203 protein-coding genes (2 of these 203 cut by a window edge) are annotated in these 230,686 nt (G+C 37.1%); 123 read left to right on the top strand and 80 right to left on the bottom strand.

Going from position 1 to position 230,686, the window contains the following annotated elements; genetic code table 11:
* From MMF97_RS01795 to MMF97_RS01785, 3 genes are all read left to right on the top strand, one after another.
* On the top strand, positions 1 to 108 hold the end of the coding sequence (locus MMF97_RS01795) for an AMP-dependent synthetase/ligase (protein WP_243358100.1). 1,662 nt of this gene lie to the left of the window's left edge; only the last 108 of its 1,770 coding nucleotides appear in the window; its start codon lies off the left edge, out of view; the stop codon is at positions 106 to 108.
* Positions 86 to 1,807 carry a gamma-glutamyltransferase gene (ggt, locus tag MMF97_RS01790; protein WP_243358090.1) on the top strand — a complete coding sequence of 574 codons (1,722 nt, stop codon included), beginning with the start codon at positions 86 to 88 and terminating at the stop codon, positions 1,805 to 1,807. The genes MMF97_RS01795 and ggt overlap by 23 nt, the downstream gene beginning before the upstream one ends.
* Before the next feature lie 270 nt (positions 1,808 to 2,077).
* On the top strand, positions 2,078 to 3,397 hold the full coding sequence (locus tag MMF97_RS01785) for an OmpA family protein (RefSeq protein WP_243358082.1): 1,320 nt from the start codon (positions 2,078 to 2,080) through the stop codon (positions 3,395 to 3,397).
* A 60-nt stretch (positions 3,398 to 3,457) separates the two neighbouring features.
* Here the strand turns inward: MMF97_RS01785 and MMF97_RS01780 are convergent, their stop codons facing one another.
* Both MMF97_RS01780 and MMF97_RS01775 read right to left on the bottom strand, forming a co-directional pair.
* Positions 3,458 to 3,928: a hypothetical protein gene (locus MMF97_RS01780; RefSeq protein ID WP_243358080.1), complete on the bottom strand. Its 471-nt coding sequence runs from the start codon at positions 3,926 to 3,928 to the stop codon at positions 3,458 to 3,460.
* Positions 3,929 to 4,068: 140 nt separating this feature from the next.
* Entirely contained in the window at positions 4,069 to 5,319 is a 1,251-nt protein-coding gene (locus MMF97_RS01775) for a DUF2130 domain-containing protein (protein ID WP_243358078.1), read from the bottom strand.
* 86 nt (positions 5,320 to 5,405) lie between these two features.
* Between MMF97_RS01775 and MMF97_RS01770 the strand changes: the two genes are divergently transcribed.
* From MMF97_RS01770 to MMF97_RS01755, 4 genes are all read left to right on the top strand, one after another.
* Positions 5,406 to 6,611 (top strand): MFS transporter, encoded by a 1,206-nt coding sequence (locus tag MMF97_RS01770; protein ID WP_243358077.1) that lies wholly within the window; start codon positions 5,406 to 5,408, stop codon positions 6,609 to 6,611.
* Between the two features lie 51 nt (positions 6,612 to 6,662).
* Positions 6,663 to 7,022 (top strand): response regulator transcription factor, encoded by a 360-nt coding sequence (locus MMF97_RS01765; protein WP_243358068.1) that lies wholly within the window; start codon positions 6,663 to 6,665, stop codon positions 7,020 to 7,022.
* Between the two features lie 92 nt (positions 7,023 to 7,114).
* Positions 7,115 to 7,699 carry a pentapeptide repeat-containing protein gene (locus MMF97_RS01760; RefSeq protein ID WP_243358066.1) on the top strand — a complete coding sequence of 195 codons (585 nt, stop codon included), beginning with the start codon at positions 7,115 to 7,117 and terminating at the stop codon, positions 7,697 to 7,699.
* A gap of 28 nt (positions 7,700 to 7,727) precedes the next feature.
* Positions 7,728 to 9,314, top strand: coding sequence for a S8 family peptidase (locus MMF97_RS01755; protein ID WP_243358064.1), 1,587 nt, complete (start codon positions 7,728 to 7,730; stop codon positions 9,312 to 9,314).
* Positions 9,315 to 9,380: 66 nt separating this feature from the next.
* Here MMF97_RS01755 and MMF97_RS01750 read toward each other — a convergent pair whose 3' ends face one another.
* Both MMF97_RS01750 and MMF97_RS01745 read right to left on the bottom strand, forming a co-directional pair.
* Entirely contained in the window at positions 9,381 to 9,689 is a 309-nt protein-coding gene (locus tag MMF97_RS01750) for a response regulator (RefSeq protein WP_243358062.1), read from the bottom strand.
* 1 nt (position 9,690) lies between these two features.
* Positions 9,691 to 10,404 (bottom strand): pirin family protein, encoded by a 714-nt coding sequence (locus MMF97_RS01745; RefSeq protein WP_243358060.1) that lies wholly within the window; start codon positions 10,402 to 10,404, stop codon positions 9,691 to 9,693.
* Between the two features lie 154 nt (positions 10,405 to 10,558).
* Between MMF97_RS01745 and MMF97_RS01740 the strand changes: the two genes are divergently transcribed.
* Entirely contained in the window at positions 10,559 to 11,704 is a 1,146-nt protein-coding gene (locus tag MMF97_RS01740) for a putative sensor domain DACNV-containing protein (protein ID WP_243358053.1), read from the top strand.
* Positions 11,705 to 11,716: 12 nt separating this feature from the next.
* Here the strand turns inward: MMF97_RS01740 and MMF97_RS01735 are convergent, their stop codons facing one another.
* Entirely contained in the window at positions 11,717 to 11,887 is a 171-nt protein-coding gene (locus MMF97_RS01735) for a hypothetical protein (protein ID WP_243358051.1), read from the bottom strand.
* Between the two features lie 232 nt (positions 11,888 to 12,119).
* Positions 12,120 to 18,368, bottom strand: coding sequence for an alpha-2-macroglobulin family protein (locus tag MMF97_RS01730; protein WP_243358049.1), 6,249 nt, complete (start codon positions 18,366 to 18,368; stop codon positions 12,120 to 12,122).
* A 441-nt stretch (positions 18,369 to 18,809) separates the two neighbouring features.
* Between MMF97_RS01730 and MMF97_RS01725 the strand changes: the two genes are divergently transcribed.
* Genes MMF97_RS01725 through MMF97_RS01715 form a run of 3 tightly spaced genes read left to right on the top strand, consistent with a single transcriptional unit; the run spans position 18,810 to position 21,163 of the window.
* Entirely contained in the window at positions 18,810 to 19,160 is a 351-nt protein-coding gene (locus MMF97_RS01725; RefSeq protein WP_243358030.1) for a PadR family transcriptional regulator, read from the top strand.
* Between the two features lie 12 nt (positions 19,161 to 19,172).
* Entirely contained in the window at positions 19,173 to 20,786 is a 1,614-nt protein-coding gene (locus MMF97_RS01720; protein ID WP_243358028.1) for a PspC domain-containing protein, read from the top strand.
* A gap of 11 nt (positions 20,787 to 20,797) precedes the next feature.
* Positions 20,798 to 21,163, top strand: coding sequence for a hypothetical protein (locus tag MMF97_RS01715; RefSeq protein WP_243358026.1), 366 nt, complete (start codon positions 20,798 to 20,800; stop codon positions 21,161 to 21,163).
* Between the two features lie 330 nt (positions 21,164 to 21,493).
* On the opposite strand, the gene MMF97_RS01710 is transcribed toward MMF97_RS01715, so the two are convergent.
* Positions 21,494 to 24,214 carry an Ig-like domain-containing protein gene (locus MMF97_RS01710; RefSeq protein WP_243358024.1) on the bottom strand — a complete coding sequence of 907 codons (2,721 nt, stop codon included), beginning with the start codon at positions 24,212 to 24,214 and terminating at the stop codon, positions 21,494 to 21,496.
* 730 nt (positions 24,215 to 24,944) lie between these two features.
* Here MMF97_RS01710 and MMF97_RS01705 point away from each other — a divergent pair.
* Entirely contained in the window at positions 24,945 to 25,238 is a 294-nt protein-coding gene (locus MMF97_RS01705) for a GIY-YIG nuclease family protein (RefSeq protein WP_243358023.1), read from the top strand.
* Between the two features lie 618 nt (positions 25,239 to 25,856).
* On the opposite strand, the gene MMF97_RS01700 is transcribed toward MMF97_RS01705, so the two are convergent.
* Both MMF97_RS01700 and MMF97_RS01695 read right to left on the bottom strand, forming a co-directional pair.
* Positions 25,857 to 26,489, bottom strand: a complete 633-nt coding sequence (locus MMF97_RS01700) for an NAD(P)H-dependent oxidoreductase (protein ID WP_243358021.1) — start codon at positions 26,487 to 26,489, stop codon at positions 25,857 to 25,859.
* Positions 26,490 to 26,495: 6 nt separating this feature from the next.
* Positions 26,496 to 27,092, bottom strand: a complete 597-nt coding sequence (locus MMF97_RS01695) for a TetR/AcrR family transcriptional regulator (RefSeq protein WP_243358019.1) — start codon at positions 27,090 to 27,092, stop codon at positions 26,496 to 26,498.
* A gap of 183 nt (positions 27,093 to 27,275) precedes the next feature.
* Here MMF97_RS01695 and MMF97_RS01690 point away from each other — a divergent pair, with 183 nt between their 5' ends.
* The 5 genes from MMF97_RS01690 to MMF97_RS01670 all read left to right on the top strand — a co-directional run bounded on the left by MMF97_RS01690 (position 27,276) and on the right by MMF97_RS01670 (position 32,585).
* Positions 27,276 to 28,259, top strand: coding sequence for an outer membrane beta-barrel protein (locus MMF97_RS01690; protein WP_243358017.1), 984 nt, complete (start codon positions 27,276 to 27,278; stop codon positions 28,257 to 28,259).
* Between the two features lie 740 nt (positions 28,260 to 28,999).
* On the top strand, positions 29,000 to 29,572 hold the full coding sequence (locus MMF97_RS01685) for a hypothetical protein (RefSeq protein ID WP_243358015.1): 573 nt from the start codon (positions 29,000 to 29,002) through the stop codon (positions 29,570 to 29,572).
* A gap of 84 nt (positions 29,573 to 29,656) precedes the next feature.
* Entirely contained in the window at positions 29,657 to 29,869 is a 213-nt protein-coding gene (locus MMF97_RS01680) for a (4Fe-4S)-binding protein (RefSeq protein ID WP_243358013.1), read from the top strand.
* Between the two features lies 1 nt (position 29,870).
* Positions 29,871 to 30,272, top strand: coding sequence for an OsmC family protein (locus MMF97_RS01675; protein ID WP_243358012.1), 402 nt, complete (start codon positions 29,871 to 29,873; stop codon positions 30,270 to 30,272).
* A 123-nt stretch (positions 30,273 to 30,395) separates the two neighbouring features.
* Positions 30,396 to 32,585, top strand: coding sequence for a T9SS type A sorting domain-containing protein (locus MMF97_RS01670; RefSeq protein ID WP_243358010.1), 2,190 nt, complete (start codon positions 30,396 to 30,398; stop codon positions 32,583 to 32,585).
* 718 nt (positions 32,586 to 33,303) lie between these two features.
* Here MMF97_RS01670 and MMF97_RS01665 read toward each other — a convergent pair.
* Positions 33,304 to 33,948: a DUF6266 family protein gene (locus MMF97_RS01665; protein WP_243358008.1), complete on the bottom strand. Its 645-nt coding sequence runs from the start codon at positions 33,946 to 33,948 to the stop codon at positions 33,304 to 33,306.
* Positions 33,949 to 34,427: 479 nt separating this feature from the next.
* On the opposite strand from MMF97_RS01665, the gene MMF97_RS01660 reads away from it, so the two are divergent.
* The 10 genes from MMF97_RS01660 (at position 34,428) to MMF97_RS01615 (ending at position 47,610) form a co-directional block, all read left to right on the top strand.
* Positions 34,428 to 34,688: a helix-turn-helix domain-containing protein gene (locus tag MMF97_RS01660; protein ID WP_243358006.1), complete on the top strand. Its 261-nt coding sequence runs from the start codon at positions 34,428 to 34,430 to the stop codon at positions 34,686 to 34,688.
* 224 nt (positions 34,689 to 34,912) lie between these two features.
* The gene (locus tag MMF97_RS01655; protein WP_243357995.1) at positions 34,913 to 37,990 is read left to right on the top strand and encodes a type I restriction endonuclease; all 3,078 of its coding nucleotides are present in this window, start codon (positions 34,913 to 34,915) and stop codon (positions 37,988 to 37,990) included.
* Positions 37,991 to 39,613 (top strand): HsdM family class I SAM-dependent methyltransferase, encoded by a 1,623-nt coding sequence (locus MMF97_RS01650; protein WP_243357987.1) that lies wholly within the window; start codon positions 37,991 to 37,993, stop codon positions 39,611 to 39,613.
* Entirely contained in the window at positions 39,600 to 40,991 is a 1,392-nt protein-coding gene (locus MMF97_RS01645; RefSeq protein ID WP_243357985.1) for a restriction endonuclease subunit S, read from the top strand. The genes MMF97_RS01650 and MMF97_RS01645 overlap by 14 nt, the downstream gene beginning before the upstream one ends.
* 11 nt (positions 40,992 to 41,002) lie before the next feature.
* The gene (locus tag MMF97_RS01640; RefSeq protein WP_243357984.1) at positions 41,003 to 42,109 is read left to right on the top strand and encodes a hypothetical protein; all 1,107 of its coding nucleotides are present in this window, start codon (positions 41,003 to 41,005) and stop codon (positions 42,107 to 42,109) included.
* Positions 42,110 to 42,121: 12 nt separating this feature from the next.
* Positions 42,122 to 44,101: an AAA family ATPase gene (locus MMF97_RS01635; protein ID WP_243357981.1), complete on the top strand. Its 1,980-nt coding sequence runs from the start codon at positions 42,122 to 42,124 to the stop codon at positions 44,099 to 44,101.
* Position 44,102: 1 nt separating this feature from the next.
* Positions 44,103 to 45,533: an McrC family protein gene (locus MMF97_RS01630; RefSeq protein ID WP_243357979.1), complete on the top strand. Its 1,431-nt coding sequence runs from the start codon at positions 44,103 to 44,105 to the stop codon at positions 45,531 to 45,533.
* A 268-nt stretch (positions 45,534 to 45,801) separates the two neighbouring features.
* On the top strand, positions 45,802 to 45,993 hold the full coding sequence (locus MMF97_RS01625) for a hypothetical protein (RefSeq protein WP_243357958.1): 192 nt from the start codon (positions 45,802 to 45,804) through the stop codon (positions 45,991 to 45,993).
* A gap of 8 nt (positions 45,994 to 46,001) precedes the next feature.
* Positions 46,002 to 46,409 (top strand): hypothetical protein, encoded by a 408-nt coding sequence (locus tag MMF97_RS01620; protein WP_243357956.1) that lies wholly within the window; start codon positions 46,002 to 46,004, stop codon positions 46,407 to 46,409.
* 82 nt (positions 46,410 to 46,491) lie between these two features.
* Positions 46,492 to 47,610: a TlpA family protein disulfide reductase gene (locus tag MMF97_RS01615; RefSeq protein WP_243357954.1), complete on the top strand. Its 1,119-nt coding sequence runs from the start codon at positions 46,492 to 46,494 to the stop codon at positions 47,608 to 47,610.
* An 11-nt stretch (positions 47,611 to 47,621) separates the two neighbouring features.
* On the opposite strand, the gene MMF97_RS01610 is transcribed toward MMF97_RS01615, so the two are convergent.
* From MMF97_RS01610 to MMF97_RS01575, 8 genes are all read right to left on the bottom strand, one after another.
* A complete protein-coding gene (locus MMF97_RS01610; RefSeq protein ID WP_243357946.1) occupies positions 47,622 to 48,071 on the bottom strand; it encodes a hypothetical protein in 450 nt (149 codons plus the stop codon).
* 11 nt (positions 48,072 to 48,082) lie between these two features.
* Positions 48,083 to 48,532, bottom strand: a complete 450-nt coding sequence (locus MMF97_RS01605; protein WP_243357937.1) for a hypothetical protein — start codon at positions 48,530 to 48,532, stop codon at positions 48,083 to 48,085.
* Positions 48,533 to 48,544: 12 nt separating this feature from the next.
* Positions 48,545 to 48,994, bottom strand: coding sequence for a hypothetical protein (locus MMF97_RS01600; protein WP_243357935.1), 450 nt, complete (start codon positions 48,992 to 48,994; stop codon positions 48,545 to 48,547).
* A gap of 46 nt (positions 48,995 to 49,040) precedes the next feature.
* Entirely contained in the window at positions 49,041 to 49,655 is a 615-nt protein-coding gene (locus MMF97_RS01595; RefSeq protein WP_243357924.1) for a hypothetical protein, read from the bottom strand.
* 3 nt (positions 49,656 to 49,658) lie between these two features.
* On the bottom strand, positions 49,659 to 50,411 hold the full coding sequence (locus MMF97_RS01590; RefSeq protein ID WP_243357922.1) for a hypothetical protein: 753 nt from the start codon (positions 50,409 to 50,411) through the stop codon (positions 49,659 to 49,661).
* A complete protein-coding gene (locus MMF97_RS01585) occupies positions 50,350 to 51,576 on the bottom strand; it encodes a hypothetical protein (protein ID WP_243357920.1) in 1,227 nt (408 codons plus the stop codon). Before MMF97_RS01585 ends, MMF97_RS01590 begins: the two co-directional genes overlap by 62 nt.
* A gap of 136 nt (positions 51,577 to 51,712) precedes the next feature.
* Entirely contained in the window at positions 51,713 to 52,723 is a 1,011-nt protein-coding gene (locus MMF97_RS01580; RefSeq protein ID WP_243357918.1) for an energy transducer TonB, read from the bottom strand.
* A gap of 97 nt (positions 52,724 to 52,820) precedes the next feature.
* A complete protein-coding gene (locus MMF97_RS01575; protein WP_243357909.1) occupies positions 52,821 to 55,346 on the bottom strand; it encodes a cation-translocating P-type ATPase in 2,526 nt (841 codons plus the stop codon).
* 172 nt (positions 55,347 to 55,518) lie between these two features.
* Between MMF97_RS01575 and MMF97_RS01570 the strand changes: the two genes are divergently transcribed.
* Positions 55,519 to 55,809, top strand: a complete 291-nt coding sequence (locus MMF97_RS01570; protein ID WP_243357908.1) for a GNAT family N-acetyltransferase — start codon at positions 55,519 to 55,521, stop codon at positions 55,807 to 55,809.
* A gap of 16 nt (positions 55,810 to 55,825) precedes the next feature.
* Here the strand turns inward: MMF97_RS01570 and MMF97_RS01565 are convergent, their stop codons facing one another.
* From MMF97_RS01565 to MMF97_RS01550, 4 genes are all read right to left on the bottom strand, one after another.
* On the bottom strand, positions 55,826 to 56,398 hold the full coding sequence (locus tag MMF97_RS01565) for a VOC family protein (RefSeq protein ID WP_243357906.1): 573 nt from the start codon (positions 56,396 to 56,398) through the stop codon (positions 55,826 to 55,828).
* 27 nt (positions 56,399 to 56,425) lie between these two features.
* Positions 56,426 to 57,139, bottom strand: coding sequence for a DUF981 family protein (locus MMF97_RS01560; protein ID WP_243357904.1), 714 nt, complete (start codon positions 57,137 to 57,139; stop codon positions 56,426 to 56,428).
* Positions 57,140 to 57,896: 757 nt separating this feature from the next.
* On the bottom strand, positions 57,897 to 58,496 hold the full coding sequence (gene msrA, locus MMF97_RS01555; protein WP_243357900.1) for a peptide-methionine (S)-S-oxide reductase MsrA: 600 nt from the start codon (positions 58,494 to 58,496) through the stop codon (positions 57,897 to 57,899).
* A gap of 78 nt (positions 58,497 to 58,574) precedes the next feature.
* Entirely contained in the window at positions 58,575 to 59,234 is a 660-nt protein-coding gene (locus MMF97_RS01550; protein ID WP_243357899.1) for a phosphatase PAP2 family protein, read from the bottom strand.
* A 690-nt stretch (positions 59,235 to 59,924) separates the two neighbouring features.
* Between MMF97_RS01550 and MMF97_RS01545 the strand changes: the two genes are divergently transcribed.
* The 3 genes from MMF97_RS01545 to MMF97_RS01535 all read left to right on the top strand — a co-directional run bounded on the left by MMF97_RS01545 (position 59,925) and on the right by MMF97_RS01535 (position 62,013).
* On the top strand, positions 59,925 to 60,887 hold the full coding sequence (locus MMF97_RS01545; RefSeq protein WP_243357897.1) for an isopenicillin N synthase family dioxygenase: 963 nt from the start codon (positions 59,925 to 59,927) through the stop codon (positions 60,885 to 60,887).
* 212 nt (positions 60,888 to 61,099) lie between these two features.
* Complete coding sequence (greA, locus tag MMF97_RS01540) at positions 61,100 to 61,573, top strand: transcription elongation factor GreA (protein ID WP_243357894.1); 474 nt, start codon at positions 61,100 to 61,102, stop codon at positions 61,571 to 61,573.
* Between the two features lie 44 nt (positions 61,574 to 61,617).
* Complete coding sequence (locus tag MMF97_RS01535) at positions 61,618 to 62,013, top strand: HIT family protein (RefSeq protein WP_243357892.1); 396 nt, start codon at positions 61,618 to 61,620, stop codon at positions 62,011 to 62,013.
* A 65-nt stretch (positions 62,014 to 62,078) separates the two neighbouring features.
* On the opposite strand, the gene MMF97_RS01530 is transcribed toward MMF97_RS01535, so the two are convergent.
* Positions 62,079 to 62,405 carry a nucleotide pyrophosphohydrolase gene (locus MMF97_RS01530; protein WP_243357890.1) on the bottom strand — a complete coding sequence of 109 codons (327 nt, stop codon included), beginning with the start codon at positions 62,403 to 62,405 and terminating at the stop codon, positions 62,079 to 62,081.
* Between the two features lie 353 nt (positions 62,406 to 62,758).
* On the bottom strand, positions 62,759 to 63,175 hold the full coding sequence (locus MMF97_RS01525) for a hypothetical protein (RefSeq protein WP_243357889.1): 417 nt from the start codon (positions 63,173 to 63,175) through the stop codon (positions 62,759 to 62,761).
* A gap of 112 nt (positions 63,176 to 63,287) precedes the next feature.
* Here MMF97_RS01525 and MMF97_RS01520 point away from each other — a divergent pair, with 112 nt between their 5' ends.
* Both MMF97_RS01520 and MMF97_RS01515 read left to right on the top strand, forming a co-directional pair.
* Positions 63,288 to 63,500: a hypothetical protein gene (locus tag MMF97_RS01520; RefSeq protein ID WP_243357886.1), complete on the top strand. Its 213-nt coding sequence runs from the start codon at positions 63,288 to 63,290 to the stop codon at positions 63,498 to 63,500.
* 147 nt (positions 63,501 to 63,647) lie between these two features.
* Complete coding sequence (locus MMF97_RS01515; RefSeq protein WP_243357884.1) at positions 63,648 to 64,373, top strand: hypothetical protein; 726 nt, start codon at positions 63,648 to 63,650, stop codon at positions 64,371 to 64,373.
* A gap of 78 nt (positions 64,374 to 64,451) precedes the next feature.
* On the opposite strand, the gene dtd is transcribed toward MMF97_RS01515, so the two are convergent.
* Positions 64,452 to 64,904, bottom strand: a complete 453-nt coding sequence (gene dtd, locus MMF97_RS01510) for a D-aminoacyl-tRNA deacylase (RefSeq protein ID WP_243357883.1) — start codon at positions 64,902 to 64,904, stop codon at positions 64,452 to 64,454.
* 80 nt (positions 64,905 to 64,984) lie between these two features.
* On the opposite strand from dtd, the gene MMF97_RS01505 reads away from it, so the two are divergent.
* A complete protein-coding gene (locus MMF97_RS01505; RefSeq protein WP_243357881.1) occupies positions 64,985 to 65,929 on the top strand; it encodes a Smr/MutS family protein in 945 nt (314 codons plus the stop codon).
* 329 nt (positions 65,930 to 66,258) lie between these two features.
* On the opposite strand, the gene MMF97_RS01500 is transcribed toward MMF97_RS01505, so the two are convergent.
* The 5 genes from MMF97_RS01500 to dcd all read right to left on the bottom strand — a co-directional run bounded on the left by MMF97_RS01500 (position 66,259) and on the right by dcd (position 74,209).
* Complete coding sequence (locus MMF97_RS01500) at positions 66,259 to 67,134, bottom strand: SDR family oxidoreductase (RefSeq protein WP_243357879.1); 876 nt, start codon at positions 67,132 to 67,134, stop codon at positions 66,259 to 66,261.
* Between the two features lie 112 nt (positions 67,135 to 67,246).
* Complete coding sequence (locus MMF97_RS01495; protein WP_243357877.1) at positions 67,247 to 68,011, bottom strand: enoyl-CoA hydratase/isomerase family protein; 765 nt, start codon at positions 68,009 to 68,011, stop codon at positions 67,247 to 67,249.
* Between the two features lie 63 nt (positions 68,012 to 68,074).
* Positions 68,075 to 70,765 carry a TonB-dependent receptor plug domain-containing protein gene (locus MMF97_RS01490; protein ID WP_243357876.1) on the bottom strand — a complete coding sequence of 897 codons (2,691 nt, stop codon included), beginning with the start codon at positions 70,763 to 70,765 and terminating at the stop codon, positions 68,075 to 68,077.
* Positions 70,766 to 70,863: 98 nt separating this feature from the next.
* A complete protein-coding gene (locus tag MMF97_RS01485) occupies positions 70,864 to 73,554 on the bottom strand; it encodes a TonB-dependent receptor (protein WP_243357874.1) in 2,691 nt (896 codons plus the stop codon).
* A 118-nt stretch (positions 73,555 to 73,672) separates the two neighbouring features.
* Complete coding sequence (gene dcd / locus MMF97_RS01480) at positions 73,673 to 74,209, bottom strand: dCTP deaminase (RefSeq protein ID WP_243357872.1); 537 nt, start codon at positions 74,207 to 74,209, stop codon at positions 73,673 to 73,675.
* Positions 74,210 to 74,277: 68 nt separating this feature from the next.
* Here dcd and MMF97_RS01475 point away from each other — a divergent pair, with 68 nt between their 5' ends.
* The 5 genes from MMF97_RS01475 to MMF97_RS01460 all read left to right on the top strand — a co-directional run bounded on the left by MMF97_RS01475 (position 74,278) and on the right by MMF97_RS01460 (position 77,187).
* Positions 74,278 to 74,919: a 4'-phosphopantetheinyl transferase family protein gene (locus MMF97_RS01475; RefSeq protein WP_243357870.1), complete on the top strand. Its 642-nt coding sequence runs from the start codon at positions 74,278 to 74,280 to the stop codon at positions 74,917 to 74,919.
* A 4-nt stretch (positions 74,920 to 74,923) separates the two neighbouring features.
* On the top strand, positions 74,924 to 75,619 hold the full coding sequence (lipB, locus tag MMF97_RS01470) for a lipoyl(octanoyl) transferase LipB (protein WP_243357868.1): 696 nt from the start codon (positions 74,924 to 74,926) through the stop codon (positions 75,617 to 75,619).
* A gap of 100 nt (positions 75,620 to 75,719) precedes the next feature.
* Positions 75,720 to 76,196 carry a DUF5684 domain-containing protein gene (locus MMF97_RS01465; protein ID WP_243357866.1) on the top strand — a complete coding sequence of 159 codons (477 nt, stop codon included), beginning with the start codon at positions 75,720 to 75,722 and terminating at the stop codon, positions 76,194 to 76,196.
* Positions 76,156 to 76,542: a DUF2752 domain-containing protein gene (locus MMF97_RS14655; protein WP_394801149.1), complete on the top strand. Its 387-nt coding sequence runs from the start codon at positions 76,156 to 76,158 to the stop codon at positions 76,540 to 76,542. Before MMF97_RS01465 ends, MMF97_RS14655 begins: the two co-directional genes overlap by 41 nt.
* Positions 76,543 to 76,563: 21 nt before the next feature.
* Entirely contained in the window at positions 76,564 to 77,187 is a 624-nt protein-coding gene (locus tag MMF97_RS01460) for an SGNH/GDSL hydrolase family protein (protein WP_243357864.1), read from the top strand.
* Here MMF97_RS01460 and MMF97_RS01455 read toward each other — a convergent pair.
* The 9 genes from MMF97_RS01455 to MMF97_RS01415 all read right to left on the bottom strand — a co-directional run bounded on the left by MMF97_RS01455 (position 77,176) and on the right by MMF97_RS01415 (position 86,270).
* Complete coding sequence (locus tag MMF97_RS01455) at positions 77,176 to 77,634, bottom strand: GNAT family N-acetyltransferase (protein ID WP_243357862.1); 459 nt, start codon at positions 77,632 to 77,634, stop codon at positions 77,176 to 77,178. The genes MMF97_RS01460 and MMF97_RS01455 overlap by 12 nt on opposite strands.
* Positions 77,635 to 77,645: 11 nt before the next feature.
* Positions 77,646 to 78,527 carry a glycerophosphodiester phosphodiesterase family protein gene (locus MMF97_RS01450; protein ID WP_243357861.1) on the bottom strand — a complete coding sequence of 294 codons (882 nt, stop codon included), beginning with the start codon at positions 78,525 to 78,527 and terminating at the stop codon, positions 77,646 to 77,648.
* A 152-nt stretch (positions 78,528 to 78,679) separates the two neighbouring features.
* A complete protein-coding gene (locus MMF97_RS01445) occupies positions 78,680 to 79,981 on the bottom strand; it encodes an inorganic phosphate transporter (RefSeq protein ID WP_243357859.1) in 1,302 nt (433 codons plus the stop codon).
* A gap of 3 nt (positions 79,982 to 79,984) precedes the next feature.
* Entirely contained in the window at positions 79,985 to 80,626 is a 642-nt protein-coding gene (locus tag MMF97_RS01440) for a DUF47 domain-containing protein (RefSeq protein ID WP_243357857.1), read from the bottom strand.
* A 117-nt stretch (positions 80,627 to 80,743) separates the two neighbouring features.
* Entirely contained in the window at positions 80,744 to 81,772 is a 1,029-nt protein-coding gene (locus MMF97_RS01435) for a sensor histidine kinase (protein ID WP_243357855.1), read from the bottom strand.
* Positions 81,773 to 81,853: 81 nt separating this feature from the next.
* Entirely contained in the window at positions 81,854 to 82,501 is a 648-nt protein-coding gene (locus MMF97_RS01430) for an HD domain-containing protein (protein WP_243357854.1), read from the bottom strand.
* Between the two features lie 66 nt (positions 82,502 to 82,567).
* On the bottom strand, positions 82,568 to 82,789 hold the full coding sequence (locus tag MMF97_RS01425; protein ID WP_243357852.1) for a helix-turn-helix domain-containing protein: 222 nt from the start codon (positions 82,787 to 82,789) through the stop codon (positions 82,568 to 82,570).
* Between the two features lie 283 nt (positions 82,790 to 83,072).
* Entirely contained in the window at positions 83,073 to 85,913 is a 2,841-nt protein-coding gene (uvrA, locus tag MMF97_RS01420) for an excinuclease ABC subunit UvrA (protein ID WP_243357850.1), read from the bottom strand.
* 132 nt (positions 85,914 to 86,045) lie between these two features.
* On the bottom strand, positions 86,046 to 86,270 hold the full coding sequence (locus tag MMF97_RS01415; RefSeq protein ID WP_243357848.1) for a YdeI/OmpD-associated family protein: 225 nt from the start codon (positions 86,268 to 86,270) through the stop codon (positions 86,046 to 86,048).
* 177 nt (positions 86,271 to 86,447) lie between these two features.
* Here MMF97_RS01415 and fabV point away from each other — a divergent pair, with 177 nt between their 5' ends.
* Together fabV and MMF97_RS01405 are read left to right on the top strand one after the other, a co-directional pair.
* Positions 86,448 to 87,644, top strand: coding sequence for an enoyl-ACP reductase FabV (fabV, locus tag MMF97_RS01410; protein ID WP_243357846.1), 1,197 nt, complete (start codon positions 86,448 to 86,450; stop codon positions 87,642 to 87,644).
* A 135-nt stretch (positions 87,645 to 87,779) separates the two neighbouring features.
* Positions 87,780 to 88,664, top strand: a complete 885-nt coding sequence (locus MMF97_RS01405) for a pirin family protein (protein ID WP_243357844.1) — start codon at positions 87,780 to 87,782, stop codon at positions 88,662 to 88,664.
* 117 nt (positions 88,665 to 88,781) lie between these two features.
* On the opposite strand, the gene pdxA is transcribed toward MMF97_RS01405, so the two are convergent.
* On the bottom strand, positions 88,782 to 89,858 hold the full coding sequence (gene pdxA / locus MMF97_RS01400) for a 4-hydroxythreonine-4-phosphate dehydrogenase PdxA (RefSeq protein ID WP_243357842.1): 1,077 nt from the start codon (positions 89,856 to 89,858) through the stop codon (positions 88,782 to 88,784).
* Positions 89,859 to 90,013: 155 nt separating this feature from the next.
* Here pdxA and rsmA point away from each other — a divergent pair, with 155 nt between their 5' ends.
* The 4 genes from rsmA to MMF97_RS01380 are packed head-to-tail and all read left to right on the top strand — an operon-like array spanning position 90,014 to position 93,390.
* Entirely contained in the window at positions 90,014 to 90,802 is a 789-nt protein-coding gene (gene rsmA / locus MMF97_RS01395) for a 16S rRNA (adenine(1518)-N(6)/adenine(1519)-N(6))-dimethyltransferase RsmA (RefSeq protein WP_243357840.1), read from the top strand.
* Between the two features lie 19 nt (positions 90,803 to 90,821).
* The gene (locus MMF97_RS01390; protein WP_243357838.1) at positions 90,822 to 91,961 is read left to right on the top strand and encodes a S41 family peptidase; all 1,140 of its coding nucleotides are present in this window, start codon (positions 90,822 to 90,824) and stop codon (positions 91,959 to 91,961) included.
* Positions 91,954 to 92,883, top strand: a complete 930-nt coding sequence (locus MMF97_RS01385) for an NAD(P)-dependent oxidoreductase (RefSeq protein ID WP_243357836.1) — start codon at positions 91,954 to 91,956, stop codon at positions 92,881 to 92,883. The genes MMF97_RS01390 and MMF97_RS01385 overlap by 8 nt, the downstream gene beginning before the upstream one ends.
* A gap of 30 nt (positions 92,884 to 92,913) precedes the next feature.
* Entirely contained in the window at positions 92,914 to 93,390 is a 477-nt protein-coding gene (locus MMF97_RS01380; protein ID WP_243357833.1) for an OsmC family protein, read from the top strand.
* 205 nt (positions 93,391 to 93,595) lie between these two features.
* Here the strand turns inward: MMF97_RS01380 and MMF97_RS01375 are convergent, their stop codons facing one another.
* A complete protein-coding gene (locus MMF97_RS01375) occupies positions 93,596 to 95,413 on the bottom strand; it encodes a serine hydrolase domain-containing protein (RefSeq protein ID WP_243357831.1) in 1,818 nt (605 codons plus the stop codon).
* Positions 95,400 to 97,028, bottom strand: a complete 1,629-nt coding sequence (locus MMF97_RS01370; RefSeq protein ID WP_243357829.1) for an amidohydrolase — start codon at positions 97,026 to 97,028, stop codon at positions 95,400 to 95,402. The genes MMF97_RS01375 and MMF97_RS01370 overlap by 14 nt, the downstream gene beginning before the upstream one ends.
* A gap of 260 nt (positions 97,029 to 97,288) precedes the next feature.
* Between MMF97_RS01370 and mutL the strand changes: the two genes are divergently transcribed.
* The 7 genes from mutL to MMF97_RS01335 all read left to right on the top strand — a co-directional run bounded on the left by mutL (position 97,289) and on the right by MMF97_RS01335 (position 105,324).
* Positions 97,289 to 99,148, top strand: a complete 1,860-nt coding sequence (gene mutL / locus MMF97_RS01365) for a DNA mismatch repair endonuclease MutL (RefSeq protein ID WP_243357827.1) — start codon at positions 97,289 to 97,291, stop codon at positions 99,146 to 99,148.
* 18 nt (positions 99,149 to 99,166) lie between these two features.
* Positions 99,167 to 99,895, top strand: coding sequence for a rhomboid family intramembrane serine protease (locus MMF97_RS01360; protein ID WP_243357824.1), 729 nt, complete (start codon positions 99,167 to 99,169; stop codon positions 99,893 to 99,895).
* The gene (locus MMF97_RS01355; RefSeq protein ID WP_243357823.1) at positions 99,888 to 100,754 is read left to right on the top strand and encodes a rhomboid family intramembrane serine protease; all 867 of its coding nucleotides are present in this window, start codon (positions 99,888 to 99,890) and stop codon (positions 100,752 to 100,754) included. The genes MMF97_RS01360 and MMF97_RS01355 overlap by 8 nt, the downstream gene beginning before the upstream one ends.
* Positions 100,754 to 101,893 (top strand): endonuclease/exonuclease/phosphatase family protein, encoded by a 1,140-nt coding sequence (locus MMF97_RS01350; RefSeq protein ID WP_243357820.1) that lies wholly within the window; start codon positions 100,754 to 100,756, stop codon positions 101,891 to 101,893. The genes MMF97_RS01355 and MMF97_RS01350 overlap by 1 nt, the downstream gene beginning before the upstream one ends.
* Before the next feature lie 34 nt (positions 101,894 to 101,927).
* Positions 101,928 to 103,388 (top strand): cysteine--tRNA ligase, encoded by a 1,461-nt coding sequence (gene cysS / locus MMF97_RS01345; RefSeq protein WP_243357818.1) that lies wholly within the window; start codon positions 101,928 to 101,930, stop codon positions 103,386 to 103,388.
* Positions 103,389 to 103,398: 10 nt separating this feature from the next.
* Positions 103,399 to 104,385, top strand: a complete 987-nt coding sequence (locus tag MMF97_RS01340) for a M28 family peptidase (RefSeq protein WP_243357816.1) — start codon at positions 103,399 to 103,401, stop codon at positions 104,383 to 104,385.
* 78 nt (positions 104,386 to 104,463) lie between these two features.
* Positions 104,464 to 105,324: a nuclear transport factor 2 family protein gene (locus MMF97_RS01335; RefSeq protein ID WP_243357815.1), complete on the top strand. Its 861-nt coding sequence runs from the start codon at positions 104,464 to 104,466 to the stop codon at positions 105,322 to 105,324.
* 196 nt (positions 105,325 to 105,520) lie between these two features.
* On the opposite strand, the gene lipA is transcribed toward MMF97_RS01335, so the two are convergent.
* Positions 105,521 to 106,414, bottom strand: a complete 894-nt coding sequence (lipA, locus tag MMF97_RS01330) for a lipoyl synthase (protein WP_243357813.1) — start codon at positions 106,412 to 106,414, stop codon at positions 105,521 to 105,523.
* Between the two features lie 237 nt (positions 106,415 to 106,651).
* Here lipA and MMF97_RS01325 point away from each other — a divergent pair, with 237 nt between their 5' ends.
* Positions 106,652 to 107,056 (top strand): OsmC family protein, encoded by a 405-nt coding sequence (locus tag MMF97_RS01325; protein WP_243357810.1) that lies wholly within the window; start codon positions 106,652 to 106,654, stop codon positions 107,054 to 107,056.
* Between the two features lie 57 nt (positions 107,057 to 107,113).
* A complete protein-coding gene (locus MMF97_RS01320; protein ID WP_243357808.1) occupies positions 107,114 to 108,616 on the top strand; it encodes a malate:quinone oxidoreductase in 1,503 nt (500 codons plus the stop codon).
* 49 nt (positions 108,617 to 108,665) lie between these two features.
* Here MMF97_RS01320 and ytxJ read toward each other — a convergent pair whose 3' ends face one another.
* The 3 genes from ytxJ to MMF97_RS01305 all read right to left on the bottom strand — a co-directional run bounded on the left by ytxJ (position 108,666) and on the right by MMF97_RS01305 (position 110,427).
* Positions 108,666 to 109,004, bottom strand: a complete 339-nt coding sequence (gene ytxJ / locus MMF97_RS01315) for a bacillithiol system redox-active protein YtxJ (protein WP_243357807.1) — start codon at positions 109,002 to 109,004, stop codon at positions 108,666 to 108,668.
* 163 nt (positions 109,005 to 109,167) lie between these two features.
* Positions 109,168 to 109,659: a 6,7-dimethyl-8-ribityllumazine synthase gene (gene ribH / locus MMF97_RS01310; protein ID WP_243357805.1), complete on the bottom strand. Its 492-nt coding sequence runs from the start codon at positions 109,657 to 109,659 to the stop codon at positions 109,168 to 109,170.
* A 99-nt stretch (positions 109,660 to 109,758) separates the two neighbouring features.
* Positions 109,759 to 110,427, bottom strand: coding sequence for a tetratricopeptide repeat protein (locus MMF97_RS01305; RefSeq protein WP_243357803.1), 669 nt, complete (start codon positions 110,425 to 110,427; stop codon positions 109,759 to 109,761).
* Between the two features lie 193 nt (positions 110,428 to 110,620).
* On the opposite strand from MMF97_RS01305, the gene recF reads away from it, so the two are divergent.
* Together recF and MMF97_RS01295 are read left to right on the top strand one after the other, a co-directional pair.
* Entirely contained in the window at positions 110,621 to 111,724 is a 1,104-nt protein-coding gene (gene recF, locus MMF97_RS01300) for a DNA replication/repair protein RecF (RefSeq protein WP_243357801.1), read from the top strand.
* A complete protein-coding gene (locus MMF97_RS01295; protein WP_243357799.1) occupies positions 111,717 to 112,007 on the top strand; it encodes a DUF721 domain-containing protein in 291 nt (96 codons plus the stop codon). The genes recF and MMF97_RS01295 overlap by 8 nt, the downstream gene beginning before the upstream one ends.
* Positions 112,008 to 112,010: 3 nt before the next feature.
* Here MMF97_RS01295 and MMF97_RS01290 read toward each other — a convergent pair whose 3' ends face one another.
* The 3 genes from MMF97_RS01290 to MMF97_RS01280 form a co-directional block, all read right to left on the bottom strand.
* Complete coding sequence (locus MMF97_RS01290) at positions 112,011 to 112,190, bottom strand: hypothetical protein (RefSeq protein ID WP_243357798.1); 180 nt, start codon at positions 112,188 to 112,190, stop codon at positions 112,011 to 112,013.
* Between the two features lie 132 nt (positions 112,191 to 112,322).
* On the bottom strand, positions 112,323 to 113,102 hold the full coding sequence (locus tag MMF97_RS01285) for an FKBP-type peptidyl-prolyl cis-trans isomerase (protein ID WP_243357795.1): 780 nt from the start codon (positions 113,100 to 113,102) through the stop codon (positions 112,323 to 112,325).
* A gap of 84 nt (positions 113,103 to 113,186) precedes the next feature.
* A complete protein-coding gene (locus tag MMF97_RS01280; RefSeq protein WP_243357792.1) occupies positions 113,187 to 113,606 on the bottom strand; it encodes a nucleoside-diphosphate kinase in 420 nt (139 codons plus the stop codon).
* A gap of 105 nt (positions 113,607 to 113,711) precedes the next feature.
* Here MMF97_RS01280 and MMF97_RS01275 point away from each other — a divergent pair, with 105 nt between their 5' ends.
* The 5 genes from MMF97_RS01275 (at position 113,712) to MMF97_RS01255 (ending at position 119,241) form a co-directional block, all read left to right on the top strand.
* Positions 113,712 to 114,722 (top strand): DHH family phosphoesterase, encoded by a 1,011-nt coding sequence (locus tag MMF97_RS01275; RefSeq protein WP_243357791.1) that lies wholly within the window; start codon positions 113,712 to 113,714, stop codon positions 114,720 to 114,722.
* Between the two features lie 77 nt (positions 114,723 to 114,799).
* Positions 114,800 to 115,786: an FKBP-type peptidyl-prolyl cis-trans isomerase gene (locus MMF97_RS01270; RefSeq protein ID WP_243357788.1), complete on the top strand. Its 987-nt coding sequence runs from the start codon at positions 114,800 to 114,802 to the stop codon at positions 115,784 to 115,786.
* A 100-nt stretch (positions 115,787 to 115,886) separates the two neighbouring features.
* The gene (locus MMF97_RS01265) at positions 115,887 to 116,654 is read left to right on the top strand and encodes a TatD family hydrolase (protein ID WP_243357787.1); all 768 of its coding nucleotides are present in this window, start codon (positions 115,887 to 115,889) and stop codon (positions 116,652 to 116,654) included.
* A 46-nt stretch (positions 116,655 to 116,700) separates the two neighbouring features.
* A complete protein-coding gene (locus MMF97_RS01260; RefSeq protein ID WP_243357785.1) occupies positions 116,701 to 117,720 on the top strand; it encodes an asparaginase in 1,020 nt (339 codons plus the stop codon).
* A gap of 105 nt (positions 117,721 to 117,825) precedes the next feature.
* Complete coding sequence (locus MMF97_RS01255) at positions 117,826 to 119,241, top strand: MBL fold metallo-hydrolase (RefSeq protein WP_243357783.1); 1,416 nt, start codon at positions 117,826 to 117,828, stop codon at positions 119,239 to 119,241.
* Between the two features lie 69 nt (positions 119,242 to 119,310).
* On the opposite strand, the gene MMF97_RS01250 is transcribed toward MMF97_RS01255, so the two are convergent.
* The 3 genes from MMF97_RS01250 to hemW form a co-directional block, all read right to left on the bottom strand.
* Entirely contained in the window at positions 119,311 to 120,192 is an 882-nt protein-coding gene (locus MMF97_RS01250; protein WP_243357782.1) for a cupin-like domain-containing protein, read from the bottom strand.
* Positions 120,193 to 120,321: 129 nt separating this feature from the next.
* Positions 120,322 to 121,107, bottom strand: coding sequence for an SDR family oxidoreductase (locus tag MMF97_RS01245; RefSeq protein WP_243357780.1), 786 nt, complete (start codon positions 121,105 to 121,107; stop codon positions 120,322 to 120,324).
* A gap of 29 nt (positions 121,108 to 121,136) precedes the next feature.
* Positions 121,137 to 122,267: a radical SAM family heme chaperone HemW gene (hemW, locus tag MMF97_RS01240; RefSeq protein ID WP_243357777.1), complete on the bottom strand. Its 1,131-nt coding sequence runs from the start codon at positions 122,265 to 122,267 to the stop codon at positions 121,137 to 121,139.
* 75 nt (positions 122,268 to 122,342) lie between these two features.
* On the opposite strand from hemW, the gene MMF97_RS01235 reads away from it, so the two are divergent.
* The 7 genes from MMF97_RS01235 (at position 122,343) to porN (ending at position 130,886) form a co-directional block, all read left to right on the top strand.
* On the top strand, positions 122,343 to 124,064 hold the full coding sequence (locus MMF97_RS01235) for a BamA/TamA family outer membrane protein (RefSeq protein ID WP_243357775.1): 1,722 nt from the start codon (positions 122,343 to 122,345) through the stop codon (positions 124,062 to 124,064).
* 5 nt (positions 124,065 to 124,069) lie between these two features.
* On the top strand, positions 124,070 to 125,029 hold the full coding sequence (locus tag MMF97_RS01230; protein ID WP_243357773.1) for a DUF4271 domain-containing protein: 960 nt from the start codon (positions 124,070 to 124,072) through the stop codon (positions 125,027 to 125,029).
* A gap of 14 nt (positions 125,030 to 125,043) precedes the next feature.
* Entirely contained in the window at positions 125,044 to 125,811 is a 768-nt protein-coding gene (locus tag MMF97_RS01225; protein WP_243357772.1) for a uroporphyrinogen-III synthase, read from the top strand.
* Positions 125,812 to 126,161: 350 nt separating this feature from the next.
* Positions 126,162 to 127,511, top strand: coding sequence for a T9SS ring complex lipoprotein PorK/GldK (gene porK, locus MMF97_RS01220; RefSeq protein WP_243357770.1), 1,350 nt, complete (start codon positions 126,162 to 126,164; stop codon positions 127,509 to 127,511).
* Between the two features lie 37 nt (positions 127,512 to 127,548).
* Positions 127,549 to 128,364: a type IX secretion system motor protein PorL/GldL gene (gene porL / locus MMF97_RS01215; RefSeq protein ID WP_243357768.1), complete on the top strand. Its 816-nt coding sequence runs from the start codon at positions 127,549 to 127,551 to the stop codon at positions 128,362 to 128,364.
* A gap of 41 nt (positions 128,365 to 128,405) precedes the next feature.
* A complete protein-coding gene (gene porM, locus MMF97_RS01210; RefSeq protein ID WP_243357767.1) occupies positions 128,406 to 129,932 on the top strand; it encodes a type IX secretion system motor protein PorM/GldM in 1,527 nt (508 codons plus the stop codon).
* Positions 129,933 to 129,938: 6 nt separating this feature from the next.
* Positions 129,939 to 130,886: a type IX secretion system ring subunit PorN/GldN gene (porN, locus tag MMF97_RS01205; RefSeq protein ID WP_243357765.1), complete on the top strand. Its 948-nt coding sequence runs from the start codon at positions 129,939 to 129,941 to the stop codon at positions 130,884 to 130,886.
* A 36-nt stretch (positions 130,887 to 130,922) separates the two neighbouring features.
* Here the strand turns inward: porN and uvrC are convergent, their stop codons facing one another.
* A complete protein-coding gene (uvrC, locus tag MMF97_RS01200) occupies positions 130,923 to 132,716 on the bottom strand; it encodes an excinuclease ABC subunit UvrC (RefSeq protein WP_243357763.1) in 1,794 nt (597 codons plus the stop codon).
* Between the two features lie 168 nt (positions 132,717 to 132,884).
* Between uvrC and MMF97_RS01195 the strand changes: the two genes are divergently transcribed.
* Genes MMF97_RS01195 through MMF97_RS01185 form a run of 3 tightly spaced genes read left to right on the top strand, consistent with a single transcriptional unit; the run spans position 132,885 to position 136,567 of the window.
* Positions 132,885 to 134,387 (top strand): sensor histidine kinase, encoded by a 1,503-nt coding sequence (locus tag MMF97_RS01195; RefSeq protein ID WP_243357760.1) that lies wholly within the window; start codon positions 132,885 to 132,887, stop codon positions 134,385 to 134,387.
* A gap of 2 nt (positions 134,388 to 134,389) precedes the next feature.
* Positions 134,390 to 135,889 (top strand): TlpA family protein disulfide reductase, encoded by a 1,500-nt coding sequence (locus MMF97_RS01190; protein WP_243357758.1) that lies wholly within the window; start codon positions 134,390 to 134,392, stop codon positions 135,887 to 135,889.
* Complete coding sequence (locus MMF97_RS01185) at positions 135,890 to 136,567, top strand: LytR/AlgR family response regulator transcription factor (RefSeq protein WP_243357756.1); 678 nt, start codon at positions 135,890 to 135,892, stop codon at positions 136,565 to 136,567. It begins immediately after the preceding gene.
* 16 nt (positions 136,568 to 136,583) lie between these two features.
* Here the strand turns inward: MMF97_RS01185 and MMF97_RS01180 are convergent, their stop codons facing one another.
* Positions 136,584 to 138,839 carry a transglycosylase domain-containing protein gene (locus tag MMF97_RS01180; protein WP_243357755.1) on the bottom strand — a complete coding sequence of 752 codons (2,256 nt, stop codon included), beginning with the start codon at positions 138,837 to 138,839 and terminating at the stop codon, positions 136,584 to 136,586.
* A complete protein-coding gene (gene porW, locus MMF97_RS01175) occupies positions 138,829 to 141,627 on the bottom strand; it encodes a type IX secretion system periplasmic lipoprotein PorW/SprE (RefSeq protein ID WP_243357752.1) in 2,799 nt (932 codons plus the stop codon). The genes MMF97_RS01180 and porW overlap by 11 nt, the downstream gene beginning before the upstream one ends.
* A 101-nt stretch (positions 141,628 to 141,728) precedes the next feature.
* Here porW and MMF97_RS01170 point away from each other — a divergent pair, with 101 nt between their 5' ends.
* The 12 genes from MMF97_RS01170 to MMF97_RS01115 all read left to right on the top strand — a co-directional run bounded on the left by MMF97_RS01170 (position 141,729) and on the right by MMF97_RS01115 (position 151,380).
* Positions 141,729 to 141,956 carry an AtpZ/AtpI family protein gene (locus tag MMF97_RS01170; RefSeq protein ID WP_243357749.1) on the top strand — a complete coding sequence of 76 codons (228 nt, stop codon included), beginning with the start codon at positions 141,729 to 141,731 and terminating at the stop codon, positions 141,954 to 141,956.
* Between the two features lie 47 nt (positions 141,957 to 142,003).
* A complete protein-coding gene (locus MMF97_RS01165; protein WP_243357746.1) occupies positions 142,004 to 142,387 on the top strand; it encodes a hypothetical protein in 384 nt (127 codons plus the stop codon).
* A gap of 41 nt (positions 142,388 to 142,428) precedes the next feature.
* The gene (gene atpB / locus MMF97_RS01160; RefSeq protein WP_243357745.1) at positions 142,429 to 143,604 is read left to right on the top strand and encodes a F0F1 ATP synthase subunit A; all 1,176 of its coding nucleotides are present in this window, start codon (positions 142,429 to 142,431) and stop codon (positions 143,602 to 143,604) included.
* A 51-nt stretch (positions 143,605 to 143,655) separates the two neighbouring features.
* A complete protein-coding gene (atpE, locus tag MMF97_RS01155) occupies positions 143,656 to 143,862 on the top strand; it encodes an ATP synthase F0 subunit C (RefSeq protein ID WP_010601523.1) in 207 nt (68 codons plus the stop codon).
* Positions 143,863 to 143,969: 107 nt separating this feature from the next.
* On the top strand, positions 143,970 to 144,464 hold the full coding sequence (locus MMF97_RS01150) for a F0F1 ATP synthase subunit B (protein ID WP_243357743.1): 495 nt from the start codon (positions 143,970 to 143,972) through the stop codon (positions 144,462 to 144,464).
* An 81-nt stretch (positions 144,465 to 144,545) separates the two neighbouring features.
* Positions 144,546 to 145,091: an ATP synthase F1 subunit delta gene (gene atpH, locus MMF97_RS01145; protein WP_243357741.1), complete on the top strand. Its 546-nt coding sequence runs from the start codon at positions 144,546 to 144,548 to the stop codon at positions 145,089 to 145,091.
* A 69-nt stretch (positions 145,092 to 145,160) separates the two neighbouring features.
* A complete protein-coding gene (gene atpA / locus MMF97_RS01140; RefSeq protein WP_243357740.1) occupies positions 145,161 to 146,735 on the top strand; it encodes a F0F1 ATP synthase subunit alpha in 1,575 nt (524 codons plus the stop codon).
* Between the two features lie 76 nt (positions 146,736 to 146,811).
* Positions 146,812 to 147,693: an ATP synthase F1 subunit gamma gene (gene atpG, locus MMF97_RS01135; protein ID WP_243357738.1), complete on the top strand. Its 882-nt coding sequence runs from the start codon at positions 146,812 to 146,814 to the stop codon at positions 147,691 to 147,693.
* Positions 147,694 to 147,820: 127 nt separating this feature from the next.
* On the top strand, positions 147,821 to 148,594 hold the full coding sequence (locus tag MMF97_RS01130; protein ID WP_243357736.1) for a 5'-nucleotidase, lipoprotein e(P4) family: 774 nt from the start codon (positions 147,821 to 147,823) through the stop codon (positions 148,592 to 148,594).
* Positions 148,595 to 148,657: 63 nt separating this feature from the next.
* Positions 148,658 to 148,870 (top strand): hypothetical protein, encoded by a 213-nt coding sequence (locus MMF97_RS01125; protein WP_243357735.1) that lies wholly within the window; start codon positions 148,658 to 148,660, stop codon positions 148,868 to 148,870.
* Between the two features lie 127 nt (positions 148,871 to 148,997).
* Positions 148,998 to 149,855 (top strand): DUF4349 domain-containing protein, encoded by an 858-nt coding sequence (locus MMF97_RS01120; protein WP_243357733.1) that lies wholly within the window; start codon positions 148,998 to 149,000, stop codon positions 149,853 to 149,855.
* Between the two features lie 67 nt (positions 149,856 to 149,922).
* The gene (locus tag MMF97_RS01115) at positions 149,923 to 151,380 is read left to right on the top strand and encodes a M20/M25/M40 family metallo-hydrolase (RefSeq protein WP_243357731.1); all 1,458 of its coding nucleotides are present in this window, start codon (positions 149,923 to 149,925) and stop codon (positions 151,378 to 151,380) included.
* A 20-nt stretch (positions 151,381 to 151,400) separates the two neighbouring features.
* On the opposite strand, the gene MMF97_RS01110 is transcribed toward MMF97_RS01115, so the two are convergent.
* From MMF97_RS01110 to recJ, 3 genes are read right to left on the bottom strand one after another with little or no spacing between them, the layout of a single operon-like run.
* Complete coding sequence (locus MMF97_RS01110; RefSeq protein ID WP_243357730.1) at positions 151,401 to 152,909, bottom strand: GH3 auxin-responsive promoter family protein; 1,509 nt, start codon at positions 152,907 to 152,909, stop codon at positions 151,401 to 151,403.
* A gap of 6 nt (positions 152,910 to 152,915) precedes the next feature.
* Positions 152,916 to 153,650 (bottom strand): LPS export ABC transporter ATP-binding protein, encoded by a 735-nt coding sequence (gene lptB / locus MMF97_RS01105; protein WP_243357728.1) that lies wholly within the window; start codon positions 153,648 to 153,650, stop codon positions 152,916 to 152,918.
* Between the two features lie 13 nt (positions 153,651 to 153,663).
* The gene (gene recJ, locus MMF97_RS01100; RefSeq protein ID WP_243357725.1) at positions 153,664 to 155,397 is read right to left on the bottom strand and encodes a single-stranded-DNA-specific exonuclease RecJ; all 1,734 of its coding nucleotides are present in this window, start codon (positions 155,395 to 155,397) and stop codon (positions 153,664 to 153,666) included.
* Positions 155,398 to 155,525: 128 nt separating this feature from the next.
* Between recJ and MMF97_RS01095 the strand changes: the two genes are divergently transcribed.
* Entirely contained in the window at positions 155,526 to 156,296 is a 771-nt protein-coding gene (locus tag MMF97_RS01095; protein WP_262916081.1) for an MBL fold metallo-hydrolase, read from the top strand.
* Here the strand turns inward: MMF97_RS01095 and MMF97_RS01090 are convergent.
* The 7 genes from MMF97_RS01090 to MMF97_RS01060 form a co-directional block, all read right to left on the bottom strand.
* A complete protein-coding gene (locus MMF97_RS01090) occupies positions 156,289 to 156,693 on the bottom strand; it encodes a response regulator (protein ID WP_243357723.1) in 405 nt (134 codons plus the stop codon). The genes MMF97_RS01095 and MMF97_RS01090 overlap by 8 nt on opposite strands.
* A gap of 142 nt (positions 156,694 to 156,835) precedes the next feature.
* Complete coding sequence (locus MMF97_RS01085) at positions 156,836 to 157,423, bottom strand: YceI family protein (protein WP_243357721.1); 588 nt, start codon at positions 157,421 to 157,423, stop codon at positions 156,836 to 156,838.
* A 104-nt stretch (positions 157,424 to 157,527) separates the two neighbouring features.
* Positions 157,528 to 158,733 (bottom strand): glycosyltransferase, encoded by a 1,206-nt coding sequence (locus MMF97_RS01080; protein ID WP_243357718.1) that lies wholly within the window; start codon positions 158,731 to 158,733, stop codon positions 157,528 to 157,530.
* A 2-nt stretch (positions 158,734 to 158,735) separates the two neighbouring features.
* A complete protein-coding gene (locus tag MMF97_RS01075) occupies positions 158,736 to 159,347 on the bottom strand; it encodes a ribonuclease HII (protein WP_243357716.1) in 612 nt (203 codons plus the stop codon).
* A 45-nt stretch (positions 159,348 to 159,392) separates the two neighbouring features.
* A complete protein-coding gene (locus MMF97_RS01070) occupies positions 159,393 to 160,478 on the bottom strand; it encodes an ABC transporter permease (RefSeq protein ID WP_243357715.1) in 1,086 nt (361 codons plus the stop codon).
* Between the two features lie 2 nt (positions 160,479 to 160,480).
* A complete protein-coding gene (locus tag MMF97_RS01065; RefSeq protein ID WP_243357712.1) occupies positions 160,481 to 161,617 on the bottom strand; it encodes a glycosyltransferase family 2 protein in 1,137 nt (378 codons plus the stop codon).
* Positions 161,595 to 162,572, bottom strand: a complete 978-nt coding sequence (locus MMF97_RS01060) for a hypothetical protein (protein WP_243357708.1) — start codon at positions 162,570 to 162,572, stop codon at positions 161,595 to 161,597. Before MMF97_RS01060 ends, MMF97_RS01065 begins: the two co-directional genes overlap by 23 nt.
* Positions 162,573 to 162,614: 42 nt before the next feature.
* Here MMF97_RS01060 and ruvC point away from each other — a divergent pair, with 42 nt between their 5' ends.
* Positions 162,615 to 163,178, top strand: coding sequence for a crossover junction endodeoxyribonuclease RuvC (ruvC, locus tag MMF97_RS01055; protein ID WP_243357706.1), 564 nt, complete (start codon positions 162,615 to 162,617; stop codon positions 163,176 to 163,178).
* A gap of 5 nt (positions 163,179 to 163,183) precedes the next feature.
* Here ruvC and MMF97_RS01050 read toward each other — a convergent pair whose 3' ends face one another.
* Both MMF97_RS01050 and MMF97_RS01045 read right to left on the bottom strand, forming a co-directional pair.
* Complete coding sequence (locus MMF97_RS01050) at positions 163,184 to 164,236, bottom strand: TerC/Alx family metal homeostasis membrane protein (protein ID WP_243357704.1); 1,053 nt, start codon at positions 164,234 to 164,236, stop codon at positions 163,184 to 163,186.
* Positions 164,236 to 165,210 carry a polyprenyl synthetase family protein gene (locus MMF97_RS01045; protein WP_243357702.1) on the bottom strand — a complete coding sequence of 325 codons (975 nt, stop codon included), beginning with the start codon at positions 165,208 to 165,210 and terminating at the stop codon, positions 164,236 to 164,238. The genes MMF97_RS01050 and MMF97_RS01045 overlap by 1 nt, the downstream gene beginning before the upstream one ends.
* Before the next feature lie 66 nt (positions 165,211 to 165,276).
* On the opposite strand from MMF97_RS01045, the gene MMF97_RS01040 reads away from it, so the two are divergent.
* Positions 165,277 to 166,257: an alpha/beta hydrolase gene (locus MMF97_RS01040; protein ID WP_243357700.1), complete on the top strand. Its 981-nt coding sequence runs from the start codon at positions 165,277 to 165,279 to the stop codon at positions 166,255 to 166,257.
* 40 nt (positions 166,258 to 166,297) lie between these two features.
* Positions 166,298 to 167,641, top strand: coding sequence for a deoxyguanosinetriphosphate triphosphohydrolase (locus MMF97_RS01035; RefSeq protein WP_243361141.1), 1,344 nt, complete (start codon positions 166,298 to 166,300; stop codon positions 167,639 to 167,641).
* A gap of 38 nt (positions 167,642 to 167,679) precedes the next feature.
* Here the strand turns inward: MMF97_RS01035 and MMF97_RS01030 are convergent, their stop codons facing one another.
* The 4 genes from MMF97_RS01030 to MMF97_RS01015 all read right to left on the bottom strand — a co-directional run bounded on the left by MMF97_RS01030 (position 167,680) and on the right by MMF97_RS01015 (position 172,522).
* Positions 167,680 to 170,889: an ABC transporter permease/M1 family aminopeptidase gene (locus MMF97_RS01030; protein WP_243357698.1), complete on the bottom strand. Its 3,210-nt coding sequence runs from the start codon at positions 170,887 to 170,889 to the stop codon at positions 167,680 to 167,682.
* An 11-nt stretch (positions 170,890 to 170,900) separates the two neighbouring features.
* Positions 170,901 to 171,767, bottom strand: coding sequence for an ABC transporter ATP-binding protein (locus tag MMF97_RS01025; protein ID WP_243357696.1), 867 nt, complete (start codon positions 171,765 to 171,767; stop codon positions 170,901 to 170,903).
* A gap of 75 nt (positions 171,768 to 171,842) precedes the next feature.
* A complete protein-coding gene (locus tag MMF97_RS01020; protein WP_243357694.1) occupies positions 171,843 to 172,052 on the bottom strand; it encodes a helix-turn-helix domain-containing protein in 210 nt (69 codons plus the stop codon).
* Positions 172,053 to 172,054: 2 nt separating this feature from the next.
* The gene (locus MMF97_RS01015; RefSeq protein ID WP_243357692.1) at positions 172,055 to 172,522 is read right to left on the bottom strand and encodes a hypothetical protein; all 468 of its coding nucleotides are present in this window, start codon (positions 172,520 to 172,522) and stop codon (positions 172,055 to 172,057) included.
* 238 nt (positions 172,523 to 172,760) lie between these two features.
* Here MMF97_RS01015 and MMF97_RS01010 point away from each other — a divergent pair, with 238 nt between their 5' ends.
* Positions 172,761 to 176,591 (top strand): TIM-barrel domain-containing protein, encoded by a 3,831-nt coding sequence (locus tag MMF97_RS01010; protein ID WP_243357690.1) that lies wholly within the window; start codon positions 172,761 to 172,763, stop codon positions 176,589 to 176,591.
* A 27-nt stretch (positions 176,592 to 176,618) separates the two neighbouring features.
* Here the strand turns inward: MMF97_RS01010 and MMF97_RS01005 are convergent, their stop codons facing one another.
* Positions 176,619 to 177,482, bottom strand: a complete 864-nt coding sequence (locus MMF97_RS01005; protein ID WP_243357689.1) for a transglutaminase-like domain-containing protein — start codon at positions 177,480 to 177,482, stop codon at positions 176,619 to 176,621.
* A gap of 4 nt (positions 177,483 to 177,486) precedes the next feature.
* On the opposite strand from MMF97_RS01005, the gene MMF97_RS01000 reads away from it, so the two are divergent.
* Together MMF97_RS01000 and MMF97_RS00995 are read left to right on the top strand one after the other, a co-directional pair.
* Positions 177,487 to 178,302 carry an O-methyltransferase gene (locus MMF97_RS01000; RefSeq protein ID WP_243357687.1) on the top strand — a complete coding sequence of 272 codons (816 nt, stop codon included), beginning with the start codon at positions 177,487 to 177,489 and terminating at the stop codon, positions 178,300 to 178,302.
* Between the two features lies 1 nt (position 178,303).
* Positions 178,304 to 178,975, top strand: a complete 672-nt coding sequence (locus tag MMF97_RS00995; protein ID WP_243357685.1) for a DUF1345 domain-containing protein — start codon at positions 178,304 to 178,306, stop codon at positions 178,973 to 178,975.
* A gap of 57 nt (positions 178,976 to 179,032) precedes the next feature.
* Here the strand turns inward: MMF97_RS00995 and MMF97_RS00990 are convergent, their stop codons facing one another.
* Together MMF97_RS00990 and MMF97_RS00985 are read right to left on the bottom strand one after the other, a co-directional pair.
* Positions 179,033 to 181,207 (bottom strand): penicillin acylase family protein, encoded by a 2,175-nt coding sequence (locus MMF97_RS00990; RefSeq protein ID WP_243357683.1) that lies wholly within the window; start codon positions 181,205 to 181,207, stop codon positions 179,033 to 179,035.
* A gap of 105 nt (positions 181,208 to 181,312) precedes the next feature.
* Positions 181,313 to 182,443, bottom strand: coding sequence for a BamA/TamA family outer membrane protein (locus MMF97_RS00985; protein WP_243357681.1), 1,131 nt, complete (start codon positions 182,441 to 182,443; stop codon positions 181,313 to 181,315).
* Between the two features lie 151 nt (positions 182,444 to 182,594).
* On the opposite strand from MMF97_RS00985, the gene MMF97_RS00980 reads away from it, so the two are divergent.
* The 26 genes from MMF97_RS00980 (at position 182,595) to MMF97_RS00855 (ending at position 218,605) form a co-directional block, all read left to right on the top strand.
* Positions 182,595 to 183,575, top strand: a complete 981-nt coding sequence (locus MMF97_RS00980) for a deoxyhypusine synthase family protein (RefSeq protein ID WP_243357679.1) — start codon at positions 182,595 to 182,597, stop codon at positions 183,573 to 183,575.
* Between the two features lie 256 nt (positions 183,576 to 183,831).
* Complete coding sequence (locus tag MMF97_RS00975; RefSeq protein WP_243357677.1) at positions 183,832 to 185,124, top strand: c-type cytochrome; 1,293 nt, start codon at positions 183,832 to 183,834, stop codon at positions 185,122 to 185,124.
* Positions 185,125 to 185,170: 46 nt separating this feature from the next.
* On the top strand, positions 185,171 to 188,215 hold the full coding sequence (locus MMF97_RS00970; RefSeq protein WP_243357675.1) for a TAT-variant-translocated molybdopterin oxidoreductase: 3,045 nt from the start codon (positions 185,171 to 185,173) through the stop codon (positions 188,213 to 188,215).
* Between the two features lie 26 nt (positions 188,216 to 188,241).
* A complete protein-coding gene (gene nrfD / locus MMF97_RS00965; RefSeq protein WP_243357674.1) occupies positions 188,242 to 189,714 on the top strand; it encodes an NrfD/PsrC family molybdoenzyme membrane anchor subunit in 1,473 nt (490 codons plus the stop codon).
* 2 nt (positions 189,715 to 189,716) lie between these two features.
* Positions 189,717 to 190,253, top strand: coding sequence for a DUF3341 domain-containing protein (locus MMF97_RS00960; protein ID WP_243357672.1), 537 nt, complete (start codon positions 189,717 to 189,719; stop codon positions 190,251 to 190,253).
* Positions 190,246 to 190,851, top strand: a complete 606-nt coding sequence (locus tag MMF97_RS00955) for a c-type cytochrome (RefSeq protein WP_243357670.1) — start codon at positions 190,246 to 190,248, stop codon at positions 190,849 to 190,851. Before MMF97_RS00960 ends, MMF97_RS00955 begins: the two co-directional genes overlap by 8 nt.
* 15 nt (positions 190,852 to 190,866) lie before the next feature.
* Entirely contained in the window at positions 190,867 to 192,090 is a 1,224-nt protein-coding gene (locus MMF97_RS00950) for a quinol:cytochrome C oxidoreductase (RefSeq protein WP_243357668.1), read from the top strand.
* Positions 192,091 to 192,156: 66 nt separating this feature from the next.
* Complete coding sequence (locus MMF97_RS00945) at positions 192,157 to 193,377, top strand: cytochrome c oxidase subunit II (protein WP_243357665.1); 1,221 nt, start codon at positions 192,157 to 192,159, stop codon at positions 193,375 to 193,377.
* A gap of 21 nt (positions 193,378 to 193,398) precedes the next feature.
* Positions 193,399 to 195,270 (top strand): cytochrome c oxidase subunit I, encoded by a 1,872-nt coding sequence (locus tag MMF97_RS00940; RefSeq protein ID WP_243357663.1) that lies wholly within the window; start codon positions 193,399 to 193,401, stop codon positions 195,268 to 195,270.
* Positions 195,271 to 195,356: 86 nt separating this feature from the next.
* Positions 195,357 to 196,418: a COX15/CtaA family protein gene (locus tag MMF97_RS00935; protein ID WP_243357660.1), complete on the top strand. Its 1,062-nt coding sequence runs from the start codon at positions 195,357 to 195,359 to the stop codon at positions 196,416 to 196,418.
* Between the two features lie 10 nt (positions 196,419 to 196,428).
* A complete protein-coding gene (gene cyoE, locus MMF97_RS00930) occupies positions 196,429 to 197,331 on the top strand; it encodes a heme o synthase (protein WP_243357658.1) in 903 nt (300 codons plus the stop codon).
* 5 nt (positions 197,332 to 197,336) lie between these two features.
* The gene (locus tag MMF97_RS00925) at positions 197,337 to 197,921 is read left to right on the top strand and encodes a cytochrome c oxidase subunit 3 (protein ID WP_243357656.1); all 585 of its coding nucleotides are present in this window, start codon (positions 197,337 to 197,339) and stop codon (positions 197,919 to 197,921) included.
* Positions 197,922 to 197,953: 32 nt separating this feature from the next.
* Positions 197,954 to 198,655, top strand: a complete 702-nt coding sequence (locus tag MMF97_RS00920; protein ID WP_243357654.1) for a cytochrome c oxidase subunit 3 — start codon at positions 197,954 to 197,956, stop codon at positions 198,653 to 198,655.
* A 21-nt stretch (positions 198,656 to 198,676) separates the two neighbouring features.
* The gene (locus tag MMF97_RS00915; protein ID WP_243357652.1) at positions 198,677 to 199,033 is read left to right on the top strand and encodes a cytochrome C oxidase subunit IV family protein; all 357 of its coding nucleotides are present in this window, start codon (positions 198,677 to 198,679) and stop codon (positions 199,031 to 199,033) included.
* The gene (locus MMF97_RS00910) at positions 199,033 to 199,734 is read left to right on the top strand and encodes an SCO family protein (RefSeq protein ID WP_243357650.1); all 702 of its coding nucleotides are present in this window, start codon (positions 199,033 to 199,035) and stop codon (positions 199,732 to 199,734) included. The genes MMF97_RS00915 and MMF97_RS00910 overlap by 1 nt, the downstream gene beginning before the upstream one ends.
* 56 nt (positions 199,735 to 199,790) lie before the next feature.
* Positions 199,791 to 200,339, top strand: a complete 549-nt coding sequence (locus MMF97_RS00905) for a DUF420 domain-containing protein (RefSeq protein ID WP_243357649.1) — start codon at positions 199,791 to 199,793, stop codon at positions 200,337 to 200,339.
* 125 nt (positions 200,340 to 200,464) lie between these two features.
* Positions 200,465 to 201,064 carry an RNA polymerase sigma-70 factor gene (locus MMF97_RS00900; RefSeq protein WP_243357647.1) on the top strand — a complete coding sequence of 200 codons (600 nt, stop codon included), beginning with the start codon at positions 200,465 to 200,467 and terminating at the stop codon, positions 201,062 to 201,064.
* Positions 201,065 to 201,132: 68 nt separating this feature from the next.
* Complete coding sequence (locus MMF97_RS00895; protein WP_243357645.1) at positions 201,133 to 202,362, top strand: FecR family protein; 1,230 nt, start codon at positions 201,133 to 201,135, stop codon at positions 202,360 to 202,362.
* A gap of 333 nt (positions 202,363 to 202,695) precedes the next feature.
* Positions 202,696 to 206,334: a SusC/RagA family TonB-linked outer membrane protein gene (locus tag MMF97_RS00890; protein ID WP_243357643.1), complete on the top strand. Its 3,639-nt coding sequence runs from the start codon at positions 202,696 to 202,698 to the stop codon at positions 206,332 to 206,334.
* Between the two features lie 18 nt (positions 206,335 to 206,352).
* Positions 206,353 to 207,870 (top strand): RagB/SusD family nutrient uptake outer membrane protein, encoded by a 1,518-nt coding sequence (locus MMF97_RS00885; protein ID WP_243357641.1) that lies wholly within the window; start codon positions 206,353 to 206,355, stop codon positions 207,868 to 207,870.
* A gap of 17 nt (positions 207,871 to 207,887) precedes the next feature.
* On the top strand, positions 207,888 to 209,303 hold the full coding sequence (locus MMF97_RS00880) for a substrate import-associated zinc metallohydrolase lipoprotein (protein ID WP_243357639.1): 1,416 nt from the start codon (positions 207,888 to 207,890) through the stop codon (positions 209,301 to 209,303).
* Between the two features lies 1 nt (position 209,304).
* Positions 209,305 to 210,645, top strand: a complete 1,341-nt coding sequence (locus MMF97_RS00875; RefSeq protein ID WP_243357636.1) for a DUF4302 domain-containing protein — start codon at positions 209,305 to 209,307, stop codon at positions 210,643 to 210,645.
* Positions 210,646 to 210,797: 152 nt separating this feature from the next.
* Complete coding sequence (locus tag MMF97_RS00870) at positions 210,798 to 211,205, top strand: hypothetical protein (protein ID WP_243357634.1); 408 nt, start codon at positions 210,798 to 210,800, stop codon at positions 211,203 to 211,205.
* Positions 211,206 to 211,327: 122 nt separating this feature from the next.
* On the top strand, positions 211,328 to 214,093 hold the full coding sequence (locus MMF97_RS00865; RefSeq protein ID WP_243357632.1) for a T9SS type A sorting domain-containing protein: 2,766 nt from the start codon (positions 211,328 to 211,330) through the stop codon (positions 214,091 to 214,093).
* A gap of 158 nt (positions 214,094 to 214,251) precedes the next feature.
* Positions 214,252 to 218,214, top strand: coding sequence for a S8 family serine peptidase (locus MMF97_RS00860; RefSeq protein WP_243357630.1), 3,963 nt, complete (start codon positions 214,252 to 214,254; stop codon positions 218,212 to 218,214).
* Positions 218,215 to 218,416: 202 nt separating this feature from the next.
* Positions 218,417 to 218,605: a hypothetical protein gene (locus tag MMF97_RS00855; protein WP_243357628.1), complete on the top strand. Its 189-nt coding sequence runs from the start codon at positions 218,417 to 218,419 to the stop codon at positions 218,603 to 218,605.
* A 105-nt stretch (positions 218,606 to 218,710) separates the two neighbouring features.
* Here MMF97_RS00855 and MMF97_RS00850 read toward each other — a convergent pair whose 3' ends face one another.
* Entirely contained in the window at positions 218,711 to 218,878 is a 168-nt protein-coding gene (locus MMF97_RS00850; RefSeq protein ID WP_243357626.1) for a hypothetical protein, read from the bottom strand.
* 202 nt (positions 218,879 to 219,080) lie between these two features.
* On the opposite strand from MMF97_RS00850, the gene MMF97_RS00845 reads away from it, so the two are divergent.
* The 4 genes from MMF97_RS00845 to MMF97_RS00830 are packed head-to-tail and all read left to right on the top strand — an operon-like array spanning position 219,081 to position 221,271.
* Positions 219,081 to 219,281: a hypothetical protein gene (locus MMF97_RS00845; protein ID WP_243357624.1), complete on the top strand. Its 201-nt coding sequence runs from the start codon at positions 219,081 to 219,083 to the stop codon at positions 219,279 to 219,281.
* Between the two features lie 15 nt (positions 219,282 to 219,296).
* A complete protein-coding gene (locus tag MMF97_RS00840) occupies positions 219,297 to 219,728 on the top strand; it encodes a DUF983 domain-containing protein (RefSeq protein ID WP_243357622.1) in 432 nt (143 codons plus the stop codon).
* A 6-nt stretch (positions 219,729 to 219,734) separates the two neighbouring features.
* Positions 219,735 to 220,397: a DUF2461 domain-containing protein gene (locus tag MMF97_RS00835; RefSeq protein WP_243357620.1), complete on the top strand. Its 663-nt coding sequence runs from the start codon at positions 219,735 to 219,737 to the stop codon at positions 220,395 to 220,397.
* Positions 220,398 to 220,428: 31 nt separating this feature from the next.
* The gene (locus tag MMF97_RS00830; protein ID WP_243357618.1) at positions 220,429 to 221,271 is read left to right on the top strand and encodes an OmpA/MotB family protein; all 843 of its coding nucleotides are present in this window, start codon (positions 220,429 to 220,431) and stop codon (positions 221,269 to 221,271) included.
* 154 nt (positions 221,272 to 221,425) lie between these two features.
* Here the strand turns inward: MMF97_RS00830 and rfbC are convergent, their stop codons facing one another.
* The 3 genes from rfbC to MMF97_RS00815 are packed head-to-tail and all read right to left on the bottom strand — an operon-like array spanning position 221,426 to position 224,117.
* Positions 221,426 to 221,980, bottom strand: coding sequence for a dTDP-4-dehydrorhamnose 3,5-epimerase (rfbC, locus tag MMF97_RS00825; protein WP_243357617.1), 555 nt, complete (start codon positions 221,978 to 221,980; stop codon positions 221,426 to 221,428).
* 13 nt (positions 221,981 to 221,993) lie between these two features.
* On the bottom strand, positions 221,994 to 222,296 hold the full coding sequence (locus tag MMF97_RS00820) for a DUF4286 family protein (RefSeq protein WP_243357615.1): 303 nt from the start codon (positions 222,294 to 222,296) through the stop codon (positions 221,994 to 221,996).
* A gap of 15 nt (positions 222,297 to 222,311) precedes the next feature.
* Positions 222,312 to 224,117: a tetratricopeptide repeat protein gene (locus MMF97_RS00815; protein WP_243357613.1), complete on the bottom strand. Its 1,806-nt coding sequence runs from the start codon at positions 224,115 to 224,117 to the stop codon at positions 222,312 to 222,314.
* Positions 224,118 to 224,356: 239 nt separating this feature from the next.
* Between MMF97_RS00815 and MMF97_RS00810 the strand changes: the two genes are divergently transcribed.
* Genes MMF97_RS00810 through MMF97_RS00800 form a run of 3 tightly spaced genes read left to right on the top strand, consistent with a single transcriptional unit; the run spans position 224,357 to position 228,657 of the window.
* A complete protein-coding gene (locus MMF97_RS00810) occupies positions 224,357 to 226,243 on the top strand; it encodes a S9 family peptidase (protein WP_243357610.1) in 1,887 nt (628 codons plus the stop codon).
* A 13-nt stretch (positions 226,244 to 226,256) separates the two neighbouring features.
* The gene (locus MMF97_RS00805) at positions 226,257 to 227,927 is read left to right on the top strand and encodes a sensor histidine kinase (protein ID WP_243357608.1); all 1,671 of its coding nucleotides are present in this window, start codon (positions 226,257 to 226,259) and stop codon (positions 227,925 to 227,927) included.
* A 40-nt stretch (positions 227,928 to 227,967) separates the two neighbouring features.
* Positions 227,968 to 228,657 carry a response regulator transcription factor gene (locus MMF97_RS00800; RefSeq protein WP_243357606.1) on the top strand — a complete coding sequence of 230 codons (690 nt, stop codon included), beginning with the start codon at positions 227,968 to 227,970 and terminating at the stop codon, positions 228,655 to 228,657.
* Here the strand turns inward: MMF97_RS00800 and MMF97_RS00795 are convergent.
* Together MMF97_RS00795 and MMF97_RS00790 are read right to left on the bottom strand one after the other, a co-directional pair.
* Entirely contained in the window at positions 228,654 to 229,550 is an 897-nt protein-coding gene (locus MMF97_RS00795; protein WP_243357604.1) for a UbiA prenyltransferase family protein, read from the bottom strand. The two genes, MMF97_RS00800 and MMF97_RS00795, sit on opposite strands and share 4 nt — an antisense overlap.
* A 28-nt stretch (positions 229,551 to 229,578) precedes the next feature.
* On the bottom strand, positions 229,579 to 230,686 hold the 3' portion of the coding sequence (locus tag MMF97_RS00790; protein ID WP_243357603.1) for a metallophosphoesterase. It continues 140 nt past the right edge of the window; only the last 1,108 of its 1,248 coding nucleotides appear in the window; the start codon falls outside the window, past its right edge — the gene reads right to left on this strand; its stop codon occupies positions 229,579 to 229,581.

Raw genomic sequence — 230,686 nt, 5'->3', positions numbered from 1 at the left:
GGCGGAGAGCTTACCCCTAAATTGAGTTTAAAACGTAAAGTAATACTTGAAAAAAATAAAGATATCATAGAGAAAATTTATAAAGATGCAGAAAACTATCATCCGTAAAGCACAAACTACATTTACCAAAGGATTTTTAACATTATTTATTTTATTGAGTGGTTTTTATGGCGTAAAAGCCCAAGGAACCCCTAAGGCCCAAGAGTTTAAAAAAGGAGCTGTGGTAAGTGCTCACCCAGAAGCAACCAGAGTAGGTGTTGAGATCTTAAGAAAAGGAGGAAATGCCGTAGATGCTGCAGTTGCGGTACAATTTGCTTTAGCGGTAGCTTATCCTAATGCAGGAAATATTGGTGGGGGCGGTTTTGCGGTTTATCGCTCAAGTAAAGGAGAGATTAACAGTTTAGACTTTAGAGAAAAAGCTCCTGCAGCAGCGTTTAGAGATATGTATCTTGATGATAAGGGAAACCCGATCACAGATAAGAGTTTATATGGCCATTTGGCATCAGGTGTACCAGGGTCAGTTGCGGGTATGGTAGAGCTACATAAAAAATATGGTAAGCTAAAATGGGCTGATTTGGTAGAGCCGGCAGAAAAATTGGCTAAAGATGGTTTTCAGATTACCGAACAACAAGCCGGAGAGTTTAACAGGCACAAAGAACGTTTCCAACAACATAACCCACTGGGGACTGCCTTAGTTAAAGAAGATACCTGGAAAAAGGGAGATCTTTTAATACAGGCAGAGCTGGCCAATACTTTAAAACTGATCAGAGAAAGAGGATTTAAAGGGTTTTACGAAGGGCCTGTTGCCGATTATATTGCAGAAGAAATGCAACGTGGCGGAGGTATTATTACCAAGGCTGATCTTAAAAATTACAAAGCAGTATGGAGAAAACCAGTTACAGGTTCTTATAGAGGATATAAAGTTATTACCATGCCGCCTACATCAAGTGGTGGCATTGCTTTAATTCAACTCTTGCAATCTGTAGAGCCTTATCCTTTAAAACAATATGGTTTTTTATCAGACTCAACCATTCAGGTAGTTACAGAAGCCGAAAGACGCGTATATGCTGACAGAGCTGAACATTTGGGTGATCCTGATTTCTGGAAGGTACCTCAAAAAGAGCTGCTGGCTAAAGATTACAATGTATCTAGAATGGCTAATTTTTCTTTCAACCAAGCTACGCCAAGTTCTGCTATTAAAGCCGGCGATTTTAATGTGAAGGAGAAAGATGAAACTACACATTTTTCAATTGTAGATGCAGAAGGCAATGCTATTTCAATCACAACAACCATTAACGGTTCATATGGTTCATTGGTAGTGGTAAAAGGTGCAGGCTTTTTATTGAATAACGAAATGGATGATTTTTCGGTAAAACCGGGAAGTCCTAATTTATTTGGCTTGGTGGGTGGTGCGGCAAACGCTATTGCTCCTCATAAGCGTATGCTAAGCTCTATGACTCCTTCTATTGTAGAAAAAGACGGTAAATTATTTATGGTGGTAGGTACACCGGGAGGTTCAACTATTATTACTTCTGTTTTTCAAACCATTGTAAATGTTCTGGATTTTGGTATGGATATGCAGGAAGCAGTGAATGCTAAAAAAACGCATCACCAGTGGTTACCAGACAGAATAGATTATGAGCAGGGTGCTTTAAGCGAAGAACAAATCAAACGACTTGAAGCCAAAGGATACACCTTCTTTAAAAGAGCAGCTATTGGAAGAGTAGATGCTATTTTGGTTAAACCTGACGGTACTTTGCAAACCGGAGCAGATCCAAGAGGAGATGACGTTGCAGGAGGTTGGTAAAATTGTAATTCTTTAAAATATTATCAATGAAAAAGCAGGAAATTATTTCCTGCTTTTCTGTTTAAGGATAATAAAGATTTGCGGATTTTTTCAGAGGATCAATGATTCTAAAGCCTCGTTGTGTATAGAAAAATATACAAATTATCTGTTCTGTAACAATAAAGTTATTATTTGTAAGGTGTTGATTTTTAGTTTATTGTGTGCTTTTTGAAAATGCTTGGTACATCTATTGCCAGCTATTGGAAGTAAAACGATTTTAAATCTAACGTTATGAAATTACATTATCTAAAAACATTATCAGTTGCTCTAACTGGTATATTCATTGGAGGCATTGCCCAGGCGCAGGAAAATCCGAAGCCTCAATTTAAAACATGGTCTATAGGTGTAAATGCCGGTGCATTAACAGGTGTTTCTCCACTAGGCGGTAAAAATGATTTTTCAAACTGGAAATCAAGCTTTGGTTATGGTTTGTATATTAAAAATCAACTTACACCATCATTCTCATTGCGTTTAGACGGAGTAAGAGGAAAAGTAAAAGGAGATAACTCTGAGCCATTTAACAGTGGTGCTGTAATTACCGGTAGTCCGGCTAGTGCTTATTCAACAGATCTTAGGTATTCGGCAACCTTAAGTGGTGCCTTAAACTTAGTTAACTGGAGTATGTTCAAACAACAGAACAATGCACAACTTTATGCAAGTGCAGGTGCGGGTCTAGTTAATTTTGAAACTACCACTACTGCTACAGGATCTGGGGTTCAAACCACAAATGCAGCTGTTAACAAATTCGTAGTTCCTGTAGGTGTTGGCGCTAAATTCCGTTTATCAGAAGGTGTGAACTTTGACTTAGGCTGGACCATTAACTTTGTGGATGCCGATAACTTTGACGGTGTATATGCTAACAACAACAATGATAAGTATAACTATGCTTATGCAGGTTTAGAGTTTGCATTGGGTAAGGGTAAACAATTGGCTTTCTATAGTCCGGTTGCTGCCACTTATCAGGAAGCTTTAGATGCAAAAAACACAGCTAATTCACTTAGATCTGATCTTGATGCACAAAAAGCCGAAAATGCGAAATTACGCTCTGATATAAATGATTTATCTAAAGATAGTGATGGTGATGGGGTACCTGATAAATTTGATAAATGTCCTGGAACTCCTGCTGGTACAGTAGTAGATGGCTCTGGTTGTCCTATTAAACTTCCTGCCCCACAAGTAACTGAAAAAGTTATTGTTACAGAAGCAGATCGTAAAATAGTTAAAGATGCCATCAGCAACTTAGAGTTTGATTTAGGTAAAGCAACAATCAGATCTAAATCTTATGCAACTTTAGACAGAGTAGCTGCCTTATTGGTAGAGAAAAACTTTAGCCTAAAATTAGCAGGTCACACAGATAATACTGGTTCAAGAGAATTGAATATGCGTTTATCTAAAGAAAGAGCAGAATCTGTAAAATCTTACTTAGTTTCAAGAGGCGCAAATGCTTCACGTATCGAAGCTACAGGATATGGTCCTGATCAACCAATTGCAACAAATAAAACTGCAGCAGGTCGTCAGCAAAACAGAAGGGTAGAATTTACACTTTACTAAGCATAATATAATACCTATGAAAAAGCCCCGTGAGTTAACTCACGGGGCTTTTGTTTTTAATTATTTACAAGGTTTTTCTTCGAAAGTGAATTTACCTCTTTCAAAATTAATCGGTTTATCCTTTACAAAATAAGAGCGACCATAAGCCGTTTCTATCTGACCTACGCCCATAACTAACTTACCATCTTTTTTTAAGAATGCTAATGGATTAGCATAAGTGTTTTTGTCGTTTTCGCCTATTTTATAAGTGTAATCTACGTATAAAGTATCGCCTTTAAATTTACCTTGTACCGTACCTACATTGGCAGGTTTGTTCTCATAGTTTATGGTTAAATCGCCCAATACGTTAACTGTATTGGTAATTTTAAGTTTTAAAAAAGCACTGTCTTTTTCGTAACCCGCAGTGTAGCATTGTTTAACGGTATCCAATACGGTTTTTTTGCTGGCGGCTTTGTCTCCATTGCTGCTTTGCTGGCAGCTGAACATAAAAGGTAATGCAGCTGTTAATAAAATTAAAGTTCTTGTTTTCATTGTATTGAGATTTAGTTTTAATCAATAAACTTATTATATGCCTAAATGTTTTAAAATGATGATTCCTATTTTAATATCCTACAATGAGTTTTTGAAAGAGGTTAAGTTTTTTCATATAGCTTTTGCCAATGATTAAGTAATTAACCTAAAAGAAGATCTTCATCATCTTCACCTAAACTAAGTTGAATATTGTCACTTCCAGAGATGCCTTCAATAGAACCTCTGATATGTGCTGCGTTTAAGAGTACCTTCTCTAATTGTTTCTCCCTCGATTTCCATAGTTTCTCCATCGCATCGCGCTCGCGTTGTATAGAAAGTTTCATGCTCATAAAGCCTTCTCTTATGGCTTTCCATTGCTCGTTAAACTCATTGCTGGTTAGGTAATCATAGAGCATATGCATCTTGTCGCCTTTGTTTTCCTGAGATTTTGAAGCATTGAATAACTTAATGATGCCATCTCTTAAAATATGGGCAACGGCTTTAACTTCATCAAAAGAACAGATCCATACACCATCTTTCTCACCAAAACTGCTCATTCCTTTAGGATAGGTCTGGGTAACAATAAGTGCTACGTCAACGTTCATACTACGCATATCTTTTTTTAGTTTCTCTATCCATTCCATAGAGAAATCTTTGGTACGCTTACTTTCGTAAATAATAGAACCACATTCTTGTCCAAACTGGTTTCTGATCTTATGTACACAATCTGCACCACGTACGCCTTTACCTACTTCTTCTATCAGATCAAAAGGGAAAGCTATTCTAAGTAGTTCTTCAAGAATCAATTCCTGTATTTCGCCCTGTAACTGCATTGAACCTTGTTCGGCTTTGCGCTTCATTTCTTCGGCCAGTTTTTTTTGGTCCTCGAGTTGTTTTTCTTTTTCGGCAAGTTTGAGTTTAAATTCTAATTCTATCTGTTGTAAGCGCTGGTTTTCGATATTCCTGATATCAACCGCCATTTTTTCACGCTCTTCTACCAGTTTCTTTTGTATAGAAAGTTCCAGTTCTTCTTCACGACGTTTAATGGCGTTCTCTTTTTGCAGGTATTCTAATTCTTTCTGACGGGCAATTTTAAGCTTTTCTTCATTCTCTTTATTGGCTTCGTCCAGAACTTTGAGTTTATTTTCGAAATCGGCAGTAACCGATTTTCTTATGCTCTCTGCAACAGTGGTTTGCGCTACATTTTTTTCCTGGATCAAACGTTGCTCAAAAGCAAGCTCCAGTTCTTTTCTCTGGTTCTCAAATGCTTCTGTTTTTTTCTTGTATTCTTCTTCCTTTTGCTTGGTAAAAAGCTGCATCTTTTCTCTCAGGTCTTTTTTATACTCTTCGGCCATTACCTCCTCAATAGGGAACGTATGATTACAATTAGGACATTTGATTTCTGTTGACATAATAATTTATCGGGGAAAACTGAATATCAAAAATACAGAATAGATTTCATGATTGAATAGTTAATTTTGGCATTCATTTTCATCATATGCTTGCAAAAATCATAAATGCCTATAAAACATCTTTTTCGGGTTTGAGCAGACAAACCTGGATTTTAAGTGTGGTAATTTTAATTAACCGTTGCGGATTTATGGCCGTACCTTTTATGGGATTGTATGTCACCCAAGCATTGCACAGACCAGAATCAGATGCGGGCATTATTATTTCGCTGTTTGGCTTTGGTGCTATTGCCGGCGCTGCGGCAGGGGGTAAACTTACCGATGTTTTTGGTTTTAGACCCGTGCAAATCATCGCCTCTTTGGTAGGTGGTTCATTTTTTCTGGTATTTGCATTTATGAAGGACTTTAATACCCTTTGCATGCTGGCATTGGTAATCAGCTTTTTTTCAGAAGCTTTCAGGCCTGCAAATTATGCAGCTATTGCTTCTTATGCTGCCAAAGGAACCGAAACCCGATCGTATTCGTTAAACCGTCTGGCCACCAATATAGGTTGGGCATTTGGTGTAAGTATGGGAGGGATTTTAGCATCCATAAATTATAAATTGCTTTTCTTTGTAGATGGTACCATTAGCATATTGGTGGCCATTGCTATATATCTGGTGCTTCCTGCTATAAAAACCGGTTTAAAGCATGCCAAAGAGAAAGTGACTGCTGAAATCAGAAAACCATGGCAAGATATCCTGTTTATTAAATTTCTGATTCTTTCTACTTTATTTACCACCTGTTTCTTCCTAATGTTTAGGGTAGTACCGGTATTTTATAAAGATGTATGGCACTTAGATGAAGCGCTGATTGGCTTTGTATTGGGGCTGAATGGAATTATCATTGCAATTTTAGAAATGGTCATGATCAGTAAGATTGAGCATAAGCGATCTTCTATCTATTTTATAGTAATGGGAGTAATGGTAGTAGGTCTTTCATTTGCAGTACTGATGTTGCCCAAGTTTGCACCTTTAGTTTTGGCCATTCTTAGTATTATTCTTTTTACCTGCGGCGAAATGCTTTCACTTCCCTTCTTTAATAAGTTTGTGGTAAACAGGAGTAATGACAATAACAGAGGTTTGTATGCCGGAGGTTATACCTTAAGTTGGTCTGTTGCCCAGGTGGTAGGCCCTTCAAGCGGCTTTTATATTGCCGAAAAGTTTGGATATAACGTACTTTGGGCAGGTATTACTGTTTTATTATTAGGCTGCGCTTACGCATTTAGCCTGCTCAGAAATAATTCGGAGTTTTAGATGATTAATCTATTATGTATATTTAGACCAATAATAAAAATACATCACTACATGAAAAAGCGCATCCATATTTTAGAAGACGATCACGACATTGCTTACATTATCGAATACCTGTTAAGCGATCAGAATTATGAAGTACAGATATCATCAAGTTTTGCCCAATTAAAAGAACAGCTTAGAGACTCTATTCCCCACTTGTTTATTTTAGATGTAATGCTGCCCGACGGAAATGGAATAGATATCTGCAGAGACCTTAAAAATGACGAGTTTACCAAACATATTCCGGTAATTGTAATGTCGGCAAATATAAAAGGTAAAAAGATGAGTGAAGATGCCAGTCCTGATGCTTATATCAGTAAACCTTTTGATCTGGATGAGATACATGCCACGATCAAAGAACTTATAGATTAATAGGTTTTCGTAAAAGAAATGTAAATACAGTAGTTAAAATTGCAGTCTGACGGTTAAGAAACCACAAAATGTGTAATTTGCAACTGTTAGAAATGTCATCAGAAAAAACCACATATTACAGTGATACTAAATTTGTAAAAACCAATTTACCGGGGTTTTCAGGCAATGCTATGCAGTTTGAAAACTGCATTTTTTCTACTATAGATTTCAGCGAAATAAACCTTAACCATTGTGCATTTGTAGATTGCGAGTTCGAATATTGTAACCTGAGCATGCTTAAGTTCAATGGTTCTATATTGAACAACGTAACCTTTAAAGATAGCAAATTAACTGGTGTAGATTTCAGCCGTACTAACGAGACCTTTTTTAGCGTTAACTTCTACAACTGTTTGTTAGATTATGCGGTGTTTTTTAAAAGAAAAAACAAGAAGGGCATATTTAAAGGGTGTTCATTAATTGGTGCAGATTTTACCGAAGCCGATCTTAGCGAGGCTATTTTTGAAGGTAGTAACTTAGACGTTGCGGTTTTTATGCAGACCAACCTGAGTGGGGCAGACTTTAGACAGGCAGTTAATTTTGTAATAGATCCAGAACAGAATTTAGTAAAAAAGGCCAGGTTTGAACTTTGGGGTTTACCGGGCTTATTGGCCAAATATGGCCTGAAGATTGATAAATAGGAGAGAATAATTAAGAAAACAATTTAAAATGAATAAAAATCAAATTAAAAAACTGGTTGCGCTAGCCCTTTTGGCAACAGCACCGTTTATGTCTTTTGCGCAAAAAGAAAAAGCAAACTGGCAAAATCTTGATCTTAAAACCGATAGCGTGTTTGGTATAAGTACAGAAAAAGCTTATACCGAATTGTTGAAAGGTAAAAAATCTACCCCTGTAATTGTGGGGGTATTAGATGGAGGAGTTGATTATCTGCATGAGGATTTAAAACGTGTAATGTGGGTAAATAAAAAAGAAATTGCTAATAATGGTAAAGACGACGATAAAAACGGCTTTATTGATGATATACATGGATGGAATTTTGTAGGAGGTAAAGAAGGTTCTGTAAATTATGAAACCTTAGAGCTAACCCGTTTGGTGCGTCGTGATGGCAAACGTTTTGCCAATACTACTGCTCAGAATGTTGCAGAAAAAGATCGTGCAGCTTTTGAAGCTTATTTGAAAAACAAAGAGACACTTGAAAGAGATCTTGAAACTGCAAAAAGTGGTTTAGAGGGTGCTACAAGAGTTAAAAACCTGATTGATGATCTAGTTAAAAAAGTAGGTAAAGATAATCCTACGGTTGAAGAATTGCGTGCTTATACGCCAAGCGGACAAACAGAAACCAATATCCGCAACAACGTGATCAGAAATATGGGGAAAGGCGATTTCAAAACCTTTTATGAAGAGCGTATCAAAGGTGCATATGATTATTACTACAACCAGGTTAATTATAACCTAAATCTTAACTACGATCCACGCGGAATAGTAGGTGATAACCCAGATAACAGCAATGAAAAAAACTACGGTAACAACGATGTAAAAGGTCCTGATGCGTCACACGGAACACACGTAGCGGGTATTATAGCTGCTGATCGTACCAATAATCTAGGAATAAAAGGGGTAGCTGATAATGTGTGGATTTTGGCTGTGCGTAATGTGCCAAATGGCGATGAGCGTGATAAAGATGTGGCTAATGCTATCCGTTATGCAGTAGATAATGGCGCAAAAGTTTTGAACATGAGTTTTGGTAAAGCTTATTCATGGGATAAGAAAGTGGTTGACGATGCCGTGAAATATGCCGTAAGTAAAGATGTTTTATTGGTACATGCAGCAGGTAACGATAACAAAGATTTAGATGTAGAAAATAACTTCCCTACCAATAAATATTTAGATGGTAGTGTAGCAAGCTCATGGATTACTGTGGGTGCTTCAACACCTACAGATAACCAGAACCTGAAAGCTGGTTTCTCTAACTATGGAAAAACAACTGTTGATGTTTTTGCACCTGGTTATAATGTTTATTCTACTTACCCAGAGCAACAGTATAAAGACGAGAATGGTACAAGTATGGCTTCTCCCGTAGTAGCGGGTCTTGCGGCTTTAATTCGTTCTTATTATCCTAAATTAACTGCTGTACAGGTTAAAGAAATTATCATGAAATCTGTAGAGAAAGTAAACCATAATGTAACCGTAATCAAAGACGGAAGAGCTGAAAGCGTACCTTTTGCAGACCTTTCTGTGAGTGGCGGTATTGTAAATACTTACAATGCGTTAAAGTTAGCAGCAACTTATAAATAATCTCTTCTTCTTAAGAGGTTGATAAAAGGGTTGTTTCAAAAGTCTTGAGACAACCCTTTTTTATTATCAAGGCTGAGGCAAAGTGCCTAAAGCTTGGTGTATTTCTGCATATAACAAACCGCTTCCGCCTCCATAATGCCTGATTACAGGTATGTTTGGATAATCTGTTTTAAGAAATTGCATGAACTGTTGTTCATCTGCTTCATTTATGCCTGCGCCTATTAGTATAAGGCATAGTGCATGTTGCTCGCAAGTTTGCAGAGCCTCAGTTATATTGGTAGCGGTTTCGGCAATAAATTGCCCGTTTTTTTCAATTAAACGGGCAATTGTTTTTACTATAGGTTCATTGGTGCCAATGATCAGAATTTTTTTCATCTTAGAAATGCATAGGTACTTCCATCAGTAAAAACTTACTGTTGGTTAAAGCTTTTATTTCTACATTAGCTATATCCCAGATACCAAAACCATCTCTGGTTTCAATGGTTTTGCCATCAATTTCAAGGCTCCCTTCTAACAAAAAGATGTAAACACCATTATCTTCTTTATGGATTTTATAGTTTTTTGAAGTACCTGCTTCAAAATTGCTTAAGCTAAACCATGCATCTTGGTAAATCCATACTCCACTATCGTTACTGTCTGGCGATAATATCTGTACAAACTCATTTTTGGTCTGATCATCAATTTTTTGCTGATCGTACCTTGGGCTTACATTCCTTTTGTTGGGAAATAACCAGATCTGAAGAAATTTAACTGGCTTTTCAGGGTTCGGGTTATATTCAGAATGGTAAATCCCAGTTCCGGCACTCATTACCTGTATCTCACCGGTTTTTATGGTTGCCGTATTGCCCATGCTGTCTTTATGTTGTAAATCTCCTTCTAAAGGAATAGAGATAATTTCCATGTTATCATGCGGGTGCTCGCCAAATCCCATGCCTCCGGTAACAAAGTCATCGTTTAAAACTCTTAATGCTCCGAAATTTATTCTTTCAGGGTTATAATAACCAGCAAAGCTAAACGTATGGTAGCTTTTTAACCAGCCATGGTCTGCCGCTCCGCGACTGTTGGCTTTATGAATGATTGATTGTGACATTTTTTCCTCCTGTTTTAATATGACAAAGTTAAGCCGCTAATTGTTTATGGTTATTGATGTAGGTTAAGAAATAAGGACAAACACGGCTTTGTAATGTTTTAAAATAGTTGACTCATGTTCTTAACTTCTTAGCTTAAATCTTTAAATTAGAAACATGATTAACAGGGCAACCTATCAAGCCGCAAAAATTGTAGCGCCTTTAGTAGAAGAGCATTTTGCCACCTTACTGGAAGAGGCTAGTGCTGCCGGAGAGATTGATCTTGCTCCACAACCTCCCGCAAGAGTAATAGAAGCTATTGTAGATGCTGCTTTTTGGGTAAGCTTGCGTAAGGAAGAAGGGCATTCTGCCAAAATATCTTTGGCTTTCTTACCTCCTGAGCAATCTGGCAATGCCTTACTGTTTAAGCATAATTTACCCCTAAGTCCTAATATTTTAACCAAAATAGCACCAGGTGTAGAACGCAGTGGTGTTTATTTGGGGGTTTGGCACGATGGTTATGATCTGTATGTGTGGGGAACTACGCTAACCATGCCCAACTGCTGTTTGGTAGTGGATGTTTCAGATCCGGCGCTCTTAGTAATCAAGCACAGACGTATCCATGGTTTTGGAAAGTTTACCAATGTGGCGGTTTTAAAAGGTGAGCAGATCAAACTGATCAACCAGAAGAAAGCTGAGAAAATAGGAGAATGCCCGGGTATATTAATCTCTTTGTTAGATCTTGCGGGGCCTTCTGATCATAATGATTACCTTAATGTAATGATACAGCTTGCAGTATCTATGCGGGCACATGGCAGAGGAGGAGCTGTTTTGGTTGTTCCACAAAATACACGTGAATGGGAGCATTCGGTTATTCACCCAATAACTTATCATCTTACACCTTCTTATAAGGGTTTGGCTAATCTGGTAAGGAAAGATAGGAGCGTAGCCAGCGAGATTTATTTGCAGGCTGCTTTAAAGAAAGAAATAGAATATATAGGCGGTTTAACTGCTATAGATGGCGCTACGGTTATTACCGATGAATATGAGTTGTTAGCCTTTGGTGTAAAAACCAGCCGGGCACATAGTAATGAGCATATACAGGAAATCCTGTTCTTTGAACCAATAAATGATGTTGCAGCTGTAGTGATCCATCCGGCTAAAATTGGAGGTACAAGGCACTTGTCTGCCGCTCAATTTGTATTTGATCAAAAAGATGCACTAGCGTTGGTTGCATCACAAGATGGGCACTTTACTGTTTTTAGTTGGTCTGAAAAATTAAATATTGTACAGGCACAGCGAATTGATGCCTTATTGTTGTAAGATATAAGCTGATTAAATTGAGCTGATAACTGCTGAGCAAATCGTTAGAATAAGCATGATCAACATTACCAAACGGTCTGTTTTTACCCTTTCCTCGTAGGTGCTTTTAGTAACTTCTTTTTTCTCGCTTTTCTCAAAAGCCTGGCTAATAGAAAAACCTGTTTGACGTGCTTCTGCTAACATACGCTTAAAAACTAGGTAGATGTTTTACAGAAAGGAATAAACAAAACCCAAGCCAAAAAGAAAGCTTTAAAACCTATAAGTGTTAATAAGTTGAAAAATACCGCTTTTAAAAGTATAATATTCTTTAATGTGATGCGAAACTTGTTCTTTAACAGTGTTTTACAAATGAAAAGGCTTCTGGGTTAAATCATGTGACCCAAAAAACGGGCAGAAAACTTCTGCCCGTTGATGATTATTTAACATTTACCCTTATACCTTCTGAATAAGTTGTAAACTCGGGAGCATACATACTTTGTAGAGAGGTAATGCCATTGCTGAAATTACCCGAATGGGTTACTCTTAGCGGGTATTCAAATACATAGGTGCCTTTTGGCATATAGCTGATAAAGAAATTTGTGCTGGCATCTTTGGTACTTTCATAATAGCTTAGGCCATCTTGGTATTTATACCTTGATATTACATTTACAGGCTCAAAACCAGAAGAGCGCATATCTTTTAAATGTAAGTATTCCATAGCCCTGTCGGCATAGATTTCTATACGTACTTTAACCAGATCGCCCGGAATAAGTACCTGTCCTTTATTTAGCGGAACCAGGACATTACCATTATTAACTGTTTTTTGCAAGAAGAGCTGTTTTACAATTTTTATACCCGTGTTTGATGCTGTGATCTTATCTAAATTTTCAAAATACTGCCAATACAAGCCTCCCCAGGCTATGCCTGCATTGTTGTTTTTGATTTCAACCCTGCCCATTTCTGGTTTGGCATCTGCAGCATTGATGGTAATCTTTTCATAACCTGTTCCAGCTTCTTGTACTGCTCCGGGTTTTCGGTAATGGGCAATAGCTGTATTGCCTATTTTTATTTCGGGTTCGTTATGGTCTGCTAATAAATTATAACCTCGCATCAGCAATGCGTAACAGGCTGCGGTGGTTGCCTTGGTGGTTTTCCAATCGTTGGTCTGTTTGTTTTTCAATAACCAGATTTTCATTTCTTCTACAGCTTTTTTATCATTGGCTATTTCATCAAATGCTTCAATCAGCAGGGCTTGGGTTTCTATAGGGTTCTGGTACCACCACCAGCCATTTTTATTGGCGGCCCAGTACATTCCCATTTCGTTGCTTTGCTGTGCAGTTTGTTTGAGCAGGTTAATGATCTTTAAAGCCTCAGCTTTCTGGTTATTGCGGTACAATACCAAAGCGGCCTGTGCTTGCTGGTAGGTATCCATGGTTTTCCATTCTAAACCAATTTTGCTCAAATAATAATTAAAGGCTTTAACAAAATCTGCATTGGTATTTTTCTGTTCAAAATAGCTGCGTGCAAACAGGTAATGTAATGGTAAGCGGCTAAAACCGTTATTTTTGATTTCATCGTTATAATCCCGTATCAATTGATCATCTAAGTAGATCATGGCCTTGTTGGTTAGGGTTTTAAACGTTGGAAAAGCTTTCTGATCGATAAGGTTTGCTTTTTGCAATTGACCTATGCCCATTACAATATGCTGTGTAATATAACGGTCTTCACGCATGCCTGTAAACCATGGAAAAGCCCCATTAGACAATTGCATGCCCTGTAACTTATCAAAATTGTTTTTCAACTCGTAGCGCATACGGTTCAGGTCAAATAAAACAGCGATACGTTTTTTGCGTTCAGTTTCGTTACCTGCGTTTCTTACCCAAGGTGTTTCTTCTAGTAAGATGGTTTTCAGTTCTGCATTTTTTTCAAGGTTAGATAACAGCGCTTCGCCGTTTGGTGTGTTTTTCCATTGGTTAAATACAGATTTGATCTGTGGCGAGCTGTTTACAATACCTGTAGCAAAACTATTGGCATAAAAGCGACTAAAAGTCTGCTCGGCACACTCGTATGGATATTCCATGAGGTAAGGCAAGGCCTGTACCGCATACCATACAGGGTTTGAGGTGTATTCAAAAGTGATGGATTGCGTACGTAAGGTAGAAGAATTACCCGATTTTAACAGTTTATCCAAGGTAAAGGTCTGACTGGTATTTCCTCTTACGTTTAGCGGAAGACTTTCAGTTACCAAAATAGCATTAGACAGTACAGGTATGGTCATTTCTTCGCCATCGCTGTATTTGCCAGATTGTGCAATCAGTTTGTAGGTAATCGCCTGTAATCCGTAAGGAATATGTAAGGTCCATTTTAAAGCTAAGTCTTTCTGATCTGAAATCTTAAAAGAACGATCTAATGGAGAATTAGGCTCATTGACATGAATAACCTTGCCGCTTAATGCATCTCTTAGTTCTAAAGCAACGGTACCACTTAGCTCTTTACCTGCAAGATTATTAAGTTTTGCACTGAATACTATGGTATCGCCCTCACGTAAGAAACGAGGTGCATTGGCCATAACAGCCAATTGTTTTTGCGTAATAAGCTGCTTGCTGATAGAGGCGGTTTTAAGGTCTTTAGTATGTGCAAAACCTATCATTTTATAACGGGTTAAAGATTGCGGTATGGTAAACTCTATGTTGATCTCACCTTGTTCATTTGTTTTTAACTGAGGGTAGAAAAAAGCCGTTTCATTAAAGTTAGTACGTGGGATAACCTCATTAATCATAGACCTATCTGCGTTTGGAGCTGGGGTTTCCATTGCATTAAAGTTATAAATTGTGTTATCCTGAGCAATCTCTTTGGCTTGAACCTGAACACCGGCTACTCGTCCCTGTAAGGCTGAAGTTGAACCTCGTAACCTTATTTGAGTACTGCCTTCCCCAGCAGAGGTTACAACCACTTCATTTAATACACTTTCATCGGGTTCTAAGTTAATGTCTATGCGTTTTTGCTTACCTACAACAATGGTTTGTGTTTTATAACCTATAGATATAAAGGTAAGCTTATCGCCAACTTTAGCATCAATGGCATAGATACCATCAGCAGAAGTGTTTACTTGTATTGGTTTTTCATTAAGTCTAATAGTTACTCCAAATACGACATTTGTTCTATCTTTAATTAAACCATAAACTAGTTTGCTTTTAGCCAGTTCCTGTAATTTCAGGTTTCTTCTCTTTTCCTGGTCTAAGTTCTGTAAGTAGGTATGGTAAGCACCGTTGTATCCTCCATAATAATTAAAGCCATATAGATTAAGTTCTGGATACTGACGGCTTATAGTGTTGTAACGAAAACCATTGTTATACATTAACCATAAGCTATAGTTAATATAGGTCTGGTAATTGTTCCAGGTATATCTATAGTAGTTAAAAACAGGCTTGGTATAGATTTTATCCCAAGACATGCTTTTAAAATTGTCTAAGCTGCTGTCATAAAGTGTGGCTACCATTTCTGCCATTTCCTTTTCACCTGCTTTATTACTGATTTGTAGCTTCCAGGTTTCTTTTTCGCCGGGTTGCAACTTGTCTCTAAAGGTTAAGAACTTAATATCGAGTTGCTTTTTCAGATCGGTAATGGAAACTTGTTGCAAGCTGTTGTATCTTATGCCATTATTAATCATAATAAACTGTACCGCAAACCCATCTGTATATTCGGGTTTCGCTGCTATTTCAATAACTTTTTGCAAAGCGTTTACTGACACCCATTCGGTACGTTCAATCCTGTTTTTATAATAGACTTCATAATATAATTTGCTATCTGCACTTAGGCCTGCAACCCTGAACAGGGCTTTTTCATTTGGGGCTATAGCTGTTTTTTCGGCTATAAGCCATTCTCTTGGCACTAAGATCTCCGAAGGTTTTTGGTTAAAGATCCGGATGTATTGATTCACCGTAACAGTATCATTTAACGCATTTATTGCACGACTTACTACCTTGTAAAATCCGGGCAAAAGATTGCTCTCATTAACTTTAATATTAAACTGGCCATTATCGCTGCTTAGTTCCTGGAACCATACATTTTTACCTGTAGCCCATTTTTCTGGATTGTTCTCATAACCGTATTCATCATAAGGAAAAGTGCGAATAAATTCTTCGCGACTTAAGCTATACTTTTCGGCACTGAACAAGCTGTTATTGGTTAAGCGTCCAGGAGGAGTTAAAGCAAACCATTCGGTTTTAAGCTTAGCTTTTATAGGTTGTGTATTTAAGTTTGTAGTTGTATAAGTAATGGTATCGGTTTGTTTGCTTAAAATAAGTTGCTGACCTAAGCTGCTATTCAGTAAAAGATCTTTTTTGCCGAGGGTTACTGATTGGGTGTTTTCGCGGGTTTCGCCATTTCCATCGTTAATCACTGCTTTAATGTCAAATACATAATTTTCATTCGGATCATCTGCAGCAGCCATGAAACTGATTTCGAATTTACCACCTTCTTTTGTTTGGGTATTTCCAGATGCAACCTGTTTTGTGCGTGGACCTATATACCTGAAATTGCCGAGACTAGGAGAAGTATGCTGCATAACGGTATAAGATACTTTGGCATCAGTAACCGGGTAGCCAGCAAAAGAAATAGCTTTCCCATAAACTTTAACACTATCATTCAGTTTGTACTTTTGGGTTAAGGGATCAAAAATTACCTCAAAGGCAGGGCGTTTATACTCTTCAACCTGTACATTAATGCTGCCATAAGTTGTAGAAATGGTCATTTGTCCGTTTAGTTTACTCAAAGGAATATTGAATGAACCCTGAAATGAGCCAAAATCGTTGGTAGTGAGTGTAGTTTTTTCAATTTCTTTGGCGTTAACATCTCTAAAAACAACTTCTACTTGCTGCTTTGTTAACAGCTCGTTCTTCTCATTATTACCCTTTAATAAAATGCCTTTGTAATATACGACTTGGCCCGGACGGTAAATAGGTCTATCAGTAAATAAGATAACTTCTTCATCTTCATCTGGTTCTACATAATTATAGTATGAATTGATGAGCAGTGAATCTCCATTGTGTGTAATTAAAGTATTTATATCCTCTGACGATGGTATAATGCCAATTCCTTTATGATTGGTGCGATATATATTTTGGGCAGAAGTAACTTTAGGATCATCTTGCAGTTCTTCTATTTTTACGTTGGTAAGCGGTTCACCGTTTTTAGCATGTAAAACTTGGTATTCCATATGGTCGTTGTATTTTGAACGTACGTTTGCTACCATATTGGTTACCCAGGTAGTGTTATACCGGCCTGTTGTTGCCTCATCAAGCTTATTTTTATCTAAAGAAGTAAGCAGATAATTACCGAAAGGCAAACCTTCTATTTTGGTAATGTAGGTATGAGTTTGATAGTCGTTATACTGAGGTAAGATGATGCGTACCGATCTAAGTGGTTTTTTATTTTTGATCCATTCTTTATACCCTGCATTTATCTGCCGTCTGTATTTAGTATTTAGAAGGGGTATGCGATAAATATCAAGATATAGTGTATCTGTATTCTTGTAGGATACCTGAAGCTGTGCAGGTTGATTGGCCATTATATAGGCCCTTATTTGCAGATTCAGTTCTTTTTCTTTGATCTGCTCAATAAGTGATTTTGCATTATGTGCACCGGTACTGGAAGGAAATGCCCTGATGGCTTTTTCTGCAAGTTCAACAGCTTTGATCAGGTTTTTATTGCTATCTGCTGGTAATAATCTGTTGCGGTGTAATGTAGCCTGCTCATATAGAAAATCAGCATAAATCTCTGTGCTTTTAAAACGGTTCGCCATTTCAGCTAAGGCGTTATCGTAAACCTGTGTTTTGTTGTTATCCAGGCTATTTTGATGAATGAACTTCAACCTTTTAAGCTCTACATCTGCCATTGCAGCCTGGTTTTTATCTTTCTCGTGTAACCTGATCAGTTCCTGAAAAATTTTAAGTGCCTGTATATTAAAGTTGCTGCTATCGGCAGTATCAAAATTATAGTTTCTGAAATCGGCGGTTTTACTCATAGCAGAAAAAGAGAACCTGTTCAGATCTAAAGGTGTAATGCCATTATAGGTATTGGAAAAAATATCGAGGGCTCTATGTGCTAAAACATCATATAAAGTAGGACGCAGATTTATATTGGTACTATCATTTTTTAGCAAAGGTTTTACCTGTTCAATACCCGTTTTTTGTAAGATCTCTTTCTGAGCCAAAGAGGCAAGCAGGGTTGCCGCCACTTCATTGTTTATTTTCTGTGGAGACCAGGTTTTAATGTCGTCACCAATGTTGCCCTCTACCAGTGTTCTTTGCGATATCTGGTAACGGTTTTGGAGGTAATAGTTCCAGTACATCTGACCTAAAACCGATTGCAAGATGCTTTTTTCGGGTTGCTTTGCCTTTGCAATAGCTTCTTTCAGGTCTTTGAGAATTTCTGTAAAAGCATCTTCGGTAAGGTAGCTCTGAAATAGCATACGGTAAATTACAGCTTTAACCAGCAGATTGGTGTTCTGATTTTTCTGTGCCTGTAAATAGAGCGTATTGATCAAAGCCAGTGCTTCTTTAGGTTGTGCATTAAGTGCTAACGAATCTACTTTGGCAAATTCATCTGCTTTTTGTGCGCTTACGTTAAGCGTTAAAATAAAAAGTAAGGTTATGCTTAAAATGAGACGTACCAATGCTTTCATATTTTTTGGGTTTTAGAGAAGATGTTAATCCGGGCAGGTTTCCATACCTGCTTTTATCCTTATGCTCAAATATATGTTTTATGTGTTTAACATAGAGGTGTTTGGAATAAAAGTTTTTGAGGGGTAGAGTAATTGTAAGGAACGAGGGGTGAAAGTGAATTAACTTTAATAGATACATTATTTTGACCACGATTAGCTACAAAGTAAATCGAGCCTAATCGAGTTCACCGAAGGTAATTTAGTTCAGCATCTAAAAAAGAGAGTAGAGCCTGAAACAGCCTGTTCCGGACTCATTTCGGGAAGTTCAGAATAACGAACAACTACAACATAAGTGGAACTATAAAAATAAATTCATTGATAATCAGATAATTGTGAATTATTTGTGAGAATTTATAGTACTATGTATTGCATATTACTATATAAAGCATATATCTTTGTATTATGATAGCAGAAAATACGCAAACCCAAATGCGCAAAGGCATACTTGAATATTGTGTGCTGTTGATCATCTCCAGAGGAGAGATTTACGCGTCTGATATAATAGTGGAGTTAAAGCAGGCCCGACTGTTGGTGGTAGAGGGTACGCTTTACCCACTACTTACCCGCTTAAAAAATAACGGGCTTTTAAGTTACAACTGGGTAGAATCTACATCTGGTCCGCCCAGAAAATATTATGTGCTTACCCCCGAAGGTAAACAGATTCTAAGCCAGCTGGATAAAACCTGGCAGGAACTGGTTTATGCCATAAGCACATCTAAACGAGAGGCCGATACCCAAAACCCCGAAAATTAAAAATTGAGCATCATGAACAAAACTATTATCATAAATATTGGAAATTCTATTATTCACATAGAAGAAGAGGCTTACGAGGTTTTAACCAAGTACCTGAATGAAATTAAACAGCACTTTGCCAAAACTGCCGATGATTTCGAAATTGTAAAAGACATTGAGAACCGCATTGCCGAAATGTTTGCCGAAATACTGGCTAAAAAGCAAAACCAGGTAATTGAAATGGCTGATGTGCAGGATGTTATTGCGCAAATGGGCAGCGTTAAAGATTTTAGCGATGAAAGCGAAGAACCTGAACAAACCTACCCTTACGAGCAGTTTGCTGGCATTAAAAAACTGTACAGAGATACTTATGAAGGTGTATTTGCCGGAGTATGTAGTGGTTTAGGGCATTATTTCAACATAGAGGCTCGCTGGATCAGATTAATATTCTTCTTATTGGCATTTGTTGGTGGTACCGGACTTCTGGCTTACCTTATTTTATGGATAGCTATGCCAAGAGCTACCACACGTTCTGAACGTATGGAAATGAAAGGCGAAGCTACCAACCTGTATGGTTACAAGCGCAGTTTTGAAGAAGAGCTTGCCGCTATAAAAAACAATATGAGATCGGCCGGCGACCAGTTTAGACCATTAGCACAAAGCTCAGGAAATGTGATTACCCAAATGTTTAGAGGTATAGGTAAATTAATTGGTGCTACGGGTACGCTTTTAGGCAGAATTATAGCCTGGTTTATCGTGGTATTTGGCTTCTGTGCCTTGTTGGGATTAATTATAGCTTTAGGTGCGTTAATGGGTTTCTGGAGCGATCATATTTATAGCGATTTTCCTTTTAATATCATTAACAGTCCGTTTAAAGGTGAGTTTGTATTAAGTGCTTTTGTAGCTGTATTTATTCCTTTATTGGCTCTGGTACTGTTTGCGGTTAAAACGATTAATCAACGTTTACAGATCAGCAAGTATGTATGGTTTGCTATGTTAGTCGTGTGGCTTGTTGGTGCTGCAACGGTAAGCTTTAATGTAGCCCGCATCGTTTCTGAGTTTCAGGAAGAAGCAGAGATTGCACAAAAAACAGAGCTTAAAACTTTCCCTTCATATACCATTGCTGTAAACCCTAACATGGTTTTCTCTAAAAAAGACAGTGTTGATTTTAACCTGAAAGATTATGCATTGGGTTCAAATATTGTTATAGATAATTTTGATGAAGGACCTTTCAGAAGCCCTAGAAATGTAAGGGTAGAGTTTGATAAAAGTGAAGATGGTAAAGTAAGCATTATGAGGTCTTATAAATCTAATGGCAAAACCTTTAGAAATGCTTTAGAGAATGCACAGAACATGGAGTATAAATATATCATCGCCGATTCGCTCATTACTTTAAATCCGCGTGCTATTTTAAAGGAACATGCCGTATGGAGAGATCAAAGTGTTGTATTGACCATTAAAGTGCCTGTAGGTACCAAGATCAATATTAACGATAACCTGTACAGATATTTAAAATTCTACTATTACTGTCATGGAAATGATAACGAATACAATACGTACAGAATCTGGATCATGACCGAAGAGGGGCTGAAGTGTAAATATGATGTAGATCATGCCAACGATAAGGAAGACAACGGCGACCAATAAAATATTTAGATATGAAAAGGATAAGCTTATTGGCTGTAATTTTACCGCTTACTTTACTGGCCTGCAATTTTAATGAGGGCCGCAGATCTTTTAAAACCATTAAAAATGATAATGGGATTTCATTTACAGGTCTTTTCCCAGAGGATGAAGACCCCGTTCTGGACAATTATCTGAATAAGGCCTTAAGAAGTGAAAGCGCAAGAGTTTTAGATCATACTTCTGAGAGAAAAGAAATTGTTATGCCGGGTAACGGAACTTTTTACCTGAAGCATCAACCGGGTGTAATTGAAATGAAAATACTGAGCCGTGAAAACAGCATGCAAAATATGCAGGATTTTGAAAGGATCATTAAGGATATTAGGAAAGTGTTGAAGTAGAAGAGTTAGGTTTGTGAAGGAACCCTTTACACAAGTCTTTTCTACCCTCATGCCGGGTAGCGGCAGTTACTTTTTTATCGCAAAAAGTAACCAAAAGCTCCCGGCTCGAACATTTTCTTTTAAAGCTCGAGTTAAAGCAGAAGAGCTGCCTGCCGAAAATCTTCACAGGCCGGTTAGATCAGTAGAACGGTTGTTGTTACGTTTAGCAAGATGAATGACTACATTATTAAGTAACCTGAATTGGATTAATTTATCACAAAAACATCTAATTTGAAGGCAATAGACCCCGAAACGAGTTGGGATAATGGTGACACAATAATTATGAACTTTTTATTTAACACTATATCTTAATACCGTACGGGCTACATTACCGTTTTTATCAAATCCTTCTACCACAACTTTATAAGTTCCTTTTCCATCGGCATTGTAAAACTCCAGGCTTGTATTGCCTTTTTCGTCGGTGATTACTTTAGGGTTCCAGTAAATGGTAGTTCTCAAATCGTTATTGGTAACAGGTGCATTAGGCAGGTATTTAGGCGAGTAAAACTCACGTTGTTTGCTATAACCCATCGGACTATATTTTGCCTCGTATTTTTTAGGGATCATATCTAAAAACTCTTGTTTAGATATTTTTTCGCCTTTAGGTGCTTTCTTAACATTAACCACAATAACGCCCTTGGTATTGTACGTTCTGTCTATAGTACCCAGCGGATCGCTTAAAAACAGTTCTATAGATTCAACTTCATTGCCATTCAGGTTACCCAGGGCAACGGCATCTACCGGCATGCCATTTAAAAATATAGATGCGGGAACACGACTTCCGGTATTGTAATCGCGTGATACATAGAATTTCTGCTCATTAAAATCATAAGTAAAACTACCCGTAAGTGCTTTTAAACAATCTAATACAGAGCTGCAGCCTGTAAGCATATTGGCATCTATAGAACGATCAGGGATTGGGCTCAGCCCTGAAAGTGCGGGGTAGTCACGGTGACTGGCTTTTTTAATTACCGAGCCTTTAATCTCCACTTCTTTCAGGGTACGCATAAAGCGGTATTGTTTCTGACTGTTGGTAAGGTAAGGAGATAAAAGTGTATCTATGTTTTCACGCTCATCTGCCCAGCGCAGATTGGTGCCTTTTGCTGCAGATGGCATGCCATCTAACATGATCATAAGGTTGGTGTAATTAGGGTTGTAACGGGCTGTAATTACCACTTGTGATGAATCAGGAAATACAAGGTTGTTGAAATGGAAAACCCCTAAGTTACTGGTTACCGTTTCGGCAGATATAGGTTTGCCGGTAACCATCATACGCATAATACCTTTTTTAACTGGCATACCGGTAAGGTCTCTCAGTGTACCACTGATGCTAATGCCCTGCTCAGGCAATAAAAACACATCAGGGTATTTGTTGGCCATAATGTTTTTATAGCTAAACCTGCGGTAACCCTGTGTAAGCATTAGGCGGTCTAAATCTGCCAGCTTCTTATCATCAGTTTTATTAAAATAATAATTAGGTTTTTCTACATAGCCTTTCAGATCTGAAGTAAGTAATAAAGAGCTCAAAATGGTAGTTTCATTGTCTTCATCAAAAGGCACTTTCTGCTCATCTACCACACTTACAGAAAAATCGCCTGCTACGGGTTGTTCCTTGCTTTTTGCGTCTAGGCTCAGTTTTACTTTCTGGCGAGGTTTATATTGTGGCAAATCTGCTTTTGCGGCAATGTTTAACACATTTTTATGCAATACAAAAACCAGTCGTTCGCTAATAGGTTCTTTATTTTCGTTAAAAAGCGTAAACTGTACAATGCCCGAAGGAAAGTTCTCTTTAGAGATTTTAGCATTAACCACCTGACTTTTGAGACTTAAACTGGCTCCATAACATACATTATTGGTGTTTTGTCCTACCAGATAAAAAGTTTTGTCTTTATTCTTTTCAAAATAGCTGGCATTGGTTAAAACCCTTAGGTTAATCATATCAGTAGGGTTATGCTGGATTTGTATGCCAATGCCTTCCTGTTGTGCTGCCGGTAAATCAATGGTTTGGGTACTGCCATCTTTTAAAGTGTATTTTGCTTTGTATTTTTTCCCCGTTGCAGGGGTAAAATAAAATGAGCCTATACCTGCAAAAGAAGAAGTAAAGGGTACAACTTCGGTGTTTTGCTCATCTAAAATGCTTCCTTTAACATCAATACCCAGGCCATTAGTGCCTATTACTTTAAAGCCTACCTGATTGGGTACATCGGCAAGGAGTTCACCACCCTCAGGAAAGAACTGAAAATCTACTTTTTCGAGGTTCTGCTTTAAATTAAAGGTTGCACTGGCCAGGCTTTTTTCACTAAGGCTTACATCGGCTACTATGCTACCTTTGGTTATGGGTTCGCCCGCTTTACTGGTTACGGTAACGGTTAAATAACCATTGGCATCGGTGGTACCTTTACCGCGGGTAAATACATCATAATTATGAAAAATACGCCAGTTAACCGTTTTATTGGCCAAAGGTTTTTTATTGATGTCTTTAAACTGAATGCGGGCAGTGGTTTTAATGCCTTTATCTGCCGCCACATTGTTATAGCTGATGTTGGTAATCAGTTCTTTGTCTATGGCTTCGCCAATTAAAATGCTTTTATTAAAGAAATAATTAGGGTCACTGTTGAGCATCCATAAAGTATAGGCTCTTATATAGTAATTGCCTTGTTTAAAGTTGTTTATACTTAAGGGGATGTTGCCGTAGGCTACACTGTTTTTTACGGGTAGTTTTAGGGTTTGTACCAATGAATCTACCTGATTGTACATTTCTACATATACAATTTTGCTCAGTTCTGATGGGAAATTATGTGTGGTGGTAACATAGGCCTTGAACCATACGGTATCTGCTACGGCATAGTAGGGTTTATCAAAGTGCAGATATACTTTTTCTATAGGTTGTTCTGTAGCTAATTTCTTGGTTTTATTGATAATGGTTGATAAAGCTGCGGTATCTGCCTGTTGTGCAAACGCCATGGTTATACCCGAAATAAATAAAAGAAGAAAGATTTTAAATTGTTTCATCTGATCAGAATTGATGTACCTGCGCTAAATATATTGATTATTATGCAGCAATTGCCCAATGGCTTATGATGTTTAACAAAATTTTACAGTTGGCAGGTACCTCACCAAGGTCACTTTATGCCACTGCTGTTACCCACTACACCGTCACTCTGAATTTATTTCAGAGTCTAACCCCTCTTTAGAGAGTCTAACCCCTCTTTAGTTAGATGCTGAAACAAGTTCAGCATGACGCATGTATTTGAGGGATGATGCCCAGATGGGAAATGTGATGGGTATTGAAATTACTTATAATCCTATTTCTCCCATCTCCTGATTTAAAGTAATTAGAGATACTGGAACACTTGTTCCGCTACTTTGGGAAGTTCAGCATAACGTGTTATTAAAGCCATCTCATAATAATCACAGTCGCTGATTATAACTACGGCCGTCATCTTAATTCTATATCCTCCGCCGTCACTCTGAATTTATTTCAGAGTCTAACCTCTCTTTGGTAAGATGCTGAAACCAGTTCAGCATGACGCATCTATTAAGGACGTCTTATAATAATCACTGTTGCTATCATAACCGCTATCGTCATCCTGAATTCATTTCGGGATCTGTTTCCTTATAGTTGTAGATGTTGGCTTAGGATGCTTAGGTACTTAAACCAGTTCAGCATGACGCATGATGGAAAGGCATGGCGTGAGTTTGAAATTATTGAACTCTAGTCAAAAATGAATAACTTGTGTAAATGGAAAGAGGCGGCTGCGTTTATATCCTAACCAATTACACCCATACCACCTTGTATGTTGGTGTTACTTCAGAACTGTATTTCAGAATACAGGAGCATAAAGATAAATATGATCCTAATTCTTTTACGGCTAAGTATAATTGCAATAAATTGGTGTACTACCAACAGTTTGCCACTATAGAAGAAGCCATTGCAGAAGAAAAGCGACTAAAAAACTGGCATAGGCAATGGAAACTTAACCTGATCAAGGAGCATAATCCTGAGTGGAGAGATCTATTTGAGGATTTGGATTAAGTTAGAAGCATTTATCGCTGTCTTCTGATTGGGAACGATAAAAGATGCTGAAACCAGTTCAGCATGACGGTTCGTGGGAAGCGTTACGTGAAAAGAGGGACTTAGGCCTATATTAAATAGTCTGTAACCACTATTGCCAGTAACTACTGCTATTACTCGTTGCGTCACCCTGAATTCATTTCAGGGTCTATCCTCCTCTTTAGCTAGATGCTGAAACAAGTTCAGCATGACGTACAGATGTGAAGCAGGGTAAGTAGAAAGTTCAGCATGACGCGTCTATTAAGGATGTCTCATAATAATCACTATTGTTCTCATAACCGTTATCGTCATCCCGAATTCATTTCGGGATCTGCTTCCTTATAATTCTAGACACAGACTTAGAGCGAAGCGTAAAGTTGCGAGTAAATTCATATCAGGATTCTATCCCCTCGTTGGTAAGATGCTGAAATAAGTTCAGCATGACGTACAGATGTGAAGCAGGGTAAGTAGAAAGTTCAGTATAGCGTTTAATAAAGAAAAAAAGGTTGTTTAAATTGAGTGTCACATTGAGCCTGTCGAAATGCGACACTTACTCAATGCAACAGCATCCTGTTTTTAAACAACCCTTTAAATTTGTGCTTATTTGTATTCTATTACAAAATCGACTAAAGACTGACGTACCTTTTTAAGGTTAACCAACCAGTCGTTTTCTGCATCACGGTAACCAATGGTTAAGATGCTCACACTTCTCAATCCTTTTTCACGTAAGCCTAAAAACTCATCAACTTTGGCATTGTCAAAACCTTCCATTGGGGTGGTATCTACTTTTAACATAGCAGCCTGCGCTATCGCCATACCAAAACCGATATAAGCCTGTCTGGCAGCGTGCTGAAAATTCTCTTCGGCAGTACGTGGTATCAACATACCTTTTAAACGGGCAACATACTCTTCAGTAGCGCTGGCCGGAATGCCCCTCTCGGCATTGGTACGGTTAAAAACCTCGTCAATATTTTCGTGGGTATAGTTATCCCATGCTGCAAAAATCAATACATGTGATGCATCTACAATTTGTGGCTGGTTAAAAGCCAAAGGCATTAATTCTTTCTTTTTATCGGGATTGCTAATAGCAATAATCTTAAAAGGTTGTAAACCCGATGAGGTTGGGGCTAAACGTGCAGCCTCCAAAATCATATCTACTTTTTCTTGTTGAACAGCTTCGCCATTCATTTTTTTGGTGGCATAACGCCAGTTTAATGCTTCAATTAAGCTCATAAATTTTTAATCGTTGATATTTTTAATAAAACCTTTAACGGCATCTAACAACACCTGCTTTTGCAGAGTATCAGCGGCGCCGGTCATGTTAACCATACTAATAGAGGCCAGTCCATGCAAAACAGACCACAGGGTATGAAACTTCAGAAAAATACGCTCATCGGTAGCTGCAGGTACCAGTTTTCTCAATACCTCAAATATGGTAGAGGTAAAGCGCTTGATCTCGCCAATCTCATTTACCTGCTGACAACTGGGTATGCCCAGTCCAAACATGAGCCGGTAATAACAGGCATGGCTAAATGAAAAATCGAAATAAGCCGCAGAAAGCGCTATAAGCTGTTGTGCCGGTTCGGTTTCAAGTGCAGTTTGCGTAACAATATGATCTGTGAGGAGGTTGAAACCTTGCTTAACAAATTCTTTCTGTATGGCTTCTTTGTTCTCAAAATGCGTATAAACCATAGGCAGGCTATAGCCTATGCGTTCGGCAATCTTGCGTATGGAAACGTTTTCCCAGCCTTCTTTTTCCAGCAACTGGCGGGCAGCTTCTACAATGGCTGTGCGTATTTTTTCTTTATGTATCGTTTTATGTGAAAGGTCTTCCATGGTTGTGGTTAACACTGTTAGCAAAATTACAATGTGTAGTGTTTACCTCAGTAATAAAAGAAAGTTTTTTACCAAAATATGATGTTTCAATTTTTCCTAAAAATTGAAACAAAAGCTTAAAAACAGCGTTTATTTTTATGCAAGCATAATATGTTTGTTACCTTAAACACAAAACTAAGAACTATGAAAAAGTTATTATTCGCTGCCTTATTACTGGCAGGTACTTCTGCTGCTACTTACGCTCAAACCGATAAGGGTTTTTATTTAAAACCCGGGGCCAGTTATTTTATGAAAGTTACCCCTGTTGAGTTTCCGGCGCTGAATGGTAAGCCTGCCCGCGACCGCGTGTTTACCATTAATCCCAATACGGGTGCTACCAGTACCATATCTGAAACCGCGTTAACCGGTTCTTTTGGACAGGGTTGGCGTGCGGGCTTAGCTGGTGGTTACCAGTTTAACCCTATACTGGGTTTAGAACTGGGGGTTAACTATTTTGAAAGTGAAAGCCAGGATATGATGAAAATGACCGGGATCATGAATGGCAATACCGTTTTAAGCCTTTACTCTAAAGGTAAAATAAAAGCACTGGATGTTGCTCCGGCCCTGGTACTAAGAATTCCAACCAAAGGCGATTTTAAACCTTATACCAGAGTAGGGGTAATTGTACCGGTTTATGGCTACTTGCAAATTAATACCTCTGTTAACGACAAAACCGGAACCATAGCCAGAGAAAATGGCTTTACTTCGCCTCCGGGTACACAGGTTAATCTGGTGTTAGACCGCGAAGAAAAGATCAACCCTCAAGCAACCATAGGTTTCCAGTCGGCCATAGGTTTTGATTATAAGCTGGGTAAAAACATCAGCCTGTTTTCTGAGTTAGAGTACCGTAACGTATCGGTAGGGGGAAAAGACAAAGAGCTGAAAAAATATGATGGTACCGCTACCGTTGTGGTTTCATCTACAGGAACAGTTGTGGGTTCGCAACAGCTTACCTTAGCTAACCAGACCAACGGCGACAGGAATGTGAATTACCATAAAACCATTACTTCTGATATGAACGTTAAAGGTTCTGCCAATTACGATTCTTCTAAACCTTCTGATGATTTGCGTTCTTATGTAAACATTGGCGGTTTGGGCTTAAATGTAGGGATCAAGATCGGGTTTTAAGCTTTAAAATTTTTTACAGGGCGGGGTTTGGGCGTAGGCTCGGGCCCCGTTTTTGTTTTTGAGAGTCGGATGTCTGATGACGGAAGTTGGTAGTTGGGAAGTGTATAGTCTGAAAGTCGGATGACCGAGGTCTGAAGTGTGTAGTCAGGAAGTTGAGAGGCCGATGTCCGATGACGGGAGTCTGAAGTTTATAGTTCGGAAGTCAGGAGCTCATAGTCAGGAAGTCCGATGTTTGAAGTTGATGTGCCTTTCTATAGTTTAATATCTGCGTCATGCTGTGTGCTCCCTTCACGTCATGTTGAACTTGGTTCAGCATCTATTGCCGCAGAAAGACCCTGAAACGAGTTCAGGGTGACGACATGGTTGTAGAGCAATTTAATATAAGCGTCATGCTGAACTGGGTTCAGCATCTTTATACTTAGCATTGTCACATTGAGCCTCCCGAAGTATCGGGACAAGTTGTCGAAATGTGAATGCTCCTGCAACTGGGCTTCGACAATCCCGATAGCTATCTGGACAGCCTGATACAGTCCATTTTATGTTACAACCTACTTTCCTATGCCGTCATGCTTTCCTATTTCCGTCATGCTGAAATTTGTTCAGCATCTTTAAGGGTAAATAGACCCTGACTTGGAGTAAAGCGGAAAGCTACGCAGTAAAACAAGTTCAGGGTAATGGCAACAGTATCTGACTATTTCTTTAATATTCCATATATTAGTATACCGAAAAACTAAAAAATTATGAAGAAGATCATTTATTTATTCATGCTTGTATCTTTATGTTCATGCAAAGACCAAAAAACCAAGGATATAGAGAAAATGCAGGCCTCTGTTGATAAGGCACTTAAAGATGCCATTTTTAAACAAAACCTTGAAGCCGATATTAAGGAGTTTAGCTTTGTTAAAGTAGATACTTTAAACGAAAACAAATTAGACTCTCTCAGAATGTTCAATAACCAAAAACACATTGATTATCTTCTTGATGAATCTAAGCGTTATATAGCACTTATGAAAAATGAGCTTAGCCAAATGGAGTTGCAACAAAGCATAGGGATGACAGAGGGAGTAAATATCTCTAAACGTGATTTTGAAGAGCATAAAAACAAAGCCACTATGCTAAGTGATTCTGTAAGCTATTATCAAAACATCAATGATGGTATTGAAAAAAGGATCCAAACCCGTAAAAATCCTAAGACCATATACGAACTTAAAATGTTTGTTAAAATGATTTTGAAAAAAGGCAAAGAAACCGGAAACATATTAGATACTACTTATCATCATTTTGATGAAAACATCAACCTGATTAAAGACTAAATAAGCCAGCTAATTGTATTTTGTAGTTAAATAAAGAATTGTTTATCCGATATAACTATTTCTGAAAAATTTAACCTTAAAAAGATGGAAACACATGAATATGATAACGGTGAAATTACCGTGATATGGAAACCCCAGCTTTGCCAGCACTCGGGCATTTGTGTAAAAATGCTGCCTCAGGTTTACAATCCTAAAGAGCGCCCCTGGATCAAAGCTGAAAATGCAAATGCCCAGCAACTGAAAAACCAGATAGAACATTGCCCTTCGGGTGCTTTGTCTTATAAGTTAAGATCCTGATATGGCGGTAAAAGTAAAAGCAACCTTAGGTCTTGAGAAATACTATACTGAGGTAATTGCTGGTGAAAACCACCTGATCACTGATGAGCCTGTAAAGAACGGCGGTGGTAATAAGGGTTTTAATCCTTATGAGATTCTGGCAACTTCTCTGGCAAGCTGTACTGCTGCTACTTTGCGCATGTATATAGATCGTAAAGGCTGGAATATACCTGAAATTAATGTAGAGGTAGAGCTTGAAAATTACCCGCATATACAGACAGCGCAATTTACCAGAACCATCAGTTTTGGAAATGCAGTAATTGAACCGGGCTGGGACGATAAGATCCATAAGATTGCTCAGGCCTGCCCTGTGCATAAAATACTGAATGGAAACATTGAAATTCAAACTTTATTGGATTTCTGAAAGCTGGTGTAGGTAGGTACAGATGCAAAAAAAACTGAACCCTTAAAGCTGCTTGAAAGTATATAACGAAATTTATGTGCCACATTTATAAATCAACATCATTCTAATCTTAATTAAGCTCGCATGAAAAGACTTTTACTCTTTATTTTTATGGCGTTTTATGCTATAAGCACCTATTCGCAGGCCATCATATTTGTTCAAACCCCTGTAAATACACCTGGAACATCAACCTACAGAGCACCTAACGGAACATCGGCCCATACCACCTTCAGGGCGGCATTTATTATTCCGGCAAGCGAACTTAACGGCGTACTCAATACAAATACCATCATTAAACGATTGGGCTTTGTCTATAGTTCGGGGGTAAGCTCAGCCGCAGGGGGTAATTTAAAAATTTACCTGCAAAACACTACTGACGCAAGCTATTCTAAATCTAATGTCTGGTCTACTATCCTTACAGGTATGACACAGGTTTATGATGGTAGTTACAGTCTTCCTGTAGGTACAACTACAGCCGCAACTACAGATATTGGGCTAAACAGTAATTTTACCTATACCGGAGGAGGCTTGTATGTTGCTTATGATTATCTTGGTAGCCAGTTTGCGACTACTCCTGCAGTATATAATTGTGATGTTTCTTCTGCTCCAGGTTCACTTGTTGATGATCTAAGTAGCACCACCACACCTCCGGTAACCCTTACCCAAAGCAGTAATTTCAGGCCTACCCTTCTATTTGGTATTAACAATCCTTACCAGAATGATATTATGGTAAGCAGTTTAGATATTGGCTTTGGAAAAACCAATAGAATGATTTCTGGAGCCATTAAGGCTACTGTACAAAATAAAGGTGCGCAAAATGCCAGCAATATTCAGGTAAGCCTCAATGTTACGGGAGCCAATACCAGCAGCCAAACCTTTACCATACCCAGCTTAAACGCAGGCGCAAGTACGCAGGTATCTTTTAACATGGTTAACACCAATGTGGGTAGCCAGAACATTGTTGTGAGCGTACCCAATGATGAGAATAATTCAAACAACTCAATGCAAAAAGCACAACAGGTAGGTTGTGGCGAGCTTGCCTTTTACAACACCACCGATGCTCCTTTTGATGGGATCGGCTTTAATACCGGAGCCGGAATACTGGCCGTAAAATACTTGTCGCCGGCAGTAGGGATCAGTATCAGTGGTACCGAAGTGCATATAAATCCCGCAGCTACCAGTGTAAATAAGCAGGTAGGGGGTGTACTGTTAAATGCCAATGGTGTTATTTTAGCCGAATCGCCTTTACAGACTATTACCAATGCAATGCTAGGCACCAAAGTGGTCTTTAATTTTCCAACTGCTGTTAATATCCCGGCCAATACCAATTATTATGTGGCCCTCAAACAAATGGCTGGCACACCGGGTTATTTCCCTGTGGGTACTTTTGCACCTGCTGATGTTCCTGCCGGACGTGTTTACTCTTTTTTTGTAAATGGTGGCACTGCGACAGAATACACCAATTTAGGTACTTTAATGGTAGGCGCTCTATTAAGCCCTTATGCAACAATCAGTAGTTCAACCACAGGTATAATCAATTCAGGTACCAGTGTAACCTTTACAGCCAGTCCTAATTTTAGCCAGTATATCTTTAAAGTAAACGGCAATGCAATGCAAACCGGAGCAGGCAACACCTATACCTACACGCCTTTAAATAATGATATAGTAAGTGTAGAAGCTGCCTTAAATGGCTGTAGCGCTCCTGCAGCAAGTATTACCATGCAGGTTGACCCCAGTTTGCCTATCCGTTTATACAGTTTTACGGTGCAAAAAGAACAGCAGAAGGTAAAAGTGAACTGGCAAACATTAACCGAAACAAATAACAAGGAATTTATTGTTGGCCGTTCAACTGATGGTATTCATTATACCGAAATTGCCAAAGTACCGGGAGCCATTAACAGCCTTAGCCGTAAATATTATCAGGTGGTAGATGCCACTCCTGCACCACGCATTAACTACTATAAACTGGAACAGTTAGACTTAAATGGGCAACTGACTGAAATTGGCATTAAAGCTTTAGACTTTAGCTTTACAGGTAACCAGCTTAGTCTTTATCCAAATCCGGTAAAAAATGTACTTAACATCAATTTTGTGAGCAATACATTTAACCAGTTACAGCTCTCAGATGTTACCGGAAAGGTAATTTATCAGGCACAATTGAACGCTCAGACCCAAGCTCATCAAATTAACCTGTCGGGTTATCCGGTTGGCGTTTATATTCTTTTACTTAAAGGTGCACAACAACAATTGCAGCAAAAAGTAATTAAAGATTAATGTTTGAAGTCGGGAAGGTTGGTAGTCCGAAAGTCAGATGACGGGAGTCTGAAGCATCCCTATTGTGCGTCATGCTGAACTTATCCTTATACCGTCATGCTGAATTTAGTTCAGCATCTTTACTTAGCGTTGTCACATTGAGCCTCCCGAAGTATCGGGACAAGTTGTCGAAATGTGAGTATTCCTGCAAGTTAGGCTTCGACAATCCTGATAGCTATCGGGACAGCCTGACACATTTAATGAGAGTCCGATGTCCGATGACGGATGTTTGAAGTTGGTAGTTGGGAAGTCTGAAGACGGATGACCGAAGTCTGAAGACGGATGACCGAAGTCCGATGACGGATGTTTGAAGTCGGGAAGGTTGGTAGCCCGAAAGTCTGATGACGGGAGTCTGAAGCCTCCTATTGTGCGTCATGCTGAACCCCTCCTTGTATCGTCATGCTGAATTTAGTTCAGCATCTATCTAAGGACAATATACAGACCCTGAAACAGCCTGTCCCGAACACATTTCAGGAAGTTCAGGCGGTAGTAATTAGATAGTGGCGCCAAAGGGTTCTGGGCGATGAAAAGAGGAACATGAGAAAGGAATGGTGTTAGGAGTTTAATAATTTATCAATTAAACAGTTAACCAATTTATGGGCAAGGGTGGTTTCGGACTACAAAAAGACATCAGAAAGTCAAGCCCGGCAAGATTAAGTTTTCTTACCGGGCACTGTAATCAGGTAAGGCTTACCGATCCAGTATAAATACTATCGGCAATTTCCTTACCATTCTCGCTAAAGAAAGAGATGTAAGTTTCAACCTCCAGTCCGGCAAACTGAGGCACTTCCAAAATCAGGTGCTGGTCTTGTCGGGTAAACTCAGTACTAAACCTGCTGCATACAGCCAGATCTTTTTCGGGGCAATAAGCTGTAACCAGACACATATCAGTATCAAGCGCCTTACCACTGCCCGCATTGTTTACCCAGGTAAACTCAACCGTACTGCCTGTACCTGCTGCGGCCTGTGGGTTCTCGGCATTGGGCAGATCGCCACGGCTCAACAGCACCATGTTATAGGCCACTTCATAATTGGGGAAATCGCCCCTAACACTGTTCTTAAGATTGTAAGAAAGACCAGCATTGAGCGGGGTCATGTGCTTGGCCAGGTTATGGTAACCTAGGTTTACAAAAGCACTCATCTTACGCATAAATTTAACCATCAGCACAAAACGCATGCGCTGTTCGTCCTGCTTAAAGCTGGAGCCCTGCCTTTTGCTGGTGCTCTTGCCCCGCATGTAGGTAATGCCGCGCCACTGTGCGCCCACTACCGTGCCTACCGTACCAGAGAAACCTCCCAGAATACCTTGTTTGATAATTCCCATAGTTTAATTTTTTAGTGAAACAATCAATTAACTAAGTCTAAAGGTAGAGGCTTGTTTTGTAATAATTTATAGGTCAGCTTGTTATGTAGGTGTTTTGCCCTTTTAAGACAGAGCTTTACCCCGTTAAGCCTGGGTATTGCCCTCTTTATTGCGGAAAAAGGCCGTTTGTTCGGCATTACTAAAATTTTTGCGGGCTTTTACAGGCCTGGTTTTAAACTTTAGAAATCATTTTAATGAGTGCTTAAAGCTGGTTAATTGCATGAACATTGCTTCTTAACCTGCTTTGCTTTTTTTCGCAAGCTGCCGAAGGAGTCCAGAATAAGACCAGAAAGAGTCCCGAAGCAGCTCGGGTTAAAAGTGGGTTTTTATTAAGGATTTTCTAATAGTTAAACCATGTAAAATGCCTTTAATTTGCTTAAGTGCCTTTTAGTTAATATCTTGTGGGTTAAGGTTTGCTTTTTTGTCTAAATTATACGCTTATGAACAACAGTAAATCAGATCAGCCGGTGCCGCTCAAGCGCATTACTTTTAAGTCTAAAGGTTTACAGTCTTTTACCAACGAAATTCTTGATAAACATCAGGTAATGGAGATCCTCAACATTAGTGAGCGTACGCTCAAAAATCTGGTAAGCCAGGGTTATTTGCCTTACTCGCCCATTGGTAACCGCTATTATTATTTGTATAGCGATCTGCTGCGCATGATGCAGAGGAATAGGCAGTGGGGAAAGAAGCCGGGTTGAGTTTTAGGGAGTAGGTTTAGTAGTTAGATATGAGATATGAGATTTGAGACCTGAGATTTGAGGGAGAGATAATATATGGAGTATTAGGTTTTGATCGCTTATCTTGATGCTTTGCTAAGCTCATTTTATAGGTATTATGTGCTACCTCTTTATAAAAAGAGGCTCTATTTGTTTTGGAGCCAGCCTGAATTAATAACTATATTAGCTGAAAAAACAGATTGTTAATGGCTTTCAACGAAGATTCAAGAGTTAAGATACCAGCTATACTGCACCTAATAAGATTAGGTTATACGTATATTTCTAGACGTGAGCAAAATAGGCTTGAAGAGACCAATATCTTTTCTGATATTTTTATAGCTAGTGTTCAACGTATTAATCCAACTGTTGAAGTTGAAGATATCAAACGATGTTTAGAAGAATTAACCTTAAAACTTGATTTTGATGATTTAGGTAAAGAGTTTTACAAAAGTCTTACGGCGACATCGGGTATAAAGCTGATCGATTTTGAGAATTTTAGTAACAACAGTTTTCATGTTACTACAGAGCTTACTGCTAAAAATGGAGAGGAAGAGTTTAGACCAGATATTACCGTTTTAATTAACGGAATGCCTTTGGTTTTTGTTGAAGTTAAAAAGCCAAATAATAAAGACGGTGTGTTAGCGGAGCGTAAACGAATTAATGATCGTTATAAAAACAAGAAGTTTAAGCGTTTTGCTAATATCACGCAGTTGATGTTGTTTTCTAACAATATGCCTTACGAAGATGGAGTAATAGAACCATTGCAAGGTGCTTACTATGCGACATCAGCTTATGCCGATTTACACTTTAACTACTTTAGAGAAGAAGAAACATTAAATTTAGCCCAGTTGCTAGTCTCGGAAAGTGATGAAATAGAAAATATAGTACTTAAAGATAACAACCTGATTGCTATTAAGCACTCTCCAGAGTTTAAAACAAATAAACAATTTAATACGCCAACAAATTTACTTTTAACATCGCTTTTAAATAAAGAGCGTTTGGCCTTTATTTTAAAATATGCTATTGCTTATGTAGAAGAAGAGATAAAAGGAAAGAAGATAACGCAAAAACACATTATGCGCTATCCGCAATTATTTGCTACTAAAGCTATTGAGCGTAAGTTAGAGGAAGGTGTAAAAAAAGGCATTATTTGGCATACGCAAGGTAGTGGTAAAACAGCATTAGCTTATTACAATGTTAAGTTTCTGACAGACTACTTTCAGAAGAAGAACATTATCCCAAAGTTTTACTTCATTGTAGATCGGATAGACTTAGCTAACCAGGCAAGTACAGAATTTGGCAATAGAGGTTTACATGTCAATCGAGTTAATTCTCGCCAACAATTTCTAGAAGATATTAAAAAAATTAGTACTGTACAAAATAGCTCTGGAGACAGGGAAATTTCAGTAGTTAATATCCAAAAGTTTACTGAAGAAACCATTGTAGCGAAAGATTTAGCTTATGATATCAACATACAAAGGGTTTATTTTATAGATGAAGCCCATCGCGGTTACAATCCTAAAGGCACAGCATTGGTCAATTTGCTAAAGTCTGATGAACAAGCTATTAAAATAGCTTTAACCGGCACGCCGTTATTACGTGAGGTAGCCAAAGAATACGATAGTAAAGCCTTATTTGGAGAGTATATTCATAAGTACTATTATAACATGTCTATTGCAGATGGTTATACGCTACGCTTAATACGTGAAGGCATTGATACGACCTATAATATGCAGATGAAAGCCGTGCTAGATGAAATAAAACTAGCACATGGCGAAATTGATAAAAGTGAAGTATTTGCGCACCCTAAATTTGTGCGCCCAATGTTGGAGTACATTGTTAAAGATTTGAATCAATTTCGAAGAGCAGAAAGTGACGATAGCTTAGGAGCAATGGTAGTTTGCGATACCAGTAAGCAAGCTAAAGCATTATTTGAGTACTTTGAAGAATTATATGGTATACAAGAGGTTGAATATGTACCTATGGTTGCAGAACCAGAGGAAGAGTATGACAAACCAAAAACAGGATTAAAAGCGGCTCTGATTTTACACGATGTAAACTCAAAAGATGAACGTAAAGAACAGGTTAAGCAATTTAAAGCAGGTGATATTGATATTTTGTTTGTTTACAATATGCTATTAACTGGTTTTGATGCAAAGCGGTTAAAAAAGCTTTACTTAGCTAGAGTAGTAAAAGATCATAACCTACTACAAACGCTTACTCGTGTAAATCGACCATATAAAAAGTATCAGTATGGCTATGTAGTAGATTTTGCCGATATCACCAGTGCCTTTAAAGACACAAACGATAATTATTTTAAAGAGTTACAGGGAGAGTTGGGCGATGAAATGCAGAACTACTCTAACTTATTTAAATCAAAAGAAGAAATAACAGCCGAAATTGTAGAAATTAAAGACAAGCTTTTTCACTTTGATGCTTTAAATGCAGAAATATTTAGCCAGCAGGTTGGCGAAATAAAAGACAAGCAAGATTTATTAGACTTAATTAAGGTTTTAACCAACGCCAAAGAACTAAAGAACATCATTAGGTTACAAGGCTTTGACGAAGAACTTTCTAAGTTAGATTTCTTTAAGTTAAACCAATTGCTGGCCGTAGCACAAGCGCAACTAGATAAGTTAAATTTAATAGATAACATTAATAATGAAGCCGACAATACCAATTTACTGAATTCTGCTTTAGAAGATGTTATTTTTCTCTTTACCAAAGTAAGTGAAGAAGAGCTGATTTTAGCTGACCAATTGAGGGGGCAGTTGAAAAGAACGAGAGAGGCTTTGCTAAGTAATTTCGACCAGAAAGACATAGAATTTATTTCGTTACGCGAAGAGCTAGAGCGCATTTTTAAGAAAAAGAATTTAGCCGAAGTAGGGCAGGAAGATATGCGTGATAACATTTTGCTATTACAATCTATTTATGATAAAGTAACCGAATTAAATAGGAAAAATAACTTACTAAAAGCCAAGTACGAACAAGATGAAAAATATGCTCGTTTACATAAACGTTTAGTAGAAAATAGCGGCGTTTCAGCTAAAGAAATACAATTACACGAGGCTTTAATGAATATTAAATGCCAAACCGACGAGCAATTGTTAAACAATAGAAATATTTTAGATAACGAAGCTTTCTTTAACCGCTATCTGCTTAATTTGGTAGCTACTGAATTTATAAAAAAGCAAAATATTAAATTAGATATTAACACCACCAAAAGTATCAATACCCTTATTGCTGGCGAATATTTACAAGAATACAATAACTATTATTTATAAATGACTGATTTAACCTTTATTACCAAAACCAAGCAACTGATAGATAGCTTGAAAAGTGTGTGTGCCAATTACGGTTTAGGTAACGATGGTAATGAATTTAAAATTATTACCCAAGTTTTCTTATACAAATTCATGAACGATAAATTCGCTTATGAAGCTAAAAAACTAGAAGACTATCAATTGGCTAAAGCCCCTAATTTTCAGCAAGCCTTAGAAAAATTAGACGAAGAACAATATAGTTTTTTGCTGATTTATATAGATGCCAATACGCCGCAACTTTACCCGCACCAAACCATTACCTATTTGCATAATAAGCAGAATACGGATGATTTTGCTAAATTATTTGACGATACTTTAAGAGATATTAGTATTCATAACACAGAAATTTATTCGGTAAAATCTGCTAGCGGTGCAAAAGACAAAATGTTTGATGAGTTAAGCAATTTTATTAGTGATGCTTCTCAACGCGATGCCTTTTGTAAAGCTTTAATTAGTAAGTTGTTTGAGTTTAGTTTCGAAGGGATGTTTAATGAGAAATACGATTTCTTTGCAACCATCTTCGAATATTTAATTAAAGATTACAATACCGATAGTGGCGGTAAATATGCAGAGTATTATACGCCACATGCCGTTGCACGTATTATGGCTGCCATTATGGTAAACGACCAGCCTAAAGGTGTAAAGGTTTACGACCCAAGTGCGGGCTCTGGAACTTTGTTAATGAACATTGCTCACGCCATTGGCGAAAACAATTGCAGTATTTACAGCGAAGATATCTCGCAAAAATCTAGTAATATGTTGCGGTTGAACTTGGTACTTAATAATTTAAGCCACAGCATACCGCACATTATTAAAGGTAATACCATTTTAGAACCTTATTACAGAGAAGAAAAGTTCGATTATATTGTTTCAAACCCGCCTTTTAAATTAGATTTCTCTGATTTTAGTACTGCATTAGATACCGATATTAACAAAAAGCGTTTTTTTGCCGGTATACCCAATGTGCCCAAAGCTAAAAAAGAGAGTATGGCTATTTACTTGCTTTTTATACAGCATATTATGTATAGTCTAAGCGAAAAAGGAAAAGCGGCTATTGTGGTACCCACAGGTTTTATTACGGCACAGAGTGGTATAGAACGTAAAATACGCGAAGCCATGATTGAGCAAAAACTGTTACGTGGTGTAGTAAGTATGCCAAGTAATATTTTTGCCAGTACTGGTACCAATGTAAGTGTATTGTTTTTAGACAATAAAGCCGATGCTGAGCATATTGTTTTGGTAGATGCCAGTAAATTAGGACAAACCATTAAGGAAGGTAAAAACCAACGTACGGTTTTAAGTTTGCAAGAAGAGCAACGCATCATTGATATAATGAACAATAAAGTGCCCGAAGATGATTTTAGCGTGGTTGTTTCTGCAGAGGATATCAAAGCTAAAAACTATTCTTTCTCTGCGGGACAGTATTTTGAAGTGAAGATTGATTATGTAGATATTACTGCTGAAGAGTTTAAAGAGAAGATGGAGGGTTTTGAAATTAAATTAAGGCAACTTTTTGCTGAAGGAAATGCTTTGGATGTTGAAATTCAGAAGCAATTGAAAGGATTGAAGTATGAAAGAAATTAAGCTATCTACTTTTATTGACGAAATTTCCATGGGACCTTTTGGTTCTGATATAAAAGTTGACAATTTCATCGATTTTGGTATTCCTGTTTTGAATGGTTCGAACTTGACCAATCATAAACTAGTTGAAGAGAGTTTTAAATATGTTTCCGAAGAGAAAGCGAATAAATTAGGAAAAGCAAATGCCCAAAGGGGAGATATAGTGATAACACACCGAGGGACACTAGGTCAGGTCGCTTACATTCCTGAGAATTCTAAATTTGATAGATACGTTATATCTCAAAGCCAATTTAGGGTTAGGTTCAAAAAATCATTAGATCCCGTATACTTTTCTTATTTAATGAAGAGTCGATATGGTCAAAGTAAACTATTATCCTTTAAAAATCATGTTGGCGTTCCCGCACTAGCTCAAGCCACTACAAATTTTAAAAGTTTAGAATTACGAGTTCACGACATTCTAACCCAACAAAAAATCGCTTCTGTTCTTTCCACATTAGATAATAAAATAGAGCTGAACAATAAAATAAATACCGAGTTAGAGGCAATGGCCAAAACACTTTATGATTATTGGTTTGTGCAGTTTGATTTTCCAAATGCAGATGGCAAACCTTATAAATCATTTGGTGGTAAAATGATTTATGATTCAACTTTGAAGAGAGAAATTCCATATGGGTGGGAAGTAACCGTTTTTAATGATTGGGTCAAACAAACAAAAACAGGTGATTGGGGTAAAGAAGAAATCGACGAAAATTATAGCGAACGTGTATTTTGTGTTCGTGGTGCAGATATCAATGGGCTAAATGGCAAAGGTGAAATTAAAGCTCCCGAACGCTATATTTTGAAAAATAATCTTTCTAAGAAATTAGAAAATAATGATTTTATTATAGAAATTTCTGGAGGTAGTCCCACACAATCAACCGCACGTATTGCTTTGTTGACTAAGGAAACTTTAGAGCGATTTGATACAACAGTTGTTTGTTCTAATTTTTGTAAGGCTGTAACCTTAAAAGACACAAGTTATGCTTTTAATTTTCAGCAGGAATGGCAAAGATTATATGATGCTGGTGTTTTCTTTGGCTTTGAAGGCAAAACAAGCGGTATAAAAAACTTCTTGTTTGATTCTTTTATGGAGTCTTACCATATCGTTAAGCCAACTAAAGAACTAGTATTAAAGTTTAATTCTACAGCTAAAGAATTAGAGAAGAAAAGGCAATCTAATCTTAAACAAAATCAAGAACTTGGGACTTTAAGAGATTGGTTGTTACCTATGTTAATGAATGGGCAGATTACAGTAAGAGATGCGAATGAAATTGTAGAAGAGAAATTGGAAGTGGTTACGGAGGAGCTAGAAATGAAAACAATAAATAAACAATATAAATAATTTAACAAAATATGATTAACGCTTCTCAAGAACTAGATGATATTGTAACAGATATCAAGAGTAAAGAATCTATCTTTAAAATCCCTACCGTATACAGTTCTGAATATTTTCCAGAATTGGTCGAAACTAGGCTAGAAGAGTTTTACAAGTTTTTATCAGACTATAGCATTGGTAAAAGGCTTAATTCTATTTATAGAACTTTAGAACAAAAAGATAGTAGTGGCGACCTATCTCTATTAACTAGGCTGCGAGCCTTTATTAAGGCTATAAACAGTTCTGTTAGCAGTTATTATGATGGGTTTACATATAAGGCATACGATGGATTTAGCACATCTTTAAACAACATCATAGAGTTTCATAACAATGTTGCGCTTAGTTATATTGAACCAAATCAAAGCTATTATAAAATAAGAGTTGATGAAAGCTTAAGTATCAAGAATAGAGAAGATAATTTTCATATCCCGTTTAATTTAAGGCATTTTTGCGCAACACAAAGATATAGTATACCTGGCATTCCGTCCATATATTTAGGCTCAACGTCATATTTATCTTACGAAGAACTTGGTAGACCTAAAATTGCGTCAAGTTATATTTCTAGATTTGAAACAAAAAAACTGATTAGAATAATTGAAATTCAAACGATTTATAATTTTTTGAAATTCTCTAATGATGGAGAATTAGTGGAAAAATTCAGACATGTTTTGAGATATTTAATACTATTTCCTCTTTATTTCACAACTACAATTAGGGTTATTGAAACTGGAGCAAGTTTTAAAACAGAGTATATCATCCCACAATTATTAATGCAATTTATTGGAGCTTCAAATAAAGATGATGATGCCATACGTGGGGTTAAGTTTCCTTCATCCAAACTAAAATATGATACAGATGATGACCATCGCCATTTTAGTTACGTGTTCCCAATCGTAAGAAGTAATAAGTCTGGATTTTGCGGTTATTTAAGTAGTGTATTTCATTTGTCTAAGCCAAAGCTAATATCAGACATATTGGGTAAAGGTGATATAAACATTCCCACTGTAAACTATGAGCATAGTGATTTTGATGTTGTAGATAACGCTTTACGTAGTGAAAAGGTTGATGATGTTTTGGCAGTCTAGTTATATGAATAAATGAAAAGCTATTGGAAGTTAGGCTGTAGATGGGGTAGTAAAAGTAAGGGTAAACCCTTGTTTTTTGATTTATTAGTTAAATATGGTATAGTAATAGGTTGGGAGAATAAAGACTATCAATATGGTGGTAATGTTTTACTTACTGATGGACATACGGTGCTGGGAGTAGCAAAAACGACTAGCCTGAGAAAACCAGTTTTTGATTTTCCTCAGTATAAAGAAGAATTTGAAGAGCTACAAATTGATTACTGTGAAGATTTGTATGTATATAATGCCAATATTGTTAAACTACCTTTGGATGATCGCTTCTTATTTAAAACACAGACGGGAATTTGTGGCATTGATAAGCAAGGAATCAGGCAAAAAATGGATAGTATTTTGGTTTCACATCACAATTATTTTAAAAAAATGTTGACTATAGAGAAATGTACTAATCTGCTTAAATACAAAAAGCAAATCATCTTACAAGGTCCTCCAGGAACAGGTAAGACAAAGTTAGCCGAAGAAGTTGCTGCTGATTTAATGCTCGCCGATGATCATATTGATGACTTTGAAGCCCCATTAACAAAAGAAATTATCTTAAAATATATTAACGTTGGGTTAGGTTTTCCTAGTGCAAAAAATATAGTACATTATACGGTAAATAAAATTACTGATACAGGGATTAGTTTATTAGCTTCTACTGGTAAACCATATATTCCACTTTTTAAAGAAATTATTGAAGCTTATAAAGATAAAGTTTGGGAAAAAGAAGGAGCTATTACTCAAGGTAATGATTCTTATAGTGCTGCAATTGCAAAATACATTTATTTAGAACAAAATTTAAATAAAGGAAAACAAGAAAAACTTGATCAAATTAAGCTGGTACAGTTTCATCCGAGTTATACTTACGAAGATTTTGTAAGAGGTATTACATCAAAGCCAAATGAAGATGGAGATGGAATTAGTTATGAAGCTGAAAATAAAATAATAGGGGCATTTGCAAAAAAAGCTTTTGATAATTATACGAAAAGTAAAAAGCAAAATATACCTGTAGAAGACTTAAAGGTTAATTTTCAAAGATATATAGATCATGTTATAGCATCTTTGGATGAATCTGTAGATAAAAAATACCCTATATCTGATGCTATTCATATTTGGTATGTAGACGATAAGAGATTTAAATATAAGGGAGAAGATTGGAAAGGACATCCAAATGGTCTTAATATGAACTTTGATCAATTGGAAAAAATTCTGGAAAGTAATCTTACGGAGAGGAGTGAAATCAATAAGTTGAAATCACTTAAGTCTTTAACACGATCTCACGCAACATATTATGCTAATGTTGTTGCCAAATATAATGAGTTCATAAAAGATAATCCTGTTAAAACAATTCCAGACGAACCACTAAAAAACTACATTTTAATAATAGACGAAATTAATAGAGCAAACTTGTCTTCTGTCTTGGGAGAATTAATATATGCGTTAGAATACCGTGATAAAGAAGTTGATAGCATGTATGAGGTTGATGGAAGTAATAAAATTACGCTTCCTCCAAATCTCTATATTATTGGAACCATGAATACCGCAGACCGAAGTGTAGGCCACATTGATTATGCGATTAGAAGACGTTTTGCTTTCGTTGATGTACTACCAGAAAACCTAGCAACTAATAACGATCTAGTTTTTCATAGTAATTTGTTCAAGGCCGTTTCAGAACTTTTTGTTAAAGACTTTGATCCTCAAATTAAATACACCTCTGATAATGCCGTTAATAACGATATTTATCTGTCTAATGAATTTGAGGCTAAAGATGTTTGGTTAGGCCATTCTTATTTTATTCAGGTCATTAAAAAAGACGAAAAAGGAAAACAACTGCTAATTCCAGAAAATATGGAACTAAGATTGGAGTATGAAATTAAGCCTATTTTAATGGAATATGTAAAAGATGGGGTACTCAAACCGTCAGCGGTCGAAAAAATAAAAAATCTTACGATATAAAATGGGTATCTTTTTAAAAGAACATATTGCCCATACCTTAAAATTAACCGACGATTTCAATCTTGTAAATACACAAAAGATTGAATACTTGTACAATCATTTAATTGAAGAAATTAGACCTCGTAAATTTAAAACAGAAAGAGGAAAGGATTACTATTGTTTTAATTGTAAGATTTCAGAAAAAGAAGTTGTATTACAATCTGATTATTTTGTAGGGATAGATTGGCTCACCAAAGATCGTTTTATTCATGTTGAGCCTAAATTAAATATAGAAATTTTAAAATCTTTTGAGACAATTGCAGCTGTAGACGATGACGATATTTCGGAAGAAGACATTCGGAACTACGAGAAAGAAGCTGCAAAAAATGCTAAAAATGAAATAGTTCAAGAGGTTGATATTATTGCGATGCTTCTAGAAATCATGTCTCACACAGAAATAGCAAAATACACTGATAAGTTGCTATTAATTGATTGGGAAGCAACTGAAATTCCTATTACTCAAAGGCAAGATCTATTAACCCCGTTTTTAGTTGTTAAATTTTTAAAACTGCTTCAAGATATTGTTAGAAAAGGATTGAAAAAATCTTATTACAAGATAACAGAGAACTTAAATAATAGGATAAAGGGAAAGATTTTGATAGGGCAGCAAATTAAGCAAAACATTTTTAAAAATCGCCTTACAAATACCGTATGTGAGTATCAAGTTTTTGGAGAAGATTCCGTAGAAAATCGTTTTTTGAAACGAGTATACCTATTCTGCACTAAATATGTAGAAAACAATGTCAACTTTTTTAAAGATAAAAACAATATTTCTTGGATAATTAACTACATACGCCCAACTTTCGAAAAAATCAGTTCAGAAGTTGATCAGCATGAGATAAAGTATTTAAAATATAACCCTTTCTTTAAAGAATATAAAGAAGCTATAAAAATAGGACAACACATTCTAAAAAGATTTTCTTATAACATTACCAAAGCTACGGAAGAACAGATCTCTACACCGCCATTTTGGATTGATATGCCAAAAATGTTTGAACTTTATGTTTTTGCTGGTTTTTTAAAAGATAATTCAAACTTAACCGCTAATAATTTCAACTATCAATTTTCTACACATGGTAATTCGTTAGATTTTCTGGTTTGCGATGAAAGTTCTGAAAAGAAGGTGAAAATAGTTGTAGATACCAAATACAAGCTTCGATACAACTACGGACAAATACACAATGATATTAGACAGGTTGCGGGCTATGCTAGATTAAATAAGGTGAAAGAAAAAGGGCCAAAAATAGAAAAAGAAATACCTTGTTTAATCATTTATCCCAAACTTGATAAGGAGCCAGAAGTAAGTCTAAATGTTGGCGATCTGCTGAATAACGAGATAAATGCTTATCATGAAGTTTATAAATTAGGTATTAATTTACCTTTAATAAGTTAAGATAGGGGAGGAATACGAGGCTTGAATCTGTGACCAATTGTACGTTCAATTTATTATACCCCCAATAGGATTCGAACCTATTGAGTTCTTTAACGAAATACGTTCTATTATTCGTTTGCTGCAATTTAATTATTTTTAAGATAGATGAAAGAGATACTTAAGAAAAACAAGAAATTTTAAAACTGATTTTGTGCATAATTTGCTTTTCTAAAACACGATAACTATTTTTAGTTTAACTAAATTAACTATTCACATTAAGCAACGCTCTATGAAGTATTTTCTATTGATAGCATTGGTGCTATCCCTGTCAACAAGTTCATTTGCACAAGTTCGTTACTCAGGCCGTAAGCATACTACTAGCCATGGCGGGCATTACCAGAGTGGTAAAGGCAGCTCGCATAAAGGCGGTAAGTATAAAAATACCAGAACCAGCAACAAGTACGGAAGACATAAAAGATAGGTTGTAGTATGATAGACTTACTTTCTAATGAACGCCTTGTAGCCAGTATAGACAATGACGCGATCATATTAACCAACCAGCGCCTACAATTGGTTTCAAGTGGGAATTATCGCATTATACATCTTAATCAAATTTCATTTATTGAAGTAGAAGTGAAATATAATTACATTACGCTTGTGGTAGCTGTTGTTATACTGGTTGGCGGATTTGCTACTGGAGGACAAGAAGGAGGGATTGCAGGTATTATTTTGTTCCTGATGTTAATGGCCTTATACATCTTTTTGCCTTCTAAAAGTATATTAGTGCGTTCTTCTGGCGGAACTATAGCTCATAAAATAAACGGAATTAGAAATGCGGATGTTCATCGGTTTATTTTTTTAGTACAAGAGCAGATGAATAAAATTAAGACGGTTTAGAATAAAAATTATTCCATTGTAAAACAAAGCTACTTTTGCTTTACCAATTACAATGCTTATTTTTAAATCAAACCCAGTCTTAATGTCCAGCCTGAAACACCTGCTTTCTGCCTCATTGCTGCTGATAAGCCTCAATGGTTTAGCGCAGTTTAAAGCTATAGTTGAAATTACTGCCGCCAATTTAGAAGGCAAAACCCTTGAGTTGAATATACAAGATAATAAAGGCTTTAGCTTTATTCAAAGCCAAAAGCAAACCTTACAAAAAGGTGCGAATACCTTTGTTTTTAAACTGAGCCAGCCCTCTAATATGGCCAGCATAGGGCTGAATATAGCGGGTAAAACCCTACAGCAGACCCTGGTAATAGACAGCGGAAAGAATGTTTTTAATATAGCCTTGGTAGATAACAAACTGGCGATCATAGCTTTTGAGGCCAAAGGATATGCCATAAGAAAGGCCATGGCCGATAGGTTTGTTGATCAGATGAAGCAGTACCGCGAAGCCAGCGGTAATAAAGAAGCCCGTGCATTACCTGTTAAAGAAATGAACGACTTTTTTATGTGGAGCCTAAACCACTTGGAAAAAAATCCCGGTAATTATTACAGCCTCATCACACTTTACCAGATCAGTGCATCTAACCGATCTGTAGCATTCTCTACCGCTGCATTGGCTACGCTTAAAAAGCTCGACCCTGCTTTACAGGCAACGCCTCTGGGCGAGCAGATCTTAAAAGATAACCTGGAAATTATTAAAAGCATAACTGCAGCCAAGACGGGTAAAGAAGTACTATCCTTTACCGTGAACGACATTAATGGCAAAGCTTTTTCAAACAAAAGCCTTGCGGGACAAATTTATATCATTGCTTTTTCGGCTACTTGGTGCATCCCTTGTCAAGCACAATTGCCTAAACTGAAACACATTTACGACCAGTATAAAAGCAAGGGTTTGAAAGTGGTCTATTTTAACGATGATAATAAAACAGATCTATGGAAAAAGCATATAAAGGAACATCAGTTAGACTGGATCAATGTTTCTGAACTACAGGCGCCGGGCAAATCTAAGATTTCAAAGTCTTTTGGGGTATATGCCATACCCAGTTACCTCATTATTGATAAAGCCGGAAAGATCTTTTACAACTCAGACGATACCGACCACGAGCTGCTTAAGTTTGAACAAAAGATTAAGGAATTGTTTGAAGGATAAGGGAGAGTAATTTAATCTTCCCGTATCATTTCCTGGGCTTCCACTGTTTCTCTACCTTTAAATTTCATTTTCCCCGACCATGTGCCACCGCCCCAGTCATATATATATAGCATATCATTATCAAAAGTATAATTATCAAAATCTTTGGGGTTAATCTTCAAATTATCAATATCGGTTTTATCTGAGTGTTTGTACATCACTATAGTATAACCTGTATAATTTGCCAAATCTTTAGCTCTGTTTTTATAGGCAAAGCTGTCAACAGCCCGTTCATTTTGAAGATTGTCTTTATAGTTTTTTACAATGTAAACATCTTTCTTATAGTAATATGGCTTCCCATTATCAGGCATCGTATCAATTTTTGAGAATTGATCTAACTTGATAAATTCTAATGGCTTTTGCTTGCAGGAAAAGATAAATCCTGCTATAATTATCAAAAAAGGTTTAAAATATGCTTTCATTAAAATTTAGCTTAATCTTCCCGTATCATTTCCTGGGCTTCCACTGTTTCTCTACCTTTAAATTTCATTTTCCCCGTCCATGTGCCACCGCCCCATAAATAAGTAAAAATCTGATCGTTATCAAAAGTATAATTATCAAAATCTTTGGGGTTAATCTCCAAATTATCAATATCGGTTTTATCTGAGTGTTTGTACATCACTATAGTATAACCTGTATAATTTGCCAGATCTTTAGCTCTGTTTTTATAGGCAAAGCTGTCAACTGTTCGCTCATTTTGAAGATTGTCCTTATAATTGTAAACGATATAGCAATCTGTTTTAAAGAGTATGGTTTTCCCATCCCTTTTTATAGTGTCTATCTTTGAAAACTGATCTAACTTTGAAAAAGTTAAAGATTTCTCCTTGCATGCAAACACCAGTGTGAGCAGCAGAAAAACAAAGGTTTTTAGAAAGGCTTTCATTAAATTTTGGCCTTAATCTTCTCGTATCATTTCTTGGGCCTCGACTGATTGTCTGTTTTTATACTTGTATTTTCCAGACCAAGTGCCATTGCGCCATATATATACAAAGACTTTGTTGTTATCAAAATCTCCATTATCAAAATCTGCTGGATTTTCTCTTAGGTGATCAATATTTGCTTTTTCAGAAGCCCTATAAACGATAATCTTATATTCGGTATATTTATACAATTCCTTATCTCTGCTTTTGTACATTGAGCTATCAATTATTCTTTCACTATTAAGATCATCTTTATAGTTATTGACTATAAAATAATCTTCTTTGTACAGGTTTGCTCTGCTTCCACCTTTTATAGTATCAACTCTCGTAAATTGATCCAGCTTGATAAATTCCAATGATTTTTGCTTGCAGGAAAAGATAAATCCTGCTATAATTATCAAAAAAGGTTTAAAATACGTTTTCATAACTTCTTAATCTCTACCTTCAATTCTTGTTTTAATTATGTGTCAACTAAGGGTGATTATGGTAATAGCCGATATAGTCAATAAGCCAACGGCCCTTTTCTTTTGTTAAGGTAAAAAGCATCTTTAGATTGGAATAAGTAGAGGACTGAGGTATATAAAACTGGACAATGGCCTTATTGTGTACGATTGAAATTCTCCTAAAAATGCCTGATTTGTAGCGATCGTAAATTCCTTCTGGTTCAAAACTTCCAAAAACAACATCAAAGTTTAAACCGGGGATAGAATAGATCCCATCACTTTTGGGCGAGGCTTTAACAAGTTTTAGTTCACTTTTTATTTTTTGGTGATATTGCCTTAGATTATTGATAAACGTTTCAGAGAGACAATGACTGGCTCTTAAGCGATCTAAATAGTTTTCAACAGCAATCATATTAACAGTTGGCTTTATAAGGGTATCGATCTCCTGCCACTCAATTATATAATTACGCAGTTTTGTCGTATCAATGGTTTCAACAGGTTGTGTTGCCTGTTGCTTATACCATCTTAAAAATTCAATTATTGTATTTTTGATGCCCTCCTGATCGGAGTTGTTGACGGGCTTTTGGCCCCAACAAATGTTGAAGGCTAAAGAACAAATGAATATTAAAACAAACTTTTTCATCTTCTATTTTTTTATGCTTTTTCTAACCTGTGTCACTATATAGTCGTGCATACCTGGATAGTTTCGATAATTAACTACAGCTGTCTTTCCTGTGATTTTACCAGTTGTAGCATTGTAGTAAAGCCTGTTGCTAAAACTTGCACCTTGAGACCGGTTTGAGGTGGCACTATCGACAAACTGGAAATATTTGCCTTTGTCATCTGTGCCCATGCCAACAATTACCACATAATGATCAGTTGAATTATCCAAGTTTTCAGGTGGAGCGCCAGCTCGATTATCTACTCCAATTAGTACAGGTATTTTTTGCTGCAATGAACTAATAATGTAACTAATGGCCTGCTTGGTTTTGGATTGATTAACTCCATTCTGTTCAGTATAGATTGAAAAAGTTTGACTGCCTGGTAACCACCCAGAACAGGTATAACCAGCTTTTCCCAATTGTTCTTTCGCAAGTACAAGGCAACTTTCTTTAACAGTGCTATTGGGTTTATTCCTCATTTCAACAAAATCCTCAAATTGAATTATGGTCTGGCGGTCAATGGTTGGCCAGGGCTGTCCATCCTGATATTCTTGATAAACGGTTTGATCGAGATCATTTAGGATCTCATTGTCAGGATCTGTCCAGTTATTTGGCTCTGCATCGGCTATTAGGTCAGGTCCATAAGGAAAGAACTTTGTTAAGAACTGATAGATATTAATCTGCGGGCTGTTTGCGGTTAGATAAGCTACTCCCCCATCTTGCGTAATTGTAAGCATCAAGAGTATGATTTTGTGCATCCAAATAATCGCTCAGTTCCATAACCACAGTTCCATTTGCAGGATCACTTAAGAAATTGATCTGCCTAACGTTTATGATCTGAAGATTATTGATCAGTTGTTGTGCTTGGCTTGGCATCGTTGGTGGAACTGAATTACAATCTGGGTTTTGGTGTACCATCAGTTTAGTACCAGTTGCGCCACTGTGAACACCCAAAGGGCCTATAGGTGGGTTAGTAGTGTCGCATGGATCATAATCAGGTGGTGGTGTTGGTGAAGTCCCGCCTCCGCCACCAGATCCTCCACCACTTCCACCGCCTGTACCAACTCCGTCATCCCATACATAGCAGTCGGTGACATCTTGGGACGCAACACGATAACCTGCTCTCTTATCACCGTCCATGTTACAATCTTGTCCCGGCCAGTGCCCATCACCGGCACATTGATATGCAACTATGTAATAGTAGGTCGTAGTATAGCAGTCAACAAATACCATCATCGTTTTACCTTTCGAACCGGGTAATTCTCCTTTACCCATTACTTTGGTCGTTGAATTTTTATTAAGCTCACTATTAGGTGATGCAGAGCCTATGCTCGGCAAAGCTGTTGAGGCCGATTTAAGATAGGTTACACTGATATCGCCTTCAAACTCTCCGGGGTTTCCGCTACGCCATTTGGCAATCCATTTTTGTGTCGGTGCATAAGTATTGATAAAAGTGAGCGTTCTTTCGGGAGATACATCTACCGTTAGGTTCTGGAAAACGATAGCCCTGGGATTGGACAGCTTAATGCTGAAAATATAACTGGTACGATCTCCGTTTTTAACAATGGTTACGCTGTCTGTATTGATCTGGAGGCCCTCATAAGTTTCGGGTGTATTGACGGCCATGGTTTTAGCCTTTGGGTTAGCTGTCGTGAGCATTTTGCCTACACTGCCCAGAACATTAAGGTCTGTTTTTGTTTTGAAAGCATTGAAGCTCACCTTCTCCATTTGCGGACCTTTGCGGTACTCGGCATTTCTTTTGACAAGTTCAGGATTACTGTATTCTTGTTTACTCTGGTTAAACAGATCTTTTTTACAGGAAACACTACATAAGAGAAAAAGAGTAGATAAGATTAAAAAGGAAGAGTTCCTTTTTAAGTTAAGAAACGTTTTTTTGAGCATAGAGCGGTTTTGTCTGGTTTAGTATTGTAACCTAAATTATCAATTAAAAACCAAATCAGCAAGAATTGTTGTGATAAATATTTTGTATTTTTTGCTTAAAATTTTGAGCAGTAAAATAATTCAAGATCTAAAAAACTTAATTGCAGTATTTCTGTATAAGAGGCGGGGTAGCCGTACTGCCCAGCTTTTCAGCTTTTTTCCAGTCATCACATGCACCCGCCAGATTGCCCAAAGCTTGTTTGCAGAGACCTCTTTTGTATAGATTGTCGGTATCTTCGGGGTTAACTTCAATGGCTTCGCTGTAATAAAAAATAGCTAACTCATAGTTTTTATCCTGATAAGCTTGATTGGCTTTTTGTGTGTTAAAGAAATCGTTCATAATCTCTTTACCATAATATTTCAATTTACAATACATGAGCACACTTACGGGTTTGCCATTTAGGTATGCCGGGCTCCACATATTTTTAGTTTTTTTAAAGGCTTTCTCAAACATTTCCTGATATTGAGGGCTTATGCTTTCTAAGGTTTTAAGACTGTCTATCTGACCTTTTTTGTTTACAATAAAGCTCACTATATGTGTTCCTTCTCTTCGTTTTTTGTCGCTCAACTCGTTGTACATGAAACTTTGCAGGTTGTTTCCTGTAAATCCGGGATATATTTTCTGACTTGTATTGTAAATGGTGTCGTTTTTTGTAATCAAATAGATATCGCTTTTTGATAAAGGGAGTTGGTCTTTAAAGTACTGTTCTGAAAAGAAAGTATATTTTAAAGCTTTTGGGTCTTCATGGCTTGAACCTGTACTTTCAAAAAGTACCAGTTTCTGGTTGTTCATTTCAAAGATTCTGAAACTGTTGATCACGAAATCTGCCGGAGTCATAATATAAAGCATATTTCCTTTTATTTTATACCTGTTCTCATTTCCTAAATTTTTATATACAGTAGAAACATATAGAATATCCGGGCTCTGAAAAGTGTATTTAATGTAATTGTATTTTAATACATTGTTATCAGGTAACTCCGTTCCGTCTAAATAAGAGATCTCTGCCTTAATCCATGAACCAGATAAATCTTTAGGATTTACCTTGGTTACCTGTGCAAAAATCTGTAGCTTAATTAAAATAAATAAGAAGGAAAATAAGTAGCGCATAAATGGTTTAATAATTTTTCCTAAGGTATTAAAAAAGTTGAAATGCCTCAATAAGCATATTGTTTCTTTGCGGTTTTAGCTAATAAAAAGATAGCTCCTAATGTAAAGAAGCCTGCCCCTTACCAACCAAATACCTTTTATACAACTTATAAAGTTCAAACCACAGCACAGAAACAGCCGCAATGAGCAGGGCTATGCCTAGTTCAGGCAGGCTCAATCCTTTTAATTGGAAGAAATTGGCAAAAGGCCTGATGTATAAGATGGCAAAGAGCAAGATTAACGTAAGGCCAATAACAATAGGGAAAAGCATATTTCTGTTTTTTAAGCTATTGAATAAGCTGTAATGAAAAGAACGGTTAACCAGACTCAGGAGCATGTTAGAAAAGATCAGGGTTGTAAAAACCATTGCCCTTGTATTTTCTTCGTCTCCGGCATGTTGCACAGCCCATTGATAGGCAAATAACACCCCTGCGGTAATGACAAGCCCCTGAATGATACTGATAGCAAGTTCGCGAAGATTTAAGAAAGTATCTGTTAAAGTTCGTGGGGGCTGTAGCATGGTGTTTTTCTCCATCGGTTCGTTTTCATAAACAATGGAACAGGTTGGACCCATTACCAATTCCATAAAGATAACGTGAACGGGGGTAAAGATCTGCGGATAGATCCAGCCTAAAAACAGCGGCAGCGATACGGTAAGAATAATGGGGATATGAATGGAAATAATGTACTGTATAGCTTTTTTGATGTTGGCATAAATGCGCCTGCCTGCGGCCACGCCAACAACCAATTTGTCCAGATCATCATTGGTAATGATTAAAGCGGCAGCAGCTTTTGCAATCTCTGTTCCTTTATTGCCCATGGCTACGCCAATATGTGCCGCTTTAAGCGCCGGACCATCGTTTACCCCATCGCCCAGCATGGCCACCACTTCGCCTTTTTTCTTTAGCGCATTAACTACCGCCAGCTTAGCCTCCGGAAACATGCGGGTAAATAATACTGTACGTTCGGCAATGGGTATTAATGCTTCCTGGGTATAGCCCTGAAGGTCATTGCCGCTCTGCACCTCGACTGTATTTACAATACCTGCCTGTGCAGCAATGCTTGCAGTGGTATCTGCATTATCGCCGGTGATGACCTTTACCTGGATCCCGGCATCATAGATATGTTTAAACACCTCTTTTATGCCCGGTTTGGGCGGATCATAAAACACCACCAGTCCTAAAAAGTTAAATTCAAAGTCTTGCTGCTTGTCTGGAAAATCATTACCTGCATAATCAGATCTGGCTACACCCAGTACCCGGTAACCTTCTTTGCCAAATTGTGTGATCTGTGCTCTAACCTTGTCTTTCTCCTGATCTGAAAGCCTGGACACCGCAAGAATAGCCTCTGGTGCTCCCTTGGCAGCAATGATGCGGTCTTTAGCCGCATTTTGGAAGAGATGTGTCATCATGGGTGGTTTACCTTCTAAAGGATATTCATGAAACAGCTCATAATTGCGGCGCACATCTTCTTTTTGCGTGCTTTCATACACTTTATGCAGCGTTTTTTCCATAGGGTCAAAGGGAACGGGTTCACTGCTCCACATGGCATAATTGATCAGGGTAGATAACGCAGGATTGTTAAACGCGTCTTCCTCAAAAATCTGATCAGATGGATAATTGTACAATTTCTTGAGCTGCATGCTGTTTTCTGTAATGGTTCCCGTTTTATCGGTACAGATTACCGTTGTGCTGCCTAAGGTTTCAACAATGCTGGTTTTTTTAACAATGATCCCCTCGCGCATTAATTTCCATGCGCCAAGGGCCATAAAAGTTGTAAAGGCTACGGGTATCTCCTCCGGAAGAACAGACATGGCCATGGTTAAACCGTTTAACAAACTGCTAACTAAACTGCCGGTTTGTATAAAGCTGTAGCCCCAAACCATTAGAAAGATGATAATACCCGCTATCCCCATCCATTTTACAAATTGGCGGATCTGGATTTGTAAAGGAGAACTCTCTTCTTTTATGCTTGTAATCGCATCGCCAATTTGCCCGATCTTGGTGGCTTTGCCAATATGATCTACTTTAAAAACGGCCAGTCCCGAAACTGAGATGGTGCCACTGTACACCTGGTTGTTATCTGAATCACTATTTTTAAATACCGAAAAACTTTCGCCGGTTAAAGAAGCTTCGTTTACCGAAAAATCATTGCTGTGCACAATATGCCCATCGGCATTGATCATTTTACCTTCTTCCGTAATGCAAAGATCACCCACCACAATTTCATGCGTGGGTAATTTGATTACTTTACCTGCTCTAATCACCATACTCAAAGGCTCGTTGAGTTTTTCCAGCTCTTCCAGCGCCTTTCTGCTGCGGTTATCCTGATACAATGAAATGGCCGATACGGCAACGATAGCCACAAACATGAACAGTGCCTCGCCATAATTGCCTACAATAACATAGATGATAGAAATTGCAAAGAGCAAGATCAGCATAGGTTCTTTCAGGATATCTACCAGCATCTCAAAAGCACTATGGCGTATGGTCTCTATTCTATTGAAGCCATAACGCTCTCTGGATGTTTTCACTTCTTCGGGAGATAAGCCCTTTAGCTGATCGGGTATGTTGTAAGATGCCATATTGTTCTGATTTGATGCAATTAAACTTAAGTTAGTAAAAGAGATTCATATTTATGGAAAGTTAAGAGTCAAGCCACAAATAGCGGTCTCTGATTGGATAAGATAGATTAAATTTTGATCAGGCTGGTTTAAGAGCTGAATAAAGGCTAAATTCAATTTAAAATAATTAAGGATGCCAACAGTTATAAATAATATTGAAAAACAGCAGTTTGAAATTAACCTTGGCGATGAGATTGCCTACCTGAGTTATAGGTTTTACAAGAAAGATATTGCTTTGATGCATACGCTGGTACCCGAAGCTTTTAAAGGACAGGGTTTGGCTACTGCACTGGCAGAATTTGCCTTTGCCTATGCCAAGAGCCAGAACAAACCCGTTATGGTATATTGCCCCTTTGTAAGCAGGTATGTGAAAGATCATCCCGAAGTGAGAGTACAGTTAGATAAAGCCTACCATAGCGGATAATACTTTTAAATCTAAACTATTTTAAACCCTCGGTCTGTAACTCGTATGAATTGCTGTATATCTCTATAAAATTTCCGAAGGGATCCGTCATATAAACCATTTTATAAGGCTTTACGCCCGGGGCCAGTTCTGTAATGGGCGATACCTGCCTGCCGCCGTTGGCAAGGATGCGCTTTACCAAACCCTCAACATCCGGATCTTGTACCGCAAAATGATAGATGCCCGTTCTAAACGGAGAGTTGGAGCTTCTTTTGTCTTTGTTGTTCTTAAACTCGAACATTTCTACGCCTACCCCGTTGCTGGTTGAAAAATGGGCAAACCTAAACTCTTTCCAGCCCTTACCGTAAATGCCTATTGATACGCTGGTTAACGGGTTTTTGGTATCTGCCTCTACCACGCGTACCGGGCCCGAGATGTGGTACCAGCCCATAACCCGGGTGTAAAAATCCATTGCCTTATTAAGATCTGGAACGGTAATGCCGATATGGTTGATGCTTACCGGATAAGGCCTGGGCGATGCAGTTGGACTTTGCGCAAAGCACAATTGCGCCAATGCTACAATGAGACTTGTAATGATGTACTTTTTCATAAGCTTTGTTTAAGATAGATTTGCTGGCTATTTCATGGTGTTTACAATAAGGCCGATATGCGTAAAATAGTTCATGGCGCCAAATATGATCCATACCGCTCCAATTAAGGTTAACAGAATATATACGATCTTAGCTGCCGAAGTAATGTTATAATTGCCCAAAGACCATTTTTTTAAGATAGCGGGGATCATGAGCAAAGCAATGCCGTTAAAGGCGTACAGGCATGAGATAGCGGTAGCCTCCAGCATGGGGTAATCTGCAAACATGCCAGAGATGGGTTCTTCCTTAGGTGCGGCAAATAACTGGAAATGTACACCAGCTATACCAATGCCTATAAGTGCGCCACCTAATCCGTACAACAGAAACCTGAAGTTGTAGAAATCCCGGGCGATGTTAACCTGTATGTTGATGTTTTCGGTAATGATGCTGCGGCTTTTCCAGAAATAAAAAGACAGCCCTAAACAAAGTGTGCCACAGGCCAGAGAAGGTTCCCCGAAAATAATGTTATCAAACGGGAAATAGGCAGCAAGTGGCCAGGTAAGGGTCATGTGCAGCCCTGTGGTAAAAAGTAGAGCGCCCAGAATGGCTAAATTGATTGCCCAGCCCTTAGGTGTGATGCCTTTATTGAATAAAATACTTTTTCCGATAGCGGCTACCGAACATAGCGCAGCACCTGCTGCAACGCTCATGATGGTATTGTAGGTGGGCATATTTACCCAATCAATAATTAGACGGTTCATTTTGTTTATATTTTGTAGGTATGAATCCTTCAACACAAAACCTTGACAATCCATAAACATTTAAAGAACGTAAAAGTTCTAAGCATGTTCTGACAGTTTTATTATTAACCTACACCCATAGTCTTTTGACCTATTGTATAAGATGCTGAAACAAAAATTCAGGAGCCCTGTCAGGCTGTCCCGATAGCTATGGGGATTGTCGAGGTCTTACTTGCAGGGACATTCATACCAAAGAGAAAATATAATAACTTAACAGAGACTGTGTCAGGCTGTCCCGATAGCTATCGGGATTGTCGAAGCCTAATTTGAAGGGCACTCACATTTCGATAACTTGTCCCGATGCTTCGGGAGGCTCAATGTGACAACGCTAAGTAAAGATGCTGAAACAGCCTGTCCCGAATTTAATCGGGAAGTTCAGCATGACGGTGTAAGGAAATCTGTTGTAACGTAAAATGGACTGTGTCAGGCTGAGCCTGTCGAAGCCTAATTTGCAGGAACATTCACATTTCGACAACTTGTCCCGATACTTCGGGAGGCTCAATGGGACAACGCTAAGCAAAGATGCTGAAACAACCTGTCCCGAACTCATTTCGGGAAGTTCAGCATGACGATACAAGGAGGAGTTCTGCATGACGCACAATAGGGAGCTTCAGACTCCCGTCATCAGACTTTCGGACTACCAATCTTCCCGACTTCAAACATCCGTCATCGGTCTTCGGACAAGCCTCGGACTTCCGGACTATCAACTTCCAGACTCCTAATGCTTCAACTTACTCTTAAACAGCTTTTCTAACTTTTCTAATTTAGGTAGAATCACCAGGCGGCAATAAGGCTGCTCACCATTTCGACGGTAATAATCCTGATGGTAGTTTTCGGCCACATAAAAAGGTTCTGCTTTTTCGATTGTAGTAACTACAGGTTTGCCAAAGGCATTTTCTTTATTGAGCAGGGCTTTATATTTTTCGGCCAAAGCTTTTTGCTGTTCGTTATGGTAAAAAACTACCGAGCGGTACTGTGTACCCACATCGGCTCCCTGACGGTTAAGCGTAGTAGGGTCGTGGGTTTTCCAGAAAACTTCCAGCAGTTCTTCATAACTGATTTTGGCAGGATCGTACTGCATTTCTATCACTTCAGCATGACCCGTAGTGCCGGTACATACCTCATCATAAGTAGGATTAGGTACTTGTCCGCCTTCATAACCCGAACGTACGTTGGTAACGCCATTTAAACGTTGAAAAACAGCTTCGGTACACCAGAAACAGCCCATGCCAAAGGTGGCGGTTTCTAATTTGGGTTTCTGGGCATCGGCGTTAAGAAGGGAAAACAGAATAAGACTCATGATCAGCAACTTTTTCATGTTAAATAGGGCTAACATGTAATATTACGAAAAAAGCCCCGTATTAGTGTGTAAGCAAAATGTAAGATTTAGCCAGGCCTACCATTGCGGCACAGCAGTATGCTTTTTCTGTTTAAGCCAGTAGGGTGTTTTCATGGCTAAAATGCCCAGCCCGGCACCAAACAGTACATCACTTATATAATGTTTGTTATTGGCCATGCGCAAAGCACCTACAGAGGTGGCTACGCCATAGGCAGCATAGGGTACCCAGGGATAGCGGCCTTTATATTCTTCACTCAAAAAAGTAGCGGCGGCAAAAGCCTGCGTGGTATGTCCCGAAGGAAAAGAGTTGAAACCCGATCCATCAGGACGTACCTGACGGCAAAGGTTTTTTAAGAGAAAGCTAGTGCCTACGGCCAGTACCTCGCCTTTAAGCAACAGGAAAGAACGGGTTTGAGCAGGGTTTTTTGAAGCAATGCCCATAGCATCTAAGCCATAAGCCATGGCAATAGGACTAAATTGCAGATAATCGTCTATTTTGGCCCTGAAATTAGGCATATGGTTATTGCGAAACTCCACGATCTCGTTCTTTACAGATTCGGGATTGTTGGAGTTGAGCAGCACTCCCGAAACCATTAAAGCTGCGGGTACCAATACCACTTTATAGTTAAAATGAGGAGTTTTCACACTATCGGTTTCCAGGGCTTTGGCATTGCACCATAAGATTAACCCGCATAGAAAAAGGCTTAACTGCTTCATCAGATTTTTAGTTTGGTCTAAAGTAAGTATTGAATATAAACTTTTTATCAATAACAAATTATATTTAATTGAAATTTAATGTGTTGGTTTTTATTCTCTGTCGTCACTCTGAACTCGTTTTACTGCGTATCTTTCCGCTTTGCTCCAAGTCAGGGTATATAAAGATGCTGAACAAATTTCAGCATGACGGTATAGGAAAGTATGTGGTAACCTAAAATGGACTGTGTCAGGCTGTCCCGATAGCTATCGGGATTGTCGAAGCCTAACTTGCAGGAACATTCACATTTCGACAACTTGTCCCGATACTTCGGGAGGCTCAATGTGACACCATTAAGCGAAGATGCTGAAACGAGTTCAGCATGACGATACAACGAGGAGTTCAGCATGACGTGAAGGGAGCACAGCATGACGCAGATATTAAACTATAGAAAGGCACACCAACTTCAAACATCCGTCATCGGACATCAGACTTCCCAACTACCAACTTCGGACATCCGTCTTCGGACTACAGGCTATAAACTCCCTAGCTACACACTTCAGACCTCGGTCATCGGACTTCTGACTCTCAACTTCACCGCTGTTAATAACTTAAAATATTGTTTTCTAGTAATTTATATGAATTAAAAATAAAATAATGGCGTTTGTTAACATAACTTTTCTAATTTTAGATGAATATTAAAAACAAAGAATATGTCAACACCTTATATTCCGTGTCTTGATCTCGACACTTATGTTAACGGAACAGAAGAGCAACGTAAGCAATTTTCTGACGAGTTAGGTAAAGCTTTTAACGATTCGGGCTTTGTAACCATTACCAATCATGGAGTTAGCCAGGAACTGATAGACAAGCTTTATAAAAATATACAGCAAATGTTTGCTTTACCTGTAGAGGTTAAACGCAAATATGAAAAACCTGAATTAGCCGGACAACGTGGTTACACCAGTGCGGGTAAAGAAACCGCCAAAGGCGCAAAAACTGCCGACCTAAAAGAATTCTGGCAGATAGGACAGACCGTAAGTGATAACGACCCAATTAAAAATGAATACCCCGATAATGAGTATTTAGAAGAAATTCCTGAATTTAATGCTGTTACCCGCGAGATTTACCAGAAACTGGAAAGCAACGGTAAGTATTTGTTAAGAGCTATTGCTACTTATTTAGGTTTACCTATCGATTATTTTGACAAACACGTACATAATGGTAACTCTATTTTAAGAGGGATCCATTATTTCCCGATTGAAGATCCGGATTCAATTCCTGATGATGCCGTACGTGCCGGAGCACATGAAGACATTAACCTGATTACCCTTTTAATTGGTGCAAGCGCCGATGGTTTAGAAGTATTAACCCGTAGCAACGAATGGTTGCCAATTAAAGCGCACCATACCGATATTGTGGTGAACGTGGGCGATATGTTGCAACGTTTAACCAATAACAAATTACGTTCTACTACCCACCGTGTGGTAAACCCACCGCGTGAGCTAATGAAAACCTCGCGTTACTCGGTACCTTTCTTCTTACATCCGCGTAGCGAAATGGATCTGACCAGCTTAGATTCATGTATCGATGCAGCACATCCTAAAGTATATAGCGATATGACTGCGGGCGAATATCTTGACGAGCGTTTAAGAGAAATAGGACTGAAAAAATAAAACATTTAAAACGAAGTAAGCGAAGATCTTGGGCAGACTGTAATCTAGCAGTCTGGTTATCATAAGGAAATTGTAAAAGCAAAGCGCAAATTTGTTTTTTATTTGCTTTTATAGATCAAGGCTTTTATCTTCGTTAAAATCAGAGCAAGACTATGCAGGTACACCCCGTATAGTCTTGTTTCTTTTTTAGAGGATTAACGTAAAGAATAGTTATGGCAGAAATTACTTATTATACCAAAGAAGGGTTAGAAAAACTTAAGGAAGAGTTACACTACTTAAAAACGGAAGGTAGAGCGGCAATTGCCAGAGCCATTGCAGAGGCAAGGGATAAAGGCGATCTTTCTGAAAATGCAGAATACGATGCAGCAAAAGAAGCACAAGGCCTGCATGAGGCTAAAATTGCTAAATTAGAAAGCACACTGGCCAGCTCAAGATTGCTGGATGAATCTAAGATAGATACTTCTAAAGTACTGGCTTTGTCTATCGTGAAAATAAAGAATGTAAAGAACGGCGCAACCATGACCTACCAATTGGTGGCAGAGAGTGAGGCCGATCTGAAAAGCGGAAAGATCTCCGTAAAATCGCCGATTGCACAAGGTTTGTTAGGTAAATCCGTGGGCGATAAAACCGAAATACAGGTGCCTGCAGGTAAGATCGAATTTGAGATCCTGGAGATCTCCAGATAATATTGCAGGATCAACCATTGTTTAAATCAGAAACAGTTCAACAGATGAGCACTATTTTTTCAAAAATCATTGCCGGTGAAATACCGGCACATAAAGTAGCCGAAGATGAGCATTACCTGGCTTTCTTAGATGTTTTTCCGCTGGTACATGGTCATGTGCTGGTTATACCTAAAAAGGAAGTGGATTATATTTTTGATATGGATGATGAGCACCTTGCCGGACTGCATGTTTTTGCAAAGAAAGTTGCTATAGGTGTTAAAAAAGCATTTCCCTGTAAAAAGGTAGGTGTTGCGGTAATTGGTCTGGAAGTGCCACATACGCATATACACCTTATTCCTATGAACAATGTAAGCGATATGAACTTTGCTAAAGAGAAACTGAAGCTAAGTGCCGAAGAACTGAGCGCCGATGCTGAAAAAATAAAACTTGCTTTAGCATAAAAAACACTATATTTATACAAATAAATAGCGCAATTAACTAAAACTAAATACGAAAAGCTGAGGGTTTACTTCAGCTTTTCGTTGTTTTTATGCCTTTCTGAATCTCTTTTGGTTTTCTTTTCCAGGTTTTTCTGTAAGGCCTCATGCAGGTCTATACCCGTTTGGTTGGCCAGGCAGATCAGCACAAAAAGCACATCAGCCATTTCATCGGCCAGGTTTACCTCCTCATCACTTTTCTTGAACGACTGCTCGCCGTATTTACGCGCCATAATGCGGGCTACTTCGCCCACCTCTTCCATTAAAATGGCCGTATTGGTTAACTCGTTAAAGTAACGTACCCCTGTAGTTTTAATCCACTGATCTACGGTTTGCTGTGCTTCTGTAATGGTCATCTTTTTAACTGAATGGTAAAGCAACAAAGATAAGGGCTATTCCTGTTAATGCTTAATGTAAGCTTAAAGAATTTGATGTGACTACTATCGTCACTCTGAACTCATCGCGTTATCTATAACTATTATCGTCACTCTGAACTCATTGCGTCACCCTGAATTTATTTCAGGGTCTGCACGGAAATAGGAAAGCATATTGTAACCTAAAATAGGCCGTGTCAGGCTGAGCCTGTCGAAGCCAAACTTGCAGGAACATTCACATTTCGACAACTTATTCCGATACTTCGGGGGGGCAATGTGACAATGATAAACTCAAGTAACCAATTGTTCAATTTAGCAACGATTCAAAATACGATCTACCTCACCCATACCATACTTTTAAAGAAAGGCTTGATCTGGTATTTGATTTCTACAGGTAGAGGAAGTGGTTTATCCTTTAGCCTATTTAACTGCTGAGCACTCTGTAAAGAGTATTCTACATTGCATGAATCGAGCGTCTCCCGACCATTTAAATCAAATTTATAGTAGAATTTAATCGAATTGATTTTTGTGCTTGTCCCAGTGAGTGACTGGTTCATGCCATAGACAGATTTTCTGGCAATTAAAACGCCTGTGGTTTGGTAAGGCATGTCTCTACCCAGCCATAGCATTTTAAGGTAAGCAAAGTTGAAAAAAAAGAGCAGAGCAAATGAAAGAAACAACAGCAGGCCAACAGTTTTCCATATAGAAGGCCAGTCGTAAAATTCGATACGTTCTTTAATTTGTTTAAACATTCAAATGTTCTTATAAGGTTTATTGTAAGGTAAACTTAAGAAATATTGGTTTCATTTTAAGGCATACGGAAAACCGTATGTCTTCTTTAAAACTACTCTATAACTTGGCTTTATGAAAAGATTAACTTATTTCTTATGGTTTGGCTTATTGTTTCTGGCTTGCAGTAAAAGTGATACCCGGTTAAACGTAGATACTGAAATTGAAAAACCATGTGGTACGCATACTTCAGGACAAAAGTTGTTCTTAGGACCACAAGGTGGTTGCTTTTACTTTAACAGTAATGGCAATAAAACTTATGTAGATAGAAAAGAGTGTAAGTGTTAAACGTTTATTCTGTAAATGTTTGCAAATTTCGAGAGCTTGCTATATATTAGTGTCTATAAATTAGGTTTTTGGCTCATATCTTTCGTGTTTTTACTCCTGATATTCTCTGCATTAAATAGCTCGTTTAACTTGAAAATAAATTATTAGATGAATAAAAAAATATTTTTTCTGTTAGTCAACATTTGTTTAATGGTGACATTGTCTAATGCTCAAATTACTTATGAGAGAGGCTACGCTATCTTAAAAGATGGAACCCGAATTAATGGTTTAATAAGTCGGTTTGATCAAGATCCTTGGTTTAATCAACGTTATATTTTATTTAAAGATTCTGCTGAATTTGCCAGTAATCCAGAGTCAAAAGCTACAAAATATAAAGCTGATGATTTGCAGTTTTATCAATTAGGAAATACTAGTTATGATAAAATTCATTTTGTGGATACAGAGAATCTACAGTTAAAAAGTCTTGGAACAAACGATCATATGATGGAACGGCTTTCAACAGGACGTATAAATGCACATAAATTTTATTCTTATCCAATAGATGTTGAAGTATTTATAGGAACAGCACAGGAGTTGGCCGAATGGATAAGTAAAAATAAGAGCGAATCGTTAAGCGGCTATAAAATTCTAATTACAAAAGATAAAGATGGGAAACCAAAGAATGCCTTTAATATAGATATGTTAAAGTATTTTGAGGATACACCCGAAGTTTCCCAGAAATTTAAAACGGGGGCATATGGAAATGAACCGGTAGGTGAGAAAAAAGGATTGGCAGCTAAGATGATATCAATGGCCAAGAAAGCAACATTTAAACCTCGGGAAGCGGAAGCAATTGTCACAGCAATTAATGATTATAATCAAAGGAATCCATAGAGAATTAGTATCGGTGTTTCGTGTTTAATTCGAATAGAACTTGTCTGATATGAAAGCTTTGGTATTTTAGAGCAGAGATCATTCCTTATTCTTCGTATCCATAAGAATAGTTACCGGGCCATCATTTAACAGGCTGATTTTCATATCGGCACCAAAAATGCCACATTGCACTTCTTTACCGATCAATGTTGAGAGTTCTTTTTTCATCTGCTCATAAAGCGGAATGGCTTTTTCTGGTCTGGCGGCACGTGTAAAGCCCGGCCTGTTGCCCTTTTTGGTAGAAGCAAAGAGCGTAAACTGGCTGATCAGTAAAATGTTGCCATTGATATCTGCCAGCGATTTGTTCATTAATCCTTCGCTGTCGCTAAAAATACGCATGTTGGCAATCTTTTGCGCCAGCCATTGCAGGTCTTCGCTTGTGTCTTCATCTTCAATGCCCAATAAAACCAAAAAACCCTGCTCTATTTGTCCGGTAATTTGTGTTTCTACGGTGCAGCTTGCCTGGGTTACGCGTTGTATAACAGCTCTCATAATGTTAGGGATATGTATGTGCTAAGTTAATTAACCTTTTTTAAATGCTAAATTGTAGCTTTGAATAAAATTTTAAGGTAATGAAGTTTAAGCTTGGCGATTTTGTACGGTTTTTAGATGAGAAAAGAGAAGGTTATGTAACCAATATCATAAATGATGCAACGGTGGGCGTAACCGATACAGATGGTTTTGAAATACCGGTGGCGGTAAGCAATCTAACGCATGTACATGGACACCAGGAAGAAAACGCTGCTTTTAATGAGCAGGAAAAGGAAGTACTGGTTGACGATACCTTTAAAGAGCATGGAGTTTTTATAGCCGTTGCCGAAGATGGTAAAGCCAGTGCAGTAGCCCACTTGAGTGTGGTTAACCGCAGTTCTTACCAGTTGTTATTTACTTTGAAAACCGAAAGAAAAGGAGTTTATAAAGGTGAATTTGCCAGCGTTATTCCCGCTAAGACCGCGGTAACCTTGTACGCGGCCAACTTAGGCGATCTGGATAACTGGCCGATATTTATAATTCAGGCTTTATATTTCAGTACGGCTAACGTTAAGCCTAAAGCACCTTTACTATTAGAACGGAAATTCAGGGCCAAAGATTTTAGCACCTCAAAAATACAGATACCAGAAATTAATAAGTATGGTTGGTTAATAGAGCTAGATGAGCAGGCTCCTGTTATAGATGCGCAGAAACTTAAAGAAAGCTTTTTTAGCCAAAAGGCTGAGAAACCTAAAGTACTTCGTCCGGCCGATGAGGTAGATCTGCATATTGAAAAGTTGCGTGACGATTACCAGTTTTTGAGCGAGAGCGAAATCCTGGATATACAATTAGCTTATTTTAACCAGGTTCTAGATGCGGCCATCGTACACCAGATGCCTAAAATTGTGATTATACATGGTGTGGGTAACGGTACTTTAAGGCATCATATTCATAAGATCATTAGCAAACATCCGCAGGTGCGTACCTTTATGGATGCCCGTAAAGAGAAGTTTGGTTTTGGCGCTACAGAGATTGCGTTTAAGTAGGGATAATATGTTAGAAGTCTGGAAGCTGATAGTCAGAAGACGGATGACCGAAGCTGGTAGTTGGGAAGTGTTTAGTTAGAAAGTCCGATGACCTAAGTCTGATGACAGATGTCTGAGGTTGGAGTGATTCACGTTATGCTGAACTTCCGGATTAAATTCGGTACAGGCTGTTTCAGCATTTAACCTCAAAAAGATAGATCCTGAAATGAATTACCTTCTGTGAGCTCGCTTAGGCTCGGTTTACTCCTATAGCTTTCTGCTTCGCTCCAAGTTAGGATGACGACTGGATATAGGTAACAGTAGAGTAAAGAAGTTATAAACTTTGCTATTTAACTCCCTTTAGCTGAACGCGTCATCTGTTCCAGCATATCCCACATTTCGGTTGGGATGGCTTCTAGTCCGCTAAATTGTCCAGCGCCCTGTAGCCATTCACCGCCATCTATGGTAATTACCTCACCATTGATATAGCCCGAGAAATCGCTTACCAAAAATGCAGATAGATTAGCCAGTTCCTGATGATTGCCTGTACGTTTTAAAGGAACACGGTTCTTAAAATCGAATTTCTGCGCCAAGTCGCCAGGCAACAACCTTTCCCAAGCACCTTTGGTAGGAAATGGCCCTGGGGCAATGGCATTGGTTCTGATACCATATTTACCCCACTCAACCGCCAGCGAGCGGGTAAGTGCCAATACACCTCCTTTTGCGCAAGCCGAAGGCACCACATAAGCAGAGCCTGTAAAGGCATAGGTAGTTACAATGTTTAGTACACTGGCTGGTTGTTTCTGCGCAATCCAATGCTTACCAAAAGCTAAGGTACAGTTTACCGTTCCTTTGAGTACAATATCTATAATGGTAGAAAAAGCATTGGTTGATAAACGTTCTGTAGGCGAAATAAAATTGCCTGCTGCATTGTTCACTAAAGCATCTACCTGACCAAATGTAGCTGTTGTCTCATTTAACAGATGTTCTACCTGTGCATAATCCCTTACATCGCACTGTACAGCCAACACTTTGCCACCTGTTTCGGCTTCCATTTCCTGTGCGGTTTTTTGTAATACTTCCAGCTTACGGCTGGTAATTACTAGATTAGCCCCCAATTGAAGGAAATAGGTGCCCATTGCACGACCCAGTCCAGTACCACCACCGGTTATGACTATGGTTTTTCCTTTTAGGGCATTATCTTTTAACATGGGTTTGTTGTACATATCGTGGGATTTTAAGGTTGAACAAGGGGTTAGTCTGTATGGTTTTCTTTAAGTAAATGAGAAAGGGTTTACGGCTATCGCTTCAATTGTAAACCGAACTTACATTAAGGTATTAACTTTTCTTTTGCAGGTTATCTATCATCGCTTTTAAGATGGCTCTTGTGCCCGGAGACCACCATTGCTTAAGCATGGTTTCTAGTTCTGCACTTTGATCTGAGTTGGCTATACCAATAAGTTTTTTGCGGATGTTCAGTTTGCTTTGCTGCCAGGTGTTTTGCTCAAAAGCCATATATTTTCTCACTCTGCGTTCAGCTGCAGTTAAGATGCTTTCGGGTTTGGTAATTTCATCAATCAGACTAATTTGCAAGGCTTCTTCTGGATTAAACAGCTTACCTTCTAACAGGCTTCGGGTAGCATTGGCTTGTCCTAACCAAAATGCGTAAAGTTCAAAAATGCTGTTAGGGACAATAATGCCTACAGGCACCTCGTTCAACCCAATAATATATTTACCTTCGGCCATTACACGTGCATCGCAGGCTAAAGCCATTACGCATCCGCCAGCCGGACTATGACCATTAATAGCAGCAACAATAGGCTTTTTAAAACTAATCATGTTCCCAATAAAGTTTAAGAACAATTGCCAGAAACTTTTGGCTTCTTCTTCGTTATAATGGTACAATTCAATCAGATCTAAACCTGCTGAAAAGAAATTGTCTTTTCCGGCAAGGAGTACACCACCAATATTAGGATCGTTGGCAATATTTTGCAGCATACTGTCCAGCTCTAGAACCATTTCGCGGTTTAGTGCATTAGAACGGCCACGGTTTAAGGTTATAACGGCAAGTTTGTCTTTTACGGTTGTGGTAATGGTATTCATGTTTTTCCTCTTAGCTTAATGTTATAAAGCTAAGAGGAAAGCATTTATTATGCAAGCATAAAATTATTTTACTTCGTAGGTCAGTACTTTTCTGGCTAGATTACCACCAATATCTATCCCTTCAATAACAATCCGGTACGTACCGGGGACATCTGGATTGAAATAATTGATTTTGGTATGTCCTTCTTTATCGGTTATTACTTGGGGATCCCAAAATACAGTACTGCGTAAATCAGGACGATTATCTGGCTTAACATCATATTTAGGTGAATAAAATTCGCGTACGGCAGTAAAGCCTTTAGGAATATAGCTGATAACGCCTGGTGTGTATCTATTATAGCTGCCTGAAACTTTTCCTCTTTTAGTGGTAACGATGATAGCGCCTGAAAAACCATCTGAACCGTAAATGGCGGTATATGCATTGTTCTTTAAGATTTCTATGGTTTCTATATCATCAACGGCTATATCATCTAAAGTGGTGTTTACAGTATCAACACTTAGTCCATCTATAAAAATCGCCATAGGTACAGAATCGCCACGAGCATATACTTTTTGCATACCAACTTTTATACCGGCTATCCGTCCTACAAGATATTGGGTTAAAGAAACGGTGTTCTCGAGATCCTTAGCAGTAATTATGGCGTCGGCATTGCCGGCCCCGTTTAAATTGGTTGATGCAATCGGTTTTGCTTTTTGTTCTGTAATATTAACCTCTTTTAACTGGATGGTACGGTTTAACAGTCCTTTTTTAGTTTGCTCTTCAAAGTATCGGTCGCTTTGTTGCAGATAGCTCATAACAGACTGGTTAACATTTTGATCATTATCTGCTGTATTTTTGTTTTTTGAAACTTCGGGTGGATTTGTAGTATCAAGTATAATTTCAACAGACTTTTTATCTTTCTCTGTTTTGGCTTGTATAATAAACTTTGTGCTATCGGGAAACTGGATGTTGTCAAAAGTAAAATGCCCATTACTATCTGTTAATGTATCTATAACCATCGGGATTTTAGCAAAAGTCATTAAAGATACTTTTCCTTGTACTACCGGATTTTTGCTTTTAGTTATGGTTCCACTAATAGAAAGCTCTTTTTCTTGTTGAAAAGCTATATTTACAGGTGTATTTTGATTTACCTGCTCATAATTGATTTTACGCCATCCTTGCGTTAACAATAGGTTATCTAGATCTTCTTTGTTTTTTTTATCATCTTTTAAGAAATAGTAGTTTGGTTTTTCTACATAGCCACTCAGATCTGAAGTAAGCAATAATCCGGTCAGTATATTACTTTCATTCTCAGGATCGGTTTTTACCGTTGAAGTATTGGTCACAGCCACAGAAAAACTTCCTTGCACAGGTAGATTATCGTTATTAGCTTTAAGAGAAAGATCAACTTTTTCACGAGCTTTATATTGTGGTTTTAAATTAAGGTGCTCTATAACTATTTTATCGGTTAAATTATTAATGAATGCAATACGTTCATTAAGTAGTTTTAAATCTGGGGAGAAGAGGGCTATTTGGATAATGCCAGAAGGGAGACTGTCTTTAGGTACAGACAGGGTGCTTACTGTTGTTTTACTGCTAATTTCTGTATGCAGATAAATTTTGCCATTATGGTGTATCAACAAAAGATAGTTGCCCGTGTTTAGCAAAGTATTGCTAAAATAATTCTTGACGATTATTTTTTTATCATCGTTGTTGTTAACACTCAATACTATACCATTTTCTTCTGCTTTTGGTAAAGAGAATGTTTTGGTGCTTCCGTTACCTGATTTTATAACTGCCTGATAAGTTAAGCCTGATACAGGATTAAGATAGAAAGAACCCATACCTAACGAATTGCTTTCAAAACTTAATATTTCAGTGCCATCACTGGTTTGTATGTGACCAGTTATATGTTCACCCAGCCCTGCAGAATTAATAGCCTTAAAGCCGATCTTATTAGGTAGGCCAACAACTGCTTTTCCGCCTTCTGCAAAGAATTGCACATCAATGTCTTTTATACTTTCTTTAAGTACAATTTCTTTTAGAATTTGCTGTTTATTGGGTAAGGTAATAGTGGCATATATAATATTGGGCTTGTTTTTTACAGGCTGCTTATTTGTAAAACTGATTGAGACCTGTCCCTGAGCATCTGTAACAGCTTTACCTTGTACAAGTATGGTGTTTTTATTTTTTATTTGATAACTAACTTGGCAATTGATATAAGGTGTGGTTTTTTTATCTGTAAATTTAATAAGGCTACTAATATTCTCAATGCCATTCAGCGTTTCGCTTTTACTGGTGGTAGAAGTAAATACTTCATTTGCCCATGAATTGCCTATTTTCAGGGTTTTATCGTAAAAAAAGGCAGGATCTGCATTGCGCATCCATTGGGTGTATGATCTTATTCTGTAGTTCCCTTCTTTAAATTCATCGGTGAGTTTAAAATCACCCCAGGTAACCCCACTGCTTAAAGGTAGTTTAAGTTGTTTTTGCACAGAATCTTTTTCATTTATAAGTTCTACATACAGAATCTTACTGATTTGTGATGGAGTACTGCTGGGCGCCTCTAATACATAAGCTTTAAACCAGATATCATCGCCTACAGCATAGTAAGGCTTATCTAAATGAAGATATACTTTTTCCTGGGCATATTGACTAGTATAACGTGTTAGGCTCTTCGCAAAATTATCAAATGGCTGAAATTGTGCAACTGACCTTAACGAGCAAATAATACAGCATATAAGAGTAACTAAAAGAAAACAGTTTTTTTTCATTTTAAAGGTTTAGACTGATGATCATTGTAGTTTGTTATGTAATGATACAACTAATTTCTCTACACTGTATGCTACAATTTTACAGTTTACAACAAAAATTATTTTACTTCATAAGTCAGCACTTTTCTGGCTAAATTGCCATGAATATCAATACCCTCAATAATCATCCTGTAGATGCCAGCCACATCAGTATTAAAATAACTCACGCTTACATTACCATCTTTATCTGTAACTACCTGTGGGTCCCAAAATACGGTAGTACGCAGGTCTGGGCGAGTATCAGGTGTTACATCGTATTTAGGCGAATAAAACTCCCGTATGGCAGAAAATCCTTTAGGTATAAAGCTGATCAAACCAGGTGTATAACGGTTGTAGGATGCCTTACCACTTCCTCTTTTTGTGGTAATTACAATTACACCTGCTCCACCGTTTGAGCCATATATAGCGCTATAAGACATGCTTTTTAAAACCTCTACCGTTTCAATATCTTGTACTACAATGTCATCTAATGAAAAACCATCTGTTCCTAAACTTATACCATCCAGATAAATAGCCATAGGATTAGGGTTATTCCTTGCAAAAGCAAGTCCGTTTCTAATCTGTACGCCTGCAATGCGTCCCTGTAGATACTGTGATAAAGAAAAAGCATTTTCCAGATCCTTTGCTGTAATAATCATATCTGCTCTGCCTGCCCCGTTTAAATTGCTTGAAGTAATCACAGGTGCTTTTTTCTCTACAATGTTTACTTCATCTAACAGGATGGTTCTGCTAAGCAGGCCACGTTTGGTCTGATCCTGAAAATACTTATCACTTTGATGCAGATAATCCATAATAGACTCATTTACATTCTCATCTAAATCTGCCTTGTTCTTGTTTTCGGTTACTTTCTGTTTTGGAACAGTATCTAAATTGATCTCCACAAACTTTTTGTCTTTGTTGGTTCTTGCCTGTACAAGAAATTTCGTGCTGTCTGGAAAAGAGATCTCATCAAAATTAAATTTACCCTTGCTGTCTGTAAGAGTATCTATCATCATTATCCCTTTTGCCAAAGTAAGTAAAGATACTTTTCCGCCTGCTACCGGATTTTTCCCTTTCATCACATTACCGCTAATGCTAAGGCCATTTTCTACAGTAAAAGTTGGATTTAAAGGAGTATCACTATTTACCTGTTGGTAGCTTATTTTTCTCCAGCCCTGTGTTAACAGGAGGTTATCCAGATCTTCTTTAGTTTTTTTATCATCCTTTAAGAAATAATAATTAGGTTTTTCTACATAGCCGCTCAGGTCTGAAGTAAGCAGTAAGCTGGTTAAAATATTGCTTTCGTTCTCAGGATCTGGTTTTACGGCTGCAGTATTGGTAACAGCCATAGAGAAGCTGCCCATAACCGGAGTGTTAACATGCTGAGCTTTAAATGAGAAATCAACTTTTTCGCGGGTTTTATAGTCGGCTTTTAAGTTTACAGTTTCAATACTGATTTTGTCGCTTGTGTTATTTATAAAAGCTATGCGTTCGTTTAAAGGCATAAAATCAGCTGATAACAGCGTAACCTGGATAATGCCCGATGGTAAACTGTCTTTAGGTACGTTTACAAGGTTAACCGGTTTTAAAGAATTAACCTTAGTATTTAGAAAAACAGAGCCATTGTGCTGCAATAACAGATAGTAGGTGCCGGTATTAATCTGGCTTTCGCTAAAAAAAGTTTTGATGGCAAGTTTCTTATCGTCGAGGTTATTCACACTTAAAACAGTACCCTGGCTTTCTGCTTTTGGCAAGTTCAGGCTTTTTGTTGTTCCGTTTTTAAGTTTTATAATGGCCTTATAAGTTTCGCCGGGAACAGGGTTAAGGTAAAAAGATCCCATGCCCAAAGAATTACTTTCTATATGTATCAGTTCCTGACCCTGCGAGGTTACGATAGTTCCACTTACCATTTCGCCCAGACCATTGCTGCCAACGGCTTTAAATCCTATTTTTCCGGGCAGATTTTCTACTATTTTTCCCCCTTCTGCAAAAAACTGTATATCGGTTTCTTTGTTGGTAGGTGCTATGCTAATTTCCTTGCTAATAAGCTGCTTGTTAGGAAGCGTAATGCTTGCATGAATTGTTAGATTTTTATCTGTGTTAGGTTGTTTATTGACAAAATTAACAGTAAGTTCTCCATTGGTGTTTGTAGTTCCTTTTCCACGATGAAGGTTTTTGCCTAAATATTTAACCTCGTAACTTACATTGCAGTTGGCATAAGGGCTATTCTGCTTATCTGTAAATCTGACAATACTTTTTATTTCTTCAACATTATTTTGTAGGCTAACTGTATTTGTAGCTTTTATAAATACTTTATTTGCCCATGAGTTACCAATTTTAATGGTTTTATCATAGAAGAAGGCTGTGCCTGCATTGCGCATCCATTGTGTATAAGCCCTGATACGGTAATTGCCTTCCTGAAGGGAATCCGTAAGCTTAAAATCACCCCATGTAATGCCCGAATTTAAAGGTAACTTTAGTTGTTTGGTTATAGAGTCTTTTTCGTTAATCAGTTCTACATACAATATCTTGCTGATGATTGACGGTTCTTGTGTGGCACTGTTTACCACATAGGCTTTGAACCAGATATTATCACCAATGGCATAATAAGGTTTATCTAGGTGTAAATAGACCTTTTCCTGTGCGTACTTGTGGGTATAAAGCCTGAGTTTATTTAAAAATGTTATAAAAGGATCATCGTAAGCAAGTGCTAAGCTGACGCTGAAAATGCTGATAAATGCGAGGACTATGGAGAGAATGATCTTTTTCATATTGGTGGTTCTACATTCTTGTAAATAATGGTAAGGGGTAATAGGTTCTTATAAATAAATATAGCCTTTTGTTTTAGAACAAAAGGCTATATTAAGATTAGGTTCACATATATTTGGTTTAAAAATTGTTTTTCCACATCATGCTTTCTACCGGGCGTGTGGTTTTGTTGTTATACTTGGCATTTTGCTTGGCATTGTAAAGGTTTTCTATTTTACCTTCAACCGTAAAGTAAATAAGCTGACCTATGGGCATTCCTGCATAAATTTTAACGGGCTGTGCACAGGATATTTCCAGTGTCCAGGTATTGCAAAAACCTACATCACCTTTACCCGCAGTTGCATGTATATCTATACCTAAACGGCCCGTGCTGCTCTTGCCTTCTAAAAAAGGTACATGATGATGGGTTTCAGTGTATTCTAAAGTTACACCCAGGTATAAAGTGCCGGGCTGTAAAATGTATCCGTCTTTAGGAATTTCAAAATGGTCGATTTGATTGTGTGCTTTGGCATCTAAAACACGGTCTTTATAGGTAGCCAAGTATTTACCTAAATGTACATCGTAAGAATTGGTTCCTAAACACTCGGGCTTAAATGGCTCTATAATAATAGTTCCCTTTTCTATTTCCTCAAGAATACGCTTATCTGTTAAGATCATTTTTTAACTAATTTGGATAAAATTATGATTAATTTAAGATACTTTTGTATAGATTTTCGAATTAGCGGATGCCGATAGTTTTTAATAAAAAAATTGACGACCAAACCTCTTTGGCTTTATGGAAAATTGAAGAAACAGAAGAGGAATTGATAAAAGGCTTACAACTTAAGCAACATGAGATAGAGGTTATAGACTCTTTGAGTAAAGGTAAACGTGCTTTACATTGGTTAAGTACGAGACTTTTGCTCAGAACGATGTTAAATACACCTGACTATATAGATTGCCATATTGATGAGCATGGAAAGCCTTATCTGGTAAATTCTGATACCAGCATTTCTCTGAGTCACTCGTTTGATTATGCTGCTGTTATTATTAGCAGAAACAAAACAGTTGGGGTAGATATCGAGCTGATCAAACATAAGATTAAACTGATCAAGCATAAATTTCTTTCTGATTTAGAGTTGGCCCAAAAGCAAGTAGGCGATAATACCGAAGGCTTATATGTTTGCTGGTGTGCCAAAGAAGCCGTTTACAAATGGTACGGAAAAAAAGGACTGGAGTTTAAGCAACATATGCACATTAAACCTTTTAAACTCAAAAAAGAAGGTTCTCTGCTGGTTACGGTAAACCTGCCTGAGGGTACTCGCGATCTTACCGTTAATTATTTTAAAACACCCGATGGTTATATGTTGGGTTATGTGGTTGATTAAAAGGATGAATAAAGAAGTTGCATTTATAGATTGGGGTTTAACTGATTATCAGGAGGCATGGGATAAACAAGAAGCCATATTTAATGAAACCGTGGCTGTAAAGGGAAGAAACCGTACCGAAAATACCAATGAACCTACCCAAAATTACCTCATCTTTTGTGAGCATCCTCATGTATATACCTTAGGTAAAAGCGGTCACCCAGAAAACCTGCTGTTAGATGAGCAGGGCTTGGCAGATAAAAACGCAACTTATTATAAAATTAACCGAGGTGGAGATATTACTTACCATGGCCCCGGACAGATTGTTGGTTACCCTATTTTAGACTTGGATAATTTCTTTACTGATATCCATCTTTATTTAAGAACACTTGAAGAAGCGGTTATCTTAACACTTGCCGATTATGGTATTATAGCAGGTCGTTACCCTGGTTATACAGGTGTATGGTTAGATGCTGATAATGATAAAGCCCGTAAAATATGTGCTATGGGTGTACGCTGCAGCCGCTGGATTACCATGCACGGATTTGCTTTTAACGTAAATGCCAATCTTGATTACTTTAAAAATATTGTTCCCTGCGGTATAGATGATAAAGATGTAACCTCTATGCAGCGCGAATTAGGCAGGGAAATGGATATGGAAGAGGTAAAAAACAAACTCAAATCTCATATTGCCCATTTGTTTGAAATGAAGCTGGTATAGCCTCTTGCAGATAATCAGTTAGGCGAAAATTACACCTTTTTGTGATGTTTTGATTTTCAGTAATTAGTTTTAACTTTAGTTAAACTAAAACAAAATTACTATGGATTACACAGAACAGTATTCAGAATCTTCACTTCAGGCCTTATTAGGAGTTTGGCTTGGCTTCATGATTCTTTTTAGCCTTGCTATATCTGTTATTACTATTGCAGGTATGTGGAAGACTTTTACCAAAGCCGGTAAACCCGGATGGGCAGCACTTATTCCTATTTACAATGTGTATGTTATGATACAGATTGTTGGTAAACCAGACATCTGGCTACTTTGGTGCCTTATTCCTTGTGTGAATATCGTGTTTACCATTTGGTTGCAAAATCTGCTGAGCAAAAGTTTTGGCAAGGAAGAAGGTTTTACGCTTGGTTTAATCCTATTTCCATTCATATTCTATCCGATCTTAGGTTTTGGAAGCGCTAAGTATTTGGGCCCATCGGCAGAAGAAGCGAGAAACAGGGGCTTTGGAAATCCTTTTGGAAACCCAAATGATCCTTTTAACCAACAACAACCTCCGCATCAGTTTTAATTTAATGTTTAACATAAAGTTTTTATCCGTCTTTTGTATCAATTTAAGCAAGACGGATATTTTTTTATTTCCTTGTCCCATAAAATATATTACAGGTATAGATTGCCCGGGTTGTGGTTTTCAACGCTCGGTATTGGCACTGTTAACGGGAAATTTAACAGATAGCTTTTTGTTGTATCCAGCTACAATTCCTTTTATTGCCAGCCTTTTATTAGCCAGCTTATCATCTTTTTTTAAAGTGCCAGTTGACACCAAGCTATTAAGGGTAATGTACTTTGTTACCGGAGGGGTTATCTCGATCAGTTATCTGTATAAAATTTTTTCGGGACAAATTGTTAGTTTTTAATATTATTGCAACTGATTAATTATGGCTATACCATCTGCACTTTCTTACTTGGCTTTAGGCGATTCTTATACAATTGGAGAAGCCGTTGAGCAACAAGATTCTTTTCCTTATCAATTGGTTAAATTACTTAATGGAGAAGGGTTACATGTTAAGCAACCTGAGGTTATTGCTCAAACCGGGTGGACTACAGACGAACTCATGAGTGCAATAAAAGAACGCAATCTTTCACAAACCTTTGATATAGTAACTTTATTGATAGGTGTAAATAATCAATATAGAGGCTACACCACAGAAAATTACCGTAAAGAGTTTGACATGCTTTTAGCTACGGCCTGTAATTTTGCAGATGCTCATAAAAAGCGTGTTTTTGTCATCTCTATACCCGACTGGGGCGTTACTGATTTTGGTAAGCAAAGCGGAAGAGATGTACAGCAAATAGCTCATGAGATTGACACTTTTAATCACATAAAAGAAGAAATTACCCGGCTTAACGGGGTAACTTATATCGATATAACACCGATATCAAGAAAGGCCCTTACCGATGCTCGCTTAACTGCATCAGATGGTTTACACCCTTCTGCTGAAATGTATGCTGAATGGGTTAAAGAAATTGCGCCAAAAGTTAAAGCTAATTTAAACAGTTAACTCCATCACAATATTAACCCGCTCATAAGAACTGTCATGGCTGCTTAAATCAAGCTCCTTGAAACCATATTTACGATACAGATGTATAGAAGCTTCTAATTTGGTATTGCCTTCTAAGAATAGCATTTTGATCTGGTGTTGTTTAGCTGTAGCGATGCAGGTTTCTATTAGTCTTTTACCAATACCTAAACCCTGCGTGTTTTCGGCCACGGCAAATTTAGAAAGCTCATATCTTTCGCTCGTTATTTTTTTAAGTGCGCAAACACCTACAGGTTCATCCTGATGAAGTGCAACAAAAATGAAACCGCCATTATCAATAATCTGCTCAGGATGATTTAAGGTTTCTATATCGGCTGGTTCAAGTACAAAAAATTTATTGATCCAGTTCTCATTTAAGGTTTTGAAGGCCGTTTTGTATTTGTCTTGGTAATTAACAATTGAGATCATGATAATGCTTGTTATTTGCTTTTAGAAACCAGATCGGGATAGTCGGTAATGATACCGTCAACTCCTAAGCTTTTAAAATACTGGAGATCTTTTGGTGTATTTACGTTCCAGGGCACTACCTGTACACCTGTTGCATGGCATTTGTCAATCAGACCTTTTCCTACCAAAGGTAAGTAAGGGCTATAAATGTTTGGTTTAAAACCTAGTTTCTCAACCAGTATTTCAAAATCGTTCTTTTCATCAACACCTAATGCAGTTTTAATTGCAGGGTATTTTTGATGTACGTATTGTAAAGGTCGCAGATCAAATGAATAGATAATGGTTCGGTCTTCTATCTTCTTCTGTTTAATTACATTCATTACAAGATCTACAAAAGCTTTGGGTTCGGGGTTAAAGACCAGATCACCATTGCGGATGATCTTGACTTCTATACAATAAGTGGGCTTTACCCTTTTGTTTTTCTTTACAAAGGTTTCTACCTTATCAATAATATCACTCAAGAGGGGTTTGCTTACCCTGAATTTCTCCTGATAAGGAAACCGTGGATGGGGTTTAGAGCCTACATCAAAGTTTTTTACCTCATCATAGTTCATGGCATAGATGTTATATTTTTTTTCGTCTTTTAAAGTAATGGCTTCACCATCCTGATTTAGGGATATTTCATTGTTAAAGAAAGGTTCTGCCGAGGCTATTACTTTTTGATCTTTGGTTATAACAACTTCAATCTTAAGTGCGGTAGCACCTTCTTCAAGTGCTTTGATCATGCCAGGAATAGTATTTTCGGGCATCAATCCTCTTGCGCCTCTGTTACCATAAATTTCTAAGGCAGGTTTTTGTGCAGTTGCGAGCAAAGCAGAGATCAATAAAAAGGTTCCGGTAAAAATGGCTTTCATATTTTTAAATGGTTTAGGCTATAACGAAAAGTTTGACCTTATTGGTACAAGTATAAATGTTTAAGCCCGAAATGGGGGTATGCAAAATTAAATGTGACAAAAAAAGGCTGTAACAATTTGTTACAGCCTTTGTATGAATTCCTTTTGAGGTACTATTTAATGAAAAAGCTTAGCGCATAATAAATAATTGCGGCAAGAGCTGCCGAAACAGGTATGGTTAATATCCAAGCCCAAACCAGTTTTACGGTTATTCCCCATTTTACGGCAGAAACACCTTTGGTTAAGCCTGAACCAATAATTGAACCTGTAATGGTATGCGTGGTACTTACCGGAACTTTCATATGTTCGGTAAAGTATAAGGTTAATGCACCAGCAGTTTCGGCAGTTACACCTTCAAATGGGCTTACTTTGGTAATCTTAGAACCCATGGTTTTCACAATTTTCCATCCACCGCTTAATGTTCCAACGGCAATAGCACTATAACAGGCTAAGGGTATCCATGTTGGCATATGACCGGCAATCTCATCGCCATTTGCATCTTTTGAGGGTAGGATTACATGTAACCAGTCGGGTAAGCTGTCGGCCGAAATATTGTTCTGATGTACGTAAACCATAATAGCCGCGGCAATAATACCCATTACCTTTTGCGAATCGTTACCACCATGCCCTAAACTGAATGAAGCCGAAGATAACAGCTGCATTTTTTTAAGCCAAGCAGTAGATTGGGTCTGATTTAAACTGCTAAAGATTAAACAGAAGAAACTGATACAATATACAATGAAACCTACCAGGAACCATTTGATGTTATGAGGTTCTAATAATACACTCAGTACTTCAGATTTAAAACGAGGGTGTTTGATCTCTGGAAAAAATTTCATTTCTGAATAGATCAGCACAGTGGTAAGTATAACCAGAGATACGGTAAACAGCTTAGGCCAAATGCTTTTCTTGGAAGAATGTAATAGCCAAACCGAAATGAAATAAGATACAATGGCGCCTATAACGGGTGCGAGTACAATAAAACCAATGATAACGAGAACACCGGTTGGCATTTCGCCGGCTTTACCCTCTTTATACCACAATACAACATTAAATCCGGCATGTGCAATGGCTGCACCTGCAAAGCCACCTATCAGCGTATGTGATGAACTGGAAGGAATACCTAACCACCAGGTTAACAGGTTCCATATAATAGCAGCTATTACACCTGCTAAAATCACCACCAGATTTATTTGCATGGTATCGGCGGTTTTAGCTACAGTATCAGCAACGCCAAACCCAAAAACCCAATAAGCTAAAAAGTTAAAGAACGCTGCCCAGACAACCGCCTGAAAAGGTGTTAACACCTTTGTGGCCACAATAGTAGCGATCGCATTGGCTGCATCATGAAATCCATTGATGTAGTCAAAAATAAGCGCTAATACAATGATGGTTATTAAAATGCTTAATGTCATGGGTTATGCGTTTTTAACCAAGATAGATTCTAAAACATTAGCAGCATCTTCACATTTATCTGTTGCTATTTCTAAAGTTTGTAATACTTCTTTTTGTTTGATCAGCTCTATAGCGTTGGTTTCAAATTCAAATAAACGGGCAATGGCCAGGTTGCAAGTATAATCGGCCTGGTTTTCAGCACTATTAATTCTCACACATGCATCAGCAATAACCCTGATGTTTTTAAAGCTTCTTAGTTCTTTGATGGCCTTTTCAAGATCTATACACATTTCTACCAGAAGCTCTGCGAGTTTAACCATTGGCTCAGTAATTACGGTAAGGTTATATAACTCGATGTTAACCGCCGAAGCCTGGATATAATCTGCAATATCATCAATGGCACTTGCCAAAAAGTGAATGTCTTCTCGGTCAAATGGTGTAATAAAGTTTTTGCTTAACTCAATGAAAATGCTGTGGGTAATGTCATCACCAACATGCTCAAGGCGTTCAACTTCTTTGATGGCTTCCTTTCTTTTTTCTAAGTCAGGCGTAGTTACAACTACTAAAAGTGCCTCAGCAATTTTTTTAACGTTGCTGCCTGCTTGCTCAAATAAAGGTTGAAATTTTTTGTCTTTTGGTGTAAAGAAGCTAAAAATACTGCTCATTGTTTTAAATTAAATTTGATGCAAATTTAAAATAGCAATGTTAAGTTAATGTTAACTTTAAGAACTGACTTAAACAAATGTTTAAGCTAAGCTTAAGTAGTTCAGAGAAATGTATGCTTATTTGTCGCTCTTTTGTAGTGTAAATGCAAATGTGGTACCTATATGAGGTGTACTGCGTACCGATATAGTTTGCTGATGTGCCTCTAAAATATGTTTTACAATAGCTAAACCTAAACCTGTTCCGCCTTCCATACGTGAGCGGTGTGTGTCTATGCGGTAAAAACGTTCAAATAATCTGTTTAAGTGTTTTTCTTCTATACCCATACCATCATCAGTTACTTCTATGAGAAACTGATCATGCAGAGCAAATATTTTAATTGCTGTGGCACCGTTTTCCCTACCGTATTTGATTGAGTTTTCAATGAGGTTGATCAATACCTGTCTTATTTTTTCACGGTCAGCATTAACAAAAGAAGGTGTGGTATATTTGTCTTTAATGTATAAGGAGATTTGCCTTTTTTGTGCTCTGTCTTGTAGCAGATCTATAACTTCTTTGGCAAGGACGACAAAATCAAATCTCTGGTAGTTGATCGGCATTTCGCCCGTTTCTAATTTGGTGATTGCATCTAAATCACTAATGAGATAGGTGAGTCTTTCTACATTCTTCTCCGCTTTTTTTAAAAATGAAAGTGCCATTTCGGGATCATCGGTCATGCAATCCTGTAAGGTTTCTATGTAGCCCTGTATAGCAAAAAGAGGAGTTTTAAATTCATGCGATACATTAGAAAGAAACTCTCTCCTGAATTTCTCTTGTCTTTTCAATAGCTCAATCTCTCTTTTTTTTGCTCCGGCCCACTCTTTAACCTCATGCTCAACATCATTTATAGGATCAGAACTCACATATTCGCCTAAAGCTTCTTTCAAGTCTTTTCCTAACTTAAGGTTGTGAATCATTTTGTAAATGAGCTTAACCTTAGAGTAGATGTATTTTTCGAGGAGATAATAGAATACAATGAAACTGGTTGTGAACGAAATCAGGAAAGAAATGAGCATATAATACCAGCTACCCTGAAAGTGGAAATTAACCAAGCTTATAGATAAGCCCACAGACAAAGCTGTTATAAATACAAGCACCCAGAGTTTCATGGCATTTTAATTTTTACGAAAATAGTACTTTAAAATTAAGAAATTGTTAAGCCTCATTGCGATATAAGGCTACAATAAATCTTATTTACGGCCTTCCCATTCTGCATAAAACTGCTCTAGATAAGCCAGCATAAAATCATGACGTTGCTGAGCCATTTTTTTACCTGTTTCGGTTTTCATGAGATCTTTTAACAGCAATAGCTTCTCATAAAAATGGTTAAGTGTAGGGCTCACAGCGTTTTTATACTCTTCTTTGGTCATGTTTAGATTGGGTTTTATTTCAGGATTGTACAATACCCTGTTTTTATAACCCCCATAAGTGAAAGCCCTGGCAATGCCTATAGCACCAATGGCATCGAGTCTGTCGGCATCCTGTACCACATTAAGTTCTTTAGACTGATAGCTATTTTTATCAAAACTGGCTTTAAAAGAAAGGTGCCTAATAATGAGCTTTACCTCGTTGATCACTTCCTGATCTACATTTATGCTCGTTAGAAACTCTCCTGCTTTCTGAGGCCCAATCTCTTCATCCCCATTATTGAATTTGCTGTCTGCAATGTCATGTAAAAGTGCTGCCAAAGCAACGATTAAAGAATTTGCCTGTTCAGTTTGGTTAATGGTTTGTGCGGTTTTAAAAACCCGTTCAATATGAAACCAATCGTGGCCTGCTTCGGCATCTGCTAAGGTATTTTTTACAAAGGCAATGGTAAGATCTAAAGTTTGCTGCATAATCTGGTGTGTTATGCCGGCAATTTACTTTTAAATTGTGTGTGTAAGGATGTTTGTTGAAAAGTCTTATTTCTTAAGCAGATCTACCACCTCTGTATCTAATAAATGTGCTAAATGGAAAAGCCTGTCTAAACTAATTTTGCTATAACCCAACTCAATTTTACTGTAAGCGTTTTGAGAGATACCTAATTTTGCAGCTATATAATCTTGTGTATAATTCTTTTTCTCACGAATTTTTCGAATGTTCGTTGCCACACGACGCATTTCGTTTTTATATAATTCTTTCATGTTGTGAAATATTGTTGGTTAATAAAACTCTTTTTAAAGCAAAATGTTTTATCTTTTTCAATAAAAATTTACAACAGGCGTAAAATAGGCTTATTTCATTCTTTTAAGGAGTGCTGTTAATTCATTCGGGTTTGTAGATGTTACCTGCTTAAATCAACATGTTCACTTTAGTCTAATGTTTTTCTCATGCAAAGATGCCGGCTTGGAGCGTAAACTATGCAATAAAACAACCTGCCCCGAATGTAATCGGGAAGTTTGGCATGATAGTGTAAAGAAATTAGGACTATGCTTCCATTTCTTTTTTAAGGAAATGGCCGGTTAAGCTGATTGGGTTTTCTGTTAATCCTTCAGGAGTTCCTTCAAAGATGATCTGTCCACCTCCGGCTCCGCCTTCTTTGCCTAAATCAATTACCCAGTCAGCTACTTTTACCACATCAAGGTTGTGTTCGATAACCAGAACAGTATTGCCTTTGTTTACCAGTTCGTTTAAAACATTAAGCAGCACGTTGATATCCTCAAAATGTAAACCAGTAGTCGGTTCATCCAAGATGTAAAAAGTTTTTCCTGTATCTTTTTTAGAGAGTTCGGTAGCCAGTTTTACCCTTTGCGCTTCTCCTCCAGATAGGGTAGTGGAAGCTTGTCCTAAGCGGATATAACCTAAACCCACATCATTCAATGTTTTGATTTTACGGTAGATTATGGGAAGGTGTTCAAAGAATACACAGGCCTCTTCAATGCTCATATCCAATACGTCACTAATTGATTTACCCTTGTAACGTACTTCTAAAGTTTCACGGTTGTATCTTTTGCCTCCACATTCTTCGCAAGGTACCTGTACATCAGGCAAGAAGTTCATTTCTATAATCTTCATGCCTGCTCCCTGACAGGTTTCGCAACGGCCACCTTTTACATTAAATGAAAAACGCCCCGGTTTATAGCCTCTGATCTTGGCTTCAGGAAGCTGTACAAACAGGTTTCTGATATCAGAAAAAACGCCTGTATAGGTTGAAGGGTTGGATCTTGGTGTACGGCCAATAGGTGCCTGATCTATTTCAATAACTTTATCTATTTCTTTTAAACCTTCAATCTTTTCATAAGGCAAAGGCTTTTTCTTAGCCCTGAAAAAATGGTGGTTTAAGATAGGGTATAGAGTTTCTGTAATTAAGCTCGATTTACCGCTGCCCGAAACTCCGGTTACTGCAATGAACTTACCCAAAGGAAAATCAACCGACACCTCTTTCAGGTTATGTCCGGTAGCTTTGATTAAGCTTAATTTTTTACCATTACCTTCGCGGCGTTTTTGTGGTACTTCAATTTGTTTTCTCCCGTTTAAGTAAGCGGCGGTCAGGGTATCGGATTTTAAGATCTGTTTAGGTGTGCCCTGGGCAACCACTGTACCGCCATGCACACCAGCAGCAGGACCAATATCAATTACATGGTCGGCCTCCAGAATCATGTCTTTATCGTGCTCTACCACGAGAACCGTATTACCTAAATCGCGTAGATTTTTTAAGGCTGTAATTAATCGTTCATTATCTCTCTGGTGTAAACCAATACTTGGTTCATCTAAAATATACATGACATTCATTAACTGCGAGCCAATTTGGGTAGCTAAACGAATACGTTGTGCTTCGCCACCAGATAGGGTTCTTGCTGTTCTGTCTAAGGTTAGATAATTTAAACCTACATCGGTAAGAAAGCCTATACGTGCCCTGATTTCTTTCAAAATCTCTTTGGCAATGGTATTCTGACGCTCATTTAAACGATCTTCTAAATGTTCAAACCACTGTTTAAGGGTCGAAATATCCATTTCAGAAAGCTCGAAAATATTTTTCCCATCAATTTTAAAGTGAAGGCTTTCTTTCTTTAACCTTGCACCGTGACAGGTAGGGCAGGTTTCTAAACGTCTGAAGGCTTCCAGATCGTCAGCACCTTCGCCACGCTTTTCCTGTTGTTCTTCAAGGAGTTTGATTAGTCCGTCAAAAGTAATCTGGTAATTCTGAACGTTCCATTTATTGTATTCAACGGCTACACTCAATAAATCGGGTGCTCCGTTTAAGATAAGATCAATGTTTTCATCGCCTAGTTTTTCTAAGGGAGTAGAAAGCGAGAAATTGTATTTCTTTGCAAGTGCTTTTAATACCTGAAAGATCCATACATCACGGTATTCGCCCAAAGGAGCCAAACCGCCATTCATGATGCTCAGCTTCATGTTTGGCATTACGCTGTTCTTGTCAACTACAAATACATAGCCTAAACCGTCGCAGGTTTCGCAGGCACCGTAAGGAGAATTGAAAGAAAAAGTATTAGGTTGTGGTTCATCGTATGAGATACCCGTTGTAGGACACATTAAGAACTTACTGAAATGGGCAACATTATCGTCTTTATCGCTGATCTTAATTACGCCTTTACCCAAACGCATGGCAGTTTGTATGCTGTCGTTTAAACGTTTGCTGTCTTTCTCATCAATAAGAAGGCGGTCAACTACAATTTCTATATCATGTATTTTGTAACGGTCAACCTGCATTTTAGGTACAAGATCTTTGATTTCGCCATCTACACGTACTTTTACATAGCCCTGTTTTCTGATTTGTTCAAAAAGTTCACGGTAATGTCCTTTTCGACCTTTAACAACCGGAGCAAGGATATTGGCGGGTTTGCCACCAAATTTCTGGTAAATGTTTTTCAGGATCTGGTCTTCGCTCAGGCGTTCCATTTTTTCGCCGGTATTATACGAGTATGCATCGGCAACACGAGCGTACAACAAACGCATGAAATCGTAGATCTCGGTAATGGTACCTACCGTAGAACGGGGATTTTTGCTGGTGGTTTTCTGTTCTATAGCAATTACAGGACTTAGACCTGAAACCTTGTCAACATCTGGTCGTTCCATGCCGCCCATAAATTGTCTGGAATAGGCACTGAAAGTTTCCATGTAACGACGTTGTCCTTCTGCGTAAATCGTATCAAAAGCCAATGAAGATTTACCGCTACCACTTAAACCGGTAACTACTACCAGTTGGTTGCGGGGAAAGCTTACATCAATATTTTTAAGATTGTGTACCCTGGCTCCATATACTTCAACATCTTTTTGCTCGCCAAGGTCAACGTGGGTCTTGCTCATAGGTTACTTACTCTCTAAAATAGCTTGCAAAATTAACGAAATAAAAGTACAAAAGCTATTGATTTAGAATGCTTAAATAGATGTAAATGTGTTAATATGATCGGATTTTTACAGTTCTTTGGGACAGGCCTGTTAAACTGTTTTTAAAGTCTTTTGCTTGTTTCTCAGCATTAAAATTGCTTTTTCTGCTCTTGTGTGTCTGGTAGCTTCCTGTTTGGCAGAACCTACCCAGTCGCAGTAACCTTGTTTGTATGATTTGGTTAAGGTTTCAAAAAAATCGTTTGCTTCTTTATCGTGGTCAAGCAACTGCTGTAATTCTGAAGGAACGCCTTCTATGTGTTCGCCTTTTTTTAGCATGATGTATAGTTTTGTTTGGTCAAATATATTGTATTTAATGATTTTAAAATCATGAATTCATAGGCTGCTTAACCATTTCCTTTTTCGTTTGAAAAAATTGTAATTTGCATAGAATAAAAAATTAGGATAGTTTTGACAAAAAAAGCTGGGCTACCAGCTTTAAAAAAATAAGCGAATATGATTATTGAACCAAGAATGCGTGGTTTTATCTGTTTAACAGCTCATCCAGTGGGCTGTGCTCAGAACGTTAAAAACCAGATCGAATATGTAAAGTCAAAAGGTAAGATTGATGGCCCTAAAAATGTGCTGGTAATAGGTGCAAGTACTGGTTTTGGATTAGCCTCAAGAATTACTGCTGCTTATGGTGCAGGTGCTGCAACCATTGGTGTTTATTTTGAGAAAGAGCCTAAGGAAGGTAAAACAGCTTCACCGGGATGGTATAACACGGCTGCTTTTGAAACTCAGGCACAGGCAGACGGATTATATGCTAAGAGCATCAACGGAGATGCTTTCTCTGATGAAGTAAAACAGCAAACTATCAATTTGATCAAAGCTGACCTAGGTCAGATAGATTTGGTTATTTATAGCTTGGCCTCGCCGGTAAGAACTAACCCTAAAACAGGTGTATTACACCGTTCAACTTTAAAGCCTATCGGTAGTGTATTTACAGATAAAACGGTAGATTTTCACACGGGTGTTGTATCTAATGTATCAATAGAGCCTGCAAATGAAGAAGAAATTGCCAATACCGTAGCCGTTATGGGTGGTGAAGATTGGGAGATGTGGATGGATGATTTGAAAGCCGCAGGTGTTTTAGCAGAAGGTGCAACAACCGTTGCTTACTCTTATATTGGCCCAGAAGTAACTGAAGCGGTTTACCGTAAAGGAACAATAGGTCGTGCAAAAGATCATTTGGAGGCAACAGCATTTACCATTAGCGATAAACTGGCTGATATTAAAGGTAAAGCTTACGTTTCTGTAAATAAAGCCTTAGTAACGCAGGCAAGCTCGGCTATTCCTGTAATTCCTTTGTATATCTCGTTATTATACAAAATCATGAAAGAAAAGGGTATTCATGAGGGATGTATTGAGCAGATGCAGCGTTTATTTAGCGACAGATTATATAAGGGAGGAAATCCTCCGGTTGACGATAAAGGAAGGATTAGAGTGGATGATTGGGAAATGCGTGAGGATGTGCAAAGCCAGATTAAAGAATTATGGAAAGATGCTACTGAAGAGACTTTACCTAAAATAGGTGATTTAGCTGGTTACAAACATGATTTCCTAAACCTATTTGGTTTTGATGTGGCTGGAGTAGATTACCAGGCTGATGTGAACGAAATGGTTGAGATGCCAGGCTTACAACAAGCATAATTCAACGTATAAATTAAAATATAGCCTCCGCACGTCGGGGGCTTTTTTGTGCATAAAGATTTTATGACGGTGTTCTGAAAAGTAGTGATGTGATACAGAACTTTATTTGAGTTATATTTGTTAAAAGCTAAAAATATGTCAAATATCCAGCTCGTTATAGAAGAACGTCCCAGCTTAATTGGGAATTTCATGGTAGGACGCTTATTACCATTTAGGGAAAAACGCTTGGTAGGTCCTTTCTGTTTTATAGATCATATGGGTCCGGTAGATTTGTCGGGTAACGCAAATATTGATATTGGCCCGCATCCGCATATTGGTTTGTCAACATTGACTTTCCTGTTTGAAGGTAGCATCATGCACCGCGACAGCTTAGGCTCGGTAGTAGAAATTAAACCCGGTCAGGTAAACTGGATGACGGCCGGAAAAGGTATTGTCCATTCAGAGAGAATGCCGGTACATGCCAAACGTGAAGGACAAATGCATGGCTTGCAGATTTGGGTTGCTTTGCCAAAACATTTGGAACAGATGAAACCTGAATTTTTCCACGTTGAAGCGGCAGATATACCTTCGTGGGAAGAAAACGGAGTATCTTTTAAATTGATTGCAGGAGAGGTTTTGGGGCATCGGTCGCCGGTACCTGTTTACAGTCCTTTGTATCTTTTAGAAATCAGAACCAAAGAAAAACAAACCATTAATTTAGGCCATCAGTTATTTGGAGAAAGTGGTTTATATATTCTTGAAGGCGCAGTAGAGAGTGAAGGAAATGTTTTCGGGCCGAAAAATTTATTAGTAGCTAAAGAAGGTATTTTGTGCGAATTTACCATGCAGGAAAATACCAGTGTTTATATTTTTGGCGGTGAGCCTTTCCCTGAAGAACGGTTTATTTACTGGAATTTTGTGGCAAGTGATAAAGCATTGATAGAAGAAGCTAAAAGAAAATGGGTAGCACAAGAATTTGATCATGTACCTGGTGAAACAGATTACATTCCTTTACCTGCACCAATTAAGCCTATAAAGTAAATTATCTTCATGCTGAACCGACCAATCGGGAAGTTCAGCATCTAATTTTAGTGGGCATAGACTCTGAAATAAATTCAGAGTGACGTGATTTCGGGTATAATGGAGTTACTTTATCGCTTAATTTGCATCGTCTTTTACGTCGGCTGCGGTTTCAATGATTTTGCCGCCCGTTTTAAGCTGGTTGCTTAACATCGCTTCCTGCTCACGGCGGTTGTTCACAATGTGTATTGCAGCAAATAAGGCTTCCATAAAAGAAGAAGGATTGGCCTGATTTTTACCAGCAATGTTGTATCCGGTACCATGATCAGGTGAGGTGCGCACAAAGTTTAATCCCGCGGTAAAGTTTACGCCCGCACCAAAAGAAATTGTTTTAAAAGGAATTAAGCCTTGATCGTGGTACATCGCTAAAACGGCATCAAACTGTTTGTAAGTACCATTGCCAAAGAAACCATCGGCGGGATAAGGACCAAAGCAGATAATACCTTCATCAAATGCTGCCTGTATAGCCGGGCTGATTATCTCAGCTTCTTCGTTCCCTATTAAACCATTATCGCTGGCATGTGGATTTAAACCTAAAACAGCAATTTTTGGTTTCTCAATCCAGAAATCCTTTTTTAAGCTCTCATTGATCAGCTTTAACTTCTGCACAATTTTTTCTTTGGTAATGTTTTTTGCGACATCAGCAACAGGAATATGTCCGGTAACTACGCCAACTCTCAGGTCATCGCTGATCAGGAACATCAAAGCATCTTTACTTTTCGCCCTTTCCTGTAGATATTCGGTATGTCCGGCAAAGTTAAATTGCTCAGACTGGATATTGTTTTTGTTAATAGGTGCAGTAACCAATGCATCAATCTTGCCATTTACTAAATCATCGGTAGCTTTCTGTAAAGATAAAAAAGCATACTTTCCGCCTGTTTCATTGGCTTGTCCAAGGTCTATTTTTACATCCTCTTCCCAGCAATTGATCATATTGGCTTTATGGGCAACAGCAGCTTCGGCGTTAGGTACAACGTTAAACATGAAATCGTTTAAGTGTAAGGCTTTTCTGTGAAAAGACGCCACCTTGGTATGTCCGTAAACAACAGGAGTGCAGTAATCCAAGATCTTATTTTCGGAAAGGGTTTTTAAGATCACTTCTAAACCAATACCGTTTACATCGCCAATACTGATACCTATTTTTACTTTGCTCATAAAATCAAATTTAGCGCAAATTAGCGATTCTTGTACTTAACCGCAAAAATCTACCCGGTTTATATGGAGAGAATGTGTCTGTACTTGCTGCTATCTCATATCTGAACTAAAAAAATTACCTTTGTACCTATAGCATCGGCTATATTACATTAAATATGAGTTCAGTAAAAGCAAAAAAACATTTAGGTCAGCATTTTTTAACGGATAAAGGTATTGCCGAAAGAATTGTAAACGGATTGATCCATACTGATGAATACCATGAAGTGTTAGAAGTTGGACCGGGAATGGGTATTTTGTCTGATTTTTTACTGAACAGAAAAGACCTGCAAACTTATTTGATAGATATAGATGTAGAATCTTTTCATTACCTGCAGGATAAATATCCGCAATTAGGCAATAGACTCATTAACGGCGATTTTTTAAAGCTTAATTTTCAGGATATTTTTTCTGGTAAATTTGCCGTAATCGGTAACTTCCCTTATAATATCTCTTCACAAATTTTATTTAAAATTTTAGATAATAGGCAACAGATTCCTGAAATGGTTGGGATGTTTCAGAAAGAGGTAGCAGAGCGCTGTGCTGCAAAAGCCGGAACCAAAGAATATGGCATTTTGAGCGTATTGATACAGGCTTACTATGATATCGATTATTTGTTTACGGTAAAGCCGGGTACATTTAATCCGCCACCTAAAGTAAATTCGGGTGTTATCCGTTTATCCAGAAATCAGGTTGAAAACCTACCATGTGATGAAAAGTTGTTTTGGCGTGTGGTAAAAGCGGGTTTTAATCAACGTAGAAAAACCTTGCGTAATGCTTTGTCTGCTGTGCTATCAAAAGACCGTTTGGGCGAACATCCTTTTTATGAAAAAAGAGCTGAACAACTTACAGTGAATGACTTTATTGAACTCACTAATTTTGTGGCTACCATGCAGCTAAAGAATTAAAAGCAGCGTCTTATGTAATATGAAAAAATGGATACTGATTTTAGCCGGAATACTTTCTTTTAATATTCTGTTTGCACAAAACAGCAATGAGGCAGATATAGATGCTTTATACCATGCAATAACACAAACTAAATCTTACAAAGATCAGCTTAAGAATAACAAAGCTTACCATCAGTTGTATAGCGAATTGAAAAGTTCACTTACCGATACCAATGAGTTCGAAGTTTTCAAACAGCTTTGCCGCTTGATTATTCCCTTAAAGGATAATCATCTTGGTTTTTATCGAACACCCGGCTCAGCGCATAAATGGCCTGCAATAAAAGCGCAATTTGATTCAGAGAATCTGAAAAAAATCCATCCTGACAGTTTGGAAGGTATTTATGATGTACAGGGGGCAGGATTCGCGATTTACAAAAATGCGAATGAGTATCATATTGCCAACGTTAAAACAGGGCTGTTGTCGGGTTATATCTTTAAGACCCCTCATTCCAGTTTTGATGCTATTCTGTTTTCAAATGGGCAGGTTCCTTATATTTTAATAAGAAATGTAAAACTTGTAGATGGCGATTTGATCGGAACTCCTTTCAGGAAGTTTACCACGACAAATCATGCGCTGTTAAGCAACGTAAAAGAAAGCTATGAGTTCAAATTGTTAAATGAACAAACAGCCTACCTGCGTTTAAGCAGTTTTGCTTCAAATCCGAAGAATATCGAAAAAGCGACAGCATTCTATCAACAGATAGCAGATTCGCTCAAGTATCTTTTTTTAATTGTTGATCTTAGGAATAATGGCGGTGGCGGTTATAAAACATCACAGCAATTCATCTCTTTGTTAAAGAAATATAAAGGCAAAATCTATATTTTGCAAAATGCATATACTGTAAGTAATGCCGAACAATTTATTTTAAAGGTAAGAAAATTGAAAAACGTGACCACTTTAGGTACAGAAACCAGAGGCCAGATTACTTATGGTAGTAATTATGGTAATAACGTGACTCTGCCCAGTAAACGATTTACTTTTTACCCTACAGATATGAATGGCATAAAAGAAGAACTTGCCGTTGAAGATATAGGCATTAAACCTGATGTAAAACTCAATGCAACTACAGCTGATTGGATTGCACAAACTTTAGATTATATAAAAAAGCACCATGAATAAGCGCATACTAATTGTTGATGATCTGCATCCTGCTTTTAAAGAAAAAGCAATTGCTTTAGGTTATGAGGTTGATGACCTCCCTCAAATAAGTAGGGCAGAAACCTTATCAGTCATTAAAAATTATGCTGGAATTGCGGTAAGAACTAAATTCAGAATAGATCGTGAAATGATGGATTCCGCTCCACAATTAAGGTTTGTGGCTCGTGCGGGTGCCGGCTTAGATAATATTGATGTAGAAATTGCCAAAGAACGTGGCATAGAATTACTGGCAGCCAATGAGGGGAATATGGATGCAGTTGGTGAGCATACAGTAGGTATGTTGTTAAGCCTGATGAACAATTTCCGTAAAGCTGATAACGAAATAAGAACAGGTATCTGGAACAGAGAAGGGAACCGTGGCTATGAGTTGAAAGGTAAAACCGTAGGTATTATCGGGTTTGGTTTTATGGGACAATCTTTTGCACAAAAACTGAGTGGTTTTGGGCTAAACATTATAGCTTACGATAAATATAAAACGGGATTTGGTACTGAGCTTGTTCGTGAAGTGAGCATGGAGGAAATTGTAAAGCATAGCGATGTTTTAAGTTTGCACATTCCGCTTACGCGTGAAACCCGGCAAATGGTAAATGACGAGTATTTTTTCCATTTTAAAAAGCCTATTTTCTTTTTGAATGTAAGCCGTGGCGAAATTGTAAATACACAGGCTGTACTGAATTACATCAAAGCAGGCAAAATACTGGGTGCCGGGCTAGATGTATTGGAAGTAGAAAAATTTCCGGCATTGGCCGAACAGACTTGGTATCATGAATTGCAGCAAAATGATAAAGTATTATTAAGCCCGCATGTTGCCGGGTGGACTTTTGATTCATATCGTAAAATATCTGAAGTTTTGGCGCAAAAACTGGAAAAAATCACATTTTAATCTTAAATTGCTCTAAGAAAATCGAAACTTATGGCAAAGCAGCATCTTTACAAAACCAATCTAACCTGGGAAGGAAACAAAGGTTCAGGTACTATGGATTACCGTTCATACGACAGGGATTTTAAAGTTGAAGTTGAAGGAAAAGCACCTCTTTCAGGTTCTTCTGATTCTATCTTTCTAGGAGATAAAACCAAACATAATCCCGAAGACTTGCTGTTGGCTTCTGTTTCCTCATGTCATATGCTATGGTATTTACACCTTTGTGCTGAAAATGGTGTAGTCGTTATCGAATATCAGGATAATGCTGTAGGCACCATGATTGAAAGTGCTGATGGAAGTGGTAAATTTAGTGAGATAACCTTAAACCCTTTGGTGGTTATATCTAAAAAAGAACATAAGGATCTTGCTTTACGTTTGCATAAAGAAGCCAATAAAAAATGCTTTATAGCCAATTCATTAAATTTTCCGGTTAAGCATGAGGGTAGCTGCAGAGCCGAAGATGAGTAATTTATTATTCGCTTAGCCCTATCCAGTCGTCATTCCGAATTTATTTCGGAATCTAATGCTAAAGATGCTGAAACGTGTTCAGCATGACAATAATAAAGGAAGAAAAAAGTTCTGTGCTTTTATTAAAGCCGTATGTCAGGCTGAGCCTGTCGAAGCCTGATTTGCAGGAATTACATTTCGACAAGCTCAATGTGACATACTATGTTTATTTTTTGCCTTTATCAATGGCTTTGTTGATCACATCTTCAATACGTGGACGAATATTCAACCTACCTAATACCTCTGTAACCGTAGGGTTAACGCGGTTTGATAAAAAGATATAAACCATGTTTCTTGCAGGATCTACCCAAACTCCTATACCTGTATAGCCGGTATGACCAAAGGTTTGAGGAGATGCCAGTTCTGAAGGATATTTCTTGGTTAAATCCGAATCCCATCTGTCAAAACCTAAACCACGGCGACTTACATTTGATTGCTTGCTGGTAAAAGTTTGTACTGTTTGTGGTGTAAAATATTGCTCGCCACCATAAGTGCCCTGATTAAGTAGCATTTGGTAATAAATAGCCAGATCGTTGGCTGAGCCAAATAAACCCGCATGTCCGGCAACACCTCCTTTTAAAGCCGCACCCTGATCATGTACATATCCTTCCAGTAAAGTTTTTCTGAAGGCCTGATCATCTTCAGTTGGAATGATTTCATCTTTGCTGAAACGATTACGTGGTAAAAAACCTGTGCGGTACATTCCCAAAGGTGTATAGAAATTTTCCTGAGTGTATTTATCTAAAGGTTCTTGCGTAAGATGCTCTACAATATCCTGCATTACATACATGCTGATATCGCTGTAAACATAACTTCCTCTGGTTTTAATGGGCGAGTTTAACATTTTAGGCCACATAAAATCATTGAAAAAACCTTTTTTGATGTAGTAATTGTCGGCAACCTTTGTAGGGTAAGCAGCAGAAGAATCCCTGCTGTAATCGCCTTCTTTAACAAAATTATGGAAAGGGATATAAGGGATAAAACCTGCCTGGTGCAACATTACCTCTCGTACGTGAATGTTGTTCATTGGCGTATTGCGGGCTTTGGCAATATAATAACCAATATTGGTGTCTAAATTCAATTTGCCCTGCTCAACCAAACGCATTACACTGGGTGTGGTAGCGGTAATTTTGGTAACTGAAGCCAAATCAAAAATATCAGATAACTTATCCGGCATAGTGTTGGCATAAGTATGATAGCCAAAGGCTTTGTTGTAAATTACTTTGCCATCTTTTGCCACTAAAACTTCCATTCCCGGAGCAGCTTTCTGTTTAATACCATCAAGTATGATATTGTCGATTTCTTTTAAGTCATCACTGTTTACATCTGCATCTTCCGGAACGGTATATTTAAGCCTTGTTGCGGTTGTTTTGTAACCAGAGCCAACGGTGTATTTACCCGAATGTGCTTTAGTTAAGGTTTGCGAAGCGCCTATACCGCCAAATATAATTTGTGGCGAAACCATGGCCGATTCATTGTTGTTGGAGTTAATCCATACAATAGGCATATTTAGATTATCAAAAGAAGCCAAGCTTGAGCCATGTCCAAACAAAGCAACAATAACCTGTTTGCTTTTAGTTAAGTTGCTGATAAAACTAATGTTCTTACCATTAAGGGCCATTTTATCATTTAAGGCTATAATAACGGTATTGTAGAATTTTAGGTCGTCTTCTAAATTATTGTACGAAGCAGAATCTTTGTAGATAGCTGCATCAGTCAGCTTTACATCTGCATATTTATTTAAGAGACTGTCAAAAGCCACTTGGTTTTCATAACCTAAATTCACTGAAACAAATCTTTTCTGGGCCAGGCCTTTTATAGGAATAACATTATTCTGGTTATTTAAGAGAACTGTATTGCTGATAGCATGTTCAATCTCCTTTAACCTGGTCTGGTTCTTTTTATGTTCCTGTGCACATGCAGTAGTAGTAATAATTGCAGCGAAACAGAGTGTTAACAGGGTTTTTAAATTATTTTTTTTCATATACTTTTTGGCCGTTTACGTAGGTTTTTAATACTTTATTCTGTAAGATTTGTTGAGCATTGGCCTGCATCAGATCATTTTCCATGATAATGAAATCGGCGAATTTTCCCGTTTCCAGGCTTCCTTTTTCTTTTTCTTCAAAATTGGCTTTTGCTGCCCAGATGGTCATGCCGCGTAAGGTTTCTTCAGGAGTTAATGCATTTTCAATCTGGAAACCTCCTTTTGGGTAATTTTGACTGTCTATTCTTAAAGTAGCTGCATAAAAGGTAAGCATTGGATTGATATGTTCAACCGGGAAATCAGTACCTAAAGCAAGCCATCCGTTTTGTTGTAACAATTGTTTATAAGCGTAGGCAGTTTTGATGCGCTCTGCACCTAAACGGTCTTTAGCCCAGTACATATCTGAAGTAGCATGTGTAGGTTGAACCGAAGGAATAACGCTCGCTGAACCGAATAGGTTAAAATCTTGCGGAGCTACAACCTGAGCATGTTCTATACGCCAGCGTTTATCATTTTTGCCACCCAATACCTGATTATAGATTTTTAAAATAGTGCGGTTTGCAGAATCACCAATGGCATGTGTACACATCTGAAAACCATGTTCGTTGATTTTTTTGGCTACTTCTTCAAAATGTTTAGGCTCGCTTAACAAGAAACCTGTTTTGTTAGGCATATCGCTGTAATGCTGAAGCAGACATGCGCCACGTGAACCCAATGCACCATCGGCATACACTTTAAAACCTCTTACATTTAAAAAATCGGTCTTGATAGGACCTTTTTTAAACAAGAAATCATAATTCTTTTCAGAATCAGACAGCAATACATATAATTTCATTTTCAGGTCGCCATCTTTTTGTAGTTTGTCTAATGCTTCTACGGTTTCATAATCCAAGCCACAATCGTCTATGGTAGTTAAACCAACTTCAAAACAGTTTTGCTGTGCCTGCAATAAATATTTCTTAAACTGTTTTTGATCAGGAGCAGGGATTTTATCTGATACCAAACCTACAGCATTATCAACTAATAAGCCTGTAAGCTTGCCGTTTTCTTCTACTACTTCGCCTCCTGTTATTTTAATGGCTTTACTTACACCAGCTATATCTAATGCTTTTTGGTTGGCAATAGCAGCATGTCCGTCTATTCGAGTTAAAAGAACGGGTCTGTCAGGAAACAATTCATCTAATTTATCTTTAGTCGGAAATTTTTTATCAGGCCATAAATTCTGATCCCAGCCACGCCCGGTAAGCCAACCTTCTTTATCTGTTTGTGCATAAGCTTTTAAACGGTCTAAAATTTCATCCCAGCTTTTTGCAGCTACCAAATTGGCATTTTTGAGACTTTGTGCATAACCCACAAAATGGGCATGCGCATCTATAAAGCCCGGATATACGGGTTTTTGCTGCGCATCGATACTTTCTTTGGCCGTATATTGTTTTTGAATCTGCTCGCTGCTACCTACGGCTATAATTTTACCGTCTTTAACAGCCATTGCTTCGGCTACATCAAAGTTCTGGTTTACAGTGTAGATCTTACCATTGTAAATAATTAAATCGGCATTATTTTGTTTACAGCTTAACAGGACTGTTGCCAATAACAGGAACAAAATCTTTTTCATTGTATGGTGGTTTATATGGATAAAGATATAAAACTCTGTACGTTTTTGGTTAAAAAGTAAATGTAATACTCTTGTTAATTATAGCTTTTCATAAAAATGTATCCTATGGATTTTCTTGCAATAGGTAAGCATTATAGCTTATCGTTGCTGTGCTATCATTTAGAATTCCATTTCTAAGTCATTTAGTATCAGTAATGTGAAAACAGCCTTTATTGGTACGCCTTATTTTCGCTAAATTAGCAACGGTACAAAACAAATAGATGTCTGATATAATACAACTTTTACCCGATAGTGTTGCTAACCAGATTGCAGCAGGAGAGGTGGTGCAGCGGCCGGCATCGGCAGTAAAGGAGCTTTTGGAGAATGCAATTGATGCAGGGGCAGATAAAATACAGTTAATTGTAAAAGATGCAGGCAAAGCCCTGATACAGGTGATTGATAACGGCTGCGGAATGAGCATTACCGATGCCCGTATGTGCTTTGAACGTCATGCAACTTCTAAAGTGCGCAAAGCAGAAGATTTGTTTGCCATACGTACCATGGGTTTTAGGGGAGAGGCTATGGCTTCTATAGCCGCAATTGCACAAGTGGAACTAAAAACCAAACGACATGAAGATGAAGTGGGTACTTTAGTTCAGATAGAAGGTTATAATTTTATTAAACAAGAACCGGTGGCTACTCCAAATGGTACTAGTATATCGGTTAAAAATTTGTTTTACAATACTCCGGCACGTCGTAATTTCCTCAAAAGCAATCCTACTGAAATGCGTTACATCATTGATGAGTTTCAGCGGGTAGCTTTGGCTAAGCCACATATTGCGCTCAGCCTGCATCATGATGGCAGTGAGATTTACCGTCTTCCGGCGGCCTCCATCAAACAGCGCATTGTGCATTTGTTGGGTAACAATTACAATGAAAGACTAATTCCTGTTGAGGAAGAAACTTCTATTATTAACCTTAAGGGATATATCGGTAAACCTGAATTTGCCAAGAAAACACGTGGAGAGCAGTTCTTTTTTGTGAATAATCGCTTTATTAAAGATGGCTATCTTAACCATGCGGTAAACAAGGCTTATCAGGAATTGCTACCTGATGATAATTTTCCTTTGTATGTGTTGTTTATCGATATTGATCCGGCTAACATTGATGTAAATGTTCATCCCACAAAGACAGAAATTAAGTTTATAGACGAAAAATCTATTTATGCCATCTTACACTCGGCAATTAAAAGATCTTTGGGTAGATTTAATATTACGCCAACTTTAGATTTTGATCAGGAAACGGCTTTTAGCGGAATGATCAGTGCTAAGGCACCTGAAGATATTGTACCACCAAGTATCAGCTTCAACCCGGAATTTAATCCTTTTGGACCGTCTAAAACCAATTCTAGTGCTATTCCGAAGGACTCTGCTTTTTCAAAAACTTATACGCCTAAAAAAGAAGTAGAACAAAACTGGCAGTCTTTGTATCAGGTCAATCATTTTGAGCAGAGCCAACAAACGGTTATTGACATAGATGATCAGGACGATGATGCTTTTGAGGTGCCGAGCAAACAATATATGCAGGTACACAATCGCTTTATTGTATCACAGATTAAATCTGGGGTAATGATTGTGGATCAGCAGACTGCACATGAACGCATTTTGTATGAGCGTTTTTTGATGCATCTTGAGAATAAAAGAGGCGCTTCACAACAAAGTCTTTTTCCGCAAACAGTAGTGTTATCTGCCGGCGATTATGAGTTGGCAAAAAGTTTGCTTGAAGATATTAAAAACTTAGGTTTTGATGTGCGTGAGTTTGGTAAGAATACTTTGATTATAGAGGGTGTTCCTGCAGATTTAGGGAGTACAAATGTGAATGAAACAGAATTATTTGAGCATCTGATAGAAGGCTTTAAAAACTCACAACAGGAGTTAAGATTAAGTAAGCGGGAAGCTTTGGCAAGAAGTATGGCCCGTAATAGTGCGATTAAAGCAGGTACAGCTTTAAGTCAGCAGGAAATGAACACTTTAATAGAAGAATTATTTGCCTGTAAAATGCCTAATACAAGTGTTAGCGGAAAAGCGACTATACAAACACTAACTTTGGCAGAACTTGCAGCAAAATTTGATAAATCATAAAAAACGCAAAATTATTGTATGAACAATATTCATATACCACCAGTAGTTAAAAACATTCTGATCATAAACGTGATCTTCTTTATAGCCACCATGGTTATAACGCGAGTAGATCTAAGTACGGTTTTAGGTGTTTATTATTTTGATTCACCACGTTTTGGGTTCTGGCAACCTATTACTTATATGTTCATGCATGGCGGTTTCATGCATATTTTCTTTAATATGTATGCCGTATTTATGTTTGGTAGTGTGCTAGAACAGCGCTGGGGAGCAAAACGTTTTATCAATTTTTACCTGATTACTGGCTTGGGGGCTTTGGCTTTGCAATGGGCCGTACAGGCTTTTGAGGTTTACCAAATTACAGGCTCAGCAATAGATAGAGGGCAAATTCCTTTAGATCTGTTTTTAAAAGACAGGTTTAATCCGGCTTTGTATTCCATGGAAAAATCGGCCACCCTGGCTTCTGTATATTTTACGCCTATGGTTGGTGCATCGGGTGCAGTATTTGGCTTACTGGTAGCTTTTGCCATGCTGTATCCAAATGTAGAGCTGTACATTATGTTTATCCCTGTCCCGGTAAAAGTTAAATACGTAATTCCGGTTTATGTCGTTTTAGAATTGTTTCTGGGTGTGGGTAAATTTCAGGGCGATTCGGTGGCGCATTTTGCCCATATAGGTGGCGCTTTGATTGGCTTTTTACTGGTGAAACTCTGGAAAGACAACAACAGATTTTACGATTATTATGAGTAATATTTGGAATGAAATAAAGTATAGAATATTTAAATCTGGTAACCCTGTTATGCTGTATATCGGTATTAATGCAGCAGTATTTTTGGTAACGGGTATCTTATCGGTTTTGGAGTTCTTTAGTGGCTTTAACGGAGCAGTGAGTGCATTTGCTCAGCAATATTTTGCCTTTCCTGCCGATCCTCATATGTGGTTAACCAGAGGCTATACCCTTATTACCTATGCTTTTTTTCATCAGGATTTCTTTCATCTTTTATTCAACCTGCTTTGGTTATATTGGATGGGACAATTATTTCTTGACTTTTTAAAAACCCGTCAGTTTCATTTTGTATATTGGGGAGGCGCATTTGCCGGAGCTTTGTTCTTTGCGCTGATTTACAATATCGCTCCTGTTTTCAGAGATGTGGTATCGGGTGCAGTATTGATTGGTGCCTCGGCTGCGGTTATGGCAGTTTTTACCGCTATTGCCACTTTGCTGCCCGATTATAGCATACGACTGATGCTATTTGGAACGGTTAAATTAAAATATTTGTTGTTGGCCTATATCCTGCTAGACATTATCAGCACTTCGTCTTCGGGTATGAATGTAGGAGGTAGTCTGGCACATTTGGGTGGAGTATTATGGGGATTTATCTATATTAAGCTGTTGCAAAAAGGTAATGATTTGAGTAACCTGCTTAAAAGAAAACCTAAATTACGGGTTGTTAAAAGCGATACCACAAATAGGTCAACTCATCAACACCAGACTAAGAAAGCAGATCAACAAGAAATAGATGCCATTTTAGATAAAATATCAAAAAGCGGTTACAGTAATTTAACCGCAAAAGAGAAACAAACTTTATTTGACGCAAGCAAAAATTAATGGTAAAAAAGAGCAGACTTACATTTATAGATAAACTGATGCTGTTGATTACGGCAGGTTTTGTTCTGGGTTTGCTTTTGGGTATGGCGGCTGGTAAAATAGATCCTCGCAAGTTCATCTATATTGCTTTTTTTGGCCTGGCATACAGCTATTTTTTAATTGCAAATGTGCTGATGGTTATCTATTGGCTGTTTAGAAAAAAATGGCTGTTTTCTATAGTAATTGCTGGTTTAATTTTATGCGGATGGGGACCTTTAACCGCCAGTTATCAGTTTTCTGGAGATGAGGGCAGTAGCGAAAAAGAAGATCGTAATGTTTTAAGGTTGATGACTTATAATGTGCATCAGTTTAAGCGCTATGGCGAGAATAATGATGTTTCTACTAAAGATCAGATTTTTGAGGTCATTAAAAAGCAGAACCCTGATATCATTTGTTTTCAGGAGTATTATACCCGTTATAAAGGTGCATTTGATATTACTGACAGTGTTAAAAAAAGCTTAGGTTTAAAATATTATTATTTTCTGCCTTCTGTAAAAAATGATTATGAAGCCTGGGGCGCAGCTATTTTTTCACGCTATCCCATTAAAAATACCGGGCAGGTAATTTATGGACCGGTAAGCGCAGGTAATGGAAGCATATTTGCAGATATTCAATTCAAAAATCAGACACTAAGGATTTATAACGTACACTTTCAATCCATATCTTTTGATAAACAGGATTATGATTATATAGATCAGGTTTCTAAAAAGATGGATGCCCAGTACCGACCTACAAGAAGAATAGCCGGAATGCTAAAATCTGCATTCTTGAAACGAAGTGGGCAGGTTGAGATTTTTAAAGATAGCCTGCGTAATTGTAAGCTTCCTTTTATAATTGCCGGCGACTTTAACGATACACCCGCATCTTATGCGGTGAGTAAAGTAATGCGGGGCTTAAAAAATGCTTTTGTAGAAAAAGGGCAGGGATTTGGAAAAACCTATAATGGTAAATTTCCTAATTTCCAGATAGATTATATCGCTACTTCTTCTAATCTGCAGATCAACAGCTACCACATCTCCAAAGCAAAATTGTCAGATCATTTTCCTGTGCGCAGTGATATTAAATTGGGCAATTCTTTACTTAGCACAGAAGAAAACTAAAACCGTTTAATGCTAAAAAAGTTACCTTTGTAATATGATACAAGAACTTCAGTTATACAATACAATTTCTCGCAAAAAAGAGATTTTTGAACCTTTAAATGCACCCCATGTGGGGATGTATGTGTGCGGTCCTACTGTTTACAGTGATGTGCATTTAGGTAACTGTCGTACTTTTATTTCATTTGACCTTATTTTCAGGTATCTTACTTATGCAGGTTACAAAGTTCGGTATGTACGTAACATCACTGATGCTGGTCATTTAGAGGGCGACAGAGATGAGGGTGATGATAAATTTGCTAAACGTGCCAAACTGGAGCAGTTGGAACCTATGGAGATTGTACAAAAGTACACGTTGGGTTTTCATGAGGTATTGAGGTTGTTCAATACACTTCCACCAAGCATTGAGCCAACAGCTACCGGGCATATTGTTGAACAGATAGAAATGGTAAAAGCTATTATTGATAATGGTTATGCTTATGAGATAGATGGAACCATATATTTTGATGTAGAAAAATACAGCAAAACCTATAACTATACCATTCTTACCAATCGTAATTTAGAGGATATGTTGGCCAATACCAGAGAGCTGAATGGTCAGGATGATAAACGTGGTCGTTTGGATTTTGCACTGTGGATCAAAGCTAAGCCAGAAACTTTGATGCAATGGCCTTCGCCGTGGGGCATGGGTTTTCCGGGATGGCATATTGAGTGCTCGGCCATGAGTGCTAAATATCTGGGACAGGAATTTGATATACACGGTGGTGGTATGGATCTTGCAGCTACGCACCATACCAACGAGATTGCACAATCAGAAGCCTGCTCTCATGTGCAGCCTGCCAAATACTGGATGCATACCAATATGCTTACTGTAAATGGTACAAGGATGTCGAAATCTGCAGGAAACGGATTTTTACCACATGAGCTCTTTACCGGGGATCACCCTTTGTTGCGTAAAGGGTATAGCCCAATGACGGTTCGTTTTTTCATGTTGCAGGCTCATTACCGTAGTACATTAGATTTTAGTAACGATGCGTTAGATGCTTCTGAAAAGGGATTGAAGCGTTTGATGAACGCAATGGCTTTATTGCCTAAACTTGTGCCATCAGAACAAAGTGATGTAGAGATTGAGCCGATAAGAATAAACTGCATCAATGCAATGAACGATGATTTTAACAGTCCTATTGCCATTGCAGAATTATTTGAAGCAGCAAGAATTATCAATACAATTTATGATGGTACCAATAAGATTTCGACCAGCGAGCTTGAGAAATTGAAAAAACTGATGCATGATTTCGTATTTGATATTTTCGGACTTAAAAATGAAGAAGCTGATAATACTGATTTGAACGATGTACTGGATATGATCATTGACTTGAGACAAGAGGCTAAATCCAATAAAGATTATGCTACCTCAGATTCGATCAGGATAGGTTTGCAGAAAATAGGTATTCAGTTAAAAGACAGTAAAGAAGGTACTACCTGGACTAAAATATAGTTAATAAAGTATGAAAAAGAGATGGTTAATACTCCCGGCTATCGCATTATTTAGTTTGCATGCATGTCAGCAGAATAAAAATAATGAAGGTAAGGAGAGTACAGAAAATACAGTAAAACTGATTTCACCTGAATTTGATCCGGATAGCGCTTATGCTTATGCCAAGGCACAGGTAGATTTTGGTCCGCGTATTCCTTCAACAGATGCGCATGCTAAATGCGCAGCCTATCTGGAACAAAAATTAAGCGGTTTTGGGGCTAAGGTTAGTGTTCAGCAAACACAGGTAAAAACCTATGATGGCAAAAGCCATACCCTGAAAAATATTGTTGCCGTTTTTGATCCTGAAAAAAAACAACGCGTATTGGTTACAGCGCACTGGGATGCACGTCCTTTTTCGGATCAGGATCCTGATGTAGATATGAGAAATAAAGCTTTTGAAGCTGCAAATGACGGAGCTAGTGGCGTAGCTGTTATCCTGGAAATGGCAAGACAGATACAAAAGAGCAAGCCTGAGGTAGGAGTTGATTTTATTCTATGGGATATTGAAGATTATGGCAAAGCGAATGACGACAGTCCGAATGAAACTACCTGGTGCCTGGGCTCACAATATTGGGCTAAAAATCCACATATTGCCGGATATAAAGCCATGTATGGTATTAATCTAGATATGGTAGGTGGTAGCAATGCACAATTTACACAGGATGAAGTATCTAGAAAATATGCTGCTAATGTGGTAAATAAAATATGGAACGTAGGTAATGAGATTGGTTATGGTGCTTATTTTATCAATGTGCCTTCAGGAAATATCATAGATGATCATTTTTGGATGAACCAGGCGGGTGTACCAACAGCAGATATTATTCATTATTCTGATAATTCGGGTTTCTATGTAAACTGGCATACACAACTGGATAATATGAACAATATTGACAGAAATACTTTAAAAGCTGTTGGGCAAACGGTACTTGAAACCATATACCGCGAAAAAACCCAATAAGATGTTTAATTGTTAAATACTTTTTTGAGCTAAGTAAATACTTAGCTTTATATTCGCTACATCTATTAAAACCAAAACATGAATAAGATTATTATATCAGCTTTAGCGATGACGCTTTGTGCTAATGCTTATGCCCAAAAATCAGACGGCACTACTAAATCATTGGTAGAAGCAGAAAAAGAGTTTGCAGCTTCAGTTAAAAAAGAAGGAACTTCAGCAGCATTTTCAAAATTTGCGGCCCAGGATGGAATTGTTTTCAGACCAAATCCAGTAAATGCCAAAAAACATTTCGCTATTGCAAAAGACATTTCTGGCCTAAGTTGGGATCCGGTAATCGCACGGGTATCAAGAAGTGGAGATTGGGGGTTTACGTTGGGTAATTATACTGTAGCAGAAGGAAGTAAAGCAACATATGGGCATTATTTAACCGTATGGAGGGCTACTGATGGTAAATGGGAATATATTATTGATATTGGAGCAGATGCTGTTAAGCCTTTTGATAAAAAAACATTAAAAAGCTTTGTTGAGCCTAAAGATAGTTACAGGCCAAAATTTGCTTCTGCAAAAGAGTTAAAAGCTTCGGTAGATATTATTTATGCTACAGAAAAGACTTTAAATACCACTTTAAAAGCAATGGGCCCTCAGGCTTTCGCAGGCTTTTTAAATCATGATGCAGTTTTACAGTTCCCTGGAACGGAAACCATTACCGGTAAAAATGATATTTTAGCTTTTAACAATAGAGTTATGGATAAAATCTCTCTTAAAACAGTACAAGCTGATAAAGCTTTAGGAGGTGATTATGCTTATACTTACGGTGTTGCAACCATAGATTATAAAGCTGATCTGAGAGAAAGCTTTAATTATGTGTTTATCTGGCAACGTCAGTCGGATGCTACATGGAACATCATTGCACAGATATTTAATGAGGCTGTAAGATAAATTACAGTACTTAACTATAAAATAAATAAAAGGCTGTTCAAACTTAATTTCTTTGTCATCCTGAACTTCCCGAAATGAGTTCGGGACAGGTTGTTTCAGGATCTTAATCCGTAAAACCTGATTTGAAAGATTCGTATCTGGTACGGAATGACGGAAGAGCGTTTTTGAACAGCCTTTCTTATGTTAAAGCTTATTATTAAGCTATACCTTCAATATCGAATAAGTGTTTTTCTGCATGATAAGAAGAACGTACCAGAGGTCCGCTTTCTACATATTTTAAGCCTTTGGCAAGACCTGATTCTTTGTATTTAGCAAACTGGTCTGGGTGGATCCAATCTACCACAGGGTGATGGCTTTTTGTAGGTTGTAGATATTGACCTAAAGTTAAGATATGTACACCGTTAGCTACCAGATCATCCATAGCTTCTAATACATCTTCTTCAGTTTCTCCCAAACCTAACATGATACCGGTTTTAGTACGTAAACCAAATTCCGAAATTCTTTTCAGGCATTCTAAACTTCTGTCATATTTAGCTTGTATGCGAACTTGTCTGGTCAAGCGTCTTACAGTTTCCATGTTGTGCGAAACAACTTCTGGTCTTTCTTCTAATACGCGATATAAATTGTCCCATTGTCCTTTAAAATCAGGAATTAAGGTTTCTAAGGTAGTAATAGGACTTTCTCTTCTGATCGCTTTTAAGGTTTCAGCCCAGATGATAGAACCGCCATCTTTAAGGTCATCCCTATCAACAGAGGTAATTACGCAATGTTTAACACCCATTAGTTTAACAGATGTGGCTACACGATTAGGCTCGTCATTGTCAACAGCTAATGGTCTGCCGGTTGCTACAGCACAAAAAGAACATGAACGGGTACAGATATTACCCAAAATCATAAATGTGGCTGTTCCTGCTCCCCAACACTCGCCCATGTTAGGGCAGTTGCCGCTTTCGCAAATGGTATGCAGCTTGTGTTCATCCACAAGAGATCTTACTTGAGCATATTCTTTACCAACAGGTAATTTAACTCGTAACCAATCCGGTTTACGCGGTTTATCGGTAACAGCAGCTACAACAGGTAATTCTATCATATTGCAAAGTTAAATAATCTTTACCAATAGTTATAAGCCTTATGTGTTGCAAACATGTAATGTTTTGGAAGTAAAATTAGACGCATGTTAGGTTTAAGGCTAGTAATTGGGCATTATGCTTGCGCAACATGAAAGCCTAATGTAAAAAAAATAAGAAATTAACTTAAAAACCCTTAAAAGACAAAGCCATATGCAAAATAAATAATAGCAAAGCTTAAATTTGCAGAAAATTTAGCAATGGCAACATCAAAAATTACTTATACCGGAGGGTTAAGAACTTCTTCGGTTCATGTAAAATCGGGAAATACCATTATTACCGATGCTCCTGTAGATAATCACGGTAAAGGAGAAGCTTTCTCGCCCACAGATCTGTTAGCCACTTCGTTGGGTAACTGCATGCTTACCATTGTTGGTATAGCGGCAAATACACATGGCTTTAATATAGATGGAGCTACAGCCGAAGTTACCAAAATTATGGCCGAGCAGCCACGTAGGGTAAGTGAGATCAGGATTGATTTGCATTTTCCTGCAAATAATTATTCTGCTAAAGAAAAAGAAATTATAGAACGGTCGGCAAGAACTTGTCCGGTTGCCTATAGCCTGCATCCTGATATAAAGAAAGAAATTACGTTTAACTTTTAGTATAAACTTTTTAGCACTCCGGGTGTTAAGAGTACATAGATTTTATTTGGTTTTTTAATGAGTAAGAAAAAAAAATCGGTTACCGAAACCGATGTAGATGTGGTTCTGATAGGAGCAGGTATTATGAGTGCAACATTAGGTGTACTCTTAAAAGAACTTGAACCCGGTTTAAGCATTGAAATTTACGAAAGACTTGATGTTGCTGCGGCCGAAAGCTCTGATGCCTGGAATAATGCCGGAACAGGTCACTCTGCCTTTTGTGAACTTAACTATACACCACAAAAAGCGAATGGTACAGTAGAAATTAAAAAAGCTGTGAGCATCGCAGAATCTTTCGAAGTATCTAAGCAGTTCTGGGCGTATCTGGTGCAAAAAGGAGTGTTATCTAAGCCCGAAGATTTCATCAAACATATCCCTCATTTAAGTTTTGTATGGGGCAAAAAAAATGTAGAGTTCTTAAAAACCCGTCATACCAATCTTACAGCTTGTCACCTGTTTAAAGACATGGAGTACAGCGAAGATCCTAAAACCATAGACAAGTGGATTCCATTGGTAATGGAAGGAAGAGATGCTAAAGAGAAGGTGGCGGCCACTAAAATGGAATTGGGAACAGACGTGAACTTTGGCTCATTAACCCGCGAAATGTTTGCTTATTTAGGCAAACAGGAAAATGTAAAATTATATTTTCACCATGAAGTTCGTGACCTTGAAAAAGAAGGTAGCACCTGGGAAGTCGAGGTAAAGAATTTAGAGAACAGGAAAAAAGCTAAACGAAAAGCCAAGTTTGTATTTATCGGTGCTGGAGGTGGATCTTTATTGTTACTGGAAAAAGCAGATATCAAAGAAGGAAAAGGTTTTGGTGGTTTTCCGGTAAGCGGACAATGGTTAAAATGTACCAATGAAAAGGTGATTGCTCAGCATCATGCTAAAGTGTATGGTAAGGCTGCGGTAGGTGCACCGCCAATGTCGGTACCTCATTTAGACACCCGCATTATTAATGGCAAGCAAGCTTTGCTTTTTGGTCCTTATGCAGGATTTTCAACCAAATTTTTAAAGAATGGTTCTTATCTGGATTTAGCCAAATCTATTAAGTTTAATAACATACGCCCGATGATATCGGCAGGATTGAAAAATATTGATCTGACCAAATACCTGATTGAGCAAGTGCGTCAATCGCCCGAAGACAGGTTTGAAGCTCTAAAAGAATTTATGCCAAATGCCGATATTAAAGACTGGGAATTAGAAGTTGCTGGCCAACGTGTACAGGTCATTAAAAGAAAAGCAAGCGGTGGTGGTATATTGGAATTTGGGACCGAAGTTGTAAGTGCCGCAGATGGTTCTATAGCGGCTTTATTAGGAGCTTCTCCAGGCGCTTCAACAGCAGTATCTATTATGCTTGATCTTTTGGGTCGCTGTTTTAAAAAACAGATACAAACTGCCGAATGGCAAACCAAAATAAGAGGTATGATACCAAGCTACGGACAGAAATTAGCTGAAGATCCGGAGTTGTGTGCCGAAACTCGTAATTATACCTCTAAAGTATTGAAATTGAACTCTTAATAAGGGAGAGCTAAAAAAGAGGATATCTTAATTAGGATATCCTCTTTTTTTATAAAGACTTTTCTATTTCTGCGGCAATTTCTTCTGCCGATATATCACTATGAGAGGAATCTAAAATACATTCACCATTTTTAATTAAAAGGGCTTGTGGCGATTCATGGTGAACATGAAATGTTTCTGCGATATAGTTAGAAACATCGCGATGAGCAATAAGATCTAAAAAATAAAGTTTGGTGTGCGAAGGAATACTTTCCCAACCAAATTCAAAGCTTCTTTTAGCCATTGAACTTACAGAACATCTGGTACTGTGTTTAAAAATAACACTATAGCCCTGAGTCTGTTTGATCTCATCAACCTGTTGAGTTGAAGTAAGGTCTTGCCAGCGCATTAATTTTTTCTCCCTTTATATTCAGGATAAGAACTGTAAGCCGGGCAAAGTTTATTTGAGCACGATTGCAGTACGCTTAATACGCAAAATACAACAAGCACAATAATCGCTATTTTTTTCATCGTTAAATTTTAATGGTTCTAAAATACACAAAATTTTAAACTTAAACATGTGCTGCAAAATGAGCCATTTTTATTGCGGTGATGGCAGCCTCGTCGCCTTTGTTTCCATGCACACCACCAGCACGGTCTATAGCCTGTTGCTCATCATTGGTGGTTAATACGCCAAAAATAACAGGTTTGCCATGTTTAAGTCCAACGTTGGTTATACCATGTGCGGCAGCGTCACAAATAAAATCAAAATGTTTGGTATCGCCTTGTATAACACAGCCTATACAGATTACGGCATCTAAATCTTGCTGTTTGGCTAACAGGATATCTGCTGCCGAAGAAAGTTCAAACGTACCCGGTACGCTTAAAGAAACAATGTTTTCTTCTTTAACCTGATGTTTTTTCAATGTACTGAAAGCCCCTTCATAAAGGGCTCCTGTTATTTTTGCATTCCACTCGGCTACAATGATGCCAATTTTAAAATTTTCTCCACCAGGAATAGTGGTATGAGAGAAATCTGATAGGTTTTTAAGATGTGTTGCCATGTGGCAAAGATAAATTAATTTATAGGTTTTACGATAGGGTGAACAGAAAACAAAAAAGCCCTGCAACATTGCAGGGCTTTTTATAAATATGTTGATGTCTTATTTAACCTGTGCGTTTGCTCTGGCAATATATTCATCGATCATAGCAGCTTCCTGACTTTGAGGAAACTCGCTTTTTATTTTAGTATAAGCTTCTTCAGCGGCTTTGAAATCTTTTTGAGCTTCATAAACCAAACCTAATTTCTTTAAGAACATAGGTGCAGTAAATTTATTGTTAGATTTATCAGCAGCCTTTTTATAATAAGAAGCGGCTTGTTTATAATCTTTAAGTTCGCTGTAAGCATCACCTAATAAACCTAAAGCAAGTGGATCAATAACTTCACTTCCTGTAGATGAATATTTATTTAAAGCATCAACAGCTTTTTTATATTCACCTTTACGAAGATAAATACCACCTAAGTATAAATTAGCTAAGTTAGCTGATTTTGTATTTTGGTATTCCTCAGCAATTTTTTCTAATCCTGGGTATCCGCCTTCACCGTTAATCGCTTTATTAGCCAACGAGTCAACACCAATGTATTGTTCAGCTTTGAACATTTGTGCAGAAGCTTCTTCGGCTCTGTTTTTTAAATAAACATTCTGATACCAGATGTAGATACCAATTAAAACTACAACTGCACCAGCTATAAAGAGTAAACTTTTAGCATTTTCCTGAACAAAAGAACCTTTTCTTACCGGGTGTTCTATTTCTTTCTCTTTTACAGACATTTTATAATTTGGAATTAAGGATTGCAAAAATACATTTTTCAATGAAAGTATCAACCCCTTTTTAACTATTTAATTAAAGTTTAGCGTTTTACCATAGCTTTATGATTAAAATTTCTCTGCTTGTTTAAGTAAAAACGTTTTACAAAATAAATCATTTACCACGAGGGTAAAAAATGGTAACTTTGTTTACCTTATGTGGCTAAAAAATTTAACTCTTCTTTATTTTAAAAACTACGCATCGGCAGAGCTTACTTTTTCACCTACCGTTAATGCTTTTGTAGGTAATAATGGTGCCGGAAAAACCAATTTGCTAGATGCTATACATTATTTATGTCTTTGCAAAAGTTATTTCAATCCAATAGACAGCCAGCAGATTAAAATAGGAGAAGAACTTTTTTTAGTGCAAGGTAATTTTGATAAAGATCAGAAACCTGAGCAAATTAGTTGTGGGGTTAAGCGAAATCAGAAAAAGCAATTTAAGCGTAATAAAAAAGAATACGAAAAACTGGCAGACCATATTGGTTTATTTCCGGTAGTAATGATTTCTCCCTATGATGTGAACCTGATTATGGAGGGTAGTGAAGAGCGCAGGCGTTTTGTTGATAATGTGATCTCGCAAACAGATACGCAATATCTCGATTTACTGATTACATACAATAAACATTTACTGAATAGAAACACCTTGCTTAAACAGGTGGCAGCTACTCATAAACTGGATGTAGCACTTTTAGAAATCCTGAATGAACAACTGATTAATGTAGGCAATGCTATTTTTTCGAAACGTAAACAATTCTTAGCTGAGTTTATTCCTTTATTTAACAAGCATTACAGTTTTATTTCGGGCGATGCAGAAGAAGTGGCTTTAAGTTACCAATCTCAGTTGAGTGAAAAATCTTTTGAAGTTCTACTGGAAGAAAGCCTGGAAAAAGACCGGGTATTAGAACGTACCACTACAGGCATTCATAAAGATGAGCTGTTATTTAGTATTGCGGATGTACCTTTAAAGAAATTTGGCTCGCAAGGACAGCAGAAATCCTTTTTAATTGCATTAAAATTAGCTCAATATAGCTATTTGCAAAAGTTTAAAGGGTATAAACCCTTGCTTTTACTGGATGATATATTTGATAAATTAGACAGTTTGCGGGTACATAAATTGATGCAAATGGTATCGCATGATGATTTTGGACAGATTTTCATTACCGATGCCAATAAAGAACGGGTGGTAAATGTATTTAATGAGATAAAAGCAGATATTAATTTGTTTGAGGTTGTAAACGGAAATGTAGCACATGCGTAAACCCAATGACATAACGCTGAAAGAGGCTATTGAGAAAATGCTCAAACATTACCGTATAAAAGGTAAGTTTGATGAAACGGGAGTGGTAGCTTTATGGCCCGAAATTATGGGAACCGCAGTGTCTAATCGTACCACACAGATTTATGTACACCAGCACAAACTATTTGTTCGTATAGAATCTTCGGTTATTAAAAATGAATTACTGATGGTACGCTCTGCGATTATTCATAAAATTAATGAAAGGATAGGCGCACAAGTAATCAGCGAGATTGTCTTTTTATAGGCTTTAAGTATCCTTACCCCCTCCAAAGATTTTTGCCCCTAACCAAATAATGAGGGCTAAGACCAAAACAACGATCAGTACACCAGACCATACACCTGCTTTAAAAATACCTGCTATAAATTCGCAACTCTGTAATGTGGTACAAAATATCAATACTAAAGCAATCCAACTAAAATTTTTCATAGCCTTTCCGTTTCCATAATTAACGCTTTTAGATATGAAAAGGTTTTATAACTTTTAGGCAAAAAGAAAAGGTCATTAAAAAAGTAACCCCTTTTAATGACCTCTATGAAACGTCTTTTATTGAAATCTGATTTAATTAGTTGCTGGAGTGTCTATTTTAATCAGCTCAACATCAAAAATCAATGTAGCATACGGAGGGATATTCTGTCCGGCACCGCTGGTTCCATAACCCAAGTTATAAGGAATATAAAACCTGTATTTTGAGCCTTCAGGCATTAACTGAACACCTTCTGTCCAGCCTTTAATTACCCGGTTCAGTTCCAGAGAAATAGGTTCACCTCTTTTATAAGAGCTGTCAAACTCAAAGCCATTAAGTAAAGTGCCCTGATAATGTACGGTTACCTGATCTGTGGCTTTGGGTTTATTACCTGTACCTTGTTTAATAACCTCATATTGCAAGCCACTTGCTGTGGTAATTACACCTTTTTTAAGTTTGTTTTTTGACAGAAAATCTTCGCCTTCTTTAATCTGAGCAGCAAATTGGTTTTTGTTTTTTTCTTCTCTTACACTGGTCAGGCTTTCAAAAAGCTTATTGATGGTAAGCTGAGCAGTTTCTTCATTTAAAACAGGAGTGTTGTTATCAAAAGCATCTTTTAAACCTTTAACCAGCAATTCGTAATTTAAGCTGCTTAAACCTCCTGCTTTTAAATTGCTGGCCATAGCGTTACCAAAGGCATAACTGGCAGAATCAAGTAGATTAGTAAAAACAGGTTTTGCTGTAAATGTAGTTTTGGTTACTGTCTTAGTCGTTGTAGCTGGTTTTTTGGCTACAGTAGCTGCTTTAGGTTTGTTTTGCGCTTTTACCTGAGCAGATAAAGCTAAAGCAAATATTAGGATATAAGTTTTTTTCATGTTAAAGGTTTGAGGGCGAAATATACAAATAAAAAATAAGCACCCTGAAAAGAGTGCTTAGGTTAAAAACAATATTCTTAATGCTTAGAAACGCTCGTCAGCAGCGAAGAAGAAATCGCCTTCAATTTGAGCATTCTCATCAGAATCTGATCCATGGATAGCATTTGCATCGATAGATTTAGCATATTTCTGACGGATAGTTCCTTCTGCAGCTTCAGCAGGGTTTGTTGATCCAATTAGTTTTCTGAATTCTTCAATTGCATTGTCTTTCTCTAAAATAGCAGCAACAATTGGTCCTGAAGACATGAAGCTTACTAAATCATTGTAAAAAGGACGTTCTTTGTGTACCGCATAAAACTCACCTGCTTTTTCAGGGCTAAGTTGAGTGTACTTCATTGCAATAATTTTAAATCCTGCTTTTGTGATATCATTTATGATTGCACCGATGTGTCCGTTTGCAACAGCATCAGGTTTAATCATAGTAAAGGTTCTGTTAGTTGTCATTTGTATTAAATTTTTTGCAAAAATACAGTTTATAAAATTAAAATTAAAGAGACAGTAAGAAGAAGATGTCTTTATATTTAAAATCCTTAACTTCGCAAGCTATATATGATTACAAGTGCCGATTTAAAAAGCTTATTGTCAGTGCCCCAACAGATTGTGATTACTACACATCACAAACCTGATGGCGATGCCATGGGCTCATCATTGGGTTTATACGCTTACCTAATTCAAAAAGGTCATCACGTTAGTGTAATTGCACCTACAGATTATCCTGAATTTTTACACTGGATGCCTAACAACAGTGAAGTTATTATTTATACAGAAGCAGAAGAACAATCTGTAAAACTGGTAAATGAAGCCGCCATTATTTTCTGTTTAGATTTTAATGCCCTAGGTCGTATTAATAACCTTGGCGAACATGTTAGAGAAGCTTCTGCTGTAAAAGTAATGATCGATCATCACCTTGATCCAGAAGATTTTGATGATTACAGACACTGGAATATCAATGCATGCGCATCTGCCCAACTGGTTTATGATTTTATCATGAATGTAATGGAAGAGCCTCAGCTGGTTAATAAAGATGTTGCTACCTGTTTATATACCGGAATCATGACAGATTCAGGTTCTTTCCGTTTTCCTTCGGCAACAGCTGAAGTTTACCGTATTGCTGCCGATCTGATCGATGCCGGAGCTGAACACTGGCGCATCCACCAGCTGGTTTATGATAACGTTTCAGAAACCCGAATCAAATTTTTAGGGTATTGCCTGTCGCATAAATTAGAAATTCTAAGAGATTTTAATACAGCTATTATAAGCGTAAATAAACAGGAACTGGAGCAGTTTAAAATAGAAACTGGCGATACAGAAGGCATTGTAAACTATGCCTTGTCTGTTAACGGTATCAAGTTGGCGGCTTTTATTATTGAGCGCACAGATAAAGTTAAATTATCACTACGGTCTACCGGCGATTTCCCGGCAAACGAGATCTGTAAAAAATATTTTAACGGAGGCGGGCACAGAAACGCCGCGGGAGGTTCATCTGATCAGAGCCTTGAGCAAACTGTAGCAGCTTTCAAATCGATATTACCCGAATACAAAGCACTACTTTTTGTTTAGTATAAATTTTTACAATAAGTATATAAGTAAAGCGTAAAGCTGTTAAATTCGCATCACGTTATTAAACATAAAATTAAATGAAAAAAAGTTTAGCAATTCTTTTTGTAGCAGCCTTAGGTTTAGCTGCATGTAACACTGAAAAGAAAGGACCGGGAGGTTTGTTATATACCATCCATAAATCTGGTGGAAAAGACAAAATTAAAGAAGGAGATATCGTTAAGATTAACTTTACCCAGAAAAATGAAAAAGATTCTATATTAGGCAGTACTTATGATACTGAGCAGGCTCAAATATTTCCTGTAAGTAAAAAGAACTATGCAGGCGACATGAATGATGTACTTACCCTTTTTGGTGAAGGTGACAGTGCAACATTTAAGATTAATTTGGATACCATGGCTGCACGTACAAACCAGCCTAAACCCGAGCAATTTAAAAATGATAAATACATGGTATTTACGATTAAAGTTGAGAAAGTATTCAAAAGAGGAGCTAATGAACCTGATTCGATATTCCATAAAAAAGCAAGCGATTTTTTCCAGGCAGATTACAAAGCTGATATGGAGAAAAGAAAAGTTGCTGAGCCAGGTAAAATCCAACAATATATTAAAGAAAACAATTTAAAAGTAACTACTGCGCCTAGTGGCCTGCAATATGTAATTACTGCTCCGGGTACTGGCGAAAAAGCAACCAATACCGATACTGTATTGGTTAATTATATTGGCAGATTTACCAAAAAAGATGCAAAAGGCAAATATAGATTGTTTGATACAAACGTTGAAAAAGCAGCTAAAGAGGCTGATCACGTACAACCCGGACATAAATACGAGCCTGCAAAAATGTTGCCTACCAACGTAGTAGCTGGTTTCTCTGAGGCTATAAAATTAGTGGGTAAAGGTGGTAAGATCACGGCTATTTTCCCTTCTAAATTAGGCTATGGTGAAGAAGGTGGTGGTCCATTTGCTCCATATACACCAATGGTTTTTGAAATAGAAGTATTAGACATCATTAAACCTAAAGCAGCAGCCCCTGTGCAACCAGCACCTCCGGCTCCTGTAAAAAAATAATTTTAAATCATTCTCGGTTTGTAAACCCTGCTTGAGTTTCTCGGGCAGGGTTTTTTATTTAAAGCTTTAATAGCCGCTTAAATTAAAATAACTTTGCAGTATGCAACTTACAGATACCCATACCCACCTGTATTATGAAAAAGATCCACAATTGCTTAGGCAATTAATGGAAAGGTGTTTTGAACAAAAGGTAGAACGATTATTTTTGCCCAATGTAGATGTAAACTCTATACTTTTAATTGATGAGCTGGTAAAAAACTACCCTGATCATTGCTTTGCCATGCTAGGATTACATCCCTGTGATGTAAAAGAGGATTTTGAAGAACAGTTGCATATCATTAAAAATAGTTTGACTGGCAGAAAAATATATGCCATAGGAGAAATAGGGATTGACTTATATTGGGATAAAAGCACTTTAGCTATTCAGCAGAAGGCATTTGCCCGGCAGATAGAATGGGCAAAATCTTTGGATCTGCCTATCGTAATTCATTGTAGAGAGGCCTTTGATGAAGTTTTTGAAGTATTGGAAGAACATAAAGACCCGAAATTAAGGGGCATTTTTCATTGCTTTACAGGCAATATAAAGCAGGCAGAACGAGCTATAGATCTAGGCTTTTATTTAGGGATTGGGGGAGTAGTTACCTATAAAAAAGCAGGGTTAGATGAGGTATTAAGAAGCATAGACCTTAAAAATATTGTACTTGAAACGGATTCGCCTTATCTGGCACCTGTTCCTTTCAGAGGTAAACCTAATGAAAGCAGTTACCTTATTCATATCGCTCAGAAAGTGGCAGATATCTATGCAATAGATTTAGCAGAAATAGCGGAAGTTACTACCACTAACTCAAAAAAAATTTTTGGTGTTTAGACAAAGCTTATAACTTTATAGCACTAACTAACTTACTAAAACTAAGGTGACCAAAATACTTGTAATTTATACAGGAGGTACCATTGGTATGGTTAATGATGCCAAAACCGGTGCCCTTATTCCTTTTGACTTTGAGCAGATCAAGGCCAAAGTACCAGAACTCACATTACTTAATTATGAACTGAAAGTCCATTCTTTCGATCCTATTATCGATTCATCCAACATGAATATTGATGGGTGGGTAAAAATGGCCAGTGTAATTAGCGAAAATTATGAAGAATTTGATGGCTTTGTGATCTTGCATGGCTCAGATACCATGTCTTATACAGCATCGGCATTGAGTTTTATGCTTCAAAATCTAAGTAAACCCGTAGTGTTAACCGGATCACAATTGCCTATAGGCGAAATCAGAACAGATGCAAAAGAGAATCTGATCACTGCTTTAGAAATTGCAGCTACCAAAAAGAATGGCAAAGCTATGGTGCCTGAGGTTTGTATTTACTTTGATTACCAGCTATTCAGAGGTAACCGTTCAATTAAATATAATTCTGAGAAATTTGAAGCTTTTCAATCGCCTAATTATCCCATATTGGCCGAAGCAGGTGTTCATCTTACATTTTATCCCAATAATATCTTACCTCGCAAAGAAGAAAAGTTTGAAGCTTTTACCAATCTGCAATCAAACATAGGTATTTTAAAAATGTATCCGGGTATTACAGAAAGCGTGGTTAAAGCTATAACAGGATCAGATGTAGATGCCATAGTGCTAGAAGCTTTTGGTTCGGGTAATACGCCTACAGATGACTGGTTCTTGGCTTGTCTTGAAAAAGCATCTAAAGAAGGAAAGATCATTGTGGATATTTCACAGTGTAAAGGCGGATCGGTTCAGTTGGGTTTATACCAAACCAGCAGTAATTTAAAAGCTATGGGTGTTTTAAGTGGCTATGATATGACCTTTGAAGCTGCTATTACCAAATTAATGTACCTTTTAGGTAAACAACTTGATAAGACAGAAATTGCCCGACTTATGGAAACTTCTATTGCCGGAGAGTTAAGTAAGCCATGATTATAATAAGTTTTAACCGTAAAAATTGTGTCAATAACTTTTACGCCTAGCTAAACTTCAATAAATAGCAGTTATTTTTGGTAAAACCGCTTTATTTAGAATAATATGAAAATAGAACAAATATATACCGGTTGTTTGGCCGAAGCAGCTTATTATATAGAAAGTAACGGTGAGGCCGCAATTATAGATCCATTAAGAGAAATTGCACCTTATTTAAATAAAGCTGCACAGAACAATGCAAAGATCAAATATATTTTTGAAACGCATTTTCATGCTGATTTTGTGTCAGGACATGTTGATCTGGCCCAAAAAAGTGGAGCAGTTATTGTTTACGGACCAACAGCCAAAACACAGTTTGAAGCTCATATAGCTAAAGATGGCGAGCAGTTTAAAATAGGAGATGTTACCATAACGGTTTTGCATACTCCGGGGCATACACCAGAATCTACTACCTATTTATTAACGGATGAGGAGGGTAAAGCACATTGTATATTTACCGGTGATACATTGTTTATCGGTGACGTAGGCAGACCAGATCTTGCTCAACAAGGAGATATGACCATGGAAGATATGGCCGCTACTTTATATGATTCTTTACACCAGAAAATCATGGTTTTACCAGATGATGTGATCGTTTACCCGGCACACGGAGCGGGCTCTGCCTGTGGTAAAAACATGAGTAAAGAAACTTTTGATACATTGGGTAATCAAAAGCAGGTTAACTATGCATTAAAAGCAACTTCAAAAGAACAGTTCATACACGAGGTAACAGATGGCATTTTGCCTCCTCCTCAATATTTTGCTAAAAATGCCGCTATGAATAAACTGGGTTATGCCAGTATAGATGCTGTTTATGAGCAAGGCATGAAAGCGTTAAACCCTTCGGAGTTTGAAGCAATGGCTAATCAAAGCGGAGCATTGATTTTAGACACCCGTGATCCACAACAATTTGCCAAAGGATTTGTACCTAACTCTATTAATATTGGTCTAAACGGGCAATTTGCCCCTTGGGTAGGCGCTTTAGTTACTGATTTAAAGCAGCCTATTTTATTGATAGCAGATCAAGGAAAAGAACAGGAAACCATAACACGTCTGGCTCGTGTTGGTTATGACAATACTATTGGATATTTGGCGGGAGGTTTTGAAGGCTGGAAAGCAGAAAACCGCGAAACGGATCAGATTAAGTCTATAAGTGCAACTGAATTTGAGGATGTAGTAAATGAACAACCTAATTTATTGGCTTTAGATGTACGTAAACCGGGTGAATATCAAGCAGAACATTTAGAATTTACACTGGCTCGTCCCTTAGATTATATCAACGATTGGATGCCTGAAGTTAAGCCTGAAGAAACTTATTATATCCATTGTGCCGGAGGATACAGATCGATGATTGCAGCTTCTATTCTAAAAGCCAGAGGTATTGATCATGTAATTGATGTTGCTGGTGGGTATGGCGCAATTAAGAACACAGGTTTGAAAAGAACAGATTTCGTTTGCCAGAGCAAAGCCATGAAAGTATAAAAGAAAACATATTCAATAAAAAAGGCCGGGTCAAACGATCCGGCCTTTTTTATATATTCCTATCCTAGATTAACGGGGCAAACCTTTGGCATAGGCTTTTTCCGCCCGTTTTACCGCCAGTTTTTCCCGGTAATTGGCGTACTTCCCTTTTAACATCATTTTGATCAGACTGTCAACTGCACCATGTTTAAAGACACTCCATATACTAGCCGCTTTACCCATAAAAGACTGATCCCATGCTCTTAGACTTAAAGAGTAAGAACCATCTAAATATTTCATCCAGTGCCACATACCTACCGGCATAAACAAAGTATCGCCATGCTCTAAAAACACTTCATAGCCTTCAATCCCATTTAAAGAAGGGAATTTTTTAAAGTCGGGATTACCCACATTAAAATCTTCTAAGGCATAAGTGGCATTTGGCAGGCAGTATAACCTTGTTTTCCATTCGTAATCAAATAAGATTACATGTTTGCGGCCATTAAAATGTGTATGGAAAATGTTAGGTAAATCTATATCATAATGCAAAAATGTTTCAGAATTTGATCCGCCAAAAAACATACTTGGTAAACTTTCCATTACCCCATCTATTAAATGTTTAGGAATTTTAACATCATTTACCATAGAAGGAGCTTTCTTAAACATATTAAATAAGAAAATGCGGAGTTCTGTTGGTTCGCGTTGTATCAGGTCAAGGTAATCACCAAATTTCATTTTAGCTACAGCTGCATTAATGGGTTTGCTGGGGTCTGCTTTAGAGTTGTCATAAAGCGGAACCTCTACATCGCCGGCAAGCTGCTTTAAATATTCAGGTGTCCATTTTTCACGTGCAGGCCAGTCTTTAGTCAATCCTTTGATCACTAAAGGTTTTCTGGGTTTGAGATAGTTTTTGATAAAATCTTCTCTGCTAATGTTTTCTACTGTATCTACAGGTTTTAGGATGAAACTCATTTATATAAATAAACTTATGTTTTCAAATTATTTAGAACGCTTTCACACAAATTTGAGAATTAAATTTTAATTGTTTATACGTTTATGTGTAAAATGTTAAGCCAATGATAATTGTATAAAAAGGCATGATTAAGTAACCTTTGCTTTTTTGATCATTTTGTTGAAATAGGCCGGAAAAAGCCTTTTTAATAATACACCTTTTACTTCTTTACCACCAATATAAACCTCTTCTTTCTTGGCTTGGAGAGCTGCAATAATCTTTTCGGCACATACAGATGGCTCCATACCATTGGCTTGTGCGCTATCCATGGTGCCCTGTGGTGTGCCATTGGCCGTAAGTGCATTTAGCGTTACCTTGGTTTTGATAAAACCGGGGCAGGCCAGCATAATATGAATGTTGGGATTGTCAATCTCTATACGCAGCGAATCAAAATAACCATGTAAAGCATGTTTTGAGGCCGCATATGCAGAACGGTAACGGGTGCCAAATTTACCAACTAAGCTACTGATGCAAATGATAGATCCGCTATTCTGCTGCAGCATGACGGGTAAAACGGCTTTACTTAAAATAACCGTTCCCCAAAAATTAACATCCATAAGGCGTTTTTCGGTTTCAAGGCTGGTATCTAAGGCAAGTGCACGCTGACTAATCCCGCCGCTGTTTACCAGTATATCAATGCGGTTGTAGATGCGTAAAGCTTCTGCTGTTTTTTGTGCCAGACTATTATGATCTTCTAAATCTATGGATAGTACATGAACATCGATCTGGTTTTTACAGTTTTGTTTAACCCTGAAAAGTTCATCCCGATTTCTGGCCGAAATGATGAGTTTGGCACCTCGTTGATTAAAGGCATATACCAAAGCTTCGCCTATTCCTGATGATGCGCCTGTTACCCAGACTACTTTGTTGTTCATAATGAGATCAGATAATATTAAATAATAAGTTAATCCGGATCTGTAAAAAGTTCTGCAGCAATTCCATCTGCAAACAATTTACCCGATGCTGTAAGTACAATCCTGTTATTTTCTAAAATTACATGATTCTCCTTTAAAAACGGTCGAATTTCTGTGTTTACTTTATCAGCGTAAGCTCGTCCAAAATCGGTTTCTATTTTTTTAAGGTCAATACCCCACATTGTTCTTAATGAAGTCATAATGTACTCATTAAATTTATTGGCTTCGGTTAAAAACTCAATATGTTCAGGCAATTGATTTTGCAGAATGCTTTCTATATATTTTGTGTTGTTGTTGATGTTAATATAACGTTGCGTTCCATCAAAACCATGTGCAGAAGGCCCAATCCCCAGATAAGGAACGCCTTTCCAGTAATTGGTATTATGAACTGCATAACGTCCTGGTTTTGCATAGTTAGAGATTTCATAATGCTCAAAACCATTCATAGCCAATAATTCAGTTAGAATCATAAACTGGTCGGCGGCCTGTTCATCATTAACATTTGTTTGTTTCCCTTTTTTTATCGCGACTGCTAAAGCTGTTTTAGGCTCAACAGTTAAGGCATATGCTGATATGTGAGGTATCTGTAAATCTAAAACGGTCTGAATATTATTTTTCCATTTTTCATTACTAAGTAGCGGAAATCCATAAATAAGATCTATGCTTAAGTTCTCAAAACCTGCATCCTGACATCTTTTAATGTTGCATTCGGCTTCTTCCGCATTGTGGGCACGGTTCATCCATTGCAAATCTTCATTGTAAAAAGACTGTGTGCCTATGCTAAAGCGGTTAACAGGTAAGAGTCTTAATGCTTTGATCTTTTCCTGGCCCAGATCATCTGGATTGGCTTCGAGAGTAATCTCTGCGTCTGTGTGAATAGAAAAATGTTTTTCTATTGTGTTGAAAATTTTTTGCAGCTGAGCGGCAGGTAAAACACTGGGGGTTCCCCCACCAAAATAAATACTACTTACAGCGCTATTTATACGATCCTTTTTCAGGATAATTTCCTTGCATATCGCATCTACTAGGGTATCTGTATTCTTAAATGAAGTGGTGAAATGAAAATCGCAATAATTACAAGCCTGTTTGCAAAAAGGAATATGTATATAAATACCAAACATATTGCAAAGTTAAGATAAAATTGAACGCAGCTTTTTAATTTTGAAAGTATTGTAAAAATAGACTTACTTTATGAAATGAAATATCTGTTGACTGTTTTTCTGACGCTGGGGAGCTTTTTGGGGTGGGGGCAGGAGCTTTATCAGGTAGATCTTAGACTGGTAAAGCCGGATGCAGAATTGTTGAACAGTTTAAAGTTTAACAGAGAAGCATCAGATAGCACAGCAATTTATAAGGAAGCAGATAAGATCATTGCCCAACTTAGGCTTAAAGGCTATCTTCTTGCTGAAATTAAGCAAATTAATCTAAAAAATAAACAAGCTGAATTGCTTGTAAACCAGCAATTTCAATACAAATGGATAAAGCTTAAAAAAGGGAATATTCCTTTATTTCTTGAAGAGCGTATCAACGCTTATGCAGGAAATTTTGCAGGCGCACCTTTTAATGCGAATCAACTTGAAGACCTGTTTAAAAAAATCATCATCACTTGCGAAAATAATGGCTACCCTTTTGCCTCAGTAGGTTTAGAACAGATACATTTTGAAAATGAACGCATTGCAGCCGACCTTAATTTAACCTTGAATGACCAAATTACTTTTGACAGTCTTAAAATAGTAGGCGATGTAAAAATAAGTAAAGCCTATTTGCAGTCTTATTTGGGTGTTAAGACCGGTACAGATTACAATGAAAATGTTGTAAGACAAATTTATAAACGGTTAAATGAATTGCCCTTTTTAAAAGAAGCCAAACCTTTTGAGGTCAGCTTCGCAGATCATAAGGCTAAGGTTACCGTTTTTCTGGAAAAAAAGAACATCAACCAGTTTGATGGTATTTTGGGTTTGCAACCTAGGCAAAACGCAACCGATAAGCTAGAAGTTGTAGGTAATCTTAAGCTGGCTTTGGTAAACACTTTTCAACAGGCAGAAAAAATCTATTTTAACTACCAGAACCTAACTAAAGGCACACAGCTTTTAGAAAGCTACATTGATATACCACGTATATTTAATACAGATTTGGGTTTTATGCCAGCCTTAAATCTGTATAAACAAGATACCACTTACCTCAATGTAGATACAAAGTTGCTATTTAATTATGCGGTAAGGACTAATGACAGAATTCAGTTTTTTGTTGAACGAAGAACAAGCAGCCTGATAGAAACCTCGCAATATAAAGATGCACAGATCCTACCTCAGAACTTAGATGCTGCCACCAACTTCTATGGATTGGGCTTTACGGCTCAGCATTTAGATTATAGATTTAATCCTAGAAAAGGCTTATGGCTTGAACTTAATTTTGCTGCAGGGAGTAAAAAAATAAAACCTAATGCATCTATTCCAGCACATCTGTACCAGCAGGTTAATCTTAATAGTTCTGTATACAGATTTTATCTGGATGCAAAATATTTTATTCCGCTTGCCAGGCAAACCGTTTTTGCCTTATCTAATCAAACCGGGTATTTATCGGGAAAAGATCTCTTAGATAATGAATTGTTCAGGATAGGAGGGCAAAATACTTTAAGAGGTTTCAATGAAATGGAATTTTTAACCAGCGCTTATACCTTGTTTAATGCTGAGTTCAGATATTTATTAGAGCAGAATTCCTTTTTGTTTCTTTTTTATAATCAGGCTTATGTACAAAAAATCAAAGATAAAGATTACCCTTTGGGTATGGGTGCTGGTTTAAATTTTGAAACTAATTTGGGCATACTTTCATTGAGCTATGCTTTAGGTAAACAAAAAAATAATCCGTTAAATTTGCGCCAAGGGAAAATCCATGTCGGAGTAACCGCTTTATTTTAATTTTTATGCTTAAAAAACAAATCTGCTTTTTGGTATTCCTTTTAACAACTTTTATCTCATTTGCGCAGATAAAACCTGTTAAAGCAGATTCATTAAATATAAAACCTTTCTTAACTGATAGCCTTATACTTGATACTATAAGCAAGAGTACGATTGATACTTTAACACCGCATATTTTAAAAAAGAGAGATTCCTCTACTTATGCGCATTGGATAGATAGTCTGGGCAAAGGATATGGTTTTGCTGTGTTTGATCTGTCTTCGGTTCTAAAAAAGCAAAACCCTACAGAAAAGGTAGTTTATAGACAGGGCGATCTTTTGCCTAAAGGTAAAGTATGGATCTTATTGGTAATCGGATTTTTATTAGTGTTGTTTGCGATTTTGAAAAACTCATTTGGTAAACAGCTCAATATGGTTGTACAATCTTTCTATAGCAACCGCGTGTTGACTAATTTCAGTAAAGAAGATAACCTGGTTACTTCCTGGTCTTTTTTACTGCTGTTTGTGCAGTTTGGCTTTACCATAGGCATGTTCTTTTACCTATTAGCACAATACAATGAGAATGAGCAGGCACAACGACAAGGCTTTGAGTTCTTTATCACTCTTTCAATGGGTATTATTATGCTTTATCTCTTAAAGATTGTGATGTTAAGATTAATAGGTTTTTTCTTTGAGGTACAGAAGCCTGTAAAACATTATGTTACCATTTTATACCTGAGTTATTTTAATGCGTCTTTATTGTTTATTCCTTTAATTATTGCTTTTGCACTTGCTCCCGTTCAGTATGGTAATGTTTTTATTCTTACCGGCTTAATATTGCTTTGTGCCATCTTCATTTTTCAGTTTGTAAGAGCGGCAATTAATATTTTATCCACGTACCGGTTTCCTAAGTTGTATTTAATTTTGTATCTTTGCGCCCTTGAAATATGCCCTATAATGATATTAATCAAGGCAATAGGATATTAAGAGGTAAAAAAGAAATGCAAGAAAACAAAGAAAGACTACGTAAAGTAAAAAGCATCTTGGTTACATTGCCAAAACCTGAAGCAGAAAAATCACCTTATTTCGATTTAGCCAAGAAGTATAATCTTAAAGTTGATTTCAGATCGTTTATACATGTAGAGGGAGTACAGGCTAAAGATTTTAGAAAAGACAAGATTAATCTTCCTGATTATACTGCAGTAGTATTTACAAGCAGAAACGCGGTAGATCATTTTTTTAGAATATGCGAAGAAATGAGGTATGAAGTTTCTGTAAATCTAAAATATTTTTGCATTTCAGAATCTACAGCGCTATATCTTCAGAAATATATTCAGTACAGAAAAAGAAAGATATTTTTTGGAAAACAAAGTGCATCTGATTTGGCAGAAGTAATGAAAAAACATGCCGGTGAAAAGTTTTTGTATCCTTGCTCTGATGTAGCTACAGAAGATACGATGAACTTTTTGCAGAAAAATGGTTATGATGTAACGCCAGCTGTGTTGTTCAGAACAGTGGTTAGTGACCTGTCTGACCTTGCTGATGTGTTTTATGACATCTTAGCTTTCTTCAGTCCATCAAGTATTCAGTCGCTGTACACAAATTTCCCCAATTTTCAACAGAACAATACGCGTATAGCAACTTTTGGCTTAAATACACAGAAAGCGGTAGCCGAAAAAGGGCTTATTGTTGATATTGCAGCGCCAAATCCTGAGGCTCCTTCAATGATTATGGCATTAGAAAATTATATCAAGAAATCTAATAAATAATATACCACCTGCTGGTATATCACTATAAAAAACAGGAAGCGGCTCAGGGTTAACCCGAGCCGCTTTTTAGTTGATACTCAAAAATAAAGATGCTGTTAAAGTCTTTTTATATAAGGAAAAACTTTATAAAAGCCACAGATATAAAATACCTATAAGTAAGTATATATGTCTAATTATTTAATATTAAATTAGTAAATAATTTAAAGGTGCTTTTTAATTATGCCCTGTGTTTGGTTTCAAGCTTTTGTGGATAACTGGGCTTTGTGGGGAAACTGTGGATAAATTTGTGCAAAAAGTTGTAATTGTCAATGTTAATTGATAAAATTGCTATAAAATTGTTTAAACAACTTATGAGGAAAATTTACTTTCTTGCATTTTTTATTGCAGGAGTTATGCTCTCGAGCTGTGGAAGAGGCGGTGCTGGTGAACTTGTAGGAGCGTACAATAAAAAATTTAAGAACAAAACTATACCGCTAGGGATGGTGTATATACCCGGAGGAAGAAACCTTATTGGTATGACTGACGAGGATATTACTTTCTATCAGGGAAGGCAAAGTAAAATGGTTTCATTCAGTCCTTTTTATATGGATGAAACAGAAATTACCAATGCCGAATACAGACAGTTTGTAAACTGGGTAAGAGACTCAATTGCAGTTTCTGTATATGTTAAAGGTGCTCCATACGAAGGAGGTGGTAATTACAAAACCCCAAGTGGCGATGCAGCCAAGTATTTTCTGAAACCTAAGACACAACCAGCTTCAGGAACTACAGCACCTCCACAAAACATTAACTGGAAAGCAATTGGTAACGGGTCAAAATTATGGGCTAACAATAAAGGTGGCAACAAAGATTTGGGTGATTTATACAGCAAAATCAGTATGAATGGTCGTGATATCTCTGTAGGTCTTGATGTGAAAAAATTAAAGTATTCATATTATGAGGTAAACCTTGAGTATCAGCTTAAAAACCCGAACGGTTCTATAGCAGATTTCTACGATGTTTATGTAGATAATCCAGATCCGAATAATCCTAACCAACATCCTTCTGTAATGGTTTATCCAGATACATTAGTGTGGAAAAAGGATTTTACCTACGAGTATAATGATCCTATGGTTGAGGCTTATTTTAATCACCCGTCTTATGACAAATACCCGGTTGTAGGTGTAACTTGGGATCAGGCAAAAGCTTTCTGTGCATGGAGAACCAATCTTTATGAAAGTGTAGCCTCAAAAAGAAAATTACCGAAAAACACAAGATTGAAATATTCTTTACCTACCGAGAGCGAATTTGAGTATGCTGCAAGAGGCGGAAGGGTACAAACTAAATACCCATGGGGTGGCCCTTACATTATGAATGCAAAAGGCTGCTTACAGGCTAATTTTAAAGTAGGAAGAGGAAATTATGTAGATGATGGTGCTCTATATACCGTAGAAGCCAAAGCTTATCTGCCAAACGATTATGGCTTATACAATATGGCTGGTAACGTAGCAGAGTGGACTTTAGATTCATATAATACCTCATCACCGGAAGATAAGAATCCTATCTTTAGAAATGGTAAACGTAAAGCTGTAAAAGGTGGATCATGGAAAGACATAGGCTTTTTCCTTCAAAACTCTGTAACGCAATACGAATATCAGGATATGGCAAGATCTTATATCGGTTTCAGATGTATTTCAAAATTCCCTGGAAATAAAATTTAAACAATAAACCAAAACTAAAAATTCAAACGAAAAAACTATGGCTGGAAAATACGCTACAACAGAAGCAAAATTACACCTTGCAACCTCGGTTGGTGCATCTATTGTAATTGTTGGTGCTCTATTTAAAATTCTTCACTTAGGTGGGATATATGGTAGTATCATGATTGGGGTAGGTTTAGGGGTTGAAGCGGTCCTGTTTTTATTAACTGGTTTATTCCCCCCACACCCGGATGTAGAGTGGCAAAAAGTTTATCCTCAGTTACGTGAAGGTGGTAAGCCAACTCCTGATGGCGCAATTCCTGAAGTAAGTAGCAATAATGCTTCTACAGGTACCTCACAACAACTAGATAAATTATTTGCTGATGCGAAAATTGAACCTGCTTTAATTGAAAGCTTAGGTTCAGGTTTAAGAACATTCAGCGATAAAGTAGCTACTATTTCTAATGTTGCAGATGCATCATTAGCCACTAATGAATTTACTGCTAAAGTAAAAAATACAACTTCTAAATTTGCTAACCTTGACAATGCGTTTGATGTTGCTACAAACCAACTTCAGGATTTAGGTAACAGCAGTAAAGACACCAAAGCTTATCATGAGCAGGTAAACAATTTGGCTAAAAATCTTTCGGCATTAAATGCAGTATATGAATTAGAATTGCAAGATTCAAGTGCTCACTTAAAATCAATGAATAAATTCTACCAAAATCTTTCTTTAACCATGAATAACTTTAACGATTCAATGGATGATTCTAAACAGTTTAAAGAAGAGGTAGGAAAACTGGCTAAGAACTTAGCATCATTAAATGCTATTTATGGTAATATGCTGAGCGCAATGAATCAACCTCGTGCTTAAAATATTGGGTTAAATTTTTTAAAAACTAATTCTAATTTAACATGGCAGGAGGTAAAGAAACCGCAAGGCAGAAGATGATAGGTATTATGTACCTGGTGCTTTTAGCGATGTTGGCGCTAAACGTATCAGACCTGGTACTTAAGGCCTTTAAAAATATTAATGACAGTTTAAACACTTCAAAAGAGAATGTAAATACCAGTATCCAACAATTATTAAGAAACTACGGTGATACTAAAGCTAAAGAAAGCTCAGATAACCAAGTTAAGTTTGAGCGAGCTAAGAAAGCACAAACAATAGCAGGTAATCTGATTAAATATATTGATGGTTTACAGGCCGAAATCGCTAAAGATGGAATTGATGAAAACGGAGAGCTTGTTCAAAAGAACAACTTGGATATAGGTCAGAATATCATGGGTAGCGATGAACAGCCTAAGAAAGGTAAAGAATTACAGGAAAAAATTAACCAGACAGGTAAAGAACTCGCTGCGTTGTTATTACCTGATGAAGGCAAACCTACTTTTGTGCTGGAAGCTAAAAATCCTGAAAAACCAAAAGCAGGAGAGCCGAAAACATGGACGGGCACCAACTTTGGTGAAGGTGTGCCTTTGGCTGCATTCAGAACAATACTAACGATGCTTCAGAACAATACGAAAAATATGGAGGCTGATATCATCAACAAAATATTAGCTGATAAACCTATTGTTGTTTTAGATCATTTCGAAGCAGTAGCTGTAGCACCTACATCATACGTAATTCAGGGCCAGCCTTATAAAGCTGAGATTTACCTGACAGCAAGTGATTCAAAATCTACGCCTGATATCAGCGTAAACGGAAGCAAAGTGCCAACCGAAAACGGAAAGGGTGTATATACAGGAGGTACGGGTAGCGTAGGTACGTTTACATGGAAAGGTACCATAAGAGTTAAAGAGCGTAATGGTAATATCAAAACATATGAAACTGCACCTCAGACTTATCAGGTAGCTGCTCCGTCTGCAACGGTTTCATCAGATAAATTAAACGTAATCTATGCCGGCATTCCAAATCCATTTACCATATCGGCTGCAGGTTTCCCTAATATCAATGCTTCTATTTCTGGAGGCGGTTCTTTAACTGGCGCAAATGGTAAATTTATGGTTAATGTGCCGGGCTCATTAGTAGGTAAAGAAGTTTCGATCAGTGTATCGGCTAGTAATAATGGCAAGACTGTAAATTTAGGGGCACCTACGTTTAGGGTTAAAGCTATACCTGCACCAGTAGCTAAAGTTGGCGGTAATGGGGGTGGGGATATTGCATCGGTACAGTTAAAAAGTGAATCTGAGATCGAAGCTGATTTAGATGATTTCCCTTTTGATGTGAAGTTCAGAATTCTACGTTATGAACTTACCGTAATTAAACCTCGTTCTGATGCGGTTACCATATCAGGACAGGGAGGAAGTTTTACCGGAGCAATCAGAAACGCAATTAATGCTGTTTCACCTGGAACAAGGGTTATTTTTGACCAGATTGTTTCGCAGGGACCTGACGGGAGACAAAGGGTATTGCCTCCAGTTGTATTTAATGTAAAATAATTGAAAATGAAAAAGTTCATATTATCGCTTGTTTTTATTGTTGCAGTTAGTGTTGTTGGTTTTGCCCAAAATGGAGCGAAAAAAACAGACGGGAATAAGAAGACTGATCCACCAGCCAAGCAAGATCCTGTAAAAACTGATCCTCCGGCAGGAGAGAAAAAGCAGGAGGAGCTTAAGCCTAAAACACCTAAGCGTAAAACCCCACCTAAAGATGGTTATGCTGTAGAAAAAGACCTGAGAGATACGGTTTCTCAAAAAGCTTTTTTAGCGGTGATTAAAGATGAGGATGTAGTTTACACCAAACGTGTATGGAGGGATATTGATTTGAGAGATACGGTTAATTCTGTATTGAATTTTCCTAAATCAAGATTAATTGAAATATTGTTAAACGCGGTTAAGTTAGAAGAGTTAACAGCTTACAATCCTAAAGATCCCAAAACTTTAGAAGATGATGATGCTTTTAATTTTCCTCTAGATACTGCTGAAGCTATGAAATTAGCTAATGGAGTAGTAAACGTAACCAATAATAAAACAGGTACTGTAAAAGAAGTTCAGGGCGAATTTAACCCTGCTTTATTCCTGAAATATAGAGTAAAAGAAGACTGGGTTTTTGATGGCAAGAGAGGTGTGTTTGAGCCGCGTATTATAGGTTTGGCACCTTTAAAGTTAAATGCGCAGACCAAAGACTGGCAACCTATTTTCTGGATTTACTATGATGATGCGAGAGATCTTTTAGCTAAAAAGAGATTGTTTAATGCGCTGAACGATTCTTCTCCTGTAAGTATGGACGACTTCTTTGTACACCGCTTGTTCTCAAGTTATATTGTAAAAGAAACAAACTCTGGTGACTATAAGTTAAAAGATATTATTTCAGATCCGAGAGAGCGCCTATTGGAAAGCGAAAGGATCAAAAAGAAAATGGCTGATTTTGAACAAGGCCTTTGGCAATATTAAAAAAAAGCGGGACGTTAATCGTCCCGCTTTTTTGCTTTAAGCGAAATATTCTTTTAATGCTTTAATCTGTTTCAGGTTCAATACTTCCATTAATTCTTTATCTGTTGCTTCTTTAATCTTTTTAACAGACTTGAATTTCAATAAGAGCTTGTCTGCGGTGGTCTTTCCAATTCCGGGTATCTGTTCCAGCTCGGTTTTCAATGTGCCCTGATTTCTTTTTTTGCGGTGAAAAGTGATACCAAAACGATGTGCCTCATCTCTTAATTGCTGAATAATTTTCAGCGTTTCTGATTTTTTATCTAGATACAGCGGTAAGCTATCATTAGGATAATAAAGTTCTTCAAGTCGCTTAGCAATACCTATAACAGTTACTTTCTTATCTATCCCTAATTTTTTAAGGCTACTTAATGCAGATGAAAGCTGCCCTTTACCACCATCAATAATAATGAGCTGAGGAAGAGTTTGGTTTTCGTCTAACATACGCTTATAACGCCTGTAAACAGCTTCTTGCATGGTGGCAAAATCATTAGGGCCTTCTACGGTTTTTACGTTAAAATGCCTGTAATCTTTTTTGCTGGGCTTGGCATTTTTAAATACTACGATAGCTGATACAGGATATTTGCCCTGAAAGTTAGAATTATCAAAACATTCGATGTGATAAGGCAATTGAGTAAGTCTCAAATCAGCCTTCATCTGGCCTAAAATACGCTCTGTACGCAAATCTGGATTCAGTTTCTCATATTGGTTCAGTTTTTCTTTCTTAAAGAACAGCACATTTTTTTGAGAGAGCTCGAGTAAATTCTTTCTGTCACCTGATTTGGGTACGGTAAGTTTAAGACTCTGATCATCTAAAGGAAGATCAAAAGGTACAATGATTTCTTTTGAAGTACTTTTAAACCGGCTCCTGAATTCGGCTATGGCAATGGATAGCAATTCTTCATCGGTTTCATCCAACCGCTTTTTAATTTCTATTGTTTGCGTTTGTATAATGCTTCCATTCATTATTTTTAGGTAGTTTACAAAAGCATACCTTTCATCAGAAGCAATACTAACCACATCTATATTGGTAACAGAACTGTTTACAACAGTAGATTTACTCTGGTATTTTTCAAGTGTATTCAGTTTAAGCTGTAGGTTGTGGGCCTGTTCAAAATCCAGATTCTTAACAGCCAGCTCTACATTCTGTTTCAAATGTTTAATTACAGAGCCTATTTTACCATTCAGGATATCTTTAATATCTGCAATGTTTTGCAGGTAGTCTGTTTCGCTCTGGTATGCCTCGCAAGGCCCTTTACAATTTCCTATCTGGTATTCTAAGCAAACCTTAAATTTGCCCTGGCTAATATTTTGAGGCGTTAAAGCCAGATTACAGGTACGTAAAGGATAGGTTTCTTTAATGAGGTCTAAAATAGTATGCATCATACCTACAGAAGCATAAGGCCCAAAATAGGTAGAACCATCTTTAATGGCTTTACGCGTAGGGAAAACCCGAGGGAAAGGTTCTTTTTTAATGACAATCCATGGATAGGTCTTGTCATCTTTGAGCATGATGTTGTATTTAGGCTGATGCTTCTTAATTAAGTTGTTTTCTAACAACCAGGCATCAATCTCAGTATCTACAATAGTAAAGGTGATTTTACGGATCTTAGATACCAATACCCTTGTTTTGCCATTGAGCTGTTTATCCTGGGTAAAATAAGAACTTACCCTGTTTTTAAGATCCTTGGCTTTACCAATGTACATCAGTGTTCCATCGATATCAAAATATTGATATACGCCTGGTTTATGAGGAATATCGGCCAATGCCTGTTTATAATCAAAACTGCTCATTCAGGCCACTAATTTACAGTAAAGTTGTTGTTCTGCCTAATTTGCTTTGAGCGATTTAGAGGATAAATTCTATGCTGTTTTTTCATTCATCACATATTCTCTTATGTTCGTCACATTTTTTAATTGGTGTTAAAAATTAAGCTAAAATTGCAGAACAAACCATTAAATATGAAACTAAAAGATTTACAAAAAGGAGAATTTTGGATAGCAACCATTTTATTTTTTATTGTGATTGTTACACTAATCTTTAATACGAGCAACCATAACGATAATGGAAATCATTTTGCATTTATCAGAAGTAAAATAAGCTACTCTTATTTCTATAATTACTTTTTACCCAATTTCTTAAAAACCTCATCAATTTACTTTAGTTTTTTGGTGTTAAATTTTATAGCAATACCGGCTATTTTAAAACAGCATAGAACTGTTTTATATTATTTGTTAATAGTACTGTTAGTTGCAGCTGTTGGTATAATTATGGGTATATGTAAAACCTATATAAATACTTACGAGTTTGAAAATTATAAAACTTTGCAACAAGCCTATAACCGAATGTTCTTTGATGGGTTTGGTTATGCTCTATGGTTGGTTATTGCTATTTCGGTCTATTGCAGCTTTAAAACCTACTTGGTTTATTTAATTGAAACCAGGCTAAATGGTTCCAAAGAGCGAAGTTTGATTAAAACAGATTTGATGGTTGGTATAGCTTTTTGGCTTGCGGGTTTAATACTTTGGGTAACTACCAATTCTTCTGATCAAATCTGTATGCTTTGGTCATTGGTTTTAGGGGCTGCAATAGGCATATTTATTTATTCGGTTTATTATTTACTACCTCAAAAGTACCAACATATAAAGTTTATAAACTTCTTTGTTCAAATCCTGTCAATCAGTTTACTGTTGGTAATTCCGATGAGTTTTATCGCTTTATTGTCTTTTGGTGCCAATGCCGAAACCATTTTTATCGTGCTCTTATTTCATTTACCTGCCCAATTGTTTGTTACAGCACCTTTAGCCTGGTTTTTATATAAAAACAGATTGCAGCAGAATAAGGAAATAACTTCGTTAAAAACTGAATTAGGCAAATCAGATGCAAATTTGAACTTCTTAAAATCACAAATAAACCCACATTTTTTGTTTAATGCCTTAAACACCTTATACGGTACTGCACTACAGGAAAATGCAGAACGTACGGGTGAAGGCATACAAAAACTAGGCGATATGATGCGCTTTATGTTACATGAAAATACGCAAGATAAAATAGCTTTAATACGTGAAGTAGACTACCTGAATAATTACATTGCTTTGCAAAAGTTACGCACTTCGCAATCTGCTGATATTAAAATAGAAACAGTAATTGAGGACCAGTTTAACCATGAGCAAATTACCCCAATGCTACTTATTCCTTTTATAGAAAATGCTTTTAAACACGGCATTAGCTTGCGCCAGCCGTCTTATATAAAAATCGTTTTACAAACTAAAGATAACACCTTGTTTTTTGATGTAAGCAATAGTACTTACGCTAAAAACGATAACGATCCTGAAAAATTAAAAAGCGGAATTGGACTTGAAAATGTAAAGCAACGTTTAAAATTACTATATCCTGAGCAACATGAGTTGATTGTAAGAGAAACCGTTAACGAGTTTTTTGTACACTTAACCTTACAGCTATAATTATGAAAAAGATACTTTTATTGGGCTTATTAAATCTATGCAGTTTATTGGCAACAGCTCAATTTAAACTAAGTGGTAAAATTATAAACCCTAAAAGCAAGGCTGAATTGCAGGTAAATATTCCCCTGGTTTTTGGTTTTCATAAAAATAATTCAATTACAATACCAGTTGCTCAGAATGGTTCTTTTGATTTTGTTATTCCCATCAAAGAGAAAAAACTCGTTACTTTAATCTATGATCGTATATTTTATACTTTACTTCTAAGTGCCAAAGGCAATTTAGAAATAGCTGTTAGCGATAGTACTGTTAAAATAATTTCGGGGAGTGCTTTTGCTGAAAATCAGGTTTTAAGACAAGTGAATTTTGATGAGATCCCATTCTTTATGAGCTCAGATGGAATTGAAAAATTTAAAAAAATGTCTTTGACTGAAATTAATGAGAAGGTAATAAAACCCTTTTATGCCATTCAGGAAAAAAAATTGAGAATGATTGATCAACCTCAGATTTCGGCCGCCAATAAAAAGCATATAGCCATAGAAATAGACGCATTAGCTACCAATTACTTAAATTATTTTGTGAGCGAAACTGATCTGCCAAAGGCTGCTGCCGATAGTTTGGTTATCAGTATTTTTGACAATAAAGAGGTAAAGGTTGAGCCGATAAATGCAGGTCCAAATTATTATGCGTTTATAGATCATTATTTACGCTATTTAGAAATCAAAGCATTTGTAAAAGTAAGAAATGAAAAGATCCCCTCAAATGAACTGATCCCTTACTTCGGGATTAGTCTGGATAGTGCTAATATGCTGATGAAAACTTATAGCAAAGACTATTGGCGATTTCTTGGCGCTTTAAACAATGTGCCTTTGGGCATTGTAAAACAATATAATTTTCAGCAATTAACTAATCTGCATGCCGATAAAGATTTAAAACATTTAATGCTTTTGGCCAATGCTCATTTTAAAATCTTTCCAGATGATGAGCAAATGCAAACGATAAAAGGATATATCAATAATCTCAATTCGATATTAAACAAGAATGAAAAAAATGAAAACATTGTCGTATTTAGAGATTATCGAAATGTAAAATCTATTTACGACGTAATAAAAACTTTAAAGGGTAAGGTTGTTTATTTAGATGTTTGGGGCACCTGGTGCGGTCCTTGTAAAGTAGAATTGCCCTATAATGCTGCTTTAAAAAATGAGTTTAAGGATAAAGATGTTGCATTTGTTTATTTAGATATGGATGAAGAAAGTAAAGACGGGGATTGGAAAGAATTTATTAAAATGAATGAGCTTACGGGAATTCATTTGCGTAAAAATAGGGAACAAATAGCACCTTTTTGGAAAGAGTTATTGGCCGATGCCAATGATAAAGCCGAATATTATCCGCAATATTTTATCTTTGACAAAGAAGGTAAACTGATAATAAGTAAAGCTTTTAGACCAAGCAATGGGCAAAAGTTATATGATCAAATTACCGAGGTTTTGAATAAAAATTAAATGATCGCGATAGCAATAGATGATGAGCCGGTAGCATTAGATGTAATTAAACATCATACCGATAAAGTTCCTTTTGTTGAGTTAAGAGAAACTTTTAGCAATGCTTTTCTGGCGATCAATTACTTGCAAAAGCATCCTGTTGACTTGATCTTTTTAGATATTAAAATGCCTGATATTTCGGGGATTGAATTTTTAAAAAGTTTAAACAGAGTACCTTTGGTAATTTTTACCACCGCTTATACTGAACATGCTGTGCAAAGTTTTGAGCTGGATGCGGTTGATTATCTGCTGAAGCCTTTTTCTATTGCCCGTTTTTTAAAAGCTTGCAATAAAGCGCAGGAGTTACATAGTTTAAGGATCCAAAAATTAGAAAGTAAAGCAGATTACATTTTTGTAAAAGATGGCTATGAGCATGTAAAGATCATACTTAATGATATTCTGTATATTGAAGCCTCAGGTAATTATACTCAAATTCAACTGACTGATAAATTGGTTAGCACACGAATAACTATTAGCGATCTGGTTGAACTCTTGCCTACAGCAGATTTTATTCGTTGCCATAGAGCGTATATCGTTGCCAAAAATAAAATATCCAGATTTGATAAACATCAAATCTGGATTGAAGAGAAAATCATCCCGATAGGAACTACCTTTGTTAATTTAAACCTTAACAGCTAGGTTTTTTTCTATTTAGTTAAAATCCCAGTTTCTTATCCAGCTCTGTAGTACCTTGTTCCTGCTGTTGGTATTTGTCGCAATCGTAAATGATATTCACCCCGCCGGCAGGTGGTGTAAAATCACTCCTGCTTATCTTGAGTTTAGGATCGGCGTAAACCCGTTTCATGAAGCCAGCATAAATAGGCAGGGCAGAGTTTGCACCTTCTCCATAACTTGTACTGGTAAAATGGAAAGCTCTGTCTTCGCAACCAGTCCAAACGCCAGCCACAAGGTCGGGTGTTATGGCCATAAACCAACCATCAGAGTTGTTTTGCGTGGTTCCGGTTTTACCACCAACAGGCGTATTTATACCATATTTATAACTTAATCTTGAACCTGTACCACCTGTAACTACACCGCGAAGCATACGTGTCATTACAAAAGCCACTTCTTCATTCATAGCCACTTTTACGATAGGCTTGCTATCGTATAATACTACCCCGTTTTTATCTTCTATGCGTAAAATATAGGTGGGCTGTGTCCAGATACCTTTATTAGCAAATACGCTGTAAGCACCAACCATATCAAATATAGAAGCATCAAATGTTCCCAAACATATAGAAGGTACTGCAGGTACATCGCTGGTGATACCCATTTTCTTAATTTCATTTACTACGGCAGTAGGACCCACCTGTTTCATGAGATATGCAGTAACGTAGTTTTGTGAGTAAGCTAAAGCTTTTTGCAAGGTAATAGAGCCTGGTAAAGGAGTCCCCGAATTACGGGGTGTCCAATCTGCACTACCCGGATTAGAAATAGTAACCGGCTCATTTGGAACAGACAAACAAGGAGAATAACCATTTTCAATGGCTACAGCATAGGTAAAGGGTTTGCCTGTAGAGCCTACCTGTCTTGTGCCAATCTTAACTTGGTCATATTTGAAATGTTCATAATTTATACCACCAACCCAGGCTTTAATATAACCGGTTTTAGGGTCCATGGCCATCATCGCATTACGCAATAATAGTTTATAATACTTTACAGAGTCAATAGGTTTCATTAAAGTATCAATATTACCATGCCAGGTAAAAATGGTCAGTTTAGAAGGAGTGTTAAAATCTTGGGTAATTTCTTCATCTGTTTTACCTTCAAGTTTTAAAGACTTATATCTGTCTGAGCGTTTAATGCCCTGATCTATTTGCAAATCCATGCCCTTAAAAGGATTTCTCCCCTTCCAGCTATTGCTAAACTGTTGTTGAAGCACTTTCATATATTCCTTTTGCGCTTCTTCAGCATATACCTGCATGTCGTAATTAATGGTGGTATAGATCTTTAAACCATCACGATCTAAGTCATAAGGTGTTACGCCATCTGATTTATAGATAGAACGTTCTTCCAATATTTTCCTTACCTCGGCTTTAAGTACCGTTCTGAAATAAGGAGCAATACCATCATTAACTGTTGCCGGATTAAAATTTAGACCTAAAGGCAAGGTTTTATACTTTTCAAAATCCTGTTCGCTTAGCAAGTCTGATTTGGCCATTAGTGCCATTACGGTATTACGTCTGTTTAATGACCTTTCAGGATTTTTGGTAGGTGAATAACGGGTAATACCACGTTGTAAACCAATAAGTACAGCTGCCTGTGGAACAGTAAGTTTATCAGGCGTAGTATCAAAATAAACCCGTGCAGCCGATTTGATGCCATAAGCATTATTACCGAAATCCACCGTGTTGAGATACATGGTAATGATCTCTTCTTTGGTGTAATTGCGTTCCAGTTTTACAGCTATTACCCATTCCTGAAACTTCTGTATAATACGTTTAAAGTAGTTTTTTTGGCGTCCCTCTTCAGAGAAAAGGTTTAAGGCCAGCTGTTGGGTAATGGTACTTCCCCCTTGTTTTTTACCCATCATGGCATATAAAAAGATGGTAAATGTACGTTTAAAGTCTATCCCTGAGTGTGATTTAAACCTGATGTCTTCGGTTGCAATTAAAGCATTTACAACATTGGGAGAAATCTCACTGTAAGTTACATTTGATCTGTTTTTTACAAAGTACGTGCCTAATACCCTACCATCTTCAGAAATAACTTCTGTGGCTTCATTGCTTTTAGGGTGCTCAATAGCTCTGAAAGAAGGAATGGAGCCAAAAGCTCCGGCACCGATCAGAACAATAAATAAGCCGAACAATACAATTCCGCAGGCTAAAATTAACCATATCCTTGTATTGTATTTTTTGATGATATCTTTTGGAACTTCGTTATTGTTAGGTCTATTGTAATTATAAGCCATTGTTATTAATGTAATTAATATATCTCTTTAAGGTATCACGATTGGTAATTTTCTGCAAATTCTCTTTGCTGATTACAAAGGTAGTATAATTTGCTGCCGGAATCTTCATAATTACGGCAAGTTGTTTTTTTATGGTTTCCTCGTAGGTCTTAACATCAGCTGCTGATTTAAAATCACCCACAAAGATCAGCTCATCTTCATCTAATTCTTTCAACTGATGTTTCAGGTTTTCGCCTGTAAAATTACCGCGGTTAAACTGACCAATGCCAAAGCGTGAAGGACTTAAATTAAAATCTGTACTATTTACCGCGATTACATAAAAATAAGCGGTAGCAACCCCATCGCTAAACAGGTTGTCTTTAAATGTGTTAGCAACAGCAGGTGCTTTTTCTTCAACTGGTTTAGCTTGTACTACAGGTTCTTTTTTCTCAAGAGCCTGGGGCGCATTATGGGTGACAGCCGCAACATTTTTTTCTTCAGTAACAATTGCTGTATTATTTTCTTGTTTAGGTATTTCAGACGTTACGGTTGTTGTATTTGTTATAAAAGGAATTTCGTTCGGGTCATAATCAGTTAAAGCAACTGGCCTTTTTTTATAGGAAGCTAAATTGGCTTTAATATAAATTAAATGATCTTCAACTAAGGGTTTGATTAAAGCGTCCTTATCATAACGTTTTACAATTGCATTAAAAGCAGTCAGCAGACTATCTACGCTTTGTGTATGGCCAATGGCTATAGCTTTTAAATATTCAAACTGAGGTGTAAAATTATTGCCCGGAAAACGGTTATTAATAGCAATTACATTGCTAATTACATCCTTATACTTTTTATTGCTTAACTCGTTAAATACCTTAGTGTATTCTGTTTTGATCACATTTTCTAAAGCCGATTGTTTATCAGAAAACTGTGGATCTATAATAGTTTTGGCATATGCAGAGGCTGGAAACTTATTTAAAACAAGATTCTTATAATAATTAGATCTTTCTAAGTTTACAGGTTGGTAGGCTAAGTACAGGCTATAATAAATAGCATCTAACCTATTGTTAACAGGAAAACGATTTAACAAACTTTCAAAAGCTTTAATTGCTTCTGGTTTATCATTTAACTCCTGACGATAAAAATTACCTATGCCAATGTAAGCGTCGATTATTTTCTGATTGGACTTTTCTTTTTGCAGGGTAGTTAAGGGTAAAGAATCGAGATATTGGGTAGATTGGATTACGTTTGCTTTTAAAGCCGGAGCTGCTTCATCAGGATCTAGAGCATTTGGAGAACCGGAAAGGGGTTGCTGTGCAGACAGATTTTGTACCGGCTGATTCTGTTTTATGCTCTGACGCCAGTTATCTTCCAGTTTTCTGTTGCCCCATTTACGCTTAAATTCATTAAACCCCTTGCTTAAAGCAGTAGGGTTGCTGAAATAGAAATTACTGTTCTTAGCTTGTGCAATAATATCACTATTTCCATTGTTATCTGCCTGAGCAGAAGAAAAAGCATTGTTAGATCCGGTTTCTTTACTTTCAAAGTAAGAAGCTAAAGCATTTGCCCGGTCTGCTTCTGGTAAAAGGGCTATTTTCTGTAAATGTTCTTCACGATCAATGAGCTCATAACGATCGATAAGATAAGATAAGTTATCTCTCTTTTTAAGTGTGGTAATATACTGCTGCGATGTTTTCGGCAAAACATTTACCGCACTGTCATAATACAATTTTGCCTTTACATAGTCTCTATACTGATTAAAATTCAGCTCTGCTATTTTAAGATAAGAAAGACCTTTTTGTGTACCATTACCTTTGCTTTTTAATACTGATAATTTGTAACTGCGCTCAGCATTTTGATAATCGCCGGAACTGTAGCTGTCTTCAGCAATTTCATAATAAATCTGGTCAATAAAATCAGCGTTTTTATCGTCTTTAATGAGCGTGGCAAGCTGTTTTTTTCTGTCAAATGTTTTATGATCTAAAAAACTGTTAATACGGATCTTGCTTAACTTAGCATTGAAATACATTTCAAAAGGCGCATTGCTTTTTTCAACCTTATGGTAATAAACCAAGCTGTTGCCATAGTCTTTCTCTGTTTCATAAAGCTGTCCAAGAACATAATACCATCTTATTCTGTCTTTTGTATCAGGCTTCTGCTTTAAAGCTAACTGCAGATAGTTAATGGCGTCTTTAGAATTTCGAGTAACAATGCTCATCTGTGCTAGTGTGGCATAGGCATCCGATTTTTGATTTTTAACCGAATCAGTTTCTTTATGAAGTGCAGTTATAATTTGCAGGGCTTTTTCATAGTTGCCTAATTCTATATAACTGCGGGCTTGCCACGATAAAGCGTTTAAGCGTACACGATGTTGTTTTTTATAGGTATTGGCAACATAATTGAAATATTCTGTAGCATTAAAATACTTGCCGGTATAAAAATTGGTTTTTCCCAAGAGCAGATAAGCATCATCTATGTAATTGCTGAAGTTTTTTTCTGCAATAATGGTTCTGGCTTTGGCATCGATCTCATCTAATGTCTTATTGTTAATTTCATTGTTTAATCCGGCAGGTTGAGGAGCATAATAAATAGGGATCAGCTCACCAAAATCATACTTTGTAGTTTGTGTTACCTGTTCAAGATAGTCGTTAAGAAGTACATTAGAATTATAAATAAGATTATAACGGGCTGATAAATTTTGTAGCTTTCTGTTAACAACCGTATCTTTTTGAGTAGAACAACCACAAAATAAGCCTAGTAATAAGCAAAAGATTACTAACTTAACCGGAGTGTTATGGTGTATGTTTTTCAAAAGCCTGTTAATTTTATATATATATAACAAAGTATCTGCAAAATTATTTTATTCGACAATATAAACTTAATATTTGATTTTTATTTTTAAAACAACACAAAATGGGAGAGGATAAAGAAGAGAAAGAAGCAAAAGGAATGAACAGTTTTGCTAAATACAGTGCCATGGCTTTTCAGATGCTGGCAACCATAGGTCTGTTTGCGTTTATAGGCTATCAGTTAGATAAATATACCCAACAAAAGGTTTTGATATACACTTCTGTACTGGGTATTGTAGGGGTAGCAGCTTCACTATATCAGGTGGTAAGAACATTAAATAAAAATAAGTAGCTGAAGCTTTGATGAGCCTTTATTAACTTTGCAAAAAAAATAGAGTTTTGAGCATTAAGCAATTTATTTTCTGGTTTGTAATATTCACGATTATTTTGGCGGGAATAGCATTGCTTATTCAGCAATCTGGTTCTGCAACTGAAATTTTAACTTCAGATTTCTGGCCTGTTTTTTTCTTTTTGGGAGGCCTGACTTTTATAGCTTATATTGTTGCATTTTTAGGCATAAAACGTAACCCGCAAATGGGCGTAATGACCATTTTAGGCTCTATTGGTATCAAGATGATTTTTTCTATGGCTTTAGTGCTGATTTTCAGTTTAAAAGGCAAGGGAATTGACCTGAGGTTTGCATTAAATTTTTTTTCTTTATATTTATTGTTTTCGGCCTTTGAAATGTACTGCTTGTTGCGTAACTTGCGCCACCAAAATTAAAAGTAAAAAACTGCGAGTAAATGTATTATAACCCCGTTTTTGTGTCAAGAGTTAAACAAGTAATTGTGGCGTTTACGCTTTTTTTAGCGTTTTTTGTTTCAAAAGCACAGGCTGCAACCCCTATTGACAGCGTAATTGCCGATACGGTAGTAACAGTAGAAAATGATGCCCAACATCATGAAGCTGCGAGTCATGAAGCTAAAAAAGAGGAAAAAGGTTTTGATATCACCTCATTTATTTTTCATCACATTAGCGACAGTCATTATTTTACCTTGTTTGGACATGGTGAACATGGCATACATTTACATCTTCCTATAATTTTATGGACCGATAAAGGGTTGGTTACTTTTTCTTCAAAAGAATTTAATTTTAATGATGACGGAACAGTTGCTGTAGAGAAGAATGGCCAACGTTTTGCAATGGCGCACAATAAAATTTATTACGCTAACGAAACGGCTGATGCCCACGGTTCTTTTGTTTCGCATGAACTAAATGATAAGGGTGATGAAGTTGTGACCAATGCCCGTCCGTTAGATTTCTCTATTACTAAGAATGTTTTTAGTATGCTGTTATCTATAGTTGTGTTGGTAATCCTATTTACAGCTGCAGCCAGAGGTTATAAGAAAAGAAATGGTAAAGCACCTAAAGGAATACAGTCTTTTATGGAGCCGATCATATTATTTGTACGTGATGATATTGCAAGACCAAACTTAGGACATAAGTACACTAAGTTTATGCCTTATCTGTTAACCGTATTCTTCTTTATCTGGTTTAACAATATGCTAGGTTTGGTTCCGTTTTTTCCGGGAGGTGCCAACGTAACAGGTAATATTGCTATGACGGCGGTTTTAGCTGCTTGTACATATTTGATTACTACTTTTAAAGGAAATAAAGATTACTGGAAGCATATATTCTGGATGCCAGGAGTTCCTGTTCCAATGAAAATATTTTTAGCGCCTTTAGAGCTTATAGGTACATTTACTAAGCCTATAGCTTTAGCAATCAGGTTATTTGCCAATATTACTGCTGGTCACATATTGGTAATGTCTTTATTGTGCTTGATATTCATTTTTAATTCGATTGCTGTAGCTCCTGCTTCAATTTTCTTTGCAGTATTTATTGGTTTGATCGAGTTTTTGGTGGCATTTATTCAAGCATTTATTTTTACAACATTATCAGCCTTGTTTATAGGCATGGCGGTAGAAGAACACCATTAATATTTAAAAAAAGAACAGTATTGTTAAACTTACATATATAAATTAATCAAAATGACTGGAACATTAGCTGCAATCGGCGCAGGCTTAGCTGCAATTGGCGCTGGATTAGGTATCGGTAAAATTGGTGGATCTGCAATGGAATCAATTGCTCGTCAACCAGAAGCCGCTTCAAAAATTCAAACTGCTATGCTTATCGCTGCTGCTTTTATCGAGGCGGTTGCTTTATTCGCGGTAGTAGTTTCTTTGATCGCAAAATAATCAAAGAAAGAATTCAGCAAGAACCTTTTCGGGGTTGCCGTTAAGGTTCTTGTTAAAGCTAAAAATTATTAAATAAGTTTATAGACTAAAAGATATATATACATACAATGGATTTATTGATTCCTGAAATTGGTTTGTTGGTTTGGAATACCATCGCTTTCCTTGTTTTAGTGTTTTTATTAGGCAAATTTGCCTGGAAACCTATCATGAAAGCTATTCATGATCGCGAACAAAATATCGATGATGCTTTAAACAAAGCTGAGTTAGCTAAACAGGAAATGGCCCGTTTAACTTCACAAAACGAAGAGTTAATGAAACAGGCTCGCGAAGAACGTGACCTGATCTTGAAAGAAGCTAAGTCATTAAAAGATAATATTATTAATGAGGCTAAAACTCAGGCTCAGGCTGAGGGAGCTAAATTAATTGAAAAAGCCCGTATTGAAATTGAAAACCAGAAGAAAGCTGCTTTGGCCGAGTTAAAAGGTCAGGTATCTTCATTGTCATTAGATATTGCTGAGCGTGTGTTGCGCAATCAGTTAGATGATAAGAACAAACAACAGGAGTTGGTTAACAATTTGTTAAAAGACGTTGAATTAAACTAGAGTGAGATACTAGATTTGAGATACCAGATTTGAGATGAAACGTTCTCATTTCTTCAGTCTCACATCTCAATACTAACAAATATGTCAAGTAAAGCAGCAGCCAGATACGCAAAATCGTTAATAGATCTTTCTAAAGAGCAAAATGCTTTAGAAGAGGTAAAGAACGATATGGTTTTTTTTGAGCATGTGGTGGATGAGAATAGTGAATTAGAAGCTATTTTAAAAAACCCGATTGTACCTTTAGATAAAAAACAAGGTATTGTATCAGGTATAATGAAAGATAAAGTACATACCTTAACTCAAACGTTTTTTAATCTGGTAATTACCAAAGGTCGTTCAGAGTTATTATTCGCTATTTCAAAACAGTTTATAGCACAATACAATGCTTTAAATGGCATTGTTACCGCTGAAGTAACATCGGCAAATACATTAACAGAAGCTAATAAAGAAGAAATTACAGCTTTAGTTAAAAAAGAATTAAATGCTAAACAGGTAGTAATTAAAGAGAAAGTTAACACTAACCTTATCGGCGGTTTTATTTTAAAAGTTGGCGACAGACAATTTGATGCTTCTATTGCCAGCAGCTTAAATAAATTGAAAAAAGAGTTTGCTCAAGGTATAGCATAAGCCTGCAAACATTAATAAAGAAAGAAACACAGGATTTACATTTTCAAATAGAAAACAATAAATAAAATTATGGTAGAGGTAAGACCAGACGAAGTTTCGGCAATTATAAGACAACAATTGGCGGGCTTTAAATCAGAAGCTGAGCTTGAAGAAGTGGGTACCGTATTGCAGGTAGGCGATGGTATTGCACGTGTTTATGGCTTAACTAAAGTACAAAGTGGTGAGCTTGTTGAGTTTGCCAACGGTTTACAAGGTATCGTGTTAAACCTTGAAGAAGATAACGTAGGTGTGGTATTGTTAGGCCCATCAGACGAGATCAAAGAAGGTGATACCATAAAACGTACTAAGAAAATTGCTTCGATTAAAGTTGGTGAAGGTATGTTAGGCCGTGTGGTTAACACCCTTGGAGAGCCAATTGATGGTAAAGGACCAATTTTAGGTGAAACTTACGAAATGCCTTTAGAGCGTAAAGCACCTGGGGTAATCTATCGTCAGCCGGTAAACGAACCTCTACAAACTGGTATCAAAGCTATCGATGCGATGATTCCAATTGGCCGTGGTCAACGTGAGTTGGTTATTGGTGACCGTCAGATTGGTAAAACTGCGGTTTGTATCGATACCATCATCAACCAGAAAGAATTTTATGAAGCAGGTAACCCTGTATTCTGTATCTATGTAGCTTGTGGTCAAAAAGCAAGTACAGTAGCAAACGTTGTACGTACTTTAGAAGAAAACGGTGCAATGGCTTATACTGTTGTTGTGGCTGCTTCTGCTGCTGAACCTGCTCCATTACAGTTCTACGCTCCATTTGCGGGTGCAGCTATTGGTGAGTTCTTCCGTGATACTGGACGTCCGGCTTTAATTGTTTATGATGATTTGTCTAAACAAGCTGTGGCTTACCGTGAGGTTTCTTTATTATTGAAACGTCCTCCAGGTCGTGAAGCTTATCCAGGTGATGTGTTCTATCTACACAGTCGTTTGTTAGAAAGAGCTGCGAAAATCAATGCTAACGATGAGATCGCTAAAAGCATGAACGACTTGCCAGAGTCTATCAAAGGTATCGTTAAAGGTGGCGGTTCATTAACTGCATTGCCAATTATCGAAACTCAGGCTGGTGACGTTTCTGCATATATCCCTACTAACGTAATTTCAATTACTGATGGTCAGATTTTCTTAGAGTCGAACTTGTTTAACTCAGGTATCCGTCCGGCAATTAACGTAGGTATCTCTGTATCACGTGTAGGTGGTAACGCACAAATCAAATCAATGAAAAAAGTTGCTGGTACTTTAAAGTTAGACCAAGCACAATACCGTGAGCTAGAGGCCTTCTCTAAATTCGGTTCTGATTTAGATGCGGCTACTAAATCGGTATTAGATAAAGGTGCTCGTAACGTAGAAATGTTGAAACAAGCTCAATTCTCACCATTTACGGTAGAGAAACAAGTTGCGATTGTTTATGCAGGTACTAAAAACCTAATGCGTAATGTACCGATTAATAAAGTTAAAGAATTTGAAGCAGAGTATTTACAGGCTTTAGAGCTACGTCATGCAGACACTTTAGCAGCATTAAAAGCAGGTAAATTTGATGATGCAATTACAGGTGTGTTAGATACTGTAGCAAAAGAAATTTCAAGTAAATATTAATTAGATTATAAGTAGCTGGTATTTAGTATTTAGATTTTGGTCTAATTACTAAATACTGACTGCTAAATACTAACAAATGGCGAATTTAAAAGAAGTAAGAAACCGTATAGCATCAGTACAATCAACTCAGCAGATCACCAAAGCTATGAAAATGGTGTCGGCTGCCAAGTTAAAACGTGCTACAAATGCTATTGTTCAATTACGTCCGTATGCAACAAAACTGAAAGAGATTTTAGGAAATCTTTCGGCAAGCTTAGAAGGCACATCTTCACCTTTTATTGAAGAGCGTGAGCCTAATAAGGTTTTAATTGTTGTGATCTCCTCAAACCGTGGTTTGGCTGGGGCTTTCAATATGAACGTAATTAAAACGGCTAACAATTTAATAGCTACAAAATACAGTGAGCAATTTAAAAAAGGAAATGTTAGCATTGTTTCTATTGGTAAAAAGACCCAGGATTTTTACGAAAAACGCAACTATAAAGTTATTGGCAATAATAACGATGTGTATTCAGCTTTAACTTTTGAAAACGTGACCAAGATTACAGAGTCTATCATGAAAGGCTTTGAAGATGGCGAGTTTGACAGAGTTGAATTAGTTTACAATAAGTTTAAAAATGCTGCTGTTCAAATTTTAACTTCTGAACAATTATTACCTCTTCCAAAAACAGAAGAAACAGCAAACGTTAAAACCAATAATGTAGATTATATTTTGGAGCCGAGCCAAGAAGAAATCGTGGAGCAGTTAATTCCAAAATCAATCAAAATACAGTTATATAAAGCCGTATTAGATTCTCATGCATCAGAGCACGGTGCACGTATGACATCTATGGATAAAGCCACTGAAAATGCTGGTGATTTATTAAAATCATTAAAACTGGCATATAACCAGGCTCGTCAGGCTGCTATTACAACTGAATTAACAGAGATTGTAAGTGGTGCAGCAGCACTAAACGGATAATTCCCGTTTACATCAAATATATACAGCCATCCTTAAAAAGGGATGGCTTTTTTTGTGTCTCGCTCAAGCAGTACATTTCTAAAATAATTGCATTTTTAATATCTATCTTTGCAAAAAAAATAATGAGATGAGAATAAGATCTTTTGTATTGGCATTGCTGTTATCACCCGTAATGCTTTTTGCACAGAAAGCTGGACCAGAAAGAGATTGGACTAATGCGGTGCTATGGCAACAATATAGTGGCGAATATAGAGCTCTGGCTTTTCAGGCCTATAATTTTGCTAGATTGTCTTTAAAAGAAGCTTTATGGGAAAACCAAAATGGTAAGCCTAACTGTGTAATTGTTGATGCAGATGAAACTATTATTGATAACTCTCGTTTTCAAGGTTATGAAATCCAGCATGGGGTAAGTTACGTACCTGCAGATTGGACAACCTGGACTTCGAAAGCTATGGCTGATACTGTACCGGGAGCATTGTCATTTTTAAAATTCGCAGCTAGTAAAAACGTAGAAACTTTTTACGTAACCAACCGTGATGAAGCAGATAGAAAAGGCACTATTGAAAACCTTAAAAGATTAGGCTTCCCTTTTGTAGATGAAGAACATATTGTGCTAAAAGATAAAACCTCTGATAAAGAACCACGCCGTCAGAAAATAGCAGAGAAATATAATATCTTATTGCTTTGCGGAGATAATCTGAGCGATTTTTCTAATGTTTTTTACCGTGAAGGTAAAGACACTAAGGAACAGGTTGATTTGCACCAGAAAATGTTTGGAACAAAGTTTATTGTGCTGCCAAATCCGATGTATGGCGACTGGGAAAAGTTGCTTTACAAAGAAGGTAAGTTCACTGATGCTGAAAAAGCTAAGCAACGTCTCGATAAGCTAAAAACTTATTAAAAATAAATGAGGTAAATTACCAATAAATGCTATTTTTGTAACATAAAATCAAAATAAAAACTCATGGATGCTAAAGAAAGAGAAAGCAGCATGGAAGCTGCAAACCAATCAAGTATTTATATAAATATTGTAATTGGTGTAATTGTTGGTATTGTTGGCGTTTTCTTACGTTTCGCTTATGATTCAAGAATGCTTTCAATTATTTCTTGGGCCATTTTAGCAGTTGGAACAATCTTAGCATGCAAAGCTGTTTTTAGAATTCTGAACGCAAAATAACCCTTTTTTAAAAAATATTTAAGCCACGTTGAAATGAACAACGTGGCTTTTGTTTTTTATATGTGTCTGTCTTTTAGGGTTACCTTTTTATGATCAAAGCATTAAGCTGTAATAAAAACCTAATTTTATGAAAAAGAACCACATGTATTTGCTTGCTGCTTTATTCATCTTTTTTGGATGTAACAGCAATAGTAATAAAGAGTATGCACAAACCGCTGAAATAACTGCCGATACCACCGCAGTAGCGGATCTGCCTAAAATTATTAAAACGGCAGATATGAATTTCAGAGTAAAAGATGTACAGCAGACCAAAGAACTGTTAAGCACCAAAATCAAAGCAGAGGGAGGTGCTATTGCAGAAGTTTCTATAAACAGTTCGATACAAAGTACCGATAAATTCAAACTTTCTGCAGATTCTCTGAAAGAAATCACTGCTTATAGAAAAGAGGCTTACCTGGTAGCAAAAATTCCCGCAGAGAAACTAGATGATTTTACAAATGAAGTAGCAAAAATGGCCTTGTTTGTAAATAGCCAATCGTTAAAAATAGATGATCAGAGCATTTCTTATTTGGCTAATCAAATGAAAGTACAAAATAGGGAAGAAGCTGTTAAGCAAATCAATAAAGTTGCCTTACCTAAATCAAATAATGTAGAAAGTTCACTTTATATTAAAGACGATTTGGTTGATAAAAAAATTGGAAACATGGATATCAATAATCGGGTAAAATATAGCACCATAACCCTTAATTTTTATCAGGATAATACTATTCAGGCTACTGTTATTGCTAATGATAACCTATATGATTTTAAACCGGGATTTTTTACGAGATTGTGGTTGAACATTGTAGATGGCTGGATCATATTTAAGGAGTTTATCTTATTACTTACCAAGCTGTGGATGCTTTTTGTTGTAGCGGCTCTTATTTATGCTGGAATCAAATACTATAAAAACCGGAGAAGAAGAATTACGCCACAAACTCTGTAAAAAAATTGGGATATGCTTTAGGTATATTACAAAAGTTTTAACTTCATTGAACAAAAATGGACAAATTATGAATTTCAAAAGATTAGCAACGCTTGCTTTGGTTTGTGCCGGTTTAACTGTAGCCGCCCAGGACAATTTTAGCAGCACATTTGAAAAAATTAATAGCGAGGTACAAAAAAACTCGCAGGCTTATCAGAATTTAAAGGATGCAACAAATAAGATAGGACATCGCTTAACTGGCTCTGCCAATGGTAAAAAAGCTGAAGAGTATGCTTATAATCTATTGAAATCTTATGGACTTGACGTAAAGTACCAACCTTTTGAGGTAGAAAGCTGGGACAGAAAAACCTTAAAAGTTGAAATAGGAAACAGCCTGTCAAATTTAAAAACGGTTAAAGCTGTAACTCTGGCACATTCACCGGTAGAAGCCAATGTAAGTGCCGAGATTATTGATGTTGGTAATGGTTTAGAAGCAGATTACGAGCCTTTAAAAGATAAAGTTAAAGGTAAAATAGCCCTGATATATTTGGGCGTTCTTCCGGGCTCGCCTAAAGGTACACCCTCATTGCACCGATCTGAAAAAACAGCTATTGCAACCAAATATGGTGCTGTAGGTGTAATTATTATCAACCAGGTAAAAGGTGGTGTTCTGTTAACAGGGACAGCTTCTGTTACTGGAAAGCTTATTCCTATACCAGCGGTATGTATTGGCCTTGAAGATGGTATGAACTTAAAAAATGAAGTTAAAGCTGCACCACAGTATGCACGTATTAACATGACCAATTTCTCAGGCTTAATTAAAGCAAGAAATGTAATTGCCACCATTAAGGGAACTTCTTTACCAAATGAAAAGATAGTAGTAGGCGGACATTTAGACAGCTGGGATCTGGCTACCGGAGCGATTGATAACGGTATAGGTTCTTTCTCTGTTTTAGATATGGCAAGAACATTTAAAAAGTTAGGCTTAAAATCAAAGAGAACGGTAGAATTTGTGATGTTTATGGGCGAAGAACAAGGCTTATTAGGTTCAAAAGCCTATGTTGAAGCTGCTAAGAAAAATAAAAGTTTAGATCAGATCAGGTTTATGCTTAATTATGATATGACCAATGATCCAAAGGGATTTAGTACCACACGTGATGAAATGAAAAACCAATTTACCAATTGGGGAGCACAGGTGGCTAAAATAGATACAGGATTTAAAAATTTATTCAATGTTGGCGCGGGATTGCATAGCGATCATCAGCCGTTTATGTTAGAAGGTGTAACTACGGGAGGTGGTGCAGGCGGCAGATTACCCAATAACTCTGGGCCATACTATCACTCTGACGGAGACGGATTTCATTTGGTTGATGAACAAGGAATGAAAAATACAGTGAGGTATTCTGCTATGCTTACTTATGCTTTAGCCAATACACCTGTAATACCTGTTAAGCGTTTTGATGATAAAAGCCTGAAAGAATTTTTAGAAAAGAATAAACTAAAAGAGCCTTTAAAAATTGCTGGAGAATGGAAATGGGGAGATTAATCTCCCCATTTTTATATTAATCAGATTAGATTTAGGATTTCATCTACGTATTCTCTGCTGTTAGCCAAGCGTGGTACTTTGTGCTGCCCTCCTAATTTGCCCCGTTGTTTCATCCAGTTATAGAATGTTCCGTTTGGCGCATTATGCACTTTAGGTCTGCGTAGAGCCATATCTTTAAAGCGTTTGGCATCATAGTCAGAATTAACCTCACGTAAGGTCTGATCTAATACATCGATAAATTTTTCAAAGTCGTTCGGTTGATGCTCAAATTCAATGATCCATTCATGCCCTCCGGCTTCTTCTCCCTGAAAATAAATAGGGCAGGCGGTATAATCCCTTATTTTTGCTTGTGTAGTCTCACAGGCCTTAATTAAAGCATTTTCAGCATTGTCAATAATCACTTCTTCTCCAAAAGCATTGATAAAATGTTTGGTTCTGCCGGTAATCTTAATGCGGTGAGGAGCTAAGGAAGTGAATTGTATCGTATCGCCTATCATATAACGCCATAAACCAGCATTGGTAGAAATAACAACCGCATAATTTTTATACAGCTCAACTTCTTCTAGTGATAATGTTTTGGGTTGCTCATCGTCAATACGATCAAGCGGTAAAAACTCATAGTAAATCCCATAATCCAGCATAAGCAGTAATTCCTCAGAATTAGGCTGGTCTTGTATGCCGAAGAAACCTTCAGATGCATTATAAGTTTCTAAATAATACATATTTGGTGAAGGGATAAGCTGTTTAAACTGCTCGCGATATGGCGCAAAATTTACTGCACCATGAAAATATACTTCTAAATTAGGCCATACTTCAAGCAGATTGTTTTTGCCTGTTAAGGCCAGTACTTTTTTAGCTAAGACGATAGTCCAGGTAGGTACACCAGAAATGCTGGTTACATTTTCTTTAATGGTGGCCTCTGCCATTTTATCCATTTTGACCTCATAGTTGTCCATGAGTGCAATAGACATATCGGGCGTACGGTAATACTCTGCCCAGATGGGTAGGTTCTTGATCAATACAGCAGAGAGATCGCCATAACGTATATCCTGGCAAAGCTGATTGATCTGATGGCTACCTCCTAATACAAGCCCTTTACCTGTAAAAACCTGCGTATCGGGTTGGTTATTGCAATAAATGGAAAGCATATCTTTACCACCTTTAAAGTGGCATTCTTCCAATGCTTCTTCAGACACCGGAATGAATTTGCTTCTGTCGCTGGTAGTACCCGATGATTTTGCGAACCACTTGATTTCTGAAGGCCAGAGAATATTCTCTTCGCCTTTTAGCATCCGTTCTATATAAGGTTTTAAGGTATCGTAAGTTTGTAGCGGTACACGCTCTTTAAACTGTTCGGCCGTAAGTATAGATTTGTAATCGTAGAATTTACCCCATTCTGTATTCTCTGCGCTTGAGATCAGTGTATGAAGCCATTCATCCTGCACTTCTAAAGGGTACTTCTTAAAAAGCTCGATCTGGTGGATCCGCTTTTTCATATACCAGGTAAAAATGGAATTGACTATAGCCATGGTAGATTACAGTTTTTTTCTTCGTAAAACAAAATTAGAGCCCAGGTAAACTTTTCTAACCATTTCATTGGCTGCTAAAACTTCAGGAGTACCAGATTCAAGAATCTTTCCTTCAAAAAGTAAATAAGCCCGGTCTGTGATAGATAAGGTTTCCTGTACGTTGTGGTCGGTAATTAAGATGCCTATATTCTTGTTCTTAAGCTTAGCTACAATGCTTTGGATTTCTTCTACTGCAATAGGGTCAACGCCCGCAAAGGGCTCATCTAATAAAATAAAATTAGGATTTGCAGCTAAAGCTCTGGCAATCTCTGTACGGCGTCGCTCACCACCTGATAAAAGGTCACCTCTGTTTTTGCGTACTTTATGCAGGCTAAATTCAGCAATAAGTTCTTCAAGCTTTTCGCGTCTTTCTTCATGATTATCGTAGGTCATTTCTAAAATAGCCATGATATTATCTTCAACAGAAAGTTTTCTGAAAACACTGGCTTCCTGTGCAAGATAGCCGATGCCTTTTTGAGCACGTCTGTACATTGGATCTTTGGTAATGTCATGTCCATCGAGTAAAATGGTACCTTCATTGGGTTTGATCAAACCTACAATCATATAAAAAGAAGTGGTTTTCCCTGCTCCGTTAGGACCTAATAAACCTACAATTTCGCCTTGGCTTACTTCAAAAGAAACGTCGTTTACAACTGTACGCTGTTTGTATTTTTTAATAAGATGTTCAGCCTTTAATATCATTTAGTTTAATATTTTAATTGCTAAAGAAATGATCGTCATGCGTTTCTGTAGCTATTCTGATGTCTTTAATGTTTAACTGCAAACGCTTGTTGTCTTTCCAGTTGTTTTCTTCAATGGTGTAACATATGGAGAATACACTTTTAGAATTAAGCAAGCTTGCATAATGGCCCAAATTGAAACCTATAGCTTCAAAAATAGGTGAATTTTGTTGTTTTACCGATATTTTAAGATGATTTGTACCCACAACTTGCGGGAAACCGACAAAACTTATGCCATGACTTACAAAAACAGGAGCCATATTTTGAGGTCCGAAAGGTGCCATCTGAGCTAAGATCCTGTGAAACTTTCCATTGATCTGTTTCAATTCCAAATCGGCATCTATGGTAATTTGTGGAACCAAGAGGATAGGGTCTATACTTGCAGAAACCACTTCCTCAAACTTTTGTGAAAAAGCATTCAGGTTCTCGGGTTTAATGGTTAAACCTGCAGCATATTTATGTCCGCCAAACTGCTCAAGCAAGTCGCTGCACAATAAAAGCGCTTCATAAAGATCATAACCCAAAACACTACGGGCAGATCCGGTGTATTTACCGTTTGATTCTGTAAGTACAATGGTAGGGCGGTAATAAGTCTCTATTAAACGGGATGCCACAATGCCTATTACGCCTTTGTTCCAGCTATCCTGGAAAACAACGGTTGTTTTTCGCTGTATTAATACATCACTATTGCCAATAATGGATAATGCTTCTTGTGTTATGCTTTGGTCAAATGATTTACGGGTATCGTTTTGTAAGTTAATATAAGAACTGTATTCTTCTGCTAAATCGGGATGAGAGCTTAATAACATCTTAACTGCATCTTTAGCGTGTCCCATGCGCCCGGCGGCATTTATACGAGGGGCGATGAGAAAAACCACATCGCCAATGGTGTATTTTTCTGTTTTGCCCGAAGACTGCATCAGGTATTTTAGACCCATAACAGGATTTTGGTTCAGTTTTGCCAATCCAAAATGGGCCAATATTCTGTTCTCATCAACAATGGGTACAATATCGGCAGCAATACTTACTGCACACAGATCAAGGTAGCGGAGATATAAATCGGCATCTAAATCATGATCTATACAATAGGCTTGCGCCAGTTTAAACCCTATTCCGCATCCCGACAGTTCTTTAAAAGGATAAGCGCAATCGTTGATTTTAGGGTCTAAAACAGCAATTGCATTGGGTATTTCATCACCTGGTAAGTGGTGATCACAAATGATAAAATCTATGCTCATATCATTAGCGTATTCAACTTTATCAATTGAACGAATGCCACAATCGAGCGCAATGATGAGGCTAAAGCCATGAGCTTTTGCATAATCAATACCAGTAGTTGAGATACCATAACCTTCGCTATGCCTGTCTGGTATATAGTAAGCAACAAGACTGGTAAATTGGAGCAAAAAGCTGTAAAGTAGTGTTACGGCAGTGGTTCCATCTACGTCATAATCACCGTAAACCAATATTTTTTCATTGTTTTGGATAGCCAGATTAATCCTGCTCACAGCCTTCCGCATGTCTTTCATTAAAAAAGGATCATGTAATTGACTAAGCTGGGGTCTGAAAAAATCTTTTGCCTCGTTAAATGTATGAATGTTGCGCTGCACCAATATCCGGGCCAGCGTAGTATCTATATTGAGTTGTTCGGCAAGCGCATTAACGGTGTTTTGGTTGGCATGGTTGGTGTTTACCCATCGTTTTTGCATTGGCTGTTAAATGTTTTTTGAGCAAATTTTATGTAAGCAGACAATCATATGAGGTTAAGCTCATACGGGTTAATTATATTTGCAGTATTGCTCGTAAATATATCAATTTAATTTTTATCTATAAAACAATGTCTATTCAGGTTTTTACACTTAAAGAAGGTTCATACTCAGTAGATGCCACTAAGAAATTTATTCCTTTTGATCCGCTTAAAGATAATTTTAAAGACAGGCCGGCATCCTTATTTATTCATGTACAGCCTTTTCTGGTAAAGTGTGGAAACGAACTGATGCTTTTAGATACAGGTTTGGGTTATAGTGATGAGCAAGGCAATCTTCAATTGCATCATCATATCCGTGAAGCCGGTTTTGAACCCGAAGATGTGAGCATGGTTTTAATGTCTCACTTGCATTTTGATCATTCAGGAGGTATGGTACATAGCTATAATGGCAAAGTAGAATTGAGTTTTCCGCATGCTACTTATGTGATGCAGAGGGGTGAGTGGGAAACTGCCTTTTCGAGTAAATCTTCTTCTTATCATCCTGAAATCTTTGAGTTTATACAGCGTAATGCACAAATTGAATTGGTAGAAGGTTCAGGAAAACTGACAGATGAGGTGAGTTATGAATTAACTGGAGCACATTGTCCGTATCATCAGGTGTTTTTGTTTGATGATGGTGAAGATAAAGTGTTTTTTGGTGGAGATGTTCTGCCCGAACCAGAAGAGCTTTTGCGGAAATTTATTGCTAAATATGATTATGATGGAAGAAAAGCGATGGAGCTACGCGATGAATTTGGACACAAAGCAGCTCAGGAAAACTGGAAATGTCTGTTTTACCATTCTAAATCAAAAACACAGGCTTATATTGGGTTTGATGGAGAGAAGTTTCAGATTATTTAGAGAGAATGTCGTTAATTAGTTCTTTTAATTTTTCAATAGAGAGGGGTTTTGAGATAAAGCCCTTTATTGTTTTGTAGGTTTTGGCTTTTTCGATATCGTTCTCGTAAACGGAGGAGGAAAGCATATACATATCAATTGGCGTTTGAATGTTAAGACTTTCAAAAGCCTCGATAAATTCCCAACCGTTTAAAACCGGCATGTTAATATCTATGAGCATCAGATGAGGTAACTCTGCGTGGTTTTCTATGAGCTCTTTGATGTAATCTATAGCCTGTTGTCCATTGTTTTTAGACAACATCTTTACATCATAGTCGGTTTTTTCGACTATTTTTTTGATAATGAAGATATTGATGTCATCATCATCTATAACCAGCAGATTGACTGTTTTATCAACCATTTTAAATTTTAAGTTGTGTGTGTATTCCTTGTGGAATGTAGGCAAATGTAAATTACTGCAATATAATAAAAAAGCTGCATCAATTTTTTTACAAAAAAAAACCGGTTTATTAAAAACCGGATCTTTCTTTTTTTGTTTGCGATTACTTGCTTGCAACAAGTTTTACGTTGATAATAAACTCATCATAGATGAAATTATCGCCAATATTGCTGAAAATTGATTTAGACTTATATTGAATACCATATTTAGTCCTGTCTATTTTAATTTTTTCTGCAGTAGCGGTTACGGTTTTATCTGCGTTCCAAGTAATGTTTGCCGGGAAAGTAACTGATTGTGTAACACCTTTAATGGTTAAATCGCCAGTTATATTTACTTTAGCTCCTTTACCTTCAACTTTTTTAATAGCGAAAGATGCAGATGGAAATTTATCAGCCCCAAAGAAATCGTCTGCTTTTAAGTGTTTTTCTAAACTGGCATTTCCGTCAGCGTCTTTAATAGAAGTCATGTTTACTACAAAGTTACCTTCGGCTAAGTTGTTACCATTAAAACCTAAAGTACCAGAGGTTAAACCAACTGTACCGTTATGAGAACCGGCAAATTTCTTTCCCTCCCAAGTAATGCTTGATTTGGTCGCATCAACGGTGTAAGCGGTAGGTTTTGTTGTAAAAGCAAAAAATGCAAAGCTAGCTACAAGAGCCAATGCTAAAGTTAAAGAGTTTTTTAATTTCATTTTTATCAGGATTTTTAGTTTGTGCAAAGCTATCTGTTAGAATGATTACTTTTATTGATATATGATATCTTTTTTTAATTATGGTTTAAAGATGATGATCAGATTTAAGCAGTTTCTACTAAATTTTTATAAGATTCATACATTTTTTCTGTGACCTGATAGATATCATGATTGGTTTTTGCAGTAATACGGGCATTCATGCCAATCTCCTGTATAATACCAGGTTGTGTTAGGCATTGTAAAATCAGGCGATAAAACTCATCTGTGGTATCAGCGATAAGGATGTTCTTTTTATGCTGGTATTCTATGCCCTCGGCTGCGGCTGTGGTGGCAATGATACATTTCTGCATGGCCATACCTTCAATAATTTTTACCCGCATACCTGTACCAGTTAAAATAGGTACAATCATAATTGCTTTGCTGTTGATAAAGTCAACGGCGTCAAAAACTTCACCTTCTACAATAAGATTATCAGAATCGTACTCGAAAAAATCTCTGGGCATATTTTTCCCAGCTATATAAAAGCGAAGTTCGCGACTAAGGCTTTCTATATCGGGCCATACTTCATCTAAAAACCAGGCTAATCCTTCTTTGTTAGGCCGCCAGTCCATAGCGCCTAAATGAAATAAAGTAGGGTAAACGGTTTTAGAAACATCTACTTTATATTTTGCCAGATCTATGGCCACAGGAAAAACATCCAACTTGGTTTGACAACCCATCAATACAAATTTCTGCTTATCACGTTGACTGATAGCAAAAATCTGGTGAAACCTGTTGATTTGTTCGGTTTCATATATTTTAAGTCGTCGGGCTAAAAATTCGAGGTATTTTTTTCTAGGCCTGAAATGTTCTTTTACTGCCAGTCGCTCCCAGATATCATGTTCTATATTATGAGCACGATAAATTAATCTAGCATGGCTAAGCGCTTTTACTGTATCAAGATAGGGAACAACAAATAAGCCTTCAAATTGTATAACATCAAATTCTTTTTCCCGTAAAATGTTCTCCAGCAGCTTAGCAGCTTCGTCGCTATAAAAGCGTGAAACATTATAAGAATCTGATGAGAAAATGTTAAAGAATGCGTCCCAGATATTTACTTCGGTGTTGATATGATAAGAATGGAAATCTATCTTTTCAAAAACAGGATCATAAATATCATCTACATCAACATAATGTTTTGAACTATTGATACTGAATAAGGTAATCTCTGCATTTTGCCTCAATAGCCCTTTAATTGTATTGTAAACTACAATAGAATACCCATTATTGGGCGGAAAAGGAACCCGGTTTGTCAGCAAAAGCACTTTCATAACTACTCTTCTTCAATAAAGTTAATGCTGAGTTGTGGGGAGCTAACCTGAAAGGTTTTTCGATGGAATGGCGACATGCCCTGTTCAATCACCACTTTGCGATGTGTAATGGTAGGGTAGCCTTTATTTTTTCTCCACTCGTATTGTGGGTGAAGCTTATCAAGTTCATCCATATAAGCATCACGATGTGTTTTGGCTAATACAGAAGCTGCGGCAATATTCAGGTATTTCCCATCGCCTTTGATGATGCAACTATGCTGAATAGAGGGGTAGCTTTTAAATCGGTTGCCATCAATAACTAAATAACCGGGTTTAATTTTGAGTTGCTCAATAGCTCTATGCATAGCCAAAAAAGAAGCATTTAAAATATTAATGCGGTCAATTTCCTCATGATCAACTACGCCTACAGCCCAAGCAATGGCCTGGTCTTCAATTAAAGGTCTGAGCGTTTCGCGTTGTTTATGGTTGAGTTTTTTTGAGTCATCCAGCCCTTCCAGATAAAAATCTTTAGGGAGGATAACGGCAGCAGCAAAAACCGGACCTGCAAGGCAGCCTCTTCCGGCCTCATCACAGCCGGCTTCAATCAAATCTTGTTGGTAACAGTTTAGCAGCATGATACAAAATTAATACTTATTTGTATTTAAGTGCCTAAATAGTGCTTATATACTTGCATTTTGTCCTTTAACATCAAAGGCATCACGTAAACTAATGGCCACCAGATTAAAGGCGTACACGGTAAGCATAATGGCTAAACCTGGTAAAACAGCTAAATAAGCAGCATCCATAATGATGTAACCATAATGTTCTTTGATCATGCCGCCCCAGCTTGGCATAGGTGGCTGTGCACCAAAACCTAAAAAGCTCAAGCCTGTTTCTAATAAAATTGCAGAAGCAAAATTTGCAGAAGCTACCACTAAAATAGGGCCAGCTATATTGGGTAAAATATGTCTTACAATGGTGCGTGAAGTTGAAAAGCCCAAGGCTTTTGAAGCTTCAACAAATTCAACCTGCTTTAAAGCCATCACCTGTCCGCGAACTAAGCGGGCTACATCAACCCAGGTAGAAAGGCCAACGGCAATAAAAATCTGCCAAAAACCTTTACCCAAAGCAAACGAAATGGCTATAACCAATAATAGCGAAGGTAATGACCAGATTACATTCATGAACCAGCTTACGGCAGCATCAACTTTTCCGCCAAAATAACCGGCAATGGCACCTAAGCCCACTCCAATAAAGAGGGAAATGATCACAGCCATTAAGCCTACAGAAAGCGAAACCCTGATGCCTAAAATAAGGCGGCTCATTAAATCGCGACCATAAATATCTGTACCTAAATAAAAAGTTTGTTTGTAAGTGTTTTCTCCACTCACTAAAGGATAGGCTTTTTCTTCGGCCTGTTCATCATCACCAATATACTCGCGGGCATAAACCTTATTTTGGCTAACCCGATAAGAAGTAATGGGAACACTTTTAAAATTGGCTTCCTGCCCAAAAAGCATTTTATTAAAGAAATTAACCTGCTTTACTTTATCGTTACGACTGATGATCAGAAACTCGAATGATCTGCCTGGTTTTTTATTACTCAGCTGCAGATGCATGGTATTGGCATAAGGTGTTTGATCGGGAGTGATCAAATAACCTAAAGTGCCTAAGATGACTAAAAGAGAGATAAAAATTAAACCAGCTACAGCCAGTTTATTGCGTTTAAATTTAATCCAGATTTTTTTTGATGGGCTGTTGCTCATTATTACTTAACCATTCTTCCTTTCCAGTTGTATTTGCCTGAATTTCCGGCGATGCCAATATAAACAATGTAAATTATATGCAAAAGGGTTAAAACAGGCAATAAACCTAGCAGAGTCCTGCGTTTAAAGAAATCGGTTACTTTATACAGAAAAATAAACTCTGCAACGAATTTAATACCTAACTGAAAGAGTAAAAAGGGTAGGGATTCAGGAAAAAATATAGCCAGTAAAGCGTTAACAATAATACTCAGGTTAAAGAGCCAGATACTTACACCTAGAATAATCACTGATTTTTCTTTGTATCGGGTACTTTTAGACGCCCAACGTCTGCGTTGTTGTATAAACTCTTTTAAATTGGGTTTGGCATGTGTGTAAACTACCGCTTCTCTGTTTTTTAAAAAACCTATTTTATTGCCATACAGCGCTGCCATTTTATGTAAAAGCAATTCGTCATCTCCCGATGCCAGGTCATCAATGCCCGTAAATCCGCCAACTTCAAAAAAAGCTTTCTTTTCATAGGCCAGATTTGCACCGTTACAGGTACTTGGGTTTTTATTGCCTATGGTTGAAGCCCCCAAACCTATTAAATAGGAAAATTCAAGAGATTGGGCATTTTCGAACCAGTTCTTTTCCTGAAAGTAAGCTACCGGTGATGAAATCATTTTAAAGCCATTCTCCTCGTAATAATTTACAATGGTTTTTAACCAGTCGGAATCCATGCGGCAATCGGCATCAGTAGTAATGATCAATGAGCCTTTGGCTTGCCCAATAGCGGTTTGTATGGCTTTTTTCTTGTATGAATTGATGAGTTTGTCTTCTTTTAACTGAAGCAGGATCACGCCCTTGTCGGCATAAGAACTGATGATCGATGCTGTGCTGTCGGTAGAATTATCGTCTATGATAATCAACTCAAAGAGGTCTTTGTTGTAATTCTGGTTTAATACATCACTTATGGTAGCTTCAATTTTATCTTCTTCGTTACGTGCAGCAATAATAATAGATACCATTGTAGTACCGGTTTTGGCAGTAGGTTGGTAATATTTAATGCGAATCCAGCCTATGATAAAAAAACAGACCACAAGCACATAAATAACGGCTAAAAAAGCAGAGAAATAATTAATTGCGCTGAGTATTTCCAAAGAAATTGAGTTTAAATACAAAATAAGAGCCTAATATAGCAGGAATTATAATATTGATGAGCCAAATACTTGCAATACATGCCACAACTGCTGTATTTTGCTGGGTAACAAACTTAAAGAAAAACAACCCTGTTACACTTCTTATGCCTATATCAAATAGATCTAATGAGGGTAGTGAAGATTGCACAAAGAATAAAATGGGTACCAACATTAAAATATCTGTAAAGGCAAGCGAGGGTACCAGCCACATAAACATGATTAGATACTGAGAAGTGAAAACAGTATAACGAACCAGGCAGATCATTAATATTTTAAACAGTTCAGCTTTTTTGTATCGGGCCAGAAAGGCGTAAAACCTTTTGTACTTTCGGGTAAATTTTATGGAAAGTAAAATGCCGTTAACCCATTTGATATTGAAATAGAAAACCAAAAAGAATGTGGCAAAAGCAAAGGCCAGTATGCAAAGCGCAAAGAATAAAATAGGTTCTAAAGTGGTAAAACGATACACAAAAATACAGATGGCAATGGCTCCAAATACATTGGTTAATACCAATTGACCAATGTTGCCAACTGTCATGACAACCACACCGGCAATACGTCTTTTAGGTGATAAGAAGAAAACCCTACCACCATATTCGCCTAAGCGATTGGGTGTAAAGATGGCCCATGTTAAACCACAGAATACAGATTCAATAGCTCGCCACAACGAGATTTGTTCTACCTGAGCAATTAGCCTTTTCCATTTAACTGCCTCCAAACCCCAATTGATGAGCATGAGTGTAAAAACAATACCTAAATACAGGTAAACTTCTGATACAGGGATGCTTTGAATAAGTGATACAAACTTTTTAAGGTCGTTATTACTGATCAGCTTGGTATAAATGAACCAAAAAGCAAAAGCTACAATAGCGATTTTAAGTAATAAGGAAAAAGATTTTTTAAGGCCTGATGTCAAAATATTAACGTTTGTATGTACAAATATGCTTAATATTGTTTTATGTTGGTTGAAAAAAAGGAACGTATTATTATGGGGATAGACCCCGGTACGGCCATTATGGGTTATGGTGTTATTTTAGAAAAAGGAAATAAAATGGAGCTGTTGAGCATGGGGGTAGTAAGAATGGACTACCTAGATGATCATTTCCTGAAACTGCAACGCATCTTTGAAAAAACAACCGCATTAATTGAGCAATATAACCCTGATGCTTTAGCCCTTGAAGCACCTTTTTATGGTAAAAATATACAGGTAATGTTAAAGTTGGGCCGTGCACAAGGCATAGCTATGGCTGCAGCTTTGGCCAAAAATATACCGGTATGTGAATATGCGCCCCGAAAGGTAAAACAATCGATAACCGGGCATGGAACCGCCAGCAAAGAGCAGGTAGCAGCTATGCTACAGAGATTGCTTAATTTTAAAGAAACCCCAGAGTTTTTAGACGCTACAGATGGCTTGGCAGTGGCTGTTTGTCACTCTTTTCAAAAGATTACTTCTGGTGGCAAAAGTAAAACTTATACCGGATGGGAGGCTTTTGTAAGCGATAATAAGAAACGTGTAAGATAAACTACTCAGCTCTTAATCCCTTTTTTCTTAGGGAAAGCCAATGATGCTATAATACTGATTGCCAAAATAGCTACGATAATAATCAGCGAATGTTCGGTAGTAAAGCCCCATGCTTTTAAATAACCATGCCCTAACATTTTAATACCTATAAAAGCCAATAAAACTGCTAGTCCGGTTTTGAGGTAATGGAATTTATGGATAATGTTTACCAGTAAAAAAAACATAGACCTTAAGCCCATAATAGCGAAAATATTAGAGCAAAAAACAATATAAGGGTCTTTGGTAACAGCAAAAATTGCAGGTATTGAATCTACGGCAAAGATCAGGTCGGTAAATTCTACAATGAGCAATACCAAGAACAAAGGTGTGATCATTTTCTTATGATCTACTTTGTGAAAAAAGTGATTGCCTACATAATGGGGATGGATGGCAAAAATTTTGGAAGCAAATTTAACCACCGGGTGATTGTGAGTATCTATTTTCTCTTCCTCATCTTTAGATAAGAACATTTTTATTCCGGTAAACAACAAGAAAGCACCAAAAACATACAAAATCCAGTCGAATTTGTTGATCAGCGCAGCACCTGCAAAAATGAAGATAAAGCGCATAATAATAGCACCTAAAATGCCCCAGAACAATACCCTATGGTAATACTTTTCAGGTACAGCAAAGGCCGAAAAGATAAGTACGATCACAAAGATATTATCTACAGAAAGAGCATATTCTATAACATAGCCCGTTAAAAATTCAAGGCCTAAGTTTTGTTTGTACAGGCGTAAACTTGCGTCAAAATTACCGGGTATTAATTCTATGGAGTGCTTGTGGCTTTTTACTACTTCAGCTAAACGACCATAATCATGTATGCCATGCAAGTATTCGCCTTTTAAAATCAGTAGCAGGTAAAAGCTTAATGCTAGCATCACCATTACAAAACTCATAATGCCAGCTTGTTTTAAACTGATTACATGATCTTTTTTGCTGAAAAGGCCTAAATCAAGCGCTAGGATCAGCACTATAAAAAGTAAGAAACCCGTAATGAATAAAAGCTCGCTCGACATTATTTTTTTCTCTCAGTAGTGTATCTAACTAATTGTTCCAGTCCGGTTCTGGCATCGCTGTCAGGAAACTGATTTAAAATCTCGAAAGCTTCCTGCTGGTATTCGAGCATTTTCTGGTTGGCATAATGCACACCGTCTTTACTGTTTACAAAATCAATAACTTCCTGTATTTTCTTAGGATCATCCTGATGGTTTTTTATCAGGTTGATAATGTGTTTACGTTCAGTTCTGGTGCTGCGGTTAAGGGCATAGATAAGAGGTAAGGTTACCTTTTTCTCTTTAATATCAATGCCTAAAGGTTTGCCCACATCATCGGTCCCGAAATCAAATGTATCGTCTTTGATCTGGAAAGCAATGCCTACCTTTTCACCAAATAGACGCATTTTCTCGATGGCTGCTTCGTCGGCTCCAGCCGATGCGGCCCCACAGGCACAGCATGAAGCAATTAACGATGCCGTTTTTTGACGGATTACATTAAAATAAAGCTCTTCGCTAATGTCCATGCGACGTACTTTTTCAACCTGCAACAATTCGCCCTCACTCATCTGTTGTACCGCTTCGGATACTATTTTTAACAAAGTAAATTCATTATTGTTTACAGAGAGCAGAAGACCTTTAGCCAGCAGGTAATCGCCCACTAAAACAGCGATCTTATTTTTCCATAAAGCATTGATGGAGAAAAAACCACGACGTTCATAAGCATTGTCAACAACATCATCATGTACCAATGTGGCAGTGTGTAGCAATTCAACTAAGGCAGCTCCGCGATGTGTAGATTCCTGTATACCTCCACATAGTTTGGCAGCAAAAAATACGAACATCGGACGCATTTGCTTGCCTTTACTTTTTACGATGTAGTGGGTAATTCTATTAAGTAACGGAGCGTCACTGCGCATCGAATCTTTAAACTTGATCTCAAACGCATCGATTTCTGCTGCAATAGGTTGCTTAATCTGGTCTAATCCGGGCTTCATGTTAAAAATCTGATTGCAAACTTAGTTAAATTCCTCTAAAAGCGTATTTTTATGTAACTTATTACTATGAAAAACTATAAAAAGCTATCCATTGTAGTCATAGCCATTATCTTGGTTGTTTATTTTTTAGGACCCAGACCTTCGCAACCCATATATGATACCACCTTACCTGTGGTACCCTCTATAGATCAGTTATCAGGGTTTATTCAAAAGAATGACCAGCAGCACAAAATTAAACCCGGAAATGAGGCAGCAATTATCTGGGCAGATTCTACACACCAACAAACAGAATACGCTATTGTTTACCTACATGGGTTTTCGGCCAGTAAAGAAGAGGGTAATCCGGTACACCTGAATTTAGCCAAAAGCTTAAAAGCAAATCTTTACCTTAGTCGTTTGGCCGATCATGGTATTGACACCGTTGCACCTATGCAGTATTTTACAGCAGAACGCTTGTGGCAATCGGCCAAAGAAGCTTACGCTATAGGCAAGCAATTGGGCAAAAAAGTAATTTTAGTGGGCACTTCAACGGGAGGTACTCTGGCTCTGCAACTGGCTGCAAATTATCCTGAAGCGAACAGTATTATGCTGCTTTCACCAAATATTGCCATCAATGATAACAAAGCTTGGTTGCTAACCATGCCATGGGGTTTACAAATGGCCCGTTTGGTAGAAGGAGGGAAAGAACGTAAAACGGCAGGTAATAATGAATTGTACCGTAAATATTGGTACACGCATTATCGTTTAGAATCGGTAGTGCAATTACAAGAACTGGTAGAAACAACAATGCATAAAGAATTGTTCGCTAAAGTACATCAACCGGTTTTACTGCTTTATTATTTTAAGGATGCTGAACATCAGGATCCGGTGGTAAAGGTGGAGGCCATGCTTAAAATGTACGATCAGTTGGGTACCTCGAAAGATAAAAAGATGAAGGTAGCGCTTCCCAATGCACAAAATCACGTAATCGGTTCATACATTACTTCAAAAGATGTTCCCGGCGTTGAAAAAGCCATCATCGATTTTATCAGCAAAATGAAACTCTGAAAAAAGATTGTTAGTTTAGCCGCTCAAAAGATACACTATGATGGAGTGGAAGCAGTTGTTGTCGTCAAGAAGATGGGGGCACGCCAAGAGACACGAAGATACAGATGAAGCTCGTTCGCAGTTTCAAAGAGATTATGACCGGTTAATTTTCTCATCACCCTTTAGGAGATTGCAAAATAAGACGCAGGTTTTTCCTTTGCCGGGCAGCGTATTTGTGCATAACCGTTTAACACACAGCTTGGAGGTTGCCAGCGTAGGCCGTTCTTTAGGTCGCATCTTTTACAACAAACTTAAGAAACAAAATCCCCGCTTGGATGAAGAATTGCCTTTAATGAGCGAGGCCGGTAATATTGTAGCTGCGGCTGCTTTGGCCCATGATATGGGCAATCCGCCTTTTGGACATTCAGGTGAAGCGGCCATCTCAAGATATTTTACCGATGGCGATGGCAAGCAATATCAAAATCAGGTTACGGCTGAACAGTGGAGCGATATTGTGCGTTTTGAAGGAAATGCAAATGCTTTGCGTATTTTAACACATCCTTTTAGCGGAAAAGGAAATGGCGCTTATGCCTTAACCTATTCTACTTTAGCGGCCATAGCTAAATATCCTTGCCAATCTATTGCAGGCCATAACAAGGCAAATATTTACACCAAAAAATATGGGTTCTTCTATACAGAAATAGATACTTACCGTGATATAGCTCAGGAATTAGGAATAGAAAAAGTATCAGATCAACCCCTGGTTTACAAACGTCACCCTTTAACTTATTTGGTAGAGGCCGCTGATGATATTTGCTACAGCATTATTGATTTAGAAGACGCTCATCGTTTAAAAATATTGAGTTATGAGACGGTTAAAGATCTTCTGATACCACTTTGTAATGATGAAAGATTAGAAGAGCGATTAAAGAATGAATTTGAGGATAATGATGCAAAAATCAGTTTACTGAGAGCAAAAGCTATTAATACTTTAATTGCAGAATGTTCTGAAATATTTTTTGAGCAACAAAGCGAATTCCTGAACGGAACTTTTAACCAAAGTTTAACTGATAGCCTACCCCCCGCACTTTCTGCTACCTGGAATAAGATTGGAGCGCTTTCTGTTGAAAAGATTTATAACTATGAATCGGTTATACAGAAAGAAGTTTCGGGTTATAAAGTAATGGCCGGATTGCTTGAAGAATTTGTCCCTGCACTGGTAAATAATGATACCCATTACTATAAGAAGTTAATAAAGCTTATACCCCCGCAATTTTTGCATAAGGAAGATGACACTTATGCAAAAATACAGAGTGCATTAGATTTTGTTTCGGGTATGACAGATTTGTATGCGGTAGAGCTTTATAGTAAAATAAAAGGAATTTCCTTCCCTACCATCAGTTAATTATATTGGGTAATGCTTAAGCACCACCCAGTATATTTTCATTTTAAACCCCATTGCTCTGCTTTAATAGGCTGGGTAGTTTTAAATAGTATATCAATTTCTCTATGTAGCCTTTTGTCACTTACGGCATAAAATTCTGCTAACAGATCGTTTGTAACAGGATGTGCATTCGGATATTTATGCTTAGTTAAAAAATTGCTGAGCGCCTTGTTTACTTTATCTTCTCCAATTAACCGACTTAATAAATACATGGCTACCGCTCCTTTTGAATAGGAAATATGTGTGTTTTCTGCAGTAACTTTATATAGGGCTTCTTCTTTGCTAAAACCTTTCTCTGAATTATAGATTTGTAAATGCATTTTTAATCGTTCTAACATAGCTTTTGTGCCATGCATTTTCTGATAAAGCATCATTTCTGTATACATCGCTAATGTTTCGGTGAGCATGGGCGAACCTTCTCTTCCATCGGGCGAGATTAGGTTATTGCCCCACCAGATATGAGATAATTCATGCCCGGCCAATTCATTGATAACATCCTGCTGTTTATCTGCAGTAATGTTGGCATGGAAGATCATATCCTCGGTCATGTAAATCGTTTCAGGATAAGCTGTGGCTGCAAAACCTCGGGTAAATGAAGAAACTTCGGCAAAGTTGATGGTCTTGAATGGATATTTTCCGAAATGCTTTTCACAGTAATCTAAAGTTAGTTTAATATTACTGATCAGGTGATCAACATTTTCATGGTGTTTAGAATGATAAAATATATTGATTTTACGATTTTTATACAGGCTGCTTTTGATTTGGTAGCGTGCTGATGATAGGGCAAATCTAAAAGGGATAACTTCACTGGTTTTATATTTAAAATAATTTCTGCCATCTTTTTTCCATTCTTTAGCAAGTTCTCCTACACCTATTGCTATCTGATTTTTTTCCGTTGAAATGGTCATATCAAGATCTATAAAATCATTCCCCAGTATTTTAGGCTCATTAAGTTTTCTGGTAGCAGTTAGCGGACCTAAATTATATTCTCTTCGAATGATATCTTCGGCTATTTCATTATCTGCCTGATAGCCAAAGGAAGGGAAATATCTACTGATACGTATAAAAGAGCCATTTTCTATAATTGCATTGAACGGTTGATGTCCATTGATGCCAGCCCACTGATAAGAAAATTCGAATTCCATATAGGCCTGTTCTCCGGGAGTGAGCGGATGCTTTAATTTTAGCTCACTGATTGGCTTACTAAAAAACAAAGTATCTTTCTTGGAAATAAACCTGGCAGTTTTTACCGTAAATCCTGAAGTGAAATTCACCAGAATGCTATGGATGTTACTTTTCTCTAAATTTTTAAGCACATAACTCCCTTCAACTTTATAGGCCTGTTTTGAAGGGTACAAACTAATTAAAGTTTTTACTTTGGTAATTGTGGGCTGCGGCATATTCTGATAATGCCTGAAATGTTTTTCATAATCTGCGTTAGCCCGTATTAATGCTTCATTATTTTTGGGTGTATAGCCTTTGGTGTATTGATGGGCGGCAAAACAGCCTAAAGTAAATAAAAATGATAGAGCAATTATCTTTCGTAAAACAGATTTTCGGTTTGTAAATAGCTTAACCAAAACCCAGATGAAAAGCAGGAAACTTGTGCCAAACAGCAGACGGTAAACAATACAAGTTAAATAAGTCCCGTATGCAATAAAATCACTATAAATTGCTTTAAACTCAGTTAAGAACAATAATAAAGGATGTGCAATTAATTTTTTGCTTATAGGACTTGCTATAATTAAAGCTACAATAATTGATATGCCCAATGCAGCATATTTGTGTTTAAAAAGCTTATTGATAAATATAAGAATACCTGCTGTTAATATAAGTGGGAAACTGTTAAAAATAAATACACCTGCATAAGCTGCTAAATCAAAGTGAGGATAGTTATATGCGAACTGAAAACAAATGCCTTGTAAGATCAATAATAATGTAAAGCATAAAATCAATAGCATGATGCTTAGAAAATGAGCTTTATTTTTGTTTTTAGCCAGACTGGTGCTGTCTTCAATTAAATTAAACCGATTGGTCTTACCTCTCCATACTATATCATTTACATAATAAATGATGATGAAAAGACCAATTAAATGGAAATTCTCGATAATGGTAGTGGCCATTAAGCCCGAGCTGACATATTTCTGTGGAATGCGTATGCCCTTTTCTATTTCGGCATACATTTCCATGCCTACATGAAAAAGAATAGCTAGTGAAGTAACGGCGAAAGCAATGCTTTTGAAAGTGTAACGCAGATCAATTTTAACAAAAGAGAAAACAGAACGCAGTTGGGCATAAAAATTTAAGCAAGTGTCTGTGCTGATGTATTTTCCGGTGTAAAGCTGTGGTGGATTAAGAGATTGTATTTTTACATTTGTTCGGGCTTTCTTATGTGATTCTCTTGTGCCTGAGAATAGGCGAACAGACCATAAAATTATCATTGTTGAAAGGAGTGTAAAAAAAATCCGGTTTATTAGAAAATAACTGTCGAGATGTACCAGCTCCCCGTTACGCTGATTAATGGTATAATCTTTACTGGTAAGAAAATAAGCGGATAATCCAAAAGGATCTAATATGGCAGAAATCTGTTGAACATCTGCTGATTGTGGCAGACTTTGGGCCATAAATGGTGAATTGGAGAACAAAAGGCTAACCATATACAGAATATACAACAAAACCCCGATTACGGCTACCAATAGCTTGTTCCCTGAAAGAACAGTTGTGAGTAAAAGTATAGCTACAATAAACAGGCCATTGATCAGACCAAAAAATACAACCGGATAAAGGTAGTACATAACGTTGAAGTGAGGTGTGATTTCAGCACCCGTACGCATGTGCTGTCCTGTTGCAAATCCTATAATCAATAATATATAAAGTAATATGCTCAAGATTATGGTTGTTAATAAGCGAGCTGTTATAACTTTCCATTTAACTAGGGGAGTAGTAAAGAGAAGCAGATCAAACCGACTGTCATGGTCTTTAAAAAATAACTGCAGACTAAAAACTGTACCCATAAAAATAATAGCAAGACTTAATAAGCCACTAATGAAACCAATTACATAAGGTGAATTAAGGTAGATACCATTGCCTACAGACAGGTTAAAATTCAGTCCTGCAAAACAACCAAAACTTAAAATGAATGCTGATAACAGGTAGAACCAAAACCTGTTCAGGTATGATTTAATGTCGAATAAAAATAAGGTTTTCATAAATTGACAGGTTATTGGTTAAGCGTATGGAAATAAAGGTGCTCCAGATTAGGCTCTATTAAAGAAAAACCTTCGGGTTGTTGTGACGCTAATACGGTGATATGCAATTGTTTTTCTATCAAATGGTTCGAGATTATCTGATAATTCTGCAAATAATCATTTAATTCGTTTCTCTCGATTTTTCTGATCCATACCTTATGATCTAATTGTTTTATCATATCTGAAGGTGAGCCATAAGCCAATAAAGAACCATTCTTAATGATGGCCATTTTACTGCATAAGTTTCTTACATCCTCAACCAAGTGGGTCGAAAGGATTACAATAATATCTTCGCCAATCTCACTTAACAGGTTGTTAAAGCGGTTTCGTTCTTCAGGATCAAGACCCGCAGTTGGTTCATCAACAATAATAATCTGAGGATTGCCTAATAAAGCCTGCGCCACCCCAAACCTTTGTTTCATACCTCCAGAAAAAGTATAAACCTCTTTGTTTTTATGGGCAATTAGATTCACTTTCTCTAACAGATCAATAATCTGTTTTTTACGCATGACAGCGTCATTAACTCCTTTAAGAATGGCCAGATGGTTTAATAGGTCATAAGCCGAAACTTTAGGATAAACTCCAAAATCCTGAGGTAGAAATCCTAATTGCTTTTTGATGAAATCACTGTCTTTGCGAATGTCAGTGCCATTAAAATAAATCTCACCTTCATCAGCCTGCTGTAAGCCTACAATGGTACGCATTAGGGAGGATTTACCAGCTCCGTTTGGCCCCAATAAGCCAAACATGCCATTATTGATTTCCATTGATATGTTATTGATAGCTTTTATACCATTCCTGTATGTTTTGCTTAGATTTTTAATGGTTAAAGTGTTCATGGTTTGTTTAAAATTTAGGTAATACAATTCCAGGCAACATTTCTGTCGCTTTTTTTAATTGATATGTGTTGTGGATTATTGCTCTTTTTGGTATTCTAAAATATCTCCGGGCTGACAATCTAGTATCTCACAGATGGCCTCGAGTGTATCAAATCTTACTCCTTTTGCTTTTCCCGTTTTCAGAATGGAAAGATTAGCCTGGGTAATCCCTAATTTCTCTGCCAATTCTTTGCTTTGCATTTTACGTTTGGCCAGCATTACATCTACATTTACAATAATTGGCATAGCTATATAAATAAATCCTGTTCGTTCTGTAATTTAACTCCCTGACTAAAGATGGCTGCAAGGAAATAGGCAAATATGCCTAAAATGAAGTGAATAACCACCAGCATTTCTATACCTTCTTCAATGTAACTGAATAAGTGGGCTAAAACCATGCATGTACCTGGCAAAATAAGGTTAAGTAGATAAAACCACTTCAACTGCCTGATGCCTTTAAGTGTAAATAACTTAGGTTGAAAAAATAGTTTAAATACATTGGCCGTAAGCAGAAAGAATAAGCCATAAAACCCTAAGATCAAAATAAAATCAAATAAGATATAAGGTAGGTTATAATCGCCCAGCAAGAAAGGTTTACTTGAAAAAGGCCATAGAATGGCAAATTTCTTTTCATCGATAATATTTAACCGAAGACCTGTGCTCAGGCAAAAAGTTGCGTAAGCGGTAATAAGGAAATACACTGCTGAAATTACCATAAAAATGTAATACAGTAGCTTTGAAATAAGTTTCACAGATGGGTTCATGAAAGTTTGTCTAAAAATTGTTATTGCAAATGTATAAATAATTATTGTTAAACAATAATTATTTTAATAAATTAATAATTTTCAGCTGATGTAATCAATCATGTGATGTTTTAAAAGCACACTTTATGTACTTTTATCCCGCTAATGATTTAATCATAATCTCATTCCGGATAACTTATAACCTAATACAATGAATAAAGTATTAAGACTATTCAGACATATAAGCTCTCTTAATGTTGTAATTCTGTTAACAAGCCTTGTAATGCTACAGGGGCAATCCCTGTATGCACAAACCCATGGAATTGTTAGTGCAAAAAAATCAGGTGCAACTACGGTAGAACTTACTCTGACCAATCAGCATAAACTTCTGGTCGATTTTTATGGTAATCATATTTTCAGGCTTTTTCAAGATAATAGTGGAGGAAACATGAGAGCTCCGCAGGCCAAGCCCGAAGCACAGATTTTAGTTGATCAGCCCCGTAAACCTGTTTCAAACTTAAACTTAACAGATAACGGGCATGAGATTTTAATCAGCACACCAAGTATTAGCCTAAGTTTTAATAAAGCCAATACGCTCTTTAAATTGGTTGATCTCCAAACAAAAAAAGTAGTTTTAGAAGAAGCCGAACCGGTTTTATTTGAGAGCAACAAAGTTAGCTTAAGCCTTAAAGCTAAACCAGATGAATATTTTTATGGAGGAGGCGTACAAAATGGCCGTTTTTCTCATAAAGGAAAAATGATTGCCATTGAAAACCAAAACAGTTGGACAGATGGAGGAGTAGCTTCTCCAACACCGTTTTATTGGTCAACTCAGGGATATGGCTTAATGTGGTACACTTTTAAAAAAGGTAAATATGATTTTGGCTCAAAAAATAAATCAGTTGTAAAAGCTTACCATGAAACCAATTACTTAGATGTGTTCTTTATGGTAAACCAGCAACCAGCAGCTTTACTAAATGATTTTTACCAGCTAACTGGTAATCCTGTACTGTTGCCAAAATTTGCTTTTTATCAGGGACATCTGAACGCTTATAACCGCGATTACTGGAAAGAAGACGAGAAAGGGATTTTATTTGAAGACGGCAAAAAATACAAGGAAAGCCAGAAGGACAATGGCGGTATTAAAGAATCGCTGAATGGTGAAAAAAACAATTACCAGTTTTCTGCACGAGCAGTTATAGATCGTTATCAAAAAAATGACATGCCTTTGGGCTGGATATTGCCTAATGACGGTTATGGTGCAGGATACGGGCAAACAGAAAGTTTGGATGGCAATATCCAAAATCTAAAAAGCTTTGGTGAATACGCCCGTAAAAATGGAGTAGAAATTGGTTTATGGACACAATCAGATTTGCATCCTAAAGAAGGTATCAGTCCGCTTTTACAGCGCGACATCATAAAAGAAGTAAGAGATGCAGGTGTAAGAGTATTAAAAACAGATGTGGCTTGGGTAGGTGCTGGTTATTCCTTTGGTTTAAATGGAGTAGCAGATGTAGGAAAGATTATGCCTGAGTATGGAAATCATGCAAGACCTTTTATCATTTCACTTGATGGCTGGGCCGGTACGCAACGTTATGCAAGCGTATGGTCGGGTGATCAGACCGGAGGTGTGTGGGAATATATCCGTTTCCATATCCCAACTTATATTGGTTCAGGGCTTTCGGGTCAGCCAAATATCACTTCAGATATGGATGGTATTTTTGGTGGACAAAACCCTGTGGTAAATACACGCGATTTTCAATGGAAAACTTTTACACCCATGCAGTTGAATATGGATGGATGGGGAACCAATGAAAAATATCCGCAAGCATTGGGCGAGCCGGTAAGCTCTATTAACCGTAACTATTTAAAGCTTAAGTCGGCTTTATTGCCTTATACCTACAGCATAGCCAAAGCAGCTGTGACAGGTTTGCCTATCATTAGGGCTATGTTTTTAGCAGATCAAAATGCTTACACATCGGGTATCGCCACGCAATATCAATTTATGTACGGGCCTTATTTTCTGGTAGCACCTATTTATCAGCCAACACAGGCTGACCAAAAAGGGAATGACATCCGTCACAACATATATCTGCCAAAAGGTACATGGTATGATTATTTCACAGGTGAAAAATATGAAGGCGGTGTGATCATCAACAGTTTTGATGCGCCTTTATGGAAATTACCCATATTTGTAAAAGCAGGTGCGATTATTCCAATGGTTAACCCCAATAACCATGTGAAAGATATTGATGAGCATACCCGTACATACGAGCTTTACCCATATGGTAAAAGCAGCTTTACAGCTTATGATGATGATGGGAAAACCGAAAATTATAAAAAAGGCCAAGGTGCCACAACCTTGATTGAAAGTAATCTGAGCCAGCAGACAGCAGTTATAACCGTTCAAACAACCAAAGGTAATTTTGATGATTTTGTAAAAAATAAATCAACCTGGTTTAAAGTAAATATTACCGAGAAACCCAAACAAATAGCGGTTAAAGCAGGTAGTAAGAACATTAAATTAAGAGAAGTAAGCAATATAGATGATTTTACAAAAGGTCAGAATGTATTTTACTATAATGCACATCCTAATTTTAATGAATTTGCTACAAAAGGCAGTGAATTTGAAAAGGTAGCCATTACTAAAAACCCTCAGTTATGGGTTAAAGTAAATGCAGTAGATATTACTGCAACACCAATAACGTTAAGTATTTCGGGATATCAGTTTAATCCTGCAGATCATTTGAAGAAATCAATAGGAACATTGAGCATTCCTCAAAATGCATTGATTTCTGATGCCAACACAGAAGCTTATACTCTAAAACCAAGCTGGGATAAGGTAAGCAATGCAGATTATTATGAGATTGATTTTAACCAGATGCGCTATACCCATATCAAAGATACAAGCTTTTTATTTGAAGGTTTAGAACCCGAAACAAGCTATACTTTTAAGTTAAGAGCTGTGAACAGGAGCGGAGCGTCAGAATGGGTTACTATAAATGCGAAAACAAAAGTAAATCCTTTACAATTTGCTATTAAGGGCATTACAGCACAAACCACTGCTCAAAACCAAGAGGGAGAAGAAATAGAAAATCTTTTTGATTTTGATGAAGCCAGTATGTGGCATACCAAATGGGGAGCTAAAGCTGTTCCGTTTGATCTGGTCATAGATTTGAAAACCATTAATAAGCTGGATAAACTGCATTATTTACCACGTAGTGGAAGAGGCAATGGGATCTGGCTAAAAGGTACCGTTTATTACAGTAACGATAAAGAAACCTGGACAGAAGCCGGAGCATTTAACTGGGAAAGAGATGATAAAGTAAAGGTGTTTAATTTCTCTGAGCATCCTAGTGTACATTATCTAAAAATTGCCCTGACTGAGGGCGTTGGCGGCTATGGTTCAGGTCGTGAGCTTTACGTATTTAAAGTACCGGGTACAGAAAGCTATTTGCCGGGAGATATCAATAACGATAGAAAAATAGACCATAACGACCTAATTTCTTATACAAATTATACCGGATTACGTAAAGGCGATGCTGACTTTGAAGGTTACATTAGCAATGGAGATATCAACCATAACGGAATAATAGATGCCTATGATATTTCGGTAGTAGCTATACAGCTTGATGGAGGAGCAAAATCCGGAGCAGAGAAAATAGAAGGTAAAATAGAATTTACCGGAAATAAACCTGTTTACAATAAAGATGAAATAGTAGAGATTACTGTAAAAGGATCAGGACTAAAAGCCGTAAATGCTTTGAGTTTTGCGCTTCCTTATGCTAACCAGGATTTTGAATTTGTAGGTATAAAATCCCTAAACATGAAAGAAATGGACAACTTTACCAACGATAGGTTGCATACCAATGGCGATAAGGTTTTATACCCAACTTTTGTGAATACAGGAAATAAGGAAACTTTAGAAGGTGCACAAGACCTGTTTATCATCAGGTTTAAAGCTAAACGTAAAGCTTCGTTTGATTTAAAAGTTACGCAAGGATTTTTGGTTGATAAGGCACTGAACGTGATTAAGTTTTAAGATCAAATATTTTGCAGGATGGTAGAATCAGATTCCTTCAGACAAGATCTCCTGCAATTCTTTCAATTCAGCAACCTTTTCTGCTGCGCCCAAGTTTTCATAAGCAGAAACCAGGTTTCTGATGATGCGGCGTACAATTTCTGCATTGCTGCAAGGTGCATAAAACCCCGGCTGCGGTTCTAAATTAAGCTGGCGTAAAAACTGGTCAACATCATGTTTACCAAAAATAGCACCTTTGTTAAACGCGTTGATGTAAAATAATACAGCCTTTTCCTTATCGGGATTGGTCTCATCTATATAACCTAAAATAAAGTGCTGTGGCAGGTTTACTCCATAAACCGGAATATCAAGTTTTTGCGCTAAAGTAGCATAGATAATAGCCAAAGAAATCTGATTTCCTCTCTTGCTATCTAATACCTGACTGATGTAAGAATTTTGCGGATCATGGTGGTTTTTGGTGTTGCCGCTAAATCCAAACTGGGTATAGAAAACATGATTAATCAGCTTTATTTTTTCAATAGAGCTCATCTCATATTGCAGGCTCATCCAAATCTCACGTTTAATATCTTCTATCTGATTAATTACATGTTGCTCGTCAAGATCTGGGTATTGGTAACGATTAATAATCAAAGCGCCTTGTAACAAATCAAAAGCACCACTTTGATACCATAAACTCAGATCTAGTTTTACATTGTTAAACTGTATGGTGTGCACAATGTTCTCAATGCGATCTTGCATTATAGTATCCAAAGACTTTTCCCACACGTTTTCCAGATAAGAAACTACCTCGCTGCCATAATTGATCAGCCGCTCCTCAACATGCTTAAAAACCTCTTCATCAGGATCATCAAGCAATCTTACCAACGCATCTATCTCAGCAAAATTTTTCATTATTATGCAATTACAAGTTCAGTCTTTACTTTTGTTTATGGTTTTAACTTTCCTTACAGATTTTTTTAAGCACCGTTTAACAGCAAAAAGCAGACATGGAACACATTCGCCTTTTGTTTACAAACTGGCAGATGAGGTAATTTACGATTTTTCAGAGAAAAACGAATATGAGCAAATAGAAACACAGCGTAAAAAGCTGTTAAATGACGATAGACTGATAACTGTTACCGATTTAGGTGCAGGCTCTCATCTTAATAAAAACCGTACAAAAAAAGTTAAGCAGATTGCAAAAAACGCCTTAAAAACACCTCGTTTGGCTCAGCTTATTTATAGGTTGGCAAAGGATCATAACCCGAAAAATATCATAGAGCTGGGTACTTGTTTGGGTATTACAACAGCATATCTGTCAAAAGCGTGTCCTGAAGCAGATATTTTAACCATTGAAGGCTGCCCGCAAACCGCTGCTATTGCCGCACAAAACTTTAAGGAATTGCAATTAAGCAATATAGAGTTGCAGGTAGGTAACTTTGATGATCTATTACCAAACGCCATTGCAGCAAGAGAAAAATTAGATTTTGTGTACATAGATGGAAACCATACCAAACAGGCTACGTTAAATTATTTTAACTGGTGTTTGCCTAAGATTCATGATAATACCCTGCTTATTTTTGATGATATTTACTGGAGCCAGGGTATGAAAGAAGCATGGGCTGAGATTAAGGCACATCCAGAAGTGACTGTAACCGTAGATTTGTTTTGGATCGGGCTGGTTTATTTTAGAAAAGGACAGGCTAAAGAACATTTTAAGTTAAAGTACTGATATGAAAAATACATCAGGATTGAGCAAAATACAAAAACAGAAAGCCGGAGAACGCTTTGCCATAAGTGTTGCTTGCGGCATATTCACGTTTTTTATCAGCGAAATGTTTGATCTTGATCTGATCAGTAGGCTTATGGCCGGATGGATTATGTTTTGTGCTGTGCAGATTGCTACCAGTTGGTGGATTTTTAATCATACCACACCTAAACAAACACAGCAACATGCAAATATTGAGGATGGGGGTAGGGCTGCTATTTTCTTGGTGGTATTACTTGCAACCTTTGCGGGATTACTCGCTGTGTTCATTTTAGTAGGCAAAGCTAAAGTGAACGAAAGTCATGCCTGGTTATATCTTGTTTTAGGTATGTTAGGTATGTTTTTAAGCTGGTTTTTAGTACATACCATTTATACCATACGCTATGCACATTTGTATTATGAGTTACATGGTAATAAAATACAAGGAGGTTTAAAGTTTCCGCATGATGATGAGCCTGATTTCATTGACTTTGCTTACCACTCGCTGGTAATAGGCATGACATTTCAGGTGTCTGATATAGATGTAACCACCCGTAAGATGAGAAGGTTAACTTTATGGCACAGTGTAATTTCTTTCGTATTCAATACCTGTATCATAGCACTTACCATTAATGCTGCGGCTGGTATTGCAGGATAATAAAGCGTTTGCCTAAATCCTTATGAACTTCAATTTAGACAAACGCCTGTGCTTTAATTATTCTCCTGGTCTGTAAGTACGCTCTGCGTTTTTCAGCACATCTTCTTTATAAAAGTAGATATCTTTAAACTGTCCTTTGCTGTACATCAGCGCCTGATCGTTAAAATGCTTAGACTTAGGATCTCCGCTGTTTCCGCCTGCTAAAACAGATTTTGCTTTTATTTTGTCGCCAAATTCTACCACACATACAAAACTGTTACCACTTGTTCCATAACGTTTATTGGTTTTGAACATACTGCTTCTAAAAGAGGGTAGCTGTCCCCAAATGCCCGAACCAAAAGCTACAGGCAAACTTGGCGCATTGTCATCATATTGCTCATCTATATTACCCGTTAAACGTTGAAAGCGGTTTATTTCGCCCCAACTTACCTGCCATTTGCCAAAACGCTGGTTTAAATTATTAATGGTGGCTTTTAGAGGTATCAATAAATCTGCAGGTTTTGCGGTTTTAGCAAACGTAATGGTAGAGGTAACCTGATCTTTCTCTTCAGGGTCGATATATACCTTTTGTATCATGCTGTTTAAGCGAGGAGCCCATTCCATAGCCAAAGCAGCTGCAACAGAATTTTCGGCACTGTAATAATCCCATTTTCTTAAGGTATTAACAGGCTCTTTTAAAGCGTTTTTCAGACTGTCGGTTTCAGGCAAGGCATCATAAGCTTTAATCAGTGCAGGTAGCAAAACTTCAAATGCCGATAGATAGGTGTCATATCCCATGGCAATCACTTTATTCATATTATATTTAACGGGCCTATTTAGCAAACGTAAAGCCGATACACCTCTAAAGTTCTCTCCATCTGGAGCCATATAGCTAGGGTAATCGCTCTTTTTAGGACTGTTTGCTCCAGCAGCGGTAAATGGAGTGGAATTACAGTTTTGCAACCAGCCATTTACCGGATTGTAAATATGTACGCTCTCTTTTACCGGGTGCAAACCTTTCCATGCCGTTGCCGATATAGAACCATCTACTACCTCAGCCCAATTGTATTTGGTATCTCTTATTGGTATATAGTTACCATGCCAGTAGGCAATATTACCTGCTGCATCTGCATATACGGTATTGTTTGAACCGTTGGCACGTAGATCCATTGCTTTTTTATAATCATCAAAGCTTTTTGATTTGGTACGTACCCAACTTTGAACCAAACTTTCGGGGTTTCTGTTCTGGTGTCGTAATGTAATCCATTTACCATCTCTTATGGCCATTACGGGTCCATTTACGGTAAAGTAAGTTTTAAAAGATTTAGATTTCAGTTGGCCATTTTCAGTATATCTGATTTCTATATTTTTGATTTTTACAGGATGTTTCTTTCCATCGTATTCATAAAAAAGATTTTGCCCTGTTTTGGTAATCTTTTCAGCATACATGTCTGCAATATCTACGTTGTTGGAGGTATGCATCCATCCGCAGAAATCGTTGAAGCCTTGGTACACAAAAAACTGTCCCCAGGTTACCGCACCATAAACATTTAAACCCTCATCACTGTGCATCTGTACTTCGGGTCTGAAATAAAAAGTGGTATGCGGATTAAGATATAAAATAGCTTTGCCATTTTCGGTAACCTTAGGTGCAAAAGCAAACCCATTGGAGCCGCTTTGCTGATCTTTTATTTCAGGAATATAAGCTGTGGGTTGATGATCATTGGTGTAAAAGCGCTTAAGTTCGGCAACGGTGAGGTTACCGGTGTTGATGGCGCCTATACTGCCGTCTGTCCATAGAAAAGGATACCAAGGTTTAAAGCGGGTTAATAAAGCAGGTTTTACCTGTGGGTTTTTATATAAATAATAATTGATGCCATTTGCGTAAGCATCTAATAATTTTTTTAGCCAAGGCGCTGCTTTTTTATAATCGGCGATGGCATCGGTACTATCAATTAACAGACGAATTTGTAAGTCGTTAAAAAGGCCCTTTTCGCCATTAATTTCAGATAATCTCCCTAATTTTTCGATGTAATTTAATTCTACCCGTTTAAAATCATCTTCGCATTGTGCATACAAGAGGCCAAAAACGGCATCGGCATCTGTTTTACCATATACGTGCGGTATTCCCCATTTATCTCTGATGATCTGTACCTGTTTTGCTTGTTTTTCTAAATTAGCAATTTCGGTTGGGCTTAATTTCTGTGCAAATAAGGTTAAAGGCAGAAATAAGAGTAGCAACAACTGTTTCATATATGAATTATAAGGTTTAGTTAACATTAACGAATATCTAAACTTTATCTTAGTATATAAAGCAAGTGTTTAATTTTCAAGTATATTTTTACTTGAGCCTAGATATTAGAATGCTTCGCCTAAGCCAATGTAAAATCCGGTCTGTCTTTTTTCGCCCGGACGTTTTTCGCCTACACCATAATCGAAACGTACACTTAAGCCTTTGGCTGTATCAAAAAAGTACCTGCCTCCAACACCATAATTAGGTTTGAAATCATTTAAGTTCACCTGGTTGTTGTTGAATACCTTACCTAAACCTGCAAAAGCCACGAAAGCAAAGCGGTTCATAAAGCGGTAACGTAGTTCGGCCTGTCCTTGGAGCAAATTTTCATCGCGGTAACGCCCGGCGTAATAACCTCGCATAATTTCATCATTACCCAGTTGAGGCAACATGTAAAAAGGGGTGTGATTGCTTTGAACCGTATGGTAAATGGCCTGCACGCCTAAAACCACTTTAGGTGTAAAAGACCAAAAGTTGCGTAAGTTTATTTTAAACTGGCTACCTTTAAAATTATCTCCGCCAAAAATATCAGGAGCATACTGGTATGAGATTCGGCCAAAAAAACCTTTGGTAGGAAAGTTATTGCTGTTACGGGTATCTAAGCTTTGTGATACACCGATAAACACTACAGAGCCGCCATCTTTATCGAAGATCAACGGATCTTGTGCAAAGATTCCATCAGCCATTTTATCTGTAAAGCTGTAATTTTCAAAACCCAAAGAAACTCCGGTGTAACTTTTGGCTACAAAACTTTTTTCGGCATCAAATAACATTTTTATAGAGCGTTGTACAAGTTTATCTTCGTTAGAAGCTAATGTATTGTTGCCTAAGCCATAAAAGTTAAAGGGCATATCCTTAAAACGAATGTCGCCGATAAGATGGTGCTTATTGCCTTTTGTCCAAACATCGCCTTTTAGCGTAACGCTGTAAGTGCCTTTGGTAGAATAAGAACCCATGCCATAAAAATTGGAACTGCGGTTTAAAGTGTCTTTCCTGTCAAGATATAATGAATATATAGCGCCCAAACCCAGTTCAACTCCGGTTTCCTGTGCATAACCCAATACAGGCACAGGCATAAAGCTCGATTTACGGGTAGTATCTTTTTCGTTTGATAATAATTTTCTGATCAGCTTGCCCTGTGCATTGCATACCAATACGCTTATACTCATTAGAAAGGATAATCCAACTTTTTTCATAAGGACAAAGCTATTACAAATAGCGCAAATGCGTTTAAAATTTTATAATTAACTTGTTTTGAGTGCCTTATTGTAAGATGACAAATAAACAACATAGATTGGCAAAGATTAAAGTAATTGGTTACTTTTGCCAATTAAAATAAATTAAATAATGAGTACTACAAGAGGACCAATATCCAAATTTATGGAGACCAATTATCTCCATTTTAATGCTGCAGCTATGATGGATGCGGCTAAAGGGTACGAAACCCATTTAGATGAAGGTGGCAAAATGATGATTACGCTTGCGGGTGCAATGAGTACTGCTGAGCTTGGAATTTCACTTGCCGAAATGATCAGACAAGATAAAGTTTCTATTATATCTTGTACAGGTGCTAACCTGGAGGAGGATATCATGAACCTCGTAGCACACTCTCATTATAAACGTGTACCTAATTACCGTGATTTAAGCCCGCAGGATGAATGGGATTTGTTAGAAAACCATTATAACCGTGTTACAGATACCTGTATTCCTGAAGAAGAGGCTTTCAGAAGATTGCAAAAACACATTCATAAAATATGGAAAGATGCAGATGATAGCGGTGAGCGTTATTTTCCGCATGAGTATATGTACAAAATGCTTTTAAGTGGAGTTTTAGAGCAATACTATGAAATTGATCCTAAAAACTCATGGATGTTAGCTGCTGCAGAGAAAAACCTCCCAATAGTGGTTCCGGGATGGGAAGACTCAACTATGGGAAATATTTTTGCTTCTTACGTAATTAAAGGAGAGCTTAAAGCTACTACCATGAAAAGTGGTATAGAATATATGGGTTACCTTGCGGATTGGTATGTGAAAAACTCAGAAGGTAAAGGCATAGGATTTTTCCAGATAGGCGGGGGTATTGCTGGCGATTTCCCTATTTGCGTAGTACCGATGCTTTATCAGGATATGGAAATGGAAAATATTCCTTTTTGGAGCTATTTCTGCCAGATATCAGATTCTACAACCTCATATGGTTCATATTCAGGAGCTGTGCCTAATGAGAAGATTACATGGGGTAAATTAGATATCAATACGCCTAAGTTTATTGTAGAATCAGATGCTACAATTGTGGCTCCTCTGATTTTTGCATGGATATTGAAACAATAATCCAGAGATCAAAATCTTTATTTGATTAATTGTTAGAAAACAGAAGGAATTATTAGACTGAAATTGTGCTTAGGCGCCATTAAAGCTAACAATTCTTATTAATTTAGAATGATTATAAATTGTATTTCACTGTCATTAATGTGTCATTGATAACTTAATAAAGATTACTTTTGTCCAAATATTTCTGAGTGGTAAACCGACGGAAAACCGTTCAGAACAAAAAAATTATTTCAAATTATAGCATAAAATACTCATTATGAGAAATATCTCATTAGGATTTAAAAAGTTTAGAAAGTCGGCCATGATTTTGGCGGCGCTATCTTTTTTTATTGTAACTGTATCAAAAGCGCAGGATGTAGCGGAGGGTAAGACATTATTTACAGCAAAATGTAAATCATGTCACGCGTTAGATCATGATTTAACAGGTCCGGCTTTAACGCCAAAAGTTAATGAATTAGACGAGGCTTTCTTGATTTCGTGGATTAGAGACAACGTATCATTAAGAGCTTCGGGTAACAAACAAGCTATAGAAGCGGCAAAATTCTCGCCTTCTGAAATGACTACTTTCCCTAACTTAAGTGATGATCAGATTAAAAACATCATTGCTTACGCTAAGGCAGGTGAACCTAAAAAAGAGGCTGCCGCTGGTGCTGCAGCTGTAAAAGATGAAGGTGCTTCAAGTCTTTCTATCGTGGGTATTATAGCTATTATCGTTCTATCGATAGTTGTATTGGTTGTATTAGGAAGAGCAATTAAAGTTTTAGAGCGCTTAATTCTTGAAAAACAAGGTATTGAAGTTGCTGAAGAAGAAAATGTTTCTTTAGTGACAGGTGTTAAAGGCTTGTTTAAAAACAAGAAATTTGTTTTCTTCACGGTATTGTGTCTTGTAATCGTTTTAGGTTCTTTCGGTTGGATGGGTATGTGGGAAACTGGTGTTCATACTGGTTACCAACCAACACAGCCAATTAAATTCTCTCATGAATTACACGCTGGTATCAACCAGATTGATTGTCAATACTGTCACTCAGGTGCGTTTAAATCTAAAAATGCGACTATCCCATCTTTAAATGTTTGTATGAACTGTCATAAAAACGTTCAGGCCAGAACTGAAGATGGACAGATTTCTCCTGAAATCCAAAAAATCTATAATGCTTTAGGGTATGATGCTGATAAGCAGACTTACGATAAATCAAAAGAAAAACCAATTGAGTGGGTTCGTGTTCACAACTTGCCAGATTTCGCTTATTTCAACCACTCGCAACACGTCGTAGTTGGAGAAGAAGCAATCCGTAAAGAAAAAGGCTTGAAACCTACAGATCCTGTATGTTTCGCTTGTCACGGTCCGGTAAACACAATGGAAGAAATTTATCAATATTCTCCATTAACCATGAAATGGTGTATCAACTGCCACAAAGAGGCTGATATTTCTAATAAGAAAAACGATGCATTTTATGCTAACGTAATTGCTGCTCACGAAAAAATCAAAAAAGGTGAGAAAATTACCCCAGCAATGTTAGGTGGTTTAGAGTGTGGTAAGTGTCACTATTAATAAAGAGTTTAGTTAAGAACGTTCGATAAACAGTAATATAGCTTAAATGGAAAGCAATAAGAAATACTGGAAAGGCTTAGAGGAGTTAAATAAAACTCCAGAGTTTCTTGAAAACAACAAGAATGAATTTGCTGAGCCGCTTCCAATAGAAGATGTTTTAAGTGAAGCAGGATTAAGTACGGTAACCCCACGTCGCGACTTTTTAAAAGCGTTAGGTTTTGGTTTGGGAGCTGTAACTTTAGCTGCCTGTCAGAAAGCACCGGTACATAAATCAATTCCTTACTTAATTAGACCGGAAGAGGTTGTACCAGGTATCCCGAACTATTATGTTTCTACCTTTAAAGGTAACAGCGTTTTAGTTAAAACCGTAGTTGGGCGTCCTATTAAAATTGAAGCAAACCCTAAAGCAGGTGTTTTCAACAATGGTACAGATGCTCAGGCTCAGGCTTCAGTTTTAGATTTATATGATGTTTCTAAGCTGAAGAATCCTATTTTAAAGAAAGAAGATACAACCTGGGCTAAACTGGATGATTATGTTAAAGGCGAGTTAAACAAAGTGCAGGCTGCGGGTAAAAAAATCCGTATTGTATCTTCAAGTTTAAACAGCCCATCAGCTAAATCTGTAATTACTGATTTTGCAGCTAAATATCCAACTGCAAAACACGTACAGTACGATCCGGTTTCATATACAGGTATAATCAAAGCAAATGAGAATAGCTTTGGTAAAGCTGTATTGCCTAAATATAACTTTGATAAAGCAGACCTTATTGTAAGTTTTGCTGCCGATTTCTTAGGAACATGGATCAGTGGAGAAGAATTCACTGCTCAATATATTTCTAACAGAAATTACAAATCATTAGAAAAAGGTAAAATGTCTCGTCATTTCCAGTTCGAAACTGGTATGAGTTTAACGGGTACTAACGCAGATACGCGTGTTACGGTTAAATTATCAGAGCAGGGTCCTGCTTTAATTGCACTATATAATGCAATTACAGGAAACAGCTTGCCAGGAGCAGGTTTACCAAACAATACTACAGCAGATAAAGCCATTAAATTGGTTGCTAAAGAGCTTACCCAGAATAAAGGTAAAGCCCTTGTAGTTTGTGGTTCTAATGATGTTTCTACACAAACATTAGTTAATGCAATTAACGTGGCTATTGGTAGCTACGGTTCTACTATTGATATCGATAATCCTTGCAAACGTTATGAAGGTAACGATGCTGAATTTGCAGAGCTGATCAACGAAATGAGCAGGGGAGAAGTAGGTGCTGTATTCTTTATGGATGCAAATCCTTCTTACGATGCTGTAAATGCTAAGGCATTTAACGAAGCTTTAGCTAAAGTTGGCTTAAAAGTTTCTTTTGCCGATAGAGAAGATGAAACAGCTGAGAATTGCGAAGTTGTTGCTATTGCTCCTCATTATTTAGAATCGTGGGGCGATGCCAATACTTACGAAGGTTATTACTCAATTGTACAGCCAACCATCAATCCGGTATTCAATTCACGTCAGCCAGAGCAAAGTTTATTGATTTGGTCTGATGCTCCGGTACAAGATTACTATCAATATGTACGTAATAACTGGGAGAAAAACATTTTACCTGGAACCGGTAAATCATGGAACGATCTATTACAAGATGGATTGGTAGCCAAAGCTCCTAAAGCAGCTTCTTCTTATGGTTTTAGCCTAGCTTTAGATGCAGTAGTTTCTTCTATTACAGCAAGCAGCAAAGCCTTACAAAAAGATATCGAGTTATTGGTTTATGAAAATATCCCAATGCGTGACGGTAAATTGGCAAACAATGCTTTCTTGCAAGAATTGCCAGATCCGGTATCTAAAGTAACTTGGGATAACTTCCTAGCGCTATCTCCTAAACAGGCAGATAAATTAGGCTACAAAGAGTTTGACTTGGTTTCTGTAAAAGGTGCAAATGGTCATGAGGTTATTCTTCCGGTATTGTTACAGCCTGGACAAGCGATGGGAACTGCAGCTATAGCTTTAGGTTATGGCCGTACCAGAGCAGGTAAAGCTGGTAACAATGTAGGTAAAAATGCTTATCCATTTGTAAGCTTTACAAACGGAACCTTACAATATGCCACTACTGCTACTTTAGCTTCGGCAGGTGGTAGAGAAGAATTAGCACAAACACAAACACACTATTCTTTTGAAGGAAGAAACGTAATTCGCGAAGCTTCTTTCAAAGATTATCAAAAAGATCCTGCAGCAGGTTCAGGTAACCACCATAAGCATAAAGTGTATGATTTGTGGACTACAGATAAGCATGAAATGCTAGGTAACAACTGGGTAATGGCAATTGATTTAAATGCTTGTACTGGTTGTGGTTCTTGTATAGTTGCTTGTAACGTAGAAAACAACATCCCAGTTGTAGGTAAAGACGAGGTTCGTCGTCGCAGAGAGATGCATTGGTTACGTATAGATCGTTATTACAGCTTTAATGATGAGAAAACAGGCAGTGATGTAACTAAAGAGACAGAGATTGCTAAAATGGATAACCAGGATAATGTATCTGTGGTACACCAGCCAATGCTATGTCAGCACTGTGATCACGCACCATGTGAAACAGTATGTCCGGTATTAGCAACCGTACACTCATCAGATGGTTTAAACCATATGGCTTATAACCGTTGCGTAGGTACACGTTATTGTGCAAACAACTGTCCATACAAAGTGCGTCGTTTTAACTGGTTTAACTACTGGAACGACTCTCGTTTCGATAATTATTTAAATAATGAATTTACACAGTTGGTGTTAAATCCTGATGTAACTACCCGTTCAAGAGGTGTTATGGAGAAATGCTCAATGTGTATCCAACGTATCCAAGCAGGTAAATTAGCTGCTAAAATGGAGAAACGTGCACTAAAAGATGGTGATATTAAAATGGCTTGTCAGCAAGCTTGTTCTGCAAATGCAATCATCTTCGGAGATAAGAACGATCCTAACTCAGAAGTATCAAAAGCATTACGCAGCGAACGTACATACTATGTTTTAGAGGAAATTAATGTAGAGCCAGGAATTGGCTACATGACAAAAATTAGAAATATCGATTCAGAAACAAAAGAAGTGCACGCTTAACAGCTGTATTTAGAGTATAAATTATTATGTCAGGACATAACGAATCAATTTTAAGAGAACCATTAATTACCGGCAAAAATATCACGTATGCAAAAATTACGGATGATATTTTGATGCCAGTAGAAAATAAACCTAACAGAGCATGGTGGATTGGTTTCATCGTTTCGCTTTGTGGCGCATCGCTTTGGGTGTTTGCCGTAAGTTATACTTTCTGGACCGGTATTGGTGCTTGGGGTTTAAATAAAACAGTAGGTTGGGCTTGGGATATCACCGGTTTCGTATGGTGGGTAGGTATTGGTCACGCCGGAACGCTAATTTCTGCGGTATTATTACTTTTCCGTCAGAACTGGCGTAACTCCATTAACCGTTCAGCAGAGGCCATGACCATTTTCGCCGTAATCTGTGCTGCTACATACGTTGTATCTCACATGGGTCGTCCTTGGTTAGCTTATTGGGTACTTCCTTTGCCAAACCAGTTCGGTTCACTTTGGGTAAACTTTAACTCACCACTAGTGTGGGATATGTTTGCGATCTCAACGTATTTCTCTGTATCATTATTATTTTGGTACACAGGTTTATTACCAGATATCGCAACCATCAGAGACAGAGCAACAGGCTTGCGTAAAAAAATCTATACTATTTTCTCATTTGGTTGGACAGGTAGCGTAAAAACCTGGCAGCGTTTTGAGGCGGTATCATTGATCTTAGCAGGTATTTCAACGCCACTGGTACTTTCGGTACATACCATTGTATCTATGGACTTTGCTACTTCAGTAATTCCGGGATGGCATACCACGATCTTCCCTCCATATTTTGTGGCTGGTGCGATTTTCTCTGGTTTTGCCATGGTATTAACCTTATTATTGGTTGTACGTAAAGTATTAGGTTTAGAGAACTATATTACCATGTTCCACATCGAATCAATGAATAAAATCATCATTGTAACAGGTTCGATTGTAGGTGTGGCTTATTTAACAGAGTTATTTATTGCATGGTACTCAGGATCTCCTTATGAGATGTATGCATTCCAAAACCGTATTGCCGGGCCATATTGGTGGGCATACTGGTTAATGATGACCTGTAACGTAATTTCTCCTCAGTTATTCTGGTTCAAAAAGATACGTACAAACATTGCTGCTACTTGGATTTTATCTATCGTAGTAAACATCGGTATGTGGTTTGAGCGTTTTGTAATCATTGTAACTTCATTGCACCGTGATTATCTCCCTTCAAGTTGGGCAATGTTTTATCCTACTTGGGTTGATGTGAGTGTGTTTGTGGGTTCAATTGGTTTATTCTTTACTTTATTCTTATTGTTCTTAAGAGTTTTACCTTCTATTGCTATTGCAGAGGTTAAAATGATTTTGAAGAGTGCAAGTGAGCAGTCTAAAATGGAATTGATCAAAGAAGGTCATTTAGATAAAGAACAAATGAAAGAATACATTGAGTCTTTAGAAAAATTTGATAGTGTTAAACAAGAAGAATACGCAAAATTATAACAATGAGTAATATCAAATATATTATAGGCAGTTTTGGCGATCCTGATGAGTTGATGCATGGCATTGACAAATTGCAGGAGAACAACATCTCTATTTATGATGTTTATACTCCTATGCCTATTCACGGTATTGAAGCAAAACTGGGAGTTAAAAGATCAAGACTTGACGTTGCTGCTTTCTTTTTCGGTATAACCGGAACAATAACCATGCTTACAGGAGTTTATTTGGCAACTGTTGTAGATTGGCCTTTAAACATTGGTGGTAAAACTCATTTTGCGTTACCAGATTTTATTCCAATTACGTTTGAGTTAACCATTTTATTCTGTGCTTTCGGGTTAGTTGGTTCTTATTATGCATCAACACATTTATTCCCTGGAAGAGCACCAAGAGTAATGGACCTACGTGCTACAAATGATCGTTTTGTCATTGCTGTTGATGCCAAAGAAAATGCAGATCACGCTAAAATTGATGAACTATTAAAAGGTGCTGGCGCTCTAGAGGTTAAGTACAATGAAAGGAAGTATATTAGCTATGAATAAGAATAGAATAGTTTTAGCCACTTTTTCATTATTATCAGCTGCTGTAATGTTCTCAGCTTGTAGAGATAAAAAAAGCACAGGCTTAGAATTTGCAAGAAATATGTATGATCCGATTGCTTATAATCAAGATCAACCAGTTTCTACTACAAATCCAGATTTAGAGAGTTTTAAAGGACAAACGGCGCAAACGCCACCTTCAAATACTAATCCTGTAGGTTTTGACAGGTATGAATTGCCAAACACTAAAGAAGGTTATGAAGCTTCTGCGGCATTGGTAAATCCATTACCTGTAACTGAAAAGAACCTAGCAGAAGGTAAGCACTTTTATACTGTATTTTGCGCTCCTTGCCATGGCGAAAAAGGCGATGGACAGGGTCATATCGTAAAATTAGATAAAGGTATATCAGGTGTACCAGCTTACCACGGAGATGATGCAAATTCATCTAGAGGAGGCTTAATGAGAGATTTACAGGCTGGTAAAATTTATCATACTATCATGTATGGATTAAACGCAATGGGGTCTCATGCATCACAACTTACACCAACCGAGAGATGGAAAGTAGTAATGTATGTTCAGGAATTACAAAAAATAAAATAAGAAAAGCAGAAATAAATGGGAACTCATCACTATAATTTAGCCGAACAATTTGAGTTTACAGGAAAAGTTAGAAACCTAAGTATAATAGGTATTGTAATTGGCCTGGCAGCTATTGGATACGGCTTTGCTTCGGGTGCTAGCGAACGTACTTTTGCTAACCTGTTACTAATGGCCTATTACTTTGCTTGTGTATGTATGTCGGCCGCATTTTTTCTGGCTGTACAATTTGTAGCACAGGCAGGTTGGTCTGCATCAATTTTGCGTGTACCACAAGCTATGGCTAGAACCTTACCTTTTGCTGTAATTATTTTACTGCTTGTAATTGGTTTAGGTTTATATTCACATAATCTTTATCATCACTGGCATGCAGAAGGATTAATTGATCCTAATTCGCCAAACTATGATAACCTTATCGCTGGTAAGTCAGTGTTTTTAAATGTGCCTTTCTTCATGACCAGACAAGTTGTGTTTTTAGGTATCTATTCAATCTTTGCTTATTCTGTTGCTAAATGGTCATATAACGAAGATTTGAACGGAGGTTTAGAATCTTACAGAAAAAGCTTTAAAAACTCTTGTATATTCTTAGTAATATATGGTTTTACAACTCCAATTTTTGCTTTTGATACCATCATGTCTTTAGAGGCACACTGGTTCTCTACAATGTTTGGATGGTATAACTTTGCCGCAATGTGGGTAAGTAGTCTTGCCGCTATTGCAGTTATTCTTATTCTATTAAGAAAAGCAGGTTATATGAGCTGGGTAAATAACAGTCACTTACATAACTTAGGACAGTTAATATTTGGTTTCTCAATTTTCTGGACCTATGTATGGTTTGCACAATTCTTATTGATCTATTATGCAAACATGTCTGAAGAAACAGTTTATTTCTATAAACGTTTTGAAAGTTATGAATTCTGGTTTTACTTAAACCTTGCAATGAATTTCTTAGCTCCGTTATTATTATTAATGGATCGTGATAACAAGCGTAGTGAGAAAATGTTATTGTTTGTTTCTATAGTTGTGTTATGCGGTCACTGGGTTGACTACTATCAAATGATCATGCCAGGTATTTTTGAACATGGTACTAAGGATGGCAGTGGCTTTGGAATTATAGAAGTAGGCGTTGCTCTAGGATTTTTAGGATTATTTACTTTCACCGTATTAAATGCGCTAAGTAAAAAAGCCTTAGCTCCAAAGAATCACCCTTTCTTACAAGAGAGTTTACACCACCATTTGTAAGATTGGCTTGCGTTTTAGAATATAATAATTGAAATATAAAGTACTTAGTACTACTTTTTAAAGAAAATGAGTTTAATTAAAGTAATAGGTAATAAAGCAATGGCAGCGTTAGCGGTAATATTTACCCTGTTTTCGAGTACTGCCGTTTTTGCTCAGGAAGCTGCCGCTATAGCAAAACCAGTAGATATGGAACCGGTTTACAGGTCTACTATCTTTTATGTTTTGCTGTTTTTACTAGCATGTTTGTTCATTGCAATTGTTGGTAAGGCATTAAAAGTTTATGAGCTAACTAGAGAGACCCAAGGTAAATCTGAGGGTATAAATTGGGATTTGATTAATGCGGTACTTTTTGTAATATTCTTAATTGTAGGATTGTACGGTGTATATTTTGAATATACTGTTCATGGCAAAATGATATTACCAGAAGCTGCTTCTGAGCATGGTAAGAAAATAGATCAGATGTTTGAAATTACTTTAATTTTAACAACTATCGTTTTCATTGCTACGCATATCGTAATGTTTGTATTCACTTACATTTATAGATACAATAAAGCTAGAAAAGCTTATTACTATCCACATAACAATATGATAGAGCGTATCTGGACTATTGTTCCGGCTTTAGTTTTAACTGTATTGGTATTAATGGGCTTTTTAACCTGGAGATCTATTTTCCACAAAGTTGAAGATCCGAACAACAAACCGCTAAGTGTTGAAGTTACTTCTTCTCAGTTCCAGTGGGATATACGTTATCCGGGTAAGGATGGTATTGTAGGTAAAAAGAACTACAAACTGGTTACCAGTACCAATAACTTAGGTATTGATTTCAACGATAGAGATAGTCAGGATGATTTGGTTGCTGATGAAATTGTATTACCGGTTAACAAAGCTGTACGTTTTACTTTAACCAGTAAAGACGTAATCCACAGTTTCTATATGCCTCAGTTCAGAGTTCAGTTAAATACAGTTCCGGGTATGCCTACACAGTTTGAGTTTACGCCAACGATTACAACTGATGAAATGAAGGCTAAAACAGGTGATCCTAATTTTCACTATGTATTACTTTGTTCTAAAATTTGCGGAACCAACCACTTTAACATGCAAAAAGTTGTAAGAATTGTTTCTGAAAAGGAATATGAAGAGTGGTTAACCAATCAAAAACCATATTTAACCGATGATTTGAGAAAAGCATTTAATTTGCCTGTAACTGCACCTGCGAAACCTGCAGATTCAACAGCTACAGCCTCAGTTAAACCATCGGCAGAAAATCAACTTGCATTAAAAAAATAATAATACTGGAAATACCTTATTATGTCAACAATATCAACACACGATACGCATCACGATGATCATGGACATCACCATGAAACGTTTTTAACAAAATACGTTTTTAGTCAGGATCATAAAATGATCGCGAAACAGTTTTTAATAACTGGTATCATTATGGCTGTTATAGCTATGATTCTATCAATCTTGTTTAGAATTCAGTTAGCATGGCCAGATCATAACTTCCCTCTTTTAGAGCAACTTTTAGGAAAATGGGCTGAGGGTGGAAGAATAAGACCGGACTTTTATCTTGCTTTAGTTACTATTCATGGTACCATCATGGTATTCTTTGTATTAACCGCAGGTTTAAGTGGTACTTTTAGTAACTTGTTAATTCCTTTACAGGTTGGAGCAAGAGACATGGCTTCACCATTTTTAAACATGCTTTCTTACTGGTTTTTCTTTGCTGCATGTGTAATCATGATGTCGTCGTTTTTCATCCAAACTGGTCCGGCTGCAGCAGGATGGACAGTATATCCGCCATTATCTGCGGTTCCTAAAGCTATTCCTGGTTCAGGTTTAGGTATGACTTTATGGTTAATCAGTATGATTCTTTTCGTAGCTTCTTCTTTAATGGGAGGTATTAACTACGTAAGTACAATATTAAACATGCGTACTAAAGGCATGGACTTTTGGAAAATGCCTTTAACAATCTGGGCGTTTTTCTTAACAGCTGTTTTAGGTATTTTATCTTTCCCGGTATTGGTAGCAGGGGTAGTACTGTTAATTTTTGACCGTAGCGTAGGTACAAGTTTCTACTTGTCTGATATGGTATTTGGTACTCAGATTATGCCTAACGAAGGTGGTTCGCCAATTTTATGGCAACACTTATTCTGGTTCTTAGGCCACCCAGAGGTATATATCGTAATTATGCCAGCAATGGGTCTGTCATCAGAAATCATTGCTGTAAACTCAAGAAAACCTATTTTTGGTTACCATGCCATGGTTTACTCATTAATTGGTATTACCGTATTATCACTTATTGTATGGGGTCACCATATGTTCGTAACAGGTATGAACCCATTCTTAGGTGGTGTGTTTATGATTACCACGCTGATTATTGCGGTTCCATCTGCTGTAAAAACGTTTAACTGGTTGGCAACGCTTTGGAAAGGAAATATCCGTTTTACTCCAGGTATGCTTTTCGCAATTGGTATGGTGTCTTTCTTTATCTCAGGTGGTTTAACTGGTATCTGGTTAGGAAACGCAACTTTAGATATTAACCTTCACGATACTTATTTCGTAGTAGCTCACTTCCACTTGGTAATGGGTTCTGCAGCTATATTTGGCATGCTTGCTGGTGTTTATCATTGGTTCCCTAAAATGTTTGGACGTTTAATGGATAGCAAATTAGCTTACCTGCATTTCTGGGTTACTTTTGTTTGTACCTATTTGGTATTTTTCCCTCTTCACTTTTTAGGATTAGATGGTGTACCACGTCGTTACTATGCATTTACAGAATTTGAATTCATGCACAAATGGATGACTGTAAATAAATTAGTTACATGGTCTGCAATTGTTGCCGGTTTAGCTCAGGTAGCTTTCTTATTCAACTTCTTTTATTCTATATTCAGAGGTAAGAGAGCCCCTCAAAATCCTTGGGAATCTAATACACTTGAATGGACTACTCCTGTAGAGCGTATTCACGGTAACTGGCCGGGCGAAATTCCAACCGTTCACCGTTGGCCTTACGATTATAGTAAGCCTGGTTCTGAGAGCGATTTTATTCCTCAAACTGTGCCTTTCTCTGAAACAATGAGCTCTAACCTTTTCCATGATTTTGAAGGAAATACAGAAGCAGAGCAGATCCAGAGAGAGTGGAACGCAAAAAATGATCCGAGTAAGAATAACGAATAGTAACCTTACTTTGTAATAAATGTAATAAGGTATCTGCAAAGTAAAAAACTTAACAGATACCTTATTTTATATCTAATGTGTTTGAAATGATTTCTAAATCTGAAAAGAGATTTATTAGAATTAATTTCATTACTATCATCTTAACCTTAGTAGTGATCTTAGCCGGAGGTATTGTACGCAGTACAGGGTCGGGCATGGGATGCCCAGACTGGCCAAAATGCTTTGACCAGTATATTCCACCTACTTCTGTGAAGCAGCTTCCACCTGATTACGAGAAGAAATATGTGGAAGGAAGGGTTAAGAAAAATGAGAAGTTTGCTAAATACCTGGAACGTTTAGGTAAAACAGAAGAGGCAAACAGCATCAGAAATGATAAATCTATTTTAGAGCACGAAGAATTTAATGTAGCTAAAACCTGGACCGAATATCTTAACAGATTATCGGGAGCAACTTTAGGGATATTCATGTTGCTTACAGCAGTTTATGCTTTTACTTTTAAAAAGAAAGCTAAAAGAATAGTTATATTAAGTATTCTGAACCTTTTTGTGGTAGGATATCAGGCCTGGTTAGGTTCTATTGTGGTATCTACCAATTTAACACAATGGGTTGTAACCGTGCATATGCTTTTGGCACTTGTAATTTTAGGCATAGCTATTTATACGTATAACTATGCTAAACAATTATATCAGGAGCCTACGGTAATTATGTACCGTATTATGTGGTTAAAAGGATTTTTAGCTTTTACTTTAATTTTGTCTGTTGCTCAGATTATTTTAGGAACAGAAGTTAGAGAGCATATAGACAGTATTGCCAAGGCACTGAGTTACAATGGTCGCAATACCTGGATCAGTAAACTGGGCAATGTGTTTTCTCTGCACAGAGATCTGGCTATTGCCGTGGCGATAAGTAATTTTATTGTGTACAAAATGGTTAAAGACCGTTTTAGTGGTAAAGCTTCTCCTCTAATAACCGCAAATAACATTATGATCGTGTTAATTGTGCAATTAATATCAGGTTTTGTGTTGTCTTATTTGGCACTGCCTCCTTATGCACAAACTATACATATCTTATTTGCAACACTGATGTTTAGCTTACAATACTATTTATATTTACTGGTTTACAGAACCAAAACCTATAAGACAACTTAAATCATTAAAATTGAAACAGTTTTTTTCAGATTTCTCGAAATTAGTAAAATTCAGATTAACCTTTCTGGTTGTTTTTTCTGCATCTGTTACTTTTTTAATTGGTTCTAAAATACAGGTTGACAGAAATGTAATCGATAGTATAAATTGGTACAATTGGCTCATTCTGATTATTGGCGGTTTTCTGGTAACTGGAGCTGCTAATAGCTTTAATGAAGTTATTGAAAAAGATCTTGATAAGTTAATGATGCGAACCAAAGACCGCCCAATGCCTGCCGGACGCATGACCACAGGGCAAGGTTTGGTGATTGGTTTGGTAATGGGGATTACAGGTACATTTTTATTGGGTAAGCTGAATTTAGAAACGGGATTAATCTCTGTTTTCTCTATTCTGTTATACGCCTTTGCTTATACGCCTTTGAAAAGAAAATCGCCTATAGCGGTGTTTGTAGGTGCAATACCGGGAGCTTTACCTCCACTTATTGGTTATCTGGCTGCAATAGGTCACTCGCCAGTAGGTTATGTACCTAAAGATTATCAGATTGCTTTAGTTTTATTTCTCGTTCAATTTGTATGGCAATTCCCGCATTTCTGGTCAATTGCCTGGGTGGTTGATGATGATTATAAACTTGCGGGTTTTAGATTGTTACCCACCAAAGAAAGAGATAAAGCCAGTGCAACAATTACTTTTATCAGTACGCTGATACTGATCCCGGTAAGTTTATTGCCTACCATTTTAGGATTTGGAGGTTATATAATTGCTGGAGTTTCTTTAGTATTGGGTTTAATATTTGCCTGGTATGCTTACCAGTTAATGCAAAAACAGGATTTGGCAAGTGCCAGAAAAGTAATGTTCTGTTCTTTCTTTTATATCCCGTTAGTGCAACTTGTTTTATTGTTTGATTTAGTAGTTTAGAAGTTATGGTACATACAATGCAACAAAATAATGCTCCTGTAGAGTTTAATGCCAAACCCCGCAAATTTGCGATGTGGTTGTTCGTGGTTTCATCCATCATTATGTTTGGTGGTTTTACGAGTTATTATTTAGTTTTTTCAGCATCAAAAGGTAAAGGCCATGGTTTGGTATTACCAGATGCGTTCATGTACAGCACGGCTGTGCTGGTTTTAAGTAGTGTGTTTTTATTTTTAGCTGCCAGAGCCCTGCGCAATAAGCAGTTAAAACAACAACAGCTATATTTATGGATTACAGTAATTTTAGGGCTTGTTTTTGCTTATTTACAATTCCGGGCATGGAGCAGTTTATATCTGAGCGGTGCGGTATTGATCAATAATAATGCGGCTATTTCTATGGTTTACCTGCTTTCAGGGATGCACTTATTGCATATCGTTGCCGGACTGGCATTGGTTATAAGTGCATTGGTAGGCTCTTACGGGAAAATAGATCATGCTAAATTGGTTTATAGACAGGACATTGCCTCTATTTTTTGGCATTTTATAGATATATTATGGATATATCTGTATGTTTTTTTACTTTTGAACAGTTAAAATTTTTAACAAACTTTTATACAAATTATTAAATGGATTCATTATCAAAATTAGACCAAGTTAAAACTACACCATGGGCAGGTGGTCGTTCGCCATGGTCTGTGGAGTATGGCAAGTTAATGATGTGGTTTTTCTTACTATCAGATGCCTTTACATTTTCATCATTATTGGTTTATTATGGTGCGCAACGTTTCAGTAAATTTGCGTGGCCAGACCCAGATCTTGTATTTCAATCAATTCCAGGTATAGCAGATCATGGTTACCCATTGGTTTTCGTAGGTATCATGACCTTTATTTTGATCATGAGTTCGGTAACAATGGTACTTGCCGTAGAAGCAGGTCATCGTAACTCTAAAAAAGAAGTGATCGGTTGGATGATCGCTACAATTATAGGTGGTTTCATGTTCTTAGGCTGTCAGGCTATTGAGTGGACACACTTACATCACGAAGGTTTCTGGTGGGGAAGCATCCCTAAAGATTTAACCCATTTCTTTGATGGAGATGTATCTGCAGTTTCAGCACAGCAGTTTGCTAACCTCTTCTTTACCATTACAGGATTTCACGGTTTCCACGTATTTAGTGGTGTAGTGATCAATATCATTATCCTTTGCATGGTAATTAACGGAACTTTTGAAAGACGCGGACACTATTTAATGGTAGAAAAAGTAGGTTTATACTGGCACTTTGTAGATTTAGTTTGGGTATTCGTATTTACTTTCTTCTATTTGGTTTAAAATTTAACAACGAAAGATATTATGTCAGAGCATAACACACATACAGCAGAGGCACATGAGCATGGAGATCATGGCGCTATGACCAAAGGCAAAATCTGGAAAGTATTCTTTATCTTATTAGCCTTAACCATTATAGAATTTATTATTGCATTATGGGCAATTCCAGGTCATCATATGACCCAAAGCGTAGGTAACTATGTATATATTGTTTTAACATTATTCAAAGCATTCTACATTGTAGCCTATTTTATGCACTTAAAATTTGAGAAACTCGGATTACAGTTAGTGCTTGGTATTTCATTTATTTTTATCATCTATTTCATAGCGCTTTTATTAATTGAAGGTGGTTACTTACACCTGCATATGCCAAAAGTGTAATGAAATACAATCCAATAAAAAAAATATTAATCCTGGCAACCATACTATTGGTGCCGGGATTTTTATATTATTTGCTACAGGAAAAAGGCGAAAATCGTTATAAATCATTGCCTATTTTTGGGCCAAAACAGGTAGCTTCTACTTTTCATTCTGTAAAGGGCAAACAAATCCCCGATACGATTTATCATACTATTGATGATTTTAAGTTTGTTAATCAGAATGCTGAAATTGTAAGTAGGCAGAAATTTAATGATAAGATTTTAATCGTTAGTTTGTTTTATACAAAAGCTACAGGTAATGGTATAGAAGTAACCAACAAATATCTTAAAGATCTTTACAAGGAATTTGAAAAGAATCATCTTATACAATTTGTAAGCCTGAGCATAGATTATAAACATGACAAACCTGAAGATCTGGCTAATTATGCAAAGACATTTGGTTTTACAGGTAAAAAGATAGATATACTGACCGGAGACAGCATACAGGTTAAACAGTTTGTTAAAGATGGTTTAAGACTGGATGCTTTTTATAATGAAGCAGAAGGAAAATTTGTGTATAACAATATGTTTGTGTTACTTGATACCAAGCATAGAGTTAGAGGATATTATCAGGCAACCAGTAAAGAAGCAGTTTCAAAACTGGAAGATGAAATTAAAGTATTAATAGCTGAAGAACTAAGAAATATTAAAGACGGTAGGTAGAAAGTCAAAAGTCAAAAGTCAAAATAATTTTTAGGTTATCAAGTTAGGGATTTAAGATGAAAGAGATGGAAAATACATTAGAACAGAAATATAATAAGTGGATTATTGTTTTATCTATAGCTATACCTTTGGTTGTTGCTTTGCTTTTTGGGGTTAACCTGCGTAAGATGGGTTATGATGTAGAACCACTTACATTTTTGCCCCCTATTTACGCCACTATTAATGGAATTACAGCAGTAGTATTGGTATTAGCCGTTTGGGCAGTAAAAAATGGTAAACGCACTTTGCATGAGCGTTTAATGAAATTAGCCATTACCCTGTCGGTTTTATTTCTGGCTATGTATGTAGCTTATCATATGACATCAGAATCTACAAAATATGGAGGAGAGGGTGTTTTACGATACATTTATTTCTTTATCCTGATTACACATATCTGTCTTTCGGTAGTAATTATACCATTTGTATTGGTTACTTATGTGAGAGCATTGGCACAGAATTTTGACAGGCATAAAAAGCTGGCAAGGATTACTTACCCGCTTTGGTTGTATGTTGCTGTAACAGGAGTTGTTGTGTATTTAATGATCTCACCTTATTATAGTCACTAATCAATGACTATATCTGCCATCTGAGAATTTAATTCTTTAAAATTCGTTATACAATTTTGTAAAATTTCTGCGGCATAGTTGCTTTAATTCTTATATTAGAATTCACCAAAGCAGAAACCTTCAGAGTGCAGCGAACAGAGACAGTAGAAAATATAGAGCAAATGCTCGATAAAGGTCAGGTAACGGCCTTTGCGGATTTCTACACCCGGTTTTTTAAAAAGCTGCTCATTGAAAGCGATAAATATGTAAAAGACATTCATATCGCAGAGGAAATTGTACAAGATGTCTTTGTTAAGATTTGGGAACGTTCTGAAGATCTGAGCCAGATCAAATCCATTAAATCCTATTTATATCGTTCTGTAATTAATCTTTCAATCAATTACATCAATAGGCAGAAAAATCTGGAACACCACCACCAGAAGATGCTGAGCGAATTTACCGAAGAACAGGCAGAGGTAATAGATGAGGAGAACGAATTAATTGTAATGCTGTTTGATGAAATTGAGAAATTACCTTCAAAATGTCGTGAAATCTTTAAAATGAACAGGTTTGAAAAGTTAAAATATAGAGAAATAGCTTTAAAACTTGATTTGTCTGAGCGTACGGTCGAAAATCATATTGCCAATGCTTTAAAAATACTGAGAGATGCAATGCTGGGTAACCAGAAAACTTACTCTACTTCTTCTTCGCATCTTAAAATTTTGAGACTTTTATCTTTTTTTTAAAAAAATAAAAAAATAATTAGGGGTTTTTTGAATTACGTTTGTCATAGAAATACAAGTAAACAGACGACATGACAAACAAACCAGAAATACTGGAGTTGATTGCTAAATATTTGAACAATCCTGATGATTTAGAACTTAAATCGCAGGTTGACAGCTATAGAACACAATCAATAGAAAATGAAGCCTTCTTTAAAGAAATAGAAAGAGTATGGCTTTTGTCAGGTCAGTCGGCTATATTGGCTTCAATAGATCAAAATAAAGCAGCTTTAAACTTTCAAAAGCGCTTATCAAAAAATACTCAGAGTGCACCGGTTAAAAAAGCTAAACTTCGTTTTACAAAATTAACCCGTTGGGCAGCCGCAGCTGTGATTTTTATAGCAGTTGCTACCACAGCTTATTTTTATAGTACTGGAGGTATTTCAGGGAAAAAAATAAGGCCCTATGCTTCTGATGCTTTGCCGGGCAGTAATAAAGCTGTACTGGTATTGGCAGACGGGCGTAAAGTATCACTTAACGATATTAATAATGGGGATGTGCTGAAAGAAGCAGGTTTATCAATCACAAAAACCTCTGATGGCCAATTAGTTTATACGGTTTCTGATATAGCCACTGGTAAAGTAAATAACAGCAATTTAAATAATGCCTTAAATACCATAGAAACCCCTAAAGGTGGAGTATGGGAGGTGAAACTACCCGATGGTTCATCAGTATGGTTAAATGCAGCTTCTTCATTAACTTACCCTTTATCCTTTTCTAAAGGACAAAAGCGTATAGTAGAACTCAAAGGAGAGGCTTACTTTGAAGTAAAAGAAGATAAACTTCATCCTTTTGTAGTGAAAACAATTAAACAGGAAGTAGAAGTTTTGGGTACGCATTTTAATATCAATGCTTATGCAGATGAAGCTACCGTAAAAACAACGCTTTTAGAAGGAAGTGTAAAGGTTGCTTCCTACCAGGCTGAGCACGAACCAGAAATATTAAAACCGGGAGAACAATCAATATTAACTGCAAAAGGTTTTGATATTAAGCAGGTTGATGTAGATGAGGCAATAGACTGGAAAAACGGTTACTTTATGTTTAACAATGAGAAACAGGAAAGTATCATGAGAAAAATTGCCAGATGGTACAATGTACAGGTAGAATATGCCAATCCGAGTGCTAAAGAAGTAACCTATTATGGTAGTATCAGCCGTTTTGAAAATGTATCCAAAGTATTGAGAAAATTTGAACAGACCGGCGAAGTAAGATTTGAAATAAATAATAATAAAATAACAGTGTATAAAGAAGATAACGAATAAAAGGTTCTAACCAAACCCGTCTTCTTTATAAAAGAAAATAATCAACTAACCAAAAAACTAATCAATATGAAAAAATCACATCAGACTTAAACCACCCTCTATCTGAATACAAAAAAAGAGGTGCTCGTAACACCCCTTTTATGTATCTGTTTACACGTTCCTAAAATATTGGCGTATCTCTAGGAAACAATTATTGAATTAACTGCGAACGCTTAATTGGTGATTTACTTCAATTAAGAATTCGCCTATAAAAAAACAGACTATCAAATGTATAGAAATTATACCAAAATTCTATGTAGGCATTTTGGGTACCTACCAAAATTTTTACTCATCATGAAATTAGTTACAGTCATACTGCTTGTTTCCTTTCTTCAAGTAAGCGCAGCCTCATTTGGGCAGCTGGTAACTATAAAAGAAAAGAAAGCAACTCTGGAAAAAGTTATTAAAGAAATTAAAAAACAGGCGGGTTACGATGTATTGTTATCAACCGATAAGGTGAAAAGTAATACCGTTGTTAATGCAGGCTTTAGTAATGCATCTGTAGAAGGCATAATGGATAAAATCCTTGCCGGAAAAGATTTAACCTATACTATTGAAGATAAAACCATCCTGATCAAACCTAAAGAAAAAACGATTATTGACAAGATTATCGATTATTTCTCGGTTGTAAAAGTGATGGGAACGGTAAAGGATAAAAAAGATGGTTTGCCCATGCCTGGTGTTAGCGTAACCATAAAGGGAACTACGCAAACCGTAGTGACCAATGAAAAAGGCGAATATCAGATTACAGCTCCGGAAGATGCTATTTTGATTTATAGATACATTGGTTACAAGACGGTTGAAGTTAATGTTAATAACAGAACCAGAATAGATATTGCTATTGAAGAAGACGCCTCCCAGTTAAAGGAGGTTAATGTGGTTTCTACAGGTTATCAGAATCTGGATAGAAAGCTGTTTACAGGTTCTACATCCAAGATCAATGCAAAAGATGCAGAGCGAAATGGTATTCCTGATGTAAGCCGTATGTTAGAAGGACAAGCAGCAGGTGTTTCAGTTCAAAACGTTTCAGGTACTTTTGGTGCCGCACCAAAGATTCGTGTTCGCGGTGCTACCTCATTATCTGGAGACAATAAACCTTTATGGGTAGTTGATGGAATTATTTTAGAGGATGTGGTAAACATTTCTAATGAAGCCCTTTCAACTGGTGACGCAAATACACTCTTGGGTTCTTCTGTAGCAGGATTGAATCCTAATGATATCGAATCTTTCAATATTCTGAAAGATGCCGCGGCTACGGCTATGTACGGAGCAAGGGCCATGAACGGAGTTGTGATCGTTACTACAAAAAAAGGTAGAAACACAGAGGGTATGACCAATCTTAACTATTCGGGCACCTTTACAACTTACCTAAAACCCACATACGATAATTTTGATATCATGAATTCGGCTGAGCAAATGTCTGTTTTGCTTGAATTAGAAAATAAAGGCTATCTAAATCATAGTTCAATGGCCAATTCTTCAACAGGAGGTATTTTTACAAAGATGTACAACCTGATGTACGACTACGATCCGACAAGTGATTCTTTTGCATTAAAAAATACCACTCAAAGCAGGCTGAACTTTTTAGAACGTTATGCAAAAGCCAATACCGATTGGTTTGATGTACTGTTCAAAAACTCTTTACTACAAGAACATTCATTAAGTGCTACCTCAGGTACGGCAAAATCACAATCTTACTTTTCTACCAGTTTCACATCAGATAATGGCCAAACCATGGGTGATAAAGTGAAAAGATTTACCGGGAATGTAAGACACAACGTTAAATTTAGTGATAAGCTGAGTATGGAACTATTAATGAATGGTTCTATCAGAGATCAAAGAGCCCCAGGTACATTAACGCGTAAATCAGATGCAGTATATGGTTCTTACTCCAGAGATTTTGATATCAACCCTTATTCTTATGCGTTAAATACCAGTCGTTTAATTACGCCTTATGATCAAAACGGAGATTTAGAATTCTTTACCCGTAATTATGCACCCTTTAATATTATAAATGAGCTGCAAAGTAACTATCTAACATTGCGTTTGCTCGATATCAAAATTCAGGGTGGATTAAAGTATGAAATTATCCCTAAACTGGTGTATTCTGTTGACGGAGCTTACCGCTATGCAGCTTCAGAGCGTAACCATTACGCACTGGAAAATTCTAACATGGTTTCTGCTTTTCGTGCCAATGGAACTACTATTGTAAACAGCAACAATGATTTCTTATACAAAGACCCTGATAATCCGGCACAACCTGCTTTTGTAGTGTTGCCTAAAGGAGGTTTTTACAATACTACGCTTAACAATATCAAAAACTACTATTTCAGACAAAATCTGGAGTACGATAAGACTTTTGCCCATAAACACCGCCTAAACGTGTTTGGCTCTATGGAGGTACGCTATACCGACAGGCAAAACTCTAGTTACGATGGTGTAGGTTATCAATATGAAAACGGGGGCCTGGTTAATCCTAGCTATCTGTATTTCAAAAAAATAGCAGAAGCTGGTACACCTTATTTTAGTATGTACTATAACAATGAACGAAACGTAGCCTTTATGAGTCGTGCTGCTTATAGTTATGATGGAAAATACTCTTTAAATGCTACTTTCAGATATGATGGTTCTAACAGAATGGGCTCTTCGAGCGCTGTTAGATGGCTACCTACCTGGAATTTATCCGGAGCATGGAATATCGATCAGGAATCTTATTATCCTAAAAATAATATCTTAAGCTCTGCTCGTGTAAGAGCTACTTATGGTTTAGTTGCCAATATGGGCGATGCTTCTAACTCATCAACTTTATATTATAACCGTATTACTTACCGCCCTTATGATAATGAGAAAGAAACAGCTGTTTACATTTCCAGTTTGGCTAATAGTGAACTAACCTGGGAAAAATTATATGAGTTAAATGTAGGGGCTGATCTGGGATTGTTTAAAGACAAGATCAACGTTACTGTTGATTATTACAAACGCAATATTTTTGATCTATTAGGCGATCTTAAAACCTCTGGAGTTGGCGGACAAAATACCAAATATGCCAACTATGGTAAAATGAAAGCACAAGGATTTGAGCTTACCGTTGCCGGTAACCCTATCAATGTACCTAATGGATTTAAATGGAGAACTCAGTTAAATTTTGCCCATAACACCAATGAGGTAACACAATTAGATGTAAATCCTAATATCTGGGCTCTGGTGCGTGCAGAAGGAGCGCCAATGAAAGGGTATGCACAACGTGGCTTGTTTTCAGTAGTGTTTGATGGCTTAGATCCAAATTATGGCTATCCAACTTTTATAGGTACCGATGGTACAAGACATGAACCTTATATTTATTTCCAAAATACTACAGATGTTAAATATTTAAAATATCATGGCCCGGTAGATCCAACTTTTACAGGAGGATTTTATAACCAGCTTGCGTATAAAAACTTTACGCTTTCTGCTTTATTTACGTTTGCTACAGGCAATTTTGTACGCTTACAGCCCACTTATGCCCCTTCATACAGCGATCTGAATTCTATGTCAAAAGAGATGGCAAACAGATGGGTAATGCCAGGTGATGAAAAATATACCAATATTCCGGCTCTTCTTGATGCCTTTACCATGACCAACAGGATATATAGGGTAAATGGAACTACAACTGACGCCAGATATGCTTATAATGCTTATAACTATTCTGATCAACGTGTGGCGAAAGGTGACTTTGTAAGATTAAAAAATGTATCGTTAGCTTATCAGATACCTCAAAAAATATCTTCTAAGTTTAAGATGTCAAATGTCCAGCTCTCATTGTCGGGAAATAACATTGCTTTATTATATGCTGATAAAAAGCTAAATGGTGCCGATCCTGAATTTTTCAATAACGGAGGGGTGGCTATGCCTGTACCGAAGCAATACACATTATCAATTAAGGCAAATTTTTAATCATTAACCCAGAGCATAATGAAAAATAGATCAATTAAAATAGGAATATTAAGCTTGGGCTTAGGAATGGTGTTCTTTAGCATCGGCTGTAAAAAATTTTTAGACGAAAATCCGGATAGACGTACGGAAATCAATACTATAGATAAATTATCACAACTGCTTGTAAGCGCTTATCCAGACAGACATTATTTTACCTTTGCAGAAACTGCTTCAGACAATGCAGAGGATAAAAGTGGTCCGCTGGCATTAGAGAATAATGAACCTTTTATTAGCCTCTATAATTGGAATGTACCCGAAGGAAGCGATAATGGTACGCCGGCAGAATATTGGAATGCTTGTTACCGTGCTATAGCAAATGCCAATCAGGCTTTACAATCCATAGAGCAAAACAATTTTGGTGCAGCAGCCAATCAATATAAAGGTGAAGCTTTGGTTGCCAGGGCTTATGCAGAATTTATGCTGGTAACTTTCTTTTCTGACCCTTATGAAATAAAAGGAGCTAATAACGGTATGGGAGTGCCTTATCCATTGGTGCCTGAAACCACTACCAGACCTACTTATGAAAGAGGAACTGTGGCTTCAACTTATGCGCAGATCAGAAAAGATCTGGAAGAGGGACTGCCGCTATTAAAAGGTTCGACTTATCTTGTGCCGCATTATCATTTTACAGAACAGGCTGCAAAAGCTTTCGCTTCCAGGTTTTATCTGTTTACCGGAGAGTGGAACAAGGTGGTTACCAATGTAAATGAAATTTATACCGATGGTAATTTTAAAACTAAGATCCGTCAGTATACAGGAGAATTATATCCACTTTCTTATGACGAACATCGTATAGCTTATACAAAAGCCGAAAAATCATGGAATTTGCTATTGGCCAGTACGTACTCAACCTATCAGCGAGGCAAAGGAGGAGCTGGTTATGCCAGATATAGTTTTGGTGAAACAGTTAAGAATTATTACGCAGCAAATACAGTGTTTGGTGCTCCATTTAGAAACAGGTATGGTATTTATTCTTCATCGCCACCAAATTACACCACTAATAAGTTTAACGAATATTTTTATGTAACCAATATACAGGCCAATACCGGTAGACCCTATATCATGGCTCCGATTTTAACAGCTGACGAAGCCTTGTTAAACAGGGCAGAGGCTTATATTCGTTTGGCCAAAGAGACCACGGATGCAAGTTATTATACGCTGGCTATTAACGATCTGAATGATTTTGCAAGCACCCGTATTGTAAATTATGTGCAGGCAACTCACGGTCTTACCATAGCTAAAGCTAAAACATACTTTAATGTAACGGATGACTATGAAGCTATGATACAAGCTTTATTACAAACCAAACGTATAGCCTTTATGCAGGAAGGGATAAGATGGATGGATATTTTAAGACATAAACTAGCCGTTAAACACAATTTTATAGCCACTGATGGTACAGAGACTTTTAAAACTCTTGCGCCGGGCGATAAAAGAAGGGTGTTCCAAATTCCGCAGGATGCCATTAATGCAGGTATAACCCCTAATCCAAGATAACTTAAACATAGTAGATCATGAAAAAAATATTCTTATACATCATAGCAATAACGCTGGTGCTTTCTGCTTGTAAAAAGAAGGAAGTTTTGGATGTGGATATGAACAAGTATAATACAGACTTTAATGTCGAGAATAACTTGGACCGTTGGATAGCAACAAATATTACCACTCCATATAACATAGAAATTATTTATCGCTTTAACAGGAATCTTACCGATGTGTCTAAAGATATATCGCCTGTTGATATTGATAAGGTGCAGCCGGTATTAGAAGCCGTACTTAATAATTATCTTAAACCTTACGAGAAGGTTGCAGGTAAGGCCTTTATTAAGACCCTATGTCCAAAACAGTATGTGCTTTATGGTTCAGTATCTTACAATTCTAACGGATCAGTACAATTGGCCACAGCAGAGGGCGGTCGTAAAGTGGTATTTTATGACGTAAATAATTTTAAAATAACCGATCTGGAAAGTGAAAGTGGTGTGAGGAGAAAAATCAGAACCATGCACCATGAGTTTACCCACATCTTAAACCAGAATGTAATCATTCCACCAGAATTTTCTGAAATAACCAAGGCAGATTATTATTCTGACTGGACTAACGCTACCCAAAACTCGGCCGAGATTGCAAAATCACTGGGCTTTGTAAGCCGTTATGCCAGAATGGTATATACCGAAGATTTTGCTGAAATGACTGCCCATTTATTGGTAATGGGACAGGTTTGGTTTAATAATTATGTGATATCGGCACCTATAGATGCACAAAAGAAATTGCGTAGAAAAGAAGAACTGGTAGTACAATACTTTCAGGATGCTTTCGGTATCAATTTCAGAACTTTACAAGCCGAAGTACAAAATGCGTTAAAAACCATTTATGGAGCACAAGATCCTGTAGATTTATCACAGACTTTCCAAACCTGGTTAGCTCAGAACAAAGTAAACACACTTACTTATGATCCGGCTGCTGCACATTATACCACTTATGGTAAGTCTGCTACTTTCACAACAATGTTTACAAACTATACAACATTGGCAGGAAGTATGTCTAATGCGAACAAAATTCGCACAATGGCGTTAACCTTCCCAAGTGCAACAATGATGACGTTGAATGTAACCTTTACGCAAGGAACAGGTACAACTGTTTATACTGCATCTTACGATTTTGATATGACTGTTAACGCGCCGGCAAACGAGATTACATTTGCGAAAAGAAATCCTGATCCGACAACCTCAGCTTATAACAATGGAAAGCTTTCGGGCATGCTCTCTGGTTTTGAGACTTATCTGTTGCCGTACTTTACGAACCGTGTGTTCGTTGCAGATTTCTTGCCGGCAACTCTTCCGAGTACAAGTCCATTATATAAGACTTTTGCAGGCTTTTCAGAGAAAGGTAACTCTGCTAATTATTTCTACGGACCAATAGTATTAAAATAACATGAGAAAGAATTTTATATATGCTGTAATGCTATTGTTAGGGTTTACAGCCTGTCGTAAAACTGAGGTTGAGGATATTTTTTATGCCTCACCAGAGCAAAGAATGGCAGATACACTGAATTTCATCAGAAACGAATTAAAAACAGCACAATATGGCTGGAAAGGAGGTTTTGCTACTGGATTAAAAGGAGGTTATGGTTTCTACTTTCAGTTTGATGCAGACCAAAATGTTTCTATGCTGAGCGATTATTCAACTACTTCGGGTACGGATCTCAAAAAATCAACCTATAGAGTATCCCCTACAAATACACCTTCATTATTATTTGATACTTACAATTACATATCTATTATGCAAGATCCTGTGCCAGGTGTAGCAGGTGGTACTGCCGGACAGGGTTATAAAAGTGATATTGAATTTATATATGTAGGTAAAAAAGGCGATTCACTATTGTTCAAGGGTAAAAAATATAGTTATCCGTTAACATTGATCAAGCTGGGTAAAAACGAACAACAGTCATATTTAAACGGAGGCATCAATAGTTATAAAACAAATTTTGCGGCTGCTTATAATAATAACTATATGTTCTCTTATTTGTCTGGAGGGCAGAATGGCAATTTAGGAGTAGATATAGATTATGCAGGCAAAATTATCAAATTTAGCTATGTTAACGCTTCTGGTAGCGTTACCTCTATAGTTACTTCTCCTTTTTATTATACCATCTCAGCGCTTAATTTAGTCCGTTCTTATTATGTACCTTATAATGGAAAACTGATAAAGGGATTAACCTATCAGGGTAACAAGATACAATTGATATTTACAGATGATACAACAACAGAACTTGCTTCGCAAAATTCACCTTTGTATAAGCTTGATCTGGTTTTTGATTATAACAAAACCTTTAAAAAATTAGTAGCTGGTGATCCTATTCCGGGAGTTACAGCCAATGTGCATATTTTCGATAAGGTAAGAGAATTGTTTTTAAATTCTAGTCCAACTCGCCCTATTAACAATATGTATTTTGCTTTCACCAATAGTACAACAGCCATTTTTTACATCTCTTATACTTCTGGGGTAAATCCTTTTATTGCATCAGCAACCTATCAGTACAGAAGAGAGGGTAATAGACTATGGTTAAAACGCACAGGAATAGATGGTGGAAATAACTGGAATACTCGCTCAGCACAGGTAGCACCTGTAGATGCTCTATTTGGCACTGGAGATGAGCGAGAGTTTGTGTTAGATTGGGCAGCGAGCTCAGATATTTCTGTGAAATTCCCAATAGGTGCTATTAAATCAGCAACTAATCTTAATAATATGCTATACGGAAGACTTGGAGAATAATGATAGAATTGCACTGGCGGTTTAAAGTGTCAGATTGCCAGTGCAAAATCAAATTTATCCATAAGTTATTATATGTAGATAAAGTATCAATGATGTCTTACGCTATCCAATAAAAAGAATTACGAGGTTTGTTAATTTTAGAATATGAATAGATGATTAAAATAAAACTCAAAAAAAGAAGGTATAAGTTAAGCTATTTCGTGGGGCCACTGTTTGTTATAATGTTTATTATGGATATTTTTTTGCAAACAGACCACACTTGGAGATCTTACTCTTATTTCTTTCTTGGAGTTTCTTTTACATTATTTCTTTTCCTTGATAGGGAAGCTAATTATATTTTAATTGATGATGAAAACTTTGTGGTACTAGGGAGATTTTTTTCTAGACGTATTAACTTAAACAAAGTTACTGATTGCGAAATTAAGGAAGATGTTTTAAAAATAATTTGCAATGAAAAGGCAACATTTGTTAATCTAACCTTAATTGAACATAGGTCATCGGAAGAGCTTATCTCTTTTCTAAATCAAAGTAAGTTAAAACAAATCTTAATATATGCTTAGAAGATAGCTTACCTTTTTTTAACCGAAATAAGAAATCTAATTCAAATAACAGCCTGGTTTTAATACAGGCCAGGCTGTTATTTGCCTAAAAAATCAACCAACTAAACCAAAAACTAACTGTTATGAAGAAACTTTTACTCTTATTAATACTAGCATTTTGTACATCGGTGGTCGATGCGCAACTTACCTACAAGAACATAATTATAGGTACAAATACTTCAGCCAACGGACGGGCTCCGCAAACTTCGCACAGAAATACCAAATGTGTTTACTATATTCCTGCATCAGAAATGTCAGATGGGGGTGTAGGAGCAGGTACTCAACTGAAAGGCATTGGTTTCAGTTATAAAGATGCCACCGCTGCAATGACTGCAACGGGTAATTTAAAGATCTATCTTCAGAACACTACTGATGCAGATTATCAAAAAGGAACCAGTTTTAGTGCGGCCATAGCCGCAATGACAAAGGTAAGTGATGGTGCTGTTACCTTAACATCAACAGCAGCTACCGATTTAGAATTTCAAAACGGAGATGCTTTTACCTATACGGGTGGGGGCTTGTATGTAGCTTTTGAGTGGAGTAATGCTGGTACCTTGGGTACTGCTAACACCGCTTTCTGTAACAATTCGCAGATAAATGGAAAAGATGGTTTGTTCTCTTCTTCATCAACATCTAGTGCTACCGGAGCAAGTAATACCATAGCTACCAGTCCTTTTCGTCCCTATACACGTTTTGCTTATCAGCTACCGGCTAATGATGCAGGAGTTTCATCTGTATATGCAATGAGCACCGCACCGGTAAATGAGGGCTTGCAAAAAATAGCTGCTAGGATAACAAATAATGGACTTGCCGTACAAAATAATATTGATGTTACCCTAACGATTACAGGAGCTAATACTTTTACGAGTACCAAGAATATTGCAACACTGACATCTGAAGCATCAACAGTGGTAACTTTTGATGATTTTGTACCTACAGTTAAAGGTACTAATACCATTAATGTAAGCATAAGCACTGCTACAGATGACAATAGTGCTAATAATAGCCTTCAGGTTTCACAAGAAGTAACAGATGGCAGATTTTCACATAATATTGGTATAGCTTCTTCGGGGGCCTATGGTTATAATGATGGTACTGGTGTTTATGCGGCCAAGTATAAAGCTAATGGTACAGTTAATGTAAAAGCGCTCAAATTTAAGGTAGGCAACGATGCAGATAACAGTATAGGAAAACCTATACAGGCTGTACTTATTAATAGTGCTGGTGTAACCCTGGCAACATCAGCCATATATAATATAGAAGCTGGTGATATTGATAAGTTTTTGGTTTTAAACTTTACTCCGGCTAATGCAACCCTAACCAACGAAGAATTTTATGTAGGTGTGGCGCTTATGGGAGATGGAGTAAATAAGTTTTACCCTATAGCTGTACAGCCGGAGAGTCCGGTAAGGCCAGGTACTTTCTATTCTACAGGAAATGCCTATGATAGTGGAGCTACCACAACTTTTGGCAGTACATCGGTTAAGCCAATGATAGAGGCGATAACCTCTAATGCGGTTCTAAATAGCAATATCACTACGGTAAATGCTGTATATGCGTTAGGTAAAAACCCACTTGCACTTGGTGCAGGTGAAATAATGCAAGCTGTTATTACTAACGACGGTGAAACTATTATGAATAATGTACCGGTGAATCTTGCCATATCAGGAGCAAATACTTTTGCCAGTGCGCAAACAATAGTGAAGTTAGGTGCAGGCCAATCGGCTACGGTGTCTTTTGGAGCATTTACTGCTGCAGCCAAAGGAACTAATACTATAACAGTAACTTCTAATAATGAAACGGCCAAAGCATTGAGCATTAATCAGGTAATTACCGATGGAATTTTTTCTTATGCCAATGAAGCACCGCGTACCTCAAATTATGGTGCATCAAATGGTGATATTATTTTTCTTGTAAAACACAGCTTAACAGGAACAAAAAAAATTAAAGCTGTTAGGCTTAGAATTGGTTCTAATGCCGCAAATACAGGTAAAAGCATATATGCTGTGCTAGCTGATGGAAATGGAAATGTTGTAGCCCAATCAGATAGTTATATTATACAAAGTACCGATTTGGATACGGATAAAGATTTCTTACTGCAAACTCCTACTACCATTACCAACCAAAATTTTATGGTAGGAATAGCATTAGAAACTGCACAACAATTTTACCCTATCGGTGTGCAGACAGAAAATCCGGCCAGAACAGGGGCATATTACACCAGAGCACGTACCAGCAATACATTATCTCTTAGTTCAGCACTCTATAGATATATGATTTCGGCTATAACAGAAGATGAAGTGTTGCCGGTAACCATTAGTACCTTCACCGCCAAGCTCAATAATAACAAAGTAAACTTAAGCTGGACTGTGGGCATAGAAACAAATGTAAACCGTTATGTGGTTGAGCGCTCACAAAATGGCACAGACTTTATAAGTGTGGCAGAAGTAGCGGCTAATGGCTCATCAAGTTATGCAGCTTTAGATGTTAAGCCAGAACTGGGTGTGAATTACTACCGTTTAAAAGGAGTGGATAACGATGGAACAATAAGCCCGTTTAATGAACTGAGATCCGTTAAGGTTATTTCATTAGCAGTACAGGAAGCACAGATTTATCCAAATCCATTAGTGGGTAATACACTTAAGGTTAGTTTGGTAAACTACATCAAAGGAACATATAATTACAAATTAACCAATGTGGCAGGTAAAGTAATACAGAAAGGTAGCTTTGATCATAATGGTTCAGAAAGCAGTTCGATTGCATTTAACAGTCAATTGCCAAAAGGTGTTTATGTTCTTCAGATTGTACACGGATCGGAAGTTATTCAATCTAAACTGGTTAAGCAATAAATCAAAAACAATTATACATAACTGTCATATCATTAAGGCGCTCTCTTAATTGATGTGGCAGTTTTTTGTTTACCGCTAAAAATATTTACATGCCCCCTATACCTTTTATTAAAAAACAATCTTTGAGCCGTACTATTTTTTTGTCATGGTTCTTTTGCATGACATTATTTCAAATAGCCTCAGCTCAGGATAATAAATCACTTACAACTAATACTGCTTTTTTGAGGCAAAATGGTAAAGATTTAGCCAAGGTAATGAATAAAGAGCGTAAAAAAGCCTGGGATATAGCCAAACAAAAAGGATGGGCCACATTTAGAATAAGCAAGCAGGGTAAAATCATACAATTGGTAGGAGTAGATAGTGAAGGCCTGCCTATATACGAGGCAACAACCAATGAAACGGCTGCAGGTACTACTCAAACGAATAAGCTATACACCGGAGGTATTTTGGGGTTAAACCTCAATGGAAGTACTATTCCCAATAACAAGGTGGCCTTATGGGATGGTGGTTCTGTTTTAACTACCCATCAGGAGTTTACAGGTTCACGAATAATAGTTAAGGATGGTGCGGCAAACGCTTCGCATGGCACCCATGTAGCAGGTACGATTGCTGCAGCAGGCATAAATAGTTCGGTCAAAGGTATGGCTTACGGCTTGCCACAACTTTTATCCTACGATTTTAATAACGATAATTCTGAAATGTCTTTAGAAGCAGCAAATTTGTTGTTGTCCAATCATTCATACGGCCGTATAAGTGGCTGGAGTTATAACGATGTGAGCAGCAGGTGGGAGTTCTACGGGCGATGGGGAGATAATGAAGATTATAATTTTGGTTACTACGATAGTAAGGCCCAAACCTGGGATAATATATGCTACAATGCACCTTACTATCTGCCTGTAAAATCGGCAGGCAATAACCGTAATGACAACGGCCCTGCTGTTGGGGCAAACTACTATCGTTATAATACTGCTGGAGCAATGGTAAATGCAGGAGCAAGACCTGCGGGTATGAGCAATAACGATGGTTATGATATTATCCCCAGTTACGGAACGGCAAAGAATATTCTTACCGTAGGTGCAATATATGGCCTGAAATACGGTGCTTCATTATCAAGTGAGATCATGATGTCTAGCTTTAGCTCATGGGGACCAACAGATGATGGACGTATTAAGCCCGATCTGGTAGCCGATGGGGTTAGTGTGATTTCGGCAAATAATACCGGTAACGACCGATACGTTACCATGTCGGGTACATCTATGGCTGCTCCTAATGTAACAGGTTCATTGGTATTATTACAAGAACTTTATTTTCAGAAATATGGAGCATTTATGCGTTCGGCCTCTTTAAAAGGCTTGGCCATTGCAACTACAAACGAGGCAGGGCCAGGTTTAGGTCCCGATTATCAGTTTGGCTGGGGATTATTGAATGCCGAAAAAGCTGCTAAAGCTATTCTGAACAATGGTACAAAGAGTTTAATTTCAGAACGCGCTTTAACGCAGGGACAAACACAAACTATTCAGGTGGTGGCTTCGGGTAATGGACCATTGCTAGCTACCATTTGCTGGACAGATCCCGCCATTACACCTATATCAACTACTAATGCACTAAATAATCCTACGCTACGATTGGTGAACGATTTGGATATGAGAATAAGTGACGGTGTTGCTACTTATTATCCATGGATACTGGATCCGGCAAATCCGGCAGCGGCGGCAACTACGGGAGATAATTTTAGAGATAATGTAGAGCAGATCTACATTGCCAATGCCATACCAGGAAAAACATATACAATTACCATTGGTCATAAAAATAATTTACAAAGTGGAAGTCAGCCTTTTTCATTAATTGTTACAGGAATAGGCGGTACGGCTTATTGTGCTTCGGCACCTGTATCCAGTACAGATTCTAAGATTACCGCTTTTACGTTGTCTAATCTGATTTATAATGCTGCTGCTGGTTGTACTTCTTATACAGATAATACTGCTCAGACCATAACACTGGAAAGAGGAAAAAGCTATAATTTGAGCTTGTCTTTAGGTACATGTGGTTCAGATTTTAATAAAATAGCCAAAGTATTTATAGATTGGAACGGCGATGGTGATTTCGATGATGCGGATGAAACTGTGGCCTATACAGGGCTTATAAATGCAAATGGCATTTACGGAACAACCATAACAGTTCCAACTACAGTAATACCTAATAATTATGCTTTATTAAGAATAGTACTTTTAGAAACGTCAGCAGCGAATGATGTGCAAGCTTGTGGTACTTATGCCAAGGGCGAAACTCAGGATTATAGGGTTAAGTTTACAGAAACTGCGGTTAATGTGGGCCTAAATGAAATTGTAAGCCCTGTTAATGGAGAAATGGCAGGTCCTGCAAAAAGAATAATGGTTAAGCTTAAAAATTACGGGGCCAATACGGCATCGGCTATACCGGTTAATATTTTGGTAAAGGAAGAAGGAGTTACTGTTGCCACGATTAATGAAACTTATTATGGTAGTATCGCACCTAATAACGAAACCGCATTTCTTCTACAAACCACATTTAATGCACAATCTGGAAAAACCTATACCATAGATGCTCAAACAGCTTTAAGTGGTGATGCCATTACAAGCGACGATCTGACCAGCAAAACCATCACGATTTCTAATGTTCCATCTGTTAGCGATGCAAAAGCTTATTATACGGATGTTACGGGTACCTATTATTTAACCTCTGGACAAAATAACGGTACTTTGTTTTGGTATGATGCAATGAATTCAACGGCTTCGTTTAGTACAGGTAATGCGGTAATTACTACGCAGGCACCTGCTGGCAACAATACCTATTATGTAGGACTTAATAATTACCTGGGTAATATGGGACCTGCAAGTAAAGCTGTATATGGTAGTGGTACTTACGGACAAGCACCATATAACTTATATTTTACAACTAAAGTTCCTTTAAAAATAGAGAGTGCCCGTTTGTACGTAGGCTATCGGGGTGCAGTTACTTTTAACGTTTACGATGCCAATATAGGAGTAAAAGTATCATCTTCCACCATTAGCGTAAATAATACCCGTAATCCGGCCAGTACTTCAACTTCGGCATCAGATGTATCAACTGATATTGGACAAGTATATCAGTTAGATATTGTTTTTCCTTATGCAGGATCTTTTTATATCGTTGCCGAATTTAACAATGGTGCAACGCTGTTTAGAAATAACGGAGCTGCGGGAGCTGCAGCATATCCGTTTACAGAAAATACCGGTTTGTTCTCACTTGTATCACATACAGGAGCAAGCGGCCTTTCTATGAACAATTTCTGGTATTTCTTTTACGATTTAAAGGCCAAACCTATTGGAGAAACCCTTACCACAAAACAAGCTGTAACCTTAAGCAATTTAACCATTACACAAGAAAGTGGTGCTTTGATATCACCTATCGCTACTGGCAATCAATGGTATTTAAATGGCAATCCTATAAATGGAGCTACAGCAGCCATTTATCAACCTGTTCAACAAGGCAATTATATGGTTAAAGTAACTTTGCAAGGTGGATTAACGATTACTTCAAACTTATATCAGCTAAATACATTGCCTGTAAACTTAAACAGCTTTACCGCCAAAGCAGATCACAACAAAGTTATCTTAAACTGGACTGTAAGTACAGAAGTAAATGTGAACCGTTATGAGGTTGAGCGTTTATTGGATGGAACTGATTTTGCAAAAGTAGCAGAAGTAACAGCTAACGGTTCATCAAATTATACCGCAATAGATGTCAAACCAAAATTGGGTATGAATTATTATCGTTTAAAAGCTATAAATAATGATGAAACCTTGAGCTATTTTAATGAATTAAGAAGCGTAAAACTGGAGACCTTAGCGTCAAAAGAAGTAAGAGTTTATCCAAATCCTCTTACCGGTAATGCCATTAACCTTAGTTTATTGAATTATGCAAAGGGTAATTACAGTTATAAACTAACAGATGTAAGAGGTAAAATAATTCAAGAGGGAAATTTTGAGAACAATAATACAGAGAATCACAAGATTGCTGTGAATAGTTCATTACCTAAGGGAATGTATATTCTTTATGTAATTAATGGAAAAGAGCTAGTTCAGGCTAAGCTCGTCAAATAATAGATTGATAAAGTGCAGTTAGGATTAATTAAGAAGAAGGGGCTTTTAAAGCTCCTTTTTTTATACTTAAAAAGGAATTAATGCTTGCCTTTGTTAAATGCCTGTGTATATCTGGGTGCTTAATCTCTAAAAGACAGTGTTTAAGGAGTTTTTGATTTTGTTTATTGTAATTTGTAAATTCAATAACAATCTAAAAAACTATATGAAAACTCAATTAACGGTTCTTTCTCGTAAAGAAATGAAACAAATCTTTGGTGGTTCTGATGGCGATGAACAAAAATTAGTATTATGCCCTATCTGTACTAATGATCCACGATTTAACCCAGATTTTTATCGTTGGTGCGAAAATTGGGAATGTAGTGATGATGCTACACCAGCAGACGATTTTTAAAAAATAAGCCCTTCAATAGGATTTGAAAGGGCTTATTTGATCAGTCAAATGGATTTTAGATAAAGTGAGTATAATTCATTTCTTTTAATCCATAAAAGCTAAAGATTATTCTTCAGGTACAGGATCTTCTATAGGGCAATGCCATTCTAAACAAGGTGGTTCTGAATAGCCATGATAAGGAAGAGGTGCTTCTATGCATAATTTACATAATGCAGGTACTTGATCGTCTCCACCCATAATTTTTTTCATTTCACTTCTGGAAAGTGATTTCATTTTTAAAAGAGCCATATTTGTAATGATTTGATTTAATTAAAATTAACAAAAAATATACTTCATTTGCAACTAATTTTAAGCTAAATACCTACACCGTTATGACATAATTTTTTGTGCCTATAATGAGTTAATACGTATATTTGCAATCATGTTTAAAAAAGCCATTTTTACGTTGCTTGTTCTTGTGATAACTTTTGGCATTATGCCACAAGCAAAGGCTCAATGTTCTATGTGTACCATTAATGCCGAACAAGGCATAAAAAATGGCAATACACAAGGTAAAGGCTTAAACTCAGGAATCTTGTATCTTTTAGCTATCCCTTATTTATTGGTTGCCGGTGTAGGTGTAATGTGGTTCCTCAAGTACAAGAAAAAGCAGCAAAATAATCAACCATTGCTTTAACGCATCGGCTTGGCTATGCAAGATCTTTCATCTTCAAAAACCCCCAAATCACTTGCCTTTATCAAAGGTAAATGCCCGCAATGTCGCAGGGGAAATGTTTTTAGCAGTCCGGCTTATGGCTTTGCTTTGCAAAAAACCAACGAATATTGTAGTCATTGTAACCAACGTTTTGAAATAGAACCCGGTTATTTTTATGCAGCCATGTATGTAAGCTATGCCATGAATATGGCAGAAATGTTATGGGCAGGTATCGTTACTTACTACCTTTTAGACCGAAACTTGGCCTGGGAAACACTTTGGACTTACGTAATCTCCATTTTACTGGTTTCAATTGTTTTATCTCCTTTTAATTATCGTTATTCGAGAATAATTTTATTACATTGGCTATCACCTAAGATAAAATACAAGCCCGAATTAGATGTGGAACATTTAAAACATAAAGCTTAAACTAAAATGCTGAACAAAGCTACTTTCGACTTTTTAAGAGATCTGGCTAAAAACAATAACCGCGAATGGTTTGCCGAAAACAAATTCAGGTATGAAAATGCAAAGCAGGATTTATATCCTCTTATAGCCACTTTAATAGCAGAATTATCTGCAATAGATCCTGAATTTGCCACAGATACGGCCCCTAAAAAATGCCTGATGCGTATTTACAGAGATATTAGGTTTAGTGCCAATAAAGACCCCTACAAATTAAATTATGGCATTGCGTTCGATGTAAAGAACTACGGACCAAAAACGCCGAGTTATTACCTGCATTTACAACCAGGCAATTGCTTTTTCGGATCAGGCTTTTGGATGCCTGAGACCGGTGTGCTCAAATCTGTAAGAGAAGAAATAGATTACAATGGAGATGCTTTTGTAGAAGCCATATCTAACAAAGAATTTAAGAGCCTGTTCACGCTTAGCCAGGAAGATAAACTAAAAAAAGCACCGAAAGGCTATGAAATTACGCATCCTCATATAGAGTATTTAAAGCTGAAAAGTTTTATTGCCATATACCCACTTAAAGAAGAAGACTTTTACAAAGATGATATTGTAGATAAGTTGAAAAAAGCCTTTGGTGCGGTACAACCATTTATTGCATTTTTGCGTTCTGCAGTTGGAGAATAAATATTCATAAAATACATATAACAGCAAGTTAATGAGAAAGCTAAACTTTTTACTATTCGCCTTTATTATTGTTTCTGCCTTAAGTTCGTGCGTGGTGCTCTCTACCAAAAAATATAAATCCTTATTAGCGCAGCAAGACTCTCTCAATATGGGTTGGAAAGGAGCTCAGTCTGCTAATGAAACACTTGAGCAACGTATAAGTCGTTTACGTACAGATACAGCTAAGTTACATAGTGAGCTAAATGATTTAAAAGGCAGATATGCCGAATTAGATGCTAACTATAGTAAGCTGCGTACAAACAGTTCTTCAGAAATCAATAAACTTACCGGAGATTTGGCTAAACGCGAACAGCGTTTAAAAGAAGTAGAAGAGGTTTTGCGTAAGCGCGATGAAGCTACCAATCAGCTTAAAGCAAAACTACAGGAAGCTCTGCTAGGTTTTACCAAAAGTGGACTTACGGTAGAAATGAAAGACGGAAAAGTTTATGTTTCATTAACCGATAAATTACTTTTCCCTTCTGGAAGTATCATTATTGATGAGAAAGGAAAACAAGCACTGGCAGAATTAGCTAAAGTCCTGAAACAGCAACCTGATATCAACATTGCAGTAGAAGGCCATACCGATACACAAAAAATCAGCAATTTAGGACAGATCAAAGATAACTGGGATCTGAGCGTATTGAGAGCAACATCGGTTGTAAGATTCTTAACAGACGAACAAAAGGTTGAAAGTGTACGTATGACCGCAACCGGAAAAGGTCAGTACCAGCCTTTGGCAGATAATGCCACAGCAGAAGGTCGCAGCAAAAACAGAAGAATTGAAATTGTATTATCACCTAAACTGGATGAATTGTACAACCTGATCAAACAATAATTTATAAAAGCTAAAAGGAGAGCTTGTTTAGGAAGCAATGATCTTGTCAGGCTAAGCTCGTCGAAGCCTATTCTCGATGGAGGAGAGGAGCATATTTCGATAAACTCAATATGACAATGATATCACTTTTCAAACAAGCTCTTTTCTATAACGATTAGAAAGGACTTCTAAAATCCTCGAAAGAAGGTAACACCAGATCCTTATCAGATAATAAGAATAACTCAGGGTCTAAATACTGAGCCCAGTTGATATTAAGTGTAACATCATTGTACATTACACCTATTTCACTTTCTTTGCTATAAAATCCGGTAACTTTATAAGTAAAAATAGTATCGTCTTCCAAGGTTAAAAAACCATGTAAAAAGCCTGGAGGTACCCATAATTGCTTGTGGTTATCGCCACTCAGCTCAATGGCAAAATGCTGCCCATAAGTAGGTGAGTTTTTCCTGATATCTACAGCTACATCAACTACACGGCCTTTAATTACACGCACCAATTTTCCTTGTGCAAAAGGTGGGCTTTGTGCATGCATACCTCTCAACGTACCTTTTTGTGAGAATGACTGATTGTCTTGTACAAATGTTAGATCAATGCCTGCATCGGCAAAAATTTTGGTGCTAAAGCTTTCATAAAAATAACCTCTGTTGTCTTTCCATACCTTAGGCTCAAAAATTAATAGGTCTTTTATAGGTGTTTCTAATATGGTCATGGTGTCTGGCAGATTATGGAAGAAATTCCATTAAAGTACTAAAGGTTACAAGTTTTTGGTCAAATTGGGTATAAAGCTGAGCTAAAAGCGTTTGTTCGTGATTTTCTTTGAAATCAGAATAATTCTCTAAAGTTTCGGCAATAAATTGTAAACAATAAGAAACCCCATCGTTAGGAGAGTCTACAATCTTTAAGAAGCGGTTTGAAACAAAGCATTCAGTTTGCATAATCTTGTCAACAAAATTTGCATTAACCCACTGCAGAAAATCAAAGGCGGAATCTGTTTCAACAATAACAGTAATATTATATAAATACATTGAGCAAAGATAAGCTTACGGTATCACATTATCACCACGCAGGTTTCTAAAACGCTTGCGGGCTTCAGAATTGAGCATACTCCCCGGAAAATCAGTAATAAGTTTCTGATATAATTTGGCAGCCTCTTCATTCTGATGCAGTTTCTTTTCATATAAATCGGCAAGCATAAAAATAGCATCATCAATCCAGATACTATCATAGTAATTGCTGATAATGTCGTTTAGCTGTTTAACAGCCAGATCGTACTGGGTGGTCTTTGTATAGATTTTAGCTTTGCTAAGCAAAATATCGTCGCTTAGGCTATTACCCGGATATTTTGAGTGGATACTGTCCAGTTTAGTAAGCGCCTCGGTAGTTTGATTGGTAAATAAAAGCAGTTCTGCATCTGCATACATGATCAAGGCCAAGCTGTCGTTTTTGTTTTGTAAATTATCAGAAATTAGTAGGCTTAAATTCAGGGCATCGTTGGCAATTAGCTGTGAAGTAGATGCTTTTAATACATCTGCTTGTGATTTGGCAAACTTAAAGTTGCCTTGAAAAAATGACAGGCGGGCAGATTTAAAACGAGCTTCACTGCCTATGGGCTGGTTCTCATAACTTTTTGATACTTGTTCATACATCAACAAGGCTTCCCAGGGTTCTTTATTTAGAAGATAGATATCTCCCAGATCAAGTTTAAGCTGAGCTGTTTCCAAAGCTGGTAAATTAGGTATCTTTAAAGCCTGCTCAAGCATGGCTTCGGCTTTTGAGAAACTCTTTAAATGGTAAGCCTCAATGTTTGCCAGTTTTTTGGCTGCAAAAAGTGTTTTAGTGTTTAGTCCATGCTGATTAATGATATCATTAAACTGAGCGGCTAAGCTTTTAAGTAGCGTACTATCTGGTTTGGCATTCATGGCCATTTCATAACGGGCATTAATCAGCTGAATTTGTGATGGTAAATACAGTTCGTTCTGTGATCCTTTGCTCACCAGATACTCATATGCTTTTGTGGCTGTATTGTAAGCATTGTTTGCTAAAAAGATATTAGCAGCACTATAAATAGCCATTCCAGTACCACTGTTTCTTCTATCCTGGGCAATAAGCTGTCTCAAAGCACTTTCATAATCGCGTTGCTGTATAAATTGCCAGGTTAAGAGCGAATTTAAAATATCATTACCTGGATCTTTTTGCAGCTTTTTTAAAATGGCAGACTGTAAAAGCATATAATCTGCATTGTCTTCTAATATAGAGGCCAGTACCGTTTGTGCCTGGTTATATAAAGTAGGTTCTGCTGTAAGTGCATTTACATATTCCTGCACAAGCATAGGCTTGTCTTTTTTATACCTGTAAAGGTTAATCAGTTCATAAATGTAAAGCGCATCATTGTTAAGTATTTTTCTGCCTTGTAGAAAAGCCTGTATAGCTAGGTCATAAGCTTCATATTTATAAAATAAATTAGCCAGATCACGATAAGCATATTCTTCTTTGGCACTGTTTTCAATTGCTTTAAGAAAGATTTTGTTGGCTTCTGTGTTTTTACCCAGCTCAAGGTAAATTTTACCCAGGGCAAGTTGATAGTTTAATTTATCGGGGTATTGCCTGTTCAGCATTTTGGTAAGGTCTTCAGCTTCTTTTAGCTTTTTACCTTTTACAAGGGATGAAAAATAGAGATCAAAATAATTCTCGTTTTTATCCTTATTAAATAGTTTTTGAAATATTTCTGCGGCCTTATCATAGCTGCCCTGCTGGTAATACTGATAAGCTAGGCTTTCTTCAGGAAAACCCTGTGCATAGGAACTAAAGGATAAAACAATGAATAAAAAGGATAATATAATTCTCACAATAGATATTTCAGATCCAAAACTTTGCTTAAAATTAATTTTTTTGCCTCATAAAAGAGAGATAATGTAAAAATAAAGGCTAATAAAGACACTGTATTTTAAATGTTACGATGATGTATTTTTTTTCAACCTAAATATCGCTACAATTGAATATATGCGTCTTTACAAAATGTAACAATCTTAGGTTATAGCATAAAGCGCTCGTGCATATAATTATTTTTGTATTTTGATAACTACTTATGAGAAGAGGAATAGTTTTGATATGGATTGCAATAGTTTTATCTGCCTGTAACTGGGGTGATAAAAATGTAGTTATACCCGTAAATGATTTTTTTAAGAGCCAGGACCGCTCAATTTACCGCTTATCGCCTAATGGTAAGTTCCTTTCTTACCTAAAACTACAGGATAATACACAGAACCTTGTAGTTGAAGACCTTGAAACAGGAGAAATCACACAATTAACCCATCTAAAAGAAAAGAAGATAACGTTTTACAATTGGGTAAGTGATGATGAACTGATCTATTATAAGGAGAAGAACGATAAACGGTTTTTATCTAACTTATTTATTGTAAACAAGAACGGAAAACAGGAGAAAGAGCTTTTTTCTAATGAAAATACCCGAATGAGAATTATTGATGATCAGCTGATTGATGATAAATTCATTCTTATTTCGAGCAATAAACGTGATTCTACAGTTTTTGATGTTTACAGGCTTAATGTGAGAGATGGTAAAATAGAAATGGCGGCTCAAAACCCTGGTAATTTTACCAATTGGTTAAGCGATTCAAAAGGCCGGTTAAAAATGGCGGTATCAACCGATGGCGTTGATGAGTCTTTGTGGTATCGCAATAATGAAGCTGAACCTTTCAAGAAAATCGTAACCAATAACTTTAAGACCAAGATCTGGCCTGTGGCCTTTTCAGAAAGTAAACCTAATGTGGTTTATGCCATTTCTAATGTAAACCGCGATAAAAACGCACTGATAGAATTGGATTGTTCAACAGGAAAAGAAATTAATGTGCTGTTTGCAAACGACAGTCTTAATGTAGTTGATGCGCAATATTCAAAGCACCGTAAGATGGTAGATTTTGTAGTGTATGAAACCTGGAAAAAAAGCAATTTTTACCTCAATAAATCATCTGAAGAATTATATAAGAAAATAGGCAGTCTGTTACCTAAAAATGAGTTCAGAATTATTCACCGCGACAAGAATGAGCAAAACTTTGTGGTAAGATCTTTCACAGATCGTAACCCGGGATCTTATTTCCTTTATAACTCCAATACCAATAATTTAAAGAAACTAAGCGATGTCAACTCGGCCATAGACTCTGAGTATATGTGTGAAACCAAACCGATCAGCTTCTTAACACGTGATAGTCTGATGATCTCAGGATACCTTACCCTGCCTAAAAACAGTAAAAACAAAAAGGTTCCAGTTGTGGTCTTGCCACATAATGGCCCCGGTCTTCGCGATGTTTGGGAATACAATGCAGATGTACAGTTTTTAGCCAACAGAGGCTATGCAGTATTGCAGATCAATTACAGAGGATCAAAAGGCTACGGAAAAGAATTTTATGCTGCGGGATTTAAGCAATGGGGACATAAAATAAAAAACGATATAGAAGACGGGGTTAAATGGATTATCCAGAAGCAGATTGGCGACCCTAAACGCATTGCCATTTACGGAACAGGTTTTGGAGGCTATATTGCGCTGAATGCTGCCATAGAAAATCCGGATATGTTTAAATGTGTAGGCGCAAACAAGGGGGTGCTAAATCTGTTCAGCTATCTTAAAAGCATACCGCCTTTTTACCAGTCTAGCCTGCAGATGTATTATGAAGTAATAGGTAATCCGGTTGAAGATGCGGATAATATGCGCCAGGTTTCGCCTGTATTTCATGCAGATAAATTAAAAATTCCGGTTTTTATTACCTTAAACTCTAAAGATCCACGTGTAAATTCTAATGATGCCATACAGTTTATAAAAGAGCTGAAAAAGAACAATGTACCAGTTACTTATATGGACAGAGACGATGGCATAAGCTCGCCCAACCGCGAAGCCGAAAGACAGAAAGCATACACCGCTTTAGAGAAATTTTTAGAAAGTAATTTGGGTAAAAGATAGTTTTCTGCAATAGATGGTTTCAGAGAAAGATAACGGATATAGAAAGAACTTTTCATTGATACTTACTTTTATAGTACTTATCTCTGTTATCTTTATCCTATCGCTATTTTTGGCTTTTAATTTTACCAAAAAGAAGATAGAGAGCGATTTTGTATCTGCAAAAGCCAATGTGCTCGAAGAAAGTATCAGGCCGTACAACGATTTCTTTCTGAATAAACTCCCTGAGATCTCTTATTACAATGGATTTCTTGATTCTGCTGCCGCAACCAAGCTGGTTGATACCATTTTGCTTAAATATCCCTTTGTAAAAAGAGTGGTTTTTTATGATACCGAAGTTAGAAATTTCAGGTTTGAAGATAATGGCTTAAACGTAGGTGATTTTTCGGTGGGTATGAAAAACGCTTATTTATTTAATCCTAAGCCAGCCAAACATGCCATACGTTTATTCGGTAAAAATGCCTTAACAAATACGGGGGTACTCGAAAACTTTAACGAACTGGCACTAAAGCTCTATACTTTTATTCAAAAATTAGATACCACTAAAATACCTACGCAAGAACAACTATTTGCCAATTTTACCAATATAAAACCCAACCGGATAGATTACCTGAACATACCTGCTTTTGAAGATCTGAAGGTTTATAAGAAAATGGTAAGGCAAAAACTCGAATCAGAGCCTATATACCAGCAGGATATGTTTTCTTTTGAGCTTGATCCGTTAAAGATTGCAATTAAGAACAACAGAAATAATCTTTATCAGTCGGTAAAAATCGTTCCTGTTACCTATGATCCCTTAGATGCCGATTCTGAATATGTTACCGGAGAAATAAACCTGGGAGGTCCGTTCTCTGATTATAAACTGTTCTTCATGTCATCAAAGGCATTTATCAAGAAAGAGATCTTTAGTTACTTCTTGCCTATAGCGTTGATTATTATTTTATTTTACGGGGTGCTTATGCTGGTTGCGTTTTTAATTTTCCGTAACCTTAACATTAACCGTAAGATGTATAAGTTGCAATATGATTTTTTGACCAACCTTACCCATGAATTTAAAACTCCGGTAAGCGTAATCAAAATAGCAGGAAATAACATTAAAAGTGCAGCTTTCATCTCAGAAAAAGACCAGAAACTGTATGGTAAGATACTAGATGATGAGGCCGAAAAATTAAACGGATTAATGAATAAACTTCTGGCTTTTACCCAGATAGAAAACAAGGTTATTAAGCTTAAAGAAGAAGAAATCCACATTGTTGATTTTATTGAGAGTACCATAGATGTACATACCCTTAAAAACCCCGATTTTGAGCTAACGTACAGTGTTAATGGTTTAAAAACCTTTATTTCTGATCCTGTACTCTTGGCCAGCCTGTTTGATAATTTGATTGAAAATGCCTATAAATATTCACCTGTAAATCGTAAAAAATTACACATTACAGCTTCTTTGGTTAAAGAACATGTAGTTTTACGCTTTAAAGATCAGGGAATAGGTATTCCGGCTGCCGAAATCAAGAACATTTTTAAGAAATTTTACAGATTGCAAAATCAGTACAACCAGAATGGCAGTGTAGGCCTTGGTTTGGCTTTCTGTAAAGAACTTGTTAACTTTATGGAAGGAGAAATTTTTGTGAAAAGCGAATTGGATAAAGGAACAGAATTTAAAATTGTTTTACCATACAAAGCATAAACACCATCAGAATTATTTTTGAGACCTAAAAACACACAAAATGTCTAAAGAAATTAAAATATTAGTTGTAGAAGATGATGACAATTTAAGATTCCTGGTTGGCCAGCGTTTAAAAAGTGAAGGCTATAGAGTTAGTGAAGCTAACGAAGGTAACAAGGGATTGGAAATGATAAATACAGATAAACCAGATATCGTATTGCTGGATTGGATGTTGCCCGGTAAAGAAGGATCAGTAGTTTGTGAAGAAGCCAGAAAAGCAGGTTTTGAAGGTCTGGTGATCATGCTTACCGCCAAAGCACAGGATGTAGATAAGATCGATGCGTATAATTTTGGGGCTTCAGACTACGTAACCAAGCCTTTTAACATGGATGTATTGGTAGCTATGTTAGATAGTAAGGTGAAATTTTTGCTGAATACAGACAGGTCTGAGATCCATAAGTTCAGTAATATGGAACACCATCCTAATATCCATACCTTGATCAGAGATGGTAAAAAGATCGAATTAACCATTTTAGAAAATAGAATCTTACTTTATTTTCTGCGTAATCCGGGTAAAGTAATTAGCAGAGATGATCTGATGCAGGAAGTATGGGGTTACAATTCAGATGTAAATACCCGTACCTTAGATATGCACATTGTGAGATTACGTAAAAAAATAGAAATTAATCCCGATAATCCACAGTTATTGCAAACTGTAAGAGGTGTAGGCTATAAATTTAACGGACATTAAACGAAAACAGAACCTATATAACTTGTAAACGACAGCATGATATACTGCAACAGTAAAGTGCCATCTAAAAACAGGAAATAATAATATTCGTTACGCTTAAAGTTTGATTTGAAGATTAACCAACCCGTTAATATCACAGTTAAAGACAAACCTATCGTATCAAGATCAAATTTATTGCTGAAGAAAAACAGCAGCACGATATACAATATCAAAAGAGCCTGGCAAAAGATCCAGGCTTTTTTTTCACCTAAAATTACGGGTATGGTTTTAAGCTCGTAAATTTTATCCTGAAACAAGTCCCTGATATCAAAAGGAATGGTTATCGCACAAACAAACAGGAACCTTTTAACCACCAATAAAGTTGTAGTGATCCACGAAATGTGAATATTAGGATTACTGCTCTCTGCTTCTGTAATGGGCAATAACACGCAACTAAAAGACCATACCAAAGCAATCAGAAACAACTTGATTCCCGGTAAATTACGCAACCCTATTTTTTTGTTTTTTAATTTAATTAAAGGTAGGTTGTAAGCCAGAGAAAGTCCCCCTAAAAAAGCCATTAACAACTTACTTTTGATGCCTAAATAAAAAAGACCTAAAGGAATTAAGCATACAAAAGATAAAATGGTAATAAAGACAATAAACTTATAATGCCCAAAAATCCACCGTACCCTTCTAAAAGGAGATTGCTCAGGATGTTTAGGCTTAGACAATACCATGCTTAAATTATAAATGAGCAGAGTAGAGCAAAAAACAAAACCAACAATGTAGGGATTGGATTCAAGTTTTAGCAGGTGATAAGTAACCAATGCCTGTGCAGCAGCACAAAGGGCAATAAAAAGATTGCTGAAAAGAAGAAGATCGAGAAATTGAATGCCTAATCTTTTAAACATATCTTTTTAATTGGTTTAATCTATCCCCCTAACTTCGTTTTAATTCAAATATGGTGATCTCAGGCAAAATACCTACCCGGCCGGGATAGCCCAAAAAGCCATAACCCACATTTACGTACAATTGCTGTTGCTGGCTGCGGTATAAGCCTGCCCATTCTTTGTAAATATACTGAATTGGGCTCCATTGTAAATGTTTTAAGCGAACGCCAAACTGCATACCGTGGGTATGCCCACTAAACATGGCATCGATTTGTGGATATTTTGGAAGCACTTGTCCACGCCAATGCGAAGGGTCATGAGATAAAAGTAATTTAACCGGTAAATCATCGGTGTTCTGCGTAGCAAGGTCCATCCTCCCATATTTAGGAAAACGACCCATTCCCCAGTTCTCAATCCCTAAAATACCGATTTCTTCGCCATCAACTTTTAGACGTCTGTTTTGGTTCATCAGTAAATCCCAGCCCATAATTTTATGAGTAGCTATCAGATCGTTTAAATTTTTGGTCTTGGCAGCAGAGCTTTCTTTACCAAAATAGTACTCGCCATAATCGTGATTGCCCAATACCGAATATACACCAAGTGGTGCTTTCACTTTGGTAAAGATGTCTTGGTAATCTTTCATTTCGCTGGTAACGTTGTTCACCAAATCACCTGTAAAGAATATAAAATCAGGTTTTTGAGCTAAAAGCAATTCAACACCACCTTTTACGGCCGTTTTATTGTAAAAACTGCCCGAGTGTATATCTGAAATTTGTCCTAATTTAATGCCGTCAAAAGCTTTGGGCAGATTGGGGAGAACCAGTTTTACATGTTTTATTTTATAATCATAAGCACCGGATATAATGCCCCAGCTTAAAGATGTTAAAGGTACGGCACCTACCACCAAGCCTGCATTTACCAGAAATTTTGACCGACTGATTGGATCGCCTGGAATGGGTTCGCTAGGTTCAAGCACTTTTTCTTTACGGCCTTTTAGCTTGATTACAAGCCTTCTCAGGTCGTCAATAAGGAGAAAGGGTAGCATGAAAAGCTTACCAACCGTAATCAGGAAAAAAGCAACCAAAATAACTGCTCTGAAAGTAAGGAACAAATTAAGATAAATAGCACAGAATACGCCTATAATCAGCGCTCCGTTT

Source organism: Pedobacter montanisoli, from assembly GCF_022809115.1.
GTDB lineage: Bacteria > Bacteroidota > Bacteroidia > Sphingobacteriales > Sphingobacteriaceae > Pedobacter > Pedobacter montanisoli.
The sequence above is the reverse complement of the archived record's forward strand: the minus strand, read 5'-3'. Positions and strand labels throughout refer to the sequence as shown.

Coding starts and splice junctions, on each gene's coding strand:
- ggt (WP_243358090.1), top strand. CDS start 86: ATGCAGAAAACTATCATCCGTAAAGCACAAACTACATTTACCAAAGGA.
- MMF97_RS01785 (WP_243358082.1), top strand. CDS start 2,078: ATGAAATTACATTATCTAAAAACATTATCAGTTGCTCTAACTGGTATA.
- MMF97_RS01780 (WP_243358080.1), bottom strand. CDS start 3,928: ATGAAAACAAGAACTTTAATTTTATTAACAGCTGCATTACCTTTTATG.
- MMF97_RS01775 (WP_243358078.1), bottom strand. CDS start 5,319: ATGTCAACAGAAATCAAATGTCCTAATTGTAATCATACGTTCCCTATT.
- MMF97_RS01770 (WP_243358077.1), top strand. CDS start 5,406: ATGCTTGCAAAAATCATAAATGCCTATAAAACATCTTTTTCGGGTTTG.
- MMF97_RS01765 (WP_243358068.1), top strand. CDS start 6,663: ATGAAAAAGCGCATCCATATTTTAGAAGACGATCACGACATTGCTTAC.
- MMF97_RS01760 (WP_243358066.1), top strand. CDS start 7,115: ATGTCATCAGAAAAAACCACATATTACAGTGATACTAAATTTGTAAAA.
- MMF97_RS01755 (WP_243358064.1), top strand. CDS start 7,728: ATGAATAAAAATCAAATTAAAAAACTGGTTGCGCTAGCCCTTTTGGCA.
- MMF97_RS01750 (WP_243358062.1), bottom strand. CDS start 9,689: ATGAAAAAAATTCTGATCATTGGCACCAATGAACCTATAGTAAAAACA.
- MMF97_RS01745 (WP_243358060.1), bottom strand. CDS start 10,404: ATGTCACAATCAATCATTCATAAAGCCAACAGTCGCGGAGCGGCAGAC.
- MMF97_RS01740 (WP_243358053.1), top strand. CDS start 10,559: ATGATTAACAGGGCAACCTATCAAGCCGCAAAAATTGTAGCGCCTTTA.
- MMF97_RS01735 (WP_243358051.1), bottom strand. CDS start 11,887: ATGTTAGCAGAAGCACGTCAAACAGGTTTTTCTATTAGCCAGGCTTTT.
- MMF97_RS01730 (WP_243358049.1), bottom strand. CDS start 18,368: ATGAAAGCATTGGTACGTCTCATTTTAAGCATAACCTTACTTTTTATT.
- MMF97_RS01725 (WP_243358030.1), top strand. CDS start 18,810: ATGATAGCAGAAAATACGCAAACCCAAATGCGCAAAGGCATACTTGAA.
- MMF97_RS01720 (WP_243358028.1), top strand. CDS start 19,173: ATGAACAAAACTATTATCATAAATATTGGAAATTCTATTATTCACATA.
- MMF97_RS01715 (WP_243358026.1), top strand. CDS start 20,798: ATGAAAAGGATAAGCTTATTGGCTGTAATTTTACCGCTTACTTTACTG.
- MMF97_RS01710 (WP_243358024.1), bottom strand. CDS start 24,214: ATGAAACAATTTAAAATCTTTCTTCTTTTATTTATTTCGGGTATAACC.
- MMF97_RS01705 (WP_243358023.1), top strand. CDS start 24,945: ATGGAAAGAGGCGGCTGCGTTTATATCCTAACCAATTACACCCATACC.
- MMF97_RS01700 (WP_243358021.1), bottom strand. CDS start 26,489: ATGAGCTTAATTGAAGCATTAAACTGGCGTTATGCCACCAAAAAAATG.
- MMF97_RS01695 (WP_243358019.1), bottom strand. CDS start 27,092: ATGGAAGACCTTTCACATAAAACGATACATAAAGAAAAAATACGCACA.
- MMF97_RS01690 (WP_243358017.1), top strand. CDS start 27,276: ATGAAAAAGTTATTATTCGCTGCCTTATTACTGGCAGGTACTTCTGCT.
- MMF97_RS01685 (WP_243358015.1), top strand. CDS start 29,000: ATGAAGAAGATCATTTATTTATTCATGCTTGTATCTTTATGTTCATGC.
- MMF97_RS01680 (WP_243358013.1), top strand. CDS start 29,657: ATGGAAACACATGAATATGATAACGGTGAAATTACCGTGATATGGAAA.
- MMF97_RS01675 (WP_243358012.1), top strand. CDS start 29,871: ATGGCGGTAAAAGTAAAAGCAACCTTAGGTCTTGAGAAATACTATACT.
- MMF97_RS01670 (WP_243358010.1), top strand. CDS start 30,396: ATGAAAAGACTTTTACTCTTTATTTTTATGGCGTTTTATGCTATAAGC.
- MMF97_RS01665 (WP_243358008.1), bottom strand. CDS start 33,948: ATGGGAATTATCAAACAAGGTATTCTGGGAGGTTTCTCTGGTACGGTA.
- MMF97_RS01660 (WP_243358006.1), top strand. CDS start 34,428: ATGAACAACAGTAAATCAGATCAGCCGGTGCCGCTCAAGCGCATTACT.
- MMF97_RS01655 (WP_243357995.1), top strand. CDS start 34,913: ATGGCTTTCAACGAAGATTCAAGAGTTAAGATACCAGCTATACTGCAC.
- MMF97_RS01650 (WP_243357987.1), top strand. CDS start 37,991: ATGACTGATTTAACCTTTATTACCAAAACCAAGCAACTGATAGATAGC.
- MMF97_RS01645 (WP_243357985.1), top strand. CDS start 39,600: ATGAAAGAAATTAAGCTATCTACTTTTATTGACGAAATTTCCATGGGA.
- MMF97_RS01640 (WP_243357984.1), top strand. CDS start 41,003: ATGATTAACGCTTCTCAAGAACTAGATGATATTGTAACAGATATCAAG.
- MMF97_RS01635 (WP_243357981.1), top strand. CDS start 42,122: ATGAAAAGCTATTGGAAGTTAGGCTGTAGATGGGGTAGTAAAAGTAAG.
- MMF97_RS01630 (WP_243357979.1), top strand. CDS start 44,103: ATGGGTATCTTTTTAAAAGAACATATTGCCCATACCTTAAAATTAACC.
- MMF97_RS01625 (WP_243357958.1), top strand. CDS start 45,802: ATGAAGTATTTTCTATTGATAGCATTGGTGCTATCCCTGTCAACAAGT.
- MMF97_RS01620 (WP_243357956.1), top strand. CDS start 46,002: ATGATAGACTTACTTTCTAATGAACGCCTTGTAGCCAGTATAGACAAT.
- MMF97_RS01615 (WP_243357954.1), top strand. CDS start 46,492: ATGTCCAGCCTGAAACACCTGCTTTCTGCCTCATTGCTGCTGATAAGC.
- MMF97_RS01610 (WP_243357946.1), bottom strand. CDS start 48,071: ATGAAAGCATATTTTAAACCTTTTTTGATAATTATAGCAGGATTTATC.
- MMF97_RS01605 (WP_243357937.1), bottom strand. CDS start 48,532: ATGAAAGCCTTTCTAAAAACCTTTGTTTTTCTGCTGCTCACACTGGTG.
- MMF97_RS01600 (WP_243357935.1), bottom strand. CDS start 48,994: ATGAAAACGTATTTTAAACCTTTTTTGATAATTATAGCAGGATTTATC.
- MMF97_RS01595 (WP_243357924.1), bottom strand. CDS start 49,655: ATGAAAAAGTTTGTTTTAATATTCATTTGTTCTTTAGCCTTCAACATT.
- MMF97_RS01590 (WP_243357922.1), bottom strand. CDS start 50,411: ATGCTTACAATTACGCAAGATGGGGGAGTAGCTTATCTAACCGCAAAC.
- MMF97_RS01585 (WP_243357920.1), bottom strand. CDS start 51,576: ATGCTCAAAAAAACGTTTCTTAACTTAAAAAGGAACTCTTCCTTTTTA.
- MMF97_RS01580 (WP_243357918.1), bottom strand. CDS start 52,723: ATGCGCTACTTATTTTCCTTCTTATTTATTTTAATTAAGCTACAGATT.
- MMF97_RS01575 (WP_243357909.1), bottom strand. CDS start 55,346: ATGGCATCTTACAACATACCCGATCAGCTAAAGGGCTTATCTCCCGAA.
- MMF97_RS01570 (WP_243357908.1), top strand. CDS start 55,519: ATGCCAACAGTTATAAATAATATTGAAAAACAGCAGTTTGAAATTAAC.
- MMF97_RS01565 (WP_243357906.1), bottom strand. CDS start 56,398: ATGAAAAAGTACATCATTACAAGTCTCATTGTAGCATTGGCGCAATTG.
- MMF97_RS01560 (WP_243357904.1), bottom strand. CDS start 57,139: ATGAACCGTCTAATTATTGATTGGGTAAATATGCCCACCTACAATACC.
- msrA (WP_243357900.1), bottom strand. CDS start 58,496: ATGAAAAAGTTGCTGATCATGAGTCTTATTCTGTTTTCCCTTCTTAAC.
- MMF97_RS01550 (WP_243357899.1), bottom strand. CDS start 59,234: ATGAAGCAGTTAAGCCTTTTTCTATGCGGGTTAATCTTATGGTGCAAT.
- MMF97_RS01545 (WP_243357897.1), top strand. CDS start 59,925: ATGTCAACACCTTATATTCCGTGTCTTGATCTCGACACTTATGTTAAC.
- greA (WP_243357894.1), top strand. CDS start 61,100: ATGGCAGAAATTACTTATTATACCAAAGAAGGGTTAGAAAAACTTAAG.
- MMF97_RS01535 (WP_243357892.1), top strand. CDS start 61,618: ATGAGCACTATTTTTTCAAAAATCATTGCCGGTGAAATACCGGCACAT.
- MMF97_RS01530 (WP_243357890.1), bottom strand. CDS start 62,405: ATGACCATTACAGAAGCACAGCAAACCGTAGATCAGTGGATTAAAACT.
- MMF97_RS01525 (WP_243357889.1), bottom strand. CDS start 63,175: ATGTTTAAACAAATTAAAGAACGTATCGAATTTTACGACTGGCCTTCT.
- MMF97_RS01520 (WP_243357886.1), top strand. CDS start 63,288: ATGAAAAGATTAACTTATTTCTTATGGTTTGGCTTATTGTTTCTGGCT.
- MMF97_RS01515 (WP_243357884.1), top strand. CDS start 63,648: ATGAATAAAAAAATATTTTTTCTGTTAGTCAACATTTGTTTAATGGTG.
- dtd (WP_243357883.1), bottom strand. CDS start 64,904: ATGAGAGCTGTTATACAACGCGTAACCCAGGCAAGCTGCACCGTAGAA.
- MMF97_RS01505 (WP_243357881.1), top strand. CDS start 64,985: ATGAAGTTTAAGCTTGGCGATTTTGTACGGTTTTTAGATGAGAAAAGA.
- MMF97_RS01500 (WP_243357879.1), bottom strand. CDS start 67,134: ATGTACAACAAACCCATGTTAAAAGATAATGCCCTAAAAGGAAAAACC.
- MMF97_RS01495 (WP_243357877.1), bottom strand. CDS start 68,011: ATGAATACCATTACCACAACCGTAAAAGACAAACTTGCCGTTATAACC.
- MMF97_RS01490 (WP_243357876.1), bottom strand. CDS start 70,765: ATGAAAAAAAACTGTTTTCTTTTAGTTACTCTTATATGCTGTATTATT.
- MMF97_RS01485 (WP_243357874.1), bottom strand. CDS start 73,554: ATGAAAAAGATCATTCTCTCCATAGTCCTCGCATTTATCAGCATTTTC.
- dcd (WP_243357872.1), bottom strand. CDS start 74,209: ATGATCTTAACAGATAAGCGTATTCTTGAGGAAATAGAAAAGGGAACT.
- MMF97_RS01475 (WP_243357870.1), top strand. CDS start 74,278: ATGCCGATAGTTTTTAATAAAAAAATTGACGACCAAACCTCTTTGGCT.
- lipB (WP_243357868.1), top strand. CDS start 74,924: ATGAATAAAGAAGTTGCATTTATAGATTGGGGTTTAACTGATTATCAG.
- MMF97_RS01465 (WP_243357866.1), top strand. CDS start 75,720: ATGGATTACACAGAACAGTATTCAGAATCTTCACTTCAGGCCTTATTA.
- MMF97_RS14655 (WP_394801149.1), top strand. CDS start 76,156: ATGATCCTTTTAACCAACAACAACCTCCGCATCAGTTTTAATTTAATG.
- MMF97_RS01460 (WP_243357864.1), top strand. CDS start 76,564: ATGGCTATACCATCTGCACTTTCTTACTTGGCTTTAGGCGATTCTTAT.
- MMF97_RS01455 (WP_243357862.1), bottom strand. CDS start 77,634: ATGATCTCAATTGTTAATTACCAAGACAAATACAAAACGGCCTTCAAA.
- MMF97_RS01450 (WP_243357861.1), bottom strand. CDS start 78,527: ATGAAAGCCATTTTTACCGGAACCTTTTTATTGATCTCTGCTTTGCTC.
- MMF97_RS01445 (WP_243357859.1), bottom strand. CDS start 79,981: ATGACATTAAGCATTTTAATAACCATCATTGTATTAGCGCTTATTTTT.
- MMF97_RS01440 (WP_243357857.1), bottom strand. CDS start 80,626: ATGAGCAGTATTTTTAGCTTCTTTACACCAAAAGACAAAAAATTTCAA.
- MMF97_RS01435 (WP_243357855.1), bottom strand. CDS start 81,772: ATGAAACTCTGGGTGCTTGTATTTATAACAGCTTTGTCTGTGGGCTTA.
- MMF97_RS01430 (WP_243357854.1), bottom strand. CDS start 82,501: ATGCAGCAAACTTTAGATCTTACCATTGCCTTTGTAAAAAATACCTTA.
- MMF97_RS01425 (WP_243357852.1), bottom strand. CDS start 82,789: ATGAAAGAATTATATAAAAACGAAATGCGTCGTGTGGCAACGAACATT.
- uvrA (WP_243357850.1), bottom strand. CDS start 85,913: ATGAGCAAGACCCACGTTGACCTTGGCGAGCAAAAAGATGTTGAAGTA.
- MMF97_RS01415 (WP_243357848.1), bottom strand. CDS start 86,270: ATGCTAAAAAAAGGCGAACACATAGAAGGCGTTCCTTCAGAATTACAG.
- fabV (WP_243357846.1), top strand. CDS start 86,448: ATGATTATTGAACCAAGAATGCGTGGTTTTATCTGTTTAACAGCTCAT.
- MMF97_RS01405 (WP_243357844.1), top strand. CDS start 87,780: ATGTCAAATATCCAGCTCGTTATAGAAGAACGTCCCAGCTTAATTGGG.
- pdxA (WP_243357842.1), bottom strand. CDS start 89,858: ATGAGCAAAGTAAAAATAGGTATCAGTATTGGCGATGTAAACGGTATT.
- rsmA (WP_243357840.1), top strand. CDS start 90,014: ATGAGTTCAGTAAAAGCAAAAAAACATTTAGGTCAGCATTTTTTAACG.
- MMF97_RS01390 (WP_243357838.1), top strand. CDS start 90,822: ATGAAAAAATGGATACTGATTTTAGCCGGAATACTTTCTTTTAATATT.
- MMF97_RS01385 (WP_243357836.1), top strand. CDS start 91,954: ATGAATAAGCGCATACTAATTGTTGATGATCTGCATCCTGCTTTTAAA.
- MMF97_RS01380 (WP_243357833.1), top strand. CDS start 92,914: ATGGCAAAGCAGCATCTTTACAAAACCAATCTAACCTGGGAAGGAAAC.
- MMF97_RS01375 (WP_243357831.1), bottom strand. CDS start 95,413: ATGAAAAAAAATAATTTAAAAACCCTGTTAACACTCTGTTTCGCTGCA.
- MMF97_RS01370 (WP_243357829.1), bottom strand. CDS start 97,028: ATGAAAAAGATTTTGTTCCTGTTATTGGCAACAGTCCTGTTAAGCTGT.
- mutL (WP_243357827.1), top strand. CDS start 97,289: ATGTCTGATATAATACAACTTTTACCCGATAGTGTTGCTAACCAGATT.
- MMF97_RS01360 (WP_243357824.1), top strand. CDS start 99,167: ATGAACAATATTCATATACCACCAGTAGTTAAAAACATTCTGATCATA.
- MMF97_RS01355 (WP_243357823.1), top strand. CDS start 99,888: ATGAGTAATATTTGGAATGAAATAAAGTATAGAATATTTAAATCTGGT.
- MMF97_RS01350 (WP_243357820.1), top strand. CDS start 100,754: ATGGTAAAAAAGAGCAGACTTACATTTATAGATAAACTGATGCTGTTG.
- cysS (WP_243357818.1), top strand. CDS start 101,928: ATGATACAAGAACTTCAGTTATACAATACAATTTCTCGCAAAAAAGAG.
- MMF97_RS01340 (WP_243357816.1), top strand. CDS start 103,399: ATGAAAAAGAGATGGTTAATACTCCCGGCTATCGCATTATTTAGTTTG.
- MMF97_RS01335 (WP_243357815.1), top strand. CDS start 104,464: ATGAATAAGATTATTATATCAGCTTTAGCGATGACGCTTTGTGCTAAT.
- lipA (WP_243357813.1), bottom strand. CDS start 106,414: ATGATAGAATTACCTGTTGTAGCTGCTGTTACCGATAAACCGCGTAAA.
- MMF97_RS01325 (WP_243357810.1), top strand. CDS start 106,652: ATGGCAACATCAAAAATTACTTATACCGGAGGGTTAAGAACTTCTTCG.
- MMF97_RS01320 (WP_243357808.1), top strand. CDS start 107,114: ATGAGTAAGAAAAAAAAATCGGTTACCGAAACCGATGTAGATGTGGTT.
- ytxJ (WP_243357807.1), bottom strand. CDS start 109,004: ATGCGCTGGCAAGACCTTACTTCAACTCAACAGGTTGATGAGATCAAA.
- ribH (WP_243357805.1), bottom strand. CDS start 109,659: ATGGCAACACATCTTAAAAACCTATCAGATTTCTCTCATACCACTATT.
- MMF97_RS01305 (WP_243357803.1), bottom strand. CDS start 110,427: ATGTCTGTAAAAGAGAAAGAAATAGAACACCCGGTAAGAAAAGGTTCT.
- recF (WP_243357801.1), top strand. CDS start 110,621: ATGTGGCTAAAAAATTTAACTCTTCTTTATTTTAAAAACTACGCATCG.
- MMF97_RS01295 (WP_243357799.1), top strand. CDS start 111,717: ATGCGTAAACCCAATGACATAACGCTGAAAGAGGCTATTGAGAAAATG.
- MMF97_RS01290 (WP_243357798.1), bottom strand. CDS start 112,190: ATGAAAAATTTTAGTTGGATTGCTTTAGTATTGATATTTTGTACCACA.
- MMF97_RS01285 (WP_243357795.1), bottom strand. CDS start 113,102: ATGAAAAAAACTTATATCCTAATATTTGCTTTAGCTTTATCTGCTCAG.
- MMF97_RS01280 (WP_243357792.1), bottom strand. CDS start 113,606: ATGACAACTAACAGAACCTTTACTATGATTAAACCTGATGCTGTTGCA.
- MMF97_RS01275 (WP_243357791.1), top strand. CDS start 113,712: ATGATTACAAGTGCCGATTTAAAAAGCTTATTGTCAGTGCCCCAACAG.
- MMF97_RS01270 (WP_243357788.1), top strand. CDS start 114,800: ATGAAAAAAAGTTTAGCAATTCTTTTTGTAGCAGCCTTAGGTTTAGCT.
- MMF97_RS01265 (WP_243357787.1), top strand. CDS start 115,887: ATGCAACTTACAGATACCCATACCCACCTGTATTATGAAAAAGATCCA.
- MMF97_RS01255 (WP_243357783.1), top strand. CDS start 117,826: ATGAAAATAGAACAAATATATACCGGTTGTTTGGCCGAAGCAGCTTAT.
- MMF97_RS01250 (WP_243357782.1), bottom strand. CDS start 120,192: ATGAGTTTCATCCTAAAACCTGTAGATACAGTAGAAAACATTAGCAGA.
- MMF97_RS01245 (WP_243357780.1), bottom strand. CDS start 121,107: ATGAACAACAAAGTAGTCTGGGTAACAGGCGCATCATCAGGAATAGGC.
- hemW (WP_243357777.1), bottom strand. CDS start 122,267: ATGTTTGGTATTTATATACATATTCCTTTTTGCAAACAGGCTTGTAAT.
- MMF97_RS01235 (WP_243357775.1), top strand. CDS start 122,343: ATGAAATATCTGTTGACTGTTTTTCTGACGCTGGGGAGCTTTTTGGGG.
- MMF97_RS01230 (WP_243357773.1), top strand. CDS start 124,070: ATGCTTAAAAAACAAATCTGCTTTTTGGTATTCCTTTTAACAACTTTT.
- MMF97_RS01225 (WP_243357772.1), top strand. CDS start 125,044: ATGCAAGAAAACAAAGAAAGACTACGTAAAGTAAAAAGCATCTTGGTT.
- porK (WP_243357770.1), top strand. CDS start 126,162: ATGAGGAAAATTTACTTTCTTGCATTTTTTATTGCAGGAGTTATGCTC.
- porL (WP_243357768.1), top strand. CDS start 127,549: ATGGCTGGAAAATACGCTACAACAGAAGCAAAATTACACCTTGCAACC.
- porM (WP_243357767.1), top strand. CDS start 128,406: ATGGCAGGAGGTAAAGAAACCGCAAGGCAGAAGATGATAGGTATTATG.
- porN (WP_243357765.1), top strand. CDS start 129,939: ATGAAAAAGTTCATATTATCGCTTGTTTTTATTGTTGCAGTTAGTGTT.
- uvrC (WP_243357763.1), bottom strand. CDS start 132,716: ATGAGCAGTTTTGATTATAAACAGGCATTGGCCGATATTCCTCATAAA.
- MMF97_RS01195 (WP_243357760.1), top strand. CDS start 132,885: ATGAAACTAAAAGATTTACAAAAAGGAGAATTTTGGATAGCAACCATT.
- MMF97_RS01190 (WP_243357758.1), top strand. CDS start 134,390: ATGAAAAAGATACTTTTATTGGGCTTATTAAATCTATGCAGTTTATTG.
- MMF97_RS01185 (WP_243357756.1), top strand. CDS start 135,890: ATGATCGCGATAGCAATAGATGATGAGCCGGTAGCATTAGATGTAATT.
- MMF97_RS01180 (WP_243357755.1), bottom strand. CDS start 138,839: ATGGCTTATAATTACAATAGACCTAACAATAACGAAGTTCCAAAAGAT.
- MMF97_RS01170 (WP_243357749.1), top strand. CDS start 141,729: ATGGGAGAGGATAAAGAAGAGAAAGAAGCAAAAGGAATGAACAGTTTT.
- atpE (WP_010601523.1), top strand. CDS start 143,656: ATGACTGGAACATTAGCTGCAATCGGCGCAGGCTTAGCTGCAATTGGC.
- MMF97_RS01150 (WP_243357743.1), top strand. CDS start 143,970: ATGGATTTATTGATTCCTGAAATTGGTTTGTTGGTTTGGAATACCATC.
- atpH (WP_243357741.1), top strand. CDS start 144,546: ATGTCAAGTAAAGCAGCAGCCAGATACGCAAAATCGTTAATAGATCTT.
- atpA (WP_243357740.1), top strand. CDS start 145,161: ATGGTAGAGGTAAGACCAGACGAAGTTTCGGCAATTATAAGACAACAA.
- atpG (WP_243357738.1), top strand. CDS start 146,812: ATGGCGAATTTAAAAGAAGTAAGAAACCGTATAGCATCAGTACAATCA.
- MMF97_RS01130 (WP_243357736.1), top strand. CDS start 147,821: ATGAGAATAAGATCTTTTGTATTGGCATTGCTGTTATCACCCGTAATG.
- MMF97_RS01125 (WP_243357735.1), top strand. CDS start 148,658: ATGGATGCTAAAGAAAGAGAAAGCAGCATGGAAGCTGCAAACCAATCA.
- MMF97_RS01120 (WP_243357733.1), top strand. CDS start 148,998: ATGAAAAAGAACCACATGTATTTGCTTGCTGCTTTATTCATCTTTTTT.
- MMF97_RS01115 (WP_243357731.1), top strand. CDS start 149,923: ATGAATTTCAAAAGATTAGCAACGCTTGCTTTGGTTTGTGCCGGTTTA.
- MMF97_RS01110 (WP_243357730.1), bottom strand. CDS start 152,909: ATGGCTATAGTCAATTCCATTTTTACCTGGTATATGAAAAAGCGGATC.
- lptB (WP_243357728.1), bottom strand. CDS start 153,650: ATGATATTAAAGGCTGAACATCTTATTAAAAAATACAAACAGCGTACA.
- recJ (WP_243357725.1), bottom strand. CDS start 155,397: ATGCAAAAACGATGGGTAAACACCAACCATGCCAACCAAAACACCGTT.
- MMF97_RS01095 (WP_262916081.1), top strand. CDS start 155,526: ATGTCTATTCAGGTTTTTACACTTAAAGAAGGTTCATACTCAGTAGAT.
- MMF97_RS01090 (WP_243357723.1), bottom strand. CDS start 156,693: ATGGTTGATAAAACAGTCAATCTGCTGGTTATAGATGATGATGACATC.
- MMF97_RS01085 (WP_243357721.1), bottom strand. CDS start 157,423: ATGAAATTAAAAAACTCTTTAACTTTAGCATTGGCTCTTGTAGCTAGC.
- MMF97_RS01080 (WP_243357718.1), bottom strand. CDS start 158,733: ATGAAAGTGCTTTTGCTGACAAACCGGGTTCCTTTTCCGCCCAATAAT.
- MMF97_RS01075 (WP_243357716.1), bottom strand. CDS start 159,347: ATGCTGCTAAACTGTTACCAACAAGATTTGATTGAAGCCGGCTGTGAT.
- MMF97_RS01070 (WP_243357715.1), bottom strand. CDS start 160,478: ATGAGCAACAGCCCATCAAAAAAAATCTGGATTAAATTTAAACGCAAT.
- ruvC (WP_243357706.1), top strand. CDS start 162,615: ATGTTGGTTGAAAAAAAGGAACGTATTATTATGGGGATAGACCCCGGT.
- MMF97_RS01050 (WP_243357704.1), bottom strand. CDS start 164,236: ATGTCGAGCGAGCTTTTATTCATTACGGGTTTCTTACTTTTTATAGTG.
- MMF97_RS01045 (WP_243357702.1), bottom strand. CDS start 165,210: ATGAAGCCCGGATTAGACCAGATTAAGCAACCTATTGCAGCAGAAATC.
- MMF97_RS01040 (WP_243357700.1), top strand. CDS start 165,277: ATGAAAAACTATAAAAAGCTATCCATTGTAGTCATAGCCATTATCTTG.
- MMF97_RS01035 (WP_243361141.1), top strand. CDS start 166,298: ATGGAGTGGAAGCAGTTGTTGTCGTCAAGAAGATGGGGGCACGCCAAG.
- MMF97_RS01030 (WP_243357698.1), bottom strand. CDS start 170,889: ATGAAAACCTTATTTTTATTCGACATTAAATCATACCTGAACAGGTTT.
- MMF97_RS01025 (WP_243357696.1), bottom strand. CDS start 171,767: ATGAACACTTTAACCATTAAAAATCTAAGCAAAACATACAGGAATGGT.
- MMF97_RS01020 (WP_243357694.1), bottom strand. CDS start 172,052: ATGCCAATTATTGTAAATGTAGATGTAATGCTGGCCAAACGTAAAATG.
- MMF97_RS01015 (WP_243357692.1), bottom strand. CDS start 172,522: ATGGTAATTTCAGCAGTGTATTTCCTTATTACCGCTTACGCAACTTTT.
- MMF97_RS01010 (WP_243357690.1), top strand. CDS start 172,761: ATGAATAAAGTATTAAGACTATTCAGACATATAAGCTCTCTTAATGTT.
- MMF97_RS01005 (WP_243357689.1), bottom strand. CDS start 177,482: ATGAAAAATTTTGCTGAGATAGATGCGTTGGTAAGATTGCTTGATGAT.
- MMF97_RS01000 (WP_243357687.1), top strand. CDS start 177,487: ATGCAATTACAAGTTCAGTCTTTACTTTTGTTTATGGTTTTAACTTTC.
- MMF97_RS00995 (WP_243357685.1), top strand. CDS start 178,304: ATGAAAAATACATCAGGATTGAGCAAAATACAAAAACAGAAAGCCGGA.
- MMF97_RS00990 (WP_243357683.1), bottom strand. CDS start 181,207: ATGAAACAGTTGTTGCTACTCTTATTTCTGCCTTTAACCTTATTTGCA.
- MMF97_RS00985 (WP_243357681.1), bottom strand. CDS start 182,443: ATGAAAAAAGTTGGATTATCCTTTCTAATGAGTATAAGCGTATTGGTA.
- MMF97_RS00980 (WP_243357679.1), top strand. CDS start 182,595: ATGAGTACTACAAGAGGACCAATATCCAAATTTATGGAGACCAATTAT.
- MMF97_RS00975 (WP_243357677.1), top strand. CDS start 183,832: ATGAGAAATATCTCATTAGGATTTAAAAAGTTTAGAAAGTCGGCCATG.
- MMF97_RS00970 (WP_243357675.1), top strand. CDS start 185,171: ATGGAAAGCAATAAGAAATACTGGAAAGGCTTAGAGGAGTTAAATAAA.
- nrfD (WP_243357674.1), top strand. CDS start 188,242: ATGTCAGGACATAACGAATCAATTTTAAGAGAACCATTAATTACCGGC.
- MMF97_RS00960 (WP_243357672.1), top strand. CDS start 189,717: ATGAGTAATATCAAATATATTATAGGCAGTTTTGGCGATCCTGATGAG.
- MMF97_RS00955 (WP_243357670.1), top strand. CDS start 190,246: ATGAATAAGAATAGAATAGTTTTAGCCACTTTTTCATTATTATCAGCT.
- MMF97_RS00950 (WP_243357668.1), top strand. CDS start 190,867: ATGGGAACTCATCACTATAATTTAGCCGAACAATTTGAGTTTACAGGA.
- MMF97_RS00945 (WP_243357665.1), top strand. CDS start 192,157: ATGAGTTTAATTAAAGTAATAGGTAATAAAGCAATGGCAGCGTTAGCG.
- MMF97_RS00940 (WP_243357663.1), top strand. CDS start 193,399: ATGTCAACAATATCAACACACGATACGCATCACGATGATCATGGACAT.
- MMF97_RS00935 (WP_243357660.1), top strand. CDS start 195,357: ATGATTTCTAAATCTGAAAAGAGATTTATTAGAATTAATTTCATTACT.
- MMF97_RS00925 (WP_243357656.1), top strand. CDS start 197,337: ATGGTACATACAATGCAACAAAATAATGCTCCTGTAGAGTTTAATGCC.
- MMF97_RS00920 (WP_243357654.1), top strand. CDS start 197,954: ATGGATTCATTATCAAAATTAGACCAAGTTAAAACTACACCATGGGCA.
- MMF97_RS00915 (WP_243357652.1), top strand. CDS start 198,677: ATGTCAGAGCATAACACACATACAGCAGAGGCACATGAGCATGGAGAT.
- MMF97_RS00910 (WP_243357650.1), top strand. CDS start 199,033: ATGAAATACAATCCAATAAAAAAAATATTAATCCTGGCAACCATACTA.
- MMF97_RS00905 (WP_243357649.1), top strand. CDS start 199,791: ATGAAAGAGATGGAAAATACATTAGAACAGAAATATAATAAGTGGATT.
- MMF97_RS00895 (WP_243357645.1), top strand. CDS start 201,133: ATGACAAACAAACCAGAAATACTGGAGTTGATTGCTAAATATTTGAAC.
- MMF97_RS00890 (WP_243357643.1), top strand. CDS start 202,696: ATGAAATTAGTTACAGTCATACTGCTTGTTTCCTTTCTTCAAGTAAGC.
- MMF97_RS00885 (WP_243357641.1), top strand. CDS start 206,353: ATGAAAAATAGATCAATTAAAATAGGAATATTAAGCTTGGGCTTAGGA.
- MMF97_RS00880 (WP_243357639.1), top strand. CDS start 207,888: ATGAAAAAAATATTCTTATACATCATAGCAATAACGCTGGTGCTTTCT.
- MMF97_RS00875 (WP_243357636.1), top strand. CDS start 209,305: ATGAGAAAGAATTTTATATATGCTGTAATGCTATTGTTAGGGTTTACA.
- MMF97_RS00870 (WP_243357634.1), top strand. CDS start 210,798: ATGATTAAAATAAAACTCAAAAAAAGAAGGTATAAGTTAAGCTATTTC.
- MMF97_RS00865 (WP_243357632.1), top strand. CDS start 211,328: ATGAAGAAACTTTTACTCTTATTAATACTAGCATTTTGTACATCGGTG.
- MMF97_RS00860 (WP_243357630.1), top strand. CDS start 214,252: ATGACATTATTTCAAATAGCCTCAGCTCAGGATAATAAATCACTTACA.
- MMF97_RS00855 (WP_243357628.1), top strand. CDS start 218,417: ATGAAAACTCAATTAACGGTTCTTTCTCGTAAAGAAATGAAACAAATC.
- MMF97_RS00850 (WP_243357626.1), bottom strand. CDS start 218,878: ATGAAATCACTTTCCAGAAGTGAAATGAAAAAAATTATGGGTGGAGAC.
- MMF97_RS00845 (WP_243357624.1), top strand. CDS start 219,081: ATGCCACAAGCAAAGGCTCAATGTTCTATGTGTACCATTAATGCCGAA.
- MMF97_RS00840 (WP_243357622.1), top strand. CDS start 219,297: ATGCAAGATCTTTCATCTTCAAAAACCCCCAAATCACTTGCCTTTATC.
- MMF97_RS00835 (WP_243357620.1), top strand. CDS start 219,735: ATGCTGAACAAAGCTACTTTCGACTTTTTAAGAGATCTGGCTAAAAAC.
- MMF97_RS00830 (WP_243357618.1), top strand. CDS start 220,429: ATGAGAAAGCTAAACTTTTTACTATTCGCCTTTATTATTGTTTCTGCC.
- rfbC (WP_243357617.1), bottom strand. CDS start 221,980: ATGACCATATTAGAAACACCTATAAAAGACCTATTAATTTTTGAGCCT.
- MMF97_RS00820 (WP_243357615.1), bottom strand. CDS start 222,296: ATGTATTTATATAATATTACTGTTATTGTTGAAACAGATTCCGCCTTT.
- MMF97_RS00810 (WP_243357610.1), top strand. CDS start 224,357: ATGAGAAGAGGAATAGTTTTGATATGGATTGCAATAGTTTTATCTGCC.
- MMF97_RS00805 (WP_243357608.1), top strand. CDS start 226,257: ATGGTTTCAGAGAAAGATAACGGATATAGAAAGAACTTTTCATTGATA.
- MMF97_RS00800 (WP_243357606.1), top strand. CDS start 227,968: ATGTCTAAAGAAATTAAAATATTAGTTGTAGAAGATGATGACAATTTA.
- MMF97_RS00795 (WP_243357604.1), bottom strand. CDS start 229,550: ATGTTTAAAAGATTAGGCATTCAATTTCTCGATCTTCTTCTTTTCAGC.